Raw genomic sequence first — 229,571 nt, 5'->3', positions numbered from 1 at the left:
ACCCGTTCCAGCACCGGCACGCATTCCTCCTCGGTGGCCCCGGGGAACACGGTGGATTCGTAGATGACCAGGTCGCCGGGCTTGAGCACCTGGCCGATGGTCTGCGAGGCCCGGATCAGCGGGGTCAGGTCGGGCTGCTTGTGCTCGTTGATCGGCGTCGGCACGGTGACGATGAAGGTGTTGCAGGCGGCCAGGTCGGCGAGGTCGGCGCTGTAGCGCAGCTGGCTGGCCTCGCGCAGTTCGAGGTCGCTGACCTCCAGGGTGGCGTCATGGCCGCCGCGCAGGGCGTCGATGCGCGCCTGGTTGATGTCGAAGCCCACCACGGGGCGATGCTTGCTGAATTCGACGGCGAGCGGCAAGCCGACGTAGCCGAGGCCGATGATGGCGAGTTTGATGTCGTCCGGCGTGTGCATGGTGGTCGTCCTGATGGGGCCAGTGGTGGGTCGTGGCCATCCATGGGCGGAGAGCGGCGGGGCGCCTTCCGGGCGTCCGCGCAGGATCCGGGCCGTGTCGCGGTTCAGGCGAAGTGGCCCCGGGCGATCTGCCAGGGGGTGTCGATGACCAGGCGTTCGGCCTGGAAGGCGCCGACGATGCGTGCGGCCTGCTGCATGCCTTCGCTGAGTACCGGCGGGCGGTGGCGGACGTTGTGGGCGTCGCTGGCGAGGATGGTGACCAGCCCCAGCTCGAGCAGGGCGCAGGCGATCAGCCGGGCGGGCTCGCCGAAGTGGCCGGCGACGGCCCCGGCGGTGACCTGCAGCAGGCAGCCCTGCTCGATGAACGGCTTGAGCTTGCGCGGGCACTGCATCACGCCCTTGTTGCGCTCGGGGTGGGCGATCATCGGCATGACGTCGTGCTGCAGCAGCCATTCGGTGAGGCGTTCGGCGCCGAACGGCACCTCGCCGTGCGGCAGCTCCAGCAGCAGCACGCGCTTGCCGTGCCAGCGGCCGAGGAAGGGCAGGCTGTCCTGCTCGATGCCCTGCATCAGCTCGGTGCTGTAGCGGACCTCGGCGGCGGCGGCGACCTGCAGCGGGATGCCCGCTTCCTGGAGGCCGACGACCAGGCGCTGGCGCGCCGCGGCGATGCTGGCGAGGTCGTTGTCGTAGCGCCCGGGGTGGATGTGCGGGGTGCAGACCAGGTGGGTGATGCCTTCGGCGACCGCCAGGCGCGCCAGCTCCAGGGCGGTGTCGAGGTCGGGGGCACCGTCGTCGATGCCCGGCAGCAGGTGGTTGTGCAGGTCGATCATGGACGAACTCCCTGTTGTCCGCCGGTAGCGGGTCGCGGCGCAGGCCTTCAGGCCTTCTGCGCCTCGGTGGCCGGCTGGCTGCTGGTGTAGCCGTAGTAGTCGTAGTAGCCGCCGTAGTGGTAGCCCTGTTTCTGCGCCTTGCGCACGTCCACCTGGTTGAGCACCACGCCGGTGACCGGCGAGTTGCTCTGCAGCAGCTGGCCGACGCCTTTCTGCGCCAGCGGCACCGGCGTGGTCTCGGACTTGATCACGTAGATCTGCGCGTCGGCGTGGGTGGCGAGGATGGTGGCGTCGCTCACCGCCTGGATCGGCGGCGAGTCGATGATCACCCGGTCGTAGCGGCTCTTGAGATCCTCGATGACCGCAGCGAAGCGTTCCGAGGACAGCAGCTCCAGCGGGTTCGGCGGCACGGCGCCGGCGCACAGCATGTCGATGCCCTCGATGGTCTTGATGCAGTCCTCGGCCCGGGCGGTGCCGGCGATCAGGTTGGCCAGGCCGGGGGTGCCCACCGGGAACTTGAAGTTCTTCGCCAGGGTCGGCCGGCGCAGGTCGGCGTCGACCAGCAGCACCTTCTCCAGCTGGCCGAAGGCGTAGGCCAGGTTGGCCGCCACGGTGCTCTTGCCCTCGCCGGGCAGCGAGGAGGTGACCACCAGGATGCGGTGCGGCTCGGCCATGCCGGACAGCACCAGGCCGGTGCGTATGGTGCGGATCGACTCGCTGAAGCTGCGGTCCTCGTTGCTGCTGAACAGGTGGGCGATCTGGCTGCGCTGGCGGTTCTTGACCAGCGGCAGGATGCCCAGCACCGGCAGGTTGAGCTTGCTCTCGACCTCCTCGATGCTCTTGAAGGTGTTGTTGAGGATCTGCAGCAGCAGGGTCATGGCGACGCTGCACACCAGCGCGAGGATGCCGGAGAGGCCGACGATCAGGCCCTTCATCGGCCGGATCGGCGCGCTGGGCAGCACCGCCGGGTCGACCACGCGGGCGTTGGCCGCTTCCAGGTCGGCGGTGGCGGTGGTTTCCTTCAGGCGGGTCATGAAGGTGTCGTAGAGGGTGCGGTTGGCCTCCACCTCGCGCATCAGCTCGCGGACCTCGAACTCCTTGCGGGAGATCTTCTGGATCTGCGCCTTGTTGGATTCCACCGAGGCGCGCAACGACTCTTCGTTGGCCACCGCCAGCTGGTAGTTGCGCTCGATGCCGGCGACGATCTGCTCGACCTGGCCGCGCAGGCTGGCCGAGGCGGCGGCGAGATCGGAGCGCGCGGCCTCGAGTGCCGGGTGGCGGGAGCCATAGCGCTTGGACAGCTCATCGACCTTGGCGCGGGCCTTGGCCTCGTCGGACTTGAACTGCTGGATCAGCGGGTGGCCGAGGACGGCCGGGATGGTGGCGAGCTTCTCCCAGCCGCCCTTGCGCATGGATTCCACCTGGCGGTACTGGCTCTGCGCCTCGGCGCGCTGGCGGCGGGCATCGATCATGCGGTCGCTGGTGGCGGTCAGTTCGGCGGCGCTGACGCTGGCGACGCCGCCGACGTCCACCAGGTTCTCCTTCTCGCGGAAGGCCTGCAGGCGGGACTCGGCGTCCTTGAGCTTGCTGCGCAGCTCGACCATGCGGTTGTTCATCCAGGTGGTGGCCATCATGGACATGTCCATGGAGGCTTCCAGCTGGGCCTCGATGAAGCCGTTGGCCAGGGCGTTGGCGGCGCGGGTCGCCAGCTCCGGATCGGTCATGTCGACCATGACCTTGACCAGCTGGCTCTTGCCCATGGGCTCGATGGTCACCCGGGCCATGAGTTCGCGGGTCACCTCGTCGAAGATCTTCGCCTCGCTCGGGCCGCCGGCATTCTCCGGCAGGCTTTGCGTCCCGGTGGCGGGGTTGGCCTCGGCCACGCTGCTGAAGCCGGCCAGCAGGCCGCGCACGTCGATCAGCGGACCGTCCTGCTGGCGCGGATCGAACTCGGGGTGGCTGGTCAGCTCCAGGCGGCGCACCACCCGTTCGGCCAGGGCGCGCGACTTGAGCAGCTGGAACTGGGTTTCCAGGTACTCGTTGCCGGTACCCTCGGCCCCGTAGACCTGCTCGATGGAGACCACGTTGGCCTTCTTCTGCTCGATCAGCAGGGTGGCGGTGGCCCGGTAAGTCGGGGTGACGGCGAAGGTGCCCAGGGCGGCCACCATCATGACGATCAGGATCAGGGCGAGAATTCCCCACTTGCGCCGCCAGATGGTTTGCCACATCTGCAGCATGTCGGGAGCGTCGCTCGTCAGGCGGCTGGCGATCCAGGTGCGCGCCTGGTGTCGGGCGGTGGTGTCCATGGCAGAAGGCCCCCTGCTCAGTGGGTCAGAAGAAACCCTGGTCGATGGTGATGGTGTCGCCCGGCATCACCGGGGTGTCGAGGCTGGCGCGCTCGGGACGGCGCTGGGGATCCTGGTCGCGGATGATGGTGATGCGGCTGGTCGAGGCGCGCTCGGTCAGGCCGCCGGCCAGCGCCACGGCGCGGCGCAGGGTCAGGCCGGGCTGGAAGGTGTAGCCGCCGGGGGTCTTCACTTCGCCGCTGATGAAGAACTCGCGGTACCTGAGGATGCTGACCGACACCCGCGGGTCGACCAGGTAGCCGCCCTTGAGGCGCTCGGCGAGCATCCGCTCGATCTCGGCGGCGGTCTTGCCCCTGGCCTGGATGTCGCCGAGGAAGGGGTAGGAGAAGATGCCCGCGTCGTTGAGGCGGACCTCCGGGAAGCTGAGATCCGGCTCGCCGAACACGCTGATGGCGATGATGTCGCCCGAGGCCAGCTTGTAGGTGGAGTAGCCTTCCGCCCGCACGGCGCCGCCGTGGGGCAGGAGCAGGCCGAGGCTCAGGGCCAGGAGAAGGTGACGGAGGATCATGGCGCGTTCTCTGGTGACGTCGTGGAGGTCAGCGGGGGCCGTTGATGGCGCCCGCATCTGCCGCAACCGAATGCTCGAGCGACAGGCCTTCCTGTTCGCGGCGCTTCGTGCTGCCCGCGCCGCGCTGGGGCCGGCCGTCAGCTGCGGCTGGCAGGCGCCTGGTCGCGGCCATTGCCGGGGGTGCGCTCCTCGCCGGGGGTGGCAGGCTTCGCCGGCGAGGCCGGTTCGTCCGCGCTTCCCGGTTGCGCCGGCGTGGCTGGGGTGGCCGCCTGGTCGGGCCTGGCGTCCCGCTGTTCGGCGCTCGACTCGTCGACCGCCAGCAGCAGGGAGCTGGCCGCGAACCGTGGGGCGTCCGGCGCCGCGGGGAGTGCGACGGCCTGAGTGGCGGCCAGCGCCAGCGTCAGGGAAAGGGGGATCAGGATGCTGCGCATGTCGAATCTCCTCGCGGCCGGGGCGGGTCGCCTGTCGGCTGGCGGGTGCTGCCGGATAGCTGCTGTTTGACAGGCTGTTCCGGGCACGCTACCGCCCCAAGATTTACCGCAAATTCTTGAAAACGAGTCTTTGCAATGTCGATGGCAATTCGTGGAAAGCATCACTTGAAGCGTGCTTATGGACGTGAGTGTAGTGCGGCTTTGCAACTCGTAAAGGCAGTCTGGTTACTTGTTGAGCGTTCGCTCGGCGTCTACTTTATGAAGTGCTGGAAGTTGTTTTGTTGAAGGGTTTTCGAGTGACAGGGGTGGGGTATGGACGCATCGCTTGAGGGTGGGCAAGGTCCCTAGCGTTTCCCGGAAGTGGCTTTACAGAGCGGTTGCGGCGGGGCTTTACGCTTCACCTTGACGCTCGTCCGCGTGCAGGCGAAGTTCGCCGACGGGAGTCCTGCATTCAATTCTTGTTTGTAGCCTGCATGGCACTTTGGCCGTGCGGGCCGTTCGCGCCTGTTTGTCGTTCTTGTTGTTGTGCAGGATTGCTAATTGTGCTGGTAGAAAATTAATACCGGGATATTCGTATATTCCGGTTTGCGGTTTTATGGTTTTCGACTTGCAAGTTGGTTGATCTGGTATATATGCGTCGGACTATTTATATGTTCTGGTAGAAAATTACTTCGGATTATCTGTCGGCGCGGCGACAGGTACATATGGGAGAGCGTCCGCAGCGCGGGTATCGCACCGCAGGGAGGGGGCGTCCGCCCCTGCTGCCCGGAGCAGCGAGGGCTGGCGGGCGCCGCAGGCACGCACCTGCGGCGCTCGCTCAGCGCCGCGGATCAGATGGCGGGTGCCGATGCATCGCTGCCGGAGGCGCAGCGCGGGCTGCAGGCGCGAAGCACCGCCTCGCGCAGGGCGTGGATCTTCAGCGGCTTGGTCAGGTAGCTGATGACGTCGAGGTCGCTGACCTGGGCGAAGTCCTCGGGCAGGGCTCCGGCGCTGATGACGATCACCGGCAGTTCGCTGGTGCGCGCGTTGCGACGCAGGCTGCGCAGCAGGCTGTCGCCCTGCAGGCCGGGGAGGTCGATGTCGAGCAGCAGCAGTTCCGGAGGGTTCTCGGTGATCCAGTGCAGGGCTTCCAGGCCGTTCTCCATCACCTCCACCTCGCCCAGGTCGGCGAGGGCCTTCTGCACCAGCATCTGGCTGGCGCGGTTGTCCTCGACGTAGAGGATGCGCAGGCGCGGCGTGGGGGTGGCGCGCTGCTGGCCGGCGCTGCCGCGCTGCATCGCCGGATTGAACGGCAGCTCGATCCAGAAGGTGCTGCCGATGCCGGACTCGCTGCTGAAGCCGAGCCGGCCGTGCATCAGTTCGGCCAGCTCGCGGCTCAGCACCAGGCCGATGCCGGTGCCCTTGATGGTGCTGTTCTCGTGACCGAGGCGCTGGAACGGCTTGAACAGCAGCGCCTGCTTGTCCGCGTCGATGCCGAGGCCGGTGTCCTCGACGATCAGGCGCAGGCTGGTGGGGGTGGTCTTGTAGCTGAGCGAGATGAGGCCGTTGGGACGGTTGTACTTCACTGCATTGCTCAGCAGGTTGAGCAGGATCTGCCGCAGGCGCCGCGGCTCGGCACGCACCAGCAGGCAGCCTTCGGGCAGGTGGCTTTCCAGCTGCAGGTGCTGCTCGCGAGTCTGCGGGCGGATCAGCTCGATGCACTCGCTCATGATCTGCCGGGCATCGACGGTTTCCAGGCTGACGCTGGTCTTTTCCGCCTCGATGTGCGCCAGGTCGAGGATGTCGTCGACCAGCAGGCACAGGTGGCTGCTGGCGGCGAGGATTTCGCCGGCATACTGCTGCAGGCCGGTTTCCTCGGGACGCTCGAGCAGTTCGAGCTGGATCATCTGGGCGAAGCCCTGCACGGCGTTGAGCGGCGTGCGCAGCTCGTGGCTCATGCTCGACAGGAAGCGGGTCTTGGCCACGTTGGCGGCCTGGGCCTGCTGGCTGGCCTGGCTGAGGGCCTCCTGTGTGGCCTTGAGGGCATCGATGTCGACGTGGGTGCCGACCAGACGCTGCGCCCGGCCTTCGACATCGATGGCGATCGCCCGGCCGCGGCTGAGCAGCCAGTGGTAGATGCCGCAGGCGTCGGCGAAGCGGAATTCGATGGTGTAGTTGTCGCTGGGGTGCTGCTCGGGATGTTCGTGGCAGACCACCACCGCCTCGAGGTCGTCGGGGTGGACCAGGGCGTAGAAGGCCTCCAGCGCCATGTCCGGCTCGCCCAGCCCGAAGCGCTCCAGGAAGCGGCCCTCGATGTGGATGCGCCGCTGGTCCAGGTCGATCTCCCAGACGCTGTCGGTGGTCGAGTCGAGAACCAGGGCGAGCTGCTCCTGGGCCTGCCGGCGGGTGGCTTCGCTGCGGGCGAGCTGCTCGCCCATGACGGCGGCGGCGCTGGCCATCCGGTCGAGCTCGGCGATGCTCGACTGGGCGCGCTCGGGGCTCCAGTTGCCCTGGCCGATCTGCGCCATCATGCCGGTGACGCCGTCGATCGGCTGCTGCAGCTGGTCGACCAGCTGGCGCGAGCGCAGCCACATGACCGCGAAGAACAGCAGGTAGAACAGCACCAGCCCGGCGATCAGCAGGTAGCCGATCTGCTGGTAGCGTTCGGCGAGGGTGTTGGTCTTGCTGAACACCTCGGCCTCGTCGACCACGGTGATCAGCTTCCAGCCGGTTTCCGGGATGGTCGCCCAGGCCGCCAGCTTGGGTTTGCCGTCCAGCACGAGAGCCTCGATGCCGGTCTGGGCGCGGCTGATGGCGCGTGCCAGGGCAAGGGTGTCCGGGCGCTTGCCGAGGTTGAAGTCGGCCGGCTTGAAGATCTCCTTGCGGATGGCCTCGTCGTAGGAGTGGCTGGTCAGCTCGGCGAGGGCGAGGTCCCGCTCGCCCTGGGGTGGCAGGGCCATGATGTTGAGTTCGCCGCTGGCCAGCAGCGCATAGCCGTTCCAGGCCACCTGCAGGCCGGCGATCTCGCGCAGGATGGTGTCGACGGTGATGTCGAGGCCGGCGACGCCTTCGAGGAAGTCGCCCCGGTAGACCGGTGCGAGGGTCGACATCATCCAGCCCTGGCCGGCGGGATCGACGTAGATGTCGGTCCACACCACCTTGCGCTGCGGGTTGTGACGCGTGTCGGCGAGGTAGTAGAAGTTGTAGTTGGGGATCACCATGTCGTGGGGATACTGCGACGGGGTGTGGAACCACGGGTAGATCCGGTTGTAGCTGTCCCAGGTGTTGAAGTAGATGGAGGCGATCAGCGGATTGGCGCTGTGCAGGCTCTTCATCAGCGGGTCGAGCTGGGCCAGGCGCAGGACGCGTTCGAGGTCCTGGCGTTCGGGCGGGGTGCTGTTGGCGTAGAAGGAGGCGGCCCGGCCGTCGTCGGTGCGGGTATAGAGCACGCCATCCTCGGTGCGGGTGTGGCGCTGGCGCTCCGCTTCGTCGACCAGGTAGCCCGGCGCGCGCAGGACGCTGTCGATCTGGTGGCGGTAGACGTCGGTGAGCTTGGCGATGGCGGCCAGCCGCTCGCTGACCAGGTGCGCTTCCTGCTGGGCGGCGGTCTTCAGATCGCCCAGCGCGGTTTCGCGCAGGTGCTCGATCTGTGCCTCGCGAATCGAGCTGTTGGTCAGCAGGTAGGCGGCGATCAGCACGGTCTCCACCAGGACCAGCGGAATCAGTGCGCTCTGCACGAAAGCACGCCACATCCAGCCGCGGAGGGTGGTTTTCTTGTTGTCCTGCATTCCTTGGGCTCTCGGTCGCGCTGGGGGCTCTGCTCAGGCAAGGGATCGGCTGCCGAGGCGTTGTCGGTCGCCTGGGGGGCGAGAACGGCGAATCTTGCGGTGCGATGATAATTCAATGCGCTTGTTTTGTGATCCACTTTGCATATTGATGCAGGTCAGACCCGCTGCAGGTAATGGCGATCCGCCCGGCCGCCAGATCGTGGCGCAGAGTTTTTCGCTTGCCGGGTTGTAACTTGCGCGCGACTCGCTACAATGGCGCGGCTCGCCGACTGGCGGGTACGTTATGGTGGCTCCATCGGTCCCCCCGCAACGATCAGCCGTAAACCCGGTCAGGCCCGGAAGGGAGCAGCCGTAGCGGTGACATCGTGTGCCGGGGTGTGGCTGGTGGGGCCACCTCCATTTCTGCCCCTCTGCAGCTTTTCTCCCCGGCCTTTTCCGCAGGCCAGCCTACGCTCCGATTTGACGTGATCGCCCCTGGTGGCGGTTGACGCACCTTTCCCGTCTGTCCCTCTCGTCCTGCATTGCCATGCGCCACCGTTTGCTCATGGCGTCTGCGGACGGCCCCTGTCCGCCGGTTTGTGGCACGACCGTTTCGCCTGCGCTTGCTGGCTGCGCTGCCGGGTGCGCCAGGCCGAAGCGCGGCGCCTGACGGTTTCAGGCGCCACGTCGCGGGCCTGTGCGCCTGGCGCTATCCGCCAGGCGCACAGGTCACAGGAACACGGCTTCCTCCTCCTGCTGCTGCGGAGTCGAGCGCAGCGGGGCGGGCTCGGGCGCGGCGCCGGACAGCTTGAATGCCCCTACGGAAAGGCTCAGGCGGCGTGCCTGTTCGCGCAGGTGGGCGGCGGCGGCCGTGGACTCGCCGGCCAGCAGGGCGTTCTGCTGGGTCATGCGGTCCAGCTCGGCGACGGCGAGGTTGACCTGGGCGATGCCCTGACTCTGCTCGCGGGTGGCTGCACTGATCTCGCCGAGTACCCCGGCGACCTGGTCTACGCTGGCCACGACCCGCTCCATGCTTTCGCCGACGTTCTGCGCCAGCCCCGCGCCGTTGCGCGTCTTGTCGGCCGAGGCGTCGATCAGCTGGCGGATCTGCTGTGCGGCGGCGGCGCTGCGACTGGCCAGCTGGCGCACCTCGCTGGCGACTACGGCGAAGCCGCGGCCCTGCTCGCCGGCGCGGGCGGCTTCGACCGAGGCATTGAGCGCCAGCAGGTTGGTCTGCAGGGCGATGCCGTCGACGACGCTGACGATCTCGGCGATCTGCTGCGAGGCGGCATCGATGTCGCCCATGGTCTGGACCATCTGCGCGACGACTTCGCTGCCCTGCGAGGCGACCCGGGTCGCTCCCTGGGACAGCTGGCTGGCCTGCTGCGAGGATTCCGCTGTGAGGCCTACCGTGCCGGTGAGCTGCTCCATCGAGGCCGAGGCTTCCTGCAGGTTGGCGGCGGTGGATTCGGTGCGCGCGGAGAGGTCCTGGCTGCCCTGGGCGATCTCGTCGGAGGCCAGGCGGATCGATTCGCTGCTGTCGCGGATGTCGATGAGCACCTGCTCGACCTTGCCGACGAAGCGGTTGAATGCGCCGGCGATCTGGGCCACTTCGTCGCGCCCGCTGACGGGCAGGCGCCGGGTGAGGTCTCCGGTGCCGCTGGCGATGTTTTCCATGGCGTCGCGGGCGTGGATCAGGCCGACGAAGGCGCGCTTGAGCCACAGGCCGAGCAGGACGGCGGCGCTCAGGGTGACGATCAGCAGGGTTGCCAGCGAGGACTGGATGATGGCGCGCAGGCCGCTGGTCGCCTCGTGGCTGTCAAGGGCGACGCCCAGCTCCCATTCGCTGCCGGCGATCGGTGTCACGCGCAGCAGCCTGCTGCGACCGCCGAGTTCCATCTGCTGCCAGTGGTCGTCCCGGGTCGCGGCAGCGAGGAGTTGCGGGGTCAGGAGCGGATTCAGGATGGTGACCGGCTGCAGGGACAGCTTGGCGTCGGGGTGGGCGATCAGTGTTTCGCCCTTGCGGCTCAGGAACGCGAAGCTCTCCGGGGTCGGGCGGATCGCCGCGACGCTGGCGATGATGCTGGCCAGGGTGATGTCGCCGGCGAGGACGCCGCGCAACTGGCCATCCTGCGTCACCGGGGTCGCGATGGTGACCACCAGTGCGCCGGTGTTGATGTCGGTGTAGGGCATGGTCAGCACGGTCCTGCCGGCCTTGACGGCCTCCTGGTACCAGATGCGCTGGCGCGGATCGTAGTCGCTGCCGGGCTGCCAGCCGTCGCTGCTGATGAGGCTGCCGTCGGTCCTGGCCATGTAGGCCATGGCGAAACCGCCGGATTCGGCCAGTTGCAGCAGCGCTGGGAGCTGGTCCGCTTCGCGCATGCGGCTGCGGGCGGCCTCGACCATGGTGATGCTGGAACTCACCCAGTGCTCGATGTTGTCGACGTTGCTCTTGATGACGGCATCAAGGTTGCTTTTGATCGTATCCTCGTAGTGGGACTTGATAGTGAAATAGCTGACCACGGATACCAGGGTCATCGCTAGGGCGATGATGGCCAGGCTGGTGAGCTGGATGCGGGCTTTCAGGGAGAAAAACATGGGGAGGAACCTCGGTCAGGGGAAGCGGGCTCTTGTGGAGCTGTTCTCCTGGAGTCTGTGGGGCCGACAGGGATAGCTGCCGATCCTGTATTTATTAGCTTGTTATTGTTCTGATGATTATTAAGTTATTGATATTCGTGGGCGTCAGATCTCCTTGCCGCTAATTGTTTGATTTATTCCGGCAAATGCAGCGAAGCACCTGGCGTCCGGCTGCAGCTGGGCGGCCGGGCCGTTGGTGTGTCCGGTGGCGTGGGAATCGGGAGGTGGCGGAGGTTATCGCTCCGCCGCTGGCGCGGTCAATGGGCTGTCGGAGGCAGGCTTGACGGCTGGGGTTTGCGCCTGGCGTGCGTTCGCAGGGGGCGCACTGCATTCGTCTCCCGGCTGGCCGGGGAGTGCAATTGCCCGGCCGCTCGGCCCTCGTCAGTGCAATTTGCCCCGCGCTTCGCTAGCATGGTGACCCACGCTCAACACAGCAGTAGCGAACCGATTCGATGAGTTACCAGGTCCTTGCCCGCAAGTGGCGTCCGCGCTCGTTCCGTGAAATGGTCGGCCAGACCCATGTGCTCAAGGCCCTGATCAATGCGCTGGACAACCAGCGCCTGCACCACGCCTATCTGTTCACCGGCACCCGCGGGGTGGGCAAGACCACCATCGCGCGCATTCTCGCCAAGTGCCTGAACTGCGAGCAGGGCGTCAGCTCGACCCCGTGCGGGCAGTGCTCGGTGTGCCGGGAGATCGACGAGGGCCGTTTCGTCGACCTGATCGAGGTCGACGCCGCCAGCCGCACCAAGGTCGAGGATACCCGCGAGCTGCTCGACAACGTGCAGTACGCGCCGACCCGCGGGCGCTACAAGGTCTACCTGATCGACGAAGTGCACATGCTGTCCACGCACTCGTTCAACGCGCTGCTCAAGACCCTCGAGGAGCCGCCGCCGCACGTCAAGTTCCTGCTCGCCACCACCGACCCGCAGAAGCTGCCGGTCACCATCCTGTCGCGCTGCCTGCAGTTCTCCCTGAAGAACATGCCGCCGGAGCGGGTGGTCGAGCACCTGACCCACGTGCTCAGCGTCGAGCAGATTCCCTTCGAGGCGGATGCGCTGTGGCTGCTCGGTCGCGCCGCCGACGGCTCGATGCGCGATGCCATGAGCCTCACCGACCAGGCGATCGCCTTCGGCGAGGGCAAGGTGCTGGCCGCCGACGTGCGCGCCATGCTCGGCACCCTCGACCATGGTCAGGTCTACGGCGTGCTGCAGGCTCTGCTGGCCGGCGATGCCCGCGCGCTGCTCGAGGCGGTGCGCCAGCTGGCCGAGCAGGGCCCCGACTGGGCCGGCGTGCTGGCCGAGATGCTCAACGTGCTGCACCGGGTGGCCATCGCCCAGGTGCTGCCGGATGCGGTGGACAATGGTCAGGGCGACCGCGAGCGGGTGCTGGCGCTGGCCGCTGCGCTGCCTGCCGAGGACGTGCAGTTCTATTACCAGATGGGCCTGATCGGCCGCCGCGACCTGCCGCTGGCCCCCGATCCGCGCAGCGGCTTCGAGATGGTGCTGCTGCGCATGCTGGCGTTCCGCCCGGCCGATGCGGCGGCGGCGCCGACGACAACGCTAAAGACGCCGGGGATCGGTGAAGCCACCACCGATTCCGCGGCGGCTCCGGTGGCTGAGGCAGCTGCACCACGCATGGTGCCACTCGCCGAAGAGCCGGTCGCGCCGCGGGCGAGCGCTGCGGAGCAGGCCCGGGCCGTCAGGGCCGAGCCGGTGGACGTGCCCTGGGACCTGCCGCCTGCCGAGAGTGTCCCGCCGGTACGCCGGGCTGCGGTGCAGCCGCCGGTGCCCACCGAGCGCCCGGCGCAGCCGCCCGCACGTCCCGAACCGGCCGGCCGCCCGCCGGCTCCCGCGGAGCGCACCGAGGCTGCGCCGGCGGCACCCGCCGGCCCTGTCGCCGACGAGGAGCCTGCGGACGAGGGCGACGACTACGAGTCGATCGACATCGATGCCTATGCCTATCTGGAAAGCATGCAGCCGGTCGATGTGCACGAGCCGCTGGAGCCCGAGCCGGCCGAGGAGGTGTTGCCTGCGGCCCGGCCGGCCACCGGCCTGGCCGCCGAGTGGCTGGAACTGTTCCCGCGGCTGGGGCTGGCGGGCATGACCGCCAGCATCGCGGCCAACTGCAGCCTGGTGGCGAAGGACGGCGACCGCTGGCACCTGCACCTGGACCCGGGGCAGAGCGCGCTGTTCAACGCCGGTCAGCAGCGCCGCCTGACCGATGCGCTGAGCGGCTATCATGGTCGACCGTTGACCCTGCAGATCGATATCGTCCGGCCCGAGCAGGAAACCCCGGCTCAGGCCGCCGCCCGAGCGCGCGCCGAACGCCAGCGCGCGGCCGAGGCGTCGATCCATGCCGACCCGCTGGTTCGGCAGATGATGGACCAGTTCGCCGCGGTGATCCGCGACGGCACCATAGTACCCCTGGACAATTGAGGTGATCCCATGATGAAAGGTGGCATGGCCGCGCTGATGAAGCAGGCCCAGCAGATGCAGGAAAAGATGCAGAAGATGCAGGAGGAGCTGGCCAACGCCGAGGTGACCGGCCAGTCCGGTGCCGGCCTGGTGAGCGTGGTGATGACCGGTCGCCACGACGTCAAGCGCGTCTCCCTGGACGACAGCCTGATGCAGGAAGACAAGGAGATCCTCGAGGATCTGATCGCCGCGGCGGTGAACGACGCCGTGCGCAAGATCGAGCAGAACAACCAGGAGAAGATGGCGGGCATGACCTCCGGCATGCAGCTGCCGCCCGGCTTCAAGATGCCGTTCTGACGGATAGGTCCCGATGAGTTTCAGCCCCCTGATCCGCCAGTTGATCGACGCCCTGCGCATCCTGCCGGGCGTCGGTCAGAAGACCGCCCAGCGCATGGCGCTGCACCTGCTCGAGCGCGACCGCAGCGGCGGCCTGCGCCTGGCCCAGGCGCTGAGCCGGGCGATGGAGGGGGTCGGTCATTGCCGGCAGTGCCGCACGCTGAGCGAGGACGAGCTGTGCCCGCAGTGCAGCGATCCGCGCCGTGACGACGAGCTGCTCTGCGTGGTGGAGGGGCCGCTGGACGTGTTCGCCGTGGAGCAGACCGGCTATCGCGGGCGCTACTTCGTGCTCAAGGGCCACCTGTCACCACTGGACGGTCTGGGGCCGGAAGCCATCGGCATTCCCGAGCTGGAGGCGCGCGTCGCCGCCGGCGCGTTCAGGGAGGTGATCCTGGCGACCAACCCGACGGTCGAGGGCGAGGCCACGGCCCACTACATCGCGCAGCTGCTGGCGCCACGCGGCCTGGTGCTGTCGCGCATCGCCCATGGCGTGCCGCTGGGTGGCGAGCTGGAGCTGGTCGATGGCGGTACCCTGGCGCATGCCATGGCGGGGCGCCGGCCGATCGGCCTGTAAGCCACCGGAAATGCACAACGCCCGCTGCGGCTTGCCGGAGCGGGCGTTGTTCTTTGCGTGCTGCCGTGTGGCTCAGCCTTCCAGGCGGCCGCCGGCCAGACTGCACAGCTCGACCGAGTCGAGGATCTGCACTTCCTTGCCTTCGGCCAGCAGCAGGCCGTTCTGCTGGAAGCGGGTGAACACCCGCGACACGGTTTCCACGGCCAGACCCAGATAGTTGCCGATCTCGCTGCGCGACATGGCCAGGCGGAACTGGTTGGCCGAGTAGCCGCGGGCGCGGAAGCGTGCGGAGAGGTTGACCAGGAAGGTGGCGATGCGCTCGTCGGCGGTCTTCTTCGACAGCAGGAGCATCATCTGCTGGTCGTCGCGGATCTCGCGGCTCATCATGCGCATCAGCTGGCGGCGCAGCTGCGGCAGTTGTACCGACAGCTCGTCGAGCTTCTCGAAGGGGATCTCGCACAGCGAGGTGGTTTCCAGCGCCTGGGCCGACACCGGGTAGGCCATGCCATCCATCCCCGACATGCCGACCAGCTCGCTGGGCAGGTGGAAGCCGGTGATCTGCTCCTCGCCGCCGTCGGTGACGCTGAAGGTCTTCAGCGCGCCGGTGCGCACGGCGAACACCGAATTGAAGCTGTCACCCTGGCGGAACAGGAACTCGCCCTTCTTCAGCGGCCGGCCGCGCTTGACGATGTTGTCCAGCGCGTCCATGTCCTCGAGATTGAGGGACAGCGGCAGGCACAGCGGGGCGAGGCTGCATTCCTTGCAGTGCGCCTGCGGCAGGTTGCGTGCCTTGATGGTGTCTTGGCCGGCAGTCATGGCGAATCCTTACCTAATACAACAGAAAGTTGGGCAAGGTTACCCCAGCCAGCCGGAGGCTGCCAGTGTGCCGCCGCGACCATTTGGCTCAGATGACGCGGGAGAAGCGCTGGGTGTCGAGCATCGGCAGGTAGCGGTCGAACAGCATGCACACCGAGCGCACCAGCAGCCGGCCGGCCGCGGTGATGTCGATGCCCCGGGTGTCCAGCTGGATCAGGCCGTCCTCGGCGACACGCTGCAGGCTTGGCCAGACGTCGTTGAAGTAGCCGCGGAAGTCGATGTTGAACTGCTCCTCGATCTCGGCGAAGTCGAGCCGGAAGTGGCAGATCAGCTGCTGGATCACCGCGCGGCGGATGCGGTCGTCGCTGGTGCAGTGCAGGCCGCGGCGGGTGGCGAGCTGGTTGGAGTCGAGGGTGCTCTGGTAGTCGGCGATGTCGCTGCTGTTCTGGCAGTAGAGGTCGCCGATCTGGCTGATCGACGACACACCGAGGCCGATCAGGTCGCAGTGGCCGTGGGTGGTGTAGCCTTGGAAGTTGCGCTGCAGGCTGCCTTCCTCCTGGGCGATGGCCAGTTCGTCGTCGGGCAGGGCGAAGTGGTCCATGCCGATGTAGCGATAGCCGGCGGCCGTCAGTTGCTCGATGGTGCGCTGCAGCATCTCCAGCTTGGCGCCGGGGCTGGGCAGGTCCGCGGCGTTGATCCGCCGTTGCGGCATGAAGCGCTCGGGCAGGTGCGCGTAGTTGAACACCGACAGGCGATCGGGCTGCAGGGCGATGACTTCCTCGACGGTCCTGGCGAAGGACTCGGGGGTCTGCAGCGGCAGGCCGTAGATCAGGTCGATGTTGACCGAGCGGAACTGCAGGGTGTGGGCGGCCTCGACGATGGCGCGGGTTTCCTCGACGCTCTGCAGGCGGTTGACCGCGCGCTGCACGGCCGGGTCGAAGTCCTGCACGCCGAGACTGACGCGGTTGAAACCGATGTCGCGCAGCAGGCCCATGGTCGCCCAGTCGGCCTCGCGCGGGTCGATCTCTATGCTGTAGTCGCCGGTGTCGTCGTCCAGCAGGTGGAAGTGCTGGCGCAGGCCGGTCATCAGCTGGCGCAGCTCGTCGTGGCTGAGGTAGGTCGGCGTGCCGCCGCCGAAATGCAGCTGCTCGACCAGCTGGTCGGGCGAGAGGTGGCGACTGATCAGTTCCGCCTCGCGCAGCAGGCGCTGCAGGTAGGGTGCGCTGCGCCCGCGGTCCTTGGTGATGACCTTGTTGCAGGCGCAGTAGTAGCAGATGTGGGCGCAGAACGGCACGTGCACGTACAGCGACAGCGCGCGTCTGGCCTGGGCGCTGTCGCGCAGGGCGTGGAGCAGGTCGAAGGGACCGATGCCGTCGTGGAACTGCACGGCGGTCGGGTAAGAGGTATACCGCGGCCCGGCCAGATCGTAACGGCGGATCAGATCGGTATCCCAGCGGATGGCGTCGAGCATGCGGTTGTCTCGGATTATCAGACGTGCTTTGCAGTCTAGAGTCCGGGCTGCGGGGGGGTGTTGACTTGCATCAACCGCTTCAGTGTGCGCCTTGCAGGCTGGCGTGGCCGCCGCCGTGGCCCATCAGCCAGTCCTGGTGCGGGCCGGGCAGGGTCCACAGGCCGAACAGGATCACCAGCATTCCGCCGGCGATGCGCACGCCGCGGCGGCGCAGCAGGGCGGTCAGCCGCTCGGCGGCCAGTCCGGTGGCCAGCAGCACCGGCAGGGTGCCGAGGCCGAAGGCCAGCATCAGCAGGGCGCTGTCGAGGGCGTCGCCCTGGCTGGCGGCCCACAGCAGTGTGCTGTAGACCAGGCCGCAGGGCAGCCAGCCCCACAGGCCGCCGAGCAGCAGGGCGCGTCGTGCGTCGCGTACCGGCAGCAGGCGGCGGGCCAGCGGTTCTATGTGGCGCCAGAGCAGGCGGCCGGCGCCTTCGATGCGGGTCAGGCCGCCCCACCAGCCGGCCAGGTACAGGCCCATGGCGATCAGCAGCAGGCCGGCGAGCGCGCGCAGCACGGTCGCCGCCGGGCCGCTGGCCAGCGCCCAGCCGGCGGTGCCGAGCAGCAGCCCGGCGAGGCCGTAGGAGGCGATGCGCCCCAGGTTGTAGGCCAGCAGCAGCTGCAGGCGGCGCGGCCGCTGCTCGGCGGGGATGGCCATGGTCAGCGCGCCCATCAGACCGCCGCACATGCCGATGCAGTGCCCGCCGCCGAGCAGGCCGAGGACCAGGGCCGAGACCAGCAGGGGCAGCAGTTCAGCCACGCGGCGGCTCCCCGTCGCCGCGTTTGCCATCGCCGTGGCCGGAGCTGGCTTCGTCGATGCCGGCCTGGTGCTGGGGATCTTCGTCGTCGAACAGGATGCTGTGCGCCGGGCTGTCGAGGTCGTCGTACTGGCCGTTGTCGACGGCCCAGAAGAACATCCAGATGGCCAGGGCGACCAGCACCACGGCGACCGGGATCAGCAGGTAGAGGGCGGACATGGGAACCTCCGGGTCAGGGGTGGCTGCTGGCGTCGGCCAGGACCGCGGGGGCGTGGCCGGTGGCGGCGGCGACCGGCCGGCTGCCGGCTTTCACCCGGCTCAGGCGCAGGGCATTGAGCACCACCACCAGCGAGCTGGCCGACATGCCGATGGCCGCCCAGCCGGGGGTGATCCAGCCGAGGGCGGCGAACGGCAGGATCAGGCCATTGTACAGGCAGGCCCAGGCGAGGTTCTCGACGATGATGCGACGGGTGCGGCGCGCGACGTCCAGGGCCTGCACCAGGCTGGCCAGGCGGTTGGACAGCAGCACGGCATCGGCGCTGGTCTTGGCCAGGTCGGTGGCGCTGCCCATGGCCACGCTGATGTCGGAGCCGGCCAGTACCGGCACATCGTTGACGCCGTCGCCGAGCATCAGCACGCGGCGTCCCTGCTGGTGCAGCTCGCGCAGCACGGCGAGCTTGGCGTCCGGAGTGAGGCCGCCGCGGGCGTCGTCGATGCCCAGTTCGGCGGCGACGCTGGCGACCATCGGCGAGCTGTCGCCGGACAGCAGCAGCACCTGCCAGCCGCGGGCGCGGGCGGCGTCGACCAGCGCGCGGGCGTCGCCGCGCAGGCGGTCGTCGAGGCGCAGCCAGGCCAGCGGTCCCTGCTGGTCGCCGAGCAGCAGCCACTGGCCCGGTTCGGCCGGCATGGCCGGCGGCGTCTGGCCGGCCAGCTGGCTGACGAAGACCGGCTCGCCGATGCGCAGGCAACGGCCGTCGACCCGCCCGTCGAGGCCCTTGCCGGGCTCGCTGTGCACTTCCTCGGCAGCCAGCGGGGCGCGGCCGAAGGCGCGGGCGATGGGATGCTCGGAGCGGTTTTCCAGAGCGGCGGCCAGGCCCAGGCAGGCCTGGCTGTCGAGGGCGCCGAGCGGGCGCACCTCGCGCAGGGTCAGGCGGCCTTCGGTGAGGGTGCCGGTCTTGTCGACGATCAGGGTGTCGATCTGGTTGAGGCTTTCCAGCACGTGGCCGCGGGTCACCAGCAGGCCGAGCTGGTGCAGGCTGCCGGTGGCGGTGGTCAGCGCGGTGGGGGTGGCCAGCGACAGGGCGCAGGGGCAGGTGGCGACCAGCAGGGCGAGGACGATCCAGAACGCCCGCTCGCTGTCGATCTGCCACCAGACTGCGCCGACCACGGCGGCGGTGAGCAGCACGATGACCAGGAACCACTGCGCCACCTTGTCGGCCAGCTGCGCCAGGCGCGGCTTGTCGGCCTGGGCGCGCTCGAGCAGGCGGACGATGGCGGACAGGCGGGTGTCGTCGCCGAGCGCCTCGACCTGCAGGGTCAGCGGCCCCTCGACGTTGAGGGTGCCGCCGGTGACGCGCTGGCCGACGCCGCGCGGCTGCGGCAGGTATTCGCCGGTGAGCAGCGACTCGTCGATGCTCGACTGGCCGGCGAGGATGGTGGCGTCGGCCGGGATCACCGCGCCGGGCGGCACCAGCACGCGGTCACCGAGTTGCAGCTCGCTGAGCAGGATGCGCTGGCTCTGCTCCTGGTCGTCCAGGCGCAGGCAGGAGGCCGGCAGCAGGTTGACCAGTTGGGCGGTGACCTGGGCGGTGCGCTCGCGGGCGCGGCGCTCCAGGTAGCGGCCGGCGAGCAGGAACAGGGCGAACATGCCGACGGCGTCGAAGTACAGCTCGCCCTCGCCGCTGACGGTGGCCCACAGGCCGGCGACGTAGGCGCCGCCGATGGCCAGCGATACCGAGACGTCCATGGTCAGGTGGCGGGTGCGCAGGTCGCGCAGGGCGCCGCGGAAGAACTGCCCGCAGCAGTAGAAGACGATCGGTGTGGTGAGGAACAGGCTGGTCCAGCGCAGGATGCGGTCGAAGCTGTGGCTGAGGTCGAGGTTGAACTCCGGCCAGGTGGCCATCGAGGCCATCATCACCTGCATCCACAGCAGGCCGGCGACGCCGAGCTGGCGCATGGCTCGGCGATTCTCCCGCTGCATCTGCTCGGCGGCTGCGTCGGCCTGGTAGGGGTGCGCGGCATAGCCGATCCGGCGCAGCTCGGCGAGCAGCTGGCTGAGCGGCAGGCGGGCGTCATCCCAGCGTACCTGCAGGCGCTGGTTGGACAGGTTGAGGCTGGCCTCGCTGACGCCGGGCAGCTTCTTCAGGTGGTGCTCGATCAGCCAGCCGCAGGCGGCGCAGCTGATGCCCTCGATCAGCAGGCAGGTCTGCGCCTGTTCGCCGTTGTGCTGGACCAGGCCCTGCTGCACGTCGGCACGGTCATAGAGGGCCAGTTCGTCGCTCAGGGCCTTGGGCAGCGCCTCGGGGTTGGCGGCGGTTTCGCTGCGGTGGCGATAGTAGCTTTCCAGACCGCCGGCGACGATGGCCTCGGCCACCGCCTGGCAGCCCGGGCAGCACATGGCCCGCGATTCGCCGAGCACGTGGGTGTGGTAGGGGCTGCCGTCGGGAACCGGCAGCCCGCAGTGGAAGCAGGGCAGGGGCGTGGTCATGCCGCGGCGATCAGGGCGCGAGCTGGATCGGACGGCCGTCTTCCAAGACGAATTCGTCGAACAGGCGCCAGTCCTTACCGCCCTCGCTGCCGATCAGCTCGACGAAGCGGCGGCCGCTGACCGCGTCCTGCATCTGGCCGCGGTACAGCCCGGCCTCGCCGACCACCGGCTGGAGAATGACGCGGCGGTCGCGCTCCGGCTGGGTCGGCGAGATCAGGTTGAGCACCAGCTGCGCCGGCTGGCTGATGCCGCTCAGGCGCAGCTCGGCGCTGCCGGCCTGCTCGTCGAGGGTCAGGCCGGCCTGCATGCCCAGGCGCTTGGCCAGTTGCTCGCGCTCGAGCGACTGGTTGATGCCCTTGCCGACGTCGTAGTAGTTGTCGGCCACCAGGGTGTCGGCGGTACGTACGGATACCACCACCAGGGTCACCCCCAGCACCACGGCGATGGCCAGGATGGCGATGACGAACCAGGCCCAGAACTGCTTGTACCAGCGACTGGTGATCTCGGGCTGCTGCATGCTCTCTCTCTACTGTCAGCGGACGCGCGGGCCGATGAAGCGGCTTTCGGCGTCGAAGGTCTTGCCGGGAAGATCGGCGGCCTGGATTGTAAAGAGAATCTCGTTGGTGGTGGAAGGCAGCTTTTCCGGATCGATGGACAGCTCGATCGGTACCGACAGCACCTCGCCGGCGGCGGCGCGCACCTCACGGCTGCCTTCCAGGGCCAGGCCGTCGAGCCCCTCGACGCCGATGGTGTAGACGTGCTCGCGCTGGTCCTTGTTCATGATCCGCAGGGTGTAGACGTTCTCGATGCGGCCTTCCTCGTTCTCGCGATAGAGCACGCGGTCCTTGAGCACGTCCAGCTCGGCCAGCGGGCGCATCAGCAGGGCGGTACCGAAGGCGCCCATCATGATCAGCAGGGCGATGGCGTAGCCGATCAGGCGGGGGCGGACGATATGGGTCTTGTGGCCGTTGAGGTTGTGTTCGGTGGTGTAGCCGACCAGGCCGCGCGGATAACCCATCTTGTCCATGATGCTGTCGCAGGCGTCGACGCAGGCGGCGCAGCCGATGCAGGCGATCTGCAGGCCGTTGCGGATGTCGATGCCGGTCGGGCAGACGTGCACGCACATCTTGCAGTCGATGCAGTCGCCGAGGCCCTGGGCCTTGTAGTCGGCATCCTTCTTGCGCGGGCCGCGCCTCTCACCGCGGTTGGCATCGTAGGAGACGATCAGGGTGTCCTTGTCGAACATCACGCTCTGGAAGCGCGAGTAGGGGCACATGTGGATGCACACCTGCTCGCGCAGCCAGCCGGCGTTGCCGTAGGTGGCCAGGGTGAAGAAACCGACCCAGAACAGCGCCCAGCCCTCGAGGTTGAAGGTGGCGAGATCTACCACCAGCTGGCGGATCGGGGTGAAGTAGCCGACGAAGGTCAGCGCGGTGAGCAGGGCCACGCCCAGCCAGATGGCGTGCTTGGCGGTCTTGCGCAGGAACTTCTCGGCGCTCATCGGCTGCTTGTCGAGCTTCATGCGCTGGTTGCGGTCACCTTCGGTGACCTTCTCCGCCCACATGAACACCCAGGTCCACACGCTCTGCGGGCAGGTGTAGCCGCACCAGACGCGGCCGGCGAACACGGTGATGAAGAACAGGCCGAAGGCGCAGATGATCAGCAGCCAGGACAGCAGCATGAAGTCCTGCGGCCAGAAGGTGGCGCCGAAGATGTAGAACTTGCGCTCCGGCAGGTTCCACCAGACGGCCTGGCGATCGCCCCAGTTGAGCCAGGCGGTGCCGAAGAACATCAGGAACAGGAAGGCGCCACTGACCAGGCGGATGTTGCGGAACAGCCCGGTGAAGGACTTGGTGTAGATCATCTCGCGCTTGGCGTAGAGGTCCACGCTTTCGCCTTTCTTGACAGGGGCGGGGGTTACATCCTGTACGGGAATCTTGTCGCTCATCGGTCTCTACCACGGCTGGAGGAGGAGAGGTGCCTCGCGGTACATGGCCACGGGGGCTGTTCACCATGGGTGCAATGGTACGCCTAATGGCGACGGGCTGCATGCGACGGGTCGTCGCGCGATACCTGGTGGGGTATCGCGTTGGCGTGGTTTTTGTGATTCGCGCGCAATGAAAAACACCGCCCTCCGGAGGCCGGGGGGCGGCGTTGTCGGTTACGACCCTGGCGCTTACTTCTGCGACAGGCTGTACACGTAGGCAGCCAGCAGGTGCACCTTGTCGTTGCCGAGCAGCTCCTGCTGCGCCGGCATCTGGCCCTGGCGGCCGAGGCGGATGGTCTGCTGCAGCTGGGTCAGGCTCGAGCCGTACAGCCAGCCGGCGCTGGCGGTCAGGTCCGGGGCGCCCATGGCCGGAGTACCCTTGCCCTGCGGGCCGTGGCAGGCGACGCAGTTGGTGGCGAAGATCTTCTGGCCGGCGGCGACGTCGGCACCGTGGCCTTCCGGCAGTTTCAGGCCGGCCAGCTCGCTGCGCACGTAGGCGGCGACGTTCTTCACGCCATCCTCGCCGATGACCGCGGCCCAGGCCGGCATGATGCCGTGACGGCCGCCGAGGATCGAGGTCTTGATGGTGTCGGCCTCGCCGCCCCAGCGCCAGTGGGCGTCGGTCAGGTTGGGGAAGCCGTAGCTGCCCTTGGCGTCGGAGCCGTGGCACACCGAGCAGTTGGAGGCGAACAGACGCGCGCCCATCTTCAGGGCCTGCTCATCCTTGGCCACCTCGGCCACCGGCATGGCGGCGTACTTGGCGAACAGCGGGCCGTACTCGGCGTCGGCGCGGTCCATTTCCTTCTTCCACTGGTTGACGCCGGTCCAGCCGTTCTCATAGCCCGGCAGGACGCCCTTCCAGTTGCCCAGGCCCGGGTAGAGCACCAGGTAGCCGAGGGCGAAGATCACGGTGCCGACGAACAGCAGGAACCACCACTTGGGCAGCGGGTTGTCGTACTCCTCGATGCCGTCGAAGCTGTGGCCCACGGTCTGATCGGTGGTGTCCTGACGCTGGCCCTTGCGGGTCGCGAACAGCAGCCAGGTCAGCGCCACTATGGTGCCGAGGCTGAGTACGGTGACGTACCAATTCCAGAAACTGGTCATTCGTGCTTACTCCTAGAAGCTTCTTCTTCACGCTTTTCGGATTTGGGCTCATCGGCGAACGGCAGATTGGCCGCTTCGTCGAAGCTCTTCTTGCGCCTGCCGCTGAAGACCCAGAGCAGCAGGCCCACGAAGGCGATCAGTACGATGGCTGTGCCCAGTCCACGCAGAGTCCCGATATCCATGGTGCGTTACCGTTTGTTCTTGATGCTGGTGCCGAGGACCTGCAGGTACGCGACCAGCGCGTCCATTTCGGTCTTGCCCTTGACCGCGTCGCGGGCACCGGCGATGTCTTCCTCGGTGTACGGCACGCCCAGGGTACGCATGGCCTGCAGCTTGGCGGCGGTGTCCTTGCCGGTCAGCTTGTGCTCCACCAGCCAGGGGTAGGAGGGCATCTTCGACTCCGGCACCACGTTGCGCGGGTTGTACAGGTGGGCGCGGTGCCAGTCGTCGGAGTAGCGGCCGCCGACGCGGGCCAGGTCCGGACCGGTACGCTTGGAGCCCCACAGGAACGGGTGATCCCAGACGCTCTCGCCGGCGACCGAGTAGTGGCCGTAGCGCTCGGTTTCGGCGCGGAACGGACGGACCATCTGCGAGTGGCAGCCGACGCAGCCTTCCCTGATGTAGATGTCGCGGCCTTCCAGTTGCAGCGCGGTGTAGGGCTTCATGCCTTCCACCGGCTCGTTGACCACGTCCTGGAAGAACAGCGGCACGATCTGGGTCAGGCCGCCGATGCTGACGGCGATGACCATCAGCAGCGCCATCAGGCCGATGTTCTTCTCGACAATGTCATGATTCTTCATCAGTGGGCTCCTTGAACCACGAACTTCTCGGCGGCGGCCATTTCAGCGGCCTTGGCCACGCGCACGGTGCGCCAGGTGTTGTAGGCCATCAGCAGCATGCCGGTCAGGAAGAAGGCGCCGCCGATCATGCGCACCAGGAAGCCCGGGTGGCTGGCTTCCAGCGCCTCGACGAAGGAGTAGGTCAGGGTGCCGTCCTCGTTGACCGCGCGCCACATCAGGCCCTGGGTGATGCCGTTGACCCACATGGAGGCGATGTACAGCACGGTGCCGATGGTGGCCAGCCAGAAGTGGGCGTTGATCAGGCCGATGCTGTGCATTTCCTTGCGGCCGAACACCTTCGGCAGCAGGTGGTACAGCGAGCCGATGGACACCATGGCGACCCAGCCGAGGGCGCCGGCATGCACGTGGCCGATGGTCCAGTCGGTGTAGTGGGACAGGGCGTTGACGGTCTTGATGGCCATCATCGGGCCTTCGAAGGTGGACATGCCGTAGAAGGCGAGGGAGACCACCAGGAAGCGCAGGATCGGGTCATGGCGCAGTTTGTGCCAGGCCCCGGAGAGGGTCATCATGCCGTTGATCATGCCGCCCCAGGACGGCGCCAGCAGGATCACCGACATCACCATGCCGAGGGACTGGGCCCAGTCCGGCAGGGCGGTGTAGTGCAGGTGGTGCGGACCGGCCCAGATGTACAGGGTGATCAGCGCCCAGAAGTGCACGATGGACAGGCGGTAGGAGTACACCGGACGCTCGGCCTGCTTGGGCACGAAGTAGTACATCATGCCGAGGAAGCCGGTGGTCAGGAAGAAGCCCACCGCGTTGTGGCCGTACCACCACTGCACCATGGCGTCGGTGGCGCCGCTGTACAGCGAGTAGGACTTGAACAGGGTGACCGGGATCTCCATGTTGTTGACGATGTGCAGCATCGCCGTCACCAGGATGAAGGCGCCGAAGAACCAGTTGCCCACGTAGATGTGCTTGGTCTGGCGCTTGAGGATGGTCCCGAAGAACACCACCGCGTAGGAAACCCAGACGATCGCCAGCAGGATGTCGATCGGCCACTCCAGCTCGGCGTACTCCTTGGAGGAGGTGAAGCCCTGCGGCAGGGTGATCACGGCGAGCACGATCACGGCTTGCCAGCCCCAGAAGGTGAAGGCGGCGAGGGTGTCGCTGAACAGGCGTGCCTGGTTGGTGCGCTGCACTACATAGTAGGAGGTGGCGAACAGGGCGCAGCCGCCGAACGCGAAGATCACCGCGTTGGTGTGCAACGGACGCAGGCGACCGAAGCTGGTCCACGGCAGGTCGAAGTTCAGGCTCGGCCAGACGAGCTGGGCGGCGATCAGCACACCCAGACCCATCCCAATGACCCCCAGATTACCGTCATGACGGCGAACTGGCGGACCACCTTGTAGTTATAAGCAGTCGGACTGATTGCTGTACTCATTGCAGGGGTTCCACGGTTATGGACTTTCGGGACAAAAAACGGCGGCAAGTATGGAGAAAGGAGGTAGCCATTGCAACGCAACCTCTTGTCGTGCAAGGGATTGCGCGCCGGAGAAAAAGGCCGTCTCCCGCCATGTTGTCGTCGTCACTGTGGCGCAGAACGGAGTCTCGAAAGACGCCGCAAGGGTGCTGTCGCGTTGTTTTTGTAACGGCGTGCGACTGGGGGGAGAGCTTAGCCCTCGGCGCCGAGGCTGTGAAGGAAACTTCGGGATAGGTGCGACACTTGGTCGCGCGTGGCGAGGGGCTTCGAGAAGGGGGGGGGGAAGGGCGGCGAGGAGAAGGGCGCGCCGCATTGCGCGGCGCGCCCCCGGTCTTACTTGGCGGACTGTTGCGACAGGCTGTACACGTAGGCAGCCAGCAGATGCACCTTGTCGTTGCCCAGGTAGGGTTGCTGGGCCGGCATCTGGCCCTGGCGGCCGAGGCGGATGGTCTGCTGCAGCTGGGTCAGGCTCGAGCCGTACAGCCAGCCGGCGCTGGCGGTCAGGTCCGGGGCGCCCATGGCCGGAGTACCCTTGCCCTGCGGGCCGTGGCAGGCGACGCAGTTGGTGGCGAAGATCTTCTGGCCGGCGGCGACGTCGGCACCGTGGCCTTCCGGCAGTTTCAGGCCGGCCAGCTCGCTGCGCACGTAGGCGGCGACGTTCTTCACGCCATCCTCGCCGATGACCGCGGCCCAGGCCGGCATGATGCCGTGACGGCCGCCGAGGATCGAGGTCTTGATGGTGTCGGCCTCGCCGCCCCAGCGCCAGTGGGCGTCGGTCAGGTTGGGGAAGCCGTAGCTGCCCTTGGCGTCGGAGCCGTGGCACACCGAGCAGTTGGAGGCGAACAGGCGCGCGCCCATCTTCAGGGCCTGCTCATCCTTGGCCACCTCGGCCACCGGCATGGCGGCGTACTTGGCGAACAGCGGGCCGTACTCGGCGTCGGCGCGGTCCATCTCGCGCTGCCACTGGTTGACCTGGGTCCAGCCGTTCTCGTAACCCGGCAGGACGCCCTTCCAGTTGCCCAGGCCCGGGTAGAGGGCCAGGTAGACGGCGCCGAAGATCAGGGTGCCGATGAACAGCAGGAACCACCAGCGCGGCAGCGGGTTGTCGTACTCCTCGATGCCGTCGAACGAGTGACCCATGGTCTGGTCGGTGGTGTCGGGGCGCTGGCCCTTGCGGGTCGCGAAGATCAGCCACCACAGCACCACCAGGGTACCGATGGTGAGGATGCTGACGTAGATACTCCAAAAGCCTGTCATGGATGATTACTCCTGGCTGAGGCCGCGCATCAGCGCTTGTTCTTGAGGCTGGTGCCGAGGACCTGCAGGTACGCGACCAGCGCGTCCATTTCGGTCTTGCCCTTGACCGCGTCGCGGGCGCCGGCGATGTCGGCATCGGTACGGCACGCCCAGGGTGCGCATGGCCTGCATCTTGGCGGCGGTGTCCGAGCCGGTCAGCTTGTGCTCCACCAGCCAGGGGTAGGAGGGCATCTTCGATTCCGGCACCACGTTGCGCGGGTTGTACAGGTGGGCGCGATGCCAGTCGTCGGAGTAGCGGCCGCCGACGCGGGCCAGGTCCGGACCGGTACGCTTGGAGCCCCACAGGAACGGGTGATCCCAGACGCTCTCGCCGGCGACCGAGTAGTGGCCGTAGCGCTCGGTTTCGGCGCGGAACGGACGGACCATCTGCGAGTGGCAACTGACGCAGCCTTCCTTGATGTAGATGTCGCGGCCTTCCAGCTGCAGCGCGGTGTAGGGCTTCATGCCTTCCACCGGCTCGTTGACCACGTCCTGGAAGAACAGCGGCACGATCTGGGTCAGGCCGCCGATGCTGACGGCGAGCACCATCAGCAGCGCCATCAGGCCAATGTTCTTCTCGATGATTTCGTGCTTGTTCATCAGTGGGCTCCTTGAACCACGAACTGCTCGGCAGCGCTCATTTCAGCGGCCTTGGCGACGCGAACGGTGCGCCACACGTTGTAGGCCATCAGCACCATGCCGAAGAGGAAGAAGGCGCCGCCGATCATGCGCACCAGGAAGCCCGGGTGGCTGGCTTCCAGCGCCTCGACGAAGGAGTAGGTCAGGGTGCCGTCCTCGTTGACCGCGCGCCACATCAGGCCCTGGGTGATGCCGTTGACCCACATGGAGGCGATGTACAGCACGGTGCCGATGGTGGCCAGCCAGAAGTGGGTGTTGATCAGGGCGATGCTGTGCATTTCATTGCGGCCGAACACCTTCGGGATCAGGTGGTACAGCGAGCCGATGGACACCATGGCGACCCAGCCGAGGGCGCCGGCATGCACGTGGCCGATGGTCCAGTCGGTGTAGTGGGACAGGGCGTTGACGGTCTTGATGGCCATCATCGGGCCTTCGAAGGTGGACATGCCGTAGAAGGCGAGGGAGACCACCAGGAAGCGCAGGATCGGGTCATGGCGCAGTTTGTGCCAGGCCCCGGAGAGGGTCATCATGCCGTTGATCATGCCGCCCCAGCTCGGAGCGAGGAGGATCACCGACATCACCATGCCGAGGGACTGGGCCCAGTCCGGCAGGGCGGTGTAGTGCAGGTGGTGCGGACCGGCCCAGATGTACAGGGTGATCAGCGCCCAGAAGTGCACGATGGACAGGCGGTAGGAGTACACCGGACGCTCGGCCTGCTTGGGCACGAAGTAGTACATCATGCCGAGGAAGCCGGTGGTCAGGAAGAAGCCCACGGCGTTGTGGCCGTACCACCACTGCACCATGGCGTCGGTGGCGCCGCTGTACAGCGAGTAGGACTTCAGCAGGCCGACCGGCAGCTCCAGGTTGTTGACGATGTGCAGCATCGCCGTCACCAGGATGAAGGCGCCGAAGAACCAGTTGCCCACGTAGATGTGCTTGGTCTTGCGCTGCATGACGGTGCCGAAGAACACCACCGCGTAGGCGACCCACACCACGGCGATCAGGATGTCGATCGGCCACTCCAGCTCGGCGTACTCCTTGGAGGAGGTGTAGCCCAGCGGCAGGGTGATGGCGGCGAGCAGAATCACCAGCTGCCAGCCCCAGAACACGAAGCTGGCCAGCGGACCACCGAACAGGCGGGTCTGGCAGGTGCGCTGCACCGAATAGAACGAGGTGGCGAACAGGGCGCAACCGCCGAACGCGAAGATCACCGCGTTGGTGTGCAACGGTCGCAGGCGACCGAAGCTGGTCCACGGCAGGTCGAAGTTCAGACCCGGCCAGACCAGTTGCGCGGCGATGAAGACGCCAGCCGCCATGCCGACGATCCCCCAGATCACCGTCATGACGGCGAACTGGCGGACCACCTTGTAGTTATAAGCAGTCCTTGTGTTTTCTGTGCTCATTTTCGAGGTTCCACGACTAATGGGCTTGATCGGAAAAAGATCAGCATCAGCATGGATAAACTGCCTCGGATAGATGTTGATACAAATCAAGGCCCTAGGGGGCGTGAGGTCTTTTGCATGGAAAATTCCGAACTTTTGTGCTCCGGCCCGGTCACCGGCGCCCGTGGGCACCTGATCCTGGCCCATGGCGCGGGGGCGCCGATGGACAGTCCGTTCATGCACGAGATGGCCGCGCGCCTGGGCGAGCTGGGCGTGCGCGTGGTGCGCTTCGAGTTCCCCTACATGGCCAGCCGCCGCCAGGGCGGCGGCAAGCGCCCGCCCAATCCTCAGGCCCAACTGCTCGACTGCTGGCGCGCGGTCTGGCGTGCGGTGAACGCACGCGAACCGGGCGCCTGGGCGATCGGCGGCAAGTCGATGGGCGGGCGCATGGCCAGCCTGCTGGCCGACGAACTGGGGGCGGCCGGGCTGGTCTGCCTGGGCTACCCCTTCCATGCCGCCGGCAAGCCGGAGCGGCCGCGGGTCGAGCACCTGGCCGGCCTGCGGACGCCGACCCTGATCGTGCAGGGCGAACGCGACGCCCTGGGCAACCGCGAGCGGGTGGCCGGCTATGCGCTGGCGCCGGCCATCCGCCTGCTCTGGCTGGAGGCGGCCGATCACGACCTCAAGCCGCTCAAGGCCTCCGGCTTCAGCCACGCGCAGCATCTGCAGCGCGCCGCGGAGGCGGTCGCAGATTTTCTGGCCGCGCAGGGCGGAGCGGGCGGCAGCTCGTAGGCCCGCTGCCCCGGGCTTCAGTCCGCCAGCAGGTGCCGGAGCACGTGGTGGAGGATGCCGCCGGCCTTGAAGTAGTCGACCTCGAGGGCGGTGTCGACGCGGCACAGCACTTCGATGCGCTCCTCGGTGCCGTCGCTGCGGCGGATCTCCACGATCAGCTTCTGCCGCGGCCTGAGGCCGCCGGCCAGGCCGCGGATGGCCAACCGCTCGCTGCCGTTGAGGGCCAGGCTCTGGCGGTTCTGCCCGGGCAGGAACTGCAGCGGCAGCACGCCCATGCCGACCAGGTTGGTGCGGTGGATGCGCTCGAAGCTCTCGGCGATCACCGCGCGGATGCCCAGCAGGCGGGTGCCCTTGGCCGCCCAGTCGCGCGAGGAGCCGGTGCCGTACTCCTTGCCTGCGATCACCACCAGCGGCACGCCTTCGCCCTGGTAGCGCATGGCGGCGTCGTAGATCGACAGCCTGTCGCCGGAGGGTTGGTGCAGGGTGTTGCCGCCTTCCTCGCCGCCGAGCATCTCGTTCCTGATGCGGATGTTGGCGAAGGTGCCGCGCATCATCACCTCGTGGTTGCCGCGGCGTGCGCCGTAGGAGTTGAAGTCGGCCGGCGCCACGCCGAGCCCCTGCAGGTACAGGCCGGCCGGCGAGCTGGGCTTGATGCTGCCGGCCGGCGATATGTGGTCGGTGGTGATCGAGTCGCCGAACAGGGCGAGGATGCGCGCCTGCTCGATGTCGGCCAGCGCGGCCGGCGGCTGGTCGATGCCGGCGAAGAACGGCGGGTGCTTGATGTAGGTGGAGACCGGGTCCCAGGCATAGGTGGCGCCGCCGCTCACCGCGATCGCCTGCCAGGCGGCGTCGCCGCCGAACACGTCGGCATAGCGGTTGCGGAACATGCCGCCGTCCACCGCGGCGACCGCCGCCGCCACCGCGGCGTCGCTCGGCCAGATGTCCCTGAGGTACACCGGCTGGCCGTCGCTGCCGCTGCCCAGCGGCTCGCGGGTCAGGTCGATGCGCGTGGTGCCGGCCAGGGCGAAGGCCACCACCAGCGGCGGCGAGGCCAGCCAGTTGGCCTTGACCTGCGGATGCACGCGGCCCTCGAAGTTGCGGTTGCCGGACAGCACCGAGCTGACGATCAGGTCGTTGGCGTTGACGCAGTCGGCGATGGCCGGCGGCAGCGGCCCGGAGTTGCCGATGCAGGTGGTGCAGCCGTAGCCGACCAGGTTGAAGCCCAACTGATCCAGGTAAGGCGTCAGGCCGGCCTTGGCCAGGTAGTCGGTGACCACCTTGGAGCCCGGCGCCAGCGACGACTTGACCCAGGGGCGGCGACTCAGGCCGCGCTCCACCGCGTTCCTGGCCAGCAGCCCGGCGGCCATCAGCACGCTGGGGTTGGAGGTATTGGTGCAGGAAGTGATGGCGGCGATCACCACGTCGCCGTGGTGCAGGGCGTAGGGTTCGCCGGCGACCGCGAAGTCGCTGTCCAGCTCGCTCTTGCGCCCGCCGAGCTCGAGCAGCAGGTCGAACTGGGCGCGGATGTCCTCCAGGGCGACGCGGTCCTGCGGCCGCTTGGGCCCGGCCAGCGACGGCTGCACGCTGGCCAGGTCCAGCGCCAGGCTGTCGCTGAAGGTCGGTTCGTGACCGGCCTGGCGCCACAGGCCCTGGGCCTTGCAGTAGGCCTCGACCAGGGCGATGCGCGCCGGCTCGCGGCCGGACAGGCGCAGGTAGTCGAGGGTGATCGCATCGACGGGGAAGAAGCCGCAGGTGGCGCCGTACTCCGGGGCCATGTTGGCGATGGTGGCGCGGTCGGCCAGTGGCAGGTGGTCGAGGCCGGGGCCGTAGAACTCGACGAACTTGCCCACCACGCCGCGCTTTCTCAGCTGTTCGGTGACGGTCAGCACCAGGTCGGTGGCGGTCACCCCCTCGCGCAGCTTGCCGGACAGGCGCACGCCGACCACCTCGGGGATCAGCATCGACAGCGGCTGGCCGAGCATCACCGCCTCGGCCTCGATGCCGCCGACGCCCCAGCCGAGCACGCCCAGGCCGTTGATCATGGTGGTGTGCGAGTCGGTGCCGACCAGGGTGTCGGGGTAGGCCAGGGTTTCGCCGCCCTCGTCGCTGCTCCACACCACCTGGGCCAGGTACTCGAGGTTGACCTGGTGGCAGATGCCGGTGCCCGGCGGCACCACGCGGAAGTTGGCGAAGGCCTGCTGCCCCCAGCGCAGGAAGGCGTAGCGCTCGTGGTTGCGCTGCATCTCGATGGCCACGTTGTCGGCGAAGGCGCTGGGATCGGCGAAGCGGTCGACCATCACCGAGTGGTCGATCACCAGGTCCACCGGGGCCAGCGGGTTGATCTTCTGCGGATCGCCGCCGGCACCGGCCATGGCGTCGCGCATGGCGGCCAGGTCGACCACGCCCGGCACGCCGGTGAAGTCCTGCATCAGCACCCGCGCCGGGCGGAACTGGATCTCCCGCTCCGAGCTGCGCTTCTTCAGCCACTCCACCACCGCCCGGCAGTCGGCGGCGCTGACGCTGCGGCCGTCTTCGCTGCGCAGCAGGTTCTCCAGCAGCACCTTGAGCGAAATGGGCAACTGGCGGAGGTCGCCGAGCTGACGGGCCGCCTCGGGCAGGCTGTAATAGTGGTAGGTGCGGCCGTCGACCTCGAGCTGGCGGCGGCAGGCGAAACTGTCCGGATGCGGCATGGCGGTGTCCTCCAGGCGGGCCGGGCGGCGGGACTCGATCCTCAAGCCTAGTCGGTTCGCCACCCGCTTGCCGTCCGGTTGGCCGCGCCTGCGCTTTGCGCGACAATGCCCGCCTGCCCACAGGAGCCCCCATGTCCCAGCAACCCGACGCCATCCTCGACGCCACCGGCCTGAGCTGCCCCGAGCCGGTGATGCTGCTGCACAACAAGGTGCGTGACCTGCCGGCCGGCGGTCTGCTCAAGGTGATCGCCACCGATCCCTCGACCTGGCGCGACATCCCCAAGTTCTGCCTGTTCCTCGGCCACGAGCTGCTCGAGCAGCAGCAGGACGCCGGCACCTACCTGTACTGGATCCGCAAGAAGCTCGACTGAGGGGGCTATGCCCGCACCGCGCGCCGGCCGATGCGCTGCAGGCGCACGCCGAGCAGCACGGCAGCGCAGGTCAGCCCCACCACCAGTCCCTGCCACAGGCCCTGCGGGCCGCTGGGTACCCCCAGCCAGTCGCTGAGCCCCAGCCCGTAGCCGATCGGCAGGCCGATGCCCCAGTAGGCCAGCAGGGTGATCAGCATGGTCGCCCGGGTGTCCTGGTAGCCGCGCAGGGCGCCGGCGGCGGTGACCTGGATGGCGTCGGAGAACTGGAACAGTGCCGAATACACCAGCAGCGCGCCGGCCACTGCCAGCACCTCGGCATCCGGGGTGTACAGGCGGGCGATGTCCTCGCGCAGCAGCAGCATCAGGCTGGCCGAGACGCAGGCGTAGGCCAGCGCGGTGGCCATCGCCACCCCCGCCGAGAAGCGCGCCGCGCGCGGCGCACCGCGGCCCAGCGCCTGGCCGACCCGCACCGTGGCGGCCATCGCCAGCGAGTAGGGGATCATGAACACCATCGAGGAGAAGTTCAGGGCGATCTGGTGGCCGGCCACCACGCTGGCGCCCAGGCTGCCGATCAGCAGGGCGATCACCGAGAAGATGCTGGCCTCGGCGAAGATGGCGATGCCGATCGGCAGGCCGATGGCCAGCAGGTCGCGGATCGCCGGCCACTGCGGTCGCTCCAGGTGAGCGAACAGCTGGCTCGAGCGGTACACCGGTGCCCAGCGCACCCACCACAGCATGGCGCTGAGCATGAACCACATGACCAGCGCAGTGGCCCAGCCGCAGCCGACGCCGCCCATGGCCGGCAGGCCGAGCTTGCCGTGGATGAAGATGTAGTTGGCCGGAATGTTCAGCAGCAGGCCGAGGATGCCGATCACCATGCTCGGCCGGGTGCTGCCCAGGCCGTCGCTGAAGCCGCGCAGCACCTGGTACAGCGCCAGCGCCGGGAAGCCGACCGCCACCGCCTGCAGGTAGCCCATGGCGGTGGCGCGCAGGGAGTCCTCCACCCCCATCAGCGTCAGCACCGGTTCGGCGCCGAACAGCAGCAGGGTGGCGAGCAGGCCGATGCCCAGCGCCAGCCACAGGGCCTGGCGCACCAGCGGGCCGATCAGCGCATGGCTGCCGGCGCCGACCTTGCGCGCCACCTTGGCGGTGGTGGCCATCAGGATGCCGTTCATCAGCAGCAGCACCGGAATCCAGATCGAGTTGCCCAGCGCCACTGCCGCCAGGTCGCGCGGGCTGACCCGCCCGGCCATCAGGGTGTCGACGAAGCCCATGGCGGTGTTGGCCAGCTGCGCGATGATGATCGGCCCGGCGAGGGCGAGCAGGGCCTTGACTTCGGTGAGGGTGCGGCGGGCGGGGGAGAGCGCGGGTGGAGCGGGCAGGGCGGACATGACGGGCCTCGGAAAGCAGGCGGCCAGTCTAGGCCATGCACCGCAATGGGGCCAGCGCGCGGCTGCCGCCGGCCGGGCCATCTGCGCTAAAGTTGGACAAATTTCCTGACGGACACCCCCATGCGCCTGCTGGCCGACGAAAACATCCCCCTGCTCGACCCCTTCTTCGCGTCCTTCGGCGAGATCCGCCGCCTGCCGGGGCGCAGCATCGACCGTGCCGCCGTCATGGACGCCGACGCCCTGCTGGTGCGCTCGGTGACCCGTGTCGACCGCGCGCTGCTGGAGGGCAGCCCGGTCCGGTTCGTCGGCACCTGCACCATCGGCACCGACCATCTGGACCTGGCGTACTTCGCCGAGGCGGGCATCGCTTGGTCCAGCGCCCCGGGCTGCAACGCCCGCGGCGTGGTGGAGTACGTGCTCGGCGCGCTGCTGGCGCTGGCCGAGCGCCACGGCGCCGACCTGGCCGCGCGTACCTATGGCGTGATCGGCGCTGGCCAGGTCGGCGGCCGGCTGGTCGAGCTGCTGCGCGGCTTGGGCTGGCAGGTGCTGGTCTGCGATCCGCCGCGCCAGGCCGCCGAGGGCGGCGACTTCGTCGCGCTGGAGGAGATCATCCGCCGCTGCGACGTGATCAGCCTGCACACCCCGCTGACTCGCGAGGGCAGCGATGCCACCTGGCACCTGCTGGATGGTGCACGCCTCGACAGCCTCAAGCCCGGCTGCTGGCTGATCAACGCCAGCCGCGGCGCGGTGGTCGACAACGCCGCGCTCAAGGCGCACCTCACCGGCGGCGCCGATCTGGAGGTGGTGCTGGATGTCTGGGAAGGCGAGCCGCTGGTGGATGCCGAACTGGCGCCGCTGTGCCGGCTGGCCACCCCGCACATCGCCGGCTACAGCCTGGACGGCAAGCTGCGTGGCACCGAGCAGATCTACCAGGCGTTCTGCGCCTGGCGCGGCGAGCCGGCGAGCGTGCGCCTGGCCGAGCTGCTGCCGACGCCCTGGCTGGGCGAGCTGGTGCTGCACGAGTCGGCCGATCCGGCCTGGGCGCTGGCCACCCTGTGCCGGGCGGTGTACGACCCGCGCCGCGACGATGCCGATTTCCGCCGCAGCCTCGTCGGCGCTGCCGAGGCGCGCCGCGCCGGCTTCGATGCGCTGCGCAAGCACTACCCGATGCGCCGCGAACTGCCCGAGCTGCGGGTACGGCTGGAAGGGGAGGGGCAGGAGCTGCGCCGCCAGCTGGCGGCGCTGGGCGTGCAGCTGGTCTGAATCAGCCGAACAGGCGGCGGCGTGGCTGGCTGTCCTTCTCCAGCTGGCGGCAGGCCTGCAGGATCATCTGTTCGGTGATCGGAATCTCGCGGCCCTGGGCGTCGATGATCGCGCCCAGGTGCAGGTGGCGCAGCTTGCGTGCGGTCTGGATGGGGGTGGCTTGCGGTTGTTCGCGATGCATGGCGGTCTCTCCTGATCTGCCGATGCCCGGCAGTCTAGAGCGCCCAGGTTAACGCCGGGTTACAGCGGCCCGGAAACGCCAAGGCCCGGACGCAGAACGCCCGGGCCTTGTTGGTAGCGCCCTGACTCAGTTCCTGGCGATCAGGTTGCCGGCGTGCAGGCCGCATTCCTTGTGGGTGGCTTCCTCCCACCACCAGCGGCCCTCGCGCTCGTGCTGGTTGGGCAGCACCGGGCGGGTGCAGGGCTCGCAGCCGATGCTGATGTAGCCCTGCTCGTGCAGCGGGTTGTAGGGGATCTCCAGCATGCGGATGTAGCCCCACACTTCCTCGCTGCTCATGTTGGCCAGCGGGTTGAACTTGTACAGCGGCTTGTCGGGCGTGGAGAAGGCGCCGTCCAGCTCAAGCACCGCCACCTGGCTGCGGGTGCCGGGACTCTGGTCGCGGCGCTGGCCGGTGGCCCAGGCGCTGACGCCGGCCAGCTTGCGCTTGAGCGGCTCGATCTTGCGGATGCCGCAGCACTCGCCGTGGCCGTCCTTGTAGAAGCTGAACAGGCCCTTCTCGCGCACCAGCGGCTCGAGCAGGCGCGGATCGGGGGACAGCACCTCGATCTGGATGCCGTAGTGCTCGCGGACCTGCTCGATGAAGCGGTAGGTCTGCGCGTGCAGGCGGCCGGTATCCAGGCTGAACACCCTGACGTTGCTGTTCAGCTTCCAGGCCATGTCCACCAGCACCACGTCCTCGGCGCCACTGAAGGAGATCCACAGGTCGTCGCCGAAGTGCTCGAAGGCGAGCTTGAGCACCTCCTGCGGGGATTTGTCGGCATAGGCGGCCGCCAGGGCGGCAACATCGAGGGTCTGGCTCATCGGGATGTCCGGTAGATTCGTGGGTAAGGCGTGGCAGCGATGGTACCAGCAAGCTGTTTATGCGATGAAATAACCAAATGCCGCTATTCACCTAACCATGTGGAATATGTGGCGCCGGTTCGGGCGAATTTCTGTCGCGCGCCTCCCTGCGCCGCGTTGCGCCCCGCCGGGCAAGCGGCTAGAGTGCCGCCTCAATTTCTGTCTGTTCATCGAGGAGTCTGCTGTGGAAATCGCCTGCCTTGATCTCGAGGGCGTACTGGTCCCGGAAATCTGGATCGCCTTCGCCGAAAAAACCGGAATCGACGCGCTCAAGGCGACTACCCGCGACATTCCCGACTACGACGTGCTGATGAAGCAGCGCCTGCGCATCCTCGACGAGCACGGCCTCAAGCTGCGCGACATCCAGGAAGTGATCGCCACCCTCAAGCCGCTGGACGGCGCGGTGGAGTTCGTCGACTGGCTGCGCGAGCGCTTCCAGGTGATCATCCTCTCCGACACCTTCTACGAGTTCTCCCAGCCGCTGATGCGCCAGCTCGGCTTCCCGACCCTGCTGTGCCACAAGCTGGTCACCGACGAGACCGACCGCGTGGTGGACTACCAGCTGCGCCAGAAGGATCCCAAGCGCCAGTCGGTGATCGCCCTGAAGAGCCTGTACTACCGCGTGATCGCCGCCGGCGACTCCTACAACGACACCACCATGCTCAGCGAGGCCCACGCCGGCATCCTGTTCCATGCCCCGGACAACGTGATCCGCGAGTTCCCGCAGTTCCCGGCGGTGCACACCTACGAGGACCTCAAGCAGGAGTTCCTCAAGGCGTCCAGCCGCAAGCTCAGCCTGTAAGCGCTGCGTCGAACGTCAAAGCGAGGCCCGCCCAGTGCGGGCCTCGCTGTTTCCGGGGGAGGGAAGCGGCGCTCAGGCCCGCAGCGGCACCAGGCGCAGGTGCGCACCCAGCGCCAGCATGTGCTGCTGCTTGATGCTGACCCGCTGCCCCTTCATTTCCTCCCATACGGCCCGCCAGCCGCCCAGCTCGGCTTCCTCCAGCTGGCGTGCCTGGCGGAACTGGCGGTCGAAGTGGGCTCGGCTGCCGCAAGCCAGCAGTGCCTCGTCCAGCTCCGGCAGCAGCAGTGCATCGGCGCGCGGCAGGCTGGCGGCGATGGCCAGGCCGGCCGGGTCGTAGTCGGGGAAGACCACCACCGGCGTGGCCGCCGGCAGCCGTTCCAGCAACTGGCGGGCGCCGCGGGCCAGGCCGCGATGGCCGCGGTAGACGATCAGGCTGCCGGCCAGTTCGGGCGGTGCCGGGTAGTCCTCCCAGTCGTCGAAGCTGTCGAGGTTCTCGATCAGCACCAGCCGGGCGATGGCCGCGGTGTCCAGTTGCGGCAGCGCCACGCGCAGGCTCAGGCCGCGGGCGAGGGTCGGCAGCGGCGCGGGCAGGGTGCCCTTGACCAGCACGAAGTCGTCGTCGGGGCGGCGGCGGGCGATCTTCTCGTCGACGGCGCGCGAGGCGACCTCGCGGCGGCTGCCCTCCGGTACGCCCGCCAGCGGATCGAAGCCCCACTCGTCCCGCGCCAGGCGCTGCAGCAGCCGGCGCGTCTCGGCGTCGAAGTGCAGCCACTTGCCCGAGGGGCGGCCCAGCTCGAAGTGGGCGTGCAGCTGCTGCCAGGTGCGGTTGAGTTCCACCTTGTCCAGACGCTCGCGCAGCAGGCGGTGCACGGCGTTGTGGTGGCTGCGGCTCAGGCCAGCCACAGCGAGAGGTCCCGCACGATGAAGTTGCCGGAAAACACCGGGTGCGGCTCGCCGTCGGGGTCGAGCTGGAAGCAGGCGCGCTGCTCGTCGGGCAGCGCCTCGTAGCCGCCGATCACCTGGTACAGCCAGCTCTCGGGATCGCAGGACAGCTCGTGCTCGCGCCACCAGGTCAGCGCCGACACCGGCTGGCCGCTCTCGATCACCGCGCAGAGGTACTCCTGCACGGCGAGCTGGATGGGGCTCGGCTGTACCTCGAAGCTTTCCACCTCGCCCAGGGTCAGCTCGCCGGCCTCGGCCAGCGGCGCGGCCGGGCGTTCCTCGCGCTGGGCGCGGATCTGCGCGGCGAGGGCGAGCAGCTCGGCCTCCTGGCTGCCGTCGTGAAGGTTGGCCGTCGCCGGGGCGATCAGCGCCTCGGCGAGGTTGAGCAGCTGCGGCATCTCGGGGCGCGCAGTGTGGCTGCCCGGGCGGTAGTCGGGCTGCTGTTCGGCGTGCAGCAGCCAGCCGCGCAGCAGGCGGGTGCGGCCCTGGATCTTGCGGAAGCGGCCGAGCAGTTCGAGCAGGCGAGCCTGCACCACGCCCAGCTCCTGGCAGCAGCCGCTGACCTGGCGCTGCAGGCGGGTGACCAGCAGGCGGCGCAGCTCGCGCAGTTCGCCGGCGGTTTCCGCCAGTTCGCTGAAGTCGATCAGCTCCAGGCCGGCCAGCAGCTCGCTGACCTGGGCCTGGGCCAGCTCGTTCTCGCGGATCTTGGCGCCGAGGCTGCCGACGTAGCCGAACTCGTTGTTGATCCGCCCCCACAGCACCCGCACGCTGTGGCCGAGGCCCTCGCAGAAGCTGTAGACGTGCTCGCGCAGGTCGGCCAGGTAGGCGTCGGCGGCGGCGAAGTCGCCCTGGTGGCGCGCCTCCTTGTAGTGGGCGGCGAGGGTCTTGAAGGTGGCCAGGGTGCTGCCGGTGTTGGCGTCGATCTGCCGGTTGCGGTCGTCGCGCAGGGCCTCCTCGAGCAGGGCGCGCACCACCCGGCGCAGGTGCAGGTCGGCGCCCGGCTCCGGGCGGTAGAGCACGCCGTCCTTGACCAGCCGCTCCTGCACGCCGGGCTCGAGGGCGTCGTCGCCGACCGCACCGGCCAGGTAGGCGTCCATGATGGTCTCGGCGTGGCGGCCCAGCTGGCGCAGGAAGCGCACCCCGGCCTGGTGCAGGTTGCCGCTCACAGCAGGCTCCCCTGGCTGGCCAGCTCGGCGCGCTCCTCGAGCGCGAGGCCCTCGGCCTCGTCGATGAAGCGGATCACCTCGTACAGGTAGTCCAGCTTGCCGGTGCCGAGGTAGATCTGCTTCTCCGGGTTGGGGCGCAGCAGGTAGCCGAGTTCGCACAGGCGCTTGAACACCTGCTTGATCTGCGCGTCGACGCTGGCGCTGGTCGAGCCGAACAGCCGGTAGTGGCTGATGCGCGCCAGCTGCTCGCGGAACGCAGGGGTGTCCTCGACGATGCTCTGCAGCTCGTTGAGGCGGATCGGGCTGCCCTCGGTGAGCGGCGCGTCCTGGGCGCCGGCCTGCTGGACCAGCAGCAGCCACTCGACCAGCGGGGTGAGGGCGTTGCAGACGTCGCGGAACTGCTGGCCGACCACCCGCCGCTCGGTCTCGCCGAGCTGGCGATACGCACAGTAGAACACCTCGGCCTCGCTGCCGGCGCCGACTGCGGCCACGCTGCGGTTGAGGGTGGCCAGGTAGTCGTCGACCTGCTCGCGGTTGGCCGGGTTCTTCAAGAAGCGCCAGCCTTCCTCGTCGCTGGTGCGGCAGATGAAGGCGCCCTGCAGCAGGCGCTCGATGACCTTGCCCTTGTTCGACAGCATCAGACGGTCTCCTCGCTCAGGCGGGCTTTCAGGCGTTCGCCGACCACGTCCAGGCGCGGCTTGACCACCTGCAGCCGGCGGCTCTGCTTGTCGACGATGTAGCGGTTCTTGAACAGCGCCAGCACCTCGGAGTCCGGGTTGGGGAAGGCGCCGAGGATGCGGATGGCGTTGCTGGCGCAGGCGTCGAAGATCTTCTTCACGTTGCTGTGGTGCAGGGTGCCCAGCTCGTCGATCGGCCAGTGGATGGTCGCCGGGGCGCGGCCGCGCAGCAGGCGGGTGAAGGCGAGCAGGAACTTGCAGAGGATCAGGTAGGCCATGCCGTGGCTGGACGACTCGTTGAGCTGGCGGTCGGTGCGGATCACCAGGTCGCTGTTGCCCTCGCGCAGACGCAGCTCGATCTCCAGGAGGCCGGCGATGCCGCTGGTCAGCGCCGAGCGGCCGAGCACCTCGAGGGCGCGGCGCATGCTGCCGGTGTAGTCCTCGCCGGGCAGATCACTGAAGCCGCTGTCCTCCCATTCGCGGTAGGCGGCGACGAAGGCGCGCAGCTCCGGCCAGAACTCCAGTTCGGTGATCTTCGAGCGGATGGTCACCGCCGAGTTGGACACGCCGTCGAGGAACAGCTCCTCGCCGACCTCGCGGGTGATCCGCGCGCTCTGGCTGGCGATGCGCTGGTCGATGTCGGCCAGCACGGCGAAGTAGTCGAACAGGTCCTTGCCGAAGATCCGCCCCTGCTCGCGCAGCGCGGTGATGCTCTGCGGCACCAGCACGTTGAGCAACTGGGCCAGCGCCGGCACCAGGCGGCGGTAGTCGAGGGTCGGCACGCCGCGCTCGCTGACCAGGCTGCACTCCTCGCGGCTGCGCTCCCAGGTCTCGGTCAGGCTGGAGCCGGCCTTGCCGGCGATCAGGCTGTCGAAGCGCTCGACGTGCTGCCGGATGGCGGCGAGCAGGTTCTCGCGGCCGTGCAGCAGCTCCTGGGCCAGGCGCAGGCGCTCGTCCAGCTCGCCGGCCGGCGTCTGGCCGTCGCGCGGCAGCTTGAGTTCGCCGAGGCGCTTGATCAGCCCCTTGAGGCTGTCGAGCTGCTCGCCGAGCCGGCCCTGGGCCTGCAGGGCCTCGCGGCGCTGCTGCTCCAGTGCGTCGCGGCGGCTCTTGAAGGCCTGGGTGGCGGTGTCCAGGCGCAGTTTGAGGTCGGTCGCTTCGCGCCGGTGCTCGATCAGATCCTCCTGCAGCTGCGGCTTGCGCTTGAGCCAGGTGAGCGCGTACCACTCATCAAAGCGGTGCACCTCGGCACGCCGCGCCTCGGTGTCGCGGATGCGCTGCTCGCGCTCGCGGATGCCGCTCTTCAGCTGGATCAGTTGCGCCTCGTCGACGCCGCGCGACTTCAGCTCGTTGCGGTACCAGCTCTCGCAGGCGGCCAGCTCGGCTTTGCCCTGGGCGCGCTGCTCCTCCAGCTGGCCGCGCAGATGGGCCAGGCGCTGTTCCAGGTCGCCGATCACCTGCTGCCAGTGCGCGCTGGTGTCCAGGCGCGCCTCGCGGTGCTGGCTGTCCAGCTCCTCCAGCAGGCTGGCGTGCTCCAGCTTGAGCTGGGCGAGGGCGGCATCCAGGCCGGCGAGTTGCTGGCGCGCGCTCTGGCGGCGCTCGGCCAGCGCGGCGTCGAGGCGCTCCTTGAGCGCGGCGCGTTCCTCCCTGAGGCGCTGGCGGTTGTCCTTGGCGGTCTGCACGGCGGTGCGCGCCAGCACCAGGCGGGTGTTCAGCTCTTCCAGCGCGGCGCCGTGTTCGCCCAGTTGGCTCTCCACCTGCTCCTGCTGGTTGCGGGCGTCCTGCAGGTTGTCGCCGGCCAGCTGCACGCGATGGCGCAGCTCGGCCTCGCCGGCGGCGTGCTCCGGGGTGGCCAGCGCGGCGAGATCGAGCTGCACGCCGTACAGGCTGTCGGCCGGCGCCTCGCTGAGGGCCGGCTTGAGGTCGCTGCGCTGCAGCAGGCTCGGCTCGATCACCTTGCCGAGCTGCTGCTCCCAGCCCGGCTGCTCGCGGCGCAGGAACTCCAGCAGGCTGTGCTGGCCGGGGTAGAGCAGGCGCTCGGCGTCGTCCAGCTCGCGCTGGCGTTCGCCGACCCGGCGGCTGGCCTGGGCGAGCTGCCGGGCAGCCTCCTCGCGCTGGCGCAGCAGCAGGCGCTCCTGCTGCTGCAGGGCGTCGAGCTGCTGGGCGGCGGCGTCGCGCTGCTCCTCGGCCTCCTCCTGGCGGCGGTCGAGAATCTCTAGGCTCAGCGCTTCCTCCTCGCTGTAGGCGAAGCTGGCGATCAGCTGTTCCTGGCGGCTCTTCTCCAGTTCGAGGGCGTGGCGTCGCTCGCGGCTGGCGCTTTCCGCCTCCTGACGGCGGTTGGCGAAGGCGCGGTCGAGCTGGGCGAGGGCCTCGTGTTTGTGCTGGGTGCGCTCGGCCAGTTCGTCGCGCACCCGGCTTTCCTGCTCGTGCAGGCGGTCGACGGCTTCCTGCTGGCGCTCCTGGACGATCTGCTTGCGCTCCAGGTAGGCGTTCTGCACATCGGCGTGCTGTTCGGTGAGCAGGCGCAGGCGTTCCTTGTGGTTGTCCAGCTCCAGGCGCCAGCCGTCGAGCTTCTCCAGGTCGGCCTTGGCCTGGTCGATGTCGGCGTCGAGGTACTGCTGGTACTGCTCCTCGATGTGCTGCAGCTGGGTTTCCGCGCTGCCGATGCGTGCCTGTACCTGCGACAGCTCGAGGCTGAGGGCATCGCGCTGGTCCTTCCAGTCGTCCTCCAGCAGCTTGAGTTCGAAGCCGCTCTGCTCGAGTGCCAGGCGCAGCTGCTCCTGGCGGGCGAACAGCAGCGGCTGGTCGGTCTGGAAGGCCTGCAGTAGGCCGGCCAGGCGCGTCTCGCCGGCCTGCAGCTCGGCGAAGTCGTGCTCCAGGCGGGCGAACTGCGGGCGCAGCGCGGCGAAGCCCTGGATCAGTTGGCTGTCGCGGATCCAGTCCTCGACCCGCTGCGGGCTGAGCCCGGTGGTCGGCGGCGCCACGCCGTCCTCCTCGAGGATCGCGGCGACCATCGACTTGACCGTCTCCATCTTGCCCTCGCGCGAGTGCACGGCGCGCACCAGCTTCTCGATGTGGCGCAGGCTGTGCTCGCCGGCGCACAGCGAGAACTGCCGGGCCAGCTGGCGCAGCTCGCCGCGCTGGCTGTCGGCGGCCAGCAGGCTGCGGTCGTTCTGGATGATCGCCCGGTACTGGCGGGTGTTCAGCTGGTTGCTGACCGCCACGCCGCTCTGGCGGAAGTGGCGGCCCAGCTCGGCCATGCTGCGGCAGACCACGACATCGCCCTGGCGGCTCCTGATGTAGTCGTCCAGCTCGAAGGCCTTGTGCGCCAGGCGGTAGTCGACGCCGCGGCCGTCGCTGCTGGCGGCGAGGATGGTCTGGCAGGCCTCGCCGTCCATGCGCTGGTATTCGTAGACGATGAAGCTCTGCTCGGTCGGCAGGTACCAGCGCTCGAAGCTGTCGCGGGTGGCCGGCACCACGCGGCTCGGGTATTCGCCGTAGAACACCGGCACCAGGCGCTGCAGGGTGGTCTTGCCGGAGGCGTTGGTACCGCAGATGTTGGTGTGGTCGTCGACCAGCAGCTCGACCACGCCGGCGAGGTGGGTGTTGATCAGGATGATGCGGTTGAGGCTGGGCATGCAGCTCCCTTGCTGGGCGGCAAAAGCACTGATTTTAGGCATCCGCCGGCGCGGGGGGAATGCTGTTCGTCTCATCGCCGGGATTCGCGGCGGCGGATGCGCGGCCGGGTGGGCTTGGCTACCATCGGCCGTTGATTCTTACTGTTCTTCGGAGTGCCGCATGCTGATCAGACGAAGTTCCCGCGCGGACTGCAAATCCTCGGAAATCACCCCGGAAGCCGTCTACCGCGAGCGGCGACGCTTCATGGCCGCCAGCGGCGTGCTGCTCGCCGGCAGCCTGCTGCCGGACTGGCTGCTGGCCGGCACGGCGCGCTACGGGCAGGTGCCGGAAGCCGCGGCGCCGGAATGGTTCGCCCGCCAGCTGCAGGGCGTGCGCTGGCAGGACGCGCCGCAAGACGAGGCGCTGACGCCCTGGTCGGCGGCCACCGACTACAACAACTTCTACGAATTCGGCCCGGACAAGGGCGATCCGGCGGCCAATGCCGGACGGATGTCGACGGCCGACTGGACGGTGCAGGTCGACGGCGAGGTGGCCAGGCCGGGGCGCTATGGCCTGGAGGAGCTGTTCTCCGAACAGACGCTGGAGGAGCGCATCTACCGCCTGCGCTGCGTCGAGGCCTGGTCGATGGTGATCCCCTGGCTGGGCTTTCCGCTGGCCGCGCTGCTGAAGAAGGTGGAGCCGACCGCCAATGCGCGTTACGTGCGCTTCGAGTCGCTGGTCGACGAGCGGGTGATGCCCGGCGTGACGTCCAACTTCGCGCGGATCGACTGGCCTTACGTCGAGGGGCTGCGCCTGGACGAGGCGATGCATCCGCTGACCATCCTGGCGGTCGGCATGTACGGGCGCATCCTGCCCAACCAGAACGGCGCGCCGCTGCGCCTGGTGGTGCCCTGGAAGTATGGCTTTAAGAGCATCAAGTCGATCGTGCGGATCAGCCTGGTGGCCGAGCAGCCGGTCACCACCTGGCAGAGCATGGCGCCGCAGGAATACGGCTTCTATGCCAACGTCAACCCGCAGGTCGATCATCCGCGCTGGAGCCAGGCCCGCGAGCGGCGCCTGCCGAGCAGTCTGTTCAGCCCGAACATCCGCCCGACCCTGATGTTCAACGGCTATGCCGAGGAGGTCGCCGGCCTCTATGCCGGCATGGACCTGCACCGGGAGTACTGAGCATGTTGCTGGCCGTGCGTCTGGCGGTGTTTGCCGCCGCCCTGGCGGTGCCGGGGTTCTGGCTGTATCAGGCGCTGGGCGGGCTGCTCGGTCCCGATCCGGGCAAGGTGCTGCTGGAGCGACTGGGGCAGGGCGCCCTGTGCCTGCTGCTGCTGACCCTGGCGCTGTCGCCGCTGCGCCGCTTGAGCGGCTGGCCCGGCTGGCTGCGCCTGCGGCGCCAGCTCGGCCTGTGGTGCTTCGCCTATGCCTGCCTGCACCTGCTCGCCTGGCTGGCGTTCCTGCTCGGCTTCGATCCGGGCGCGCTGGGCACGGAGCTGGCCGAGCGGCCCTACATCCTGGTCGGCTTTGCCGCCTGGGCGCTGCTTCTGCCGCTGGCGCTGACCTCCAATCGCGCCAGCATGCGCCGCCTCGGCGCTGGCTGGCAGCGCCTGCACCGGCTGGTCTACCCGGCCCTCATGCTGGCCCTGCTGCATTTTCTCTGGGTGGTGCGCTCGGACCTCGGCGAGTGGCTGGTCTATGCGGCGGTGGCGGCGCTGCTGCTGGCGCTGCGCTGGCCCTGGCTGCTGGCGCGCCTGAGCGGCGTGTTCAGGCGGGCAGGGTAGCCTGCAGGGTTTCCAGCAGCACGCGGACCTTGGTCTTCGACTCCTCATATTCGGCCTGCCAGTCCGAGTCCAGCACGATGCCGCCGCCGCCCCAGCAGCTGGCGCGGCCGCCGCGGACCAGCAGGGTGCGGATGCAGATCGAGCTGTCCATCTCGCCGCGGCAGTCGACGTACAGCAGCGAGCCGCAGTAGATCGCGCGGCGGGTCGGCTCCAGCTCGTCGATGATCTGCATGGCGCGGATCTTCGGCGCGCCGGTGATCGAGCCGCCGGGGAAGCCGCCGGCCAGCAGGTCGAAGGCGTCGAGGCCCGCTGCCAGCTCGCCGGTCACGCTGCTCACCAGGTGGTGGACGTTGGGGTAGCTCTCCAGGGCGAACAGCTCGGGCACCTTCACCGAGCCGATCCGGCAGCTGCGCCCCAGGTCGTTGCGCAGCAGGTCGACGATCATCAGGTTCTCGGCGCGGTCCTTGGTGCTGGCCTGCAGCTGCGCCGCCAGCAGCCGGTCCTCCGCTTCGTCGTGTCCGCGCGGGCGGGTGCCCTTGATCGGCCGGGTTTCCACCTGTCCCTGGTGCACGCTGAGAAAGCGCTCCGGCGACAGGCTGACCACGGCGCCGTCGTCCAGCGCCAGGTAGCCGGCGAATGGGGTCGGGCAGGCGTCGCGCAGGCGGGTATAGGCGAGCCACGGGTCGCCCTGGCAGGGCGCCTGGAAGCGCTGGGTGAAGTTGACCTGGTAGCAGTCGCCGGCGCGGATGTAGTCCTGCACCTTGCCGATGGCGGCGCGGTACTGCGCGGCATCGATGGCCGCGGCGAACGGAGCCAGCAGGCGGAAGTCGCCGGCCGGGCCGGCCGCATCGGCCTCGAACAGGGCGATCAGCTCCGCGCGCCGTTCGGCGGCGAGGCTCGGGTGGAACACCAGCTGCGAGGTCCGCCGCACGTGGTCGCTGACCAGCGCCCAGGCGTACAGACCGAGGGCGGCGTCAGGCAGGGCGAGGTCGTCCTCGGCCTGTTCGGGCAGGCGCTCCAGGCGCCGGCCGAAGTCGTAGGCCAGATAGCCGAGCAGCCCGCCGGTGAACGGCAGGTCGACGCCCGCCGGCGCCTCGGCGCGGCCAAGCTGCGCCAGCGCCTCCCGGCAGCGGCCGAGGAAGGCACGGCCGTCCTCGCCGGTTTCGGGCGCGAGGGTCCGTTCGGGCCAGGCGCTGAACAGGTCGAAACGGCTGCGCTGGCTGGCCGGCCGGCCGCCGTCGAACAGGCAGGCGCCGGGTGCGGCGTGCACGCGGGCGAAACGCGGGCGCGGGTCGGCGTGATAGGGCAGGGGATGGATGACGCAGGTGGGCATGGTGTGGCTCGGAAGAACGCAGGCCGGCGCAATTCTACCCCAGGCCGGGCGTCGGCGGCTCAGCCGCCGGCCGCGGCCGGGGCATCCGCCAGCCGGCTGGACAGGAAGTCGATCAGCACCCGCACGCGGTGGGGCAGGTAGCGGTTGCTTGGCAGCACCGCGTAGATGCCCAGCGGCGGCGGGGCGTAGTCGTCCAGCAGGGTGACCAGCCTTCCCGCGGCGAGCGGCTCGGCGACGATGAAGTCCGGCTGCATGCTGATGCCCAGTCCCTCCACGGCGGCCGCGGCCAGGGCATCGCCGTTGTTGGCCTGCAGACGGAAGGGGAGGTAGAAGGACTCCGGGCGGCCTTCCACCTGGAAGGTCCATGGCCGGTTGTTGGCCTGCGGCGAGTACCCCAGGCAGGCATGGCCGGCGAGCTCGCCGGGGTGCTGCGGCCGGCCATGTTCGGCCAGGTACTGCGGGGCGGCAACGGTGAGCAGGCGGCTGCTGCCGAGCCGGCGCACGATCTCCCCCGGGGCGAGCTGGCCGGTGATGCGGATCGACAGGTCGATGCCTTCCTCGATCAGGTTCAGCTGGCGGTCGCTGAAGTCCATCGCCAGGCGGATCGCCGGGTAGCTGCGGGTGAACTCCAGCAGCAGCGGCGCCAGCCGGCGCAGGCCGAAGCTCAGCGGCAGGCTGATGCGCAGTTGGCCGCTGGGCGTCAGGCGCTCCTCCATCACGCCGGCTTCGGCTTCCTCCACCAGGGCGAGAATCGTCCGGCATTTCTCCAGGTAGGCGCTGCCCGCCGAGGTCAGCGACAGGCGCCGGGTGCTGCGCACCATCAGCTTGGCGCCCAGGTGCTCTTCCAGTGCGGCGATCTGGCGGGTGACCACCGAGCGCGCCACGCCGAGCTGGCTGGCCGCCGCGGTGAAGCTGCCCAGCTCGGCCACCCGCGCGAACAGGCTCATGGCCTCGAGTCGGTTCATTGTTGATTCCAATGGCAACATAGTGTTCTTGATTGTCCTCTATTTAGCATCAGTGTGCGCAGGTAGAGTGACTCCATCGCCAATGACGCAGCGCCAGGCCCCGAAGCTCGGCGCGGCGCGTATCGAACCGATACAGAGGAGATCGACATGCTGGACATCAGACCTGCCGCGGAGCGCGGCCTCGCCAACTTCGGCTGGTTGCACTCCCAGCACAGCTTTTCCTTCGGCAGCTACTACGACCCGGAGCACATGGGGTTTTCCGACCTGCTGGTGATCAACGACGACCGCGTGCGGCCGGGACGCGGTTTCGGCAGCCATCCCCATCGCGACATGGAGATCTTCTCCTATGTGCTGGACGGGGCGCTGGAGCACAAGGACTCGATGGGCAACGGCTCGGTGATCCGTCCCGGCGACGTGCAGGTGATGAGCGCCGGCACCGGCGTGCGGCACAGCGAGTTCAACGCCTCGCGGGAGGAGCCGGTGCACTTCCTGCAGATCTGGATCGTGCCCAGCCGGCGCGGCGTCGCCCCGCGCTATCAGCAGCGCCACTTCGCCGCCGCGGAGAAGCGCGGCCGGCTGCGCCTGATCATCTCGCCGGACGGTGCCCAGGGCTCGCTGTCGATCCACCAGGACGCGCGCGTCTACGCCGGGCTGTTCGACGGCGCCGAGGCGCAGCGCTTCGAGCTGCCGGCCGGCCGCCACGCCTACGTGCAGGTCGCCCGCGGCGCGCTGACCGTCAACGGCCGGCGCCTGGCGGCCGGCGATGGCGCCCGCCTGCGCGATGTCCGCGCGATCGATTTCGGCGCCGGCGAGAGCGCCGAGGTGCTGCTGTTCGACCTGCGTCCCCACGAATTGCCGATGTACTGAACCCCAGAGGAGAAATCACCATGAAAATCCTGCAGATCAACGCCAGCGCCCGCTCCGCCGGCGCCAATTCCACCCGCCTGGCCGATGCGATTGTCGCGCGCCTGCTGGCGCAGCGCCCGGCCGCCGTGGTCGAGTTGCGCGACCTGGCCAGCGAGCCGCATCCCGTCCTCGACGAGGCCGCGCTGGGCGCGCTGTTCACGCCCGCCGAGCAGCGTGACGCCGCGCAGGCCGCCCGCGTGGCCCTCGACGACGCGCTGATCGCCCAGGTGCAGGCCGCCGACGTCGTGGTGCTCGGCGTGCCGATGTACAACTTCGGCGTGCCGGTGCAGCTGAAGGCCTGGTTCGATGCCATCGCCCGCGCCGGGGTGACCTTCCGCTACACCGAGAACGGCCCGGAAGGCCTGCTCAAGGGCAAGCGCGTCTACGTCGCCCTGGCCCGCGGCGGCATCTACCGCGACACCCCGGCCGATTCCCAGGTGCCGTACCTGAAGACGATGCTGGGCTTCCTCGGCATGACCGAGGTCGAGTTCGTCTATGCCGAAGGCCTGTCCATGGGAGCGGTCGGTGTCGACAAGGCCTTCGCCGCGGCGCAGGAGCAGATCGAGGCGCTGATCGCCTGACCGCCACCGCAGAAGGAAAGGCGCCCGTGAGGCGCCTTTTGCCGTCGGCAGGCCTGCCGGAGCTCCGGCCGCTGTGGCGTGTGCGGTTTGCACAGGAGGGGTCGCAGGGCGGTGCCGGGGCTGGCGCCCGGCAACGGGGGAGGGCAGGCGGGTGGCCCGGAGGCTACCCGCCTGGCAGGTCAGAGTTCGACCGGCTTGACGTGGCCGAACACTTCCTGGGAGAAGCGCACGCGCTGTTCCGGGGTTTCCTTGATGCCCTTGGCCTTGAGCTCCTCCAGACGCGCTTCCACGGCGTGGGCGCGATGGGTCAGGCCGCAGTCGTTGGCGATCTGGATGTTCAGGCCGGGGCGGGCGTTGAGCTCGAGGATCAGCGGGCCCTTGTCGACGTCGAGCACCATGTCCACGCCGATGTAGCCCAGCCCACACAGCTCGTAGCAGCCGGCGGCCAGCTTCATGAAGCCGTCCCAGTTGGGCAGCTGCACGCCGTCCACCGCATTGGCGGTGTCCGGGTGCTTGGTGATCCGGTTGTTCAGCCAGGTGCCGCGCAGGGTGAGGCCGGTAGCCAGGTCGACGCCGACGCCGATGGCGCCCTGGTGCAGGTTGGCCTTGCCGTTGGACTGGCGGGTCGGCAGGCGCAGCATGGCCATCACCGGGTAGCCCATCAGCACGATGATGCGGATGTCCGGCACGCCCTCGTAGCTGATGCTCTTGAAGATCGGGTCCGGGGTCACCCGGTACTCGATCAGCGCGCGGTCGCGGCCGCCGCCCAGCGAGTACAGGCCGGAGAGGATGCTGGACAGCTGTTGCTCGATCTCGTCGCGGCTGACTATCTTGCCGGAGACGGTCTTGAAGCGCCCCTCGAAGCGGTCGGCGATCACCAGGATGCCGTCACCGCCGGCGCCCTGCGCCGGCTTGATCACGAAATCGTTGTGCTCGCCGATGATCTTGTCGAGGTTCTCGATCTCCTTCTCCGTGGAGATGATGCCGTACATCTCCGGCACGTGGATGCCGGCGGCGATGGCGCGCTCCTTGGTGAGGATCTTGTCGTCCACCACCGGGTACAGACTGCGCTTGTTGTACTTCAGCACGTAGTCCGCGTTGCGCCGGTTGATGCCCATGATGCCCTTGGCACTCAGGGCCTTCCAGGTTTTGATCAGGCCGAACATGGCATCAGTCCTTGAGGAAGGCTTTGAAGCGGAACAGTTCGGTCAGGCGGTAGCCGCGGTAGCGACCCATCGCCAGCATGAAGCCCACCAGGATCAGCAGCACCGCCGGGAAGGTGAACACGAAGTAGGTCAGCTCCGGGATGCTCATCAGCAGGTGCGCCAGGGTGGCGGCGATCAGGGTGCCGACGGCGACCTTGAAGGCATGGCTGCCGCCGCGCTCTTCCCAGGTGATCGACAGGCGTTCGATGGTCATGGTCAGGATCACCATCGGGAACAGCGCCACCGACAGGCCGCGCTCGAGGCCGAGCTTGTGGCTGAACAGGCTGATCACCGCGATCAGCACCACCACGAAGGTCAGCACCACCGACAGGCGCGGCAGCATCTGCAGCTTGAGGTGCTCGAGGTAGGAGCGCAGCGACAGGCCCAGCGCGGTGATGATGGTGAACAGCACGATGCCGAAGCCCAGCTGGGTCTCGCGGAAGGCCAGGGCGATCAGTACCGGGGTGAAGGTGCCGAGCGTCTGCAGGCCGCCGAGGTTGCGCAGGATCAGGATCACCAGCACGCCGATCGGGATCATGATCATGATCTGGTAGGTCTGCTGGGTCTGCAGCGGCAGGCCGTACAGCGAGTACTCGAGGAAGCCGGCGTCGGCCGACTCGTCGGACTGCTTGGCCAGGCGGATGGCGTTCAGCTCGCTGGTGTTGAGGGTGAAGCTGACCTGCGCCTGCTTGCCGCCGTCGATGCTGAGCAGCGGGGCATCGCCCAGCCACCAGATCAGGCGGTCGCGCGGCAGGCCCTGCTGGCCGTTGGCCGGGTTGAAGTACAGCCAGTTCTCGCCGTTGAAGCTGCGCAGCCACAGCTCCGGGGTCTGCGCCTGGTTCTCGATCAGGCGGATGGTGCGGACCTGCTCCAGCGGCACGTGGGCGATGGACAACAGCAGGTCGATCACGCGGGCGCGCTTCTCGATGGAGGTGTCGCCGGCCAGCAGCAGCTTGACGTTGTCGTCATTCAGGTTGTTGACGCGCTTGATGGTCTCGGTGACGAAGGTCTCGACGTCGGCCGAGTGCTGGCGGATGGGTGCCAGCAGGGCTTCGGCTGCAATCTGCTCGGGGCCGGCGATCGGCAGGCTTTCGCGGTAGATCGGCCCGGTTTCCTTGGGCTTTTCCGTGCTGTAGCGCTGGGTCAGCACCATGCGGTAGTACAGGGTCTGCGGGCCGCTGGCGCGGCGTGCCGACCAGGTCACCCGGCGGTTGCCGTCGACGTTGTTGACGCTGACGCCGTAGTTGTTGGAGATGAAGCTCTCGTTGAGGCTGACGAAGTCCTGGCCCAGCGGCGGCACGAACATCTGCACCTTCACCGGGTTGCGCGGGTTGGCCTGGAATTCCACCTTGGCGTCGATGTTCCAGACATTGTCGGTTTCCGCCTCGGTCACCGGGATGCCGAGAACGAAAATCTGGTAGGCGGTGATCGCCACGCCCAGGCTCACCAATATGGCGATGAGGACTTTCAGGTGCAGTGTGAGAGAGCGCATCGAGTTTACTCGTTCGAGTGTGCAACGTTGGAACAGGCGGGCTTGCCGGCTGCGTACTTGAGGCTGGGGTCTACCAGGGCGCCGAAGCGCTTGAGCGCCTCGGAGCCGATCAGTAGCGGGTATTGGAAGGCGCTGCGGTCGGTCAGGTTCACTTCGATGGTGCGTAGCGTGTTGCCCATGCAGACATCCAGTTCGATCACAGGCCTTGCCGTGTAGGTCTTGCCCTCGTCAGGATCGAAGTCGCCGGCACGGCGCTTGATCTTGCTGATGCGGGCCAGGGGTTTCTCGAGCGGCGCCGCGCTGTCCTCGTCGGTGCCGAGGTTGAAGCGTACCCAAGCCTCGCCGTTGCGCTTGAAGCGCTTGATGTTGCGCGCGCTGAGCGAGGCGGTCTTGGCGCCGGTGTCGAGTTTGGCAGCCAGAACGCTGCCGAGTTCCGGCAGCTGGGCATATTCGTTGAGACCGTAGACGGTCTTTTCGGCAGCCAGGCTAAGGCTGCAGGGCATCAGCAGGCTGAGTAGCAAGACGAGGGGCTTGAGTCTCATAGGTCCTGTGCGATGGCGCGTGATGGGGCCGAAGGGCGGGGCGGCAGCGGGCGGCGATGCTCGGCCGGCTGCCGCGCGGGCGGGCTGCATTCTAGCACGCGGGTCTGGGGTGGGCGACAGCCGGTACCGGCTGGCTGCCCACTCTGGCACGGCCTGTGACAGGGGCACGCAAGAATCGTGACGGGATGGGCGCCCATCACCCAATTGTCGACAATCGTCTAAGTGGGTTTGACATGAAATGGGGTTTGCCCTAGTTTTTGGTCATCCGAATCGTTGATATGTCGACAATCATGAGCGAAGCCCTTGCCGAAAGCCTGCTGGCGGACGAGGAGTCCGGAACTCTCTCCGACCACGTGTTCCGCTGCATCCAGTCGGCCATCGTGCGCGGCGAGATCGCCCCGGGCAGCAAGATTTCCGAGCCGGAGCTGGCGCGCGCCTACGGCATCAGTCGCGGACCGCTGCGCGAGGCGATCCGCCGCCTGGAAGGCCAGCGCCTGCTGGTGCGCGTGCCGCATGCCGGTGCGCGGGTGGTGTCGCTGAGCCCGGCCGAGCTGCTCGAGCTGTACGAGATCCGCGAGTCGCTGGAGGGTATGGCCTGCCGCCTGGCCGCCGAGCGCATGAGCGAGGCGGAGATCGACGAGCTGCGCCGGGTGCTCGACACCCACGAGCGCGACGAGGCGTTCCAGGCGGGCCGCGGCTACTACCAGCAGGAAGGCGATTTCGACTTCCACTACCGGATCATCCAGGGCAGCGGCAACCGCACCCTGGCCAATCTGCTGTGCAACGAGCTGTACCAGCTGGTGCGCATGTACCGCATCCAGTTCTCCACCATGCCGAACCGGCCGCGCCAGGCCTTCGCCGAGCACCATCGCATTCTCGACGCCATCGCCGAGCGTGACGGCGAGCTGGCCGAGCTGCTGATGCGCCGGCACATCGCGGCATCCAAGCGCAACGTCGAGCGTCACTTCCAGGACGCTTCCCCCAAGAACGCCAAGCAACGAGGTAAGTCATGACCAAGAAGACTCCCGGCCAGAAGTTCCGCGACGCCGTCGCCAGCGAGAACCCGCTGCAGATCGTCGGTGCCATCACCGCCTACGCCGGGCGCATGGCCGAGGCCACCGGCTTCAAGGCGCTGTACATCTCCGGGGGCGGTGTGGCCGCCAACTCGCTGGGCATTCCCGATCTCGGCATCAGCACCATGGAAGACGTGCTGACCGACGCCCGCCGCCTGACCGATGCCACCACCCTGCCGGTGCTGGTCGACATCGACACCGGCTGGGGCGGCGCCTTCAACATCGCCCGCACCATCCGCTCGTTCGAGAAGGTCGGCGTGGCCGCCGTGCACATCGAGGACCAGGTCGGCACCAAGCGCTGCGGCCATCGTCCGGGCAAGGAAGTGGTGAGCACCGAGGAGATGGTCGACCGCATCAAGGCCGCCGTCGACGCCCGTCAGGACGACAGCTTCGTGATCATGGCGCGTACCGACGCGCTGGCCGGCGAGGGCCTGCAGGCCGCCATCGACCGCGCCTGCGCCTACGTCGAGGCCGGCGCCGACATGATCTTCCCCGAGGCGATGACCGAGCTGCCGATGTACAAGCAGTTCCGCGCCGCGGTGAACGTGCCGATCCTCGCCAACATCACCGAGTTCGGCCACACCCCGCTGTTCACCTGCGACGAGCTGGCCTCGGTCGACGTGGACATGGTGCTGTACTGCTGCGGCGCCTACCGGGCGATGAACGCCGCGGCGCTGAAGGTCTACCAGGCGATCCGCGAGCAGGGCACCCAGAAGAACGTGGTCGAGATCATGCAGACCCGCGCCGATCTGTACAAATACCTCGGCTACCACGCCTACGAGGACAAGCTCGACGAGCTGTTCGCCCAGAAGAAGCAGGAAAAGATCCAACCGCGGGAATGCTAACTAAAGCAGCATGGAAGGATTCGAGTCTCCCGATTGAGACTCCTGTTGTTGGTTGCTGTATCCGTCTAAAAATTCGAAAAGAGGAACAACGCAATGGCTGAAGCAAAAGTACTGAGTGGCGCTGGTCTGCGTGGTCAGATCGCCGGACAGACTGCCCTGTCCACCGTCGGCAAGGAAGGTGCCGGCCTGACCTACCGCGGCTATGACGTGCGCGAGCTGGCCAAGGACTGCCTGTTCGAGGAAGTCGCCCACCTGCTGTTCTACGGCGAACTGCCCACCCAGGCCCAGCTGGACGCCTACCTGACTCAGCTGCAGACCCAGCGCGACCTGCCCCAGGCCCTCAAGGAAGTGCTCGAGCGCATTCCGGCTAGCGCCCACCCGATGGACGTCATGCGCACCGGCTGCTCGATGCTCGGCAACCTGGAGCCGGAAGAGAGCTTCGCGCAGCAGCTGGAGAAGGCCAACCGCCTGATGGCCGCCTTCCCGGCAATCATGTGCTACTGGTACCGCTTCAGCCACGAAGGCGTGCGCATCGAGTGCACCAGTGACGCGCCGGATCTGGGCAGCCACTTCCTGACCCTGCTGCACGGCAAGGCGCCGAGCGAGCTGCACCGCAAGGTGATGAACGTGTCGCTGATCCTCTACGCGGAGCACGAGTTCAACGCCTCGACCTTCACCGCCCGCGTGTGCGCCTCGACCCTGTCCGACCTGTTCTCCTGCATCACCGGCGCCATCGGCTCGTTGCGCGGCCCGCTGCACGGTGGTGCCAACGAGGCGGCGATGGAGATGATCGAGAAGTTCGCCACCCCGGAAGAGGCCACCGAAGGCACCCTGGCCATGCTGGCGCGCAAGGACAAGATCATGGGCTTCGGTCACGCCATCTACAGCGTCTCCGATCCGCGTAACGAGGTGATCAAGGGCTGGTCCAAGCTGCTCGCCGAGGAAGTCGGTGACACCGTGCTGTTCCCGGTTTCCGAAGCCATCGACAAGGTCATGTGGGAGCAGAAGAAACTGTTCCCCAACGCCGACTTCTACCATGCGTCTGCCTACAACTTCATGGGCATCCCGACCAAGCTGTTCACCCCGATCTTCGTCTGCTCGCGGGTCACCGGCTGGGCGTCCCACGTGTTCGAGCAGCGTTCCAACAACCGCATCATTCGTCCGAGCGCCGAGTACATCGGCGTCGAGCCGCGCGCCGTGCCGCCGCTGGCGCAGCGCTGATCTGGAACGGGGGAGTCCCTACGAGGGGCTCCCCTGCCGGTTCCACAAACGATCGTTAACCGATTGAGTCTCCGCCCAATGAATACTGAATATCGCAAGCAACTGGCCGGCACCAGCCTGGACTATTTCGACACCCGCGCGGCCGTCGAAGCCATCCAGCCCGGTGCCTACGACAAGCTGCCGTACACCTCGCGTGTGCTGGCCGAGCAACTGGTGCGCCGCTGCGAGCCGGCCATGCTGACCGACTCGCTGAAGCAGATCATCGAGCGCAAGCGTGACCTGGACTTCCCGTGGTACCCGGCCCGCGTGGTCTGCCACGACATCCTCGGTCAGACCGCGCTGGTCGACCTGGCCGGTCTGCGCGATGCGATTGCCGAACAGGGCGGCGACCCCTCCAAGGTCAATCCGGTGGTGCCGACCCAGCTGATCGTCGACCACTCGCTGGCCGTGGAAGCCCCGGGCTTCGATCCGGACGCCTTCGCCAAGAACCGCGCCATCGAAGACCGCCGCAACGAAGACCGTTTCCACTTCATCGAGTGGACCAAGACCGCATTCAAGAACGTCGACGTGATCCCGGCCGGCAACGGCATCATGCACCAGATCAACCTGGAGAAGATGTCGCCGGTGATCCAGGCCCGCGAAGGCGTGGCCTTCCCGGATACCTGCGTCGGTACCGACTCGCACACCCCGCACGTCGACGCCCTCGGCGTGATCGCCATCGGCGTCGGCGGCCTGGAAGCCGAGACCGTGATGCTCGGCCATCCGTCCATGATGCGCCTGCCCGACATCGTCGGCGTCAAGCTGACCGGCAAGCACCAGCCCGGCATCACCTGCACCGACATCGTCCTGGCGCTGACCGAGTTCCTGCGCAAGGAGCGCGTGGTGGGTGCCTACGTCGAGTTCTTCGGCGAGGGCGCCGACAGCCTGTCGATCGGCGACCGCGCCACCATCTCCAACATGTGCCCGGAGTACGGCGCCACCGCGGCGATGTTCTACATCGACCAGCAGACCATCGACTACCTCAAGCTGACCGGTCGCGAGCCGGAGCAGGTCGCCCTGGTCGAGCAGTACGCCAAGGAGACCGGCCTGTGGGCCTCCGCGCTGACCGGCGCCGAATACGAGCGCGTGCTCGAGTTCGACCTGTCCAGCGTGGTACGCAACATGGCTGGCCCGTCCAACCCGCACCGTCGCCTGCCGACCTCGGCCCTGCACGAGCGCGGCATCGCCGACGAGGCCAAGCTGGCCGCCGCCCGCGCCGAAGAGGCCGAGGGCCTGCTGCCGGACGGCGCGGTGATCATCGCCGCCATCACCAGCTGCACCAACACCTCCAACCCGCGCAACGTGGTCGCCGCCGGCCTGCTGGCCAAGAAGGCCAACGAGCTGGGTCTGGTGCGCAAGCCGTGGGTCAAGACTTCCTTCGCCCCGGGCTCCAAGGTCGCCAGGCTGTACCTGGAAGAGGCCGGCCTGCTGCCGGAGCTGGAGAAGCTCGGCTTCGGCATCGTCGGCTATGCCTGCACCACCTGCAACGGCATGTCCGGCGCCCTGGATCCGCAGATCCAGCAGGAAATCATCGACCGCGACCTGTACGCCACCGCCGTATTGAGCGGCAACCGCAACTTCGACGGCCGTATCCACCCGTACGCCAAGCAGGCCTTCCTGGCCTCGCCGCCGCTGGTGGTCGCCTACGCCCTCGCCGGTACCGTGCGCTTCGACATCGAGAAGGACGCGCTGGGCTTTGATGCGAACGGCAACCCGATCACCCTGAAGGACCTGTGGCCGTCCGACGAGGAGATCGACGCCATCGTCGCCGCCTCGGTGAAGCCGGAGCAGTTCAAGCAGGTCTACATCCCGATGTTCGACCTGGGCAGCATCGAGGAAGCCAAGAGCCCGCTGTACGACTGGCGCCCGATGTCCACCTACATCCGCCGTCCGCCGTACTGGGAAGGTGCGCTGGCCGGCGAGCGTACCCTCAAGGGCATGCGTCCGCTGGCGATCCTGCCGGACAACATCACCACCGACCACCTGTCGCCGTCCAACGCCATTCTGGCCAGCTCGGCGGCCGGCGAGTACCTGGCCAAGATGGGCCTGCCGGAGGAGGACTTCAACTCCTACGCCACCCACCGCGGCGACCACCTGACCGCCCAGCGCGCCACCTTCGCCAACCCGCAGCTGGTCAACGAGATGTGCGTGGTCGACGGCCAGGTGAAGAAGGGCTCGCTGGCCCGCGTCGAGCCGGAAGGCCAGGTCATGCGCATGTGGGAAGCCATCGAAACCTACATGAACCGCAAGCAGAACCTGATCATCGTCGCCGGTGCCGACTACGGTCAGGGTTCCTCGCGCGACTGGGCGGCCAAGGGCGTGCGCCTGGCCGGCGTGGAAGTGATCGTCGCCGAAGGCTTCGAGCGCATCCACCGTACCAACCTGGTCGGCATGGGCGTGTTGCCGGTCGAGTTCAAGCCGGGCACCACCCGCCTGACCCTCGGCCTCGACGGCACCGAGACCTACGACATCGAGGGCGAGCTGTCGCCGCGCTGCGACCTGACCCTGGTCATCCGCAAGCGCACTGGCGAAGAAACCCGCGTGCCGGTGACCTGCCGCCTCGACACCGCCGCCGAAGTCAGCGTGTACCAGGCCGGCGGCGTGCTGCAGCGTTTCGCCAAGGACTTCCTCGGCCAGGCCTGATCGCTCCTGCCGGTCCGGTCCGCGCACGGCGGCCGGGCCGGCAGTCCGCGCACTTCCATCCCCGCGCCGCCGTCCGGCGGCGCGGTCTCATGAGGACGAGATTCCCATGGCGCATGTACCCCAGATTCGCGTTCCTGCCACCTATATCCGTGGTGGCACCAGCAAGGGTGTGTTCTTCCGTCTGCAGGACCTGCCGCAGGCCTGTCAGGTGCCGGGCGAGGCCCGCGACAAGCTGCTGCTGCGGGTGATCGGCAGCCCCGATCCGTACGGCCAGCAGATCGACGGCATGGGTGGCGCGACCTCCAGCACCTCCAAGACCGTGATCGTCGCCAGGAGCGAGCAGCCGGAGCATGACGTCGACTACCTGTTCGGTCAGGTGGCGATCAACAAGGCGTTCGTCGACTGGTCCGGCAACTGCGGCAACCTGACCGCGGCGGTCGGCGCCTTCGCCATCGCCGGCGGTCTGGTCGATGCTGCGCGTATCCCGCAGAACGGCATCTGCACCGTGCGCATCTGGCAGAAGAACATCGGCAAGACCATCATTGCCCACGTGCCGATCACCGACGGCCAGGTGCAGGAAACCGGCGACTTCGAACTGGACGGCGTGACCTTCCCGGCCGCCGAGGTGGTCATCGAGTTCATGGATCCGGCCGACGGCGAAGGTTCGATGTTCCCCACCGGCAACGTGGTGGACGACCTGGAAGTGCCGGGCGTCGGCACCTTCAAGGCCACCATGATCAACTCCGGCATCCCGACCATCTTCGTCAACGCCGCCGACATCGGCTACACCGGCACCGAGCTGCAGAAGGACATCAACGCCGACGCCGAGGCGCTGGCCCGCTTCGAGACCATGCGTGCCTACGGCGCGCTGAAGATGGGCCTGATCGCCGACATCGCCGAAGCGGCTGCCCGCCAGCACACGCCGAAGATCGCCTTCGTCGCGCCGGCCACCGACTACGTCGCCTCCAGCGGCAAGACCGTGGCCGCCGGCGAGATCGACTGCTGCGTGCGCGCGCTGTCGATGGGCAAGCTGCACCACGCCATGATGGGCACCGCCTCGGTCGCCATCGCCACCGCCGCGGCGGTGCCGGGCACCCTGGTCAACCTGGCGGCCGGTGGCGGCCAGCGCGACGCGGTCACCTTCGGCCATCCGTCCGGCACCCTGCGCGTCGGCGCGGCGGCCGAGATCGTGGGCGGCGAGTGGACCGCCACCAAGGCGGTGATGAGCCGCAGCGCCCGCGTGCTGATGGAAGGCTTCGTCCGCGTGCCGGGCGACGTCTTCTAAGCGACGCGCCTGCGCTGCAAAAAAGGAAAAGGCCCGGGTTTCGGGCCTTTTCCTTCGGTGCCGTCGAACCTGCCGGAGTTACTTGAGGCGGCGTTCGACGCCCTTTTCCACCAGGATCTTGGCGGCGATTTCCTCCACCGAGAAGTGCGTGGAATTGATGAACGGGATGTTCTCGCGGCGGAACAGGCTCTCCACCTCGCGGACCTCGAACTCGCACTGGGCGTAGCTGGCGTAGCGGCTGTTGGGCTTGCGCTCGTTGCGGATCGCCGCCAGGCGGTCGGGATCGATGGTCAGGCCGAACAGCTTGCCCTTGTGCTCCTTGAGGGCGGCAGGCAGCTGCAGGCGCTCCATGTCGTCCTCGGTCAGCGGGTAGTTGGCGGCGCGGATGCCGTACTGCAGGGCCATGTACAGGCAGGTGGGGGTCTTGCCGCAGCGCGACACGCCGACCAGGATCAGGTCGGCCTTGCCGTAGTAGTGGGTGCGGGCGCCGTCGTCGTTGTCGAGGGCGAAGTGCACCGAGTCGATGCGCTCCATGTAGTTGGGGTTGTGCGCGATCGAGTGCGACTTGCCCACCGAGTAGGAGGAGTGCGAGGCCAGTTCCTGCTCCAGCGGCGAGAGGAAGGTCGAGAAGATGTCGACCATGAAGCCGTTGCAGTGCGACAGCACCTCGCGGATGTCGCGGTTGACGATGGTGTCGAAGATGATCGGCCGCACGCCGTCCGCCTCGGCAGCGGCGTTGATTTGTTGTACCATCGCACGGGCTTTTTCCACGGTATCGATGTACGGCCGGGTCAGTTTGTGGAAGTTGATGTTCTCGAACTGCGCCAGCAGACTCTGGCCGAGTGTTTCGGCGGTGATGCCGGTGCCGTCGGAGATGAAGAAAGCGGTGCGTTTCATGGGCGCCTGGCCTTGCGATGGGAGTTGTCCCGGCTGGATCCACGGACGCGCAGGAGCGCCCGGTGTGCCGTACGGCGGCATTGTCACTTATTTTCCGGGGCTCGGCCACAAGCAGGGCCCGACCAGAATGCGGTTTGCGCATACACCACATAGGGGAGAGGTCACCTTGGTAGAGTACGTAGTTTCCCTCGATAAGCTCGGCGTCCACGATGTAGAGCACGTAGGGGGCAAGAATGCCTCGCTGGGCGAGATGATCAGCAACCTCGCCGGCGCGGGCGTTTCCGTACCTGGCGGTTTCGCCACCACGGCCCAGGCCTACCGCGACTTCCTCGAGCAGAGCGGCCTCAACGAACGCATCCATGCCGCGCTCGACGCGCTGGACGTGGACGACGTCAACGCCCTGGCCAAGACCGGTGCGCAGATCCGCCAGTGGGTGATGGACGCCGAGTTCCCCGCCCAGCTGGATGCCGACATCCGCAAGGCCTTCGCCGAGATGGCCGCCGGCAACGACAACATGGCCGTGGCCGTGCGCTCCTCCGCCACCGCCGAGGACCTGCCGGACGCCTCCTTCGCCGGCCAGCAGGAAACCTTCCTCAACATCCGCGGCGTCGACAACGTGATCCGCGCCGCCAAGGAAGTGTTCGCCTCCCTGTTCAACGACCGCGCCATCGCCTACCGCGTGCACCAGGGCTTCGACCACAAGCTGGTCGCCCTGTCCGCCGGCGTGCAGCGCATGGTGCGCTCGGAGACCGGCACCGCCGGGGTGATGTTCACCCTCGACACCGAATCCGGCTTCCGCGACGTGGTGTTCATCACCGGCGCCTACGGCCTCGGCGAGACCGTGGTGCAGGGCGCGGTGAACCCCGACGAGTTCTACGTGCACAAGCCGACCCTCGAGGCCGGCCGTCCCGCCATCCTGCGCCGCAACCTGGGCAGCAAGGCGATCAAGATGGTCTACGGCGACGAAGCCAAGGCCGGCCGTTCGGTCAAGGTGGTCGACGTCGACCGCGCCGACCGCGCGCGCTTCGCCCTCACCGACGCCGAGGTCACCGAGCTGGCCAAGCAGGCGCTGATCATCGAGAAGCACTACGGCCGCCCGATGGACATCGAGTGGGCGAAGGACGGCGACGACGGCAAGCTGTACATCGTCCAGGCCCGTCCGGAAACCGTGAAGAGCCGCGCCAACAACGTGATGGAGCGCTACCTGCTCAAGGAGAAGGGCAAGGTGCTGGTCGAAGGCCGCGCCATCGGTCAGCGCATCGGTTCCGGCAAGGTGGTGGTGATCCACGACATCGCCGAGATGGACAAGGTGCAGCCGGGCGACGTGCTGGTTTCCGACATGACCGACCCGGACTGGGAGCCGATCATGAAGCGCGCCAGCGCCATCGTCACCAACCGCGGCGGACGCACCTGCCACGCGGCGATCATCGCCCGCGAGCTGGGCATCCCGGCGGTGGTCGGCTGCGGCAACGCCACCAGCGTGCTGAAGGACGGCCAGGAAGTGACCGTGTCCTGCGCCGAAGGCGACACCGGCCTGATCTACGAGGGCGCGCTGGGCTTCGACATCCGCCAGAACTCGGTGGACGCCATGCCCGAGCTGCCGTTCAAGATCATGATGAACGTCGGCAACCCGGACCGTGCCTTCGACTTCGCCCAGCTGCCCAACGCCGGTGTCGGCCTGGCGCGTCTGGAGTTCATCATCAACCGCATGATCGGTGTGCACCCCAAGGCGCTGCTGAACTTCGCCAGCCTGCCGGCGGAGATCAAGGACAGCGTCGAGAAGCGCATCGCCGGCTACGACGATCCGGTCGGCTTCTACGTCGAGAAGCTGGTCGAGGGCATCAGTACCCTGGCCGCGGCGTTCTGGCCGAAGAAGGTCATCGTGCGCATGTCCGACTTCAAGTCCAACGAGTACGCCAACCTGATCGGCGGCAAGCTCTACGAGCCGGAAGAAGAGAACCCGATGCTCGGCTTCCGCGGCGCCTCGCGCTACATCAGCGAGAGCTTCCGCGACTGCTTCGAGCTCGAGTGCCGGGCGATGAAGAAGGTCCGCAACGAGATGGGCCTGACCAACGTCGAGATCATGATCCCGTTCGTGCGCACCGTCGGCGAGGCCTCGCAGGTCATCGACCTGCTCGCCAGCCACGGCCTCAAGCGCGGCGACAACGGCTTGCGCGTGATCATGATGTGCGAGCTGCCGTCCAACGCGCTGCTGGCCGAGGAGTTCCTCGAGCACTTCGACGGCTTCTCCATCGGTTCCAACGACCTGACCCAGCTGACCCTGGGCCTGGACCGCGACTCCGGCATCATCGCCCACCTGTTCGATGAGCGGAATCCGGCGGTGAAGAAGCTGCTGTCCAGCGCTATCCAGGCCTGCCGCAAGGCCGACAAGTACATCGGCATCTGCGGCCAGGGCCCGTCCGACCACCCGGATCTGGCCAAGTGGCTGATGGAGCAGGGCATCGACAGCGTGTCGCTGAACCCGGACTCGGTGCTCGATACTTGGTTCTTCCTCGCCGAAGGCCAGGCCTGAGCAAGGTCCTGAAGCGGTAGGAAAAGGGCGGGGCAATCCCGCCCTTTTCGTGCGTACAGAAAAAGAATGGCATGCAGAGCAGCAGCAAACTCTTTCCCGTCGCCCTGGTCAGCGCCGAGCTGCGTGGCGACCTCACCGAAGACGTCTATCTCCTCAAGCCCGGCAACAGCCCCGACGGCTCTGTTGCGCTGGCGCTGACCCGTCTCGGTCACGCGGCCGCCGCGCGGCGCGGCGAGCCACTGGTGCTGCTGCATGGCGCCTTCGCCAACCGGCGCTGCTGGTACACGGCCCATGGCCATGGCCTGGGCGCCTGGCTGGCGCGGGCCGGCTTCGACGTCTGGCTGGCGGAAATGCGCGGCCACGGTCTGTCGCCGCGCAATCGCCTGTATCGGAGCAACCGCGTGGCGGATTACGCGCGCTTCGATCTGCCGGCCATCGCCGCTTTCGTCGACGAGCAGTGCGCGCAACCGGCGCACTGGCTGGGCCACTCGCTGGGCGGCCTGAGCATCGCCGCCGCCCTGGCCGGTGCGCACCTGGCGGCGATGCGGGTGGCCTCGCTGGTGTTGCTGGGTTGCCAGATCCGTCACCTGCACTGGTCGCTCAAGCTGCCGCCGCTGAGCTGGGGGGCGCGCCTGTGGCTGCGCCGCCGCGAACAGGTGGGCGGTGGCTGGCTTGGCCTCGGTCCCGAGGACGAGCCTGCCGGCATCGCCTGCGACGCCCTGCGCTGGTACGGTCCGTTCGGTCGCTTCGCCGACGGGCGCCAGGACTGGGCGGCAGCGCTGGCTGCAGTGGAGGTACCGGTGCTGGCGCTGGCCGGGGCGGGCGATCACACCGATCCGGCACAGGCCTGCCGGCAGTTGCTCGAGTGCTTCGGCTCCTCGCGGCGCGCCTACCTGCGCCTGGGGCGGGCCGAAGGTTTCGCCGAGGACTATGGTCATGCCGGGCTGCTGGCAGGGCGCCATGCCGCGCGCGAGATCTGGCCGCTGCTCGAGCACTGGCTGCGTCACCGGCAGCTGCCGCAGACGATGGGCGAGGAATCCCATACGTTTGCCTAGTTCCCTGCTGGCGCCGTTGTGGCTAGGATCGTCGGCAGGAATGGTGCTGTGTCCGGGCTGGCGAGGTTGTGCTGGCCAGGGCTTGTGCCATCAATGCTGTCTGTTCGCCGCTGCCGCGGTTGCCGCCGCTCCATGATGGCAGTCGCAGTGGCGTCGATCTCTAACGCAAGGAACCTGACATGCAATACGTGACCCCCGATCTGTGCGATGCCTACCCCTACGTCGACGTGGTCGAACCGATGTTCAGCAACTTCGGCGGCCGTGATTCCTTCGGTGGCCAGATCGTCACCATCAAGTGCTTCGAGGACAACTCGCTGGTCAAGGAGCAGGTCGAGCAGGATGGTCGCGGCAAGGTGCTGGTGGTCGACGGCGGCGGCTCGCTGCGTCGCGCCCTGCTCGGCGACATGCTGGCCGAGAAGGCGGCGAAGAACGGCTGGGAAGGCATCGTGGTGTACGGCTGCATCCGTGATGTCGACGTGATCGCACAGACCGATCTCGGCGTGCAGGCGCTGGCCGCCCACCCGATGAAGACCGAGAAGCGCGGCATCGGCGACCTCAACGTCGAGGTCACCTTCGGTGGCGTCACCTTCACCCCGGGCCACTACATCTACGCCGACAACAACGGCATCATCGTGTCCCACGAAGAGCTGAAGATGCCCGAATAAGCGGGCAGGGCTCCGCCAGCCCGGGCTGACCCGGCCTGGCGGCTGCAGCCGCTGGAGAGACGATGCAGTCCTTCGAGGGTGACGACGAGCGCGGGCTGGTCTACGGCTTCGTGCTGGACGGCGAGGGCGGTGCGCAGCGGATCCGTCGCAACGAGCTGACGGTGCTCGATCTGCGCCCCCAGGAAAGCCTCTGGCTGCACTGGGATCGCAGCGTGCCTGCGGCGCAGCGCTGGCTGCGCGCGTCCGGCGGCCTCGGCGAATTCGCCTGCGACCTGCTGCTGGAAGAGGCGACGCGCCCGCGCCTGGTGCTGCTGGGGGGGGAGCGCCTGCTGCTGTTCCTGCGCGGGGTCAATCTCAATCCCGGTGCTGCGCCGGAAGACATGGTGGCGCTGCGCATCTATGCCGATGCCCGCCAGGTGATCTCCCTGCGCATGCGGCCGGTCAAGGCGGCTGGCGCGTTGTGCGACGCCTTCGAGCGCAGCGACGGGCCGAAGACGGCCTCGGAGGCCATGCTGTTTCTCGCCCATGCGCTGACCGACGGGGTGGATGTGCTGGTCGCGGGCATCGCCGAGCAGCTCGACGAACTCGAGGAAACCCTCGAGCAGAACGAGAAGGGGGTGCCCGACCGTCATCTGCTGCTGGCCCTGCGGCGGCGGGCTGCCAGCCTGCGCCGTTACCTGGCGCCGCAGCGCGAGATCTATGCCCAGCTGGCGCGCAACCCGCTGTCCTGGTTCGCGGACAGCGATACCGCCTACTGGAACGAGCTGCACAACCGCTTGACCCGCCACCTCGAGGAACTCGAGCTGGTGCGCGAGCGGGTCAGCCTGCTGCAGGAGGCCGAGCATCGGCGGGTGACCGAGCGGATGAACCGCACCATGTATCTGCTCGGCATCATCACCGGCTTCTTCATGCCGATGACCTTCGTCACGGGCCTGCTCGGCATCAACGTCGGCGGGGTGCCCGGCGCCGAGCATCCCTACGGCTTCCTGCTGGTCTGCCTGCTGATGGCTGGCATCGCCCTGTTCCAGGGCTGGCTGTTTCGCCGCATGCGCTGGCTCTGATGTGACCCGGCTCACGCCTGTGACGTCTTGTGCTGAGACACCGTGGAGGTCGGTATGCACGATCCCTTCGAAGAATCACTGCGCGACCTGCTGCGTGGCGCTCCGGCCGAGTCGGCCGACAGCGCCCGGCTGGATCGCGTGCTCAAGGCCGCCAACCGCCAGGTCGGTGCGGGCGACCTGTTCAAGCTGCTGGGGCACTGGTTCGAGGCACTGATGATCGGCCTCGAGAGTGGCACGGTCCGCAAGGTGCCGGCGACCCGGCGACTGCATCCTGCCGCGCGTGCGGCGCATAAGGCTGAGTGACGCATGGAATTCGATATCTGGACCCAGAGTCTGCTGAGTGCGATGAGCACCCTGTGGAGCAAGCTGGCGGGCTTCATCCCCAATCTGCTCGGCGCGCTGGTGGTGGTGCTGCTCGGCTTCATCGTTGCCAAGCTGCTCGACACCCTGTTCTCCAAGCTGCTGGCCAAGCTCGGCCTCGACCGCCTGATGGCAGGCGCGGGGCTGACCAAGCTGCTGGCCCGCGGCGGCATCCAGGCCGCGGTGTCGACCCTGGTCGGCAAGGTGGTCTACTGGTTCGTGCTGCTGGTGTTCCTCGTCTCGGCCGCCGAGTCGCTGGGGTTGCAGCGGGTCTCGGCGACCCTCGACCTGTTCGCCCTCTACCTGCCCAAGGTGTTCGGCGCCGCCATGGTGCTGCTGGCTGGCGTGCTGCTGGCTCAGCTGGCCGGGCGTCTGGTGCGCGGCGCCGCCGACGGCGTGGGGCTCGAGTACGGCGGCAGCCTGGGGCGTCTGGCCCAGGGGCTGGTGATCATCATCAGCATCTCGGTGGCCATCGGTCAGCTCGAGGTGAAGACCGATCTGCTCAACCTGGTCATCGCCATCGTGCTGTCGGCGGTCGCCCTGGCCCTGGCCCTGGCCCTGGGCTTGGGCAGCCGCGAGGTGGTCGGACAGATCATCGCCGGGATCTACCTGCGCGAACTCTACGAGGTGGGGCAGCGGATCCGCGTCGGCGACGTCGAAGGGGTGATCGAGGAGATCGGCACGGTCAAGACCATCCTGCATACCGGCGATGGCGAGCTGGTCACGCTGTGCAACCGGCTGCTGCTGTCGCGGCGGGTCGTCAGTCGCTGAGGCGCGGCGGTGCCGGCCCTTTTCTGCTAAATTAGGCGACCATCCCGGCAGATCTGTCTCGTGCAGGCTGCCTTTTCCGAATCGCGGCCGGTCTGCCTCGCTTGAACAAGCCCCACTCCCTGTCTCCGCGCTACGACCCGCACCAGCTCACCGACGAGGAGCTGGTGCAGCGGGCGCATGGCGAGCTGTTCCACGTCACCCGTGCCTACGAGGAGCTGATGCGCCGCTACCAGCGCACTCTGTTCAATGTCTGTGCGCGCTACCTGGGCAACGAGCGGGATGCCGACGATGTCTGCCAGGAGGTCATGCTGAAGGTTCTCTACGGCCTGAAGAACTTCGAGGGCAAGTCGAAGTTCAAGACCTGGCTGTACAGCATCACCTACAACGAGTGCATCACCCAGTACCGCAAGGAGCGCCGCAAGCGCCGCCTGCTGGATGCGCTCAGCCTCGATCCTCAGGAGGAGGCCTCCGAGGAGCGTGCGCCGAAGGCCGAGGAGCGGGGTGGGCTGGACCGCTGGCTGGTGCATGTCAATCCGATCGACCGGGAAATCCTGGTGCTGCGCTTCGTCGCCGAGCTGGAGTTCCAGGAAATCGCCGACATCATGCACATGGGGCTGAGTGCCACCAAGATGCGCTACAAGCGGGCGCTGGATCGTCTGCGCGAGAAATTTGCCGATCCTGCCGCAGAGTGATTGTCGCGAGAAATTTCGACCGGATTGATGTCGTGCTAAACTTTTCGCTTGGCTGCCTGTCGAAATCATGCAGCTATAATTTTTCCTGCTGGGGATTTAACGGATGAAACTGAAAAACACCTTGAGCGTAGTCATCGGCTCCCTGATTGCCGCTTCTTCCATTGGCGCAATGGCCCAGGGCCAGGGCGCGGTAGAAGTGGACGCGTTCGCCAAGTACTACGAGCCCGATACTCAGACCGGCCTTGATGAGGGTGCGCTCTACGGTGCCGGTATCGGTTACTTCCTGACCGACGATGTCTCCCTGAACCTGTCGCATGGCGTCTACGATGGTGTGGGCGCGGTTAGCGGCAGCAAGAACATCGAAGGCGAGCTGACTTCTCTCGATGCGGCCTACCACTTCGGTACCCCGGGTGTGGGTCTGCGCCCCTACGTTTCCGCCGGTGCTGCCCACCAGAGCATCGGTCAGCCGGATCGCAGCGGTCGTGACACCAGCACCTTCGCCAACCTCGGCGCTGGTGTGAAGTACTACTTCACCGAGAACCTGTTCGCCAAGGCCGGTGTCGACGGCATGCACAACATCGATCAGGGCAATTCCGAGTGGATGGCCGGCGTCGGCGTCGGCATGAACTTCGGTGGCGGCTCCGCCCCGGCACCGGCTCCGGTCGCTGCCGCTCCGGTGGCTGAAGAGCCGGCCCCGGTCGCCGAACCGGTTCCGGAAGTGGTGCGTGTCGAGCTGGATGTGAAGTTCGACTTCGACAAGGCCAAGGTCAAGCCGGAAAGCTATGCCGACATCCAGAACCTGGCCGACTTCATGAACCAGTACCCGCAGACCTCCACCACCGTGGAAGGTCACACCGACTCCGTGGGTACCGACGCCTACAACCAGAAGCTGTCCGAGCGTCGCGCCGCTGCCGTGCGCGAGGTGCTGGTCAACCAGTATGGCGTGTCCTCCTCTCGCGTGAGCTCCGTGGGTTACGGCGAGTCCCGTCCGGTGGCCGACAACGCCACCGATGCCGGTCGCGCCATCAACCGTCGCGTGGAAGCGGAAGTGGAAGCGCAGGTCCAGCAGTAATCCCTGCGGACCGCGCATGAAAAAACCCGGCCTTGGCCGGGTTTTTTCTTTTCCGGGATGTGTGGCGCGAGGCATGCGTCCCGGCGCCACGCACGCGCGGCGCGGCTCAGTCGTGCAGTTGCTCCGCGGCGTAGAGGGTGTTCTCCAGCAGGCAGGCGCGGGTCATCGGTCCCACGCCGCCCGGCACAGGGGTGATCCAGCTGGCGCGGGCAGCGGCGGCCTCGAAGTCGACGTCGCCGACCAGACGGCCATCGACCAGGCGGTTGATGCCGACATCGATGACGATGGCTCCTTCCTTGATCCATTCGCCCTTGACCAGGCCCGGCTTGCCGACAGCGACCACCACGATGTCCGCCTGGCGCACGTGGCTGGCGAGGTCGCGAGTGAAGCGGTGGGTCACGGTAGTGGTGCAGCCGGCCAGCAGCAGCTCGAGAGCCATCGGGCGGCCGACGATGTTGGAGGCGCCGACGACCACTGCGTGCTGGCCGTGCAGGTCGACGCCGGTGCTCTTCAGCAGGGTCATGATGCCTTTCGGCGTGCACGGCTGCAGCACGGGCATGCGCTGGGCCAGGCGGCCGATGTTGAACGGATGGAAGCCGTCGACGTCCTTGTCCGGGTGGATGCGTTCGAGCAGCTGGGACGCATCGAGATGGCGCGGCAGCGGCAGCTGGACCAGGATGCCATCGACCGCCGGGTCTGCGTTCAGCGTGTCGATCAGCTGCAGCAGATCCTCCTGCGAGGTGCTGGCATCCAGATCATAGGCGCGGGAGATGAAGCCTACTTCCTCGCAGTCCTTGCGCTTGTGGGCGACGTACACCTGGGAGGCCGGGTCGCTGCCGACCAGGATGACGGCCAGTCCCGGGATGCGCAGGTCTTGCTGGCGGCGCTCGGCTACGCGCTGGGCGATCTGTTGGCGGAGGCGGGCGGCGATGGCTTTGCCGTCGATCAGTTGTGCGGTCATGACGCTGGGAGAACCGTGAGAGTCAGTGAAGAAGGTGGGGTATTCTCGCACGCGGCGGCGGTCGGGCAAAGGCAGCTGGTGTGCCAAACCCGTCGGGTGGAGCTATGTGTTTGAAAATTTTCAAAAAAACCGTTGACGACAGGTGGCGGTCTCTATAACATGTGCCTCGCTTAACAAGCACAGCCCCTCAGCAAAACGAAGCTGGTGGCTGGTCCGGTGGTCAGACACCTCGAGGAGAGTCGCAAGATTTCCCTCGGATCCGGCTAGAGGGTTGCCGCCACAAACGCGCCCGTAGCTCAGCTGGATAGAGCATCCGCCTTCTAAGCGGATGGTCGCAGGTTCGAGTCCTGCCGGGCGCGCCAGTCGGTGCTTGATGTAAGTGATGCAATATGGTGGGCGTAGCTCAGTTGGTAGAGCACAGGATTGTGGCTCCTGGTGTCGTGGGTTCGATTCCCATCGTCCACCCCATATTCCGAACCGCCAGGCCTAGCCTGGCGTTTTCGTTTCTGCTCCCGTCGCGCGGACGTGGTGAAATTGGTAGACACGCTGGATTTAGGTTCCAGTGCCGCAAGGTGTGCGAGTTCGAGTCTCGCCGTCCGCACCATCTCTCGTCAGGATGTCTGCTCTTTCGATGGTTCCGTTCCGTTCCGTGGCTGGCAGTCCTTCTGCCGCGCGGTCGGCATTCCTCCACCTGACGCTTTTGCCCTGTGCCTTTTCTGTCGGCCACCGGGTGACTTCTGCGAAATCACCTAATAGAATGCATGCCCTATTTATGGGGCCGGTAGGGCCGGCTTTGTCTGTGCAACGAGGATTATCCATGCAAGTTTCTGTTGAAGCCACCTCCGCTCTCGAGCGTCGCATGACCGTTGGTGTGCCTGCCGAGCGCATCGAGACCGAAGTCAACAAGCGTCTGCAGCAGACCGCCCGTCGCGCCAAGATTCCTGGCTTCCGTCCCGGCAAGGTGCCGATGAGCATCATCCGCCAGCGCTACGAGGACTCCGCCCGCCAGGAAGCGCTGGGCGACCTGATCCAGGCCACCTTCTATGAGGCCGTGGTGCAGGAGAAGCTGAATCCGGCAGGTGCGCCGTCCGTCGAGCCCAAGGTCTTCGAAAAAGGCCAGGCGCTGGAGTACGTCGCCACCTTCGAAGTGTTCCCCGAGTTCCAGGCCGCCGGCTTCGAATCCATCGCCGTCGAGCGTCTGCAGGCGGAAGTGGGTGATGCCGATGTCGACAACATGCTCGAGATCCTGCGCAAGCAGAACACCCGCTTCGAGGCGGTCGAGCGCGAAGCGCAGAATGGCGACCAGCTGAACATCGATTTCGTCGGCAAGGTCGACGGCGAAGTGTTCGCCGGCGGCAGCGCCAAGGGCACCCTGCTGGTGCTGGGCTCCGGTCGCATGATCCCGGGCTTCGAGGATGGCCTGGTCGGCGCCAAGGCCGGTGAAGAGCGCGTGCTGAACGTGATCTTCCCCGAGGACTACCAGAACCTCGACCTGGCCGGCAAGGCCGCCGAGTTCTCCGTGACCGTCAACGCGGTCGCCGAGCCGAAGCTGCCTGAGCTGAACGAGGAGTTCTTCGCCCTGTTCGGCGTCAAGGAAGGTGGCGTCGACGGCTTCCGTGCCGAAGTGCGCAAGAACATGGAGCGCGAACTGCGTCAGGCCATCAAGTCCAAGGTCAAGAACCAGGTGATGGAGGGGCTGCTGGCAGCCAATCCGGTCGAGGTGCCGAAGGCGCTGATCGGCAACGAAGTGAACCGTCTGCGTGTGCAGGCCGTCCAGCAGTTCGGTGGCAGCATCGATCCGCAGCAGCTGCCGGCAGAGCTCTTCGAGGAGCAGGCCAAGCGTCGTGTCGCTCTGGGGCTGATCGTCGCCGAGGTGGTCAAGCAGTTCGAGATCAAGCCGGACGAGGCTCGTGTCCGTGAGCTGATCGAGGAAATGGCGTCCGCCTATCAGGAGCCGGAGCAGGTGGTGGCCTGGTACTACAAGAACGCCCAGCAGCTGGACGAGGTCCGCTCGGTTGTTCTGGAAGAACAAGTCGTGGATACTGTCCTGCAAAAGGCCAATGTCACTGACAAGCAGGTCTCCTACGAGGAAGCGGTCAAGCCGGCGGAAGCTCCGAAGGCCGAATAAAGACCTCTGCAATTGTTAGAGTCCTACATAAGCCAGCCTCGCGCTGGCTTATGTGTCTATGGACATATCTGATAGGGAGTGACCGGGAATGTTCCGCAATTCATTTGATACGCAGCTCGACGTGCAGGCCGCTGGCGGCCTGGTGCCCATGGTGATCGAGCAGTCGGCCCGTGGCGAGCGCGCCTACGACATCTACTCGCGCCTCCTGAAGGAGCGAGTGATCTTCCTGGTCGGTCCGGTCGAGGACTACATGGCCAACCTGGTGGTGGCCCAACTGCTGTTCCTCGAGGCGGAGAACCCGGACAAGGACATCCACCTGTACATCAACTCGCCGGGCGGCTCGGTGACCGCCGGCATGTCGATCTACGACACCATGCAGTTCATCAAGCCGGACGTGTCGACCATCTGCATCGGTCAGGCCTGCAGCATGGGCGCACTGCTGCTGGCCGGCGGTGCCGCCGGCAAGCGCTACTGCCTGCCGCATTCGCGGATGATGATCCACCAGCCGCTGGGCGGCTTCCAGGGCCAGGCCTCGGACATCGAGATCCATGCCCGCGAGATTCTCACCATCCGCGAGCGTCTCAACCGCATCCTGGCGGCGCATACCGGCCAGCCGATCGACGTGATCGCCCGCGATACCGATCGCGACAACTTCATGAGCGGCGAGGAAGCGGTCAACTACCGCCTGATCGACCAGGTGCTGAGCAAGCGCCAGCTGCCCGTCTGATTCCCGCCACCTGTCTCCGGCCGGGGTGTTACCGGCCATGTCGCGGGCTTGAAAAAGCCCGCGATTGTCTTCATCTTGTGTTCATGCCTACCGGATTGGATTGATCGAATGACTGACACCCGCAACGGCGAGGACACCGGCAAACTGCTTTACTGTTCCTTCTGCGGCAAGAGCCAGCACGAAGTACGCAAGCTCATTGCCGGTCCCTCGGTCTTCATCTGCGACGAGTGCGTCGACCTGTGCAACGACATCATCCGCGAGGAGGTGCAGGAAGCCCAGGCCGAGAGCAACGCCAACAAGTTGCCGGCGCCCAAGGAAATCAGCACCATCCTCGACCAGTACGTGATCGGTCAGGAGCGCGCCAAGAAGGTGCTGGCGGTTGCGGTGTACAACCACTACAAGCGTCTCAGCCAGCGCGAGAAGAAGGACGACGTCGAGCTGGGCAAGAGCAACATCCTGCTGATCGGTCCCACCGGCTCGGGCAAGACCCTGCTCGCCGAGACCCTGGCCCGGCTGCTCAACGTGCCCTTCACCATCGCCGACGCCACCACCCTGACCGAGGCTGGCTACGTCGGCGAGGACGTGGAAAACATCATCCAGAAGCTGCTGCAGAAGTGCGACTACGATGTGGAGAAGGCCCAGATGGGCATCGTCTACATCGACGAGATCGACAAGATCTCGCGCAAGTCGGACAACCCGTCGATCACCCGCGACGTGTCGGGCGAGGGCGTGCAGCAGGCGCTGCTCAAGCTGATCGAGGGCACCGTGGCCTCGGTGCCGCCGCAGGGCGGCCGCAAGCACCCGCAGCAGGAGTTCCTGCAGGTCGACACCCGCAACATCCTGTTCATCTGCGGTGGCGCCTTCGCCGGCCTTGAGAAGGTCATCCAGAATCGCTCGACCAAGGGCGGCATCGGCTTCAATGCCGAGGTGCGCAGCAAGGAGGCCGGCAAGAAGGTCGGCGAGTCCCTGCGCGAGGTGGAGCCTGACGATCTGGTCAAGTTCGGCCTGATCCCCGAGTTCGTCGGTCGCCTGCCGGTGATCGCCACCCTCGAGGAGCTCGACGAGGCGGCGCTGATGCAGATCCTCACCGAGCCGAAGAATGCGCTGACCAAGCAGTACGCGCGGCTGTTCGAGATGGAAGGCGTCGAACTGGAGTTCCGCAGCGACGCCCTGCATGCGGTGGCGCGCAAGGCACTGGAGCGCAAGACCGGCGCCCGTGGCCTGCGTTCGATCCTCGAGGGTATCCTGCTCGACACCATGTACGAGATTCCCTCGGCCAAGGACGTCAGCAAGGTGGTCATCGACGAGAGCGTCATCGAGGGCAGCTCCAAGCCGTTGCTGATCTATCAGAGCAGCGAGCAACCCGCCAAGGCTGCGCCCGAGGCGTAAGCTACTCCAGAGGGGCCTGCGGGCCCCTTTGTTGTTTCTGTGCGCCGCCAAAGCTTGTTTTTTCCCGCCTGCCCCCCCATCTTGAAGCCATGTCCAACGCCCGTGAGTCTCTGCAGTCGGGCCTAGCAAGAGTTGAAAGCATGAACACGATCATCGAGTTGCCCCTTTTGCCGTTGCGCGATGTGGTGGTCTATCCGCACATGGTCATCCCGCTTTTCGTCGGTCGCGAAAAGTCCATCGAGGCGCTCGAGGCGGCCATGAGCGCCGACAAGCAGATCCTGCTGCTGGCGCAGAAGAATCCGGCGGACGACGATCCGGCCCCGGAAGCCCTGTATCGCATGGGCACCCTGGCCAGCGTGCTGCAACTGCTCAAGTTGCCCGACGGCACGGTCAAGGTGCTGGTCGAAGGTGGCCAGCGCGGAGCGGTCGAGCGCTTCATCGATGCCGGCAGCCATGCCCGCGCCGAGGTTAGCCTGGTCGAGGAGGGCAGCGTGCCGGCACGCGAGGCGGAAGTGTTCTGCCGCAGCCTGCTGAGCCAGTTCGAGCAGTACGTGCAGCTGGGCAAGAAGGTGCCGGCCGAAGTGCTCGGCTCGCTGACCGGCATCGACGATCCGGCGCGTCTGGTCGACACCATGGCCGCGCACATGGCGCTGCGCATCGAGCAGAAGCAGGAGATCCTCGAGCTCACCGACCTGACGGCCCGCATCGAGCACGTGCTCGGTCTGCTGGATGCCGAGATCGACCTGCTGCAGGTGGAGAAGCGCATCCGCGGCCGGGTCAAGAAGCAGATGGAGCGCAGCCAGCGCGAGTACTACCTCAACGAGCAGATGAAGGCGATCCAGAAGGAGCTCGGCGAGGGCGAGGAGGGCCACAGCGAGGTCGACGAGCTGAAGAAGCGCATCGACAACGCCGGCATGACCAAGGAAGCGCTGCAGAAGGCCAATGCCGAGCTGAACAAGCTCAAGCAGATGTCGCCGATGTCGGCCGAGGCCACCGTGGTGCGCTCCTACATCGAGTGGCTGACCAACGTGCCGTGGCAGGCCGAGAGCAAGGTGCGCCTCGATCTCAAGCGCGCCGAGGAGATCCTCGATGCCGACCACTACGGCCTGGAGGAGGTCAAGGAGCGCATCCTCGAGTTCCTCGCCGTGCAGAAGCGGGTGAAGAAACTGAAGGGGCCGGTGCTCTGCCTGGTCGGCCCGCCGGGGGTGGGCAAGACTTCGCTGGCCGAGTCGATCGCCCGCGCGACCAACCGCAAGTACGTGCGCATGGCCCTCGGCGGCGTGCGTGACGAGGCCGAGATCCGCGGCCACCGCCGCACCTACATCGGCTCGATGCCGGGCCGGCTGATCCAGAAGATGACCAAGGTCGGCGTGCGCAATCCGCTGTTCCTGCTCGACGAGATCGACAAGCTGGGCAGCGACATGCGCGGCGATCCGGCCTCGGCGCTGCTCGAGGTGCTCGATCCTGAGCAGAACCACAACTTCAACGACCATTACCTGGAGGTCGACTACGACCTTTCCAACGTGATGTTCCTGTGCACCGCCAACTCGATGAACATCCCGGCGCCGCTGCTCGACCGCATGGAGGTGATCCGCCTGCCGGGCTACACCGAGGCGGAGAAGATCAACATCGCCACCAAGTACCTGGTACCCAAGCAGGCCGCCGCCAACGGCCTGAAGAAGAGCGAGCTGAGCGTCGAGGAGGACGCCCTGCGCGACATCATCCGCTTCTATACCCGCGAGGCCGGGGTGCGCAACCTGGAGCGCGAGATCGCCAAGGTCTGCCGCAAGGTGGTCAAGGAGCATGCCCGCGAGAAGAGCGTCCGCGTCACCGTGACTCCCGATGACCTGGAGCACTACCTGGGTGTCAAGAAGTTCCGTTTCGGCAAGGCCGAGCTGCAGGATCAGGTCGGCCAGGTGACCGGTCTGGCCTGGACCCAGGTGGGCGGCGAACTGCTGACCATCGAGGCGGCCGTGGTCCCCGGCAAGGGTCAGTTGATCAAGACCGGCTCGCTGGGCGACGTGATGGGCGAGTCGATCACTGCCGCGCTGACCGTGGTGCGCAGCCGCGCCAAGAGCCTGGGTATCGCCCCGGACTTCCACGAGAAGCGCGACATCCACATCCACGTGCCGGAAGGCGCCACGCCCAAGGACGGTCCGAGTGCCGGCATCGGCATGTGTACAGCGCTGGTATCCGCCGTGACCGGCATCCCGGTGCGCGCCGACGTGGCCATGACCGGGGAGATCACCCTGCGCGGCCAGGTGCTGGCCATCGGCGGTCTCAAGGAGAAACTGCTGGCGGCTCATCGCGGTGGCATTACTACCGTGATCATTCCTGAAGAGAACGTGCGCGATCTGAAGGAGATTCCGGAGAACATCAAGGCTGACCTGCAGATCAAGCCGGTCAAATGGATTGACGAAGTCCTGCAGATTGCGCTGCAATACAAGCCTGAGCCCTTGTCTGACGCGGCTCCCGAGCGGGTAGGGGCGGATGACAAGCGTGAAGCTGAAGCCAAGGAGCGAATCAGCACCCACTAGTCATTGGGCTTCCTTGACACTCTTTTCGGGCGCTTGATATAAAGCGCCTCCTCGCATGTCGGCAAGCTTAACGGCACACCTGATAATTGCTGCAACCAGTCAAGATACGAACTACGAACTCAACAGGAATCAAGGGGACTTAGAGTGAACAAGTCGGAACTGATCGATGCCATTGCCGCATCTGCTGATATCCCGAAAGCTGTTGCCGGTCGCGCGCTGGATGCCGTGATCGACTCCATCACCGGTGCCCTGAAGGAAGGTGACTCCGTCGTGCTGGTAGGCTTCGGCACCTTCGCCGTCAAGGAGCGCGCCGCGCGTACCGGCCGCAACCCGCAGACCGGCAAGCCGATCGAGATCGAAGCGGCCAAGATCCCCGGCTTCAAGGCTGGCAAGGCCCTCAAGGATGCGGTGAACTGAGCGTCTTCCGGGTTTGAGTTTTTCCGGACCGCATTGGCTGGTCCGGCTGCGGAGCGGTAGTTCAGTCGGTTAGAATACCGGCCTGTCACGCCGGGGGTCGCGGGTTCGAGTCCCGTCCGCTCCGCCATCTATCGAGAAGGCGCATCCTCGGATGCGCCTTTCTTTTATTTCTCCGCCATAGACCCACGCCGGAGCCTGCCAGGGCGGGGGCCGGCCGCGTTTGGGGGGCTGCATGCTTCAGAATATCAGGGACAATTCGCAGGGCTGGATCGCCAAGACCATCATCGGCGTGATCATCGTGCTCATGGCGCTGACCGGCTTCGACGCGATCATGAACGCCACCAGCAACAAGCAGGATGCCGCCGAGGTCAACGGCGAGAGCGTCAGCCTCAACGAGCTGAATCGGGCGATGGACATGCAGCGCCGGCAGCTGGCCCAGCAGCTGGGCGAGCAGTTCGATGCCTCCCTGCTCGACGAGAAGCTCCTGCGCGAGGGCGCGCTGAAGGCGCTGATCGACCGCACCCTGCTGCTGCAGGGGGTCCGCGATGCCGGCTTCGGCTTCTCCCAGCAGGCGCTCGATCAGTTGATCCTGCTCACCCCCGAGTTCCAGGTGGACGGCAAGTTCAGTCCCGATCGCTTCGATCAGGTGATTCGCCAGATGGGCTACGACCGCCTGCAGTTCCGTCAGCTGCTGGAGGAGGAGATGCTCATCGGCCAGCTGCGCGCCGGCCTCGCCGGCAGCGGCTTCGTCACCGACCAGGAGGTGCGCGCCTTCGCCGCCCTCGAGCGGCAGACTCGCGACTTCGCCACGCTGGCGATCAAGGCGCACTCTGAGCAGGTCGAGGTATCCGCCGACGAGGTCAAGGCCTACTACGACGAGCATGCCAGCGAGTTCATGACTCCCGAGCAGGTGCAGGTCGAGTATGTCGAGCTGAAGAAGGACGCCTTCTTCGATCAGGTCGAGGTGGCCGATGCCGATGTCCAGGCTGCCTACGAGAAGGAAATCGCCAATCTCGGCGAGCAGCGCAAGGCCTCGCACATCCTGCTGGAAGCCGGCGGCCAGATGAGCGACGAGCAGGCCAAGGCCAAGCTCGAGGAGCTCAAGGCCCGCATCGACAAGGGCGAGGACTTCGCTGCCCTGGCCAAGGAGTTCTCTCAGGATCCGGGTTCGGCCGGCAACGGCGGCGATCTGGGCTTTGCCGGCAAGGGGGTCTACGACAAGGCCTTCGAGGATGCCCTGTTCTCCCTCCAGAAGGGCCAGGTATCGGCGCCGGTGAAGAGCGAGTTCGGCTGGCACCTGATCCGTCTTGACGACGTGCAGGCCGCCGAGGTGCCGAGCCTGGACAGCCTGCGTCCGCAACTGGTGCGCGAACTCAAGGCGCAGCAGGTCGAGCAGCGTTTCGTCGAGGCCAGCAAGCAGCTGGAGGACGCCGCGTTCGAGGCGGCCGACCTGGCCCAGCCGGCCCAGGAGCTGGGTCTCGAGGTCAAGCAGGCGGCGCCGTTCGGCCGCGAGGGTGGCGAGGGTATCGCTGCCAATCGCCAGGTGGTGCAGGCCGCCTTCAGCCCCGAGGTGCTTACCGAGGGCGCCAACAGCAGTGCTCTCGAGCTGGATCCGGATACCGTGGTGGTCCTGCGCGTCAAGGAGCACCGCAAGTCCGAGCAGCAGCCGCTGGAGCAACTGGCCGACAAGCTGGGTGAGAGGATCCGCAGCGAGCGGGCGGCCGCCGCGGCGCAGACTCGCGGCGAAGCGCTGCTGGCCGAGCTGCGCGCCGGCAAGACGCCGGTGGTGCAGGCCGAGTCCGGCGAGGCCTGGCAGGTGAGCGAGGCGGCCACCCGCAGCCAGGAGGGCGTCGATCCGCAGGTGCTGCAGGCGCTGTTCCGCCTGCCGCGCCCGCAGGCGGCCGACAAGCCGAGCTTCGCCGGTCTGTCGCTGGCCAACGGCGACTATCTGGTGCTGCGCCTCAATGGGGTGAGCGCCGCCGAGGCCGAGCTGTCTGCCGAGGAGCTGGCCATGTACCGCCGCTTCCTCGCCTCGCGCAGTGGCCAGCAGGACTTCCTGGCCTTCCAGCGCCAGCTGCAGACCGAGGCGAAAATCGAGCGTTTCTGATCGGTCACGCGTCTAGGTGATACCCGCAACGCCTCCGCAAGGGGGCGTTGTGCATTCCGGGATGGAGAAAGCGCACGTGCCAGGCGCTCGCTGCGCTCGGTGGCATGCTGCTGGGAGCTGGGAGCTGGGAGCTGGGAGCTGGGAGCTGGGAGCTGGGAGCTGGGAGCTGGGAGCTGGGAGCTGGGAGCTGGGAGCTGGGAGCTGGCTGGGAGCTGGCTGGGAGCTGGCCGGACGGCCGAACCGCGGGGAAACCGGCCCGCACGGCGGCGGGCCGGTACGGAGCGCTTACTCTTCCAGCGCACCCATGGCGGTGGTGTTGAAGCCACCGTCGACATACATGATCTCGCCGCTGATGCCCGAGGCCAGGTCGGAGCACAGGAAGGCAGCGGCGTTGCCGACCTCCTCGATGGTCACGTTGCGGCGCAGCGGGGTCTGGCGCTCGTTGGCAGCCAGCATCTTGCGGAAGCTGGCGATGCCGCTGGCGGCCAGGGTGCGGATGGGGCCTGCGGAGATGCAGTTGACGCGGGTGCCTTCCGGGCCGAGGCTGCCGGCCAGGTAGCGCACGCCGGCTTCCAGCGAGGCCTTGGCCATGCCCATCACGTTGTAGTTGGGCATGGTGCGCTCGGCGCCCAGGTAGGACAGGGTCAGCAGGCTGCCGTTGCGGCCCTTCATCAGCTCGCGGCCGGCCTTGGCCAGGGCGACGAAGCTGTAGGCGCTGATGTCGTGGGCGATCTTGAAGCCTTCGCGGGTGGTGACTTCGGTGAAGTCGCCGTTCAGTTGGTCGCCCGGGGCGAAGCCGACCGAGTGGACGATGCAGTCCAGGCCGTCCCACTTCTTGCCCAGCTCCTCGAATACGCGGGCGATGTCGTCGTCGTTGGCGACGTCGCAGGGGAAGCACATCTCGGCGCTGGAGCCCCAGCTGGCGGCGAATTCCTCGACGCGGCCCTTGAGCTTGTCGTTCTGGTAGGTGAAGGCCAGTTCAGCGCCTTCGCGGTGCATCGCGGCGGCGATGCCGGAGGCGATGGACAGCTTGCTGGCGACGCCGACGATCAGCACGCGCTTGCCGGTCATGAAACCCATTGTGTACTTCCTCTTGCTGGTTAATCGGCAGCGCCCGGCGCCATGAAGGCGGCTTCGAGCAGCTGCTGTGTGTAGGGGTGCTGCGGCGCATGGAAGATCGCGCCGGCTTCACCCTGTTCGACCACCTTGCCGTGCCGCACCACCATCAGCTGGTGGCTGAGGGCCCGGACCACCGCCAGGTCATGGCTGATGAACAGGTAGGTCAGATTGTACTTGTGCTGCAGGCTGCGCAGCAGCTCCACCACCTGGCGCTGCACCGTGCGGTCGAGCGCCGAGGTCGGCTCGTCGAGCAGGATCAGCTGCGGCTTGAGCACCAGCGCGCGGGCGATGGCGATGCGCTGGCGCTGTCCGCCGGAAAACTCGTGAGGGTAGCGGTGCCGGCTGGCCGGATCCAGGCCGACTTCGACGAGTGCGGCGATGATAGCCTGCTCGCGCTCGGCCGGCGTGCCGATGCCGTGGATCTCCAGACCCTCGCCGATGATCTGGCCCACCGACATGCGCGGGCTCAGGCTGCCGAACGGGTCCTGGAACACCACCTGCATCTGCCGACGCAGCGGACGCACGTCGTGCTGGCCGAGGCCGTCGATGGCCTGGCCGGCGAAGCGGATCGCGCCGCGGCTGCCGATCAGGCGCAGGATCGCCAGGCCGAGGGTCGACTTGCCCGAGCCGCTTTCACCGACGATGCCGAGAGTCTGCCCCTGCGGCAGGCTGAAGTTGACCCCGTCGACCGCCTTGACGTGGTCGACGGTACGCCGCAGCAGGCCCTTCCTGATCGGGAACCACACGCGCAGGTCGTTGACCTCGAGCAGCGGCTTGCCGGGCGGGTTGTCCGCCGGTCCGCCGCTGGGGTCGGTGCTGAGCAGCTCCCGAGTGTAGGGATGCTGCGGCGCGGCGAACAGCTGCGCGCACTCGGCCTGTTCGACGATGCGCCCGCGCTGCATGACACACACGCGCTGGGCGATGCGTCGTACCAGGTTGAGGTCGTGGGTGATCAGCAGCAGGGCCATGCCCAGGCGCGCCTGCAGCTCCTTGAGCAGCTCGAGGATCTTCAGCTGCACGGTGACGTCCAGCGCGGTGGTCGGCTCGTCGGCGATGAGGATTTCCGGCTCGTTGGCCAGCGCCATGGCGATCATCACCCGCTGGCGCTGGCCGCCGGACAGCTCGTGCGGGTAGGCCTTGAGGCGCTTGGCCGGTTCGGGGATGCCGACCAGTTCCAGCAGCTCCAGCACCCGCGCGCACGCCGCCTGGCCGGTCAACCCCTTGTGCAGGGCGAGCACCTCGGCGATCTGCTTCTCCACCGTATGCAGCGGATTGAGCGAGGTCATCGGCTCCTGGAACACCATGGCGATGCGGTTGCCGCGAATGCCGCGCAGGCGCCGCTCCGGCAGCGTGAGCAGGTCCTCGCCGCCGTAGCGGATGCTGCCGCCCGGGTGGCTGCTGCTGCGCGGCAGCAGGCGCAGGATGGAGTGGGCGGTCACCGACTTGCCGGAGCCGCTTTCGCCGACCAGCGCCAGGGTCTCGCCGCGGCGGATCTCGAAGCTGACGCCGTGCACCACGGTCTGCGGCGCGCCGCCGTGACTGAAGGCGACCTGCAGGTCGCGGATCTCGAGCAAAGGTTCGCTCATCGGCTCATTTCCTCGGGTCGAAGGCATCGCGCGCGGCCTCGCCGATGAACACCAGCAGGGTCAGCATCAGCGCCAGCACGGCGAAGGCGCTGATGCCCAGCCACGGCGCCTGCAGGTTGGACTTGCCCTGGGCGACCAACTCGCCCAGCGACGGCGCGCCGGGCGGCAGGCCGAAGCCGAGGAAGTCCAGCGCGGTCAGGGTGCCGATGGCGCCGGTGAGGATGAACGGCATGAAGGTCATGGTCGAGACCATGGCGTTGGGCAGGATGTGGCGGTACATGATGGCGCCGTTGCCCATGCCCAGGGCGCGGGCGGCGCGCACGTACTCGAGGTTGCGCCCGCGCAGGAACTCGGCGCGCACCACGTCGACCAGGCTCATCCAGGAGAACAGCAGCATGATGCCCAGCAGCCACCAGAAGTTCGGTTCGACGAAGCTGGCGAGGATGATCAGCAGGTAGAGCACCGGCAGGCCCGACCAGATCTCCAGGAAGCGCTGGCCGATCAGGTCGACCCAGCCGCCGTAGAAGCCCTGCAGCGCGCCGGCGGCGACGCCGATCACCGAACTGGCCAGGGTCAGGATCAGGGCGAACAGCACCGAGATGCGGAAGCCGTAGATCACCCGCGCCAGCACGTCGCGGCCCTGGTCGTCGGTGCCCAGCCAGTTGTCCGCCGAGGGCGGCGCCGGCGCCGGTACCTTGAGCTCGAAGTTGATGCTGTCGTAGCTGTAGGGGATCGGCGGCCAGAGCATCCAGCCGTCCTTCGACTCGATCAGCTCGCGCATGTACGGGCTCTTGTAGTCGGCCTCCAGCGGGAACTCGCCGCCGAAGGCGGTTTCCGGGTAGCGCTTGAGCACCGGCGCGTACCACTGGCCGTCGTAGCTGACCAGCAGCGGCTTGTCGTTGGCGATCAGCTCGGCGCCGAGGCTGAGGATGAACAGGCCGAGGAACAGCCACAGGCTGTACCAGCCGCGCCGGTGCGCCTTGAACAGCGCGAAGCGGCGCTGGTTGATGGGCGAGAGGGCCATGGCTCAGCCCTCCCGGCTTTCGAAGTCGATGCGCGGATCGACCAGGGTGTAGGTCAGGTCGCCGATCAGTTTCACGATCAGTCCCAGCAGGGTGAAGATGAACAGGGTGCCGAACACCACCGGATAGTCGCGGTTGATCGCCGACTCGAAGCTCAGCAGACCGAGGCCGTCGAGGGAGAAGATCACCTCGATCAGCAGGGAGCCGGTGAAGAAGATGCCGATGAACGCCGAGGGGAAACCGGCGATGATGATCAGCATGGCGTTGCGGAACACGTGGCCGTAGAGCACGCGGCGCTCGGAGAGGCCCTTGGCGCGCGCGGTGATCACGTACTGCTTGCCGATCTCGTCGAGGAAGCTGTTCTTGGTCAGCAGGGTCAGGGTGGCGAAGTTGCCGATCACCAGCGCGGTCACCGGCAGCGCCAGGTGCCAGAAGTAGTCGGCGATCTTGCCCCACAGGCTTAGCTCGTCGAAGTTGTTCGAGGTCAGCCCGCGCAGCGGGAACCAGTCGAAGTAGCTGCCGCCGGCGAACAGCACGATCAGGAGGATGGCGAACAGGAAGGCGGGGATGGCATAGCCGACGATGATCGCCGTGCTGGTCCACACGTCGAAGTGGCTGCCGTGGCGCATGGCCTTGGCGATCCCCAGCGGGATCGACACCAGGTACATGATCAGCGTGCTCCACAGCCCCAGCGAGATCGACACCGGCATCTTCTCGGCGATCAGCTCGATCACCGTGGCGTCGCGGAAGAAGCTCTGGCCGAAGTCGAAGTGCAGGTAGTTCTGGATCATGATCCAGAAACGCTCGCTGGCCGGCTTGTCGAAGCCGTACATGCGCTCGATTTCCGCGATCAGTTCGGGGTCCAGGCCTTGGGCGCCGCGGTAGGTATTGCCGGCCGCCGCCACCTCGGCGCCGCCGCCGGCGATGCGCCCGGTGGCGCCGCCGGCGGCGGCGTCGAAGCCTTCCAGCTTGGCGATCATCTGCTCCACCGGGCCGCCGGGGGCGGCCTGGATGATGATGAAGTTGATCAGCAGGATGCCGAACAGGGTCGGCACGATCAGCAGCAGGCGGCGCAGGATATAGGCCAGCATCCGGCGTTACTCCTTCTGGCCGCTGGCGGCGAGCGGTGCCTGGCCGTCGGGTCTGGCCCACCAGGTGTACAGGCCGATGTCGTACAGCGGCGCCACCGCAGGGTGCCCGAGGCGGTTCCAGCGCGCCACCCGCCAGGTCTTGATGTGCCAGTTGGGGATCACGTAGTGGCCCCACAGCAGCACGCGGTCCAGTGCCCGGGTGTGGTCGATCAGCGCCTGGCGGCTGTCGGCCTTGATCAGGCCCTCGACCAAGGCGTCGATGGCCGGATCCTTGAGGCCGATCAGGTTGCGGCTGCCGGGGTTGTCGGCGCTGCTGGAATGCCAGTATTCGCGCTGCTCGTTGCCCGGCGAACTGGACTGGCTGAAGCCGCCGACGATCAGGTCGAAGTCGCGCGAGCGCAGGCGGTTGATGTACTGGGAGACATCGGCGCGGCGGATCTGCAGCTCGATGCCGAGGCTGGCCAGGTTGCGCTTGAACGGCAGCAGCACGCGCTCGAACTCGACCTGGGCGAGGAGGAACTCGATGGTCACCGGCTTGCCCGTGGCGTCGAGCATGCGGTCGTTCTCCAGCCGCCAGCCGGCCTGTTGCAGCAGCTCGAAGGCGCGCCGGCGCTGTTCGCGGATCACCCCGCTGCCGTCGCTCTGCGGCGGCTGGTACTCGGCTTCGAACACCTGCGCCGGCAGGCGTTCGCGCCACGGCTCTAGCAGTTTCAGCTCGGCCGGCGAGGGCGTGCCGCGGGAGGCCAGCTCGGAGTTCTCGAAGTAGCTGCGCGTGCGGGTGTAGGCGCCGTAGAACAGCTGGCGGTTGGTCCACTCGAAGTCGAACAGCAGGCCGAGGGCCTCGCGCACGCGCACGTCCTGGAACAGCGGGCGGCGCAGGTTGAAGATGAAGCCCTGCATGCCGGCCGGGTTGTGGTTGGCGATCTCCTCCTTGATCAGCCGGCCGTCGTGGATCGCCGGCGAGTCGTAGGCGGTGGCCCAGTTCTTCGCGCTGGTCTCCACCCAGAAGTCGAACTGGCCGGCCTTGAGCGCCTCCAGCGCCACGGTGTTGTCGCGGTAGTAGTCGATCACCAGGCTGTCGAAGTTGTACTGGCCGCGGTTGACCGGCAGGTCCTTGCCCCACCAGTCCCTGACCCGCTCGTAGCGGATGCTGCGCCCGGCCTGCACCTCGGCGACCTTGTAGGGGCCGCTGCCCAGCGGCGGCTCGAGGCTGGTGCGATTGAATTCACGGCCCTCCCAGGCGTGCCTGGGCAGCACCGGCAACTGGCCGACGATCAGCGGCAGTTCGCGGTTGCCGCCGTGGCGGAAGTCGAAGCGTACCGTGCGTCCATCCTCGGCGACCGCCTTCGCCACGTCGGCGTAGTAGGCCTTGTACTGCGGCGAGCCATCCTTCATCAGGGTGTCGAAGGTGAACACCACGTCGGCGGCGGTCACCGGCGTGCCGTCGTGGAAGCGCGCCGCGCGGCGCAGGGTGAAGCGCACCCAGCGGTTGTCCGGCGCCTTCTCGATGCTCTCGGCGAGCAGGCCGTACTCGGTGAACGGCTCGTCCAGGCTGCGCTTGGTCAGGGTGTCGTAGACCAGGCCGATCTCGTCGGCGGCCACGCCCTTGTTGATGAACGGGTTGAGGCTGTCGAAGCCGCCGAAGCCGGCCTGGCGCAGGGTGCCGCCCTTGGGCGCCTCCGGATTGACGTAGGCGAAGTGGTGGAAGTCGGCCGGGTACTTGGGGGCTTCGTCGTAGAGGGTGGCGGCATGCCGGGCGGCGGCCCCCGCGTGGCCGGCGAGGCCGAGCAGCAGGAGGCCGGCAGCGAGCAGGCGGGTGCAGCGCGGGAGGGCGGTCATCTGCGGTTCTCCGGGGTCTTGAGCCACCAGGCGCGCAGCCCCAGGGTATAGGGGGGCGTGGTGACATGGTCGAAGCGGTTGCGCCAGGCCAGGCGATGATGGTCGCTGTACCAGTTGGGAATGCTGTAGTGCTGCGACAGCAGTACCCGGTCGATGGCGCGGGTGGCGGCCACCTGCTGGTTGCGCGTCTGCGCGGCGAGCAGCTTGTCGAGCAGGGCATCGATCACCGGATGATTGACTCCGGCATAGTTGCGGCCACCGCGCACGCCGACCTGACTGGAATGGAAATACTGCCACTGCTCCAGGCCGGGGCTCAGGGTCTGCGGCAGGGTCATCAGGATCATGTCGTAGTCGTAGCCGTCGATGCGCTGCTTGTACTGGGCGCGGTCGACGGTGCGCAGGCTGGCCTGCACGCCGATGCGCGCGAGGTTGTCGCGATACGGCTGGAGGATGCGCTCCAGCCCCGGGTTGACCAGCAGGATCTCGAAACGCAGCGGCTGGCCACGGCCATTGACCAGGCCGCCGGCGGAGAGTTTCCAGCCGGCCCGGGCGAGCAGGTCGAGGGCGTGGCGCAGGGTCTCGCGCGGGATGCCGTGGCCATCGGTCTGCGGCATCCGTGGCGGCGCGGTGAACAGCTCCGCCGGCAGCTGCTTGCGGTACGGGGACAGCAGCAGCCACTCCTCGCCCTGGGGCAGGCCGTCGGCGGCGAATTCGCTGTTGGGGTAGTAGCTGGTGGCGCGGCTGTAGGCGTTGTTGAACAGCGTGCGGTTGCTCCATTCGAAGTCGAACAGCAGGGCCATGGCCTCGCGCACCCGCACGTCGGCGAAATGGGCTCGGCGGCTGTTCATGAACAGCGCCTGGGTCTGGGTCGGGATACGGTGGGGAATCTCCGTCTTGACGATCTCGCCGCGTGCCATCGCCGGTATGTCGTAGCCGTTGGCCCAGTTCTTCGCCTGGTTCTCGATGTAGAAGTCGAACTCGCCGGCCTTGAATGCCTCGAAGGCGACGTGGTTGTCGCGGTAGAACTCCACCTCGACGCGGTCGAAGTTGTACTTGCCGCGGTTGACCGGCAGGTCCTTGCCCCACCAGTCCTTGACCCGCTCGAACACCAGGCGCCGCCCCGGCACCACCTGGGCGATGCGGTAGGGGCCGCTGCCCAGCGGCGGCTCGTAGGTGGTGGCCTTGAAGTCGCGGCCGCGCCAGTAGTGTTCGGGTAGCACCGGCAGTTCGCCCAGGCGCAGGATCAGCAGCGGATTGCCGCTGCGCTTGAATACGAAGCGGATGCGCTGCTTGCCGAGGATGTCGACGCGGCGCACTTCCTGCAGCGCGGTACGGTACTGCGGGTGGCCGTCGCGGACCAGCAGGCGGTAGGAAAAGGCCACGTCGGCGGCGGTGATCGGATGGCCGTCGTGGAAGCGCGCCTCGGGGCGCAGGTTGAACACCACCCAGCTGCGGTCCTTGCTGTATTCGACCGAGGCGGCGATCAGCCCGTAGCTGGAGGTCGGCTCGTCGCCCGAGGGGTCGTAGATGCCGGTGCCGACCATCAGCGGCGCGTTCAGCTCGTTGATGCCGTATTGCAGGAAGTTGGCCGTACCGACCGGGCTGCTGCCCTTGAGGGTATAGGGGTTGAGGGTGTCGAAGGTGCCGGCGGCCATCAGCCGTACGCTGCCACCCTTGGGCGCCTGCGGGTTGACCCAGTCGAAATGGCTGAAGTTGGCCGGGTACTTGAGGGAGCCGAACTGGGCATAGCCGTGCCGTTCGATGACGGCAGCGCCAGCGGGCAGGCAGGCGGCCAGACCGAGCAGCAGGGCGAGGAGACGACTCATCGGGCGAGGGTCCGGTCCGTGGCAATCTTGGAGGTTGGGAAAGCTACAGTAACAGCTTGTATCGGCTGGAAAAAGGGTGGCTCCGGGAGGCCTCGCCGCGGATTTTCAGCGTCGCGGCAGGTAGAGGGTGAGGGTCTGCCCCGGTTTCAGCGTGCGGCCCAGGGAGGGGTTCCACTCCTTGAGATGCCGGGTGTGCACCGAGAAGCGCTCGGCGATGGCGGCGAGGGAGTCGCCGCGGCGCACCTTGTAGTAGGTGACCGAGTGGCGCGTGTTGCCGCTGGAGGTCTGGCCGGCGGTGTCGGCCAGGTGCAGGGTGAGGACCTGGCCGGCCTTGAGGTTGCGGCCCTTGAGCCGGTTCCAGCGCTGCAGGTCGGTGGCGGTCACCTTGTGCTGCCGGGCGATGCTCCACAGGCTATCGCCGCGGCGCACCCGGTATCTGCGGGGCGTCGCGGTCTTGGTCGGCGCCTCGGCGACCGGCTGCGGGCTGCGCTCGAACAGGGGGGCCGTCGGCGGGCTGTCGGCGGTCTGCGGGATCAGCAGGGTCTGGCCGACGCGCACGCGATTGGCGGACAGGCGGTTGATGTCGCGCAGGGTGGTGACCGTGACGTGGTGGCGGTTGGCGATGTCGTGCAGGCTGTCGCCGCTGCGCACCTGGTAGCGCTGCCATTGCACCAGGCTCTCCGGCCGCAGGCGGGCGAGGCTCTCGCTGAGACCCTCGGCCTTGTCCACCGGCACCAGCAGGTGGCGCGGGCCGTCGAGGGTGATGCCGTGCTTGAATGCCGGATTGAGCTGGTACAGCTCGTCCTTGTCGACATCGGCCATCGCGGCCACCTTCGACAGGTCGAGCTGGTGGCGGATGGCGACCTTCTCGAAGTAGGGCTCGTTGGCGATCGGCGCGAGGCTGACGCCGTAGGCGGCCGGGCTCTGGATGATCTGCGACACGGCCAGCAGCTTGGGCACGTAGTCCTGGGTTTCCCTGGGCAGTGGCAGGTTCCAGTAGTCGGTCGGCAGGCCCTGGCGCTGGTTGCGCTCGATGGCGCGGCTGACCGTGCCCTCGCCGGCGTTGTAGGACGCCAGGGCGAGCAGCCAGTCGCCGTTGAACATGTCGTGCAGGCGTTTGAGGTAGCTGATCGCCGCATTGGTGGAGGCGAGGATGTCGCGGCGGCCGTCGTACCAGTTGGTCTGGCGCAGGTTGAAGTGGCGGCCGGTGGAGGGGATGAACTGCCAGAGGCCGGCGGCGTGGGCCGGCGAGTAGGCCTGCGGATTGTAGGAACTCTCGATCATCGGCAGCAGCGCCAGCTCCAGCGGCATGCCGTTCTCTTCGAGGCGCTCGACGATGTAGTGGATGTAGGGGCCGCTGCGTTCGGCGATCTGCTGGATCGAGCCTGGCCGGCTGGCGAGACCGAAGCGCTGGCGCTCGACGCGCGGGTTGGTGCCGATCTGGTCCTGCAGCTTGTAGCCGGCGCGGATGCGTTCCCAGATGTCCTCGTGACGGGGCTTCTCGGGCTGCTGCAGCGCCTTGCTCCATTCGATCGACTTGCCGACCTGGACGGCACGCTCGGTGTCGCTGCCGGCATCGCTGCCACCACGGCTCTGGCAGCCGGCGATGACCAGCAGCAGGGCGACCAGCAGGAGGCGGATGGCGCGGGGCTGCAGGTAGGCGGCGAGGCCCGGAGGCGTTGGTGGCGGCATCGGCTGGTGACTTTCCCGGGTAAAAAGTCGGGCGATTCTAGGAACCGCCCTTTGCGGTGGTCAAGTTTGCACCAGCGCCCGAATGTTACCGGAAGTTGTCCTTCCAGACGCGCAATGCCGCAAACGCCGTCTCCGCCGTCGTCGGCGCGCTGCCTGCGTGTTCCGCGCAGCTTTTGCGCACGGCCGGCTCGTTCGCCCGCAGGAAGGGGTTGGTGGCCAGCTCCAGGCTCAGGGTGGACGGCAGGGTCGGCAGGTCCCGCTCGCGCAGGGCGGCGGCCTCGCGCTGGCGCTGCTGCAGGGCCTGGTTGTCCGGTTCGACGGCCAGGGCGAAGCGCAGGTTGGCCAGGGTGTACTCGTGGGTGCAATAGACGCGGGTCGGGCCCGGCAGGCTGGCCAGACGTTGCAGCGAGGCGTGCATCTGCGCGGCGGTACCCTCGAACAGGCGGCCACAGCCGGCGGCGAACAGGGTGTCGCCGCAGAGCAGCACGGGCTGGCCGGCGCCCTCGGTGAACAGGGCGACATGGCCGGCGGTATGCCCCGGGACATGCAGCACCTGCCACTCCAGGCCGAGGACGTCGATCCTCTGGCTGTCCTCGAGGGCGACATCGCGGCAGGGAATGGCCTCGAGAGCCGGGCCGAGCACCCGCGCGCCGGTGCGTGCCTTGAGCTCGAGGACGCCGCCGGTGTGGTCCTGATGGTGGTGGGTGACGAGGATGTCGGTGAGCAGCCAGTCCGGATGGGCGGCCAGCCAGGCCAGCACCGGTGCGCTGTCGCCGGGGTCGACCGCGGCGCAGCGCTGCCGGGCCGGGTCCTGTAACAGCCAGATATAGTTGTCGCTGAAGGCGGGCAGGGCGGTGATCTGTATCATGGGCAGGCGAGCCGTTATGCTGAGTCGATCCGGCATCTTAGGTCGCCAGTCGTCTCTGGCGCCAGACGGGAGGATTCATGAACGAGCAGCTCCCTCGCCCGGGCCACACCGCCTGGCTGGCCCTGCAGCGCGATGCCCATGCCTGGTTCTCCGGTCCGCTGGGCGGCCTGCTGCTGTCCCGCCAGCAGCGGTTGCTGGCCGAGCAGCTCGATGCGCTGTTCGGCAGCTTCCTGCTGCACTACGGCTTCGCCGGCGCCGGTCTGCCGCCGCTGCAGCAGCTCAGCCACAGCGTCCGCCTCGGGGCGCCGTTGCCCGGCGTGGAGATCGCCTGCGAGGAGGATGCCTGGCCGGTGCTCGAGCATGCCGCCGACGTGGTGCTGCTGCAGCATGCCCTGGATTTCGCCGTGTCGCCGCACCAGCTGCTGCGCGAGGCGGCCCGCTGCGTGCGCCCCGGCGGCCACCTGCTGGTGGTCGGCATCCATCCCCGGAGCCTGTGGGGCCTGCGCCACTTTCTGGCCGGCGACGTGCTGGCGCAGGCTCGCTGCATCTCGCCGGCGCGCCTGGCCGACTGGCTGCGCCTGCTCGGCTTCGCGCTGGAGAAACGCCGCTTCGGATGCTATTGTCCGCCGCTTTCCTCGCAGCGCTGGCAGGCGCGCCTGCTCGGCATCGAGCCCTGGGCGCAGGACCTGCAACTGCCCGGTGGCGGCTTCTATCTGCTCACGGCGCGCAAGCTGGTCGCCGGCCTGCGGCCGCTGCCGCAGCCGCGCCGGGCCACGGTCAGCCCGCTGCGACCGGTTCCCGTGGCCAAGGTCGGCCGTCATCCAGGCAGCAAGCACAACCATGAGTGACAGTGTCGAGATCTATACCGATGGCGCCTGCAAGGGCAACCCCGGCCCCGGCGGCTGGGGGGCCCTGCTGGTCTACAAGGGCGCCGAGCGCGAGCTGTGGGGCGGCGAGGCGCAGACCACCAACAACCGCATGGAGCTGACCGCGGCCATCCGCGCCCTGGCCACGCTCAACCGGTCGTGCCGGGTGGAGCTGACCACCGACTCCGAGTACGTGATGAAGGGCATCAGGGAGTGGCTGCCCAACTGGAAGAAGCGCGGCTGGAAGACCGCAGCGCGTCAGCCAGTGAAGAACGCCGACCTCTGGCAGGCGCTGGACGAGCAGGTCGGCCGCCATGAGGTGCACTGGCACTGGGTGCGCGGCCACAACGGCCATCCCGGCAACGAGCGGGCCGACCAGTTGGCCAATCGCGGCGTCGCCGAGGTCAACGGCTCGCGCCAGGCCGTGTGACGGCGTCTTGTCCCTCGATTCACCTGCAGGCAGATATTTCCCATGCGCTACGTAGTCCTCGATACCGAAACCACCGGCCTCGAGCCCCGCGAAGGGCACCGCATCATCGAGATCGGCTGCGTCGAGCTGGTCGGCCGGCGCCTGACCGGGCGTCATTTCCACGTCTACATCAACCCCGAGCGCGAGGTCGACGAGGGCGCCATCGCGGTGCACGGCATCACCAACGAGTTCCTCGCCGACAAGCCGCGCTTTCGCGAGGTGGTCGACGAGTTCTTCGAGTTCATCAAGGGCGCCGAGCTGATCATCCACAACGCGGCGTTCGACATCGGCTTCATCAATCACGAGTTTGCCCGCCTGAGCGACCGCCCCGGGCTGGGCGAGGTGCTCGACCACTGCACGGTGCTCGACACCCTGCTGATGGCCCGCGAGCGGCATCCGGGGCAGCGCAACAATCTCGATGCCCTGTGCAAGCGCTATGGCGTCGACAACTCCGGGCGCGATCTGCACGGCGCGCTGCTCGATGCCGAGATCCTCGCCGACGTCTACCTGGCGATGACCGGCGGCCAGACCAGCCTGTCGCTGGCCGGGCAGAACAGCGAGGGCGAGGGTGGCAACGGACCGCAGGTGTCGGAGATCCGCCGCCTGCCGGCCGACCGGCCGCGCGTCCGGGTGATCCGCGCCAGCGCCGCGGAGCTCGAGCAGCACGCCGCCCGCCTGGCGGCGGTGGCCAAGTCCAGCGGCGGCCCGGCGCTCTGGCAGCAGCTCGAGCCGGCCGAAGGCGAGGCGCCGACCCTGCACTGACGAGGGTTTCGCCGCGGCGCCGGGGCGGCTAACCTCAAGGCATCGGCAGGCGGAGCCTGCGCGTCCGGGGAAGCTGGCGCATGTACAAGGACCTGAAGTTTCCGGTACTCATCGTCCATCGCGACATCAAGGCCGACAGCGTGGCCGGCGAGCGGGTGCGCGGCATCGCCGGCGAGCTGGAGCAGGACGGTTTCAGTGTCCTCGCCACCGCCAGTGCCCGCGAGGGACGCATAGTCGCCTCCTCGCAGCACGGCCTGGCCTGCATCCTGGTCGCCGCCGAGGGGGCGGGCGACAACCCGCGACTGCTGCAGGACGTGGTCGAGCTGGTCCGTGCCGCGCGCCTGCGCGCCCCGCAGTTGCCGATCTTCGCCCTCGGCGAGCAGGTCACCATCGAGAACGCGCCGCCCGAGGCGATGGCCGAGCTCAACCAGCTGCGCGGCATCCTCTACCTGTTCGAGGACACCGTGTCCTTCCACGCCCGCCAGGTGGCGCGGGCGGCGCGCAGCTACCTCGATGGCCTGCTGCCGCCGTTCTTCCGCGCCCTGGTGCAGCACACCGCCGAGTCCCACTATTCCTGGCACACCCCGGGGCACGGCGGTGGCGTGGCCTATCGCAAGAGCCCGGTGGGCCAGGCGTTCCACCAGTTCTTCGGCGAGAACACCCTGCGCTCCGACCTGTCGGTGTCGGTGCCCGAACTGGGGTCGCTGCTCGACCATACCGGCCCGCTGGCCGAGGCCGAACGCCGCGCGGCGCGCAACTTCGGCGCCGACCACACCTTCTTCGTGATCAACGGCACCTCGACGGCGAACAAGATCGTCTGGCAGGCGATGGTCGGCCGCGACGACCTGGTGCTGGTCGATCGCAACTGCCACAAGTCGGTGGTCCACGCGCTGATCATGACCGGCGCCATCCCCCTGTACCTCAATCCGGCGCGCAACGAGCTGGGGATCATCGGGCCGATCCCGCTGGCCGAGTTCAGCCGCGAGGCGATCGCCGCCAAGATCGCCGCCTGTCCGCTGGCCCGGGGCCGCGAGGCGAGGGTCCGCCTCGCCGTGGTGACCAACTCGACCTACGACGGCCTGTGCTACAACGCCGAGCTGATCAAGCGCACGCTGGCCGGCAGCGTCGAGGTGCTGCACTTCGACGAGGCGTGGTACGCCTACGCCGCGTTCCACGAGTTCTATGCCGGGCGCTACGCCATGGGTACCTCGCGCGGGGCTGGTGACGAGCCGCTGCTGTTCGGCACCCACTCCACGCACAAGCTGCTGGCCGCCTTCAGCCAGGCCTCGATGATCCATGTGCAGGACGGCGGCCAGCGCCGTCTGGATGTGGCGCGCTTCAACGAGGCGTTCATGATGCACACCTCGACTTCGCCGCAGTACGGCATCCTCGCCTCGCTGGACGTGGCCTCGGCGATGATGGAGGGGCCTGCCGGGCGCTCGCTGATCCAGGAGACCTTCGACGAGGCGCTGGCCTTCCGTCACGCCATGGCCAACCTGCGCGGCAGCCTGCCGTCCGGCGACTGGTGGTTCGACATCTGGCAGCCGGAGGGGGTGGATGCCGCGGCGCAGGTGCAGACCGGCGACTGGCTGCTGGCGCCGCAGGCGTCCTGGCACGGGTTCGGCGACCTGGCCGAGGACTACGTGCTGCTCGATCCGGTCAAGGTCACCCTGGTGATGCCCGGCCTGCGCGCCGACGGCAGCCTGCAGGGGCGGGGCATCCCGGCGGCGGTGGTCGGCAAGTTCCTCTGGGAGCGCGGTGTGGTGGTGGAGAAGACCGGTCTCTACTCGCTGCTGGTGCTGTTCTCGCTGAGCATCACCAAGGGCAAGTGGAGCACGCTGGTCACCGAGCTGCTCGAGTTCAAGCGCCTGTACGACGCCAATGCGCCGCTGGTCGAGGCGCTGCCCTCGATCGCCCGCGTCGATCCGCTGCGCTACCAGGGGCTCGGCCTGCGCGATCTGTGCGAGCAGTTGCATGCCTGCTATCGAGACAACCGCGTGCCGCGGGCGCTCAGCCGCATGTACACGCATCTGCCGGAGCTGGCCCTGAAGCCGGCCGCAGCCTGGGATCACCTGGTGCGCGGCGAGGTCGAGGCGGTGCCGCTGGAGGCGCTGGAGGGGCGCATCGCCGCGGTGATGCTGGTGCCCTATCCGCCGGGGATCCCGCTGATCATGCCGGGGGAGCGCTTCACCGCCGCCTGCCGGCCGATCATCGACTACCTGCAGTTCTCCCGCCGCTTCGAGCAGGCCTTTCCGGGCTTCGAGTCCGAGGTCCACGGGCTGCAGCACACGCAGGTCGACGGTCAGCGCCGCCATACCGTGGACTGCATCCGCGTCTGAGCGAGGGCAACCCGAGGCTGCCGTGATCTGGATCACTATGGTCGGATTCGCCTTTGTCGCCAGGCTTGTTATAGTGCCAGCATCTAAAAAGTGGGTGGCCAGGGGGTCGCCCCGACGTCGAGTTTCTGCCCGGAGGCGCGCCCATGTCGCGATGGCTTGAGGCGAAAGCACTCACCAGCAGTCAGGATGATCACCGCTTGCACGTTGCCAGATCACAGGAAGTGGCCAGGCAGCCCGATTCGTACCGCGTGGGAGGCGGAAGCAGCGCATGGTAACCGGAGCCACGTCCCTTGGTCTGGTGCGCAACGAACTGTTCGCCACCATCGAGCAGGCCGAGCAGAGCCTCGAGCAGTTCATCGCCGATCGACTCAATGTCAGCCTGCTGCAGCAGGCGGTCGAGTACCTGCAGCAGATCCGCGGCATCCTCAAGCTGATCGAGCTGGCCGGCGCCGAGCTGCTGGCCCAGGAAGCCCTGCTGCTGGCCACCGACATCCCGGTCGGTGCCGGCCAGGAGCGCGACGGTCAGTTGGCCGCGCTGGGCAAGGCGCTGTTCGTGCTGCGCCGCTACCTGGAGGGCATCGACAACCACCGCCAGGAAATTCCCGAGCTGCTGCTGCCGATCATCAACGAGGTGCGGCTGTCCACCGGCCAGCCGGCCTTGCCGGAATGCTACTTCTTCAGCGTCCGTCTCGATCAGCCGCGGCCGCCGCGGCGCAACATCGAGATCCAGCCGGGGGTGGCCAACCGCGACGGCGGCCGCCTGCGCCAGATGTATCAGCTGGGCCTGATGAACGTGCTGCGCGAGCAGAACCTGGCCGCCGCGCTCAAACTGATGTCGCGCGCCCTCGGGCGCCTCGACGACCTGCTCGGCGGGCGCGAGCGCTCGCGCCTGTGCTGGATCGGTGCCGCGGCACTGGAAGCCATGGCCGATGGGCGGATGCGCCCGACCCGCTCGCGCAAGCAGCTGCTGTCGCGCCTCGACCGCGACCTGCGCCAGTTGCTGGGCAACCAGCAGTTCGAGGCGCCGCGCAGCCTGCTCAAGGAGCTGCTGTACATGGTGGCGCTGGCCGGTACCCAGGGCGAGCGCGCCAGCGAGATGCGCCGGGTGTTCGGCCTGGCACCGTTGCCGTTCACCGACCACCTGCTGGAAGAGGAATCAAGGCGCCTGTCCGGGCCCGGTGAAGAGGTCATGCGCTCGCTGTCACTGGCGATCCGCGAGGAGCTGGCCGGGGTCAAGGACGCACTCGATCTGATCGAGCGCGGTGCCGCGCAGCAGGAAGCCAGGGTCGGTCTGCATGCGCAGGTCGGCAAGCTGGCCAAGACCCTCGGCATGGTCGGTCTGAGTTCGGCGGCCAATGCCCTGCAGGCGCAGGTGGAGATGGTCGGCAGCTGGTGCTCGCGCAGCGACACGCCGCCGGCGGCCGAACTGTTGCGCCTGGCCGATGCCCTGCTGTACATGGAAAGCATGGTAGCCACCCTCGAGCAGAGCGAGCAGCGCAAGCGTCAGGCCAGCACGGTGCAGATCGCCGGTGCGACGCAGGGCGACTCCTACGCTTCGCACCAGCTGGTCGAGGCGCGCATCGTGGTCATCGACGAGGCTCAGGCGGGCCTGGCGCTGGCCAAGCGCGCCATCACCGCCTACCTCGAATCCAGCGGCGACAAGCTCAACCTGGCCAACGTGCCGACCAGCCTGCAGGCGGTGCGCGGCGGCCTGTGGTTCCTCGGTCTGGAGCGGGCCGCCGAACTGGTCGGCGCCTGTGCCGACTACATCCAGCGGCACATGATCGAGAACGCCCAGATCCCCTCCGAGCAGATGCTGGAGACCCTGGCCGACGCCCTGACCAGTCTCGAGTTCTTCCTCGAAGGTGGCGCCAACCTGCGGCCGGAAGGCCAGCAGGACGTGCTCGACCTCGCCGCCGACAGCGTGCGCGCGCTGGGCATGCAGGTCGCTGCCTGATGTCCCGGCACTCCTGGCAGCCGGCGGTCATCGACCCCGCGCAGCCGGGAGGCTGGGCGCTGGCGCACTGCCGCCAGCAGTTTCTCTGCGACGCCAGGGGCGTCCTCTTCCCTCGCGATTGGCTGAAGGCGCAAGGCTTCGGCATCCTCGCCGAGCACGGTATCGGCCGCCTCGACGGCGAGGCGGTGTTCGTCCTCGAACTGGACGACCAGGCGCTTCAGTCGCCCGCCGGCGGTTTCTGGAAGGGGCTGCGCCAGTTCATGCTCGAGGGCGACTTCGCCACCTTCCGCATGCTCGGCTATGCCGCCCAGGTCGGTACCTGGGCCCGCCAGCACCGCTTCTGCGGCAGTTGCGGTGCGCCGCTGCAGGCGCTGGCCGGCGAACGGGCGATGGCCTGTCCGCACTGCCAGCTGCAGCAGTATCCACGCCTGTCACCGAGCATCATCGTGCTGGTCAGTCGCGGCGACGAGCTGCTGTTGGCCCGCTCGCCGCGTTTCGTCAGCGGCGTCTACAGCACCCTGGCGGGCTTCGTCGAGCCGGGCGAGTCGATCGAGGCCTGCGTGCACCGCGAGGTGCGCGAGGAGGTGGCGGTGGAAGTCGGCAACCTGCGCTACATCGCCAGCCAGAACTGGCCGTTTCCCCATTCGCTGATGCTCGGTTTCCATGCCGACTACGCCGGCGGCGAGATCGTGCCGCAGCCGGAGGAGATCGAGGATGCACGCTGGTTCCGCGTCGATGCCCTGCCGCCGCTGCCGGCCCGTGGCTCCATCGCCCGTTACCTGATCGACCTGCACCTGGCGCGCCGCTCAGGCGACGCCGAACCAGTGCTGCCAGGCTAGGCGCGCGGTCAGCGCCAGTACCACCGAGATGAACACCGGACGGATCAGTTTCGAGCCGCCGCGGATGGCCGTGCGCGCGCCGAGGAAGGCGCCCAGCATCAGCGCCAGGCCCATGCCGATGCCCAGAGCCCACGCGACCTGGCCGGCGGCGATGAATACCGCCAGGGCCATGGCGTTGCTGACGAAGTTCATGCTGCGCGCCACGCCGCTGGCGCGCAGCAGGTCAAGCGGGTAGAGCAGCAGACTGCTCACCGTCCAGAAGGCGCCGGTGCCGGGCCCGGCGATGCCATCGTAGAAGCCCAGGGTCAGGCCCTGCGGCCACTGTCGGCGCTGTGGCGGTGGGGCGCTGCTGGTGTCCGGTCGTGGCGTCGGATTGAACAGCAGATACAGGCCGCAGGCGAATACCACGACCGGCAGCATCCGATTCAGCCAGTCGGCCGGCAGCAGATGGGCACCCCAGGCGCCGAGCAGCGCGCCGGTGGCGGTGGCGAGCAGGCCCCGCCACCATTGGCGTGGGCTGAACAGCCGGCGGCGGTGGAAAGTCCAGGCGGCCGTGGCCGAGCCGAAGGTGGCGCACAGCTTGTTGGTACCCAGCACCAGGTGAGGGGGCAGGCCGGTGGTGAGCAGGGCCGGAATGGTCAGCAGACCGCCGCCGCCGGCGATGGCATCGATGAAGCCCGCGGTGAAGGCCACGCCGATCAGCAGTAGCAGGGATAGGGGTTCCAGGGCGAGTTCGAAGGCCATGCAAAGCTTGATCTGTTGACGATTGTGCGGAGCTCGCGCTGGCCGCTGGAAAGGTGGCGTACGCATAATGCCGCAATTGTCTGGCGAGAGGGAGTGACGAGCATGCAATACAACGGACTGGCCTGGGCTGTGGCTCTGGCGGCGCTGCTGGTACTGGTGCTGGGGGGGCGCATGCTGCTGCGGCGTGGCTGGTTCCTTGGCTGGCTGCGAGGCACCTGCGGATTGGGGCTGCTGGCGCTGGCTGGCGTGGCCGGGGTGGTGGCCTGGGACCTGCGCAGCTATGCGGCGCTGCCGCCGGCGGGCGAGCCGCTGGCGACGATCAGCATCGAGGCTCGGGGCAGCCAGCGCTACCTGGTGTCCCTGCAGGAGGGAGGTACCCGGCGGGATCTGCTCGTCAATGGCGAACTCTGGCAGCTGGACGCACGACTGTTCGACTGGAAGGGCCTGGCGACCCTTATCGGGCTGCGCTCGGGGTATCGCCTCGAACTGCTGGCGGCCCGTTATCGGCAGGCCGATCCGCAGGGGGGCGCCGAGTCCAGCCGCATCATGCTGGCGCGGAGTCCGTATGGCGTCGATCTGTGGCGCTGGCTGCGCGAGAGTGGCTGGGATCTGCCGCTGCTCGATGCGCGTGGCGCGCGGGTGACTTTCCTGCCGCTGGCCGATGGCGCGATCTACAGCATTCGCCTGGGCAGTACGGGGATGCTGGCCGAACCGCAGAACCAGGCAGGGCGCGAAGCGCTGACGCACCGATGAGCCGGTGCCTCTCGCGAAATGAAAAACCCCGGTCTTGCGACCGGGGTTTTCGAGGGCTCGACCCGAGGGTCGAATGAGCCGGTTCCTTAGAACTGGTTCATGGTGTTGTCTTTACCACCGGCCTTCAGGGCAGCTTCACCAGCGAAGTATTCCTTGTGGTTGTCACCGATGTCGGAGCCAGCCATGTTCTGGTGCTTGACGCAGGCGATACCCTGACGGATTTCCTGACGCTGCACGCCCTTCACGTAGGCCAGCATGCCTTCTTCGGCGAAGTAGCCCTTGGCCAGGTTGTCGGTGGACAGGGCCGCGGTGTGGTAGGTCGGCAGGGTGATCAGGTGGTGGAAGATGCCGGCCTGAGCGGAACCGTCGCGCTGGAAGGTGCGGATCATCTCGTCGGCAACCTGGGCCAGTTCGGTCTCGTCGTACTCGGCGCTCATCAGCTGGGCGCGGTCGTAGGCGGAGACGTCCTTGCCTGCGGCAACCATGGCGTCGAACGCCTGCTGACGGAAGTTCAGGGTCCAGTTGAACGACGGGCTGTTGTTGTACACCAGCTTGGCGTTCGGGATGACTTCGCGGATGCGGTCAACCATGCCCTTGATCTGGCCAACGTGCGGCTTCTCGGTCTCGATCCACAGCAGGTCGGCACCGTTCTGCAGCGAGGTGATGCAGTCCAGGACGCAGCGATCTTCGCCGGTGCCCTTGCGGAACTGGAACAGGTTGCTCGGCAGACGCTTCGGACGCAGCAGCTTGCCTTCGCGCTTGATCACGACGTCGCCGTTGCCCAGCTCGGCTTCGGAGATCTCTTCGCAATCCAGGAAGGAGTTGTACAGGTCGCCCAGGTCGCCCGGCTCTTTGGTCACGGCGATCTGCTTGGTCAGGCCGGCACCCAGGGAGTCGGTACGGGCAACGATCACGCCGTCGTCAACGCCCAGCTCGAGGAAGGCGTAGCGAACAGCAGCGATCTTGGCGAGGAAGTCGACGTGCGGAACGGTAACCTTGCCGTCCTGGTGGCCGCACTGCTTCTCGTCGGAAACCTGATTCTCGATCTGGATGCAGCAGGCACCCGCCTCGATCATCTTCTTGGCCAGCAGGTAGGTGGCTTCCGGGTTGCCGAAGCCGGCGTCGATGTCGGCGATGATCGGTACTACGTGGGTTTCGTAGTTGTCGATCTGGTTCTGGATCTCGGCAGCCTTGGCGTTGTCGCCGGCTTCGCGGGCAGCGTCCAGGGCGGTGAACAGCAGGTCCAGCTCACGGGAGTCGGCCTGGCGCAGGAAGGTGTACAGCTCTTCGATCAGCGAGGAAACGGCAGTCTTCTCGTGCATCGACTGGTCCGGCAGCGGGCCGAAGTCGGAGCGCAGGGCGGCAACCATCCAGCCGGACAGGTACAGGTAGCGCTTGTTGGTGGTCTTCAGGTGCTTCTTGATGGAGATCAGCTTCTGCTGACCGATGAAGCCGTGCCAGCAACCCAGCGACTGGGTGTAGACGGAAGCGTCGGCGTCGTACTCGGCCATGTCCTTGCGCATGATGGCGGCGGTGTACTTGGCGATATCCAGACCGGTCTTGAAGCGGTTCTGGGCGCGCATGCGAGCGACGGACTCAGGGTCGATGGCGCTCCAGCTGCTGCCGAACTTCTCTTTCAGGGCGGCTACGGCCTTGATGTCGTTTTGATAAGCGGACATGGTCAATCCTTCAAGTTTGTGTGTTTCGTTGAGCACCGACATTCCCATTCAACACCGGGGGTGTTGACGGTAGTGTTGCAAGAGCTCACCGCAGAGCGTCGAGGGAGAGACCGGTTCGGCAGGAGGCCGGAGGAGGGGATGTAGTGACGACCGGTGGGGTGACTACAACAGCCGGATGGGCCGTGTCCGTCATGCCGGTTGAAACCTTGCTTCCCCGTCCCTCAGGACAACTTCGTTCCAGTCGCAACCTTGTCGCACCGCCGGGTGGGGGGTACTGACACGAACCGATTCCAGGGGTGGTCTGGAGTGCGATCCGGGGGCCGTTTCGGGCCTCTGGTCAGCGGGAGCGAGGCCATCATGCTAGGAGAGAGACGGGGCGTCAATGGATTTTGTAGTTTTTTTTTGGAGCTACTACAAAAGTTCTAGATCACTCGAGAAGGTCGACCTTGAGCCGTAGCGCCCGGTTATCCCGGACGCTGCCGGCCTGCCGGGAGAGCAGGCCGGAGCGCTGCTCGCCGGCGCTTTCGCGGATGCCGCCCAGCTCGATCCACTCGCCCAGGCGGCCGTTGACGCGGGTGGCGGTGGTCTGGGTGTCGAGGGTGCCGTCAGGGCCGGCCAGGCGATCCTGGCGGCTGCGGATGTCGAGCTGGACCCGGTCGCCCTGCACGTGGGCGACCACCTCGAAACCGCGGTTGATGTCGCGATACTCGGTGTATTCGCGCGGGTAGCCATGGGCGTCGCGTCCGTAGCTGGTCAGCGGCACGCTCTCGCCGACCAGGATCTGCGCGGGATAGCCTGCGGTCGCCTGCACCTGCTGCACCGAGCCGCTGCCGCCGGCACTGCTGCGCCGGATGATGCGCACCTCGTCGCGGCCGTGGTGTTCGCCGCGGCCGCCGATGATCTCGACATTGCCGGCGCTGATGCTGCCGTCGACCCGGTAGCCATCCTGGCGGGCGCTGCTGTCCTGCTGGCTGTCGACGGTGATCAGCAGGCGCTGCGGCGGCGTGTCGAGCTGCTGCAGCAGCTCCTGCAGTTCGGCGATCTTGTCCGGCTCGGCATTGACCACCAGCTGGTTGCCGTAGGCGCTGACACGGCCTGCACCATCCAGCAGCGACTGCGCGATCGGCAGCAGTTCCTCGGCCGAGCGGTAGTGCAGCGGCAGGATTTCGGTGCGCGGGGTCGCCCCGGCGCTCAGGCTGCAGGCCAGGGCAAGCAGCGTCAGCCAGGAGCGGGGTGTCACAGCAGGAAGCTCCTCAGGTTCGGATCGCCGCCGGCGCTCTCCCAGGCCTGGTCGAACTGGCGCTGCAGCTGGCGCACCCGGCCGCGGGCCTGGTAGTGGACCTGTGCGGCGGGCAGCAGCGGTGCACTGCGCAGCAGCAGGCCGCAGTCGTCGACCAGCAGGTAGGCGGGGTCGTCGGCAGGCTGGTCGGGGCCGAGCCTGCGGATCTGGCAGTTGCTCGGCAACTGGCGGGCCAGGCGCAGCAGGGCATGGCCTTGGCGTACCGCCAGGGCGCTGTCGCGCAGCAGGATGCGCAGGCAGTTGCGCGGATGGGCGCGCAGCAGGCGGCTGCAGGCCTCGGCGATGGCGCGCTGGTCGTACAGCCAGGGCTCCAGGTCCGGCGTGTACAGGCACAGCGAGCGGCGGGCCTGCTGGATCAGCGCCAGGGCGTGGCTGCGCAGTTGCGCCGGGCTGTCGGTGCGTTCGACGGCCTCGTGCTGGCCGAGGGCGAAGGGGGCGGGCTCCAGCTGGCTGGCCGGCGCGCCGCCCTCGGCGGACGGGTTGTGGATGGCAAAACGCCCCGGAGAGCGGAAATCGAGGGCGGGCAGTGGAGTGCCGTGGTCGTTGTCGCGTTCCGGGGCGTTGCTCATCGGGTGGCCTCTCAGGCGCTGTCGCGCACCATGTCGACGTGGGGGATGCCGGCCTCGAGGAATTCCTCGCTGGCTACCCGGAAGCCTAGCCGCTCGTAGAAGCGCACGGCATGGGCCTGGGCGGTGAGCATCTGGCGGCGCAGGCCGCGGCGTTCGGCCTCGGCGATGGCCGCCTGCATCAGCATCTCGCCGATGTGCAGGCCGCGCCAGTCCTTGATCACCGAGACGCGGCCGATCTGGCCGTCCGGCAGCAGGCGCGCGGTGCCGACGGCGAAGTCGCCCTCGAAGGCGAGGAAATGCACGGCGTCGACGTCCTCGGCGTCCCACTCCAGCTCCGGCGGCACTTCCTGTTCGACCACGAACACCGCCTCGCGGATGCGGCGCAGGTCGGCGTTGTCGGCATGCCAGTCGGCGATCCGTACGGTGAGCTTATTCATCGGCGGCAAACTCCAGACTTCCCTGTTTGACCAGTTCGTAGATCAGCGTCAGCGCCTCGTCGCTCTCCAGCCAGGGCTCGAGATTCTCCAGGTGCAGGGCGTCGGCGCTGCATACCAGCTTGAGCAGTTCGCGCAGCGAGGCGTCGAGGCGGCGGCTGTTGCCGCTGGCGAACAGCACCAGATAGTCGTCGATCTCGCTCCAGGCCAGGCGCGCGCTGGGGTTGCGCACCAGCACGGCGCCGTCGCCGAGGGCGGCGAAGAACTCGTCCTCGGCGAGCTCCTCGCCTGCGACCAGCTCCGGGTAGCGCGGCTCGGTCATGAACTGGCCGAACCAGGTCAGCAGCAGCTTCTCGTCGCTCATGTGGCGGTCGATCAGCCCGCGCAGGCGTTCGAGGGCGTCGCGCTGGATCTGGTTGGGGTCGCCTGCAGGCTGGCAGCCGGCGTCGCTGTAGCGCTCCTCGTCGGGCAGGAACTGGCCGAGGAAGTCGGTGAAGTGGGTCAGCACCTCGCTGGCGCTGGGCGCGCGGAAGCCCACCGAGTAGGTCATGCACTCGTCCTCGGCGATGCCGTAGTGGGCCAGGCGCGGCGGCAGGTAGAGCATGTCGCCGGGCTCCAGTACCCATTCGTCACTCTGCTCGAAGCCGGCCAGGATGCGCAGGTCCGGATGCTCGAGCAGCGGACTGTCGCTGTCGCACAGCTGGCCGAGCTTCCAGCGGCGGTGGCCGTGGGCCTGGAGGAGGAACACGTCGTAGTTGTCGAAATGCGGGCCGACGCCGCCGCCGGGGGCGGCGTAGCTGATCATCAGGTCGTCGATGCGCCAGCTGGGCAGGAACAGGAACTGCTCCATCAGCTCGCGCATTTCCGGCACGAACTGGTCGACCGCCTGCACCAGCAGGGTCCAGTCACGCTCCGGAAGATTCTGGTAGGTCTCTTCGCTGAACGGGCCGCGACGCAGCTCCCAGGGGCTGGCGCCGTGCTCGAGGACGATGCGCGACTCGACTTCCTCCTCCAGCGACAGGCCGGCCAGTTCGTCGGGGCTGATCGGGCTCTGGTAGCCGGGGATGGCCTGGCGCACCAGCAGCGGCTTCTGCTGCCAGTAGTCGCGGAGGAATTCGCGGGGCGTCAGGCCGCCCAGCAGTTGCAGCGGGGTATCGGGTGCCATATCCAACTCTTCAAATATGAAAACGCCCGACCGCAAGACTGGAAGTGGCTGCCAGTCTGGACGGTCGGGCGAGAGGCCGTTCAGGCTGGGATCAGATGCGTTTGGCCTGGGCCACCGCGTTGCCGATGTAGCTGGCCGGGGTCATGGCGCGCAGCTCGGCCTTGGCCTGCTCGGGGATCGCCAGGGTGTCGATGAACTCGCGCAGCGCCTCGGGGCTGATGCCCTTGCCGCGGGTCAGTTCCTTGAGCTTCTCGTAGGCGTTCTCGACGGCGTAGCGGCGCATCACGGTCTGCACCGGCTCGGCCAGCACTTCCCAGCAGTTGTCCAGGTCTTCGGCCAGGCGGGCGGCGTTCAGTTCCAGCTTGCCGATGCCCTTGAGGCTGGCCTCGTAGGCGATCAGGCTGTGCGCCAGGCCGACGCCGAGGTTGCGCAGCACGGTGGAGTCGGTCAGGTCGCGCTGCCAGCGGGAGATCGGCAGCTTGCTGGCCAGGTGCTGCAGCAGGGCGTTGGCGATGCCGAGGTTGCCCTCGGAGTTCTCGAAGTCGATCGGGTTGACCTTGTGCGGCATGGTCGAGGAGCCGATCTCGCCGGCCACGGTCTTCTGCTTGAAGTAGCCGAGGGAGATGTAGCCCCAGATGTCGCGATCGAAGTCGATCAGGATGGTGTTGAAGCGGGCGATGGCGTCGAACAGCTCGGCGATGTAGTCGTGCGGCTCGATCTGGGTGGTGTAGGGGTTCCAGCTCAGGCCGAGGTCGTCCTCGATGAACTCGCGGGCGTTGGCTTCCCAGTCGACATCCGGGTAGGCGGACAGGTGGGCGTTGTAGTTGCCCACGGCGCCGTTGATCTTGCCGAGCAGCGGCACGGCGGCGACCTGGGCGATCTGGCGCTCCAGGCGGTAGACCACGTTGGCCAGCTCCTTGCCCATGGTGGTCGGCGAGGCCGGCTGGCCGTGGGTGCGCGACAGCATCGGCACGTCGGCGAACTGCACGGCCAGGGCGCGGATGGCGTCGGCCAGCTGGCGCATCAGCGGCAGCAGCACGCTGTCGCGGCCTTCGCGCAGCATCAGGGCGTGGGACAGGTTGTTGATGTCCTCGCTGGTGCAGGCGAAGTGGATGAACTCGCTCACAGCGGCCAGCTCCGGCAGCCTGGCGGCCTGCTCCTTGAGCAGGTATTCCACGGCCTTGACGTCGTGGTTGGTGGTGCGCTCGATTTCCTTGATGCGCTGGGCGTGCTCGAGCTGGAAGTTCTCCGCCAGCTCGTCGAGCAGGGCGTTGGCTTCGGCGGAGAACGGCGCGACCTCCGGGATGCCGGCGTGGGCGGCCAGGCGCTGCAGCCAGCGCACTTCCACCTGCACGCGGCAGCGGATCAGGCCGAATTCGCTGAAGATCGGACGCAGGGCGGCGGTTTTGCCGGCGTAGCGGCCATCAACGGGGGACACCGCAGTGAGCGAGGAGAGCTGCATGGGGACGTTCTCGACAGTCTGGCAACAGAAAGGGGCAGGATTATACACGGAAAGACGCCGCTCGGCCCGCGCTCAGCGCGAACGGCGCAGCAGCGGGATCAGGCTGGCGGCGAAGATCAGCCCGGCGCCGAGCAGCGAGGCGCCGGCGGGCACCTCGTCCCAGCGCAGCCAGGCGATGATCCCGGCGAAGACGATGGCCAGGTAGGCGACCGGGCCGATCAGGCCGGGCGGGGCGTAGCTGTAGGCCTGCGACATGGTCAGCTGGCCGAAGCTGGCCACCACGCCGGCGGCCAGCAGCAGGAGCAGCTGGTGGCGGTCGAGCGGTTGCCAGGCCCACAGCAGCGGCACGGCGGAAACCAGCGCGCTGAACAGGGCGAAGTAGAAGACGATGCGGAACGCCGGCTCGGTGTTGCTCATCTCGCGGATCGAGACGAAGGCGCAGGCGGCCATCACGCTGGCGAGGATGCCGATCAGCGCGATGCCGGAAACCACAGCGCCGCTGGGCTTGGCCACCAGCAGCACGCCGGCGAAGCCGATCGCGGTGGCCAGCAGCATGCGCCTGGTCAGCGGCTCCTTCAGCCACCACCAGGCGATCAGCGGGGTGAACACCGGCGCGGCGTAGCTGAACAGCATGGCGTCGGTCAGCGGCAGGTGGGCGAGGGCGTAGAAGTAGCAGTACATCGCCGCCAGGCCGCACAGGGTGCGCTTGAGGTGCGCCCACGGCCGTGCGGTGCGCAGCGGGCCCAGGCCGCGGGTCAGCGCCAGGGGCAGGAAGAACAGCACGCCGACGGCGTTGCGGAAGAACACCACCATCGCGTTGTTGACGCCCTCGACGGTGGCTTCGCGGATGAACACGCCCATCAGGGTGAAGAACAGCGCCGACAGCGCCAGCAGGGCGGCACCCCGGGCCGGTCGGTGCAGGCGGGCCGGGGTGGCGGAGGGCTGGCCCACGGTTCAGCCGCGCAGCAGCGGGTAGAGCTCGTTCAGCAGCTTGCGCCGGCTGAACAGCAGCTGCCAGCGGTGGCCGCCGAGCTGGCGCCAGAGCATGGCGCTGCGGATGCCGGCGAGCAGCAGGGCGCGGATCTTCTCGGCGTTGCGGCTGTTCTGCAGGTGCTGCATCTCGCCATGCACCTGGATGCGCTGGCGGAAGGTGCTCAGCGTGTCCTGGTACAGCGCGGCGCAGGCGGCCACCACGTTGTCATGGGCGATGCCGAACAGCTGCGCCTGGCTGTCGATCTGCTGCAGGCGGCTGCCGATCACCTGCAGCATGTCGCTGCGCTTGTCGAGCTGGCGCTGCAGGGCCAGCAGGGCCAGGGCATAGCGCAGGCAGTCGCGCGGCAGGTTCTGCGGGTTGCGCTCGAGGGCGCCGGCCAGGGCGCGCAGGCCCTCGCGCAGGTTGAAGTGGTCGCCACCGTACACCTCGAGGGTGTCCTTGGGGTTGCGCACCAGCAGGCTGCCGAGCATGCAGGTCAGCGGCCCCTCCTGGACCTGGCCGGTCTTGGCCAGGCGCTCGACCAGTGCGGCGGCGGTGAACACCCCGGCGAGGGCGATCAGGCGTTCCTGTTCGCGGGTCATGGGCGCTGGATCTCCGCATCCCAGGGCGTGGCGGTCTCGATCACGCCGCCGCCGAGGCAGACCTCGCCAGCGTAGAACACCACCGACTGGCCGGGAGTGACCGCCCGCTGCGGCTCGTCGAAGGTGGCGACATAGCCGCCTTGCGCGGTGCGCGCCAGGGTGCACGCCTGGTCCTGCTGGCGGTAGCGCACCTTGGCGGTGAGGCGCAGCGGCTGGCTCAGGTCGACCGGGTTGACCCAGTAGATCTGCGAGGCATTGAGGCTGCGTGACATCAGCCACGGGTGGTGGTGACCCTGGCCAACGATCAGCACGTTGCGCGCCAGGTCCTTGGCCAGCACGTACCAGGCGTCGTCGCCGGCATCCTTCATGCCGCCGATGCCCAGGCCCTGGCGCTGGCCGATGGTGTGGTACATCAGGCCGTGATGGCGACCGATCACCTTGCCGTCGACGGTCTGGATGTCGCCCGGCTGGGCCGGCAGGTACTGCTTGAGGAAGTCGCGGAAGCGCCGCTCGCCGATGAAGCAGATGCCGGTGGAGTCCTTCTTCTTGGCGGTGGCCAGGCCGTACTGCTCGGCGATGGCGCGTACCGCCGGCTTCTCCAGTTCGCCCACCGGGAACAGGGTCTTGCCGATCTGCTCGCCGCCGACGGCGTGCAGGAAGTAGCTCTGGTCCTTGTTGGGGTCGAGGCCCTTGAGCAGCTCGCTGCGTCCGTCGATGTCGCGGCGGCGCACGTAGTGGCCGGTGGCGATCAGGTCGGCGCCGAGCATCAGGGCGTAGTCGAGGAACGCCTTGAACTTGATTTCCCGGTTGCACAGGATGTCCGGGTTGGGCGTGCGGCCGGCCTTGTATTCGGCAAGGAAGTGCTCGAACACGTTGTCCCAGTACTCGGCGGCGAAGTTGGCGGTGTGCAGCTTGATGCCGAGCCGGTCGCACACGGCCTGGGCGTCGGCCAGGTCCTCCCTGGCGGTGCAGTACTCGGTGCCGTCGTCCTCCTCCCAGTTCTTCATGAACAGGCCTTCGACCTGATAGCCCTGCTGCTGCAGGAGCAGGGCCGAGACGGAGGAGTCCACGCCGCCGGACATGCCGACGATCACGCGGGTATGGGCTGGGTCACGCATAGTCATCCGGGAAACCGTTGCTGGAGTGCAAAGGGGCGATTCTAGCAGGTCTGTCGGCGCGCGCGGACCGACCGCGCGGAGCTACTTCCCGGCGGTGAGGAAGGCCGGCTCGCGGATCAGTTCCAGCGGGTAGCAGCCGCCGGTCAGATAGTCGTCGATGCAGCGCGGCACCAGGGCGCTGCGCCATTGCTCGCGGCGCTCTTCCAGCTCCTCGCGGGTCAGCCAGCGCGGGCCGATGATGCCGTGATCCAGTGGCAGCTCCGGGCGATGGCGCAGCGGGCGGGCGGCGAAGCACACGCGCTGGTAGGTCACGCCGTTGGCCGGGGCGGTGTACAGGTAGATGCCGGTGACGCCGGTCAGCTCGACCTCCCAGCCGGTTTCCTCGAGGGTCTCGCGCAGCGCGGCCTCGAGCAGGGTCTCGTCGGCTTCCAGGTGGCCGGCGGGCTGGTTGAGCACCAGGCGACCCTCGGCGCGCTCCTCGACCAGCAGGAAGCGGCCCTGGTCCTCGACCACGGTGGCCACGGTGACGTGGGGGATGAAGCGTTTCATGCGGGGCTCCGTTCCTCGATGGCGGCCGCACGGGCCGCGGAAACAGGAACCCCGGCGCGCGGCCGGAGTTCATGCGTTCTAGTGTGTTCTGTCCGTTTCCAGTGGATGCTAGATTCTATGCGGCTTTCAGCCTAGTATGCGTCCACTAAAGTCCACCGATAACCAGCCCGTTCCGGGTGCAAGGTGGGGGAACAAGTGGGGGAACAGGATTTGTTCCCCCGCCAGTGGAGACGAACATGCGCAAGCTTAACTCAAAGCAAGTCGAGAACCTGATAGAGCCGGGCACCTATGAAGACGGCGACGGCCTGCGCCTGGTCGTAAAGGCCACCGGGCGCAAATCGTGGGTGCTGCGCTATCAGCTCAACGGCAAGCGCCGGGAGATGGGCTTGGGGAGCTTCCCCGAGGTGAGCTTGAAGGCCGCCCGCCTGGCTGCCGGGGATCAACGCAAGCTGTTGGCTGCTGGCGCCGATCCGATGGCCGCTCGTGACGCCGAACGCGAGCGCCAGCGCGAAGCCCTGCGCCAGCAGGAAGCCAACCGCCGCCCGTTCGAGGTTCTGGCCCTGGAGTATCTGGAGGCGCACGGGGCCGGCTGGTCGGATCAATGGCGCAAGGGCTGGCGCTCCAAGTTGGAACGCTACGCCTTCCCGGTTATTGGCAAGCTGCCGGCCAGCGCCATTGAAACGGAACACGTCCTGCACGTGTTGCAACCGATCTGGGGAACCGTCACCCGCACGGCTGACGAGGTGCGCGGGCAAATCGAGCGCGTGCTAGATGCCGCCAAGGCCCAAAAACTGCGCGAGGGCGACAACCCGGCACGCTGGCGCGGGCATCTGGAAAACCTGCTGAGCAAGGCCGACAAGTCCAAGGCTCGCAAGCGCCAGCACTTGCCCGCTATGAGCTGGCGCGACGTGCCGGCGCTAATGGTGAGGCTGGCTGCCGATGGTACGCGGGACGCAGTGGCAATGCGCCTGCTGATCCTGACTGGCTCCCGGTCGCACATGATCCGCTTTGCCGAGTGGTCGGAGTTCGATTTGAAGGCGGGCGTCTGGTCGCTGCCTGCCGAGCGTATGAAGATGCGCCAAGCCTTCGACATTCCCCTGGCGCCCGAAGTGGTCGAGCTGCTGGAAGCCATCCCGCGCACCGATGGCAGTCCGTACCTTTTCCCCGGTCAAGGCCGGTCGGGCGTCATGCAGTCAAAGGCGTTTCTGCGCCTGCTGCTGCGCCTGGAACTGGAGGGGGTTACAACCCATGGCTTCCGGTCGAGCTTCCGCGACTGGGCGAACGAGCGCACCCACTACCCGCGTGAAGTCTGCGAGCTGGCGCTAGCCCATGATGAGCGCGACCAGACCGAGGGCGCCTATTCCCGGTCGGACTTTCTGGAGAAACGCCGCGCCCTGATGGCTGACTGGGCGAAGTACATCACCACCCCGCCAGCGGCAAACGTCATTCAAGGCGACTTCAAGCGCGCCTAACCGAGCACCGGCCAGCCTAGGGGCATTCCCGAAAAGCGGACTTCCCACCCGCCCGGCTGGCCGATCTATTCAGGAAGTGGGAGCGCCTGGGAGGGCGTAGCAGTGGCCAAGATTGACCGCGTAGAAGACCTACCGGGATGGTTCAAGCAGGAGCATTACAGCGGCTGCAAAAGCTTTAGGGCAGTGGATTGGCATGGAGAGTTAAGCCGCCGGAAAAGCCTATGGGAGTTCTACGAGACGTATCCGGATATGCAGTTTGGAACGTTCAGTGAGACTGTTCGGTGGCTCACGATAGGTATTCAAGAAGAACCAATTATTGCCCGCAGGACGGCGGATGTGGGGGTGGTCGCGCCCATCCAAAGTGTGACTGCGGGGGAACTTATGTTCCAGAGATGCTTTGACCGTGCGAATGGCTCGGACGCGGCTCTATTTTGGGACGCAATAGAATTCCGTCACACCAAGGAGATCAGCAAGGTTCTCGGGAAGCCACTTTTCTTGAGTTGCGACAGGCGGCACGAATGCCCGAAGCCTGTTATTCAGATCGACTTAGAGGCCACTGATTCAGTATTGAGGGACGCTTTCGATTCTTGGCTGAAGCGCACCCGAGATGAGCAAGGCGGCGCAGCCAAGCGGGAATGCCCGGCCTACAAGAATTGGGCGAGCTACGGGCTGTTGCCGTATCTGGACCTGCGGATTTGGACAATGGAAACCGGCAACCAGATACCGCTTCACGTCATGGCGCAGGCGGTCGGCTACTGCAAAGGCGGCGATAGTTTTCGGAAGACCGTACAGAAACTGGCGTACGAACTGATGAGCAGCCTAGCCGAACTGAAGGCGCTGGCCGCTATCGAGGCAGCATCGGAAAAACCCGTGGCCTGAATCTTTCCGGAAAAACTCGGGGGCTGAATCTCGGCATGGTCTGGCCCCATTTTGGTGTATTTAATCCCTAACCGAATCCACTAAGCGCCAGCGAGCGCAAAGGAGTTTCGGTTATGCCAACCGCCGTTGCCACCCAACCCCGCCGCATCATGCGCCTGCCGCAAGTACAGGCCGCCACCGGCTTTGGCCGCGCCTGGATTTACGAGCTGATGAAGCGCGGAGACTTCCCCCAAGCCCGCAAGATCGGCACCCGCGCCGTGGGCTGGCCCAGCGATGAAATCGAAGCGTGGGTGTCTGATCGCCTGGAGGGCCGCGCATGAAAAAGGCGACCCGTCCCGAAGAACAAAGCCGCCCGCGCAAGGCCGATTCTAGCACCGCCGCCCCGACCAAGATCGCCCGAATTCTGGCGCACCTGCTGGCCGGCGCCAGCATCAACCGCTTCGAGGCCGAAGACCTGGGCGACCACTGCTTGCCGTCCACCATTGCCGTGCTGGCCAACCGCCACGGGCTGATCTTCCAGCGCCAGCGGGAGCGCGTCCCGAACCGCTGGGGCAAGCCTTGCACCGTCAACCGCTACAGCCTGCCGGCCAGCGAGTGCGACAAGGCCCGCAAGGTGCTGGCCTACCTGAAGCGCCCCACCCGCCCCACCACTGAGGGCTGACCCCATGACGAACATGCACACCCGCCCCTGTGGCGGGCTGCCCCCCCTATTGCCTGATGAATGCCGCCGCATGGCTTCACCGTCACCCGCTGGCCGTCGAGCTGCTGGCGCTGGCCGCTGTGGTCGGCCTGTTCGCCCTGGAGGTGCTGCCGTGACTGATCCCGTGATTCTGTTCCGCGACGAGCTGGCCGTGACCTTCGGCCCGCTGGATTGGCTGCCGATCCCTGACGGCCAGATTCACCGCTTCCACGTCCCCGGCGACCGCGCAGGCTCGCGCAATGGTTGGTACGTCCTTCACCTGGACGGGATCGCCTGTGGTGCGTTTGGGAGCTGGAAGGCCAGCGGCTCAAGCATCTGGAGCAGCCGCCGTGCCGCCGATCACCTGGAGGCGCAGTTGATCGCCCAGCGCATCGAGCAGGCCAAGCGCCAGCGCGAAGCCGAGCAGCACCAGCGCCAGCAAGCCGCCGCCATTGAGGCCACCGGGCTGTGGGCGGTCGCTGATCCTGCCGGCCCCGATCACCCGTACCTGACCCGCAAGGGCTGCCAGCCGCACGGCCTGCGCCAGTTGGGTGACGTGCTGCTGGTCCCGCTGGTCCATGACGGGCGCCTGGTGAACCTGCAACGCATCGCCCGCGACGGCTCCAAGCGGTTCCTGTTCGGCGGCCGGGTGACGGGCTGCTACTCGCCCATTGGCCGTCTGGAGCCTGGCCAGCCGCTCTACATCTGCGAAGGCTGGGCGACCGGGGCGACGATCCACGAAGCCAAGGGCGCCGCCGTGGCCTGCGCGATGAATGCCGGAAACCTGTTTGCCGTGGGCGACCGCCTGCGCCGTGCCTACCCGGAAAGCCCGCTGATCGTGGCCGGCGATGACGACCGTATGACCGAGGGCAACCCCGGACGTACAGCAGCCGAGCGCGCCGCCGCCGACCTGGGCGCCGTGGGTGTGGTGTTCCCGCCGTGGTGCGGTGACGAGCCGCTGGAACTGTCCGACTTCAACGACCTGCGCCAGTGGCGGGAGGCCCACCAATGACCAACGTAGTTGAGCTGATCCCCGAGGCGGACGGCGCCAAGCTGGTGCGCCCCAGCCATCGGGTTTACGACCACGGCACCACCCTGGATGGCGAGAAGCTGCGCCCCGGTGTTTGGTTTCACGGCACCAAGCGCGACGGCGAGGACGGCGAGAAGCCGGTAAACGAGTGGCTATGCGGTCCGCTGTATGTGGACGCAGTGACCCGCAGCGACTCGCAAGAGGCGGATTACGGCCTGCTGCTGCGCTTTCGCAATCAGGATGGGCGCTGGCTGACCTGGGCAATGCCCAGCGAGCTACTAGCCGGCAGGCCCGAGGCCATCCTGTCCGTTCTGCTGAGTATGGGGCTCAAGATCGCCCACCGGCACCGCGCCCGCGTGGTGGCCTACATCGCAGACCAAGAGCCAAGGAAGCGCATCACCGCCGCCACGGCAACCGGCTGGCACGGCCCGGAACTGTTCATCACGCCCACCGGCAACATCGGCAAGGGTGAGGCCATCTATCAGGCCGAAAGCGCCGCTGACGGCGACTATGGCAAGGCCGGCACCCTGGAGGGCTGGCGCGAAGGCATCGGTGCCTTGCTGCCGGGCAATCCGCTGCTGCAACTGGGCATCGGCACGGCCCTGGCTGGCCCGCTGCTGCAACCGCTGGGTATCCATACGGGAGGTGGCTTCCATCTGCTGTGGGACAGCTCCAACGGCAAAACCACCGTGGTGCAATGCGCCGCGTCGGCCTGGGGGCATGGCGTCCACTTCACTCTGAAGTGGAACGCGACGGCCAACGGTATGGAGGGTATCGCAGCCCTTCGCAATGACTGCCTGCTGGCGCTGGATGAGCTGGGGCAGGCTGACCCGCGCTATGTGGGCGACGTGGTTTACAGCGTGGCGGACGGCATCGGCAAGCAACGTGCCGGACGGTCGAGCGCGGCCCGCAAGGTGCGCCGCTGGCGCGTCATGCTGCTATCGAGCGGGGAAGTCACCTTGGAAACCAAGATGGCCGAAGCTGGCAAGCGCACCCGTGCCGGGCAAGACGTGCGACTGGTGACGGTATCTGCTGGGCGCACCTTCGGCGCCTGGGACAACCTACACGGCCACCAGACCGGCGCCAGCCTGTCCGACTCGCTCAAGCGTGCCAGCGCCATCCATTACGGCCACGCCGGCCCGGCTTTCGTGCTGGCGCTGGTCGAGCGCGGCGAACTGGGCGACCTGCCGGCCATGCTGGAAGCCATCCGCGCCCACTTCCCCGCCGATCCGGGCCAGTCGGCCCGCGTGGCGGAACGCTTCGCCATTGTCGCGCTGGCCCTGGAGCTGGCCGTGGGTGTGGGGCTGCTGCCGATGGCGAACGGCGAAGGCATCGCCAGCATGGTTGAGCTGTTCAAAGGCTGGCAGGCCGGACGCGGCGAAGGCCCGAGCGAGGACGGCCAGATTCTCAAGGCGCTGGCCGACTTCATAGACCGCCACGGCGGAAGCCGCTTCCAATCCGTCGAAGCTGGCTCAGATGAAGTGCGCGACCGTGCCGGCTACTGGGAGAACACCCCCACCGGGCGTCTGTACCTGTTCACCCGCAGCGGCCTGGAGGAAGCCACCAAGGGCTTCGATCCGTCCCGCGTGGTGCGTGCCCTGGATAGCGTGGGGGCGATTGCCAAGCGTGACCGGGGACGGGCGCAGGCATCCAAGCGGCTGCCGGACGGGAGCAATCCGAAGCTGTATTGGATCAACCCGGCCCGCCTGGAGCCTGACGGCTGATTGCGTTTTGTTGTTTTCGACTGGGGACAGTGGGGACATAGGGGACAGCCCAGCAGCCATGCGGCTTTCAGGCGTCCCCACCCATGAAAAGCGACTGGGGACAGTGGGGACAAACTCCCGCCCGTCCCGGGTCGTGTCCCCAGTGTCCCCACCCGTGAAATGGCAGTGGGGACAGCTGGAGGCCGCGCCGTTACTGGCTTGTCCCCACTGTCCCCAGTGTCCCCACGCAGAAACAACAAAGGACACGCGCAACATGGGCACTTTGCTTGATCTGATCGCCGGCCTTGCCCCTGCGCCAGCAGTCACGACCACCGCCGCACCACTGATCGCAGCCACCAGCATACCCGCTGCCAACGCCCCCCAGCAGCCGGCCAGCGAGCCGCCACAAGCGCCAGCAGTACCGATACCAGCACCAACCCCAGCGCCAGCAGCGGAAAGCGCAGCAGAGCCCACCAGCGAGCCGCAGCGTAACGCCTGGACGATCACCCGAGGGGGCCGGCCGATCTGCCGCATGGTCGGCGCCCCTTGCACCCGTACCGAAGCCCTGGCCGACGCCCGCTGGCGCTGGCCTGATGCCGACATTCTGGAGAACTGACACATGGCCCACCTGAGCAACATCGGCACCTTGGCGCGCATTGGCTTGAAGCCGGGCGCCAGCCTGCGCGACCGCCTGACCATCGCCCGCCACGTCCTACGCCAGCTGTGCGCCGAGCGTGAAGCCATCCACGACGAGCGCCACGCCCTGCGCCGCAAGGCCAACCAACTGCGCCGGCATCTGCCATTTACCCGGCTGGCCGTCGAGCGGATGGAGCAGCAAGCACGCGACCACCGCGCCGACGAGCTGAAGCTGTTGCGGCCGGTGCTGCTGGCCTATGGGCAATCGCTGATCCACGACCGTGACGGCTACATGGCTGCCCTGGGCTTCGATGCCGTGTGCGACCTGCTGAACGTCAACCGGGTGGAGCGGGAGCAGGCCCGCGCAGATGGCGTAGACGACCTGGCCGGGCTGATCTTCGTTCACAACCTGGAGGACAGCGCCAGCCACCGGGGCGAGGACAGCAAGCGCGGCCCGTTGTTTGAGGCGTGCTATTCCGCGTTCTGCGAGTTCATCCGCACCGCCCCACCCGGCACGCTGCCCGATCCGTTCGCGCCGGGCGCCCCGTTCGGCCCGAAGCTGCCGCCCGCGCTACGCATAGTCGGCAAGTAGCCCGCCAACCGGGTGACGACGGGAGCATGAGGCGCGGGCGAATGAAATAAGGGCATGCCACGCGCTAGGGCCGCCCGTCTTACCGCAATCTTATCGTTACCCAACAGCTGGATATTTCGCGCGCGAGGGCTGCCCGTTACTGGTTAGTGGCGAGGTTAGCGCCGTGGTTAGTGCTGAGGGGAGGACATGCCGCGCGCGAGGCACGAAACGATGGGGGAACGCTTCACGCGCCGTCGAAGTGGGGGAACAAGTGGGGGGACAAATCGAGGGGGAGAGGTAAGGTCCGCAGGCTGCGCAGCCTGTAGAAACAAGAACCCCGGCGCGCGGCCGGGGTTCCTGTCAGGCTGCGGGCGACCGGAGTCGCCCGTCACGCTGCTGCGCTCAGACCAGCGCGGCGATGGCCGCGTTGAGGGTCGCGCTCGGACGCATTGCCTGGCTGGTCAGCTGCGGGTCGGCGTGGTAGTAGCCGCCGATGTTGACCGGCTTGCCCTGCACCTCGTTCAGCTCGGCAACGATCTTGTCCTCGTTGTCGCTCAGCACCTTGGCCAGGTTGGCAAACTGGGCCTGCAGCTCCAGGTCCTCGCTCTGCGCGGCCAGGGCCTGGGCCCAGTACAGCGCCAGGTAGAAGTGGCTGCCGCGGTTGTCGAGCTGGCCGACCTTGCGCGACGGCGACTTGTTGCTGTCGAGGAACTGGCCGTTGGCCTGGTCCAGGGTCTTGGCCAGCACGGCGGCCTTGGCGTTGCCGTAGGCGTTGCCCAGGTGCTCCAGCGAGGCGGCCAGGGCGAGGAACTCGCCCAGCGAGTCCCAGCGCAGGTGGTTCTCTTCCATGAACTGCTGGACGTGCTTGGGTGCCGAGCCGCCGGCGCCGGTCTCGAACAGGCCGCCACCGGCCATCAGCGGAACGATGGACAGCATCTTGGCGGAGGTGCCCAGTTCCATGATCGGGAACAGGTCGGTCAGGTAGTCGCGCAGCACGTTGCCGGTGACGGAGATGGTGTCCTTGCCGGCGCGGATGCGCTCCAGCGACAGCTTCATCGCCTCGACCGGGGCCATGATGTGGATTTCCAGGCCGCTGGTGTCGTGGTCCTTCAGGTACTTCTGCACCTTCTCGATGACCAGGGCGTCGTGGGCGCGCTTGGCGTCCAGCCAGAACACCGCCGGGGTGTTGCTCAGGCGGGCGCGGTTGACGGCCAGCTTGACCCAGTCCTGGATCGGGGCGTCCTTGACCTGGCACATGCGCCAGATGTCACCGGCCTCGACGGCCTGCTCCATCAGCACGTTGCCGGCCTCGTCGGTCACGCGCACCACGCCGGCGGCGGCGATTTCGAAGGTCTTGTCGTGGGAGCCGTACTCCTCGGCCTGCTGGGCCATCAGGCCGACGTTCGGCACGCTGCCCATGGTGACCGGATCGAAGGCGCCGTTCTTCTTGCAGTCCTCGATGACCACCTGGTACATGGTGGCGTAGCAGCGGTCCGGGATCAGCGCCTTGGTGTCGTGCAGCTGGCCGTCCGGGCCCCACATCTTGCCGGAGTCGCGGATCATCGCCGGCATGGAGGCGTCGACGATGATGTCGCTCGGCACGTGCAGGTTGGTGATGCCCTTGTCGGAGTTGACCATGGCCATGGCCGGGCGCTGGGCGTATTCGGCTTCGATGTCGGCCTTGATTTCCGCCTGCTTGGCTTCCGGCAGCGACTGGATGCGTGCATACAGGTCGCCGATGCCGTTGTTCGGGTTGAAGCCGGCTTCGGCCAGCACGTCGGCGTGCTTGGTCAGGGTGTTCTTGTAGAACTCGGCGACGATGTGGCCGAACATGATCGGGTCGGAGACCTTCATCATGGTGGCCTTCAGGTGGGCGGAGAACAGCACGCCCTGGGCCTTGGCGTCCTCGATCTGCTCGGCGATGAAGGCGCGCAGGGCCTTCTTGCTCATCACGGAGCTGTCGATGATCTCGCCGGCCAGCACCTTGGTGGAGGCCTTCAGCACGCTGACGCTGCCGTCGGCGGCGACGTGCTCGATCTTCACCGAGCCGGCCTTGTCGATCAGGGCGCCCTTCTCGCTGCCGTAGAAGTCGCCTTGGCCCATGAAGGCGACGTGCGACTTGGAGTCGGCGCTCCAGGCACCCATCTTGTGCGGGTGCTTGCGGGCGTAGTTCTTGACCGACAGCGGGGCGCGGCGATCGGAGTTGCCTTCGCGCAGGACCGGGTTCACGGCGCTGCCCTTGATCTTGTCGTAGCGGACCTTGACGTCCTTCTCGGTGTCGTTGGCCGGCTCGTCCGGGTATTCCGGCAGCTTGAAGCCCTGCTGCTGCAGTTCCTTGATGGCGGCCTTCAGCTGTGGGATGGAGGCGCTGATGTTCGGCAGCTTGATGATGTTGGCTTCGGGGGTCTTGGCCAGCTCGCCCAGTTCGGCGAGGTGGTCACCGATGCGCTGCTCGTCGCTCAGGTATTCGGGGAAGGTGGCGAGGATGCGACCTGCGAGGGAGATGTCCCGCGTTTCGACCGCGATGCCGGCGGATGCGGTGTAGGCCTGGATGATCGGAAGCAGGGAGTAGGTAGCCAGCGCCGGTGCTTCGTCGGTAAAGGTGTAGATGATCTTCGGAGTGGACATCTTTTTAATCTAACCCTCAGTTTTGCTGTGGTTGCATAAAGTCTTGATGCGCTCAAGAAGATGTTTCTTGAGGCAATTTTGAGCGCATCGGCTTTTGGCCTTGGGCGGCTGTTCTTGACTATTATTATGCGATGAGGATCGACGCAAGCTGGACTAAAGGCAAAGAGCCCGCTCCAGCCCGGCGCGGTTCCCTGTGCCATCGCAGTCGCGCGCGCAGCATAGCACGATATGCCTACCTCTTCATGGTCTTGATGCGCCCCGCCCCTGGGGCTCCGGGGGCGGGCTGTCCTGCAGCGGTGTCGCCGGAGATGCCGGAACGGGAAAGGTCGAACCCGGCGGATCGGCCTTTCCAGGGGCAGTCTCGGGATGTGTGGGCGACGTGTCAGTCGCTGCCGCGTGAGGGGCGAGGCGGGGTGCCGAGGGGTTGGATGTTGACGGCATGCAGCCCCTTGGGGCCCTGCAGTATCTCGAAGCTGACCGGCTGGCCGGCCTTGAGGGTCTTGTATCCATCACCCTGGATGGCGGTGTAGTGCGCAAACAGGTCCTCGTCCCGTCCGTCGGCCAGGATGAAGCCGTAGCCCTTGGCGTTGTTGAACCACTTGACCTTGCCGCTCAGCATGCTGACTTCCCTCTGCAAAGGACTCCATTGCTGGAGTATCATCCATTGAGGCCCGCGCTGCGGAACTCCGGTTCCTGATCGCGATGCCCATGTACCCGTCATGGGTATGCCTTTGTGTTTGTAACACCGATTTACCGATAGTCAAGGCAGGGCACCTTTCGGTTGCAAAGCGCTTCATGCTTGCCCCTGCGATCCCATCCATACCATCAGCGTTGTCCATCCGAGCATGCATGCAAGCCGCCAGATTCGACTAACATTCAATCATGACTCGCCCGGGCCGTCGGCGGACGATGAGGCGGAGATCGCGGTCCAGGAGGCCAAGCCGGCGCTCAAGCCGCCGGCAATGTACAAGGTGATCCTGCTCAACGACGATTACACGCCGATGGACTTCGTGGTCGAGGTGCTGGAGAGTTTCTTCGGCATGGATCGCGAGAAGGCGACCCGGATCATGCTGGCGGTGCACACCGAAGGCCGGGCGGTGTGCGGGATCTACACCCGAGACATCGCCGAAACCAAGGCGATGCAGGTCAACCAGTACGCGCGGGAGGCTCAGCACCCGCTGCTCTGCGAGATCGAGAAAGACGACTGATTGATTGTAGGCCCTTGGGCACGAGGTGAAGTGAGGTGAAGTATGTTGAACCGCGAACTTGAAGTCACCCTCAATCTCGCCTTCAAGGATGCTCGGGCCAAGCGTCATGAGTTCATGACAGTCGAGCACCTCTTGCTGGCCCTACTCGACAATGGTGCCGCGGCCACCGTCCTGCGTGCCTGCGGTGCCAACCTGGACCGGCTGCGCCACGATCTGCGCGAATTCATCGATTCGACCACGCCGCTGATCCCCGCCCACGAGGAGGAGCGCGAAACCCAGCCCACCCTCGGCTTCCAGCGCGTCCTGCAGCGGGCGGTGTTCCATGTGCAGAGCTCCGGCAAGCGCGAGGTGACCGGGGCCAACGTGCTGGTGGCGATCTTCAGCGAGCAGGAGAGTCAGGCGGTATTCCTGCTCAAGCAGCAGAATGTCGCCCGCATCGACGTGGTCAACTACATCGCCCACGGCATCTCCAAGGTGCCGGGCGAGAGCGAAAGCCACGAACAGGAGCAGGAGTCGCAGGAGGAGGAGGGCGGGGAAAGTCCGGTGTCCGGCAACCCGCTGGATGCCTACGCCAGCAACCTCAACGAGCTGGCGCGCCAGGGGCGCATCGATCCGCTGGTCGGGCGCGAGCTCGAGGTGGAGCGCGTGGCCCAGATCCTCGCCCGGCGGCGCAAGAATAATCCGTTGCTGGTCGGCGAGGCCGGCGTGGGCAAGACGGCGATCGCCGAGGGCCTGGCCAAGCGCATCGTCGACGGCCTGGTGCCCGACCTGCTGGCCAACAGCGTGGTCTACTCGCTGGACCTCGGTGCCCTGCTGGCCGGCACCAAGTACCGCGGCGACTTCGAGAAGCGCTTCAAGGCCCTGCTCAACGAGCTGCGGCGGCGCCCGCATGCCATCCTGTTCATCGACGAAATCCATACCATCATCGGAGCCGGCGCGGCCTCCGGCGGCGTGATGGACGCCTCCAACCTGCTCAAGCCGCTGCTGTCGTCGGGCGAGATGCGCTGCATCGGCTCCACCACCTTCCAGGAGTTCCGCGGCATCTTCGAGAAGGATCGCGCGCTGGCGCGGCGCTTCCAGAAGGTGGATGTGCTCGAGCCTTCGGTGGAGGATACCGTCGGCATCCTCAAGGGGTTGAAGAGCCGTTTCGAGCAGCACCACAAGATCAGCTATACCGACGAGGCGCTGCGTGCCGCCGCCGAGCTCGCGGCGCGCTATATCAACGACCGGCACATGCCGGACAAGGCCATCGACGTGATCGACGAGGCAGGGGCCTACCAGCGCCTGCAGCCGGAGGCGCGGCGTGCCGCCTGCATCGATGTGGCGCAGGTCGAGGACGTGGTGGCGAAGATCGCGCGGATTCCGCCCAAGCACGTCACCACCTCGGACAAGGAGCTGCTGCGCAACCTCGAGCGCGACCTCAAGCTGACGGTGTTCGGCCAGGACGCGGCGATCGAGGCGCTGTCCACTGCCATCAAGCTGTCGCGGGCGGGGCTCAAGGCGCCGGACAAGCCGGTCGGCTCCTTCCTTTTCGCCGGTCCGACCGGTGTGGGCAAGACCGAGGTGGCGCGTCAGCTGGCCAAGGCGATGGGGGTCGAGCTGGTGCGTTTCGACATGTCCGAGTACATGGAGCGGCACACCGTGTCGCGCCTGATCGGTGCGCCGCCCGGCTATGTCGGCTTCGATCAGGGTGGTCTGCTCACCGAGGCGATCACCAAGACGCCGCACTGCGTTCTGCTGCTCGACGAGATCGAGAAGGCGCATCCGGAGGTGTTCAACCTGCTGTTGCAGGTGATGGATCACGGCACCCTGACCGACAACAACGGGCGCAAGGCCGACTTCCGCAACGTGATCCTGATCATGACCACCAACGCTGGGGCGGAAACCGCGGCGCGGGCATCGATCGGCTTCACCCAGCAGGACCACTCCAGCGATGCGCTTGAGGTGATCAGGAAGAGCTTCACGCCGGAGTTCCGCAACCGCCTGGACGCCATCATCCAGTTTGGCCGGCTGGATCATTCGATCATCAAGAGCGTGGTCGACAAGTTCCTCACCGAGCTGCAGGCGCAGCTGGAGGACAAGCGCGTGCTGCTGGACGTCAGCGAGGCCGCGCGCGGTTGGCTGGCCGAACGTGGCTACGATGCGCAGATGGGCGCGCGACCGATGGCGCGTCTGATCCAGGAAAAGGTCAAGCGTCCGCTGGCGGAGCAGATCCTGTTCGGTGAGCTGGCCGATCACGGAGGCACCGTGCACATCGATGTGCGTGACGGCGAGCTGGTATTCGAGTACGAGAACCTGGCGTTACCGGCCTGACGGAGGCCAGCGCCTGCCCGAAAACGACAACGCCCGGCTATGCCGGGCGTTGTCGTTCGCGAGCCTGTGTCGATCAGCGGGCGCGGTAGGTGATGCGGCCCTTGCTCAGGTCGTAGGGCGTCAGTTCGACGCGCACCTTGTCGCCGGTCAGGATACGGATGTAGTTCTTGCGCATCTTGCCGGAGATGTGCGCGGTGACGACGTGCCCGTTTTCCAACTCCACGCGGAACATGGTGTTGGGCAGGGTGTCGATGACAGTGCCTTCCATTTCGAAGCTGTCTTCTTTCGACATGCAGTAAAGCCCTCAAGTACTTTAGGATGGCCCGGTTGACGTGGTCGGGCAAAAACGGCGGGCATTGTGCCCGAAAACCCCCTCTTGCGCCAAGGGGCACTCAGGTGAGCACCACCCAGCGCTGGTTTACGTACAGCTCCAGGGGGCGGTATTCGCTCTTGTAGCTCATCTTGCGGCAGTTGCGGATCCAGTAGCCCAGATAGACGGCCGGAAGTCCGCGCCTGCCGGCTTCGGCGATCTGCCAGAGGATCGCCAGGCGTCCCAGGCTGCGTCTTTCCTCGTCGGGATCGAAGAAGGTATAGACCGCCGACAGTCCGTTGGGTAGCACGTCGGTGACTGCGACCGCCAGAAGGCGCTCGCCCTGGCGGAACTCGAAGAACACGCAGAATGGCAGATCGCGCGCCAGGAAGCTGGTGAATTGCTCGCGGCTGGGTGGATACATGTCGCCGTCGGCGTGGCGCTGCTCGATGTAGCGAGCATACAGGACATAGTGCTCCTCGCTGAGCCGCGGGCGCACGGCGCGGACCTGCAGGTCGAGGTTGCGCCTGAGGATGCGCTTCTGCTGGCGGTTGGGGCGGAAGTCGGCGGTCGGGATGCGCGCCGGAATGCAGGCTTGGCAGTGCTGGCAGTGGGGGCGATACAGGTGTTCACCGCTGCGCCGGAATCCCATCTCGGACAGTTGGGCGTACATCTGGGCATCGACGGCCTGGCGCGGATCGAGAAACAGGGTGGTCGCTTTCTGGTCCGGCAGGTAGCTGCAGTCATGTGCCTGGGTGGCGTAGAACTTCAGCTCGGCAAATTCGGTCATGGCACGATCCTCGCTAGGGCGAGCGGTGCGAGAAGTCCATAGCAAGTGTATGTCAAGCCGAGCGCTCCGCCCAGGGTGTCGGTCCTGCCTGGTCCAGGTGGCGCTTCAGGCAGGTGGCGAACTCGTGGCGCGGAATGGGGCGGGCGCCGAAGCTGGCCAGGTGACGGGTGTACATCTGACAGTCGATCAGGGCGAAGCCGCAGTCTCGCAGGCGTTCGACCAGGGTGACGAAGCCGATCTTCGAGGCGTCGGTCGTCCGGCTGAACATGGACTCGCCGAAGAACAGTCGGCCGATGCTCAGGCCGTAGAGACCGCCGACCAGCCGATCGTCCTGCCAGACTTCCACCGAGTGGGCGAGGCCGCGACGATGCAGTTCAAGGTAGGCGGCATGCATGGCCGGGGTGATCCAGGTGCTGTCGGCATAGGTACGCGGTTCTGCGCAGGCGCGGATCACGGCGGGGAAGTCGCGGTCGAAGCTGACGGCAAAGCGCCCCTGTCGCAGGGTCTTGCGCAGGCTGCGCGAGACGTGCAGTTCTGCGGGGAGCAGCACCATGCGCGGATCGGGCGACCACCAGAGGATCGGTTGCCCGTCCTGGAACCAGGGGAAGCAGCCGTGCCGGTAGGCGCTGATCAGTCGCTCGGGACTGAGGTCGCCGCCAAGCGCGAGCAGGCCGTCGGGCTCGCGCAGGGCGTGCTCGAGTGGCGGAAAGTTTAGGCTCTGGCGTGACAGGGAGGCGAGAGGCATGGGGGAGGCGGGCCCGCAGGCCCGCTGCGCCTTACTGGTCGAGATAGCGTTCGGCGTCGAGGGCTGCCATGCAGCCGGCGCCGGCCGAGGTGATGGCCTGGCGGTAGACGTGGTCGGCAACGTCGCCGGCGGCGAACACACCCTCGATGCTGGTGGCGGTGGCGTTGCCTTCGCTGCCGCCCTTGACCTTGAGGTAACCGTCGCGCATCTCCAGCTGATCGGCGAACAGCTCGGTGTTGGGCTTGTGGCCGATGGCGATGAACACGCCGGTGAGCGGCAGTTCGCTGCTGGCGCCGCTGTTCACGTCGCTGATGCGTACCCCGGTCACGCCGCTGGCATCGCCGAGGACCTCGTCGAGGGTGTGGTTCCAATGCAGGCGAATGTTGCCGTTGGCGGCCTTCTCGAGCAGCTTGTCCTGCAGGATCTTCTCGGCGCGCAGCTTGTCGCGGCGGTGGATCAGGTGGACTTCGCGGGCGATGTTGGAGAGGTAGAGGGCCTCCTCGACCGCGGTGTTGCCGCCGCCGATCACGCAGACCACTTGGTTGCGATAGAAGAAGCCGTCGCAGGTGGCGCAGGCGGATACGCCGCGGCCCATGAAGGCTTCCTCGGAGGGCAGGCCGAGGTATTGCGCCGAGGCGCCGGTGGCGATGATCAGGGCGTCGCAGGTATAGGTTCCGCTGTCGCCCTTGAGGACGAAGGGGCGCTGCTGCAACTCGGCGGTGTGGATGTGGTCGTAGACGATGTCGGTAGCGAAGCGCTCGGCGTGCTCGCGCATGCGCTCCATCAGCGCCGGGCCGGTCAGCCCCTCGACATCACCGGGCCAGTTGTCGACTTCGGTGGTGGTGGTCAGCTGGCCGCCGGCCTGCAGGCCGGTGATCAGCGTCGGCTTGAGGTTGGCGCGGGCAGCGTACACCGCAGCGGTGTAGCCGGCCGGACCGGAGCCGAGGATGACCAGCCGCGAATGTTTCGATTCACTCATAAAACACCCTATAAGTCTTTGTCACGAAAGAGAATGCGTGCTCCAATTGAGCTTAAGTGCCGCTACTGTCCAGCATGCTACACCGGGTGGGCTGGGGCGGCAAAATCTGCTGTTCCCGGCGATGAGCCGGCAGGTCGGCCCTGGCGCCAGGGCGGCTTGGCTGCCTGCATGGCATCCGCCGGGTAAAGTCTTACAATAGGCAGTGTGCTGGCTGTCTACCGTTTCGAGCGCCGGGCGCGTGCAGGAATCCCTACGTTTTGAAGAGCTCCGCGAATACCGTCAAAGCCAACCCATGGCGTCAACAGTTGCACTACCGTCTCAAGGAGGGTGCGCTGATCGCGCTGGGCGCCCTGTGCATCTATTTCTGGATGGCACTGCTGACCTATTCCCCAATGGATCCCGGGGTCGATGTCTCCACTAGCGTTGGTCAGGTGCAGAACGCCGCTGGGCGGGTGGGCGCCTGGCTCGCCAGCTTCTTCCTGTTCGTCCTCGGCTACGCGGCCTACCTGCTGCCCCTGTTGATGGTGATCAAGGTCATCGACCTGTTCCGTAGCCGCCACCAACCCTTTCACTGGAACGGCTGGCTGTTCTCCTGGCGGATCATCGGTCTGTTCTTCCTGCTGCTGTCCACTTCTGCGCTGGCGACGATCCAGTTCCAGTCGCTGGGGGTGAATCCGCAGGCGCCGGCCGGGGGCATCCTGGGGCAGAGCCTGGGCGAGTGGGGTGAGGATGCACTCAACGTCCAGGGCAGTACCCTGCTGTTCATCGCCTTGTTTCTCTTTGGACTGACCGTGTTCACCGATCTTTCCTGGTTCCGGGTCATGGACCTGACCGGCAAGATCACCCTCGACCTGCTCGAGCTGATCCAGGGGGCGGCGGGACGCTGGTGGAGTGCCCGCCTGAGCCATCGTGAGCTGCGGCTGAAGCTGCGCGAAGCAGAGCAGGCGCCGCCTGCTCCGCCGACCTCCCGGCGTGCCCGGGTCGCGGTCGCCGCCCCGCTTGCCAGGGCAGCGGCCTCCGCCGCCGAGCCCGTGGCACCGCTGGAACGCCCGCTGGCAGCGAGCGAGCGCATCGAGCCGGTCGTCGGCCTCTCGGCGCTCGATCTCGATGATGAGCCCGAGCTGGAGCTTGCCCCTCTGACCCTGGACGACAATGAGGGGCGGGGTCTGCCCAAGCTCCCTGCCGTTCCGGCAGAGTCCGAGATGCTGGACGAGGCAGACTCGCTGCAACTGCCGGAGGATGTCTTCGACGTGCCCGCCCCGGTTGCGGTGCAGCAGCCGGTGTCGCCTCGCCTCGCCGAGGCCCCGAGTGCGGCTCCCCGTCGCCCGGTCGAGCCGCCCAGGCCGGTAGTCCATTATGTCGACGAGGCGGTAGCCGGTACCCTGCCCCCGCTGAGCCTGCTCGACCCTGCGCAGGCCAAGCCCAACAGTTTCTCGCCCGAGGCGTTGGAGTCGATGTCGCGCCTGCTGGAGATGAAGCTCAAGGAGTTCGGCGTCGAGGTCCAGGTCGTCGCCGCCTATCCGGGGCCTGTGATCACCCGCTTCGAGATCCAGCCGGCACCGGGCATCAAGGTCAGCCGCATCACCAACCTGGCCAAGGACCTGGCGCGTTCGCTGGCGGTGATCAGCGTGCGGGTGGTCGAGGTGATCCCTGGCAAGACCACCGTGGGCGTCGAGATTCCCAACGAGAACCGGCAGATCGTGCGCTTCTCCGAGGTGCTGTCCACGCCGGAGTACGAGGGTGCCAGCTCGCCGGTGACCATCGCGCTCGGCCATGACATCGGCGGCCGGCCGGTGACCGCGGACCTGGCGAAGATGCCGCACCTGCTGGTGGCCGGCACCACCGGCTCGGGCAAGTCGGTGGGGGTCAACGCCATGCTGCTGTCGATCCTCTACAAGTCGACACCCGAGCAGGTGCGCCTGATCATGATCGACCCGAAGATGCTCGAATTGTCGATCTACGAGGGCATCCCGCACTTGCTCTGCCCGGTAGTCACCGACATGAAGGAGGCGGCCAACGCCCTGCGCTGGAGCGTGGCGGAGATGGATCGGCGCTACCGGCTGATGGCCGCCATGGGCGTGCGCAACCTGGCCGGCTTCAACCGCAAGATCAAGGATGCCGAGGAGGCGGGCACGCCGCTGACCGATCCGCTGTTCCGCCGTGAAAGCCCCGACGACCAGCCGCCGCTGCTGCAGGCGCTGCCGACCATCGTGGTGGTGGTCGACGAGTTCGCCGACATGATGATGATCGTCGGCAAGAAGGTCGAGGAACTGATCGCACGCATCGCCCAGAAGGCGCGGGCGGCCGGTATCCACCTGATCCTCGCCACCCAGCGTCCGTCGGTGGATGTGATCACCGGCCTGATCAAGGCCAACATTCCGACGCGCATCGCCTTCCAGGTGTCGAGCAAGATCGACTCGCGCACCATCCTCGACCAGGGGGGGGCCGAGCAACTGCTTGGCCATGGTGACATGCTCTACCTGCCGCCCGGCACGGGCCTGCCGGTGCGCGTGCACGGGGCCTTCGTTTCCGACGACGAGGTGCACCGCACAGTGGACGCATGGAAGCAGCGCGGGGCGCCGGATTACATCGAGGACATCCTTGCGGGCGCCGAAGAGGGCGCCGGCGGCTCCTACGACTCGACCGGTGGCGAAGGCGGCGAGGGCAGCGAGGAGGATCCGCTGTACGACGAGGCGGTGCGCTTCGTCACCGAGAGTCGCCGCGCCTCGATTTCCGCCGTGCAGCGCAAGCTGAAGATCGGCTATAACCGCGCCGCTCGAATGATCGAGGCGATGGAGATGGCCGGTGTGGTTACCCCCATGAATACCAACGGCTCCCGCGACGTGATCGCGCCGGCGCCGATCCGAGACTGAGCGAGGCTCTATGCGTCTGATTCGAGTGTTGTTGCTGGCTGCCCTGACTCTGGGTGGGGCCACCGTTCATGCCCAGGACGACGCCAGGTCCGTACAGCGCCTGACCGAGCTGCTCGGCCAGGCGCAGACCCTGACCGGGCGCTTCTCCCAGCTGACTCTGGACGGCTCCGGTACCCAGTTGCAGGAGGCCAGTGGCGAGATGAGTCTCAAGCGTCCTGGCCTGCTGCGGTGGCATACCGATGCACCCATGGAGCAGTTGCTGGTGTCCAATGGGGAGAAAGTCTGGTTGTACGATCCGGACCTGCAGCAGGTGACCATCCAGGCTCTCGACCAGCGCATGACCCATACCCCGGCGCTGCTGCTGTCCGGTGATGTGTCGAAGATTCGCGAGAACTTCACCATCAGCCACAAGGAGGGTGGCAGCGTGGTCGACTTCATACTCAAGCCCAAGGCCAAGGACACCCTGTTCGATACCCTGCGCCTGTCGTTCCGCAATGGCGTGATCAACGACATGCAACTGATCGACAGCATCGGTCAGCGCACCAACATCCTGTTCCTCGGCGTGAAATTGAACCAGCCTCTGGCGGACAGCCAGTTCACCTTCAAGGTGCCCGAGGGCGCCGACGTGATCGAGGAGCAGTAGGGTTCCGTCATGGACCTGTTCGATCGTCCCCCTGTTGCCCAGCCGCTGGCCGCGCGCATGCGCCCGACCAGTCTGGACGAGTATGTCGGCCAGGAGCATGTGCTGGGGCGCGGCAAGCCGCTGCGCGAGGCGCTGGAGCAGGGCGCGCTGCACTCGATGATCTTCTGGGGGCCACCCGGGGTGGGCAAGACCACTCTGGCGCGCCTGCTGGCGCAGGTCGGCGATGCCCATTTCGAGACCATTTCCGCCGTGCTGGCCGGAGTCAGGGAAATCCGCCAGGCAGTGGAGGTGGCGAAGCAGCAGGCTGCGCAGTATGGGCGGCGCAGCATCCTGTTCGTCGATGAGGTGCACCGCTTCAACAAGGCGCAGCAGGATGCCTTCCTGCCCTTCGTGGAGGATGGCACGCTGATCTTCATCGGCGCGACCACCGAGAACCCATCGTTCGAGCTGAACAGCGCGCTGCTGTCGCGGGCTCGTGTCTATGTGCTGAAGAGTCTCGACGAGGCGGCTCTGCGCCAGATGCTCGCTCGGGCGCTGAGCGAGGAAAGAGGGCTCGGAGCTCGCCACCTGCGCGTCAGCGAGGAAGCCGTCGGCCTGCTGCTGGCGGCTGCCGACGGCGATGGCCGGCGCCTGCTCAACCTGCTGGAGAATGCTGCTGATCTGGTCGAGGATGGCGAGGAGATCGGTGTCGGGCTGCTGGAGAGCCTGCTCGGTGACAGCCGTCGCCGCTTCGACAAGGGTGGCGAAGCCTTCTACGACCAGATCAGTGCCCTGCACAAGTCGGTGCGCGGATCGAGCCCGGATGCCGCGCTCTACTGGTTTGCGCGCATGCTCGACGGTGGCTGCGATCCCCTGTATCTGGCGCGCCGGGTGGTGCGCATGGCCAGCGAGGACATCGGCAACGCCGATCCGCGAGCGCTGAGCCTGTGCCTGGCCGCCTGGGACGTGCAGGAGCGCCTGGGCAGCCCCGAGGGCGAGCTTGCCGTTGCCCAGGCCATCGTCTATCTCGCCTGCGCGCCGAAGAGCAATGCGGTGTACATGGGGCTCAAGGCGGCCAAGCGGGATGTCGCTGCGCATGGCTCGCTGGAGGTACCGCTGCACCTGCGCAACGCACCGACCAAGCTGATGAAGAACCTCGGCTACGGCGACGAGTACCGCTACGCCCATGACGAGCCGGAGGCGTACGCTGCTGGCGAAGACTATTTCCCCGAGGCGCTGGAGCCTGAGCCCTACTATCAGCCGGTGCCGCGCGGGCTCGAGCTGAAGATCCGCGAGAAGCTGGCGCATCTGGCCGAGCTGGATCGACGCAGCCCGCGACGGCGGAGGAAGCCATGATCCTCGCGGTGCTCGCTGGCGTCGTCACCGGCAGCCTGCTGACTCAAGTCGTCTCCAGGAGTGGCGGCCTCCAGCGTTGCCACACCCTTGCTGGGCCGCTCGGGCGTTTAGTGGTGCTGGGAGCCGCTGCCGACAAAAGTGCGGCAGGCTGCCCGCTGGTGCCCGTCAGCGGGTAAACTCTCGTTCCGATCATCCGCACCTGGCTGCGATAGGCAGCGCAGCAGGGGCGATAGCAGCAGACCGCTGCACGACTACCTTCATTATTTGACTGCTTCGACTGAAGAGAATTCTCCATGCTCGACTCCAAACTGGTTCGTGGCCAGCCGCAGGAAGTGGCCCAGCGTCTGGCGACCCGCGGCTTCCAACTGGACGTGGCGCGCCTTGAGGCGCTGGAAAGCCGCCGCAAGGAAACCCAGACCCGCACCGAACAGCTGCAGGCCGAGCGCAATGCCCGCTCCAAGAGCATCGGCCAGGCCAAGCAGCGCGGTGAGGACATCGCTCCGCTGATGGCCGACGTCGAGCGCATGGGGGCTGAGCTGGGCGCAGGCAAGCAGGAGTTGGACGCGATCCAGGCCGAGCTGGATGCACTGCTGCTGACCATTCCCAACCTGCCGCACGAATCGGTGCCGGTTGGCGCTGGCGAGGATGAGAACGTCGAGGTGAGTCGCTGGGGCGTCCCGCGTGAGTTCGATTTCGAGGTCAAGGACCACGTGGCTCTCGGTGAGCAGCACGGCTGGCTCGACTTCGAAACTGCAGCCAAGCTTTCCGGCGCCCGCTTCGCGTTGATGCGTGGTCCGATCGCCCGTTTGCACCGTGCTCTGGCCCAGTTCATGCTCAATCTGCACACTGGCGAGCATGGCTACGAGGAGGCTTACACGCCCTACTTGGTGCAGGCGCCGGCGCTGCAGGGGACCGGTCAGCTTCCGAAGTTCGAGGAAGACCTGTTCAAGATCAGTCGCCCGGGGGAGGCCGACTTCTACCTGATTCCCACCGCCGAAGTGTCGTTGACCAACATCGTCTCCGGCGAGATCCTCGATGCCAAGCAGTTGCCGCTGAAGCTGGTCGCCCATACCCCCTGTTTCCGCAGCGAGGCCGGGGCTTCCGGTCGCGACACGCGTGGCATGATTCGCCAGCACCAGTTCGACAAGGTCGAGCTGGTGCATGTGGTCGAGCCGGAGAAGTCCTTCGAGGCCCTGGAAGAGTTGACCAGCCATGCCGAGAAGGTCCTGCAACTGCTCGGGCTGCCTTATCGCAAGCTGGCGCTGTGCACCGGAGACATGGGCTTCGGTGCGACCAAGACCTACGATCTGGAGGTTTGGGTGCCGAGTCAGGGCAAGTATCGCGAAATCTCCTCCTGCTCCAATTGCGGCGACTTCCAGGCCCGCCGCATGCAGGCGCGCTGGCGCAATCCGGCTACCGGCAAGCCCGAGCTGGTACACACCCTCAATGGCTCCGGCCTGGCTGTCGGTCGCACCCTGGTGGCCGTGTTGGAGAACTACCAGCAGGCCGATGGCAGCATCCGGGTGCCGGAAGTGCTCAGGTCGTACATGGGCGGGCTCGAGATGATCGGCTGAACGCCGTCGTGCTGCCGGTGGCCTCTCGAGGCTCCCGGTAGCTCTTCCCTGTGGGGCGCAATACGGGCCGGTACTCTCGATTGTCGGCCTTTCCATTTGTTCTGCACCTGTCGTGAGGCTGCCCATGGACTTCCTTCCCTTGTTTCACAATCTGCGTGGTCGCCTGGTGCTGGTGGTCGGTGGCGGAGAGGTCGCTCTACGCAAGGCGCGCCTGCTGACTGAGGCCGGCGCCCGCTTGCGGGTGGTCGCGCCTCAGGTCGAGGAGCAGCTGTGCAGCCTGGTCGAAAAGGGGGCGGGTGAGTTGCTGCTGCGTGGATATGCAAGCGCCGATCTCTCGGGCTGTGTGCTGGTTGTCGCGGCCACCGATGACGACCAGCTCAATGCGCGAGTCTCGCGCGAGGCCGGGGAGCGGGGGGTGCCGGTCAATGTGGTGGACGCTCCGGCGCTGTGCAGCGTGATCTTCCCGGCCATCGTCGATCGATCGCCGCTGATGGTGGCGGTGTCCAGCGGTGGCGATGCGCCGGTGCTGACGCGACTGGTGCGCGCTCGGCTGGAAACCCTGATTCCGGCAGCCTATGGCCGTCTTGCAGGGCTGGCTCGCAAGTTTCGCGGAGCTGTGAAGCAGCGTTTTGCCGATGTGCGGCAACGTCGGGTGTTCTGGGAAGAGGTGTTCCAGGGAGTCATTGCCGAGCAGGTATTGGCCGGGCGTGATGCGGATGCCGAGCGCCTGCTGGTCGACAAGCTGGCCGGCAGTGGCGATCGCGAACTGGGAGAGGTCTATCTGGTGGGAGCCGGTCCGGGAGATCCTGACCTGCTGACCTTTCGGGCATTGCGGCTGATGCAGCAGGCTGATGTCGTGCTCTACGATCGCTTGGTCGCGCCTGCGATCATCGATATGTGTCGCCGCGATGCCGAACGGATCTATGTTGGCAAGAAGCGTAGCGAACATGCGCTTCCACAGGAGCAGATCAATCGTCGACTGGTCGATCTGGCTAAACAGGGCAAGCGCGTGCTGCGGCTCAAGGGAGGGGATCCGTTCATCTTCGGCAGGGGTGGTGAGGAGATCGAGGAACTGGCGGCTGAGGGGATTCCCTTCCAGGTCGTTCCGGGAGTCACCGCCGCTGCTGGTTGCGCTGCCTATGCCGGAATTCCCCTGACTCATCGCGACTGCGCCCAATCGGTGCGCTTTGTTACCGGGCACCTGAAAGACGGCAGTTGCAACCTGCCGTGGCGCGATCTGGTGGCTCCGGGGCAGACCTTGGTCTTCTATATGGGTCTGGTGGGGCTGCCGGTTATCTGCAGGGAGCTGATCAACCACGGTCGAGCTGCCGACACCCCGGCTGCGCTGGTGCAGCAGGGCACAACCCCTCAGCAGCGAGTGTTCACGGGCACCTTGGCCGATTTGCCTCAGCTGGTTGCCGAGCACGAGGTGCATGCACCGACCTTGGTGATCGTCGGCGAGGTAGTTCTCTTGCGTGAAAAACTGGCGTGGTTCGAAGGGGGAGCTCAGCGGTAACCCGGAAAGTTGCAAAACAAGCATTGACGTCGCCGCCGATGTCTCTATAATGCGCCCCACTTCCAGCGGCAATCTGATCGAAAAGCCTTGTAAATCAAGTGCTTGGATCGGGTGGTGGTGGAAGTGCAGGGTTGCTTTCCTGCGGTGTCGTCAGTCTCCGGGTTGAAGGCGCGTTGTTCGGAGATGTTGACAGCGGCTCTGGTTGCTGTATGATCCATCTCCCTCGCTTCGGTGGTCGAGTTCTTCGCTGAAGCGCAAGCGGTTGATTCGAAAAGAAAATTTTCGAAAAACGCTTGACAGATTGAAAGGCTGCTGTAGAATGCGCGGCCTCGGTTGAGACGAAGCGGAAACGCTGAGTGAATCGATCGAAACGCTCTTTAACAAGTTGAATCAAGCAATTCGTGTGGGTGCTTGTGAGGTAAGACTGACAGTCGCAAGATTATCAGCATCACAAGTAACACTCGTGAATTCGAGAGTTTTTTGCGATTGCTGAGCCAAGTTTAGGGTTTTCTCAAAACCCGAATTGATTTGAACTGAAGAGTTTGATCATGGCTCAGATTGAACGCTGGCGGCAGGCCTAACACATGCAAGTCGAGCGGATGACGGGTGCTTGCACTCTGATTCAGCGGCGGACGGGTGAGTAATGCCTAGGAATCTGCCCGATAGTGGGGGACAACGTTTCGAAAGGAACGCTAATACCGCATACGTCCTACGGGAGAAAGTGGGGGATCTTCGGACCTCACGCTATCGGATGAGCCTAGGTCGGATTAGCTAGTTGGTGAGGTAATGGCTCACCAAGGCGACGATCCGTAACTGGTCTGAGAGGATGATCAGTCACACTGGAACTGAGACACGGTCCAGACTCCTACGGGAGGCAGCAGTGGGGAATATTGGACAATGGGCGAAAGCCTGATCCAGCCATGCCGCGTGTGTGAAGAAGGTCTTCGGATTGTAAAGCACTTTAAGTTGGGAGGAAGGGCTGTCGGCTAATACCCTGCAGTTTTGACGTTACCAACAGAATAAGCACCGGCTAACTTCGTGCCAGCAGCCGCGGTAATACGAAGGGTGCAAGCGTTAATCGGAATTACTGGGCGTAAAGCGCGCGTAGGTGGTTCAGCAAGTTGGATGTGAAAGCCCCGGGCTCAACCTGGGAACTGCATCCAAAACTACTGAGCTAGAGTACGGTAGAGGGTGGTGGAATTTCCTGTGTAGCGGTGAAATGCGTAGATATAGGAAGGAACACCAGTGGCGAAGGCGACCACCTGGACTGATACTGACACTGAGGTGCGAAAGCGTGGGGAGCAAACAGGATTAGATACCCTGGTAGTCCACGCCGTAAACGATGTCAACTAGCTGTTGGGTTCCTTGAGAACTTAGTAGCGAAGCTAACGCGATAAGTTGACCGCCTGGGGAGTACGGCCGCAAGGTTAAAACTCAAATGAATTGACGGGGGCCCGCACAAGCGGTGGAGCATGTGGTTTAATTCGAAGCAACGCGAAGAACCTTACCTGGCCTTGACATGCTGAGAACTTTCCAGAGATGGATTGGTGCCTTCGGGAACTCAGACACAGGTGCTGCATGGCTGTCGTCAGCTCGTGTCGTGAGATGTTGGGTTAAGTCCCGTAACGAGCGCAACCCTTGTCCTTAGTTACCAGCACGTTATGGTGGGCACTCTAAGGAGACTGCCGGTGACAAACCGGAGGAAGGTGGGGATGACGTCAAGTCATCATGGCCCTTACGGCCAGGGCTACACACGTGCTACAATGGTCGGTACAGAGGGTTGCCAAGCCGCGAGGTGGAGCTAATCTCACAAAACCGATCGTAGTCCGGATCGCAGTCTGCAACTCGACTGCGTGAAGTCGGAATCGCTAGTAATCGTGAATCAGAATGTCACGGTGAATACGTTCCCGGGCCTTGTACACACCGCCCGTCACACCATGGGAGTGGGTTGCTCCAGAAGTAGCTAGTCTAACCTTCGGGGGGACGGTTACCACGGAGTGATTCATGACTGGGGTGAAGTCGTAACAAGGTAGCCGTAGGGGAACCTGCGGCTGGATCACCTCCTTAATCGAAGACTTCAGCTTCTTCATAAGCTCCCACACGAATTGCTTGATTCACTCGCGAAAGGCGATTGGGTCTGTAGCTCAGTTGGTTAGAGCGCACCCCTGATAAGGGTGAGGTCGGCAGTTCGAATCTGCCCAGACCCACCAATTGTCGTGGTGCGCAGGCCGATCGAAAGATGGGGCCATAGCTCAGCTGGGAGAGCGCCTGCTTTGCACGCAGGAGGTCAGGAGTTCGATCCTCCTTGGCTCCACCATTATCGCCGAAAGCTCAGAAATGAGTGTTTACCCCTGTCGTCCGGTGGACGATTTCGAGGATGAAACATTGATTTCTGGTCTTTGCGCCAGAATCGTTCTTTAAAAATTTGGGTAAGTGATAGAAGTATTGAACTGGAGAGTGTTTTCACTGCACTTTTCAGGTCAAGGTAAAATTTGCGAGTTCAAGCGCAAGTTTTCGGCGAATGTCGTAATTCACGATTATAACCAGATTGCTTGGGGTTATATGGTCAAGTGAATAAGCGCATACGGTGGATGCCTTGGCAGTCAGAGGCGATGAAAGACGTGGTAGCCTGCGATAAGCTTCGGGGAGTCGGCAAACAGACTTTGATCCGGAGATCTCTGAATGGGGAAACCCACCCGGGATAACCCGGGTATCTTGTACTGAATACATAGGTGCAAGAGGCGAACCAGGGGAACTGAAACATCTAAGTACCCTGAGGAACAGAAATCAACCGAGATTCCCTTAGTAGTGGCGAGCGAACGGGGATTAGCCCTTAAGCTTCTTGGATTTTAGCGGAACGCTCTGGAAAGTGCGGCCATAGTGGGTGATAGCCCCGTACGCGAAAGGATCCTTGAAGTGAAATCGAGTAGGACGGAGCACGAGAAACTTTGTCTGAATATGGGGGGACCATCCTCCAAGGCTAAATACTACTGACTGACCGATAGTGAACCAGTACCGTGAGGGAAAGGCGAAAAGAACCCCGGAGAGGGGAGTGAAATAGAACCTGAAACCGTATGCGTACAAGCAGTGGGAGCCTACTTTGTTAGGTGACTGCGTACCTTTTGTATAATGGGTCAGCGACTTATATTCAGTGGCGAGCTTAACCGATTAGGGGAGGCGTAGCGAAAGCGAGTCTTAATAGGGCGTTTAGTCGCTGGGTATAGACCCGAAACCGGGCGATCTATCCATGAGCAGGTTGAAGGTTAGGTAACACTGACTGGAGGACCGAACCCACTCCCGTTGAAAAGGTAGGGGATGACTTGTGGATAGGAGTGAAAGGCTAATCAAGCTCGGAGATAGCTGGTTCTCCTCGAAAGCTATTTAGGTAGCGCCTCACGTATCACTCCAGGGGGTAGAGCACTGTTTCGGCTAGGGGGTCATCCCGACTTACCAAACCGATGCAAACTCCGAATACCTGGAAGTGTCAGCGTGGGAGACACACGGCGGGTGCTAACGTCCGTCGTGAAAAGGGAAACAACCCAGACCGCCAGCTAAGGTCCCAAAGTTGTGGTTAAGTGGTAAACGATGTGGGAAGGCTTAGACAGCTAGGAGGTTGGCTTAGAAGCAGCCACCCTTTAAAGAAAGCGTAATAGCTCACTAGTCGAGTCGGCCTGCGCGGAAGATGTAACGGGGCTCAAACCACACACCGAAGCTGCGGGTGCATCGCAAGATGCGCGGTAGAGGAGCGTTCTGTAAGCCTGTGAAGGTGAGTTGAGAAGCTCGCTGGAGGTATCAGAAGTGCGAATGCTGACATGAGTAACGACAATGGGTGTGAAAAACACCCACGCCGAAAGACCAAGGGTTCCTGCGCAACGTTAATCGACGCAGGGTTAGTCGGTCCCTAAGGCGAGGCTGAAGAGCGTAGTCGATGGGAAACAGGTTAATATTCCTGTACTTCTGGTTACTGCGATGGAGGGACGGAGAAGGCTAGGCCAGCTTGGCGTTGGTTGTCCAAGTTTAAGGTGGTAGGCTGGGATCTTAGGTAAATCCGGGATCCTAAGGCCGAGAGCTGATGACGAGTTATCTTTCAGATGACGAAGTGGTTGATGCCATGCTTCCAGGAAAAGCTTCTAAGCTTCAGGTAACCAGGAACCGTACCCCAAACCGACACAGGTGGTTGGGTAGAGAATACCAAGGCGCTTGAGAGAACTCGGGTGAAGGAACTAGGCAAAATGGCACCGTAACTTCGGGAGAAGGTGCGCCGGTGAGGGTGAATGATTTACTCAGTAAGCCCATGCCGGTCGAAGATACCAGGCCGCTGCGACTGTTTATTAAAAACACAGCACTCTGCAAACACGAAAGTGGACGTATAGGGTGTGACGCCTGCCCGGTGCCGGAAGGTTAATTGATGGGGTTAGCGCAAGCGAAGCTCTTGATCGAAGCCCCGGTAAACGGCGGCCGTAACTATAACGGTCCTAAGGTAGCGAAATTCCTTGTCGGGTAAGTTCCGACCTGCACGAATGGCGTAACGATGGCGGCGCTGTCTCCACCCGAGACTCAGTGAAATTGAAATCGCTGTGAAGATGCAGTGTATCCGCGGCTAGACGGAAAGACCCCGTGAACCTTTACTATAGCTTTGCACTGGACTTTGAGCTTGCTTGTGTAGGATAGGTGGGAGGCTTTGAAGCGTGGACGCCAGTTCGCGTGGAGCCATCCTTGAAATACCACCCTGGCAATCTTGAGGTTCTAACTCTGGTCCGTCATCCGGATCGAGGACAGTGTATGGTGGGTAGTTTGACTGGGGCGGTCTCCTCCCAAAGAGTAACGGAGGAGTACGAAGGTGCGCTCAGACCGGTCGGAAATCGGTCGTAGAGTATAAAGGCAAAAGCGCGCTTGACTGCGAGACAGACACGTCGAGCAGGTACGAAAGTAGGTCTTAGTGATCCGGTGGTTCTGTATGGAAGGGCCATCGCTCAACGGATAAAAGGTACTCCGGGGATAACAGGCTGATACCGCCCAAGAGTTCATATCGACGGCGGTGTTTGGCACCTCGATGTCGGCTCATCACATCCTGGGGCTGAAGCCGGTCCCAAGGGTATGGCTGTTCGCCATTTAAAGTGGTACGCGAGCTGGGTTTAGAACGTCGTGAGACAGTTCGGTCCCTATCTGCCGTGGACGTTTGAGATTTGAGAGGGGCTGCTCCTAGTACGAGAGGACCGGAGTGGACGAACCTCTGGTGTTCCGGTTGTCACGCCAGTGGCATTGCCGGGTAGCTATGTTCGGAAGAGATAACCGCTGAAAGCATCTAAGCGGGAAACTCGCCTCAAGATGAGATCTCACTGGGGACTCGATCCCCCTGAAGGGCCGTCGAAGACTACGACGTTGATAGGCTGGGTGTGTAAGCGTTGTGAGGCGTTGAGCTAACCAGTACTAATTGCCCGTGAGGCTTGACCATATAACACCCAAACAATCTGCGATCCCAGGATCACAGTGGGTGCGACAGGCCGAAAGCTTGCAGAACCGCAAATTACCGAATCTGATACACTATCACTTGCCCAATTCGGGGTAGCGCCATGGCGATGCCCCAACCGAATTGCTTGACGACCATAGAGCGTTGGAACCACCTGATCCCATCCCGAACTCAGCAGTGAAACGACGCATCGCCGATGGTAGTGTGGGGCTTCCCCATGTGAGAGTAGGTCATCGTCAAGCACCTACACAGAAACCCCGACCAGCCACGCTGGTCGGGGTTTCGTCCTTTCGCTCCGGAAACTGCGCGTAAGTGCGCCATGACACGGCAAAATGACTTGTATCGGCCGTATGCTTGGCGCGTAGTCAAATACCTCAACCTGCATACAGGGAGTACGAACTTGGCCGGAAGCAGTCTGCTGGCATTGATCGATGACATTGCCACCATCCTCGACGATGTTTCGGTGATGACCAAGGTGGCGGCGAAGAAGACCGCCGGGGTGCTTGGCGATGACCTGGCCTTGAACGCCCAGCAGGTCACCGGCGTTGCGGCAGAGCGAGAGTTGCCGGTGGTATGGGCGGTCGCCAAGGGTTCACTGCTCAACAAGCTGATCCTGGTTCCCGCGGCCTTGCTGATCAGCGCGCTTGCGCCCTGGGCGATCACGCCTCTGCTGATGCTGGGCGGCGCCTTCCTGTGTTTCGAGGGCTTCGAGAAACTGGCTCACAAGTTCCTGCACAGCAAGGCGGAGGAGGAAGCCAATCATGCCCGTCAGCTTGACGCGCTCAATGACCCGGCCATCGACATGGTGGCGTTCGAGCGGGACAAGATCAAAGGAGCAGTCCGTACGGACTTCATCCTTTCGGCCGAGATCATTGCCATCACGCTCGGGGCTGTCGCTGCGGCCAGCTTTCTGAAGCAGGTGCTGGTGCTGTCGCTGATTGCCGTCGTCATGACGGTAGGGGTCTATGGCCTGGTAGCGGGGATCGTCAAGCTGGATGACCTCGGCCTGCATCTGCGACAGCGGGAGTCGCGTCTGGCACAGCGCTTCGGTGGCGCCATCCTCGGCGCTGCCCCCTACCTGATGAAAGGGCTGTCCGTGGTGGGGACGGCCGCGATGTTCATGGTTGGCGGCGCCATCCTGACTCACGGCATATCCCCGGTTCATCATGCCATCGAGCAACTCGCTCAGGCGAGCGGTAGCCTCGCCGCAGTCGGCGCTGTCGCCGAGGCCCTGCTTCCCACACTGCTCGATGCCACCTTCGGCGTGCTGGTTGGCGCCCTGGTGGTCGTGCTGGTGACGCTGTGCAGCAAGCTGCGGGGCAAGCCAGGTCTGGTAGGGTAGCGTCTGGGCGGACTTTCAGGTTCCGGCTTCGAGCAGCTGGGTATAGATCTGCAGATCCGCTGCGGAAAAGCAGCAGAACACCACCGACTCGATGGTCGGCAATGTCGCGACCCTGGCCCGCACGGTGGCCACGGCGATGGCTGCGGCGGCGGCGCTGGGATAGCTGAAGATGCCGGTGCTGATGCTCGGGAAGGCCAGGCTGCGGGCGCCGGCCGCTGCGGCGACTTCGAGGGAGCGTCGATAGCAGGAGGCCAGTACCTGTGCTTCGCCCTGCTGGCCACCCTGCCAGATCGGGCCGACGGTGTGCACGACGAAGCGGGCTGGCAGCCGATAGCCGGCAGTCAGCTTCGCCTCGCCGCTGGCACAGCTGCCGAGCTGGCGACACGCCTCGACCAGTTCGGGGCCTGCCGCGCGCAGAATGGCTCCGGAAACGCCACCGCCGCCGAGGAGCGATGGATTGGCGGCATTGACGATGGCATCTATCGCCAGGCTGGTGATATCGGCCTGAAGGGCCAGCAGTCGGGCAGGCATGCTGCAGCAACCTCGCACTTCACAAGGGTGGCCTGCTCCTGAGGGTAGCCGCCGTTTCTGCCAGCTGCATCGTCAGGGCGTCGACTGCTCGCTGCGCTGTTGCTGCAGGTGCCACATCTGCGCGTACTGGCCGTTCATGGCGAGCAACTGCGTGTGGGTGCCGCGCTCGATGATGCGGCCGCTGTCCATCACCAGGATCTGGTCGGCATTCATCACGGTGGAAAGGCGGTGGGCGATGACCAGGGTAGTGCGCCCGATCTGGATGTGCTCAAGTTCCGCCTGGATGGCCCGCTCGGACTGCGAGTCCAGCGCGGAGGTGGCTTCGTCGAAGATCAGGATGGCCGGATTCTTCAGGATTGCTCGGGCGATCGCCACCCGCTGCTTTTCGCCGCCGGAGAGTTTCAGGCCGCGTTCGCCGACCTGGGTTGCGTAGCCGTCCGGAAGGTTCTCCACGAACTCGTGGATGTGTGCGGCACGAGCGGCGGCCTCCACTTCCTCGCGACTGGCTTCCGGGCGGCCGTAGAGGATGTTGTAGTAGATGCTGTCGTTGAACAGCACGGTGTCCTGCGGAACGATGGCGATGGCTGCGCGCAGGGAGGCCTGGGTCAGTTGGCGCAGATCTTGGTCGTCAATGGTTATCCGACCGCCGTCGACGTCATAGAAGCGGTACAGCAGACGTGCCAGGGTCGACTTGCCGCAACCGGAGTGGCCGACCACCGCCACAGTGCCGCCGGCGGGGATCTCGAAGGCGATGTCCTGGAGGATCTGCCGGCGCGGGTCGTAGCCGAAGCGCACATCCTCGAAGCGCACCTGGGGCTGGCGGGTGACTAGCGCTCTGGCATCGGGCGCATCCTGCACGTCCTGGCGCTCATCGAGCAGGCCGAACAGGCGCTCCATGTTGGTCAGCGCCTGCTTGACCTCGCGATACATCATGCCGAGCAGGAACAGGGGGGCGGAGAGCTGCAGTAGATAGGCGTTGACCAGCACCAGGTCACCGACCGTCATGCTGCCGTCGACGACCCCGGCGGCAGCCAGCCACATCATCGCGGTGACTCCGGCCGACACCACCACCGCCTGGCCGAGGTTGAGCACGGCCAGGCTGACCGTCGCCTTGACCTTGGCATCCTCCAGATGCCGCAGGTTCTCGTCGTAGCGAATCGCCTCGTGCTCCTCGTTGTTGAAGTACTTGACGGTCTCGTAGTTGAGCAGGGAGTCCACCGCCCGCTCGTTGGCACGGGTGTCGGCCTCCACCGAGGCGCGGTAGTAACGGGTGCGCCATTCGGTGACGGCGAAGGTCCATGCCCCGTAGGTCAGCAGGGTGGCGAGGGTTACGGCCGCAAAGCGCCAGTCGTAGGCCCAGACCAGCACGGCAGTGACCAGCAACACTTCCAGCAGGATCGGGATGATCGAGTACAGCGTCCAGTCGAGCAGATCGGCTATGGCACTGCCGCCCCGTTCGACATCCCGCGCCACGCCGCCGGTGCGCCGCCCGAGGTGGAATTTCAGACTGAGCCCGTGCAGGTGGCGGAACACCCGGAGCGTGACCTGGCGCGAGGTGCGCGCCATGACCCGGGCGAACACCACCTGGCGCAGTTCGGTGAACAGGGTGACTCCGATGCGTGCCGCGCCGTAGGCCAGCAGGAGTCCGACCGGCAACAGCAGCAGACTGGGTTCGACATTGAGGTCGTCGACAATCTGCTTGAGAAGAATGGGAACCAGCAGGTTGAGCAGTTTGGCGGCCACCACCAGGCCCAGTGCCAACGAGATGCGCCCCAGGTAGGGACGCAGGTAGGGCAGCAGGTCGGCGATCACGGCGAACTCGCCGCGTACCCGCGGGGAGCGACTCAGCGGAGAGATGCTGGCGTGTTCTGGGGGATTGCTGGGTGTCATCGTCACCGGATCCTTGGGCGCGCGCCGCGCGAGGGTGGCGCAGTCGGCCGATTGATAGGGGCGACCATGCTGGGCCGCTCGTGGCTTCCGTGCAATGGGCGAACTGCCGGCGCACGGTGGACGGGGTTCTCGTCCCGGATGATGATCATGTGCGTATCTGCGAGGGTTCCGGGCGTGACGGAGCACGCGCTGGGGTCTCTTAACCTATTCTGCGGAGGAACCCTGTCGCTTGGCGATAGTCCTACTGCGGATCTAGAAGAAGGAGCGTTTCATGTACAAGCGAGCATTCTCTCGCCGGCTGGCTAGCGTGCTGGTGGCATCCCAGTTGCTGGTGGTGGCTCAGGTACCGCTGGCGCAGGCGGCAATGGTCGGTACCGGCGAGGTCCTGCAGGCTCAGCAACAGCAGGTCGATCGCCAGCAGCTGCTGGCCATGCTGGATGACAGGGGGGTGCGAGACAAGCTGGCCTCCCTCGGCGTCGAGCGGGAGCAGGTCGAGCAGCGCATCCAGAGCCTGACCAATGCCGAGCTGGCGCAGTTCAACCAGCAGCTCAGCGAGGCACCGGCCGGCGGCATCATCGGCATCATCGTGCTGTTTCTGGTGATCTTCATCATCACTGACCTGCTCTGCGCCACCGACCTCTTCACCTTCGTCAAATGCATCAATCGCTGAGATTGCTGGGGGCGGGACTGCTGCTGTTGCTCGCCGGCTGCGCGACGGCGCCGAGGCTGTCGCCGCAGGTCGAGCGGTTGCCGGAGCGAGTCGAACTGAGCGAGGTGCCGTTCTTCCCTCAGGCGCAGTACCAGTGCGGCCCGGCGGCTCTGGCCACCATGCTCAACCAGCGTGGAGTGACCACCACCCCAGGGCTGCTCAAGGACCGCGTGTTCCTGCCTGGTCGCCAGGGCAGCCTGCAGGTCGAGCTGGTGGCGGCGGCGCGCGACCACGACCTGCTGGTCTATCCCCTGGCGCCTCGCCTGGACGCCCTGCTGGCCGAGGTCGCGGCTGGCAATCCGGTCCTGGTATTGCAGAACCTGGCCTTCGACTGGTACCCGCGCTGGCATTTTGCCGTACTGGTCGGCTTCGATCGCAAGGCGCAGCAGCTGATTCTGCGTTCCGGCACCACGCGGCGCTGGGTGACTGACTTCGCCAGCTTCGACGCCACCTGGGCGCGTGGCGGGCGCTGGGCGGTGCTGACGCTACCACCCGACCGGCTGCCGGCGCAGGCCGAACTGACGCCCTGGCTGCAGGCTGCGGCCGATCTGGAGCAGACGGGGCATGCCCAGGCGGCGCAGCGTGCCTACCAGGTGGCGGCACGACAATGGCCCGATGAGGGAGTGAGCTGGTTTGCCCTGGGCAATTCCCGATACGCAGCAGGCGATCTCAAGGGGGCGCAGGCTGCCTTGCACAAGGCGACCACTGCAGCTCCCCGTTGGGCGCCGGCGTGGGGCAACCTTGCCCACGTGCTGGCCGAACAGGGTTGTGCGCAGCAGGCGCAGCGGGCGCGGCAGTGCGCCCGGCAACTGGCTCCGCAGGACAAGCGTTTTGCCGAGGCGTTGCCTGCGGCCAAGGGGGCGGGTGTCTGCCCGACTCTGGAGGGCTGTCCCCGCTAGGCGGTAGTCATGAACGACAACGGCCCTCCCGGGGCCGTTGTCGCTTTCCGGTCATACGCCGAACCGATCGCGCAGCTGGTAGTACCAGGCGCCCATGGCGGTGAAGGGCACGCGAAACAGCCGCCCACCGGGGAACGGGTAGTGGCGCAGGCCGGCAAAGGCGTCGAAGCGCGCGGCCTGGCCGTGCAGGGCCTCGGCGAGCACCTTGCCGGCCAGGTGGGTGTAGGTCACGCCGTGGCCGCTGCAGCCCTGCGAATAGTAGATGTTGTCTCCCAGGCGTCCTACCTGCGGCAGGCGCGACAGGGTCAGCAGGAAATTGCCGGTCCAGGCGAAGTCGATCCTGACGTCCTTCAATTGCGGGAAGGTCCTGAGCATCTTCGGGCGGATGATGGACTGGATGTCGGCCGGATCGCGGGCGCCGTAGACCACGCCGCCGCCGTAGATCAGCCGATGATCGGCGGAAAGGCGGTAGTAGTCGAGCAGGTAGTTGCAGTCCTCGACGCAGTAGTCCTGCGGCAGCAGGGCGCGTGCGCGCTCCTCGCCCAGCGGTTCGGTGGCGATCACCTGGCTGCCGCAGGGCATCGACTTGGCCGCCAGCTCCGGCAGCAGGTTGCCCAGATAGGCGTTGCCGGCGACCACCAGGAACTTCGCCCGCACGCGTCCCTCTGCCGTATGGGCGACCGGGCTGCTGCCGCGCTCGATGCGCAGCACCGGCGACTGTTCGTGGATGACGCCGCCCAGCGACTCCACGGCCGCGGCCTCGCCGAGGGCCAGATTGAGCGGATGGATATGGCCGCCGCTGCGGTCGAGCAGGCCGCCGACATAGCTGTCGGTGGCCACCGCCTGGCGGATCTCCTGGCGGCCCAGCAGCTCGAGCTGGGTATGGCCGTAGCGCTCCCACAGCTTCTTCTGGGTTTCCAGGTGGTGCATCTGCCTGGCGGTGAAGGCGGCGAACACGCCGCCGTCCTTGAGGTCGCACTGGATGCCATAGCGCTGGATGCGCTCGCGGATGATCCGTCCGCCCTCGAAGGCCATCTCGCCGAGCAAGCGTGCGGCAGGGGCATTGGTGCTGTGCTCGATGACATCGATGTCGCGGCTGTAGCTGTTGACGATCTGGCCGCCATTGCGTCCGGAGGCCCCGAAGCCGACCCTGGCTGCCTCCAGCACGATGACGCGAAAGCCATGCTCGAGCAGGGACAGCGCGGTGGACAGCCCCGTGTAGCCGGCACCGATGATGCACACGTCGGTCTCCTGTTCGCCCTGCAGCGCCGGACGTTCCGGAGCCGGGTGGGCGGAAAAGGCGTAATAGGACTGTGGGTAGGAGGTGTGCGTCATCTTGAGCCTCTGTCGAATATCCTTTACGAGCGTTTCGATCCTACGCCGGATTGGCCGTGGCGACCACCGGGGGGCAGCACGGCCTGAAATTGCCCGGAGAACCAAAAGATGGAGTTTTTTCAGTGGCTTAGCGAAAAAAGTGTTGACGGGGTTGGGGATGCTCCGTAGTATTCGCGCCACTGCAGGCGCATAGCTCAGTTGGTTAGAGCACCACCTTGACATGGTGGGGGTCGTTGGTTCGAGTCCAATTGCGCCTACCAAATTGCAGGCACATAGCTCAGTTGGTTAGAGCACCACCTTGACATGGTGGGGGTCGTTGGTTCGAGTCCAATTGTGCCTACCAAATTACAGAAAAGCCGGTCATTTTGACCGGCTTTTCTGTTTTCTGCGTCTTGGAATTGCTGCGTGAGGTGTGTGGGTGGAAACGGCGGTATGGCATCTGGCGGATTACGCGCTGAAGGGTGTCCAGCTGGGCGATGGAGTGCCGCTGTTGCTGGTGCATGGCTCGTTGTGCGACCACCGCTTCTGGTCGGCGCAGCTTCCGGTGCTGGCGGAGCGCTGGCGGGTGCTGGCGCCGAGCCTGCGGCGCTGCTTTCCGGAGCGCTGGGATGGCCGGGGCGGCGGTTTCTCCACCGTGCAGCATGTGGCCGACCTGGTCGAGCTGATCGAGCGCCACGGCGAGCCCATGCATGTGCTCGGCCATTCCCGTGGCGGCAACATTGCCCTGCGCCTTGCCGCGCAGCGTCCGGATCTGGTGCGCTCGCTCGCCCTTGCCGATCCGGGTGGTGACTATGCGTCCGGGCTGTTCGCGGCGGCCGGGGTGCCGGCGCCGGTTGCCGGAGGCGAGCGCAATCAGTTCCGCCTCGAAGCTCTGCGCCTGATTCGCGAGGGGCAGGCCGAGGCTGGCCTGCAGCTGTTCGTCGACACCGTCAGCGGTGCGGGTATCTGGCAGCGCTCCTCGGCGCGTTTCCGGCACATGGCGCTGGACAATGCCTTCACCCTGGTGGGGCAGGTCGAGGATGGGCCGGAGCCGATATCGGCGAAGCTGCTGGCCGGGGTTCGTTGTCCTGTCCTGCTGCTGGGCGGTGAGCGCAGCCCGCAGCCGTTCCCGGCAATATTGCGAATGCTCGAGCATCAGTTGATGGGGGCGCGCTGTGTGCTCTTGCCGGGGGTGTCGCATGGCATGAATGTGCAGCGTCCGGCGCTGTTCAATCGCCTGGTGGGCGAGTTCCTCGAGTCGCTCTGACCGGCTGGATGGCGCTTTGCTTGCGCCTGAGCGGCTTTTCTGAAACGATGTCGGGCTAATTTTTCCAGTGATCTCCGCCTGTGTGCGGGAAGGCCGTTTTTCCGGTCCTGCCATCGTGAGGCAGTTTTCCCGTCGGGCGCCGCTTACTGGCTCATCCCACCCCATGTGGCCTTTGGTAGGGGTCACCACTGAGAGAGGAGGCGCCATGCCCATCATTACTCTTCCCGACGGTAGTCAGCGCTCGTTCGAGCAGCCGGTCAGCGTGGCCGAGGTGGCCCAGTCCATCGGTGCCGGCCTGGCCAAGGCCGCCCTGGCCGGCAAGGTCGACGGCCAGATGGTCGACACCTCGCATGTCATCGAGGCTGACGTCGCGCTGTCGATCATCACCGCCCGGGATGCCGAGGGCGTCGACGTGCTGCGTCACTCCTGTGCTCACCTGATGGCCATGGCTGTGCAGGAGCTGTTTCCCGGCACCCAGGTCACCATCGGTCCGGTGATCAACGACGGTTTTTACTACGACTTCGATTGCGAGCGTCCCTTCACCAGCGAGGATCTCGAGAAGATCGAGGCGAAGATGTACGAGCTGGCCAAGGCCGACTTCCCGGTCAGTCGCTCGCTGATGTCGCGCGACGAGGCGGTGGCCTTCTTCGACAGGCTCGGCGAGAAGTACAAGGTCGAGATCATCGAGTCGATTCCTGGCAACGAGCAGCTGTCGTTCTACAGCCAGGGCGATTTCATCGACCTGTGCCGCGGCCCGCACGTGCCGTCCACCGGCAAGCTGCAGGCGTTCAAGCTGATGAAGGTGGCCGGCGCCTACTGGCGTGGCGACTCGAAGAACAAGATGCTGCAGCGCATCTACGGTACCTGCTGGGGCAGCAAGCAGGACCTCAAGGACTACCTGCATCGCCTGGAGGAGGCCGAGAAGCGCGATCACCGCAAGATCGGCAAGCGCCTGGACCTGTTCCACACTCAGGAAGAGGCCCCCGGCATGGTGTTCTGGCATCCCAACGGCTGGACCCTGTACCAGGTGCTCGAGCAGTACATGCGCCGCGTGCAGCGCCAGAACGGCTATCTGGAGATCAAGACGCCGCAGGTGGTCGACCGCGTGCTGTGGGAGAAGTCCGGTCACTGGGCCAACTATGGCGACCTGATGTTCACCACCGAGTCGGAAAGCCGCGACTACGCGGTCAAGCCGATGAACTGCCCGTGCCACGTGCAGGTGTTCAACCAGGGCCTGAAGAGCTACCGCGAGCTGCCGATCCGTCTGGCCGAGTTCGGTGCCTGCCACCGCAATGAGCCGTCCGGCTCGTTGCACGGCATCATGCGTGTGCGCGGCTTCGTACAGGACGATGCGCACATCTTCTGCACCGAGGGCCAGATGCAGGACGAGGCGGCGGCCTTCATCAAGCTCACCCTCGACGTCTACTCCGACTTCGGCTTCAAGGACATCCAGCTCAAGCTGTCGACCCGTCCGGAGAAGCGCGTCGGCTCCGACGAGCTGTGGGATCGCGCCGAGGCCGCCCTGCAGTCGGCACTGGACAACGCCGGTCTGCCGTGGGAGCTGCAGCCGGGCGAGGGCGCCTTCTATGGTCCGAAGATCGAGTTCTCCCTCAAGGACTGCCTCGGCCGTGTCTGGCAGTGCGGTACCCTGCAGCTCGACTTCAACCTGCCGATCCGCCTCGGTGCCGAGTACGTCAGCGAGGACAACAGCCGCAAGCACCCGGTGATGCTGCATCGCGCGGTGCTCGGCTCTTTCGAGCGCTTCATCGGCATCCTCATCGAGCACTACGAGGGCGCGTTCCCGGCCTGGCTGGCGCCGACCCAGGCGGTGGTGCTGAACATCACCGACAAGCAGGGTGAATTTGCCGCTCAGGTGGCAAAAGAGCTCGAGGCCAATGGCTATCGTGCCAAGGCCGACTTGAGAAATGAGAAGATCGGCTTTAAAATCCGTGAGCATACTTTGCTCAAGGTTCCCTACCTGCTGGTGATCGGGGATCGCGAAGTCGAATCGAAGACCGTCGCCGTGCGTACGCGCGACGGACAGGATCTGGGCTCCATGACCGTAGGCGAGTTCCAGAATCTGCTGGCCGAAGCCGTATCGCGGCGCGGTCGGTAACCCATTGGAGTAATCACTATTAAGCAGCGCGACATGAGACAAGACAGGCGAGCACAGTCCCGGCCCCCGATCAACGAAAACATCACCGCCCGCGAAGTTCGCCTGATCGGTGTGGATGGTCAACAGGTCGGCGTGGTTTCTCTCAACGAAGCCCTGCAGGCTGCCGAAGACGCCAAGCTCGACCTGGTTGAGATCGTTGCTGACGCGGTTCCGCCTGTATGCCGGATCATGGATTACGGCAAGCACCTGTTCGAGAAGAAGAAGCAGGCTGCCGAGGCGAAGAAGAACCAGAAGCAGGCACAAGTCAAGGAAGTGAAATTCCGTCCCGGTACGGAAGAAGGGGATTACCAGGTAAAACTACGCAACCTGGTACGTTTCCTTAGCGAGGGGGACAAGGCCAAGGTATCCCTGCGATTCCGCGGTCGTGAGATGGCCCACCAGGAGCTGGGCATGGAGCTGTTGAAGCGGGTCGAAAACGACCTCGCCGAATACGGCGCCGTTGAGCAGCATCCGAAGATGGAAGGACGCCAACTTATCATGGTCATCGCCCCCAAAAAGAGAAAGTAACCTCCAGGGCACTGGCAGGCCTTGCGGTTATGCGTAATCACTGAATGCGGAGTACTAAACATGCCAAAGATGAAAACCAAGAGCGGTGCCAAGAAGCGCTTCAAGCCGACTGCAAACGGCTTCAAGCACAAGCACGCTTTCAAGAGCCACATCCTGACCAAGATGACTACCAAGCGTAAGCGTCAGCTGCGCGGCACCTCGCTGATGCATGCATCGGACGTTGCCAAAGTCGAGCGCATGCTGCGCGTTCGTTAATCCGGTCAAGATAATCAAGAGGTTACAACATGGCTCGTGTTAAGCGTGGCGTCATCGCCCGTCGTCGTCACAAGAAGATTCTGAAACTCGCCAAAGGCTACTACGGTGCGCGTTCGCGCGTATTCCGCGTTGCCAAGCAGGCGGTGATCAAGGCCGGCCAGTACGCCTACCGTGACCGCCGTCAGAAGAAGCGTCAGTTCCGCGCTCTGTGGATCGCCCGTATCAACGCCGGCGCACGCGTCAACGGCCTGTCCTACAGCCGTCTGATCGCTGGCCTTAAGAAGGCTTCCATCGAGATCGACCGCAAGGTTCTGGCCGATCTGGCAGTGAACGAAAAAGCGGCGTTTGCTGCGATTGTCGAGAAAGCCAAAGCCGTTCTGGCCTAAGCCCCACGACAATCATCGGGTCCTCGGGCCCGGGCAACGTCACCGATAGGGGAAGGGCCTTTGTGCCCTTCCCCTATTTTGTATCTGGAGTCCGTACATGGAAAACCTGGATGCGCTGGTCTCCCAAGCCCTGGAGGCCGTGCGACACACCGAAGATGTGAATGCCCTGGAGCAGCTCCGGGTTCATTACCTCGGCAAGAAGGGCGAGCTGACCCAGCTCATGCAGACCCTGGGCAAGCTCTCGGCCGAGGAGCGCCCCAAGGCTGGCGCCCTGATCAACGCCGCCAAGACCAGCGTTCAGGATGCCCTCAATGCGCGCAAGGCCGACCTCGAGTCCGCCGCGCTGGCAGCCAGGCTGGCCGCCGAGCGCATCGACGTGACCCTGCCGGGCCGTGGCCAGGCCAGTGGCGGCCTGCACCCGGTGACCCGCACCTTCGAGCGCATCGAGCAGTTCTTCACCCGCATCGGCTACAACGTTGCCGAGGGCCCGGAAGTCGAGGACGACTACCACAACTTCGAGGCGCTCAACATCCCCGGCCACCACCCGGCGCGGGCGATGCACGACACCTTCTACTTCAACGCCAACATGCTGCTGCGCACCCATACCTCGCCGGTACAGGTTCGCACCATGGAGTCGACCCAGCCGCCGATCCGCATCGTCTGCCCCGGCCGCGTCTATCGCTGCGACTCCGATATCACCCACTCGCCGATGTTCCACCAGGTCGAAGGCCTGCTGGTCGACGAGAACGTCAGCTTCGCCGACCTCAAGGGCACCATCGAGGAGTTCCTCCGCGTGTTCTTCGAGAAGCCGCTGGGCGTGCGTTTCCGTCCGTCGTTCTTCCCCTTCACCGAGCCGTCGGCCGAGGTCGACATGGAGTGCGTGATGTGCTCCGGCAAGGGCTGCCGCGTGTGCAAGCAGACCGGCTGGCTGGAGGTGATGGGCTGCGGCATGGTGCACCCGAATGTGCTGCGCATGTCCGGCATCGATCCGGAGAAGTACCAGGGCTTCGCCTTCGGCATGGGCGTCGAGCGGATGGCCATGCTGCGCTACGGCGTCAACGACCTGCGCCTGTTCTTCGACAACGACCTGCGCTTCCTCGCGCAATTCCGCTAGGTCGACCGGTCAACCCGCTTTCAGGAGAACAGGATGAAATTCAGCGAACAATGGCTGCGCACCTGGGTCAACCCGCAGGTGTCGCGCGATGAACTGGTGGCCCGCCTGTCGATGGCCGGCCTCGAGGTGGACAGCGTCACCCCGGCCGCCGGAGTCTTCAGCGGCGTGGTGGTCGGCGAGATCCTCGCCACCGAACAGCACCCGGACGCCGACAAGCTGCGCGTCTGCCAGGTGAGCAACGGCAGCGAGACCTTCCAGGTGGTCTGCGGTGCCCCCAACGCCCGTCCGGGGATCAGGATCCCCTTCGCCATGCTCGGCGCCGAACTGCCGGGCGACTTCAAAATCAAGAAGGCCAAGCTGCGCGGCGTCGAATCGTTCGGCATGCTCTGCTCGGCCTCCGAACTGCAGATCAGCGACGACGACTCCGGCCTGTTCGAGCTGGCTGGCGATGCGCCGGTCGGTCAGGACATCCGCAGCTACCTCAACCTCGACGACGCCAGCATCGAGGTCGACCTGACCCCGAACCGCGGCGACTGCCTGTCGCTGGCCGGTCTGGCCCGCGAGGTCGGTGCCCTGTACGACGTTCCGGTCAGCCGTCCGGCCATCGCCGTGGTGCCGGCTGCGCACGACGAGGTGCGCAGCGTCGAGCTGCTGGCGCCCAGCGCCTGCCCGCGCTACCTCGGCCGGGTGATCCGCAACGTCGACCTGTCGCGGCCGACCCCGCTGTGGATGGTCGAGCGCCTGCGCCGCTCCGACGTGCGCGCCATCGACCCGGCGGTCGACGTCACCAACTACGTGATGCTCGAACTGGGCCAGCCGATGCATGCCTTCGATCTCGCCGAGATCAAGGGCGGCGTGCGCGTGCGCCTGGCCGAGGCCGGCGAGAAGCTGGTGCTGCTGGACGGCCAGGAAGTTGAGCTGCGTCCCGACACCCTGGTGATCGCCGACCACGAGCGCGCCCTGGCCATCGCCGGCGTGATGGGCGGCGAGCACAGTGGCGTGGCCGCCGGCACCCGCGACCTGTTCCTCGAGAGCGCCTTCTTCGACACCATCACCATCGCCGGCAAGGCCCGCTCCTACGGTCTGCACACCGACGCCTCGCACCGCTACGAGCGTGGCGTCGACTCGCAGCTGGCCCGCGAGGCCATGGAGCGCGCCACCGCGCTGCTGCTGGAGATCGTCGGCGGCGAGCCGGGCCCGATCGTCGAGGTGGTCAGCGCAGAGCACCTGCCGCAGGTCGCCCCGGTCACCCTGCGTGCCGAGCGCATCGAGCAGATGCTCGGCCTTTCGCTTCCGGCCGTCGAGGTCGAGCGCCTGCTGACCGCGCTGGGCCTCAAGGTTGCCGCCAACGGGGCAGGGCAGTGGCAGGTGGAGATTCCCAGCCACCGCTTCGACCTGTCCATCGAGGTGGACCTGATCGAGGAGCTGGCCCGCCTGTACGGCTATAACCGGCTGCCGGTGCGCTACCCCGAGGCGCGCCTGGCGCCGCAGCCGCAGAGCGAGGCGCGCGCCGAACTCGGCCAGCTGCGCCGCCTGCTGGTCGCCCGCGGCTACCAGGAGGCGGTCACCTTCAGCTTCATCGATCCCAAGTGGTTCGAGCTGTTCCACCCGGGCGTCGCACCGCTGACCCTGGCCAACCCGATCTCCGCCGACCTGGCCGCCATGCGCGCCTCGCTGTGGCCGGGGCTGGTCAAGGCGCTGCAGCACAACCTCAACCGCCAGCAGAGCCGCGTGCGCCTGTTCGAGTCGGGCCTGCGCTTCGTCGGCCAGCTCGACGGCCTCAAGCAGGAGGCCATGCTCGCCGGGGTGATCTGCGGCAGCCGTCTGCCGGAAGGCTGGGCCAACGGCAAGGAGGGTGTGGACTTCTACGACCTCAAGGCCGACGTCGAGGCGCTGCTCGGCTACGCCGGCGCCGGCTCCGCCTTTTCCTTCACGATCGGCGAGCATCCGGCCCTGCATCCGGGACAGACCGCACGTATCGAGCGCGACGGCCAGCTGGTCGGCTTCCTCGGTGCCCTGCATCCGGAACTGGCCAAGGCGCTGGACCTGGATCAGCCGGTGTACCTGTTCGAGCTGGTGCTGGCCGAGGTGGCCGCCGGTCGCCTGCCGCAGTTCCGCGAGCTGTCGCGCTTCCCCGAAGTGCGTCGCGACCTGGCGCTGCTGGTCGGGCGCGAGGTGCCGGCACAGAGCCTGCTGGACGACATCCGCGCCCAGGCCGGCGAGTGCCTCACCGACCTGCGGCTGTTCGACGTCTACCAGGGCAAAGGTATTGATCCACATAGCAAAAGTGTGGCAGTCGGCTTGACCTGGCAGCATCCATCGCGCACTCTTAACGACGAAGAAGTCAATGAAAACCTGCAAAGTATCATTGCTTCCCTGGGAGAAAGGTTCCAAGCCACGTTAAGGAAGTAAGCGTATGAAGGCCCTGACGAAAGCCGAGATCGCCGAACGCCTCCATGAGGAGTTGGGCCTGAACAAGCGGGAAGCCAAGGAGCTGGTCGAGCTGTTTTTCGAGGAAATTCGTCAGGCGCTGGAGCACAACGAGCAGGTCAAGTTGTCCGGCTTCGGCAACTTCGACCTGCGCGACAAGCGCCAGCGGCCGGGCCGCAACCCCAAGACGGGCGAGGAGATTCCCATCACCGCCCGTCGCGTGGTCACCTTCCGTCCTGGGCAGAAACTCAAGGCGAGGGTCGAGGCCCATGCTGGAGACAAGCCATAACCACGAACTGCCGCCGATTCCCGGCAAGCGCTACTTCACCATCGGCGAAGTAAGCGAGCTGTGTGCGGTCAAACCGCACGTGCTGCGCTACTGGGAGCAGGAATTTCCTCAGCTCAGTCCCGTCAAGCGTGCCGGCAACCGCCGCTACTACCAGCGCCAGGATGTCCTGACCATCCGTCAGATCCGCGCACTGCTCTACGAGCAGGGCTTCACTATCGGTGGCGCCCGCCAGCGTCTCTCCGGCGCCGAAGCGCGCGACGACAGCAGTCAGTACCACCAGTTGATCCGGCAGATGATCGTCGAACTGGAGGGGGTTCTGCAGATCCTCCGCAAGCCGTTATGAGCCCGTCTCTGCCAGAGAGCTCGCGCTGCTCAGTGCGTTGAGTCTCGCTCGACCTCGAACCCCACCACGCTGCGGCTCTCGCGGCTGAACTCCACGCCGATCAGATGGATCGGTTCTCCCCGAGAGCGATACTTCTCTGCGTAGCCGCGATCACGAATCTGTTGTAGCGCCTTGCCCTCGGGCACCAGCTCCACCACCTTGAACTCAAACAGATAGACTTGGCTATTGAACAGTACGGCCATGTCGATGCGTCCGCGGTTGGTCACATCCTCGAGGCGGATATCCAATCCCAGTGCTGCGAAGTGACTGTAGAACACGCTGGCCCAGTAACCCTCGTACTGTGCAATCGGGTTGTTGCGGTACCAGTCATTGGGAATGCTGGCAAAGAAAGAGCCGAACAGCTGCTGCAGTCCGGCGAAATCGTTGCTCAGCAGACGGTCGTAGAGCTGCGGCAGATGAATACCGCATCGTGCCGGATCGTCGCTCCAAGCCTGTAGGAGGGCGCTGTTCAGGCAACTGCGAACCTCGAGATTTGGATAGCGCAGGGTCATGTGCAACTGTCCCGGCAAGCGCCGCACACTGTCGATGGTCAGGTAGCCGGCCTGGAACATCAGCGCTTCGACGGGGATGTGGTCGACATCGAAGCTGGACAGCAGGGTTTCCAGCGCCATGACCCGTTCCAGATCCGGCGTGAAGGTCCGCCGTGTCGTCAGCAAGTCGACAAGGAAGGTCGGCGTCCCCGTTTCGAACCAGAACGGGCGGAACTCGCGTTCACGGAACAAGAGCAGCAGATCGAAGGGGTTGTAAACAGAGGTGCCGGTCCAGTTGTAGCCGTTGTACCACTGGCGGACGTCATCCCGATCCAGGCCGACCAGCTCCGGGGCGAATACCGTATCCACGTCCTCGTCGGTATACCCACAGATGGCGGAATAGCCGGGTGACAGGGTGATATCGCGCAGGTTGTTCAGTCCAGAGAACAGACTGACCTTGCTGAACTTGGACACCCCGGTGAGCATGGCGAAGCGGATGTGCGCGTCACTGTCCTTGATCACTGAATACAGATCACGCAGTCCATCACGAATCTCGCGGGCGATCTCGGGGCGGGTCAGGTTGTCGAGAATCGGCTTGTCGTACTCATCGACCAGGATCACCGCCCGCTGGCCATGCAGGCGTTCGGCTTCGCGGATCAGCTCGGCAAAGCGGCCACGGTTATCGCGCTGTGTACAACTGACCTGCAGTCGGCGCTCGTTGATGCCCAGCAGCTCGTCGATCTTGGTACCCAGATCCGCTGCATCACGGATCACTCCGCCGCCGAAGCTGAGACGGATCACCGGAAAGCGCCGGCTCCAATCCCACCGCCCATGGACCGCCAGCCCACGAAACAGCGCCTCGTTGCCCTCGAACAGCTCGGCCAGGGTGTCGAGGAACAGGCTCTTGCCGAAGCGCCTCGGGCGGGAAAGGAAGTAGTAGTTACCCTCCTCAATCAGCTGCAGGGCGATGCCGGTCTTGTCGACGTAGTAGCAGTCATCCTCTCGGATGCGGGCGAAGGTCTGGACACCTATGGGCAACTTCTTGCGTGACATGACAGGCAACCTGTAGGTAGATGCGGCGATTGTAGCCCATGAGAGCGGGCGGGCTCAGCTAGGGCGAGAGGGGATTTGGCGGGGCTGCTGCTGTAACAGGCTGCATCAAGACGCGCTGCCTTTGGCGGGTACAGAGCGCTGCCCAACTGGTAGGTCTGTTTGTTCTGTCGAGCTTCTGGGGGGGGGCAGAAACGCTTGCTGATAGCGGGTGAGTTGCGTCTTTAACGAGGGAGAGGCGCCTCCTCTCCATACCCTTCGGGGTAGAGAATTGAATTTTGAGGAATACAGCGATCGGATCCCAATTTCGTCGAGACGCATGAGGCGAAGATCATGATCCACTCTGGATCTTCCCTGTTTAATAACTCTGAGGGTAGAATGAAGGAAATATTGGTTTTAAGGTGGAAGAAAGGCGAACATGTTAAAGGGAGAAGCGTTTTTTGGTGGTGATGACTCTCAGGAGGAAAAAATAATAATAAAGCTTCGAGATCATCTGCAATCTCTTGGCTTTACCAAGTCCGAAGGTGGAGCTTTGCAAATCCCTGGGAATACCAAGGATGCGATCCGGACCCTCCACTATGCTCAAAGAGAGGAGCGTCTCTCAGCAAATCAAAAGTTCCTCTCGCGCGCGAGCGGGAAGCTAATTAGGTTTTTCGCGTCAGGCAAAGATGTTGATCCCTGCAATATATCACCAGTGCTTGAGCGTGTCTCATCTGAAACATGGCAAGGGGATCTATTTAGGATTGCCGCACTATCCTGGTCTGTCCCCGTCTCAAACGGATTCGGAAGGCGTATTCGCTATCTCGTCTGGGATGAGAACAATGGGAAACTGATGGGGCTTATTGCGATTGGGGATCCCGTATTCAATCTCGCTGTGCGAGACAAATTTATTGGTTGGGATATCGCTGATAGAGGGGCGCGTCTCGTTAATTTGATGGATGCCTACGTTCTGGGAGCGGTCCCTCCATACAACAAGCTTTTAGGTGGGAAGCTGATAGCATGCCTGCTTCGCAGTCGAGAAATTTATGATGATTTCTCGAGAGCCTATGGAGGAACAGCTGGAGTGATATCTCGGGAGGAGAAGAAAGCGCGCCTTCTCGCGATTACGACAACATCCTCAATGGGGCGCTCTTCAGTTTACAATCGCCTAAGGCTTAATGGAATTCAGTACTTCAAATCCATCGGTTACACGGGGGGGTGGGGGCACTTTCACATACCTGACGTGCTGTTCGCAGAGCTGCGCGAATACCTGCGAGACATTGATCACTCATATGCGGATCAACATGGGTTTGGCCAGGGACCAAACTGGCGATTGCGAACGACACGAGCAGCGCTGTCCGCACTGGGCTTTAAGGAGGATCTGATGCGGCACGGTATCCAGCGTGAGGTTTTTATCTGTCAACTTGCAAATAATGCTACCGAGATTCTGCAGACGGGAAAAGGTCAGCCTGACATTGCGTCGCTTCTGTCTGCAAAGGATATTGCCGCACAAGCAGTGGAAAGATGGGTGATACCTCGCTCAAGGAGCAGGCCTGAGTACATCGACTGGACTTCAAGTGAGTTCATTGATATGTTTGGAAGTCAAGCGCAGGGCATGCGCAACCAGATCGATAAAGCAGAGATAGCCGGGGCGACTGGCGGACTGTAAGGATGCAGGGAGAGACGCTTGGAATACGCCGTCAACAATTTTACAGGCAGGTTAGAGTTGGCGAGTACGACCTCAGGGCGAGGCCAATACTCGTGCCCGGTCTGCCATGCGAAGGTCGGCCTCCGTTCTGGTTCGAAAAGGGCGGCGTATTTTGCCCATTGGCGTGGTGAAGCGACGCCTGAGTGCGAGAATTTCGCTCCAGGACATTACGGGCAGTACCTTCAAGACCAGGCTGCTGCTGCACAAAAGAAGAAGATGGAACTCCGCCTGCTAATCCCGGCGAGGGAAGACTGTGCTCGGTGGTCGCTTGAGTTGGCGCTCCCCCCGTGTCGCGCATGTCGAGCTACAGTCTTGCTGGATGTAGGCGGAAGGATCCAACCACTTAACATGCTTGGCATGCCGAGTCGTCGCTGCGTGACTGCCGAATTTTCGACAAAACCCTACCGCATAGTCTCGTTCGATGGGAGGCCTGACCCCTCGTTCGAATCCGGCGTAGAGAGGGAATGTCCGGGTCTACCCTTGTCTGGCGCTGCCACCTTTACCGCATCAGGACGTGGGGTGCTCAAGAGTTTTCCTCGAGCACAGGAGCTAAGGAGTTCTGAAACCTTTGCTCTGCTGTGGAATGAGATTGCTGAGCGCGAATTCCACGCTGAGTTGTCGGTAGACAAGTTGCCGGGACGGCAGGGCTGGAGCCTGGCCCTTGTCACGATCCCAGATCACCCATCCCCGGAGTGCGCCGATTGGCTCCAGTCTTTTACCGGACTCTCCCTAGCTCCACCCAGACCCTCGGCTATCCTCGCATGGCCGTTCTTGGTAAGAAACTCTAGCGTCAATAGCGTCGAATGTGTCAACTCGGGTATAGCCCTATTATCCACAGGAGCTATGCCGACCGGAGAACAGGATCAAGGACCGACCATACAGGTTCAAAGCGCATCTGGAAAGATTCTTGCCAAGGGTGTCGAGCGCTCGCCAGCACTCTTTGCCCTAAAGCCCGGTGGCGTGCAACATTTTAAGGTGGAGGCGGAAGTCCCGGGCATTATCGAGGAGTTTTTCTCGCTCTCCCTCCATCCGAGACTCCCCTCAAGGTATCCCGAAGTGGAGTTGGTGTTCACGACTGCGGAAGGGGGGCGTCAAATCGTTCCTCTGCACAGGCAACGATGCGCGGAAGTTGCTGCCAAGGCAAGGAAACAGGGAATGCGGCTTGAATACTTGTCCATGCCCCCAGGTGTAAGAGGCATGCTTCGCGTAGATGGGCCGGGCGGGTACAGTGTGACTTCGCTCTTCTCCGAGGGGAGAAGCTCACCACACAGTCGGTATATGTGTCTCCCGTCACCTGACATGCTAGCCACACTGGTATCTGTCCTGGCCGATCCGACTTGCTCCGTAGAAATTGACTTCCGCGGTCTGGGGCGCCTGTACCTCACCGGCGTGAGAACATGCGTTAACCTTGGAGGAGACCGGCGAGACCTTCCCCCGGCGCTAAGGTCAAGGTTACTAAGTTTCATGCTTCAACTGCGGCTAGCCGAACCGGCAGCCATGCATGGGGGCGACACTGCGCTGGTCGAGGCCCTGGCTAAGCTCAGGCCAGAACCGTCGCTCTTACCACATTACCGTTCGCTGGTGAAGGAAGTTCTCGCCTGCGGCTTCAAACTTAACCGCTTAGAAGAAGGCGTCTCGCCATGAGCTACCAATATGACCAGGAAGCCAAGGAGCGGATCTCCGCATTGGGGCAAGCGGCGCTCACCGAATTCTTTGAGGAGATCCCTCCGAGCTTGCGTCGACCTGCCTATAGGTCTCTGCCACGAATCCAAGGCTTCAGGCCGGACTCGCCGGCCGAGTTCAAGGAGAAGCAGAAGCGCTTGATCGGTCACCTGATCCATCCGCCGGCAGGCTCTAGGGAGACTTCCGATTGGAGGGTTTTCAGCCAGCTTTGGGAGGTCTGGGCGAGGGGGCGGCTTGGCAAAGAATTCCCGCCAGGTAACAATTTTGAGTTTTCCTCCGAGGCCGGTACCGCCTTCTTGAAGGAGCTCGCCGAGCGCTTTCCAGATGCCGCCAGGGAGGAAATTGAGCGTTTATTCATTTTCAGCGGCTTTCCAGACCATCCCGATGCAGCAGAGGCGCTCGAGCGTTTCCGTCCTGCCTCGACTATTGCACATGACCGGATGATCGAGGGGCTTCCGGTGCGCATGGAGGATATCGAAGGCCGCCTTGGCGTTGCCGAAACCGCTTCTGCGGATGCAGTCAAGCGGATTGAGCAGCTCGAGATCGCCTCTGCTGGCCTCGATACAGAAGCGAAAAATGCGGCTAGGAGTATTGACCAGAACTCCAGCGCGATTTCCGAGTTGCGAGTTGCTCTGGATGCGGAATCAACGCGCGCTCGCGCAATCGAGAAGGTCGTCAATGCGCTAGACAATGAAAGCAAGAGGATCGCTGAAGCTGTCCTCGCTGCCGATAGCCGGGCCGACGATCTTGAGCAAAGCCTTCAGGCTCTTGTGACACGCAAAGAAGAGTGGGACGGGGCTATAACGGAGATAGTTGCGCTCAAGGAGGACGTCGCCGGACTTTTGGTGCGCGAAACCGACTGGGCCAGAGCCTCCGAGGCCATTAGTGTGCTGGCAGAGCGAGTGACCGCTCTTGAGAATATCCTGGCAGGGGGCAACGCAGGATTGGGAGCTGGGCAGCGGGGTAGGCTGCTTGAGAACAAGCAGGAGGGTCCGTTCGTTGACATTACTTCCGTCGAGGGCGCCTGCGCCCTGATTGCATCGAATCTTCAGGCGGTCGGCGTCATGAAGGGCGCAGCCGTTGACGCAGCCCGCCTGGTAGTCGGCGCCTTTATCGCCGGCCAGATTGTGCAGTTTTCAGGCTCGCTCGCAGACTTTGTCGCTGATGCCGTGGCGGCGGCCGTTGGCGGCCAGACCTACAGTGAATGGCGGGTGCCTGTCGGGCTTGTTTCCCACGAGGTCGCATCCGACTGTATTGAAACTGCTGCGGAGTCATCGGATTGCCTGCTGCTGAAGGGGGCGAATCTTTCGGCCTTTGAGGTCTATGGCTCCGCGATTCGGGATGTCGTCGTACGCCGTCAATTTTCCGCAAATAGCTTCGGACGCCTTGCGCTGGTCGCATCTTGGGCGCAGGGGGCAGCGGTATTCCCCGATGGTGGCACGCTTGCCGAACTAGGCCCGGTGTTCGATACAGATACGTTCCGGATGCGAGGAGTGTCGGCAAAATTACCCCAGATGAAGTTCGGTCGCCTAGCGAAGGATGCCTGGTCGGAGATCGTGGATCGTGACGATGCTGCTTCCACACCAGCAGAGAATAGATTGAGCGAGCTTCTGAAGGAGGCCGGCTTTAAGGGGGGGGGTCTATGGAGACGTGTGACCAGCCAGGCATACGCGATCCTTCGATCTATACCCGGCGGGAATCCAGAAGGAGACCTTTACTCGCTGTTGATCTTGTGGGCCATTCCTTGGGCCAAGGCAACAGGTGGCCCAGCTAAAGAGATAGCTCAAATCGCTGAGCGTGAGTTGGCCGAATGGCGCACAGAAACAACGCTTTGAGTGTAGGGGGCTCGATGGAATTGCTGGCAGTCCCGCGTGAGAGGGCGCGAAAAATTGTTGCGGCGGGAATGCGCTGCAAGCTGGAAGGGGAAGGACTCCGGATCTCAGCCGTATCGGAGTGCCTGCGGGCGGCGTCACATCTGTCCTCCGCCCCGGTGAGCGAGCACGGGATATGGGAGCCTGCCGCCTCTCTCCGCCTCGCCAGCATGGTACGGCGTAGGCTGACTCCGCTGTGGCCGGAGCTTGCTGGTGACGGAGAGGATACGTGCCCAGGGGCGCTTGACGTACTAAAGAGCCTGGCCGAACTGGGCGACATGGCCGGGCTGGAGGGAGGCAAGTGGCTCGTATCACCGCCACATGCTGTGTGGGCCGGCGATGGGCTAGCTGTACTTTTGGGAGGTGGCCCAATGGAGGTGCTCCCCCGTGCAGTGGCCGCATCGGCCTGGGTTTCAGGGCGAGGACGCTTGGTCGAGCCTGCCGTTTGCGAGGGCTGGGCTGATCTATGGGATGCGAAGGACTGGATCGGTGCCCCAGCCGAGGGGCTTGAGGCTTGGTCTGTGCGGCTGCTGGCCGAGGCTGCTGCCCGGCTTAAAGATGCCCCAAATGATATGAGCGAAGCCTTCACTTACCTGCGCAGCCGCTGGGTCAGACTTGCGGAGCTTCCGGCGGACGAGGGCGGGCTGTTTCTTTTTAGAGAACGCATTGGGCAGGGGAACTCATACTTCGTCGGCGAGCTTGCTAGGAAACGCATCCGGAGGTTGAGCGCTATAGGGGCATCGGATGCAAGGCGCCTACGCTTCTATTTGGACGCACAGGCTAATCGCCCCGTTAGGGTGAGGGCTATCACTGCTTCACAAGGACTGGTGACACTTCGGTTAGCACGTGCCTTGCCCGATAGGGAGGCACGGGTACTCCTCCTTGGCTGGCGGGTCCCCTCCCCAAAGGATGAGCACCCTGGCGTAACGCACCATGTGTTCCCCGTGGAGACTCTGCCGATTGTGCGCAGAGTATTCGAGGGGCTGAAGATCGTGTTGGACGAGCGCTTTGACGTAAGGAGTGGTGATTGATGAGCGGAGTATCGAAGGTGGTCGAAGCGACAGGCGTCCACGAGGCAGCGAGGAGCCTAGCGGAAAGCCTCAGGCAATATATCGAGGCCCAGTATCACATCCGTGACGAAGGGCTGGTCAGAGAGCGTCATGCGCTTCTCAGGGCTGTTTCCACAATCGCTCAGGCGCCCTATGTGGAGGCCACGCCGGTCTACAAGCAAGGCGACTCCTACGGCAGCTTATCAATCCCCAAGGCAGCAATCGATGCCCTGACCCAACTCGCTGAGATGGAGGTTGGCCTTTATCCTCGCCCCTACGAACACCAGTCGCAGGCGCTTGAATCTTTCCTCGGTGATGAGGCGGCCGACTTGGTCGTGGCAACGGGCACCGGCTCGGGAAAGACCGAAAGCTTCCTGATGCCTGTCATCGGTAAATTGGCAATCGAGGGAGTGGAAAGGCCTGAGTCTGCGGCGCTTCCAGGCTGCAGGGCGATGCTGTTGTATCCGATGAACGCTTTGGTCAACGACCAGCTTGCACGTATCCGGCGTTTGCTCGGCAACCCCGAGGCCGCAAAGGTCCTTTCGAAGGGGCGGCCAAAGCCCGTTCGTTTCGGTAGCTACACAGGACGCACACCCTATCCAGGACGCCGCTCTTCTCAGCGGGACACGCTCTTCATAAAGCCGCTTTTCGATGGGTTCTACCGTAAGGTGGCCGAGAAGCAAGCTGTCCGGATGGAACTGGAACGGATCGGTCGCTGGCCGAGCAAGGACCTCGATGCCTTCTATGGGCACGAGGCGGCCCAGACCAAGACTTACTCCAAAGGGAAGAACGCGGGCAAGCATTACATCGAGAACAACTGGAATAGCCGGCTGATAACACAGCCTGGCGACCGCGAACTTATGACGCGGCACGAAATGCAGCATAAGTGTCCCGAACTGCTCATTACCAACTACTCCATGCTCGAGTACATGCTCATGCGCCCCATTGAGCGCAGAATCTTCGAGCAGACTAGGGACTGGCTCAAGGCTGACCCTCGAAACGAGTTCATCTTGGTCCTCGACGAGGCGCACATGTATCGAGGGGCCGGCGGTGCGGAGGTTGCGCTCCTCATTCGGCGTCTCTGCGCACGCCTGGAGATACCCCGCGAGCGCATGCGCTGCATCCTTACTAGCGCGAGCCTTGGCTCCGGCCCAACTGCGATTGAGGACGGTGAACGCTTCGCTCGGGATCTGACTGGGCTTTCGGAGAATTCCTCCCGGCGCATCAGAGTGATCCAGGGTACGGCGGAGCACCGCCCATCCTCACGCCCCTCCACGCGTGAAGAGGCCGAAGCGCTGGCGACCTTTGACCTAGCCCCCTTCCAGAATGCTGCCAACGATCTGGACGGTGCGCGGGCCGCCGCGGCGGCCCTGGCCATGGAACTGGGATGGAAGATGCCGCCCGTAGGCGACCATGAATTGTTTCGGGACTGGATCTTCGAGAGCATGACGGGCTTTGGCCCCCTTGAGGATCTGATAACGGCAGTGTCCGGCAAGGCGATCAGTCTCGATGCCCTCAGTGAGGCGCTTTTCCAGGACTGCCCTTCGAATATTGCAGCTCGAGCGACCGATGCGCTGCTCGCCTTGGGTAGCCATGCCCGACGGCGCTCCGATGGGCGCATCCTGATCCCGACCCGTCTGCACCTCTTTCACAGGGGCCTGCCTGGCCTCTACGCCTGCGTAGCCCCCGAATGCTCGGAAAGGCTCGGTGGTCACGCCGCCTCCACTATTCTGGGTCGCCTGCACACAAAGCCCCTGGACAGGTGTGGCTGCGAGTCGAAGGGGAGAGTCTACGAACTACTCACCCACCGTGATTGTGGCGCCGCGTTCATCCGCGGATATGTAAGCTCCGACAAGAGCTTCGTCTGGCACCAGCCGAGCGGCCCCTTGTCAGATGGCGAGACTGTCGATCTCATCCCTATCGAGATCTTGGTCGAGGAGAGTGTCCACCCACTCAGCCGTCATCAGGATATGTGGCTGCACATTTCGACCGGGATTCTGTCTTCGAGCTGCCCAGCGGGAGTTTCGGGCTACCGGAAGGTGCGTGTGCCCGATAAGCCCACGATCGGTCCGGAGATTTCCTTCGACGAATGCCCTGTCTGCATGCGCAAGACCCGAAGCGCCAAGAATGAGCCCTCCAAGGTGATGGATCACGTGACGAAGGGGGAGGCTCCGTTCACTGCATTGGTCCGCACACAGATGACTCGCCAGCCAGCCAGCCGTGCCATTGATGCCAGGCATCCCAATGGTGGTCGGAAGGTGCTCATCTTCTCTGACGGTCGACAAAAAGCAGCCCGGTTGGCGCGCGACATCCCCCGGGATATCGAACTCGATGTGATTCGACAAACGGTCGCGCTTGCGTGCGCTCGATTGGAGGGGCTTTCGCATGAGCCGAGGCCGACTCAAAACCTCTACCTCGCATTCTTGTCCGTTCTTTCCGACCATGACCTCCCCATTTTCGACGGGCAAGATGCGAAAAAGGTTGCTGCTGCCCGCATCGAGTTCGAGCGTGACTGTGACGGTGACTTGAGCCAGGCCTTTGAGGATGAGTTCACTCCATCGGAGGCGCCACCTGCGCGATACCGGATTGCGCTACTCAAGCTCCTGTGCAGCAATTACTACTCGCTCTCGGGGACGACTGTAGGCTTCGTTGAGCCCGCACGGGCGAAGCTCAAAAAACTGAAGAGCGACATCAAGGATGCGGGGGTATCGCTTGGGGACGAGGACATCAGGGCGCTTGCGGTCGCCTGGATCGACGACTTGCTTCGAGAGTTCGCGTTCGACCCATCACTTGATCCGGCACTTCGCTGCAAAGCGGCCGGTTACTACAAGCCGGACTGGGGGAGTAAGGGACGCTTCGACAGGGCTTTAGGTGAGGCTCTTGCTCTTCGCTCCGGCTGGGGGAAGCATACCATCGAGGCTATCGAGGCCGTTTTCCGTGGTCAGTTGGCTTCCGAGGAGAATGGCGCCTGGTTCCTTTCTCCGAACTCTCTGCGTCTGAGGATCGACCTCTCCCATATTTGGCATCAGTGCTCGGACTGCACCGCCCTCATGCCACTCGCTTTCGCTGGGACGACTTGTCTTGCCTGCGGGAGTGAGAGCGCCAAACCCGTCGATGCCACGGCGAGCTACATCGCCGCCCGCAAAGGCTTTTGGCGGCAGCCAGTGCAAGAGGCCCTTGCTCCCGGCGCCCGACTCTCGAATCTCAGTGTCGAAGAGCACACAGCTCAACTATCGAATCGGGATCGCAGAAGCGTCCACTCCACCACAGAGCTTCATGAGCTGAGATTCCAGGATGTCCTTATCGAGGACTCCGACAGACCGATCGACGTACTCAGTTGCACCACTACCATGGAGGTTGGTGTCGACATCGGCTCCCTGGTTGCAGTCGCGTTAAGAAACGTGCCGCCTCAGCGCGAGAACTATCAGCAGCGCGCCGGCCGTGCGGGGCGCCGCGGAGCCTCAGTCTCGACCGTAGTGACTTACTCCCAGACCGGGCCGCATGACAGCTACTACTTCCTGAACCCCAAGCACATCGTGGCCGGGTCGCCACGTACGCCGGAGGTGAAGGTTGATAACGCCAAGATCGCCCGACGGCATGTGCATGCCTACCTGATTCAGACATTTTTCCATGAGCTAATGGAGCAAGGTGCCAGCGGCCCTGGCGAGAAGACGTCGATGCTGGAAAAGGCGCTCGGCCTCACTCGAGAGTTCTTCCACGGCGCCCAAGACACGGGTATCAACCTCGAAGGCTTCAAGGACTGGGTGTCGCGCCGCGTCCTCGCCGCAGAAGGCGACTTGAGAGCCTCAGTCACTGCCTGGCTTCCCCCGTCCCTTGACACCGGAAGCACCTCCTTGGAGGAGTGGCTTGCGGAGACAGGAAAAGAGTTCTTGGCGAAACTGTCCGAACTAGCCGCGGATGTCCCGCCACCTGTCGTCTCGGATAACGGCGAAGATGACGATGAAGCAGAGGATGACGACAAGGCAGGACCGAAATTCGAACAGGAAGAGCTCCTGGAGTTTCTGTTCTTCCATGGCCTCCTGCCGAGCTATGCATTCCCGACAAGTCTCTGCAGTTTCCTAGTAGAGAAGCGCGAGAAGACCCCCAAGGGCGTCTGGGAGAATCGCATTGTCCAGCGGCCTCAACAGTCGATCTCGCAGGCGCTGAGCGAGTATGCCCCCGGGCGACTGATCGTTATTGACAAGAAGACCTATAGGTCAGGGGGGGTATTCGCCGACCGGTCGGCTGATGAGGTTAGCCGGGCCAAGCCACTTTTTTCCGCTGCAAAGAAACTCGTCCATTGCAAGGCGTGCTCCTTCATGCGTGATCCTCATAAAACCTTCGGTGGGGATACCTCATGCCCTGTATGCGGCGGGGCACTGGAGGAAGAGACGATGATTCAGCCGGAGGTCTTTGGTCCAGAGGGTGCCAGAGAACTCCCCGAGGACGACCGTGAGCAGGAGATTACCTTCGCAACGATGGCTCAACTCCCGCAACCTGTCGATCCGGAGGCATTCACCTTCAGTGCCTGCGGGCCGAACGCCAGCTTTACCCATGCGACGGACCAAAGATTGGTGACCGTCAACTGGGGCAAAGAGGGAGGCCAGGCTGGCGGATTCTCCGTGTGCATTGAGTGCGGGAACGCCTCAGTCTATGAACCGTTCTCGCCAGCCAAGGGACCGCATCAGCGCCCGTACCAAAGCTCAAAGCCGCAATGTTCCGGTGAGTTCAGGCGCGTGCTTCTCGGCCATCATTTCCGCTCTGACCTTCTGTTGCTGAGGCTGAAAGTCGCAGCGCCAATCGTGACTGATACTACCGACATTGTTTCCCTGCGGATGCTTGAAGACGCACTTCATTCGATCGCCGAGGCGATCAGGCTTGCGGCAAGTCGTCACCGGCAGTTGGACCTTGATCCGGCCGAATTCGGTTCTGGTTTCCGCATTATGCCGGCTCTCCAGGACGAAGCTCGGATGCTGGATATCTTCCTATATGACACCCTTTCAGGGGGGGCAGGCTATGCCGAGGTTGTTGCCAGGAACCTGCCCGAGATCCTGGAGGCTACGCTCCGGGTCTTGGAAGATTGCTCATGCGACACGTCATGCACTGAATGCCTCAATCACTTCCACAATCAACACATTCAGGGGCGGCTGGACAGGAAGCTCGGGGCGGCTCTCCTGCGCTACGCAATACATGGCGATGAGCCGAGTTGCTCCTCCCCTGACGAGCAGGCAGCCGCACTGTCCCAACTGTGCGCCAGTCTTGAATTGGACGGTTTCCACTGTTCGAAGGGGGGGGCGCCCGAAATGCCCATCTTGGTCGAACGAGATGGCTATGACGTAGCTGTGGGTTGCTACCCGGGACTCATCGGCAGGCCGGAGTTCATCCATCCCGTCAAGGGGGCGAGCAATGTTCGCAACACTGTGGCATTGAACGAATACTTGCTCAGGGCCAACCTGCCTGACGCCCATCAGAGGGTTCGAAATATGTTCCGTTAGCCTACGGCAGGGGTGTGCACGGAACGTCCCAGTGACATCTAGACGTGTTGACGTTTCGCATCGGTAGCCATGGTGGCGCGCAGGCCATGGCTGCCGTGTTTGCATGATTTGGTTTCGGCTTGTTGCAACGGAGTGCTACCGCTCGGGGCTCTGAGAGGAGTGCAAAGCCGATCTCAATTGGCAACCAATTGGCAACCAGAGTGGTCAACATTCGATCAGCAGCAAAAACAGACAGGCATAAAAAAACCCAAGCACCTATGGGTGCTTGGGTTTTTTGGAGTTTTTGGTCGGGACGGAGTGATTCGAACACTCGACCCCTTGCACCCCATGCAAGTGCGCTACCAGGCTGCGCTACGCCCCGAAGTGTTTCCGTCTGCCGGAAAACGAGGGTGACTATACACTAAGCTTCTGAAATGTGGAAGTTTTTTTCAGCCTCTCCCTGTTTGCATCGAGGTGTGGCGTCAGGTGCTGGCGCCCGCAGCGGACGGCCGGCTGTGCCGTGTCACCGCAACGCAGACTCCGCCCAGCAGCAGGACGATGGCGAAGGCCTCCAGCAGGCTGGGCAGGCGCTGCAGGTAGACGAAGCCGTAGACCAGGGCGAACAGGGTCTCGAAGACCACCATCTGTCCCGACAGGGTCAGCGGCAGGCGGCGGGTGCTGGCGTTCCAGAAGGTGTAGCCGAGCCAGGAGGCGACCACGGCGAGGGTCAGGTTGACCAGCCAGAAGGCTTGCCAGCGCTCGGTGGGCAGTTCGACCCGGGCGGTGGCGAGGCCGAGCAGGTCGGCTGCCAGCCACAGGCCGCCGGCCAAGAGGCCGGTGACCACGCCGGTGAGCAGCGACCACTCGTTGCTGTTGAAGTGCGTCTGGCGCTTCAGGCAGCGTGCGTTGTCGGCGGCGAACCAGCTCCAGCAGGCCAGCGCCAGCAGCGCGCAGAGCATGCCCAGTACGCGCTCGCCCAGCGGCTGTTCCGGAGCGCCGCCGAGCAGCAGCGCCTCCAGGTTGATGCAGGCGATGCCGGCCAGCACCGCCAGCAGCGGCCAGAGCAGCCGGCGCAGGGACGGGGCGTCGGCCTCGTTGCGGCCGAGCAGGGTGATGGTCAGCGGCAGCACGCCGATCACCAGCGAGGCGGGTGCGATGCCGACCCGCTGCACGGCGGCGGCCAGCAGGATGAAGTAGACGACGTTGCCGGTCAGCGACAGGCGCACCAGCGCCAGCAGGTCGGCCAGGGTCAGCCGGCGCCACAGGCTGCGTGCCAGCGGCAGGCCGATCAGCAGGGCGATGAGGCCGTACATGAGGAAGCGCCCGCAACTGAGCAGCAGGGGCGAGAAGTCGGGGAGCAGGGCCGGCGAGAGGAACACCAGCCCCCAGGCGGCGCCGGCCAGGCCGCCGTAAATGACACCATGCTTCATGAGTCGTCTCCTGGGGCTGCATGGCCAGTATCCGCAACGCATGGAAGTCCATGCGGCGGGAGTCGCTGGCTCGTCGTGTGCCGCGCTGTGTGCGGGTAGCGCATGGTGCGGATCAAGGATTGTCCTAGCGAGTAGCGGATAGACGCAGGAGCCCGCTCTGCGGGCTCCTGCGGGGCGGGATCACCAGCCGGCCGGCAGCAGGTCCAGGGCGCTGCAGACCGCGTAGGCGGCGCTGGCCAGGTAGATCGCCACGATGGTCGCCTGCACCGCCGGATGGGCGATCCAGCCGCACTGCCAGGCCGGCTGCAGGTCGCCGTGGCGACGCGCGGCACGCAGCATCAGGATCGGCATGATCGACAGGATCACGCCGCTGAAGGCGCCGGCGAAGTACAGCGCGTTGACGAAGCCGACCATGCCGCTGTAGGCCAGCACGAAGGGCGGCACGCACACCAGGCCGAGCACCACCAGGCGGGTCTTGGGCTGGGTTTCCGCGCCCAGGGAGTGGAACTTGTCGAAGATGTTGGTCAGGAAGCTGCCGCCCAGGCCCCAGTAGGAGGTCAGCATGGCGCACAGGGCGAAGGTGTTGGCGGTGTAGAACGCCCACTGGCCGAGCGCCTGGCCCCAGGCCAGGGTGGCCACCTCGGTCTGGTTCTCCAGCCCGGTCAGGGAAATCACCGACATCGGCACGATGGCCAGCAGCACGAAGGTCAGCGCCATGCCGGTGATCACCGCCCTGGGCAGGCGCGCCGGTGCGTGGCTGAAGCCGCGGGCCATCTCCGGCACGATGTACTGGGCGGAGAAGCAGAACACGGCGATGTTGAACACCGGCACCATGTACACCCAGTCGCCCTCGAACAGACGGGCGACGTCGGTGTTGTCGTGGATCAGGGTGGCGACGACCAGCATGACGATCATGCTGACCATGCCGATGCTGATGAACTTCTCGCCCTTGCCGATGGCGCCGAGGCCGAGGTAGAGCACCAGCGCCGCGGGCGCGAAGAACAGCAGGCTGCCCAGCGCCGGGTCGATGCCGAGGAAGGCGCTGAGGATCTTGCCGCTGCCGCTCATGTAGGCGATCAGCGCGCCGATGCTGTTGACCGCCACCGAGACGAAGATCGCCCAGGCGCCGAACGAGCCCACGTAGCGCTGGGCCAGGCCGCTGAGCTGGCTGTGGGTGCGGGTGCGCAGCGCGGTTTCCGACACGTACAGCATGGAAATGGTGGTGAACACGCCGGCAACCGCCAGCCAGATCAGCAGCGGCATGAAGCCGGCCTTGCGGCTGGCGTAGGCCATGGACAGCACGCCGGCGCCGATGTTGGTGCCGACGATCATCGCCACGGCCTCGAGGAAGCTCAGGCGCGTGACCTCCAGCCCCGACGAATCGACGGACTCCACTGCGACCTGATCCTGATGGGACTGGATCCGGGTATTACTCATAGAAAGCGCCTCGCATCAACGTTCAACAGAAACAGGAGGACCGGGACCTTGAACTGCCATGGCCTTCAGGTCTGCGAATGCGCGAGGACACTGCGGGGCAACGGTGGGTAAGGCGCCTCCTGGCAATCGTCCTGACACCGTGGCGGCACCGGACTGGCTGCAGGAGTGCAGGGGGCCGGACCGCCGGTTTCAAACGGGCGGTGAAAATATCACACGGGCTGTTGTTTTTAATTGATGTTTTTCTACGACTTTAGGTGGGGGCATCCTGCTGCTGGCATGATCGATGCCGGGCGGTTTTCGCCGGGCATGGGTGAACGCTGGACACAAAAAAGGGAGGCCGGACGAATCCGGCCTCCCTTCGCGCCAGGGCTGGCGGCTATCACTTCAGGCCGGGAATCTTCCAGCCGTTGACGTCGTACTCGCTCATGCACTTCTGCGACAGTTCGCGCATCTTCTTCATCTCGCCGGTGGCGCGGGCGCTGCCCAGGCACTGGATGCGGATGGCGTCGGCGGTGCCGGCGTAGTTCAGCTCGTACAGGTGGTGGCGACCGCCGAACTCGGTGCCGATGGCGTCCCACATCAGCTTCATGATCTTGATCCGGTCGGTGTGCTTGATGTCGCCGGAGCCGCGGCAGTAGCGGGCCAGGGCGGCGTCGAGCTCCGGATTCTGCAGGTCGACGTTGCTCCCCGGCAGGTAGATCAGGCCGCTGGCCGCGGTGGTCTTGATGATGTGGAAGATCTTGTCGTAGGCCATCGGCGCGAAGGTGCGGTAGTTGAACGCCGACTCGGTCGGCGGCAGGTAGGCACCGTTCTGCCACTTCTCGGCGGCCAGGCACATGTGGTCGGTGATCGACCAGAACAGGTTGCGCCAGGCCACCACTTCACCCAGATCGGCGCTCACGCTGCGGAAGTCGATGGCACCGGTGCACTCCAGCACCTGCTCGAGCAGGCCGGCGAGGAAGTCCAGCTTGACCGCGAAGCGGGTGCAGGCCTGCAGCGGGTAGAGGCGACCGAAGCCGGCGGCGAAGCCCCACTGCACCAGCTTCTGCTTGTCCTTGTAGATCAGCACGTCTTCCCAGGGGATGAACACGTTCTCCAGGATCAGGATCGCGTCGTTCTCGTCGAAGCGCGAGGACAGCGGGTAGTCGAACGGCGAGGCGGTCTCGGTGGCGTTCTTCTCGTAGGACACGCGGGAGATCAGCTTGACCCCCTTGGCGTTCATCGGGGTGATGAACAGCAGGGCGAAGTCGGGATCGTCGCCGATCTCCTGGGCTGCGGTCTGGCCGATGAAGTTGTAGTGGGTCAGTGCGGAGTTGGTTGCCACTACCTTGGCGCCGTTGACGTAGATGCCCTCGTCGGTTTCCCTGGTGACGTGGACGTAGATGTCCTTGACCGAGTCGCTCGGCTTGTTGCGGTCGATCGGCGGGTTGACGATGGCATGGTTCAGGTACAGGCAGTTTTCCTGGATGCGCTTGTACCAGGTCCGCGCGTTGCCTTCGAAGCGGCCGTAGAAATCCGGGTTGGCGCCCAGGGTGTCACCGAAGGCAGCCTTGTAGTCGGCGGTGCGGCCCATCCAGCCGTAGCTCATGCGCGCCCATTCGGCGATGGCGTCGCGCTGCTCGAGCATCTCCTCGCGGGAGCGGGCGTAGCGGAAGAACTTGTGGGTGTAGCCGCCGTTGCCGGTGTCGGTCGCCCAGCACAGCTTGTCCTTGGTTTCCGGGGCGTGCAGGGCATCGTAGAGAGAGGCCACGGTCTGTGCCGAGTTGCGGAACGCCGGGTGGGTGGTGACGTCCTCGACACGCTCGCCGGCGTAGTAGACCTCGCGACCGTCGCGCAGGCTGGCGAGGAACTCCTCGCCATTGAACGGACGACCGGCTTGCTTGATGTGGCTCTCGGGTTTCATGGGCACGCTCTCTCTCGATTCTTGTAGTGGGTTACTACTACGAAGAGATCAGGTTAATGGAGCCTGCCGGAGGGGGTTGTCACCTGAAAATGGTGACAGCTAGTGGCCTGTGCGGTTGGTTGGTTGACTCAAGTTCGGATGACCATGGTTCCGAGACAAGGCGCCGCGACGAGTCATAGCAGGGCCATGGGCGCCGAAATTGACCAACTGAACCAGCCAAACAGGCCACTATTGACAGAGGGCGAACAGCTGGGCGCGGCTGGAGATGCCGAGCTTCTCGTAGGCGCGTTTGCGGTAGGTGGCCACGCTGTTGAGCGACACTCCCAGTTCGTCGGCGATCAGCTCGCTCTTCTTGCCCTGCAGCACCGCCTGGCAGACCTGCTGCTCGCGGTGCGAGAGGAAGGCCAGCGGGCCCTGGGCGAGCATCTTCTGGTTGATCAGGTAGTGCTTGACCAGCAGGCTGCTGAGCATCCGCGCGGCGCTGGCTTCGTCCTCGGGATGGCGGAATGCCTCGCCGAAGCTGCCCGCGCGGCGGTACAGGTTGAGGTAGTAGTTGCCCGCTTCGTGGCCGCGGATGATCGACAGCTTGTCCTTGAAGCCCGGCTCGTCGAAGAAGCGCCGCCGGTAGTTGGGGCCCATGTCGTTGCCCAGGTGTTCCAGGTGCAGCACGTGCAGCTCGCCCGGCGGGCATTCCTTGAGCAGGGCGAAGTTGGGGTCCTGCATGTAGCGGCGCTCGCTGATGTAGGAGTGGGCGAGGGCGCGGGCCGACTCGTCCTGGGCGAAGTCCTTGTACAGCAGGGTGGAGACGCGCTTGTCCGCGGCGCAGAAGAACAGCATGCACTGGTCGGCGCCCAGCACGGCGTGGACCCAGTCGAGGAAACGCTCGAGGAAGTCGTCCTCGCCGAGACCGTCGAGCAGGGCCAGCAGGGCGGGGGAGGGCAGCCAGCCGGGTGCGGGCTGGCCGGTGGGGGATGCGGTCATGGCTTCACTCTTCGTCGCTGGCAGCGTTGTCCGATGACAAGTGTAATCCTCCGGCCTCGGCGACAGCCTGCGTCTCGGGGACAGTGGCCGGGCTGTCGTCATGCCTGGAAAATGTGGGGGCGTAAGCTTGTCAGCATCTTCGCCCATCGTCATCAGGCGCCGCGCTCCCGCCCGCGCAGGCGCGGCACCACGATCTCCCACTGCACGCACCGGAGGCCGTCGCGGAACTGTTCCTCGCCGTCCTCGGCGTAGCGGGTGAGAATGCCGGCCACCTCGCAGTGCTCGATCTCCAGGCCGTGGCGGAAGGCGAGCGAGGTGCGGCCGATGCAGCGGCCCCGGCCGTCGAGCAGCAGATGACGCTCGCCGTCCGCGCGCAGCTGCAGCGGGTCGCCGGGCTGCAACTCGGCGATGGCTTGGTGGATGGGCGCCTGCGCGGGGTGGCGGCCGGCGAAGCCGAGGTCGATCTCCTGCAGGCCGAGCGTGCGGTAGCGGGTCGCCAGCTGCGGGTCGTGGCGGCCGGCGAAGTCCCGTTCCTGCACCTCGCCGGCGAGGGCGCGGGACAACGGGTTGCCGGGCTGGAAGGCGGCCAGGGTCAGGGTTTCCCGCGCCCGGGTCATGCCCACGTAGTACAGCCGACGCTCCTCCTCCAGTTGCTCCGGGCGCTGCTGCCAGCCGCCGTCGAGCAGCGCCACGTGGCGGAACTCCAGGCCCTTGGCCGAATGCACGGTGCCCAGATACAGGCCGGGGCGCGCCTGCTGGCGCAGTTCGCGGGCGTAGTCGTACAGCCAGTCGATCAGCGCCGCGCGCGACAGCCGGCAGTCGCCCAGTTCGCCCTGCAGCTGCTCCAGGGCGGTGGCGAAGAACGTCCGCCACTCGGCCCCGGCCGCCCACTCGGTGAGGCTTGCGCGCAGCCCGGCGACGTCCGGCAGCGCATCGCCCGCGCGTAGCCGCTCGATGGCGTGGACGAAGCCGCGCTGGCGGGTCAGCGGCAGGCTGTCCTGGTCGTCGGCGAGGTGGTAGGCGACGCCCCGCTGCTCGCACCAGGCCTGCAGTGGCTGCAAGTAGCGGCGGGTGCGGGCGAGCACGGCGCAGCCCTGCCAGTCGCTGCACTGCTCCAGATCGAGCAGGCGCTGCAGCTCGCCGAGCAGCGCCTGGGCCTGCAGGTTGCCGTGCTCGCGGTCGCTCGCCGGCAGCTGCAGGAGCAGCACGCGGCCCTGGCGCTGCGCATCCAGCGCCTGCCAGCGGCCGCCGTGCGGCTCGGCCTGGCGCTGCCGGTCGATGCGGATCGGCTGCGCGGCCTTGAGCCGCCCCGGATTGCCTTCGATCAGCCGGTTGGCGGCGGCGATGATCGCCTGGCTGGAGCGGTAGTTCTCCACCAGGTAGCTGATCTCGGCGGCGTACTGTTCGCGGTAGCGCTCGATGTAGCGGTTGCTGCCACCGCGCCACTGGTAGATGTTCTGGTCGTCGTCGCCGACGGCGAGGATGCACAGGTCGGCGTCGCCATCCTCGCTGCGCCGCCTGGCCTGGGCCAGGGCGCTGACCAGGCGGTACTGGCGCTCGTCGATGTCCTGGTATTCGTCGACCAGGATGTAGCGGTAGCCGCGCAGCAGGCGCTCGCGCAGGTCGTCCTCCTCGCCCTCCACCAACTGGCGGCCCTCGAGCAGTTCGGCGGCGCGCTCCAGCAGGGCTTCCAGTTCGCGCTCGTCGACCTTGTCGCGGCGGGTGAAGCTGGTGCCGGTCAGGCGCATGGCCATGGCGTGGTAGGTCAGCACGGTGAGGCCGAAGGCCTCCTGGCCGACCAGTTCGAGCATGCGCCGGCGGATCTCGTTGGCGGCGTGGCGGTTGAAGGTCAGCGCGATGATGGCGCTGGCCGGCACCCGGCGCACGCGCAGCAGGTAGGCGATGCGATGGACGATCACCCGCGTCTTGCCCGAGCCGGGGCCGGCGAGGATCAGCCGGTTGCGCTCGCCGTCGGTGACGATGTCGCGCTGGGTGGCGTCGAGCGGCCCGGTGATCGCCCGCCAGGAGGCCTCGCTGGTGGCCAGCGCCAGCACCTTGTCCCTGCCGGCGAAGTAGCGGCGCAGGAACGCCTGCTTGCTGTCGCTGAAGTAGTGCAGCACCAGATTGAGCGCCGCGGCCATCTCGCGCAGGGCGATCTCCGCGTACTCGCGCATCACGTGCACCTGGATGCGCCGCTCGCGGTAGTGCTCGTCGAGGCGCTGGAAGTCCTCCTTGAGGTAGTTCTGCCTGTCGCGCTCGGGGTCGATGGCGATGGTCATCGCCCGGCGCATCACGGTCATCCCGTGGTTGAGGGTAAGCACCTCCTGCTGGTGCAGGTACAGCAGCACGTGCTCGAGGGCGGCCTGGCGCTGCTCCGGCCGGATGCGCGGGCCGAGCTCCAGGTCGGCCTCGAGCAGCCCGCGCAGTTCGCCGAAGGTGGTGGTCACCAGCAGGTCCTTGCCGCGCGCACCGGCCGGCAGCTTGCCGAGCAGGAAGGGCAGCAGCACAGCGGCGATGGCGCGGCGCTTCTCGCCCAGTTCGGCCACCTGGCGCCAGCCGTAGCCATTGCGCAGGCGCAGCTTGAGGTAGTCGCGGTTGAGCTGGCGCAGCTCCAGGCAGCTGCCCTGCTGGCGGTCGCCGTCGCGGTCCTGGGCCAGGCTGTGCAGCAGGCGCAGGATGTGCAGCGGCAACAGCCCGGGCAGGGTGGCGGTCTCGCGCAGCTGGGCGGTCAGCGCGGGCAGGTGCAGGTCCTGCCAGTCGCCCTCGCCGGCGTCCGGCGCCAGTTCGGCCAGGGTTTCCAGCAGGGCCTGTTCCAGCTGCAGCGACTGGCGCAGGCGCTCGGCCGAGGCGTCGGCCATGGCGTGGCGCAGGTAGAGGGTCAGCTGGGTGTCGTTCTCCAGCAGGCCCAGCTCCTCCAGCTGGCGCAGGCTGCCGGCGACTTCCTCGGCGGTCTGCCCGGTGAGCGTCATCAGCCGGTCGGTGTTGACGCGCTCGTCGGCCTCCGCGGCGTAGAGGTACTGCAGGATGGCGCGGAACTCCTCCAGACGGCGGGCCGGCAGGCGGGCCTGCTTCAGGCGCGCCTCGGCTTCGTCTTCCGGCAGGCTCAGGCGCGCCGGGAACACCCGCGTGTGGTTCTCCTCGCGGCGCAGGAAGCGGCCGCGCTCCAGCCAGGCGATGGCGGTGACCACCTTGGTCTCCGCGTCGCGGTCGTCGGCGTCGAAGCTGGTCTGCACGCCCTGGAGGATCTCGCCGGCGCTGATCACCAGTTGGCCGCCCTTGCGCCGCTTGCTCTCGTCGCGCAGCTTCCTGAGGATCTGCTGGATGTCGCGCTGGCTGAGCTGCGAGCGCTCGCTGAGGCCGAACTGGGTCTCGATGTCCTGCGGGTCGTAGAGCAGCACGCAGCGCGCCTGCTGCTGGTCGCGCCCGGCGCGGCCGGCCTCCTGCAGGTAGTTCTCCAGCGAGCCGGGGATGTCGGCGTGCACCACCAGGCGCACGTCTTGCTTGTCCACGCCCATGCCGAAGGCGTTGGTGGCGACGATCACCCGCAGCCGGCCGTCCTTGAACGCGTCCTGGATGTCCTTCTTCTCGTGGGGCTGCAGCCCGGCGTGGAAGTGGCGGCAGGCCCAGTCCTGGCGCTGCAGGAATTCGGCCAGCCCCTCGGCGTTCTTGCGGCTGGAGACGAACACCACGGCGCCGCCGTCGCGACCGGCCAGCTCGTCCTCGAGCAGCTGGTGGGTGCGCGGCCACTTCTCGCCGGGACCGACCGGCTGCACCTCGAAGCTCAGGTTGCTGCGCTCGGGCGTGCCGATGAACTCGCGGAACTCGATGCCCAGCGCGTCGCGGAAGTGGCTGCGGATGTCCTCCAGCACGTCGAGCTTGGCGGTGGCGGTGAAGCAGCCGACCGGCGCCAGCGGCGCGTCGCCGCTGAATTCGCGGATGAAGCGCGCGACGTACAGGTAGTCGGGGCGGAAGTCGTTGCCCCACTTCGACAGGCAGTGCGCCTCGTCGAAGATCCACGCGCCGATCTGGCGCTGGGCGAGGGCGCTGCGCAGCGCCTTGTTGCGGAACTGCTCGGGCGACACCAGCAGCAGGCCGACGTCGCCGAGCTGGAGCTTCTCCAGCACGTCGGCGCGCTCGGGCAGGGTCAGCAGGCCGTTGAGCGCGGCGGCGCACTGCACGTTGCGCGCCAGCAGGCCGTCGACCTGGTCCTTCATCAGCGACTGCAGCGGCGAGACGATCACCGTCAAGCTGCCGTTGCGGTGGTAGCGGTTGAGCGCCGGCAGCTGGTAGCACAGCGACTTGCCGCCGCCGGTGGCGAGCACCGCGAGCACCGAGCGGCCCTGCATGCCGGCCAGCACGATGTCCTCCTGCGCGCTGGCGCCGCCCGCCTCGCGGCGGAAGTCGTCGAAGCCGAAGTAGCGCCTGAGCTCGTGGCGCGGGTCATGGGCGCTGCGGCAGTACTGGCAGGCGGGATCGCTGCACGGCTGGTCGCGCAGCTCGCCGATCAGCTGGGCCACCGCCGGGAACTGGTGGCGCACCCAGGGTGCCAGCACCGAGTTGCCGCCGGCCACCCGTAGCCAGGCGAGGGTGTAGGCCAGCGGCCAGTGCCGCTCTGCCTGGTGCAGGTCATGGGCAATCAGGCTGGCCAGACGGGTGCGGCAGACCTTGAGATCGCGGGACAGGGTGGGATTGCTTTCCCGCAGCAGCGTCGGCAGCAGTTCGCCGAGGCGCTCGACCGGCAGCGGCCGCTGGCCGCTCATGTGCATGAAGAAATTGCCGAGACCGGCGCCGACCTGCGGCGCGACCAGCGCCTGGTAGCAGAGCAGCTCCTCGTTGCGGCTCGCGTGCAGCTGGCGGAACGCCTGCTGCTGGTCGAGGAACAGCGCCAGGGTCGCCCGGCAGTCGGCCAGCGGCGAGTTGAGGCTGGCGCGGATCAGCTTGTAGTCCTTGATCAGCCGGTGGTACGGATTCTGCGGGAAGGCCAGCGGCGACAGGCGCAGGGTGTCGATGGCCGGCAGGCGCAGCAGGGCGAGGCCGGGAGCGGCCGCCTCGAGCAGCGGCAGGTCATGGCCCAGCAGGTTGTGGCCGAGCAGGAAGCTGGCGCCTTCGGCCAGTTGGTCCAGCTGCCTGAGCGCGGCGTCGAGGCGCTGGGGTGACGGGGTGTCGAACTCCAGCTCCGCGCCGGTGTCCGGACGCAGGGCGCCGAGCTTGATGATCCGCGCCGGCTGGTCGGCAGTTGCCGGCACCACCTCCAGATCGAATACCAGACACTTCGGTTGCGCAGGCACCGCCATGAATCGCCTCGTCCCTGTGAAAAATCCAAGCAGGGCGCGACTTTAGCGCATGCGCAGGGGAGCGGGAAATGTGACGGAGTCAACGTCTCTGCGCTGAACTCCCGGCCGCCCGCTCGTCATCCCCCCTTGCCGCCGGCCAGGTTGCCGAAGATGTCGGGGAAAAGACGAGCCCGCGCGCGGGTAGCGGCGGGCTCCAAGGCGTCCTCGTGGGACGGGGCGCCATCCATGGCATGGAACACCCGGTTGGCGGCTGGCCCTCAGGCGACCAGCCGGCGCGACTCGGCAGCGGCCAGGCGCCACATGGCCTGGGGATCGTCGGCGAAGGGCAGGTGCGCGGCAGCGTCCAGCTCCTCGGCGGAATGGCCCTTCAGGCTGAGGTACAGGCCGAACAGGCTCAGCAGGGTGAGGCAGGACAGGATCAGCATGGCGGTTCTCCTCAGTGCGCGACGGCGGCAGGGATGCGCGGCGCCACCCGCTCGCCGCTGCGCACGGTGCACCAGGCGTTCCAGGCCATCAGCAGCATGCCGCTGGCGAAGATGCCGCCGCCGATCAGGCGCACCACGTAGCCGGCATGGCTGGCTTCCAGCGCCTCGACGAAGGAGTAGGTGAGGGTGCCGTCGGCGTTGACCGCGCGCCACATCAGGCCTTGGGAGATGCCGTTGACCCACATGGCGGCGATGTACAGCACGGTGCCGATGGTCGCCATCCAGAAGTGCGCGTTGATCAGCGCGATGCTGTGCATCCGCTCGCGGCCGTACAGGCGCGGGATCATGTGGTAGAGCGTGCCGATGCTGATCATCGCCACCCAGCCCAGCGCGCCGGCGTGCACGTGGCCGACGGTCCAGTCGGTGTAGTGGGACAGGGCGTTGACGGTCTTGATCGCCATCATCGGGCCCTCGAAGGTGGACATGCCGTAGAAGGCCAGCGACACCACCAGGAAGCGCAGGATCGGATCGGTGCGCAGCTTATGCCAGGCGCCGGAGAGGGTCATCATGCCGTTGATCATGCCGCCCCAGGACGGCGCCAGCAGGATCACCGACATCACCATGCCGAGGGTCTGCGCCCAGTCGGGCAGCGCGGTGTAGTGCAGGTGGTGCGGACCGGCCCAGATGTACAGGGAGATGATCGCCCAGAAGTGCACGATGGACAGGCGGTAGGAGTAGATCGGCCGCTCGGCCTGCTTGGGCACGAAGTAGTACATCATGCCGAGGAAGCCCACCGAGAGGATGAAGCCCACCACGCTGTGGCCGTACCACCACTGGATCATCGCGTCGGTGGCGCCCGAGTACAGCGGGTAGGACTTGAGCAGGCCCACCGGGATGACCGCGTGGTTCACGATGTGGACCATCGCCGTGACGATGATGAACGCGCCGTAGAACCAGTTGCCGACGTAGATGTGACGCACTGTGCGCCGCGCGATGGTGCCGAAGAACAGCCAGGCGTAGGCGATCCAGACGATGGTCACCCACAGGGCGATGGGCCACTCCATCTCGGCGTATTCCTTGGAGGTGGTGAAGCCCAGCGGATAGCTGAACAGGATGGCCACCACCGCGGCCTGCCAGCCCCAGAACACGAAGCTGGCCACGCGATCGGAGATCAGCCGCACCCGGCTGGTGCGCTGCACCACGTAGAAGGACGTGGCGAACAGGGCGCCGCCGCCGAAGGCGAAGATCACCAGGTTGGTGTGGATCGGCCGTATGCGGCCGAAGCTGGTCCAGGGCAGGCCGAGGTTCAGTTCGGGCCAGACCAGCTGGGCGGCGATGACGACGCCCATGGCCATGCCGAACACCCCCCAGAACAGGGTCGTCAGCGCGAACTGGCGGACCACCCTGTAGTTGTAGGTGGCTTCGGAGTCGGGAACGAATTCAGTTGTCATGGCTGTTCCGGATGCACGCAGGTTTTTGGGTTTTTGCCCTGTAATCGGGCCTTGGCAAGGCCGCGATAGTCTGGCGCGCACGGAATGATTCAACAAACTAATAATTATGAGCTATAAATGCATTATTTTTGATGGCTGGCCGGGTGCCATGCACCACCGCAAGGCCCCCGGCCACACTTGGCAGCCTCCACCGGAACGCGCAAAAAATGGACATCGAACTTGCCCGCACCTTCCTCGAAATCGTCCGCTGCGGCAGCTTCATCGCTGCCGCCGAGCGGCTGCACGTCACCCAGACGGCGATCACCGCACGGGTGCAGAACCTGGAGGGGCAGCTCGACTGCAAGCTCTTCGTGCGCAACCGCTCCGGCGCCACGCTCACCGCCAACGGTACGGCGTTCGTCGCCTACGCGAACCAGCTGATCCAGACCTGGGAGGCCGCCCAGCGCGATCTGCCCCTGCCCGAGGGGTACCGCAAGCTGCTCCATGTGGGAGGCGAGGTCAGCCTGAGCAGCCCGCTGCTGCTGCAGTGGGTGCGGCGCCTGCGCGAGCGCTTCCCGCAGCACGCCATACGCGCCGAGACCGGCGCTCCCGCGCAACTGCTGGAGCAGCTTGAGGATGGCCGCCTGGATGCGGCGCTGGTCCACAGCCCCGTCTATTGGGCCGGCCTGCAGGTCGAACCGCTGCTGGAGGAGCGACTCGTCCTGGTGCGCTCGGTGAAGAACCCCGAACCCTACCTGTACATCGACTGGGGCGAAGATTTCCGCCGCGGGCACGACGCTGCCCTGCCCGAACATGCGCGGGCCGGGCTCAGTTTCAACCTCGGTCCGCTGGCCCTGCAGTACCTGCTGGAGCAGGGCGGCACCGGCTATTTCCGCACCCGGGTGGTGCAGGCCTACCTGGAACGCGGCCTGCTGGAGCGGGTGCCCCGGGCTCCCGAGTTCAGCTACCCCGTGTATCTGGTCTACGTCCGCGAGCGCGACACCGCGGAGCTGCAGCAGGCCTTCGCACTGTTGCGCGAGGTGTCCCGGCAGGAACGGGACTGGTCGCAGCGCTGGGATCCACTGATCTAGGGCCTTGCCCGCCCAGCGGCGAACGGAGTGCGGCTGGGCGGCATGGGGCTCTGCGCAGCCGGTCGTCAAAGCAATCGTTAACCTGAGCGTAACGATCGACCGCCGGGCTTGATTGAACGCCCCCGCTCCGAACCCTACCGTGACTCCACGACAGCGGAACCCGTGGAGTAGCCATGACAACAACAATTTCCCCCCCGCCGCAGTGGTCGCGTCGGCGCAGCGAGAAGCAGCGCCGCCTCGCCCAGGTGCGCCAGCTGGCCGACGGCGTGGTCTTGCCGACCGAGCGGATCGTCGCCGCCCTGGAAGCGCTGCTCGCCCCCGGCGACCGCGTGGTGCTGGAAGGCAACAACCAGAAGCAGGCCGACTTCCTGTCCCGTTCGCTGGCCAAGGTCGATCCGGGTCGTCTGCACGATCTGCACATGATCATGCCGAGCGTCAGCCGCAGCGAGCACCTCGACCTGTTCGAGCGCGGCATCGCCCGCAAGCTGGACTTCTCCTTCGCCGGCCCGCAGAGCCTGCGCATCGGCCAGCTGATGGAGGACGGCCTGCTGGAAGTCGGCGCCATCCATACCTACATCGAGCTGTACTCGCGCCTGCTGGTCGACCTGATTCCCAACGTCGCCCTGGTGGCCGGCTTCGTCGCCGACCGCGCAGGCAACATCTACACCGGGCCGAGCACCGAGGACACCCCGGCGCTGGTCGAGGCGGCGGCGTTCAGCGACGGCATCGTCATCGTCCAGGTCAACGAGATTGTCGACGACGTGCGCGACCTGCCGCGCGTGGACATTCCGGCCAGCTGGGTCGACTTCGTGGTGCAGGCCGACCGGCCGTTCTACATCGAGCCGCTGTTCACCCGCGATCCGCGCCACATCAAGCCGGTGCACGTGCTGATGGCGATGATGGCAATCCGCGGCATCTACGAGAAGCACAAGGTGCAGTCGCTCAATCACGGCATCGGCTTCAACACCGCGGCCATCGAGCTGATCCTGCCGACCTACGGCGAGCGCCTCGGCCTCAAGGGCAAGATCTGCCGCAACTGGACGCTCAACCCGCACCCGACGCTGATCCCGGCCATCGAGACCGGCTGGGTGGAGAGCGTGCACTGCTTCGGCACCGAGCTGGGCATGGAGAACTACGTGGCGGCGCGCCCGGACGTGTTCTTCACCGGCCGCGACGGCTCGCTGCGCTCCAACCGCATGATGTGCCAGCTGGCCGGCCAGTACGCGGTCGACCTGTTTATCGGCGCAACGTTGCAAGTGGATGGCGACGGCCATTCCTCCACCGTCACCCGCGGCCGTCTGGCCGGCTTCGGCGGCGCGCCGAACATGGGCCACGACCCGCGCGGCCGCCGCCACGCCACCCCGGCATGGCTGGACATGACCGAGCCGGTCACCCTGCTCGAGCGCGGCAGGAAGCTGGTGGTGCAGATGGTCGAGACCTACCAGGAGGGCGGCAAACCGACGTTCGTCGATCAGCTCGACGCGGTGGAGGTGGCGCGCAAGGTCGGCATGCCGCTGGCGCCGGTGATGATCTACGGCGACGACGTCACCCACCTGCTCACCGAGGAGGGCATCGCCTACCTGTACAAGGCGCGCTCGCTGGAGGAGCGCCAGGCGATGATCGCCGCGGTGGCCGGGGTCACCAGCATCGGCCTGCGCCACGACCCGAAAGACACCGAGCGCATGCGCCGCGAGGGGCTGATCGCCCTGCCGGAGGATCTCGGCATCCGCCGCACCGACGCCAGCCGCGAGCTGCTCGCCGCCAAGAGCATCGCCGAGCTGGTCGACTGGTCCGGCGGCCTCTACAACCCGCCCGCCAAGTTCAGGAGCTGGTGATGAACGCCCGGATTGCGGCACGCCCGCAACTCAGTCTGGCCGAGGCGCTCGCCGATCTTGCCGTCGAGGCACTGATCGACGAGGCCGAACTGTCGCCCAAGCCGGCGCTGGTCGACCGCCGCGGCAGTGGCGCCCATAGCGACCTGAATCTCGAGCTGATGCACGCCTCGGCCTGGTCGCTGTGGGCCACCTTCCACGACATGGCCGCCGCCGGCGAGAAAGCCGGGCAGGTCGATGTGGCCCTGCGCGAGACCCTCGGCCGCCTCGGTCGCGACGGCGAGGCGCAGATGCTGGAGGTCACCGGCGGGGTCAACACCCATCGCGGGGCGATCTGGGCGCTGGGCCTGCTGGTCACTGCCGCCGCCCAGGAAGCGCAGCCGAGCGCGGCAGGCGTGACCTTGCGCGCCGCACGCCTGGCCCGGCTGGAGGATCGCCACATCCCGCAGCGCGCGCCGAGCAACGGCGAGCGGGTGCGTCAGCGCTACGGCGTCGGCGGCGCCCGCGCCGAGGCGCAGGCCGGCTTCCCCGGCGCACTGCACCACGGCCTGCCGCAGCTCAAGCGCAGCCGCGCCGCCGGCGCCGGCGAGAGCCACGCGCGGCTGGATGCGCTGCTGGCGATCATGGCCCAGCTCGACGACACCTGCGTGTTGCACCGCGCCGGCCCGGAAGGGCTGGCCTGCATGCAGGACGGCGCCCGCGCGGTGCTGGAATCTGGCGGCAGCGCCAGCCTGGCCGGCCGCCGCCGGCTCAGGGAATTGGACGTCTGTCTCTTGAGGTTGAATGCCTCGCCCGGCGGTGCAGCCGATCTGCTCGCCGCGACTTTATTCCTCGACCGCCTGGAGCTGCAGCTCCGGGCGCAGATTGGGAGCCTGTGAACATGGAAACCCTGTCCTTTGCCTTCCCCGCCGGCCTGCCGGCGCGCCAGCGCGCCCAGGTGGGCTGCGTCGGCTCCGGTGATCTGGAAGTGCTGCTCGAGCCCGGCCAGGCCGGCACCCTGAGCATCCAGGTGGTCACCTCGGTGAACGGCAGCGCCGAGCGCTGGCGCCACCTGTTCGAGCGCATGTTCGCCGGCGCCAACCCGCCGGCCCTGAACGTCGATATCCACGATTTCGGTGCCACCCCCGGTGTGGTGCGGCTGCGTCTGGAACAGGCGCTGGAGGAGGTGAGCGATGTCTGACCTGAATGCACTGCTGCACAGCCGCAGCTTCGTCGAACTGGGCGCCCGCCAGCGCGCCGCCGCGCTGCTCGATCAGGGCAGCATGCGCGAACTGCTCGACCCCTTCGCCCGCGTCAAGTCGCCGTGGCTGGAGGCCCAGGGCATAGTCGCCCAGGCCGACGACGGCGTGGTGGTGGCCAAGGGCACCCTCGGTGGTCGTCCGGCGGTGATCGCCGCCATCGAGGGCAACTTCCAGGGCGGCAGTCTGGGCGAGGTCGGCGGCGCCAAGCTGGCCGGCGCGCTGGAGCTGGCCGCCGAGGACAACCGCAACGGCATCCCCACCTGCGCCGTGCTGCTGCTGGAGACCGGCGGCGTGCGCCTGCAGGAGGCCAATCTGGGCCTCGCCGCCATCGCCGAGGTGCAGGCCGCCATCGTCGAGCTGCGCCAGTACCAGCCGGTGATCGGCGTGGTCGCCGGTCCCGTGGGCTGCTTCGGCGGCATGTCGATCGCCGCCGCGCTGTGCAGCCACCTGCTGGTCACCCGCGAGGCGCGCCTGGGCCTCAACGGCCCGCAGGTGATCGAGCAGGAAGCCGGCCTCGACGAGTACGACTCGCGCGACCGCCCGTTCATCTGGAGCCTCACCGGCGGCGAGCAGCGCTTCGCCTGCGGCCTGGTCGACGCCTACCTCGCCGACGAGGTGAGCACCATCCGCGCGCGCCTGCTGGCCACTCTCGACCAGCCGGGCGACGCCCTGCCGCGCAGCCGCCAGTACGCCCGCTTCCTCGATCTGCTGGAGGGCTTCGATGCCACTCCGCAGGCCGACGCCGCCTCCGTGCGCGCCCTCTACCAAGGAGACCAGGCATGAGCACCGTCCTTTCGCAACGCGGCCTGAACTGGCTGCGCGCCCTGACCGGCAACGCCGCCGAGCAGCCGGGCTACCCGGCCTCGGTGCGCGTGGTCGACGCCGCCCTCGGCGGCCAGCCGGCCCGCTACATCGCCGTGGTGCCGGATGCGCAGAGCCGCTTCCCACGCGCCCGCAGCGGCGAGGTCGGCCTGCTCGAAGGCTGGAGTCTCGGCCGCGCGCTGGACGAGGTGATCGCGGCCGACTTTGAGGCGCCGATCAAGCGCGCGGTGGTCGCCGTGGTCGACGTACCCAGCCAGGCCTACGGCCGCCGCGAGGAGGCCCTCGGCATCCATCAGGCGCTGGCCGGCGCGGTGGACGGCTACGCCCGCGCCCGCCTGGCCGGCCATCCGGTGATCGCCCTGCTGGTCGGCAAGGCCATGTCCGGCGCCTTCCTCGCCCACGGCTACCAGGCCAACCGCATCGTCGCCCTGCGCGATCCGGGGGTGATGGTCCACGCCATGGGCAAGGAGTCCGCCGCCCGCGTCACCCTGCGCACGGTCGACGAGCTGGAAGCCTTCGCCGCCAAGGTGCCGCCGATGGCCTACGACCTTGACAGCTACGCCTCGCTCGGCCTGCTCTGGGAAACCCTCTCGGTGGAGGCCATCGAGACGCCGCAGGGCGAGGACCTGGCGCGGGTGCAGGCCTGCCTGGAACAGGCGCAGGCCGATATCCGCGCTGGCGGCACCGACCTGCGCGGCCGCCTCGGCGCCGCCAACCGCGCTGCCTCGCAGCGTGTGCGCGAGCTGCTGCGCGCGCAGTGGTAAGCGGGAGGACTCGCCCATGCCTGCCATCGACTTCCAGCCGCACGCCCACGACCTGCTCTGGGGCATGCACCCCGCGCAGCTCGACGCCGGCGCGCCGGACTGGGCGCGCGAGGTGCTCGCCGCCGGCCTTCCGGTGGTGGTGCGTCGCGGCCCGGCACCGCAGGGCCAGGTCGCGGTGGGCGTGCGCGGCCGTGGCCGCGAGCAGCGCCATGCGACCTGGATGCCGCTGGCGGCGATCCGCCGCCGCGTGGCGCCGGAGCAGTTGACCGGCGGCGGGGCAGGGCAGGACGCCTGGCCGGCCCTGCGTGCCCTGGCCTGGCTGGCGCCGCAGCTGGATGCCCTGGGTCTCGCCTGGGGCGTCACCGGCAGCGCCGGCTACCAACTGGCCAGCGGCGCGCAGGTGCTGCACGGCAACAGCGACCTCGACCTGCTGCTGCGCGCGCCGCAGCCGCTGGAGCGCGGCGCTGCCGCAGAATTGCTGGGCCTGCTCGACCGCGCCCTGTGCCGGGTCGACCTGCAGCTGGAGACCCCGCTTGGCGCCATCGCCCTGCGCGAGTGGGCGGGGCCGGCGCCGCAGGTGCTGCTCAAGGCCGAGCAGGGTCCGCGCCTGGTGGCCGATCCCTGGCAGGAGGTGGCGGCATGAGCAGTCTGTTCGCCTTCCCCGGCCAGGGCGCCCAGCAGCCGGGCATGCTCCACCAGTTGCCGGACGCGCCCGAGGTCGCCGCCTGTCTGCGCGAGGCCAGTGCGGTGCTGGACGAGGACGTGCTGGCGCTGGATAGTGAGAAAGCCTTGCATTCCACCCGCGCCGTGCAGCTGTGCCTGCTGCTCGCCGGGGTGTCCTGCGCGCGGCTGCTGATGGCGCGAGGCGCGCGGCCGGACTACGTGGCCGGGCTGTCGATCGGCGCCTGGGCGGCGGCGGTGACCGCCGGGGCGCTGCAGTTCGCCGACGCGGTGCGCCTGGTCGCCCTCCGCGGCGAGCTGATGGAGCGCGCCTGGCCGCAGGGCTACGGCATGACTGCGATCATGGGCCTGGAGCGTTCGACCGTCGAAGCGCTGCTGGCCGAGGTCAACGACGCGGACGGCCCGGTGTACCTGGCCAACGTCAACGCCGCCAACCAGCTGGTGATCGCCGGCAGCGAGGCGGCCATGGCGGCGGTCGGCGCGCGGGCCCGTACCCTCGGCGCCGGCGCGGTCAAGCGCCTGGCGGTCAGCGTGCCCTCGCACTGCGCGCTGCTCGACGCGCCCGCCGCACAACTGGCCGTAGCCTTCGCCCAGGTAGAAGTGCGCCGGCCGGTGCTGCGTTATCTCAGCAGCAGCTCGGCGCGGCTGGTCATGGAGCCGAGCGCCCTGCGCGACGACCTGGCCTTCAACATGTGCCGCCTGGTCGACTGGCAGGGCACCCTGCGCAACGCCTGGGAACGCGGCGTGCGCCTGCACATCGAACTGCCTCCGGGCACGGTCCTCAGCGGACTGGCGCGGCGGGTCATGAGACAGGGAACCGTGGCTGCCTTCCAGGGCGCCCGTCTCGACACCCTGGTCGCGCTGCTGCGCGAGGAGGGCTGCGTCGACCGCTGACAGCTCCCTCGCGAAGTACAAGAACAACAACTTCGATCCACTAAAGGACAACAACAATGATCATCTACGGTGTAGCCCTGCTGTCCATCTGCACGCTGGCCGGCCTGTTCGTCGGCGACCTGCTCGGCGTGCTCATGGGTGTGCCCTCCAACGTCGGCGGTGTCGGCATCGCCATGATCCTGCTGATCTTCGGCGGCGGCTGGCTCAGCAAACGCGGCCTGCTCGCCGGCAAGACCGAACAGGGCATCGAGTTCTGGAGCGCCATCTACATTCCCATCGTGGTCGCCATGGCTGCCCAGCAGAACGTGCTCGGCGCGCTGTCCGGCGGTCCGGCGGCGATCCTCGCCGGCCTGGCGGCGGTCACCATCAGCTTCGCCCTGGTGCCGGTGCTCGACCGCCTCGGCCGCAAGGACGAGGCAGCCGCGGAGCCTGAAGCCAAGCCCGCAACCCCTGTCGCTACTGCCAAACCTGCCGCCTCCAGCGCCCAACGGTGATTGCCATGATCCTCGAATCCCTGACCAAGGTACTCAACGGCTACGGCATGATCAGCGGCTTCGCCGTGATCGGCGCGACCATGTGGCTGTCCTACTGGATGTCCGCCAGGCTGACCAAGGGCCGCCTGCACGGCTCGGCCATCGCCATCCTCATCGGCCTGGTGCTGTCCTACTTCGGTGGCCTGTACACCGGCGGGCAGAAGGGTCTGGTCGACATCCCGCTGCTGTCCGGCATCGGCATCCTAGGCGGCGCCATGCTGCGCGATTTCGCCATCATCGCCACCGGCTTCGGCGTCAATCCCGCAGAGCTCAAGCGCGCCGGGGCCAGCGGGGTGCTGGCGCTGTTCGTCGGCATCTTCGCCTCCTTCGTCGCCGGCGCCGGCGTGGCCCTGGCCTTCGGCTACACCGACGCGGTCAGCCTGACCACCATCGGCACCGGCGCGGTGACCTACATCGTCGGCCCGGTGACCGGCGCGGCCATCGGCGCCAGCTCCGAGGTGATGGCGCTGTCGATCGCCGCCGGCCTGATCAAGGCCATCGTGGTGATGGTCGCCACCCCCTTCGTGGCGCCCTTCATCGGCCTCAACAACCCGCGCGCCGCGGTGATCTTCGGCGGCCTGATGGGCACCTCCAGCGGCGTGGCCGGCGGCCTGGCGGCCACCGATCCGAAGCTGGTGCCCTACGGCTGCCTGACCGCGGCCTTCTACACCGCCCTCGGCTGCCTGCTCGGCCCGTCGCTGATCTACTTCCTGATGCGTGGCCTGTTCGGCTGATCGGGAATGCCTTCGTCAGCGGCCCGCCTTGTGCGGGCCGTTGGCGTTTTGGGTTTGCACGATGTGCTCGGTGAGGGCGGAAATAGGCCCGTTTCCCTCGATTACCGCGCAATGCAGCATCGCCTGATGTAAAGTGATGCACATTTATGCTTCGTGGTGAACCGACATGAAGTCCGCACGTACCACCATCTCCTTGCCTCCCGAACAGCTCGAGCAATTGCAGGCTCTGGCCGACCGTCACGGCCTGTCGCTGGCTTGGGTCATCCGCCAGGCCATCGGCGAATTCCTCGCCCGGGTCGAGCACCCCGCCAACTTTGACCCCCTTGCATCCAGGAAGGAGGGGTGATGTACACCCCCTATCAACGCGCCTATCTGGCCCACTGGCTGTCGCTGTCCAGAGGCGACGAGCAGGCGCTGACGCAGACCATGGCCAGCGCCAGGGTGGACATGAACCCGCATCAGGTCGATGCGGCGCTGTTTGCCCTGCGCTCCCCCTTGTCGCGCGGCGCCTTGCTGGCCGACGAGGTCGGTCTGGGCAAGACCATCGAAGCCAGCCTGGTGCTGGCGCAGAAGTGGGCGGAGCAGCGTCGCCGCCTGCTGCTGATCGTTCCGGCCACCCTGCGCAAGCAGTGGAGCCAGGAGCTGGCCGACAAGTTCGAGCTGCCCTCGATCATTCTCGACAGCAAGAAATTCAATGCCGCCCGCAAGCAGGGCGTCGACAATCCGTTCGACGAGCAGTCGGCCATCGTCATCTGCTCCTACGAGTTCGCCGCCCGCAAGCAGCGGGAGCTGGGACTGATCCAGTGGAATCTGGTGGTCTTCGACGAGGCGCACAAGCTGCGCAATAGCTACAAGGCTGAGGGCGCCAAGATTGCCAAGGCGCTGGAGGCCGCCCTGGCGGGCAGCTCCAAGCTGCTGCTGTCGGCCACCCCGCTGCAGAACAACCTGCTGGAGCTGTACGGCCTGGTGTCGATCATCGACCCGCATTTCTTCGGCGATCTGGAGTCCTTCAAGGCGCGCTATTGCCGGCCGAAGATGCCGGCTGCCGAACTGATGCAACTACGCAGCCGGCTCCAGAGCGTTTGCAGGCGTACCCTGCGCCGACAGGTGCAGGAGGAGGGCGGCATCAACTTCACCCGTCGCTATTCGCTGACCGAGGCCTACGATCCGTACCCGGATGAGAAGGAACTCTATGCGCGGATTTCCTCCTACCTGCAGGACGAAAGCACGCTGGCTATCCAGCCGAAGGCGCGGCAACTGGTCACCCTGGTCATCCGCAAGATCCTCGCCTCCTCGTCTCACGCCATCCAGGGCACCCTGCAGCGGATGATCGATCGCCTGGAAAAGCGCCAATCGTTGGCCGAGGCCTTGCAGGACTACGAGGAGCTCGACGACCTGAGCGATGCCACGGCGGTAGACGACGAGGACTTCGTCGACCCCGTCGCCCTGCAGGCGGAAATCGACCGGCTCAAGGATTTCCTGCAACTGGCCAGCGGGATCGCGCGCAATGCCAAGGGCGAAGCCCTGCAGCGCGCTCTGGAGCGGGCCTTCGACTCTGCCGAGCGTCTGGGCGGGCCACGCAAGGCGGTGATCTTCACCGAGTCCGTGCGTACCCAGGCCTGGCTGTTCGAGCAGCTCTCCTCCGCCGGCTATGCGGGGCAGATCGTGCTGCTCAACGGCAGTAATGACGATGCCGACTCGCAGCAGACCTACCGAGCATGGCTGGAAAAACATAAGGGCAGCTCGCGCATCTCCAACGCGAAAAGCGCCGACATGAAGGCCGCCTTGGTCGAACGTTTCCGCGAGCAGGCCAGCATCATGATCTGCACCGAGGCCGGTGCCGAAGGTATCAACCTGCAGTTCTGTTCGCTGCTGATCAACTACGACCTGCCATGGAATCCGCAGCGGGTCGAGCAGCGCATCGGCCGCGTGCACCGCTATGGCCAGTTGCACGACGTGGTGGTGGTGAACTTCATCAACAACGGTAACGTGGCCGACCGGCGGGTTTTCGAGCTGCTCAACCGCAAGTTCCAGCTGTTCGAAGGCGTGTTCGGCGCCTCCGACGAAATTCTCGGCGCCATCGAATCTGGCGTGGATATCGAGCAGCGCATCCACAGGATCTACCAGCTGTGCCGCACTACGGCAGAAATCGAGGCCGAATTCGACCGCCTGCAGGCCGAGCTGGAGGAGCAGATCGACAGCCGCAACCGCGAAGCGCAGCGTGCCCTGCTGGAGAACTTCGACGTCGACGTGGTACAGCGCCTGAGCATGCGCCGCGAGCGTGCCTGCCGTGAGCTGGACGACTACCAGCAACGCCTGCTGTTGCTGGCGCGCATGAGCCTGCCGCAGGCGCACTTCGAGGCCGAGCGCTTCCAGCTCGACGGCCAGTGGTACGCCCCCCACTGGCAGAGCGCCGAGCAGACGGATGCGCGCTTCTTCCAGCCGGCCACCGGGCTGGGCGCGCAGTTGATCGCCGAGGCCCAGGCTGCGCTGACCGGCGCCGGACCGGCCGAGCTGGCCTTCGTCTACGAGCCGACCGGCAATGGTCAACTGTCCGATCTGCAGCGGTTCATCGGTCAGTCCGGCGAACTGCAGGTGGAAAAACTCTGCCTGACGAGCGGTGAAGAACGGCGCGAATACCTGCTGCTGGCCGGCCGCAGCGACAGCGGCGTGGAGCTCGACGAGCGTACCTGCAACCGTCTGCTGCAGCTGAAGGCCCGCGAATTGTCGCCTGCCGCCACGCTGCGCCATGGCGCAGCCCTGCAGTTGCAACTCGACGCCTTGCGTCTCGCCCATCTGGCCGAGGCCGAGGCCCGCAATGCCCGCTTTTTCGAAGAAGAAACCGGAAAGTTCGAGCGCTGGGCCGAAGACAAGCGCATCGGCCAGGATCTGCGAATCAGACAGCTCGATCAGGAGATCAAGGAAGCCCGCAAGGCCGTCCGTCAGCTGGAAACCCTGCAGGAGAAGATGGCCGCCAAGAAGGCGCTGCAGAAACTCGAGCGCGAGCGCGACCGGCTGATGCTCGACTACCACGAGGAAAAGAAGAAGATCGAGACCGAGGAAGACCGGCTGCTCGAGGAGATCGAAAGGAAACTGCAGATCGGCGAGCGGCAGGAAGCGCTGTTCGCTCTGCGCTGGCGCCTGGAGGGCGAGAGATGATCAACACCACGGAACTGGTACGCGAGCTGATCTACCAGATACGCCTGGGCGAGGATTCGGCCTACGAATTCAAGGCGGTGACCATCGAGGGCAGCAAGGTCGCCAAGCCGCATCGCGACAGCGTCGCCGACGAGCTGGCCGCCTTCGCCAACGGCAGCGGCGGGGTGCTGCTGCTCGGCGTCAACGACAAGACGCGCGAAGTGGAAGGCATCGAGCGCGAGCAGCTGGATATCGTCGACTTGTGGCTAAGCAATATGGCCAGCCAGGCCATCGACCCGCCGCTGCCCATCGAGACGCGCCTGGTGGAGGTGCCCGACCGTCAGGGCAACGCCCGGCCACTGGTCTGGGTGCGGGTGGCCAAGAGCCTGTTCGTCCATCGCAGCCCGCATGGCTACTTCCACCGTGTCGGCTCCAGCAAGCGGGAAATGTCGCCCGAGCTGCTCGCCCGGCTGTTCCAGCAGCGCAGCATGGCGCGGCTGATCCGCTTCGACGAGCAGCCGGTGCCCCGGACCGGCGTCGAGGATATCGACCCCGCGCTCAAGGCGCGTTTCCTGCGCAGTGACCTGCCGGAGCTCCTGCAACTGAAGAAGCTCTACCTGCTGGTCGAGGACGAGGAGCTGCGCCTGCGCCTGTCGGTCAGCGGCGTGCTGCTGTTGACTCGTCGTCCGGCCGACTTCCTGTCCTCGGCCTACGTGCAGTGCGTGGCCTATTCCGGCAGCGAGCGCAATGCCGAATACCAGCTCGACGCTCAGGACTGCGACGGCCCGGTCGACGAGCAGATCCGCCAGGCGTTTAACTTCGTCAAGCGCAATATGCGCGTGGAGGCGGTCAAGCGCCCCGGCCGCATCGACATTCCCCAGTACGATCCGGGTGCGGTCTACGAGGCGCTGGTCAATGCCGTGGCGCACCGCGACTACGCCATGTACGGCGCCCGCATCCGTGTGCACCTGTTCGCCGACCGGATGGAAATCTCCACACCTGGCGGGCTGCCCAACAGCCTGACGGTGGCGAGCATGGACGCCAACAGCATCAGCCGCAACGAAACCCTGGTGAACCTGCTGAGCCGCTACTACCCGGCCGACCCGGTCACCCGCCGGCAGAACCTGATCGAACGGCGCGGCGAAGGCGTGCCGACCATCCTCGCCGCCAGCGAGCGGCTGTCCCTGCGGCGCCCGCTCTTTGAGCAGATCGACCATACCGAACTGAAACTGACGATCTACGCCGCCAGCCGCGAAAGCAACGGTCTGCTGGCGCAGTTCGACGACGAATAAGGCCGTACCCCGCAATGAGCGAAAAAACCAAACTGGAGCTGACCTGGATCGGCAAGGACAAGCGTCCGCGCCTGGAACCGCGCATCCTGATCGAGGACAAGGCGCTGTCCTACAGCGCCGAGACCGCCCTGCCGCGGCAGGGCGACCTGCTGACCGACCAACCGCCGCCGAGCTACAACGACAACCTGCTGATCCAGGGCGACAACCTGCTGGCGCTCAAGGCGCTGGAGTCCAAATACGCCGGCCAGGTGAAGTGCGTGTTCATCGATCCGCCGTACAACACCGGCAGCGCCTTCAGCCATTACGACGACGGGCTGGAGCATTCGCTGTGGCTGACCATGATGCGCGACCGGCTGGAGCTCATCCGTACCTTGCTGGCGGACGATGGCTCGTTGTGGATCACCATCGATGACAATGAAGCGCACTATTTGAAAGTGTTGTGCGATGAGGTGTTTGGGCGCCGGAATTTTGTGGCCAATATTGTTTGGCAGAAGCGCACTTCAAGAGAAAATCGGGCTGCAGTCGGATCAGCTCATGATCACATGCTCGTATACGCAAAGTGCGGCGCAGTGGATTGGAAATCTACCAGGCAGCTTTTGCCGGCAAACAGCGCAGGATACGCAAATCCAGACAATGATCCTCGCGGTGAGTGGCGTTCTATTCCATTCAGTGCACAAGGTTATCGTCCGAACCAGATGTATAAAATAAAAACTGCGAGTGGTGACTTTGTCGAGCCTCCCAAGGGGCGTTGTTGGGGCGCCACTGAACCAGTCTACTTGGAGTACTTGAAGGATAATCGGGTTTATTTTCCCAGTAGCGGCACAGGGAAACCCAGAATCAAGCAGTTCCGAGGAGAGGAAAAAGGTCTTGTGCCAATGACTTGGTGGGATTCTGAGTTTGCTGGTGACAATGAAGCCGCAAAGAAAGAAATCCTGGCTCTCTTTCCTGACGATGAGCCGTTTGGCACTCCAAAGCCGGAGCAGCTTTTGGAACGAGTGATACATATTGCCACTCGTCCCGGCGACCTCGTCCTCGACTCCTTCGCCGGCTCCGGCACCACCGGCGCGGTGGCGCACAAGATGGGGCGGCGCTGGATCATGGTCGAGCTGGGCGAGCACTGCCATACCCATATCGTGCCGCGCCTGAAGAAGGTCATCGACGGCGAGGACCAGGGTGGCATCAGCAAGGCGGTGAACTGGCAGGGCGGCGGCGGTTTCCGCTACATGCGTCTGGCGCCGTCGCTGCTGAAGAAGGACCAGTGGGGCAACTGGGTGATCAATCCGGCCTACAACGCCGAGATGCTCGCAGAGGCCATGTGCAAGCACATGGGCTTCACCTACGCGCCCAGCCAGACCCATTTCTGGATGCACGGGCAGGGTAGCGAGACGAGCTTCATCTACGTCACTACCGGCAGCCTGAGCCACGACCAGTTGCGCCTGATCAGCGAGGAGGTCGGCAGCCAGCGCAGCCTGCTGATCTGCTGCAAGGCGTTCATGGCCGACACCGATGCCTTCCCGAACCTGACCTTGAAGAAGATTCCCAGGGCCATTCTCGGCAAGTGCGAGTGGGACCACGACGATTACAGCTTCAGCATCGATCTGACCGGCGAAGCAGCGGACGAAGACGACTTCGACGACGAATAACGGAAAGGAAATCTGTCATGGCTGAGCCGATCAAGGGCCAGAGAGTAGCCAACCAAATCAGTGCCAACCTTTCGCTGCGCAAACCCCAGCGCGAATCCCTGCAGGTGCTGGTCGATCTGCTCGACCAGTTGCCGCTGGGCAAGGAGCCGGACCTGCAGCACTGGCTGCAGGTGATTCAGGCCCACTACCCGAGCATGCAGGCCTTCGAGCGGGCTTTCCCCTCGCTGTGCTTCGCCCTCGCCACCGGGGTGGGCAAGACGCGGCTGATGGGCGCGATGATCGCCTGGCTGTTCATTACCGGGCGCAGCCGGCATTTCCTGGTGCTGGCGCCCAACCTGACCATCTACGAGAAGCTGAAGAAGGACTTCACCCTCGGCCAGCCCAAGTACGTGTTCGCCGGCATCCCGGAAATGGCCAATACGCCGCCGGTGGTGATCACCGGCGAGGACTACGAGGATGGCCGCGGCGTTCGTCTCGACTACGCCGTGCCGGCCACCCTCTCCGGCGACCTGTTCGGCGCTGACTCCACGTTGCACATCAACATCTTCAACATCGCCAAGATCAACGCCCGCGACAACAAGAAGGGCGCCGTCAAGTCGGCTACCGCCAAGGTGCGCCGCCTGCAGGAGTATCTGGGCGAGTCCTACTTCGAGTATCTGGCCAACCTGCCCGACTTGGTGGTGCTGATGGACGAGGCCCATCGCTACTACGCCGATGCCGGTGCCAAGGCGATCAATGACCTCAAGCCGGTGCTGGGGCTGGAGCTGACCGCCACGCCGAAGACCGTCGGCGCCAGGCCGCGCCCGTTCGGCAATGTGGTCTACCACTACCCGCTGTCCTGCGCGCTCAAGGACGGCTACGTGAAGATCCCGGCGGTGGCCACGCGCAAGGACTTCCGCTCCGACCAATACACGACCGAGGCGCTGGAAACCATCAAGCTGGAAGACGGCATCCACCACCACGAATACGTCAAGGTGGAGCTGGAGAACTACGCCCGCAGCCAGGGCGTGCGCGCCGTCAAGCCGTTCATGCTGGTGGTGGCGCAGGACACGGCCCACGCCGCCGAGATTCGCGCGCGTATCGAGTCGGACGAGTTCTTCGGCGGTCGCTACCGGGGCCGGGTGATCGAGGTGCACTCCAACCAGTCCGGCGAGGAGTCGGACGAGTCCATGCAGCGCCTGCTGGCGGTGGAGCACGACGAAACCACCGAGGTGGTCGTCCACGTCAACAAGCTCAAGGAAGGCTGGGACGTCACCAACCTCTACACCATCGTGCCGCTGCGCGCCTCGGCGTCGGAAATTCTCACCGAGCAGACCATCGGCCGCGGCCTGCGCCTGCCCTACGGCAAGCGTACCGGCGTGGATGCGGTGGATCGCCTGTGCATCGTTGCTCACGACCGCTTCCAGGAAATCGTCGACCGCGCCAACCAGGACGACTCGCTGATCCACGAGAAAATCTACATCGGCAGCGGCGCCGATGCCGACGTGCCGGATCGCCAGCCGCAGCAGCTCGAGGCCCCTCCCGTTTCGGTGGTGCAGACCTCCAGCGAGGACGCCACTCCAGCGGCCGAAAACGCCGCTCGCTATCAGGTGGCGGTGCGCTCGGAGCAGGAGGCGAAGATCGCTGCGGCGGCCATCCAGGCCGTACAGGAGGAGGCGCGCAAGCTGACCTCCAGCCGCCAACTGGCCGACGAGTCGCTGCAGCAGAAGCTGATCCGCCGCGTGCAGCGCACCCTGCAGGAGCAGCGTCCCGTTCAGCAGGAACTGGGCGGCCTGGAAAGCGAGCCGCTGCCCAGCACGGCCGAGATCGAGAGCCTGGTGCGCAGCGTGACGGAAAAGGCCGTCGAACTGACCATCGACATCCCGCATATCACCGTGCTGCCCAGCCGCGAGGTGAACTACGGTTTCCACGATTTCGATCTGCAGAACCTGAGCAAGATCCGCTTCGAGCCGGTCAGCCAGGAAATGCTCCTGCGCCATCTGGAAAGCGAGCGCAGCGCAAGCATCCAGTGGGGGCCGCAGCAGGCCCGCGAGGCACGTCCGGAGGATTACCTGGTTCGCCAGTTGTTCGCCCGCGACGAGGTGGATTACGACCAGTATGCCGACCTGCTGTACAAGCTGGCGGGGCAGTTGGTCGAGCATCTGCGCAGCTACCTGCACGACGAGGCGGAGGTGGAGAATGTCCTGCTCTACTGGCAGAAACAGCTGGGCGACTTCATCTGGGCGCAGATGCAGGAGCAGCGCTGGACCACGCCCTGCGACTATCGCGGCAAGGTGATTGCAGGCTTCGAGGTGTTGCGCCCGGCTACCTTCATCCTGCCGGCGGGTGAGAAGCCTCGACATTTCCGTGCCCCCATCACCGACCGCCGCGCGATCCGCCAGATGGTGTTCGAAGGTTTCCAGAGGTGCTGTTTCCCTTACCAGAAGTTCGACTCGGTCGAGGGTGAGTGGCGCCTGGCACAGCTGCTCGAGGACGACGACAAGGTGCTCAAGTGGATGAAGCCGGCCCCCGGCCAGTTCCGTATCGAATACCAGGAAGGGCGCAACTACGAGCCGGACTTCGTGGTGGAAACCGATAGGGTGCATCTGATCGTCGAGCCCAAGCGCGCCGACCAGATCGACCATGACGAGGTGCAGGCCAAGGCCCGTGCCGCAGTGCGCTGGTGCGGGTTTGCCAACGAGCATGCGCTGAGCAACGGCGGCAAGCCCTGGACTTACCTGCTCGTCCCGGACGATCAGATCGTACTTGGGATGAGCGTCGCACGCTTGGCGGCGGAGTTTGAGCACTGTCCTGAAGGCTGACGCTCTGCTGACGTCATGGAGGCGTACGTGCACGACTTTGCGATCACTGTCTTTGGCATGTCGCGATGCGCGCGGTGGCCTGATCGGATCGCTTCACCCAGGTCCAGCCAACGGCCCGCCTTGTGCGGGCCGTTGGCGTTTGGGGCATGACGCCGCCGTTCGGGGTACGGATCAGGCGCGGAAGTTGTTCCAGTCATCACAGCGGCCACGGCAAGAACCAGGACAGGCACATCCCGTGCGGCTGCGCCCGGTGGCCTGCTCCATGCGCCGCGCCACCTCCGGGTCGTCCGCAAAGGGCAGCATGGTCGCCTCGTCCAGACCGCGCTGGCTCTTGCCCGAGAGACAGAACTGCACGGCGGCGATGAACAGGGTCGCGCAGGTCAGCAACCAGAACTCGTTGGTCATGGTGTTGCTCCTCAAATGAAAAGGCCCGGTGCAAGCGCCGGGCGAAAGGTCATGCGCACTGCGCATGAGCCTGAGAGACGACAGGGTCGGCAAGGCGCACGGTGCGCCAGGTGTTCCAGGCCATCAGCAGCATGCCGCTGAGGAAGAACAGGCCGCCGATCAGTCGCACCAGGAAGCCGGCGTGGCTGGCCTCCAGCGCCTCGACGAACGAATAGGTCAGGGTGCCGTCCTCGTTGGTGGCCCGCCACATCAGGCCCTGCATGATGCCGTTGACCCACATCGAGGCGATGTACAGCACGGTACCGATGGTCGCCAGCCAGAAATGCAGGTTGATCAGGGCGACGCTGTGCATCTGCGCGCGGCCGAACACCTTGGGGATCAGGTGGTACAGCGAGCCGAAGGTGATCATCGCCACCCAGCCGAGCGCCCCGGCGTGCACATGGCCGATGGTCCAGTCGGTGTAGTGGGACAGGGCGTTGACGGTCTTGATCGCCATCATCGGCCCCTCGAAGGTGGACATGCCGTAGAAGGCCAGCGACACCACCAGGAAGCGCAGGATCGGGTCGGTGCGCAACTTATGCCAGGAGCCGGATAGGGTCATCATGCCGTTGATCATGCCGCCCCAGCTCGGCGCGAGCAGGATGATCGACATCACCATGCCGAGGGTCTGCGCCCAGTCGGGCAGCGCGGTGTAGTGCAGGTGGTGCGGGCCGGCCCAGATGTACAGGGTGATCAGCGCCCAGAAGTGCACGATCGACAGCCGGTAGGAATACACCGGGCGGCCGGCCTGCTTGGGCACGAAGTAGTACATCATGCCGAGGAAGCCCGTGGTCAGGAAGAAGCCCACCGCGTTGTGGCCGTACCACCACTGCACCATGGCGTCGGTGGCGCCGGAGTAGAGCGAGTAGGACTTGAACCAGCCGACCGGGATGGCCAGGTGGTTGACGATGTGCAGCATCGCCGTGGCGAGGATGAAGGCGCCGAAGAACCAGTTGCCGACGTAGATGTGCCTGGTCCGGCGGCGCATCACCGTGCCGAAGAACACCACGGCGTAGGCGACCCAGACGATGGCCATCACCACCGCGCCGGTGAACTCGATTTCGGCGTATTCCTTGGTGGTGGTGTAGCCCAGCGGCAGGCTGACCAGCATGATGGCGATCACCGCCTGCCAGCCCCAGAAGGTGAAGCCGATCAGCGGGCCACCGAACAGGCGGGCCTGGCAGGTGCGCTGTACCGTGTAGTAGGAGGCGGCGAACAGCCCGCAACCGCCGAAGGCGAAGATCACCAGGCTGGTGTGCAGCGGGCGCAGGCGGCCGAAGCTGGTCCATCCGAGGTCGAAGTTGAGGGCGGGCCAGACCAGCTGCGAGGCGATCAACACCCCCATGGCCATGCCGACGACGCCCCAGACCACGGTCATCACGGCAAACTGGCGGACGACTTTGTAGTCGTAGGCCTGTTCGGAAATCGTTGTGCTCATGTCGAAACCTTTCTGCTGACGGTGTCCAGGCGGCCGCAGCGCAAGGCGCGGCACGTTGCACACTGTAGAAGGCAGGTTCGCGGCAAAACAGACTCAGATCGACGCGATTCGACCGGATCAGAACGAGGCGATGATGCGCCCGAGCACTTCCATGGCGCGCTCGCTCTGCGCGTCCCACGGATGGCCGTAGTTGAGCCGCGCGCAATTGCCGAAGCGCCGGGTGGCCGAGAAGATCGGCCCTGGCGCCAGGCTGATGCCCTGCGCCAGGGCCAGCTGGAACAGCTGCAGCGAGTCGACCTGCTCGGGGAATTCGAACCACAGGAAATAGCCGCCGCCCGGCCGGGTCACCCGCGTGCTGGCCGGGAAGTGCCGCGCCGCCGAGGCCAGCATCGACGCCTGCTGGCTCTCCAGCGCGTGGCGCAGCCGGCGCAGGTGGCGGTCGTAGCCGCCGTGCTGCAGGTAGTCGGCGATGGCCGCCTGCGCCGGCACCGACGGCGAGATGGTGGTCATCAGCTTGAGCCGGCGGATCTGCTCGGCCCAGCGCCCGCCGGCCACCCAGCCGACCCGGTAGCCCGGCGCCAGGCACTTGGAGAACGAGCCGCAGTGCATCACCAGGCCCTCGCGGTCGAAGCTCTTCACCGGCTTGGGCGGCTGGCTGCCGAAGTACAGCTCGGCGTAGACGTCGTCCTCGATCAGCGGCACCTGATGGCGCTGCAGTAGCTCGTACAGCGCACGCTTGCGGTCCTCGGCCATGCTCGCGCCGAGCGGGTTCTGCAGGCTGCTCATGAACCAGCAGGCCTTGATCGGCAACTGCTGGAGACTGGCCTCCAGGCTGGCCAGGTCGATGCCCTCGCGCGGGTGCACGGGGATCTCCACCGCCTTGAGTTCCAGGCGCTCGAGTACCTGCAGGGTGGCGTAGAACGCCGGCGCCTCGATGGCCACCAGGTCGCCGGGGCGGGTCACGCACTGCAGGCACAGGTTGAGCGCCTCCATGGCGCCGGTGCTGATCACCAGCTCCTCCAGTGGCAGCATCACCCCGCTGACCATGTAGCGCAGGGCGATCTGCCGGCGCAGGTCGGCGTTGCCCTCGGTCATGTCGGCGATCACCCCGCGCGGCGACAGCTCGCGCACCGCGTGGCTCATTGAGCGTGCCAGGCGGGCGAGGGGGAACAGGTCGGGGCTGGGGAAGGCCGAGCCGAACGGCACGGTGTTCGGGTCCTTCAGCGAGCCGAGCACCGAGAACACCAGTTCGCTGACGTCGACCACGCTGGTCTGCGCCTCGCGGGCGCTGATGCCGGGCTCCGGCAGCGGGCGCTGGGCCAGCTCGCGGACGAAGTAGCCCGAGCGTGCCCGGGCCACGATCAGCCCGCGACTCTCCAGCAGGTAGTAGGCCTGGAACACCGTCGACGGGCTGACCCCGTAGGTGCTGCTGGCATGGCGCACCGAGGGCACCCGTTGCCCGGGGGCGAGGATGCCGGAGCGAATCAGTTCGGCGATCTCGTCGGCGAATTTCTCGTAGCGTTTCATCTTTTCCGGGCTCAGCGGCCTGCGGATGGACGTCAGGTAGTCTAACGGCTTGCCACTGCTCATGGCTCGGCTCCGGGGGTTGGGCTGGCACCTGGCTTGTAGGGGCGAATTCATTCGCCTTGCTGCGGTCGTTGGCGAATGAATTCGCCCCTACAGGGAGCATCAGCGATGGCGCGGCGACACGAAGGTGCTCTTGGTGGTGACGCGTACCTCGGGATCGTCCAGATCCGCCACCGCGAAGCGCAGCGGCGTGGCGCTGTCGGCCGCGTGCTCGGCGGTCAGCGCCACGCTCACCGCCACGTCAAGGATCTCGCCGGGCGCCAGCTGCAGCTCTTCGGCGCCCTGCAGGACGAAGGGCCCGGGCTCGACCAGCGTCACGGCATAGCGGTGCGCCTGCTGGGTCTTGTTGATCACCTTGAGGCGGTAGATGTTCTCGATCTGCCCGGCGCTGTTCTCGCGGTACAGGCCGCGGTCCTTGGTCACGTCCAGCGAGACCAGCGGCCGTGCGCTCAGGGCCCAGCCGAAGGCGCCGAACATCAGCAGCAGCGCCGCGGCATAGCCGACCAGACGCGGGCGCAGCCAGCGGGTCTTGCCGCCGGCCAGTTCGCGTTCGGAGCCGTAGCGCACCAGCCCGCGGGCGTAGCCCATCTTGTCCATGATGCTGTCGCAGGCGTCGACGCAGGCGCCGCAGCCGATGCATTCCAGCTGCAGGCCATCGCGGATGTCGATGCCGGTCGGGCAGACCTGCACGCACAGGGTGCAGTCGATGCAGTCGCCGAGGCCGAGGGCCCTGGGATCGGCTTCCTTCTTGCGCGCGCCACGGCTTTCGCCGCGCGCGGCATCGTAGGAGACCACCAGGGTGTCGGCGTCGAACATCACGCTCTGGAAGCGCGAGTAGGGGCACATGTCGCGGCACACCTTCTCGCGCAGCCAGCCGGCGTTGAGGTAGGTGGCGGCGGCGAAGCAGAACACCCAGAAGGCGGCGGTGGCATCGAGCTGCAGGGTGAACAGGTCGTGGACCAGCGCGCGGATCGGCGTGAAGTAGCCGACGAAGGCCAGCGCGGTGACCAGGCTGACCGCCAGCCACAGGCCGTGCTTGGCGCCGCGGCGCAGCAGTTTCTCGGCCGACCAGGGCGCGGCGTCCAGCTTGACGCGCTGCTGGCGGTCGCCTTCGGTGACCTTCTCCGCCCACATGAAGATCCAGGTCCACACGCTCTGCGGGCAGGCGTAGCCGCACCACACCCGCCCGGCGGCCACGGTGATGGCGAACAGGCCGAAGGCGCAGATGATCAGCAGCGCCGAGAGCAGGATGAAATCCTGCGGCCAGAAGGTAGCGCCGAAGATGTAGAACTTGCGCCCGGCCAGATCCCAGAGCACCGCCTGGCGCCCGTTCCAGTTCAGCCAGGCGGTGCCGAAGAACAGCAGGAACAGCGCGCCGGCGCCGGCCAGGCGCAGGTTGCGGTACAGGCCGGTGAAGCTGCGGGTGTGGATCGGACCGCCGGCCTGGGCGGGTGTCAGGCGCGTGGGGCGCGGCTCGACCGTCTCGACGATCCGGGCGGGAATGCGTTCGCTCATGGGATGGCTCCAAAGGGCCTGCAAAAGATGGGGCCATGATCGGAGATCGACTGCCGGGGAAACAGGCTCAGATCCATCGATAAAAAGCGGATCAGATGAGATTGGACAGCTTGCGACAGCTGCCGCGCAGGTGGGCTGATACGGTTTTTTCAGCGGGATCTGACGCTGTTTTTGCGCGTTCCCGCTGGGCATAGTCGCCGCCCTGAGTGCCCGCCGCCGCGACGGTGCGGGCCGGCCGGACGAGGTAGCCCATGTACCAATACGACGAATACGACCGCGCCCTGGTGCTCGAGCGCGTCGCGCAGTTCCGCGACCAGATCGCGCGGCGCCTGAGCGGCGAGCTGAGCGAGGAGGAGTTCCTGCCGCTGCGCCTGCAGAACGGCCTGTACCTGCAGAAGCACGCCTACATGCTGCGCGTGGCCATCCCCTACGGCACGCTGTCGGCGGATCAGCTGCGCACCTTGGCGTACATCGCCCGCCACCATGATCGCGGCTACGGCCACTTCACCACCCGGCAGAACATCCAGTTCAACTGGATCGAGCTGGAGCAGGTCGGCGACATCCTCGAACGCCTGGCCGAGGTGGAGATGCACGCCATCCAGACCTCCGGCAACTGCGTGCGCAACATCACCACCGAGGCCTTCGCCGGGGTCGCCGCCGACGAGCTGCTCGACCCGCGGCCGCTGGCCGAGATCCTCCGCCAGTGGTCGACGGTCAACCCGGAATTCCTCTACCTGCCGCGCAAGTTCAAGATCGCCATCTGCTCGGCCGAGCAGGACCGCGCGGCGATCATGATGCACGACATCGGCCTGTACCTTTACCGCGACCAAGCCGGCGAGCTGCTGCTGCGGGTGATGGTCGGCGGCGGCCTCGGGCGCACGCCGATCCTCGCCCAGCAGGTGCGCGAGGCGCTGCCCTGGCGCCACCTGCTGTCCTACGTCGAGGCCATCCTGCGGGTGTTCAACCGCCACGGGCGCCGCGACAACAAGTACAAGGCGCGGATCAAGATCCTGGTCAAGGCGCTCGGCGTCGAGGCCTTCGCCCGCGAGGTGGAGGAGGAGTGGCAGCACATCAAGGAGGGCCCGGCCGAGCTGACCGAGGCCGAGTACCGCCGCGTCGCCGCCCATTTCGCGCCGCCGGCCTATGCCGTATTGGACGATGCCGACCTCGGCTACGGCAGCGCACTGGCCAGCGATGCCGCGTTCGCCCGCTGGGCCGAACACAACCTGCAGGCGCACAAGGTGGCGGGCTACGCCGCGGTGGTGCTGTCCACCAAGCCCGGGCCGGCCATGCCGCCGGGCGACGTCAGCGCCGAGCAGATGGAGGGCGTCGCCGAGCTGGCCGAGCATTACGGCTTCGGCGAGATCCGCATCGCCCACGAGCAGAACCTGGTGCTGCCCGACGTGCGCAAGGCCGACCTGCATGCCGTCTGGCAGCGCGCCAGCGAGCTGGGCCTGGCCACGCCCAACATCGGCCTGCTCACCGACATCATCGCCTGCCCGGGCGGCGACTACTGCTCGCTGGCCAACGCCAAGTCGATCCCCATCGCCCAGGCCATCCAGGCGCGTTTCGCCGACCTCGACCACCTGCACGATCTGGGCGAGCTGAGCCTGAACATCTCCGGCTGCATGAACGCCTGCGCCCACCACCACATCGGCAACATCGGCATCCTCGGCGTCGACAAGAACGGCAGCGAGTGGTACCAGGTCACCATCGGCGGCGCCCAGGGCAAGGCCAGCGCACTGGGCAAGGTGATCGGCCCGGCGTTCGGCGCCGAGCAGATTCCCGAGGTCATCGAGCGGCTGGTCGACACCTTCGTCGCCTACCGCGAGGGCGACGAGCCCTTCGTCGACACCGTGCAGCGCATCGGCCTGGAGCCGTTCAAGGAGCGGGTCTACCGCCAGCAGGAGGCTTCGGCATGAACAACCTGATCAAGCTGGTGGAAGGCGGCTCATGCCTGGTCGACGACGACCCGTGGAGCTGGGTGCGCGAGCCGCTGGAACCGCTGCCGGACGGCCCGCTGCTGTTGCCGCTGGCGCTGTGGAGGGAGCGGCAGAGCGCGGACGTGCTGGCCGGCCGCGCCGATACCCGCGACGGCCTCTGGCTGGCACCCGACGACGAGCCGGAGGAGCTGGCGCCCTGGCTGGCCGGCCTGCCGCTGATCGCCCTGGAGTTCCCCAGCTTCCGCGATGGCCGCGCCTACAGCCAGGCCTACCTGCTGCGCACCCGCCTGGGCTGGCAGGGCGAACTGCGTGCGGTGGGCGACGTGCTGCGCGACCAGCTCAGCCACATGCGCCAGTGCGGCTTCGACGCCTTCGCGGTGCGCGAGGACAAGTCGGCCGCCGACGCGCTCAAGGGCCTGAGCGGCATCAGCGTGCTGTACGGCCGCTCGGTGCTCGAACCGCGTCCGCTGTTCCGCCGGCGCAGTGGCGCAGACGCGGAGGAGTAGGGCATGAGCGTGCATGGCCTGCTGCTGCGCTGGGGGCGGGGCGGCGAGCAGGGGCTGGATTTCTCCGGGATGGCCGCCAACATCCGGGACAACCCGCTCAGCTACGGGTTGGCCTTTGCCGGTGCCATCTCTGGGCGGCCTATTGCACGGTGACCGCGCGGATTGCCGGCGGCAAGAATGGCATCACCCTGTTCTTCATGCTGACGGCGCTGGTGCTGTGGGGCAAATACCTGCTCACCGGCGGGGTGCCATGGACTTCAGCTCCCAGTCGACGATCTACCTGGCGCCCGCCGCGACAGGACCGGGTTCAGATGCCGAACCTGAGGGTGGTGATGGCGAGGGCTCCGACCAGCAGCCAGCCGAGTCCGGAGGTGACGGCGAGGGCCATGCCGCCCAGCCAGATGCCCAGGGCGATCTCCCAGGCCAGGCGCCGCTCGCGGCGCGGCGCCGGGGCACGGCGTGGATAGTCGTCGTAGTCGTCTTCGTCTCGGAGTGCGCGCATGCTTGCTTCACCGCAGGGTGGTTCGATTTCGGGCGCGGACGGTAGTCAATTTCCGCTTCGCCTGCAATCGGTGCCTGGCGTATTCAGCCCGCGTGCCGCTTGGCATACATCCGGCACTCGGCCAGCAGCGCCAGCAGGTTGGGGTCGCGCTCGCGGCTCTTGAGGAACACCACGCCGATCTGCTGCTGCATGCGGTAACGCGCCTGCAGCGGAATCAGCCGCACGCGGTTCTCGTACACCGCGGCGATGCGCCCGGGCAGCAGGGCGTAGCCGACCCCGGAGCTGACCATGCTGAGCAGGGTGAAGATGTCGTTGACCTGCATCGCCACCTTGGGCGCGAAGCCGGCCTGCTGGAACACGCGCTGGGCGTCCTGGTGGGTGGCGAAGCCCTGGGTCAGGGTGATGAAGGTGGCCTCGCTGAGGTCGGCCAGGTCCACCTCGGCCTGTCTGGCGAACGGCGAGTCGGTGGGCACGGCGAGGAATATGTCGTCGCTGAACAGCGGCAGCGACTCGCAGTCCGGGTCGGCCACGCTGTCGTTGAGCGACACCAGGATGGCGTCCAGTTCGAGGTTCTTCAGCCTGTACAGCAGGTCGACGTTGGAGCCGAGGATCAGGTCGATGTTCAGCTCGCTGCGCCGCAGCTTGAGGCCCATGATCAGCTGCGGCACCGTCTTCACCGTCAGCGAGTAGAGCGCGCCGAGCTTGAAGCGCTCGGCGGAGAAGCCGGCCGCCTCGCGGGTCAGGCGCACGGTGTCGAGCATGTCGGCGACCAGCTTCTGCGCGCGGTCCTCCAGCACGTGGGCGCTCTCCAGCGGGGTGAGCTTGCGCCCCTCGCGCTTGAACAGCGGGCAGCGCAGGGCGCTCTCCAGCGAGTGGATGGCGCGGTGCACGCTGACCGTGCTGGTGTCGAGCTCGGCAGCGGCGCGCGACAGGTTGCCGCTGCGCATGAAGGCCAGGAAGATTTCCAGCTTCTTGAAGGTCAGTTCTTCGTCGATCTGCATGGTCGGTTTCGGCGGCGGCGGTCCTGTCGATTGTGCCGCAATCCGGGCGAACCTGCCCGCCCATCGCCTTTCCTGCAATTTCTCCTCAACTGTGCGGTCCAACTGCCTGACTTTGCTGGAAAAAACCTTTACCTGCACGGCAGCCGCGGATACTGTTCGCCCGTACAGGTGCCTGGCGCCTTTTCCCCCATGAACACTGCTGCCGACGCCAGCGCGTCGGCACTGGGCCGTCGTAGCGCGGCCCGCCGCTGGAGACCCCCGGATGTCCGAACACGCCCTTGCCCCGGAGCAGAGCCGCAGCGCGGAGAACGACCCGCCCGGGACGACGGACATCGCCGGTTCCGAACGTCACCCGTGGCCCGGCTATCGCGAAGCCCCCGAACGGCTGGCGGCCTTCTGCCTGCCCGGCCAGGGCGTGTTGGACAAGCTGCTGGCGCTGGCCGGCGAACTGCTCAGGCGCAACGGCCACGACGCCAGCCTGCACGGCTATGCCAGTGCCGATACCGCGCGCCTCGGCCTGCAGACGGCGGCGCTGTGGAACGTGCTGCTCGGCCTGCGCCTCGATGGCCTGCCGCTGCCCGCGCCGCTCGGCGAGGCGCAGCGCCTGCGCAGCCCGGCGCAGATCGTCCAGGGCCGCAGCGCCAGCGTCCTCGACACGGCATTGCTGTGCGCCGCGCTGCTCGAACGCCTCGGCCTGCATCCGCTGATCGTGCTGGAGGACCAGCATGCCTACGCCGGCCTGTGGCTGAACGGCGAGGGCGGCTTCCCGCGCATCTGCACCAGCGACGTGCTGGCCCTGCGCAAGCGCGTGCAACTGAAGGAAGTGCTGCTGTTCGATACGGGCCTGCTCGGCCAGGGCGTGCCGTTCAAGGAGGCGATCCGCGCCGCCCAGCAGCGCCTGAATGACGACGAGCGCTTCGTGCTGGTGCTCGATCTCGCCCAGGCGCGCACCGCGCAGATCCGCCCGCTGGATGCGCCCGCCATGCCGGCCGCCGACCCGCGCGTGCTGGAAGCGCCGGAGCTGGCCGTGCCGGCTGCGGCGGACGACGAGCTGCCCGCCGGTCCGGGCGGGCGCCTGGCGCAGTGGCAGCGCCGCCTGCTCGACCTGTCCCTGCGCAATCCGCTGCTCAACCTGCGCGACAGCAAGGTCGCCATCCCGCTGCTGGCGCCCGATCCGGCCGCGCTGGAGGACCTGCTGGCCGACGGCAGGAGCTTCGCCGTCGATGCGCTGCCCAAGCGTCCCGCCAGCGCTGAAAGCCCCGCCACGCCCGAGGAGGCCGCCGGCCAGGCGCAGGCGGCGCTCGCCGCGCTGGCCAAGGGCCGCCTGTTCGCACCGCTGGAGGCCGACAAGCTCGATGCCACCCTGGTCGAGCTGTACCGCAAGGCGCGCACCGACCTGGAGGAGGGCGGCGCCAACACCCTGTTCCTCGCCATCGGCATGCTGCGCTGGCGGCGTCCCGGCGAGCCGGAGCGCAGCTACCGCGCGCCGCTGATCCTGGTGCCGGTGAGCCTGACCCGCAAGTCGATCAACGCCGGCATCCGCCTCTGCCTCGGCGACGACGAGCCGCGCTTCAACACCACCCTCCTGGAGATGCTGCGCCAGGACTTCGCCCTCGACATCCAGGGCTTCGATGCCCTGCTGCCGACCGACGAGCGCGGCCTGGACATCGCCGGCATCCTCACCCGCCTGCGCCGCGAGGTGCTCGAGCTGGACGGCTTCGAGGTGGTCGACGAGGTGCTGCTGAGCACCTTCTCCTTCGCCAAGTACCTGATGTGGAAGGACCTGGTCGACCGCGTCGAGCAGCTCAAGGACAACCCGGTGGTGCGCCATCTGCTCGACACCCCGCGCGAGCCGTTCGCGCAGAGCGGCGAGTTCGTCGAGCCGCGCGAGCTGGACCGCCGGCTGAGCCCCGAGCAGCTGTTCACTCCGCTGTCCGCCGATTCCTCGCAGCTCGCCGCGGTGGTGGCCGCCGCCGAGGGGCGCAACTTCGTGATGATCGGCCCGCCGGGCACCGGCAAGTCGCAGACCATCGCCAACATGATCGCCCACAACCTGGCGCTGGGGCGCAGCGTGCTGTTCGTCGCCGAGAAGGCCGCGGCGCTGGAGGTGGTCTACCGCCGCCTGCGCGAGCACGGCCTCGGCGAGTTCTGCCTGGAGCTGCACTCCAACAAGGCGCGCAAGCAGGACGTGATCCGCCAGCTCGGCGCGGCCTGGCAGGCCGGGGCCGAGCTGGGGCCGGGCGAGTGGGAGCGCGAGACCCAGCGCCTGCGCCTGTTGCGCGACGAGCTCAACCAGCTGGTCAAGGCCCTGCACGAGACCCGCCGCAACGGCCTGAGCGTCCGCCAGGCGCTGGCCAGCGCGGTGGCCGGCGCGCAGGTGCCGGAGGTGCGCCTGCGCTGGGCCAGCGCCGACCAGCACGATGCCGCGGCGCGCGAGCAGCTGCTGGCGGTGGCCGAGCGTATCGACCTCAACGCCGCCGAGCTGGGCGATCTCGCCGGCCATCCGCTGGCCTTCGTGCAGATGGAGGAGTGGAGCCTGGCCTGGCAGCAGGCGCTGCTGCAGCAGGCCGAGACCCTGGCGGCACGGGCGCGCACCCTGCAGGGTGCGCTCATCGAGCTGAGCCAGCGCCTCGGCCTGATCCGCCCGCTCAACGGCCGCGGCCAGCTCGCCGCGCTGGAGCAACTGCTCGACCTGCTGCCGCAGACCATCGGCAAGGAGCTGGGCTTCGCCTTCCAGGCCGACGTGCTGGAGCGCCTCGATGCGCTCAACCGGGCGGTCGGCCTGCTCGAGCGCTTCGCCAGGGCCGAGGGCGAGCTGTCGGTGCCCTGGCCGCGCGAGCGCCTGCTGGCACTCGACCTCGCTGCCATGGAGCGGCGCTGGCGCGAGGCCAGCGAGTGCTGGTGGCCGCTGAAGATCCTCAAGCTGCGCCAGTTCCACGCCTGGCTGCACGAACAGGCCGGCGTCGGCGAGGCCGCGCGGATCGACGCCGATCTGCCGGCGCTGTGCGAGTTGCAGGTGGTCAACGGCGAGCTGCAGCCGCTGCTCGCCCGCCTCGACGGCCTGCCCGGCTGGCGCGGGCTGGACTCCGATGCGCAGCAGCTGCGTGCGCTGGCCGATACCGCCTGGCGCCTGCGCCAGCTGCTCGCCGCGCTGGCCACCGATCCCGAGCAGCTCGCCGCGCTGCGCAGCGGCCTGCGTCTGCTGGTGGTCGACGCCAACGAACTGCTCGCCGCCGATGCCCCGGTCGGCCGCCTGTGCGGCCGCTACCTGCAGCTGCAGGGCGATTTCGCCGAGGCGCTGGAGGAGTTCGCCGGCCTGGCCGGGCGCAGCGTCGACGAGCTGTACAGTCCCGGCCTCGCCGGCCTGGAAAGCCTGCTGGAACTGACCGCCCGCCTGCAGGCCGGCCACGGCCGCCTGCACGCCTGGTGCGCCTGGCTGCGCGTGCGCGGCGAGGCGCTGGCGCTCGGCCTGCTGCCGCTGGTCGAGGCCCTCGAGCAGGGCCGCGTGCCGGCCGGCCAGGCGCAGCGCGCTCTGGAGGTCAACTACGCGCGCTGGTGGCTGGTGCAGAAGATCGACGCCACCCCGGCGCTGCGCAACTTCGTCTCGGTCGAGCACGAGCGCAAGATCGCCAGCTTCCGCGCCCTCGACGACCGCGTGCGGGAGATCACCGCGCAGTGCATCCGCATGCGCATCCGCCAGGGTCTGGTCGACCGCGAGGACGCGCAGAAGTCCAGCGAGTTCGGCATCGTCCGCCGCGAGCTGGAGAAGAAGACCCGCCACAAGCCGCTGCGCCAGCTACTCGCCGAAGCGCCCAGCGCCATCGGCGCGCTGACCCCGTGCCTGCTGATGTCGCCGCTGTCGATCGCCCAGTACCTGCCGGCCGGCCAGGCCTTCGACCTGGTGATCTTCGACGAGGCCTCGCAGATCACCGTGTGGGACGCCATCGGCGCCATCGCCCGCGGTCGGCAGACCGTGGTGGTCGGCGATCCGAAACAGCTGCCGCCGACCAGCTTCTTCAGCGCGGCGCAGGCCGGCGAGGAGGAGGGCAGCGACGACGAGGATCTGGAGAGCATCCTCGACGAACTGCTCGGCGCCAACCTGCCGACCGTGGGCCTGTCCTGGCACTACCGCTCGCGCCACGAGAGCCTGATCGCCTTCTCCAACCACCGCTACTACAAGGGCGGGCTGATCACCTTCCCGTCGCCGGCCACCGAGGACCGCGCGGTCAACCTGCAGTACGTCGCCGGCAGCTACGACCGCGGCGGCAGCCAGACCAACCGCGCCGAGGCCGACGCGGTGGTGGCGGAGATCGAGCAACGGCTGGAGAATGTCGAGCCGGGCGCGCTGACCCTCGGCGTGGTCACCTTCAACCAGAAGCAGCAGACCCTGATCCTCGACCTGCTGGACGCCGCGCGGCGGGCCAACCCGGCGCTGGACCGCCACTTCGACGAGGCGCTGATCGAGCCGGTGTTCGTCAAGAACCTCGAGTCGGTGCAGGGCGACGAGCGCGACCTGATCCTGTTCAGCACCACCTTCGGCCCGGACAGCCTCGGCCTGGTCAGCATGAACTTCGGCCCGCTGAACAAGAGCGGCGGCGAGCGCCGCCTCAACGTGGCGATCACCCGCGCGCGCAGCGAACTCAAGGTGTTCACCAGTCTGCGCCCGGAGCAGATCGACCTGTCGCGCACGGCCGCCGAGGGGGTGAAGGACCTCAAGCACTTCCTCGAATTCGCCGAGCGCGGCGCGCGGGCGTTGGACGAGGCGGTGCACGGCTCGGTGGGCGGCTTCGACTCGCCGTTCGAGGAGGCGGTGGCGCGCGCCCTGGCCGAGAAGGGCTGGGTGCTGCACCCGCAGGTCGGCGTGTCGCGCTTCCGGATCGATCTGGGCGTGGTCGATCCCGACGCGCCGGGGCGCTACCTGGCCGGCATCGAGTGCGACGGTGCCACCTACCACCGCTCGGCCACCGCCCGCGACCGCGACAAGATCCGCGAGAGCGTGCTGCGTGGCCTCGGCTGGGAGATCCTGCGCCTGTGGTCCACCGACTACTGGCTCGACCCGGTCGGCACCCTCGACAAGCTCGACCAGCAGCTGCTCAGGCTGCTGGAGCGGCAGCGGGCCAAGGCCGGCGCATAGCGGCACATCCGCTGTAGGGGCGAATTCATTCGCCAAAACGCCTCGCATAGGCGAATGAATTCGCCCCTACTACAGAGAGCAGCTTGCTCGCTGGGGGGCGGAGCGCCCGTGCGGGGTGCCCACGCGGGAGCGTGGGCACCATCGTCAAGGTGTCAGCCGACGATGCTCAACGCACTGGCCCCGTTGCCCTGGCGCTGCACGCGGATCTGCACCGGGATGCGCTCGTGCATCTCCTGAACGTGGGAGATCACCGCCACCTTGCGGCCCTGGGCCTGCAGGTTGTCCAGCGCGTCCATGGCCAGCTGCAGCGACTCGGGGTCGAGGCTGCCGAAGCCTTCGTCGATGAACAGCGACTCGATGCGCAGCTTGCTCGACGCCATCGACGCCAGGCCCAACGCCAGGGCCAGCGACACCAGGAAGGTCTCGCCGCCGGACAGCGAATGCACCGAGCGCAGCTCGTCGCCCATTTCGGTATCCAGCACCAAGAGGCCCAGCGCACTGCCGCCGCGCTGCAGGCGGTAACGCCGGGCCAGCTGGCGCAGTTGCAGGTTGGCGTGCTGCACCAGCAGGTCGAGGTTGTAGGCCTGGGCGATCTTGCGGAAGGTGGCGCCGTCGGCCGAGCCGATCAGCGCGCTGATCCGCCCCCAGCGCAGGTGTTCGGCCTGTGCGGCGGCGATGCGTGTCAGCAGCTCGCGGCTCTGCTGGCAGCGGCGGTCGTCCTCGACCAGCGAGGCACGCAGGTCGGTGGCCTGCTGTTCGGCCTGCTCGCAGCGCTGACGCTGTTCGCCCAGCGCCTGCTCCAGCATAGCCGGCTCGGGCGCTTCGCTCACCTTGGCCAGGTGCGTGGCCAGCTGCTGGCTGCGCTCGTCCAGGCGTACCCGGCCCTGGGTCACGGCGTCCTCGGCGGCCTTGAGCTGCTCGCGCAGCTGGGCGAGATCGCCGGCCGGGCGGGCGAGCAGGGCGGCGAGGGTGGCGTCGTCCAGCTGCGGGTGGCCGGCACGCCAGACGCCCAGTTCCCGCTGCAGTTCGGCCTGCTCGGCCTGCAACGCCTGCAGGCGCTGGCGCAGGTTGTCGCCCTCGCTGTTCAAGCGGATCTGCTGCTGGCGGGCCTGCTGCAGCGCCTCGCTGCCAGCGTTGGCGGCAGCGCGAGCCCGGCTTTCCGCCTGCTCCAGCTGGCGTTGCCAGGCGGCGGCGCTGGGCTGCTCGCCGAGGCACTGGCGCAGGCTGGCTTCGGCCGCGTGACGCAGTTGCTCCAGCTCGCCCAGGCGGGCGCTGCAGGCCTGTAGGGCCTGCTGGCGATGGGACTGGTCGTTGCGTTCCTTGTCCAGAACGGTCTGCCGCTCGCGGTATTCCGCCTCCAGCTCGCGCTGCTCGTCCAGCTGCTGCAGGCGCTCGGCCACCTGGCGGTCCAGCGCCATGAAGCTGCGCGCCGGTTCGCTCTGCCAGCGTTGCAGCCAGTCGCCGGGCAGCAGGGTGGCGAAGGCCTGCAGCTCGGCGTCCAGGCGCTGCTGGTCTTCGCCCAGCCGCTGGTTCTGGTGGTCCAGATTGCGGCTGGCGGTCTGGCTGGCCTGCTCGGCAGCCAGATGCTGGCGCTGTAGCTGCTCGCTGCGCTGCTGAAGCTTGAGCAGTTCATCCTGGCGCTGCTCGGTTTGGCGGATGGACTGGTGCAGGTCGGCCAGTTGCGCGGCCAGCCAGTCGCCGCGCCGTTCCTCTGGTTGAGCGAGCAGTTCAGCGTGAGTGGCGAGGTCGCCGTCCAGCGTGCCCAGTTCGCCGGCGAGCCGTTGCTGCTCCTGGGCTGCTTCGCCCTGCTGGCGTTCCAGCTCGCGATACTCGGTGCGCAGTTCGGTCTGACGCTCCCTGAGCCGCTCGACCTGTTGGCGGGCGCGCTGTTCTTCGGCTTCGTCCTGGCTGGCGAGGGCAGCGAGCAGAGCATCGCCGTGGTGATACGGATGCTCGGCGCTGCCGCATACCGGGCAGGGTTCGCCGTCGCGCAGCTGGGCGCGCAACTCCTCGACGCTGGCGCTGCGCGCCAGGCGCTGCCGTTCCAGCAGCTTGACGGTTAGCTTGAGCGCCTCTTCTGCGCTCTGCAGTTCGGCGGTGGTCGTCTTGCCGCTGGTCACGCACTGTTCGCGGCGGGCCTGCAGTTCGGCGGCGCGCGCCTGGGTCTTGGCCAGCCCGCTGGCCAGCTCCGCACGCCGCTGCCAGAGCCGTTGCGCTTCTTCCAGGGCGCTCAGGCGCGGGCGCCACTCGCCGAGCTGGCATTGCAGCGCGGCCAGTTGTTCCGCCGCCGGGTTGCCGCCGAGTTGCCGCTGCAGGGCGTCGAGCTGCTGGCGTGCGTCTGTCAGCTGCTCCTGCGCGAGGCGAGCTGCCTGTTGCAGCCCCGGTAGTTCCTCGCGGCCCTTGGCCAACTGGTTGGCCAGTTGCACGGCCTGCTGCAGGCGCGGGCGGTGGCCGTCCCAGGCGTTGCCCAGCGCGTGCAGGGCGCTGCTGCGCTGCAGGCGCTCGGCCAGTGCGGCCTGCTGGCCGCTCAGGCGGGTCTGGCGCTCCTGCAGCCCGGCCAGCGCGGTTTCCCCGGCGCGCCAGGCGTCGCGCGCCTGCTGCTCGGCCTGCTGCGCCCGGGTCAGCTCCTGCTGCAGTTCGGCCAGGCGCTGTTGCTCGGCATAGGCCTGGCGCAGCGGCGCCTCGGCCTGCTGGCGGGCTTGCTCGGCGGCCTCCTGCGCGGCGGCGCTCTGTCGGGCGGCCGCTTCCAGTTCGCCCAGGCGCTGTTGCAGCGCCTGCTGCTGCTCGCCATGGCGCTGCAGGTCGATTTCCAGTCCGGCCAGCAGCGGCCCCTGCTTGGCCTGACGGGCGAAGCGGTGGCGCTCGGGGGCGAGCTGTTCGAGCAGGGCGAGGGTCTGGCGTTCGCCGGCCAGGCTTGCCTGATCGGCGAGGGCGGCGTCCAGCTGCTCCTGCGCCGCCTGCTGCTCGCCCTGCAGGCGGTCACGCTCGACCAGCCACTGGCGCTGCTGCTCCAGGCTCTGCAGGGTGGCCTGCTCGGCCTTGAATTGGGCGACGGCCTCGGCGTGCTGCTGTTCCAGCGTCCGGCGCTCCTCATCGGCCAGCGGGCGGATGCCGCCGGCCTGGCGCTCCAATTCCTCCAGCGCTTCGCGGGCGCGCTTGGCCGCGGCGTAGGCCGCCTTGCCGATGCGGCTGTACACGCCGGTGTCGGTGAGCTTCTCCAGCAGTTCGCCGCGCTGGTTGTCGTCGGCCTTGAGGAAGGCGCTGAACTCGCTCTGCGCCAGCAGCACGGCGCGGGTGAACTGCTGCAGGTTGAGGCCCAGGCGCTGCTCCATCTGCTCGGCGAACTCGCGCTTGCTGGTGGCCAGCAGCTGGTCGCCGTCCAGGTCGCGCAGGCTCTGCTGGCTGTTCTGCAGTTTGCCGGTCGCCTTGTCGCGGGCGCGGCGCACTTCCCAGCGCGCCCGGTAGCGCTTGCCGTCGACGCCGACGAAGTCCACTTCGGCATAACCGCCGCTGGCGCCGCGGCGCAGCAGGTTGCGGCCGTCGTCGCTGCCGAGGGCCTCGTTGTCGCTGCCGTCCGGCACCTTGAGGGCGGCTCTGGCGTGCTGCAGGCGCGGCGTCTCGCCGAACAGCGCCAGGCACAGCGCGTCGAGCAGGGTGCTCTTGCCGGCACCGGTCGGTCCGGTGATGGCGAACAGGCCGGCGCTGGCCAGCGGTTCGGCGGTGAAGTCGACTTCCTGCTCGCCGGCCAGCGAGGCGAGGTTCTTCAGGCGGATGGCGAGGATCTTCATGCTGGCTCTCCCTGCAGTTGCACTTCCTGCAGCAGGGTCAGGAAGTCCTCCAGCACCTGGGCATCGGCTTCGTTGCCGTATTCTGCCTGCCAGCTGCGGCGGAACAGCTCCTGCGGGTCGAGCTGGTCGAGGCCGACCAGTGGGGCGGCTTCCTCGCCGCGCCCGCGGTATTCGCTGGCGATGCGCACCAGCCGGCAGCCCTTGCCGTCCAGCGCCGCCTCGATCTGCTGGCGCAGGTCGGGCTGCGGCTGCTCCAGCTGCACGCGCACCTCCAGCCAGGGCTGGCGCTCGCGCTCAAGCGCGCTGGCGGGCAGGGCGGCGAGCAGCTCCAGCACCTCGACAAGGGGAGCCGGGCCGACGCGCAGCATGTCCACCGCGCGCGGCACGCGGATCGCCTCGACGCTGCTCAGACTCGCGCCGTCCAGCTCAATCAGCAGCACCTGGTGCGGATAGTTGACCTCGGCGAACGACAGCGGCAGCGGCGCGCCGCTGTAGCGGATGCGTGGTTGACCTGCGACCTGCTGCGGCTTGTGCAGGTGGCCGAGGGCGACGTAGGCGACGGCCTCGGGGAACAGGCTGGCCGGCAGCGCCTCGGCATTGCCGATCACGATGTTGCGCTCGGAGTCCTCCGACACCGCCGCCCCGGCCATGTGTGCGTGGCTGACCGCCACCAGCGCCTGCTGCGGCGTGCGGCGCGCCTCGGCGGCGGCGATCAGCTCGCGGTGCACCCGCTCGATGCCGGCCAGGTAGTCGTCGCCCACCGCGCCGCCGGTGACCTCGGCCGGGCGCAGGAACGGCATGGCCAGGCACCAGGCGCCGATCTCGCCGTCCTCGCGGAGCAGCGGCAGCAGCAGGCGCGCGCTGTCCAGGGCGTCCTCGTCCAGCCACTCGATGCGGCCGAGGGCGTGGGCGTTGAGGCGGCGCATCAGCGGCGCCGGCAGCTCGATGCGCCCGCCGGAGTCGTGGTTGCCGGCGATCATCACGATGTCCAGGCGCGGCAGGCGGCGGTGCGCCTCGACCACGAAGTCGTACAGGCGCTCCTGGGCCCTGAGCGGCGGGTTGACCGTGTCGAAGATGTCGCCGGCGATCAGCAGGGCGTCGGCCCGCTGCGCCACCAGCGTATCGAGCAGCCAGGCGAGGAAGGCGGCGTGCTCGAAGTCGCGGTCCTGGCCGTGCAGGGTCTGCCCCAGGTGCCAGTCGGAGGTGTGGATCAGGCGCATGATTCGCTCCCTCAAGGCATGCGCAGCAGCCAGGCGGCCGCGGCGATCGCCAGCATGTGCAGCGGATAGAAGAAGTAGGCCCAGCGGCCGACCGGCGGGACGCGCAGGCTCGCCGGCAGCACCGCGCGCAGCAGCCACAGGCCGAGCGGCAGGGCGGCGAGGCAACTGAGGGTGATCAGCCAGTCGCGCGGCTCTCCGGCCTGCAGCGCGGCCGACAGCCGCGGGGTCAGGTTGGCCAGCAGCACCGTCAGGGTCGCCAGCGCCGGCCACGGGCCGCCGCGCTGCAGGGCGAGCAGGCACAGGGTCGGCAAGAGCACGCCGAGCATCCCGTAGGTCAGGCTGGCGTGCAGCCAGGCGGCGCCGGCGGTGAGCAGGCCGGCGAGCAGCAGCGGGCCGCGCTGCAGGGCGTTGCAGCCCCAGGCGATGCCCCAGCCGATGGCCAGGCTGACGAGGATGTTGAACTTGTGGGCGTTACCCAGCATCAGGTCGTGGGCCGGCTCGCTGAGCACGGCGAACAGCAGCAGGGCGCCGAGATGCCGGCGCTCGCTGGAGCCGAAGGCACCGGGCGGGCGGCGCGCCAGGTTGGCGGCCAGCGCCAGGCAGAACAGCGGGAAGGCCAGCCGGCCGGGGACGAAGCTCCAGCCGAGCAGCGCGTGGCCGGGAATCAGGAAGCGCAGGTGGTCGACGGCCATGCTGGCCAGCGCCAGCCACTTGATCAGGTCGAGGCCGCGTTCGCGCGCCTGCGGCAGCGACCGCGAACTCGGCGCATGGGCATCGGCAGCGACCGCCACGGCGCAGCCTGCGGATCAGTCGCCGCGGTATTCGCAGCCGCTGGTGCAGGTCTCGTGCACGCGCACCCGCGACAGCTCCGGCAGCAGCGGCTTGAGCTGCTGCCAGATCCACTTCGAGAGGTTCTCGCTGGTGGGGTTCTCGAGGCCGGGGATGTCGTTCAGGTAGTAGTGGTCGAGGCGGTCGTAGATCGGCTTGAAGATCGCCTTGATCTCGGAGAAATCACGGATCCAGCCGGTGTAGGGATCGACTTCGCCCTCGATGTAGATCGCCACGCGGAACGAATGGCCGTGCAGGCGTCCGCACTTGTGACCCTCGGGAACGTGGGGCAGGAGATGGGCGGCTTCGAAGGTGAATTCCTTGAACAGTTCCACGGCGACACTCACGGCTGGAAAAAAATCCGCGACAGTCTACCAGCTTTGCCGGCGGCATTCCCCGCACTGCCGCCCGTCGGCAAACGGGTGTTTTTCCCCGGTCGGGTACTGATGGCCACTTGGCAGCGTCCGCGCTGGACTATGTTTGTGACAGAGCACACAGGGAACCGTGCGGGAAGACAGCCGGGGGCAAGTGGAGGGGCTGTCCTCTCGCCATAATAAAAAACAAGGGGATGGTGATGGTGTCGGGTCCGCAACCATTCAATCTGCTCAGATGGTTCTCGCTGGTCAGCTTCGGTCTGATCGCCGCGGTCGCCGTGTCGCTGGCGATCAGCGCAACGCGCTACGCCGTCGTCGAGAGCATCGAGCGCGACGCTCTGCTTACCGCCCAGTTCATCCGCGCCCTCACCGAGGGTGAGATCCGCCATGCCAACTTCGGGCCGGGCGTGACCATGGGCGAGTTCCTCGATTCCCGCGAGGATGGCTCGGCGGACGGTATCGACCGCCTGCATCTGGAGCGGGTGCGCCGCGAGTTCTTCGACCATGTCTCCAGCCTGCCCGATGCCCTGCAGACCAACATCTTCGCTCCCGATCGCACCATCGTCTGGTCGACCAATCCGGAGCTGGTCGGCCGTCGCCTGCTCGACCGCGAGGAGCTCGAGCAGGCATTCGAGGTCAAGACCCATGTCGCCCACGCCCATTGGCGGGTGGAAGGCGGCCGCACCGAGCAGCAGTTCATCCGCAGTCCCCAGGGCCTCTATTTCGAGAACTACATCCCGCTGACGGACAATGCCGGCAACGTGGTGTCGGTGGTGGAGATCTACAAGGAGCCGGCCGACCTGATCGCGCGCATGGAGCGAGCCTACCTGCTGCTGTGGCTGGCGGCGGGGCTGGGCGGCGGGCTGATCTATCTCGGCCTGTTCTGGATCGTGCGGCGCGCCTCGCGGCTGCTGGCCGCGCAGCAGCACCAACTGATCGAGAACGAGACCCTGGTGGCCCTCGGCGAGATGTCCTCGGCGGTGGCCCACGGCCTGCGCAATCCGCTGGCGGCCATCCGTACCAGTGCCGAACTGGCGCTGGACCTGGACTGCTCGCCGGCGCGCAAGAACATCCACGACATCGTCCTGCAGGTCGACCGCCTGTCGAAATGGGTGCGCGAGCTGCTGCTGTGCTCCAGTCAGCTCAACGACGAGCACGAGGCGGTGGACCTGGTCGGCGCGGTCAACGAGGTGCTGAACACCTTCGAGCCGCAGATCGCCAAGGCCGGCATCCAGCTGGAGTGGTCGCCGGCGGCGGCGCCCAAGGTGCTCAGCCATCCGGTGCTGCTCAACCAGGCGCTCAACAGCGTGCTGGCCAACGCCCTCGAGGCGATGCCCAAGGGCGGACGCCTGCGCCTGGAGCTGACCCGCGACCAGCGCCGCAAGCGGCTGATCCTGAGCGTCAGCGACACCGGTATCGGAATGAGCGAGCAGCAGCAGGTGCTGGCGTTCAAGCCGTTCTATTCGACCAAGCGCGGCGGACTGGGGGTCGGCCTGTCGCTGGTCAAGCGGATCATGGAACGATTCGGCGGCGCGGTCAGCCTGACCAGCCGCGAGCAGGTAGGCACCCATGTGTGCCTGAGCTTCAGGGTGGCCGAGGGAGGCTGACGTCGTGGAGCACAGCGTACTGATCGTCGAGGACGACGAAACCCTGGCGGACAACATCCGCACCTACCTCGAGCGCAAGGGCTACGAGGCGCAGGTCTGCTCCAGTGCCGAACAGGCGCTGGATTGCCTGGCCTGCCAGCATCCCGACGTGCTGCTCACCGATCACTGCCTGCCGGGGATGACCGGCATCGAGCTGATCCGCCAGGTGCGCAGCCTGGACGCCCAGGTGAAGACGGTGATGATGACCGCCCACGGCAACATCGAGTGCGCCGTCGAGGCCATGAAGGCCGGCGCCTACGATTTCCTCACCAAGCCGGTGGTGCTGGCCGAGCTCAAGCTGCTGATCGAGCGGGCCATCGAGACCCGCCAGCTCGAGCATCGTCTGTCCTTCTACCAGCATCGCGATGCCCGCGGCGCCGGGCTGGACGCGCTGATCGGCGAGTCGGCGCCGATGCGGGCGCTCAAGGCGATGGTGCACCAGGTGCTGGATGCGGAAAGCCACATGACCGACAGCGACCTGCCGGTGGTGCTGATCAACGGCGAGACCGGCACCGGCAAGGAGCTGATCGCCCGCGCCCTGCACTACGACGGCGTGCGTCGCGACGGACCGTTCGTCGAAGTCAACTGCGCCTCGATCCCCTCGCACCTGCTGGAGGCCGAGCTGTTCGGTCATGAGAAGGGCGCCTACACCGACGCCAAGGAACGTCGCGCCGGCCTGGTCGAGGCCGCCGACGGAGGCACCCTGTTCCTCGACGAGGTGGGCGAGATCGACCTGGCGCTGCAGGCCAAGCTGCTCAAGCTGCTGGAGGACCGCACCATCCGCCGCCTGGGCTCGGTCAAGGAGCGCAAGGTCGACCTGCGGATCATCAGCGCCACCAACTGCGACCTGGAGCAGATGGTCAAGGACGGGCGTTTCCGCCGCGACCTGTTCTACCGCCTGCGCATCATCGCCATCCAGGTGCCGCCGCTGCGCGAGCGCGGTGGCGACGTCCTCACCCTGGCCCGCCATTTCCTCGCCCTGCACGGCCGCCGCTACGGCAAGTCCGACCTGCAGTTCACCGTCGAGGCCGAGGCCCTGCTGAGAAGCTACGACTGGCCGGGCAACGTGCGCGAGCTGCGCAACATGCTCGAGCAGACCGTGCTGCTCGCCCGCGGCACACGGATCACCCCCGACCAGCTGAGCCTGGCGGGGTATCACGGCGGCAGTCCCGTCCATGTCGAGGACTGCCCGCCGCCGCTCGCCGCCCCGGTCGATGACGACCCGCCCAGCCTGCCGGAGGTGGAGCGCCAGCTGGTGCTGCGCACGCTGGAGCGCACCGACTGGAACGTCACCAAGTCGGCTCGCCTGCTGGGCCTGAGCCGCGACATGCTGCGCTATCGCATCGAGAAGCTGGGGCTGGAGCGGCCGGATCGGCACCACTAGGAACGGCGCCTGCCTCAGTGGTGGACGTGCTCCTTGCCGTCGGCATGCACGTGGACCTTCTTCTCCGGGGCTGCCGGTGCGTTGGCGACTTCCTGGTCGTGGCCATGGTCGTGGCCATCACCGTGGTGGGGTGCTGCCGGTGGTTGCGGGCTTGGCGTTGCCCCGGAGTGGTCGTGCTGGCGGCTGTGGTCGTGCATGTCGCCTTCCCCGCCGCCGTGCGAGTGGCCGTCGCTGGCCGCCACCAGGGCGCGGTACTGCGCCGCGTCCAGGCTCGGCAGCTGCTGCAGGAAGGCAACCATGCCCCAGATGTGTTCGTCGCCCATGCTCTTGCCCCAGGCCGGCATGCCGGTGGCCTTGATACCGTGCTTGACGATCCAGAAGGCCACCGACGGATTGCCGTTGGTGCCGATCTGCGCCAGGTTCGGCGGCGCCGGGTAGAGGTTCTGGCTGAGTTCGGTAGGCGCCATGCCCGGTGCCAGATGGCAGCCGATGCACATGGAGTGGTAGTTGCCGGCGCCGCGGCGGATCAGTTCGGGGGCGCTGAGATCGGGCACCGGGATGTCGGCGGCGCGCACGGCGATCGAGCGCTCGCGGGTGGCGCTCAGCAGGGCGTGCACGCTGTCGAGGTGCGGATCGTCGGCGCCGACGTTGATCAGCCCGGACCAGATGATGCCGGCGCCGGCCGCGGTGGCCGCAAGGCCGGCCAGCGTCAGGGTGGTTATTGTTCTTTTCATTTATCTGCCTCAGAACCAGAAGCGCACACCGGCGACCAGGCGAGCCTCGCTGACATCCTCGTCGTCTTCGCGCAGCAGGTCGGCGGTGTTGCCGTAGGCGCGATGCCAGTTGACGCCGATGTAGGGGGCGAACTCGCGGCGGATCTCGTAGCGCAGGCGCAGGCCCAGTTCGAGGTCGCTGAAGCCCGAGCCGACGCCACGCTCGTCGTCGTTGCGGCCGTACAGGTTGGCCTCGGCGGCGGGCTGCAGGATCAGCCGGTTGGTCAGCAGGATGTCGTACTCGGCGCTGAGGCGCAGGGCGCTCTGCCCGGCCTCGCCGAGGAAGGCGGTGGCCTCGGTCTCCAGGCCGTACAGCGGCATGCCCTGCACGCCGAAGGCGGCCCAGGTCTGCGGCGAGCCCGGCTTGAAGTCCTGGCGCACGCCGGCCACGGTTTCCCACCAGGGGCCGATGGCGTGGCTCCACAGCAGCTGCAGCTCGGCTTCCTCGGTGTGGCCATTGAGCCGCTCGCCTTCGGAGCGGAAGGCGAGGCGGTCGATGTCGCCGCCGACCCAGCCATTGAGGTCCCAGCTCAGGGCGCTGCCCTCGTCGGCGTCCTGCCATTCCAGCTGGTCGGCGACGAACAGGTAGTTGATCCCGCCCTGGTGCATGGCGTGGGGCGGCAGATCGGGGAAGGCGGCGGCGCGGTCGGCGTCGGTGACCGGCGGCACCGGGCTGCCCGGGTAGCCGGCGGGGTGGTGGCCGGCGTGCTCCGCGCCGCTCGGCGCTGCCTGCGGCTGGCCCTGCATCTGCTGCATGTGCTGCTGGTGCATCTGCATCATCTGTTCGTGGCTCATGCCGCCGTGGCCCGCCTGGCCGCCCTGCATCTGCTGCATCTGCTGCATCTGCTGCATGTGCTGCTGATGCATCTGCATCATCTGCTCGTGGCTCATGCCGCCGTGGCCCGCTTGGCCACCCTGCATCTGCTGCATGTGCTGCTGATGCATCTGCATCATCTGCTCATGGCCCATGCCGCCATGGCCCATCTGCCCGTGATCCATCATCGGCATGCCTGCAGCCGCCGGCGCCGCTGCAGGTGCGGCTGTCTGCGGGTGATGGGCGCTGTGCTCGTCGCTCTCGGCCGATGCCGCCTCGGCAGCGGTTTCGCCATGGCCGGCATGGCTGGAGTGATCCTCCGGCTCGGCCGCCTGCGCGGCGGCGATCAGGCCGAGGCTCAGGGCCAGGGCGAGGGGAAGCTTACTGGCCATTTTTCCCGTCCTTGGTTTGGGGCGCGGCCTTGGCCGGCGGCATGCTGCCGTGGTTCATCTGCCCCTGGCCCATGTTGCCGTGGTCCATCTGGCCGTTGTTCATGTGCTGCTCGTGCATCTGCTGCATCATCTGCTCGTGGCTCATGCCGCCATGGCCCATCTGGCTGTGATCCATCATGCCGCCTTGCGGCATCTGCTGGCTCTTGCCCATGTTGCCCTGGGCCTGCCTGGCGGCGGCCGGTGCGTTCTGCGGGTGGTGCCCTTCGTGCTCGTTCTGCGCCACGGCCTGCGACAGGGGCAGGGCGGCCAGCAGACCGAAGGCCAGGGCGGAGGCGAGCAGGGTGTTGCGCTTGGTGAAGGTGGTCATCGGGTGTCTCCTCATTCCTCGACGCGGACTTCGCGGAACATGCCGAGGTCCATGTGCATCAGCATGTGGCAGTGGTAGGCCCAGCGGCCGAGGGCGTCGGCGGTGACGCGGTAGCTGCGGATCGCACCGGGCGGCATGTCGATGGTGTGCTTGCGCACCCTGAAGTTGCCCTGCTCGTCCTCCAGGTCGCTCCACAGGCCGTGCAGGTGGATGGGGTGGTGCATCATGGTGTCGTTGACCAGCACGATGCGCATGCGCTCGCCGTACTTGAGGCGGATCGGCTCGGCGTGGGCGAAGGGCACGCCGTCGATCGACCAGGAAAAGCGCTCCATGTGGCCGGTCAGGTGCAGCTCGATCGTGCGGCTCGGGGCGCGGCCGTCCGGGTCGGCGAAGCGGCTGCGCAGGTCGGCGTAGGTCAGCACGCGGCGGCCGTTGTCGCGCAGGCCGATGCCCGGATCGTCCAGCTTGGCGGTGGGCGCCATGGTCTGCATGTCGATCAGCGGATTGTTCGCCTCGCTGGCCGGGTGACCCTGCATGGCTATGGCCGCGCCGGCCGGCGCACCGTGATTCATGCCGGCCATGCTGCCGTGGTCCATGCCCGCCATCTGCCCGTGATCCATCCCGGCCATGGCCGCGTGCGCCATGCCGCCCTGCGTCGCTGCGCCGTGGCTCATGTCGCCGTGGTTCATTGCGGCATGGTCCATGCCGGTCGTGGCTGAACCATGGCTGCCATGCGCGCCATGATCGCCATGGCCCATGTCGGCCATGCTCAGTTCGGGGCGCGGATCGGGCGCCGGCACCGGTGCGGAGAGGCCCTCGCGCAGCGCCAGGGTGCCGCGGGCGTAGCCGCTGCGGTCCATGGACTGGGCGAACAGGGTGTAGGCGTCCTGACTGCCATCCGGGGTGACGATCACGTCGTAGGTTTCCGCCACGCCCAGGCGGATCTCGTCGACCTCGACCGGCTCGACGTTCTGGCCGTCGGCGGCGACCACGGTGAGCTTGAGGCCGGGGATGCGGAAGTCGAAGTAGGTCATCGCCGCGGCGTTGATCAGGCGCAGGCGGATGCGCTCGCCCGGCTGGAACAGTCCGGTCCAGTTGCCGTCCGGTGCCTGGCCGTTGAGCAGGTAGGTGTAGGTGGCGCCGCTGACGTCGGCCAGATCCGTCGGGCTCATGTTCATCTTCGCCCAGGCCCAGCGCTCGCTGAAGGTATCGCTCCAGCCCTGTTCGCCGACGTCGCGGATGAAGTCGCCGACGGTGCGGCGGTGCTGGTTGTAGTAGTCGGCCTGCTTCTTCAGCTTGGCCAGCACCCGCGCCGGGTTCTCGTCGGTCCAGTCGGAGAGCATCACCACGTAGTCGCGCTCGTACTGGAACGGCTCCGGCTCCAGCGGGTCGATCACCAGCGGGCCGTAGAGGCCGCGCTGTTCCTGGAAGCCGGAATGGCTGTGGTACCAGTAGGTGCCGCTCTGCTTCACCTTGAACTTGTATTCGTACATGCCGTCCGGGGCGATGCCGGCGAAGCTGAAGCCCGGCACGCCGTCCATGTTGGCCGGCAGCAGGATGCCGTGCCAGTGGATCGAGGTGTCCTCCTTGAGGCGGTTGCGCACCCGCAGGGTCACCACGTCGCCCTCGCGCCAGCGCAGCAGCGGCGCCGGCAGGCTGCCGTTGACCGCCACGGCGGTGCGCGCCTTGCCGGTGAAGTCGACCGGCAGCTCGTCGATGGTCAGGTCGAACTGGGTGCCGGCCAGCACGCCCGGCTGGCCGGGCCGGTCCAGCGCCCACACCGGCTGGCGCCACAGGCCGAGGCCGGCGAGCACGCCGCCGGCAGCCAGGCCCTTGAGGAAGGTTCGTCGTGAAGTCAGAGATGGCATGCTGTTCCTGTCCCGTCTTTTCGGGGGCGCGCAGCGGCGCTCCCGGGCTGATCCGCCTGCGGCGGAATTCCCTCGATATGGTCACACCATAGCCGGCGCAAGCTGTCGGGAAGCTGAGACGAAGATTACGCTTTTGTCAGGTTGCCGATCAGGAGCGGGCGCCCCGGCCTTGCCGGCCGCAGCCATGTGCCATACTGGCTGCAGATGGCGGCTTGAACAGCGCCGCTGTCCGGACATCCTTTCGAGCGCCTCGGCGCCAGGGACTTCGCAGCTTGACCCCATCCCGTCAGATCCGGGATCTTCGGGGCTCAGGCGGTCGATTTCAAAGGACGGAAGCTCATGCCGAACATTCCCGAACACCTGCGCCAGGCCAGCATCGCTTTGCTGGAGAGTAGCGCCGGCAGCTTGAGCCTGCTGCAGGATGCCCTCGAGGCGGCCGGCCTGAAGAACACGCGGGTATTGGCCGATCCCGCGAACGGTCTGGCCTGGCTGCTGGAAAACACCTGGGATCTGCTGCTGCTCGATCTCGACATGTCCCGCCCGGGTGGTTTCGAGATCCTGCGGCTGCTGCGCAAGTACCTGCCGGAAAACCAGCCGATACTCGCGGTTTCCTGCCGCAACGACGTGGAGAGCCGCCACCGCGCCCTCGACCTGGGCGTCAGCGACTATCTGTGCAAGCCGGTCGACCACCGGGAGATGCTCCTGCGTCTGCGCAACCACCTCAACCTCTGGTTCACCCGTCTCGAGCTGGACCAGGAGCGGCGCTGGCTCGAGCAGCGCGTCGAGGAGCACGGCCGCGAGCTCGAGAAGGCCACGGAAACCATCGTCCGCTGTCTGGTGCGCGTCACCGAATACCGCGACAACCAGAATGGCCACCACATGATGCGCATCGGCGAGAGCGTCGCCCTGCTGGCGCGTGCCTGCGGCTGCCGGGAGGAGTGGGTCGGCCAGCTGCGGGTGGCCGCGACCATGCACGATGTCGGCATGGTTGGCATTCCCGACTACATCCTGCTCAAGCCCGGCCCGCTCGACGAGGCGGAGACGCAGGTGATGCGCCGGCATGCGCAGCTGGGCCACCAGTTCCTCAGCGACTCCGCGGCCAATCCGCTGCTGCAGCTCGCCGCGGAGGTCGCGCTGCACCATCACGAGCGCTGGGATGGCAGCGGTTACCCTGCGGGGCTCAAGGGCGAGGCCATCCCCCTGTCCGCGCGCATCGTCGCGCTCTGCGACGTGTACGACGTGCTGCGCACCCCGCGGCCGTTCAGGCCGGCGTGGACCGTGAAGGAGGCGCAGCTCTACATCCGCGAGCAGTCGGGGCGGCAGTTCGACCCCGAGCTGGTCCGCCTGATGGACCGGCACATGTTCGAGCAGTTCGAGAGCCTGCGCCTGGTCTGGAGCGATTGACTGCCGGGCGTCACGGCACCCTGGGCAGCGCGCGCTTGTGGGCGGTGGCCGCCCAGGTGCGCCGGATGATATCCGCGGCGCGTTCGGATACCGGCTGGCCGTGCAGGAAGGCGTCGATCTCGGCGTAGCTGACGCCGTGGGCTTCCTCGTCGGGACGGCCGGGGCGCAGCTCCTCGAGGTCGGCGGTGGGCACCTTGTGCACCAGCTCGGCCGGCGCACCGAGGCGGGCGGCGAGGGCGCGCACCTGGTGCTTGACCAGCCCGGTCAGCGGCGCCAGGTCGCAGGCGCCGTCGCCGAACTTGGTGAAGAAGCCCATCACCGCCTCGGCGGCGTGGTCGGTACCGATCACCAGGCCGTTGCGCGCGTTGGCGATGGCGTACTGGGCGACCATGCGCACCCGCGCCTTGACGTTGCCGACCACGAAGTCGCGGCGCCCGGGGGTAAGCGGGTCCAGCTCGGCGACCTGCTCGACCAGCCCGCGCACGGCGTCGCCGATGTTCACCGTCTGCTCCTCGTCGGCGGCCACGAAGCGCATGGCCGCCTGGGCGTCGGCCTCGTCGTGCTGGCTGTCGTGGGGCAGGCGCACGGCGATGAAGCGGTAACCGGCATCGCCGCTCTCGGCACGCAGTTCCTCGACGGCGAGCTGCGCCAGGCGGCCGGCGGTCGACGAGTCGACCCCGCCGCTGATGCCGAGCACCAGCACCTTGAGGCCGGTGTCGCGCAGGCAGCGCTTGATGAAGGCCTTGCGCCGCTCGATTTCCGCCAGTTCGGCGGCGGCATCGGCGAAGGGCGGCACCACGGCGAGTTCTTCGGCGATCCGTTGTTGCAGTTCGTTCATCTCAGGCTCCTTGGCTGGCGCTGGGGACGCGGAATACGTGTTTCAGGTAGGCGACGAAGTTGGGGTCGCGGCACTGGGTCTTTCCCGGCGCGTCGGAGATCTTCGCCACCGGCTGGCCGTTGCAGGCGGTCATCTTGATCACCATGTTGGTCGGCGTCACCCCCGGAATGTCGCAGGTCAGGCTGGTGCCGATGCCGAAGCTGACGTTGATCCGCCCGCGCAGCTGGCGGTACAGGGCCAGCGCGCGCGGGAAGTCGAGGCCGTCGGAGAACACCAGGGTCTTGCCGCGCGGGTCGATGCCGAGTTTCTCGTAATGGGCGATGGCCTTCTGCGCCCAGGCCAGCGGGTCGCCGGAGTCGTGGCGCAGGCCGTCGAAGAGCTTGGCGAAGTACAGGTCGAAGTCGGCGAGGAAGGCGTCCATGGTGATGCAGTCGGTCAGGGCGATACCGAGCAGGCCGCGGTACTCGCGCACCCAGCAGTCCAGTGCGGCGCGCTGGCTGTCGATCAGCCGCGGGCCGAGCTGCTGGTGGGCCATCAGCCATTCGTGGGCCATGGTGCCGATGGGCTTGAGGCCGTACTCGCGCGCCAGGTGCACGTTGCTGCTGCCGACGAACTGGCCGGGGAAGTCGTGGCGCAGGATGTTCACCACTTCCTCCTGGGTGCGGTAGGAGAAGCGCCGGCGGGTGCCGAAGTCGGCCAGCTGGAAGCCGCCCAGCTCCTCGGCCGAGGCTTCGCGGCGCAGCCAGTCGAGCTTGGCGTACAGCCGTTCGGCGACCTGTTCGAGCACCACTTCGCGATAGCGGTAGCGGTTGCGCACCTCGCTGACGATGGCCAGCAGCGGCACCTCAAAGAGGATCACGTGCAGCCAGGGGCCGCGCACGCGGATCGCCAGCTGGCCGTCCTCGACTGCGGTATGCACATAGCGCAGGTTGAAGCGGAACAGGCCGAGGAAGCGGATGAAGTCGGCCTTGAGGAAGGGGATGCGTTCGAGGAAGGCCAACTGGTCGGCGCTCATGGACAGTTCCTCGAGGCGCGCGATCTGGTGGCGGATCTCGGCCAGATACGGGCTGAGGTCCTCGTCGCTGCGGCAGCGGAATTCCCATTCCACCTCGGCGTTGGGGTAGTTGTGCAGCACCGCCTGCATCATGGTCAGCTTGTAGAAGTCGGTGTCGAGCAGGCTCTGCACGATGCGCTCGGCGAATACGCTCTCGGCCATCTCAGCGCTCCCGGGCGGCGGCGAAGGCGGCGTCCAGGGCCTGCGCGGTGGGGTAGAGGGCAACGCCGGCGGTTTCCAGCTCGGCGAGGGCGATGCGCGCGCTGTCCTCGGCCAGCGCGCGGCAGGCCGGCAGGTAGACACCGACGGCGAAACCGGCGCGGCGCAGCTGCAGGGCGGTGGTGCGCACGCAGTAGTCCAGCGCCAGGCCGCCGACCAGCACCAGATCGACCGCCTGCTGGCGGAGGAACTCGATGGCGCCGGTGCTGCGCCGCTCGGCCAGGTCGTGGTAGCAGGCGCCGTAGGGGTGCAAGTCAGGCTCGATGCCCTTCCAGACGAAGAAGTCGTAGTCCACCGGCGCCGGCAGCGCGTCGAGCAGCTCGAAGCCGGGTGTGCCGGTCACGCAGTGGCTGACCCAGGTCAGGTCGGCGTTGGCCAGCGCCAGCGGCTGCAGCATGTCGGCGTGACGCTCGACCCGCCAGGCCGCCGCCGGGCTGTGGGCGTCCTTGCTGCCCAGGCGCAGGTGCGCCTTGCTCGCCAGGTGGTTGAGCGCCGGGGCGATCTGGTCGCCGCCGGGTACCGGCAGCTCATCGGGGCAGAGCGGGGTGAAGCCCTTCTGGGCATCGACATCGAAGCTGGCTATGCGCATGGCCGGGGTCTCGGCTTGGGGTGTGGCTATATATTTCACCTAATAAAATAAGTAGTCAAGCGTTGCTCGAGATCGGCGGCTTGCAGGCTTTCCCCGCGCGTTGCACCTGTCCAGCCTGTAGGGGTGAATTTACTCGCCAGCGCGGCCTCGTCAGGCGAATGAATTCGCCTCTACAGAGAGCCTGCACCTGCTAGCCTCGATCACGCTTTTATTTCTTATTGCGTAAAAAGTGGCAGAATACAAGCAGATGGCATCGACGGTTCGGGAGGCTGGATGAACTCGGCGGAAATTCTGGCCAGCGTGGACATAGTGGCGCTGCGCCTGGGCGGGGAGGGGCTGGAGGTGCTGCTCAGGCGGCGCCCCGACAGCGACGAGATTCCCTACCCGGGCAAATGGGCGCTGCCGGGCGTGCTGATCAACGGCCTCGAGAGCGACCGCACCCTCGAGGACGCGGTGGAGCGCGCGTTGACCTTCAGGGCGCACATCGAGCCGGCGCATCTGGAGCAGGTCGGCACCGAGGGCAACGACGTGCGCGACCCGCGCGGCTGGTCGATCACCATCTTCTACCTGGCGCTGCTGGCGCCGCAGACCACGCTCCAGGAGGCCGACCTGCGCTTCGTGCCGCTCGGGCAGATCCTCGACGGCAGCTTCCCTTTGCCGTTCGACCACGCCCAGCTGGTACACCGGGTGGCCGAGCGGCTGGCCAGCAAGTCGGTGTACACCGCGCTGCCGCTGTACCTGCTCGGCCCACGCTTCACCGTCGGCGAGGCGCTGACCGCCTTCGAGGCCTGCCTCGGCCAGGCGGTGCAGCACACCACCCTGCGCGGGCGGCTGGAGAAGATGAAGAGCCAGGGCTGGATCCGCGACACCGGCGAGAAGAACCAGCCGCCCATGGGCCGGCCGCAGGTCATCTACGAGCACTGCCCGC

At 66.5% G+C, this 229,571-nt stretch carries 177 protein-coding genes, 9 tRNA genes, 3 rRNA genes, 1 other RNA gene and 4 pseudogenes (2 of these 194 running past the window's edge); 102 read left to right on the top strand and 92 right to left on the bottom strand.

All coding sequences use genetic code 11. The features are described 5' to 3' along the window. From tviB to SK095_RS08255, 6 genes are all read right to left on the bottom strand, one after another. On the bottom strand, positions 1–413 hold the start of the coding sequence (gene tviB, locus SK095_RS08280) for a Vi polysaccharide biosynthesis UDP-N-acetylglucosamine C-6 dehydrogenase TviB (protein ID WP_320548531.1). The gene continues 865 nt to the left of window position 1, outside the view; the window shows 413 of its 1,278 coding nt (coding positions 1–413); its start codon is at positions 411–413; its stop codon lies off the left edge, out of view. A gap of 104 nt (positions 414–517) precedes the next feature. Beyond that, on the bottom strand, positions 518–1,243 hold the full coding sequence (locus tag SK095_RS08275; RefSeq protein WP_320548530.1) for a tyrosine-protein phosphatase: 726 nt from the start codon (positions 1,241–1,243) through the stop codon (positions 518–520). A 47-nt stretch (positions 1,244–1,290) separates the two neighbouring features. Continuing rightward, a complete protein-coding gene (locus SK095_RS08270) occupies positions 1,291–3,549 on the bottom strand; it encodes a polysaccharide biosynthesis tyrosine autokinase (RefSeq protein ID WP_320548529.1) in 2,259 nt (752 codons plus the stop codon). Between the two features lie 25 nt (positions 3,550–3,574). Further along, a complete protein-coding gene (locus SK095_RS08265) occupies positions 3,575–4,117 on the bottom strand; it encodes a polysaccharide biosynthesis/export family protein (protein ID WP_136488046.1) in 543 nt (180 codons plus the stop codon). 137 nt (positions 4,118–4,254) lie between these two features. Continuing rightward, on the bottom strand, positions 4,255–4,548 hold the full coding sequence (locus SK095_RS08260; RefSeq protein WP_320548528.1) for a hypothetical protein: 294 nt from the start codon (positions 4,546–4,548) through the stop codon (positions 4,255–4,257). Between the two features lie 830 nt (positions 4,549–5,378). Beyond that, positions 5,379–8,315 carry an ATP-binding protein gene (locus SK095_RS08255; protein WP_320548527.1) on the bottom strand — a complete coding sequence of 979 codons (2,937 nt, stop codon included), beginning with the start codon at positions 8,313–8,315 and terminating at the stop codon, positions 5,379–5,381. Positions 8,316–8,608: 293 nt separating this feature from the next. Here SK095_RS08255 and ffs point away from each other — a divergent pair. Then, positions 8,609–8,705, top strand: an RNA gene (gene ffs, locus SK095_RS08250) — signal recognition particle sRNA small type. 318 nt (positions 8,706–9,023) lie between these two features. Here ffs and SK095_RS21735 read toward each other — a convergent pair. Both SK095_RS21735 and SK095_RS21730 read right to left on the bottom strand, forming a co-directional pair. Next, the gene (locus tag SK095_RS21735; RefSeq protein ID WP_414153886.1) at positions 9,024–9,854 is read right to left on the bottom strand and encodes a methyl-accepting chemotaxis protein; all 831 of its coding nucleotides are present in this window, start codon (positions 9,852–9,854) and stop codon (positions 9,024–9,026) included. Between the two features lie 15 nt (positions 9,855–9,869). Continuing rightward, positions 9,870–10,832: pseudogene (locus SK095_RS21730) on the bottom strand (cache domain-containing protein); the annotation flags it as partial. A gap of 551 nt (positions 10,833–11,383) precedes the next feature. Here SK095_RS21730 and dnaX point away from each other — a divergent pair. From dnaX to recR, 3 genes are read left to right on the top strand one after another with little or no spacing between them, the layout of a single operon-like run. Then, entirely contained in the window at positions 11,384–13,369 is a 1,986-nt protein-coding gene (gene dnaX / locus SK095_RS08240; RefSeq protein ID WP_320548525.1) for a DNA polymerase III subunit gamma/tau, read from the top strand. Positions 13,370–13,378: 9 nt separating this feature from the next. Further along, positions 13,379–13,705, top strand: a complete 327-nt coding sequence (locus tag SK095_RS08235) for a YbaB/EbfC family nucleoid-associated protein (RefSeq protein ID WP_136491381.1) — start codon at positions 13,379–13,381, stop codon at positions 13,703–13,705. Positions 13,706–13,718: 13 nt separating this feature from the next. After that, positions 13,719–14,318, top strand: a complete 600-nt coding sequence (gene recR / locus SK095_RS08230) for a recombination mediator RecR (RefSeq protein WP_136491382.1) — start codon at positions 13,719–13,721, stop codon at positions 14,316–14,318. 72 nt (positions 14,319–14,390) lie between these two features. Here recR and fnr read toward each other — a convergent pair whose 3' ends face one another. The 14 genes and pseudogenes from fnr to ccoN (SK095_RS08160) form a co-directional block, all read right to left on the bottom strand. Continuing rightward, positions 14,391–15,134, bottom strand: a complete 744-nt coding sequence (gene fnr / locus SK095_RS08225) for a fumarate/nitrate reduction transcriptional regulator Fnr (protein WP_136491383.1) — start codon at positions 15,132–15,134, stop codon at positions 14,391–14,393. A gap of 88 nt (positions 15,135–15,222) precedes the next feature. Continuing rightward, the gene (gene hemN / locus SK095_RS08220) at positions 15,223–16,605 is read right to left on the bottom strand and encodes an oxygen-independent coproporphyrinogen III oxidase (protein WP_320548524.1); all 1,383 of its coding nucleotides are present in this window, start codon (positions 16,603–16,605) and stop codon (positions 15,223–15,225) included. A gap of 79 nt (positions 16,606–16,684) precedes the next feature. Continuing rightward, positions 16,685–17,401, bottom strand: a complete 717-nt coding sequence (locus SK095_RS08215) for a sulfite exporter TauE/SafE family protein (RefSeq protein WP_136491385.1) — start codon at positions 17,399–17,401, stop codon at positions 16,685–16,687. Continuing rightward, complete coding sequence (gene ccoS / locus SK095_RS08210; RefSeq protein ID WP_136491386.1) at positions 17,394–17,618, bottom strand: cbb3-type cytochrome oxidase assembly protein CcoS; 225 nt, start codon at positions 17,616–17,618, stop codon at positions 17,394–17,396. The genes SK095_RS08215 and ccoS overlap by 8 nt, the downstream gene beginning before the upstream one ends. A gap of 13 nt (positions 17,619–17,631) precedes the next feature. Then, complete coding sequence (locus tag SK095_RS08205; RefSeq protein ID WP_320548523.1) at positions 17,632–20,106, bottom strand: heavy metal translocating P-type ATPase; 2,475 nt, start codon at positions 20,104–20,106, stop codon at positions 17,632–17,634. A 10-nt stretch (positions 20,107–20,116) separates the two neighbouring features. Continuing rightward, positions 20,117–20,623 carry a FixH family protein gene (locus SK095_RS08200; protein WP_320548522.1) on the bottom strand — a complete coding sequence of 169 codons (507 nt, stop codon included), beginning with the start codon at positions 20,621–20,623 and terminating at the stop codon, positions 20,117–20,119. Positions 20,624–20,638: 15 nt separating this feature from the next. Further along, on the bottom strand, positions 20,639–22,054 hold the full coding sequence (gene ccoG / locus SK095_RS08195) for a cytochrome c oxidase accessory protein CcoG (protein ID WP_136491389.1): 1,416 nt from the start codon (positions 22,052–22,054) through the stop codon (positions 20,639–20,641). A 228-nt stretch (positions 22,055–22,282) separates the two neighbouring features. Beyond that, positions 22,283–23,197, bottom strand: a complete 915-nt coding sequence (ccoP, locus tag SK095_RS08190) for a cytochrome-c oxidase, cbb3-type subunit III (protein WP_136491390.1) — start codon at positions 23,195–23,197, stop codon at positions 22,283–22,285. Then, positions 23,194–23,379: a cbb3-type cytochrome oxidase subunit 3 gene (locus tag SK095_RS08185; RefSeq protein ID WP_136491391.1), complete on the bottom strand. Its 186-nt coding sequence runs from the start codon at positions 23,377–23,379 to the stop codon at positions 23,194–23,196. Before SK095_RS08185 ends, ccoP (SK095_RS08190) begins: the two co-directional genes overlap by 4 nt. Positions 23,380–23,385: 6 nt before the next feature. Next, positions 23,386–23,997 (bottom strand): cytochrome-c oxidase, cbb3-type subunit II, encoded by a 612-nt coding sequence (gene ccoO, locus SK095_RS08180; protein WP_201486034.1) that lies wholly within the window; start codon positions 23,995–23,997, stop codon positions 23,386–23,388. Beyond that, positions 23,997–25,438, bottom strand: a pseudogene (gene ccoN, locus SK095_RS08175) (cytochrome-c oxidase, cbb3-type subunit I). The gene ccoO (SK095_RS08180) and the pseudogene ccoN (SK095_RS08175) overlap by 1 nt, the downstream one beginning before the upstream one ends. Before the next feature lie 372 nt (positions 25,439–25,810). Continuing rightward, the gene (ccoP, locus tag SK095_RS08170; RefSeq protein ID WP_320548521.1) at positions 25,811–26,734 is read right to left on the bottom strand and encodes a cytochrome-c oxidase, cbb3-type subunit III; all 924 of its coding nucleotides are present in this window, start codon (positions 26,732–26,734) and stop codon (positions 25,811–25,813) included. Positions 26,735–26,763: 29 nt separating this feature from the next. Then, positions 26,764–27,373: pseudogene (gene ccoO, locus SK095_RS08165) on the bottom strand (cytochrome-c oxidase, cbb3-type subunit II). After that, the gene (gene ccoN, locus SK095_RS08160; RefSeq protein WP_320548520.1) at positions 27,373–28,815 is read right to left on the bottom strand and encodes a cytochrome-c oxidase, cbb3-type subunit I; all 1,443 of its coding nucleotides are present in this window, start codon (positions 28,813–28,815) and stop codon (positions 27,373–27,375) included. Before ccoN (SK095_RS08160) ends, ccoO (SK095_RS08165) begins: the two are co-directional and overlap by 1 nt. A 117-nt stretch (positions 28,816–28,932) precedes the next feature. Between ccoN (SK095_RS08160) and SK095_RS08155 the strand changes: the two genes are divergently transcribed. After that, entirely contained in the window at positions 28,933–29,586 is a 654-nt protein-coding gene (locus tag SK095_RS08155; protein ID WP_320548519.1) for an alpha/beta family hydrolase, read from the top strand. A gap of 17 nt (positions 29,587–29,603) precedes the next feature. On the opposite strand, the gene acnA is transcribed toward SK095_RS08155, so the two are convergent. Continuing rightward, positions 29,604–32,276 (bottom strand): aconitate hydratase AcnA, encoded by a 2,673-nt coding sequence (acnA, locus tag SK095_RS08150; protein ID WP_320548879.1) that lies wholly within the window; start codon positions 32,274–32,276, stop codon positions 29,604–29,606. A gap of 131 nt (positions 32,277–32,407) precedes the next feature. Here acnA and tusA point away from each other — a divergent pair, with 131 nt between their 5' ends. Beyond that, positions 32,408–32,647, top strand: coding sequence for a sulfurtransferase TusA (gene tusA, locus SK095_RS08145; RefSeq protein ID WP_136490118.1), 240 nt, complete (start codon positions 32,408–32,410; stop codon positions 32,645–32,647). A gap of 5 nt (positions 32,648–32,652) precedes the next feature. Here tusA and SK095_RS08140 read toward each other — a convergent pair whose 3' ends face one another. Beyond that, positions 32,653–34,038 (bottom strand): MATE family efflux transporter, encoded by a 1,386-nt coding sequence (locus SK095_RS08140; RefSeq protein ID WP_320548518.1) that lies wholly within the window; start codon positions 34,036–34,038, stop codon positions 32,653–32,655. A 120-nt stretch (positions 34,039–34,158) separates the two neighbouring features. Here SK095_RS08140 and pdxB point away from each other — a divergent pair, with 120 nt between their 5' ends. Further along, complete coding sequence (gene pdxB / locus SK095_RS08135; RefSeq protein ID WP_320548517.1) at positions 34,159–35,301, top strand: 4-phosphoerythronate dehydrogenase PdxB; 1,143 nt, start codon at positions 34,159–34,161, stop codon at positions 35,299–35,301. 1 nt (position 35,302) lies between these two features. On the opposite strand, the gene SK095_RS08130 is transcribed toward pdxB, so the two are convergent. Together SK095_RS08130 and SK095_RS08125 are read right to left on the bottom strand one after the other, a co-directional pair. Next, on the bottom strand, positions 35,303–35,482 hold the full coding sequence (locus SK095_RS08130) for a PA1571 family protein (protein ID WP_136490115.1): 180 nt from the start codon (positions 35,480–35,482) through the stop codon (positions 35,303–35,305). A gap of 126 nt (positions 35,483–35,608) precedes the next feature. After that, the gene (locus SK095_RS08125) at positions 35,609–36,343 is read right to left on the bottom strand and encodes a phosphoadenylyl-sulfate reductase (RefSeq protein WP_136490114.1); all 735 of its coding nucleotides are present in this window, start codon (positions 36,341–36,343) and stop codon (positions 35,609–35,611) included. A gap of 223 nt (positions 36,344–36,566) precedes the next feature. On the opposite strand from SK095_RS08125, the gene thrH reads away from it, so the two are divergent. Further along, positions 36,567–37,184 (top strand): bifunctional phosphoserine phosphatase/homoserine phosphotransferase ThrH, encoded by a 618-nt coding sequence (gene thrH / locus SK095_RS08120; RefSeq protein WP_136490113.1) that lies wholly within the window; start codon positions 36,567–36,569, stop codon positions 37,182–37,184. Positions 37,185–37,256: 72 nt separating this feature from the next. On the opposite strand, the gene SK095_RS08115 is transcribed toward thrH, so the two are convergent. Genes SK095_RS08115 through SK095_RS08100 form a run of 4 tightly spaced genes read right to left on the bottom strand, consistent with a single transcriptional unit; the run spans position 37,257 to position 43,604 of the window. Continuing rightward, positions 37,257–38,087 carry a hypothetical protein gene (locus SK095_RS08115; protein ID WP_320548516.1) on the bottom strand — a complete coding sequence of 277 codons (831 nt, stop codon included), beginning with the start codon at positions 38,085–38,087 and terminating at the stop codon, positions 37,257–37,259. Beyond that, entirely contained in the window at positions 38,075–39,292 is a 1,218-nt protein-coding gene (locus SK095_RS08110; protein WP_136490100.1) for a phosphoenolpyruvate carboxylase, read from the bottom strand. The genes SK095_RS08115 and SK095_RS08110 overlap by 13 nt, the downstream gene beginning before the upstream one ends. Further along, on the bottom strand, positions 39,289–39,930 hold the full coding sequence (locus tag SK095_RS08105; RefSeq protein WP_320548515.1) for a hypothetical protein: 642 nt from the start codon (positions 39,928–39,930) through the stop codon (positions 39,289–39,291). The genes SK095_RS08110 and SK095_RS08105 overlap by 4 nt, the downstream gene beginning before the upstream one ends. Next, the gene (locus tag SK095_RS08100) at positions 39,930–43,604 is read right to left on the bottom strand and encodes an ATP-binding protein (RefSeq protein WP_320548514.1); all 3,675 of its coding nucleotides are present in this window, start codon (positions 43,602–43,604) and stop codon (positions 39,930–39,932) included. The genes SK095_RS08105 and SK095_RS08100 overlap by 1 nt, the downstream gene beginning before the upstream one ends. 160 nt (positions 43,605–43,764) lie before the next feature. Here SK095_RS08100 and msrP point away from each other — a divergent pair, with 160 nt between their 5' ends. After that, positions 43,765–44,772 (top strand): protein-methionine-sulfoxide reductase catalytic subunit MsrP, encoded by a 1,008-nt coding sequence (gene msrP, locus SK095_RS08095; protein ID WP_320548513.1) that lies wholly within the window; start codon positions 43,765–43,767, stop codon positions 44,770–44,772. Positions 44,773–44,774: 2 nt separating this feature from the next. Next, the gene (gene msrQ / locus SK095_RS08090; RefSeq protein ID WP_320548512.1) at positions 44,775–45,374 is read left to right on the top strand and encodes a protein-methionine-sulfoxide reductase heme-binding subunit MsrQ; all 600 of its coding nucleotides are present in this window, start codon (positions 44,775–44,777) and stop codon (positions 45,372–45,374) included. Here the strand turns inward: msrQ and pabB are convergent. Both pabB and SK095_RS08080 read right to left on the bottom strand, forming a co-directional pair. Continuing rightward, positions 45,358–46,707, bottom strand: coding sequence for an aminodeoxychorismate synthase component I (gene pabB, locus SK095_RS08085; RefSeq protein ID WP_320548511.1), 1,350 nt, complete (start codon positions 46,705–46,707; stop codon positions 45,358–45,360). The genes msrQ and pabB overlap by 17 nt on opposite strands. Positions 46,708–46,766: 59 nt before the next feature. Then, the gene (locus tag SK095_RS08080) at positions 46,767–47,672 is read right to left on the bottom strand and encodes a LysR family transcriptional regulator (RefSeq protein ID WP_136490094.1); all 906 of its coding nucleotides are present in this window, start codon (positions 47,670–47,672) and stop codon (positions 46,767–46,769) included. Between the two features lie 147 nt (positions 47,673–47,819). Between SK095_RS08080 and SK095_RS08075 the strand changes: the two genes are divergently transcribed. Continuing rightward, positions 47,820–48,539, top strand: coding sequence for a pirin family protein (locus SK095_RS08075; RefSeq protein ID WP_320548510.1), 720 nt, complete (start codon positions 47,820–47,822; stop codon positions 48,537–48,539). 20 nt (positions 48,540–48,559) lie between these two features. Beyond that, on the top strand, positions 48,560–49,159 hold the full coding sequence (locus SK095_RS08070) for an FMN-dependent NADH-azoreductase (RefSeq protein ID WP_320548509.1): 600 nt from the start codon (positions 48,560–48,562) through the stop codon (positions 49,157–49,159). Positions 49,160–49,338: 179 nt separating this feature from the next. On the opposite strand, the gene SK095_RS08065 is transcribed toward SK095_RS08070, so the two are convergent. From SK095_RS08065 to SK095_RS08055, 3 genes are read right to left on the bottom strand one after another with little or no spacing between them, the layout of a single operon-like run. After that, on the bottom strand, positions 49,339–50,325 hold the full coding sequence (locus SK095_RS08065; protein ID WP_136490091.1) for an alpha-L-glutamate ligase-like protein: 987 nt from the start codon (positions 50,323–50,325) through the stop codon (positions 49,339–49,341). 4 nt (positions 50,326–50,329) lie between these two features. Continuing rightward, positions 50,330–51,856: an inactive transglutaminase family protein gene (locus SK095_RS08060; protein ID WP_201486370.1), complete on the bottom strand. Its 1,527-nt coding sequence runs from the start codon at positions 51,854–51,856 to the stop codon at positions 50,330–50,332. A 5-nt stretch (positions 51,857–51,861) separates the two neighbouring features. Then, positions 51,862–52,398, bottom strand: coding sequence for an ATP-dependent zinc protease (locus SK095_RS08055; RefSeq protein WP_136490089.1), 537 nt, complete (start codon positions 52,396–52,398; stop codon positions 51,862–51,864). 290 nt (positions 52,399–52,688) lie between these two features. Here SK095_RS08055 and SK095_RS08050 point away from each other — a divergent pair, with 290 nt between their 5' ends. The 5 genes from SK095_RS08050 (at position 52,689) to prpF (ending at position 59,504) form a co-directional block, all read left to right on the top strand. Next, positions 52,689–53,411 (top strand): GntR family transcriptional regulator, encoded by a 723-nt coding sequence (locus tag SK095_RS08050; RefSeq protein ID WP_136490088.1) that lies wholly within the window; start codon positions 52,689–52,691, stop codon positions 53,409–53,411. Then, the gene (gene prpB / locus SK095_RS08045; RefSeq protein WP_136490087.1) at positions 53,408–54,316 is read left to right on the top strand and encodes a methylisocitrate lyase; all 909 of its coding nucleotides are present in this window, start codon (positions 53,408–53,410) and stop codon (positions 54,314–54,316) included. The genes SK095_RS08050 and prpB overlap by 4 nt, the downstream gene beginning before the upstream one ends. Positions 54,317–54,409: 93 nt before the next feature. After that, a complete protein-coding gene (prpC, locus tag SK095_RS08040) occupies positions 54,410–55,537 on the top strand; it encodes a 2-methylcitrate synthase (protein ID WP_320548508.1) in 1,128 nt (375 codons plus the stop codon). Between the two features lie 78 nt (positions 55,538–55,615). Beyond that, positions 55,616–58,219 (top strand): Fe/S-dependent 2-methylisocitrate dehydratase AcnD, encoded by a 2,604-nt coding sequence (acnD, locus tag SK095_RS08035; RefSeq protein ID WP_136488954.1) that lies wholly within the window; start codon positions 55,616–55,618, stop codon positions 58,217–58,219. 106 nt (positions 58,220–58,325) lie between these two features. Continuing rightward, complete coding sequence (gene prpF / locus SK095_RS08030) at positions 58,326–59,504, top strand: 2-methylaconitate cis-trans isomerase PrpF (RefSeq protein WP_201486373.1); 1,179 nt, start codon at positions 58,326–58,328, stop codon at positions 59,502–59,504. A gap of 78 nt (positions 59,505–59,582) precedes the next feature. Here prpF and SK095_RS08025 read toward each other — a convergent pair whose 3' ends face one another. Further along, positions 59,583–60,401 (bottom strand): pyruvate, water dikinase regulatory protein, encoded by an 819-nt coding sequence (locus SK095_RS08025; RefSeq protein WP_136488952.1) that lies wholly within the window; start codon positions 60,399–60,401, stop codon positions 59,583–59,585. A gap of 166 nt (positions 60,402–60,567) precedes the next feature. Here SK095_RS08025 and ppsA point away from each other — a divergent pair, with 166 nt between their 5' ends. From ppsA to SK095_RS07985, 8 genes are all read left to right on the top strand, one after another. Then, positions 60,568–62,934 carry a phosphoenolpyruvate synthase gene (ppsA, locus tag SK095_RS08020; RefSeq protein WP_320548507.1) on the top strand — a complete coding sequence of 789 codons (2,367 nt, stop codon included), beginning with the start codon at positions 60,568–60,570 and terminating at the stop codon, positions 62,932–62,934. Positions 62,935–63,005: 71 nt separating this feature from the next. Then, positions 63,006–63,989: an alpha/beta fold hydrolase gene (locus tag SK095_RS08015; protein WP_136488950.1), complete on the top strand. Its 984-nt coding sequence runs from the start codon at positions 63,006–63,008 to the stop codon at positions 63,987–63,989. A gap of 179 nt (positions 63,990–64,168) precedes the next feature. After that, complete coding sequence (gene rraA / locus SK095_RS08010; RefSeq protein ID WP_136488949.1) at positions 64,169–64,654, top strand: ribonuclease E activity regulator RraA; 486 nt, start codon at positions 64,169–64,171, stop codon at positions 64,652–64,654. Between the two features lie 62 nt (positions 64,655–64,716). Next, positions 64,717–65,715, top strand: coding sequence for a zinc transporter ZntB (locus SK095_RS08005; RefSeq protein ID WP_136488948.1), 999 nt, complete (start codon positions 64,717–64,719; stop codon positions 65,713–65,715). Positions 65,716–65,769: 54 nt separating this feature from the next. Beyond that, on the top strand, positions 65,770–66,018 hold the full coding sequence (locus tag SK095_RS08000) for a CrfX protein (protein ID WP_136488947.1): 249 nt from the start codon (positions 65,770–65,772) through the stop codon (positions 66,016–66,018). A gap of 3 nt (positions 66,019–66,021) precedes the next feature. Next, positions 66,022–66,846: a mechanosensitive ion channel family protein gene (locus SK095_RS07995; RefSeq protein ID WP_136488946.1), complete on the top strand. Its 825-nt coding sequence runs from the start codon at positions 66,022–66,024 to the stop codon at positions 66,844–66,846. Positions 66,847–66,947: 101 nt separating this feature from the next. Next, the gene (gene sigX, locus SK095_RS07990; protein WP_136488945.1) at positions 66,948–67,538 is read left to right on the top strand and encodes an RNA polymerase sigma factor SigX; all 591 of its coding nucleotides are present in this window, start codon (positions 66,948–66,950) and stop codon (positions 67,536–67,538) included. A 103-nt stretch (positions 67,539–67,641) separates the two neighbouring features. Beyond that, a complete protein-coding gene (locus SK095_RS07985; protein ID WP_136488944.1) occupies positions 67,642–68,610 on the top strand; it encodes an OmpA family protein in 969 nt (322 codons plus the stop codon). 106 nt (positions 68,611–68,716) lie between these two features. Here the strand turns inward: SK095_RS07985 and folD are convergent, their stop codons facing one another. Then, complete coding sequence (folD, locus tag SK095_RS07980) at positions 68,717–69,571, bottom strand: bifunctional methylenetetrahydrofolate dehydrogenase/methenyltetrahydrofolate cyclohydrolase FolD (RefSeq protein WP_136488943.1); 855 nt, start codon at positions 69,569–69,571, stop codon at positions 68,717–68,719. Between the two features lie 285 nt (positions 69,572–69,856). On the opposite strand from folD, the gene SK095_RS07975 reads away from it, so the two are divergent. From SK095_RS07975 to SK095_RS07930, 10 genes are all read left to right on the top strand, one after another. After that, positions 69,857–69,933 (top strand) — tRNA-Arg (locus SK095_RS07975). Between the two features lie 30 nt (positions 69,934–69,963). Continuing rightward, positions 69,964–70,039: transfer RNA gene (locus tag SK095_RS07970), tRNA-His, on the top strand. Between the two features lie 51 nt (positions 70,040–70,090). Further along, positions 70,091–70,175, top strand: a tRNA-Leu gene (locus SK095_RS07965). 213 nt (positions 70,176–70,388) lie between these two features. Further along, positions 70,389–71,699 carry a trigger factor gene (gene tig / locus SK095_RS07960; protein WP_320548506.1) on the top strand — a complete coding sequence of 437 codons (1,311 nt, stop codon included), beginning with the start codon at positions 70,389–70,391 and terminating at the stop codon, positions 71,697–71,699. An 88-nt stretch (positions 71,700–71,787) separates the two neighbouring features. Then, positions 71,788–72,426 (top strand): ATP-dependent Clp endopeptidase proteolytic subunit ClpP, encoded by a 639-nt coding sequence (gene clpP / locus SK095_RS07955; RefSeq protein ID WP_136488941.1) that lies wholly within the window; start codon positions 71,788–71,790, stop codon positions 72,424–72,426. A gap of 108 nt (positions 72,427–72,534) precedes the next feature. Beyond that, on the top strand, positions 72,535–73,815 hold the full coding sequence (gene clpX / locus SK095_RS07950) for an ATP-dependent Clp protease ATP-binding subunit ClpX (protein WP_136488940.1): 1,281 nt from the start codon (positions 72,535–72,537) through the stop codon (positions 73,813–73,815). Positions 73,816–73,955: 140 nt separating this feature from the next. Further along, positions 73,956–76,352: an endopeptidase La gene (gene lon, locus SK095_RS07945; RefSeq protein WP_136488939.1), complete on the top strand. Its 2,397-nt coding sequence runs from the start codon at positions 73,956–73,958 to the stop codon at positions 76,350–76,352. Positions 76,353–76,496: 144 nt separating this feature from the next. Beyond that, complete coding sequence (hupB, locus tag SK095_RS07940; RefSeq protein WP_090215941.1) at positions 76,497–76,769, top strand: nucleoid-associated protein HU-beta; 273 nt, start codon at positions 76,497–76,499, stop codon at positions 76,767–76,769. A gap of 50 nt (positions 76,770–76,819) precedes the next feature. After that, positions 76,820–76,896: transfer RNA gene (locus SK095_RS07935), tRNA-Asp, on the top strand. Positions 76,897–77,001: 105 nt separating this feature from the next. After that, the gene (locus SK095_RS07930; protein WP_320548505.1) at positions 77,002–78,876 is read left to right on the top strand and encodes a SurA N-terminal domain-containing protein; all 1,875 of its coding nucleotides are present in this window, start codon (positions 77,002–77,004) and stop codon (positions 78,874–78,876) included. A 285-nt stretch (positions 78,877–79,161) separates the two neighbouring features. On the opposite strand, the gene fabI is transcribed toward SK095_RS07930, so the two are convergent. The 8 genes from fabI to gloB form a co-directional block, all read right to left on the bottom strand. After that, entirely contained in the window at positions 79,162–79,956 is a 795-nt protein-coding gene (gene fabI, locus SK095_RS07925) for an enoyl-ACP reductase FabI (protein WP_320548504.1), read from the bottom strand. Between the two features lie 20 nt (positions 79,957–79,976). Then, a complete protein-coding gene (locus SK095_RS07920) occupies positions 79,977–81,581 on the bottom strand; it encodes an ABC transporter ATP-binding protein (RefSeq protein WP_320548503.1) in 1,605 nt (534 codons plus the stop codon). A gap of 4 nt (positions 81,582–81,585) precedes the next feature. Further along, the gene (locus tag SK095_RS07915) at positions 81,586–82,605 is read right to left on the bottom strand and encodes an ABC transporter permease (RefSeq protein ID WP_201486379.1); all 1,020 of its coding nucleotides are present in this window, start codon (positions 82,603–82,605) and stop codon (positions 81,586–81,588) included. Positions 82,606–82,608: 3 nt separating this feature from the next. Beyond that, positions 82,609–83,694: a microcin C ABC transporter permease YejB gene (locus SK095_RS07910; protein ID WP_136488934.1), complete on the bottom strand. Its 1,086-nt coding sequence runs from the start codon at positions 83,692–83,694 to the stop codon at positions 82,609–82,611. A 6-nt stretch (positions 83,695–83,700) separates the two neighbouring features. Continuing rightward, on the bottom strand, positions 83,701–85,533 hold the full coding sequence (locus tag SK095_RS07905; RefSeq protein ID WP_320548502.1) for an extracellular solute-binding protein: 1,833 nt from the start codon (positions 85,531–85,533) through the stop codon (positions 83,701–83,703). Next, positions 85,530–87,359, bottom strand: coding sequence for an extracellular solute-binding protein (locus SK095_RS07900; RefSeq protein ID WP_320548501.1), 1,830 nt, complete (start codon positions 87,357–87,359; stop codon positions 85,530–85,532). The genes SK095_RS07905 and SK095_RS07900 overlap by 4 nt, the downstream gene beginning before the upstream one ends. 105 nt (positions 87,360–87,464) lie before the next feature. After that, complete coding sequence (locus SK095_RS07895) at positions 87,465–89,051, bottom strand: LysM peptidoglycan-binding domain-containing protein (protein WP_320548500.1); 1,587 nt, start codon at positions 89,049–89,051, stop codon at positions 87,465–87,467. 85 nt (positions 89,052–89,136) lie between these two features. After that, positions 89,137–89,919, bottom strand: coding sequence for a hydroxyacylglutathione hydrolase (gloB, locus tag SK095_RS07890; protein WP_320548499.1), 783 nt, complete (start codon positions 89,917–89,919; stop codon positions 89,137–89,139). A 77-nt stretch (positions 89,920–89,996) separates the two neighbouring features. Here gloB and SK095_RS07885 point away from each other — a divergent pair, with 77 nt between their 5' ends. From SK095_RS07885 to nudC, 6 genes are all read left to right on the top strand, one after another. Further along, the gene (locus tag SK095_RS07885; RefSeq protein WP_136488929.1) at positions 89,997–90,767 is read left to right on the top strand and encodes a class I SAM-dependent methyltransferase; all 771 of its coding nucleotides are present in this window, start codon (positions 89,997–89,999) and stop codon (positions 90,765–90,767) included. Further along, a complete protein-coding gene (rnhA, locus tag SK095_RS07880; protein ID WP_201486383.1) occupies positions 90,760–91,215 on the top strand; it encodes a ribonuclease HI in 456 nt (151 codons plus the stop codon). The genes SK095_RS07885 and rnhA overlap by 8 nt, the downstream gene beginning before the upstream one ends. Positions 91,216–91,257: 42 nt before the next feature. Then, on the top strand, positions 91,258–92,016 hold the full coding sequence (dnaQ, locus tag SK095_RS07875; RefSeq protein WP_320548498.1) for a DNA polymerase III subunit epsilon: 759 nt from the start codon (positions 91,258–91,260) through the stop codon (positions 92,014–92,016). Positions 92,017–92,096: 80 nt separating this feature from the next. Then, positions 92,097–94,355 (top strand): Orn/Lys/Arg decarboxylase N-terminal domain-containing protein, encoded by a 2,259-nt coding sequence (locus SK095_RS07870; RefSeq protein ID WP_320548497.1) that lies wholly within the window; start codon positions 92,097–92,099, stop codon positions 94,353–94,355. Positions 94,356–94,623: 268 nt separating this feature from the next. Then, on the top strand, positions 94,624–96,312 hold the full coding sequence (locus SK095_RS07865; RefSeq protein WP_136488925.1) for a ferrous iron transporter B: 1,689 nt from the start codon (positions 94,624–94,626) through the stop codon (positions 96,310–96,312). Continuing rightward, positions 96,312–97,151, top strand: coding sequence for an NAD(+) diphosphatase (gene nudC / locus SK095_RS07860; protein WP_136488924.1), 840 nt, complete (start codon positions 96,312–96,314; stop codon positions 97,149–97,151). Before SK095_RS07865 ends, nudC begins: the two co-directional genes overlap by 1 nt. Here the strand turns inward: nudC and SK095_RS07855 are convergent. Continuing rightward, the gene (locus tag SK095_RS07855) at positions 97,119–97,895 is read right to left on the bottom strand and encodes a TSUP family transporter (RefSeq protein WP_320548496.1); all 777 of its coding nucleotides are present in this window, start codon (positions 97,893–97,895) and stop codon (positions 97,119–97,121) included. The genes nudC and SK095_RS07855 overlap by 33 nt on opposite strands. 102 nt (positions 97,896–97,997) lie before the next feature. Here SK095_RS07855 and SK095_RS07850 point away from each other — a divergent pair, with 102 nt between their 5' ends. Further along, on the top strand, positions 97,998–98,648 hold the full coding sequence (locus SK095_RS07850; RefSeq protein ID WP_320548495.1) for a hypothetical protein: 651 nt from the start codon (positions 97,998–98,000) through the stop codon (positions 98,646–98,648). 86 nt (positions 98,649–98,734) lie between these two features. Here SK095_RS07850 and SK095_RS07845 read toward each other — a convergent pair whose 3' ends face one another. From SK095_RS07845 to SK095_RS07800, 10 genes are all read right to left on the bottom strand, one after another. Continuing rightward, positions 98,735–100,327, bottom strand: a complete 1,593-nt coding sequence (locus tag SK095_RS07845; protein ID WP_201486387.1) for an isocitrate lyase — start codon at positions 100,325–100,327, stop codon at positions 98,735–98,737. A gap of 427 nt (positions 100,328–100,754) precedes the next feature. After that, positions 100,755–101,567: a secretin N-terminal domain-containing protein gene (locus tag SK095_RS07840; protein ID WP_320548494.1), complete on the bottom strand. Its 813-nt coding sequence runs from the start codon at positions 101,565–101,567 to the stop codon at positions 100,755–100,757. Continuing rightward, positions 101,564–102,196 (bottom strand): histone acetyltransferase HPA2, encoded by a 633-nt coding sequence (locus tag SK095_RS07835; protein ID WP_320548493.1) that lies wholly within the window; start codon positions 102,194–102,196, stop codon positions 101,564–101,566. Before SK095_RS07835 ends, SK095_RS07840 begins: the two co-directional genes overlap by 4 nt. A gap of 11 nt (positions 102,197–102,207) precedes the next feature. Continuing rightward, entirely contained in the window at positions 102,208–102,633 is a 426-nt protein-coding gene (locus SK095_RS07830) for a GNAT family N-acetyltransferase (RefSeq protein WP_136488918.1), read from the bottom strand. Beyond that, the gene (locus SK095_RS07825) at positions 102,626–103,795 is read right to left on the bottom strand and encodes a cupin domain-containing protein (protein WP_320548492.1); all 1,170 of its coding nucleotides are present in this window, start codon (positions 103,793–103,795) and stop codon (positions 102,626–102,628) included. Before SK095_RS07825 ends, SK095_RS07830 begins: the two co-directional genes overlap by 8 nt. A 91-nt stretch (positions 103,796–103,886) precedes the next feature. Continuing rightward, positions 103,887–105,257: an adenylosuccinate lyase gene (gene purB / locus SK095_RS07820; protein WP_201486390.1), complete on the bottom strand. Its 1,371-nt coding sequence runs from the start codon at positions 105,255–105,257 to the stop codon at positions 103,887–103,889. 72 nt (positions 105,258–105,329) lie between these two features. Beyond that, the gene (locus SK095_RS07815; protein WP_236574700.1) at positions 105,330–106,208 is read right to left on the bottom strand and encodes a DMT family transporter; all 879 of its coding nucleotides are present in this window, start codon (positions 106,206–106,208) and stop codon (positions 105,330–105,332) included. A gap of 3 nt (positions 106,209–106,211) precedes the next feature. Then, entirely contained in the window at positions 106,212–106,832 is a 621-nt protein-coding gene (gene hflD, locus SK095_RS07810; RefSeq protein WP_136488915.1) for a high frequency lysogenization protein HflD, read from the bottom strand. Then, positions 106,829–107,950: a tRNA 2-thiouridine(34) synthase MnmA gene (gene mnmA, locus SK095_RS07805; protein ID WP_201486399.1), complete on the bottom strand. Its 1,122-nt coding sequence runs from the start codon at positions 107,948–107,950 to the stop codon at positions 106,829–106,831. The genes hflD and mnmA overlap by 4 nt, the downstream gene beginning before the upstream one ends. An 81-nt stretch (positions 107,951–108,031) precedes the next feature. Continuing rightward, positions 108,032–108,499 (bottom strand): NUDIX hydrolase, encoded by a 468-nt coding sequence (locus SK095_RS07800; protein ID WP_320548491.1) that lies wholly within the window; start codon positions 108,497–108,499, stop codon positions 108,032–108,034. A 236-nt stretch (positions 108,500–108,735) separates the two neighbouring features. On the opposite strand from SK095_RS07800, the gene SK095_RS07795 reads away from it, so the two are divergent. From SK095_RS07795 to SK095_RS07765, 7 genes are all read left to right on the top strand, one after another. Beyond that, complete coding sequence (locus SK095_RS07795; RefSeq protein ID WP_320548490.1) at positions 108,736–109,971, top strand: tyrosine-type recombinase/integrase; 1,236 nt, start codon at positions 108,736–108,738, stop codon at positions 109,969–109,971. 102 nt (positions 109,972–110,073) lie between these two features. After that, positions 110,074–110,850, top strand: coding sequence for a DUF6387 family protein (locus SK095_RS07790; protein ID WP_320548489.1), 777 nt, complete (start codon positions 110,074–110,076; stop codon positions 110,848–110,850). Between the two features lie 113 nt (positions 110,851–110,963). Then, on the top strand, positions 110,964–111,170 hold the full coding sequence (locus SK095_RS07785) for an AlpA family transcriptional regulator (RefSeq protein WP_320548488.1): 207 nt from the start codon (positions 110,964–110,966) through the stop codon (positions 111,168–111,170). After that, positions 111,167–111,511: a hypothetical protein gene (locus SK095_RS07780; protein WP_320548487.1), complete on the top strand. Its 345-nt coding sequence runs from the start codon at positions 111,167–111,169 to the stop codon at positions 111,509–111,511. Before SK095_RS07785 ends, SK095_RS07780 begins: the two co-directional genes overlap by 4 nt. Before the next feature lie 151 nt (positions 111,512–111,662). Next, complete coding sequence (locus tag SK095_RS07775; protein ID WP_320548486.1) at positions 111,663–112,541, top strand: toprim domain-containing protein; 879 nt, start codon at positions 111,663–111,665, stop codon at positions 112,539–112,541. Then, positions 112,538–114,283, top strand: a complete 1,746-nt coding sequence (locus SK095_RS07770) for a DUF927 domain-containing protein (protein WP_320548485.1) — start codon at positions 112,538–112,540, stop codon at positions 114,281–114,283. Before SK095_RS07775 ends, SK095_RS07770 begins: the two co-directional genes overlap by 4 nt. A gap of 598 nt (positions 114,284–114,881) precedes the next feature. Continuing rightward, entirely contained in the window at positions 114,882–115,490 is a 609-nt protein-coding gene (locus SK095_RS07765; RefSeq protein ID WP_320548484.1) for a hypothetical protein, read from the top strand. A gap of 381 nt (positions 115,491–115,871) precedes the next feature. On the opposite strand, the gene SK095_RS07760 is transcribed toward SK095_RS07765, so the two are convergent. After that, positions 115,872–118,097 carry an NADP-dependent isocitrate dehydrogenase gene (locus SK095_RS07760; protein ID WP_320548483.1) on the bottom strand — a complete coding sequence of 742 codons (2,226 nt, stop codon included), beginning with the start codon at positions 118,095–118,097 and terminating at the stop codon, positions 115,872–115,874. 240 nt (positions 118,098–118,337) lie between these two features. Then, a pseudogene (cspD, locus tag SK095_RS07755) lies at positions 118,338–118,716 on the bottom strand (cold shock domain-containing protein CspD). Positions 118,717–118,942: 226 nt separating this feature from the next. Between cspD and clpS the strand changes: the two are divergent. Further along, on the top strand, positions 118,943–119,305 hold the full coding sequence (gene clpS / locus SK095_RS07750; RefSeq protein ID WP_320548482.1) for an ATP-dependent Clp protease adapter ClpS: 363 nt from the start codon (positions 118,943–118,945) through the stop codon (positions 119,303–119,305). A gap of 42 nt (positions 119,306–119,347) precedes the next feature. After that, positions 119,348–121,618: an ATP-dependent Clp protease ATP-binding subunit ClpA gene (clpA, locus tag SK095_RS07745; RefSeq protein ID WP_136488910.1), complete on the top strand. Its 2,271-nt coding sequence runs from the start codon at positions 119,348–119,350 to the stop codon at positions 121,616–121,618. Positions 121,619–121,691: 73 nt separating this feature from the next. Here clpA and infA read toward each other — a convergent pair whose 3' ends face one another. The 4 genes from infA to trxB form a co-directional block, all read right to left on the bottom strand. Further along, positions 121,692–121,910 carry a translation initiation factor IF-1 gene (gene infA / locus SK095_RS07740; protein WP_016492441.1) on the bottom strand — a complete coding sequence of 73 codons (219 nt, stop codon included), beginning with the start codon at positions 121,908–121,910 and terminating at the stop codon, positions 121,692–121,694. Between the two features lie 100 nt (positions 121,911–122,010). Next, the gene (locus SK095_RS07735; RefSeq protein ID WP_320548481.1) at positions 122,011–122,763 is read right to left on the bottom strand and encodes an arginyltransferase; all 753 of its coding nucleotides are present in this window, start codon (positions 122,761–122,763) and stop codon (positions 122,011–122,013) included. 7 nt (positions 122,764–122,770) lie between these two features. Beyond that, a complete protein-coding gene (gene aat, locus SK095_RS07730; RefSeq protein WP_320548480.1) occupies positions 122,771–123,463 on the bottom strand; it encodes a leucyl/phenylalanyl-tRNA--protein transferase in 693 nt (230 codons plus the stop codon). Positions 123,464–123,494: 31 nt separating this feature from the next. Then, the gene (gene trxB / locus SK095_RS07725) at positions 123,495–124,442 is read right to left on the bottom strand and encodes a thioredoxin-disulfide reductase (RefSeq protein WP_136488907.1); all 948 of its coding nucleotides are present in this window, start codon (positions 124,440–124,442) and stop codon (positions 123,495–123,497) included. Between the two features lie 257 nt (positions 124,443–124,699). Here trxB and SK095_RS07720 point away from each other — a divergent pair, with 257 nt between their 5' ends. From SK095_RS07720 to SK095_RS07665, 12 genes are all read left to right on the top strand, one after another. After that, on the top strand, positions 124,700–127,315 hold the full coding sequence (locus SK095_RS07720) for a DNA translocase FtsK (RefSeq protein WP_320548479.1): 2,616 nt from the start codon (positions 124,700–124,702) through the stop codon (positions 127,313–127,315). 10 nt (positions 127,316–127,325) lie between these two features. After that, entirely contained in the window at positions 127,326–127,958 is a 633-nt protein-coding gene (lolA, locus tag SK095_RS07715; RefSeq protein WP_136488905.1) for an outer membrane lipoprotein chaperone LolA, read from the top strand. A gap of 9 nt (positions 127,959–127,967) precedes the next feature. Continuing rightward, positions 127,968–129,293: a replication-associated recombination protein A gene (locus tag SK095_RS07710; RefSeq protein ID WP_136488904.1), complete on the top strand. Its 1,326-nt coding sequence runs from the start codon at positions 127,968–127,970 to the stop codon at positions 129,291–129,293. After that, positions 129,290–129,469: a hypothetical protein gene (locus SK095_RS07705; protein WP_320548478.1), complete on the top strand. Its 180-nt coding sequence runs from the start codon at positions 129,290–129,292 to the stop codon at positions 129,467–129,469. Before SK095_RS07710 ends, SK095_RS07705 begins: the two co-directional genes overlap by 4 nt. A 117-nt stretch (positions 129,470–129,586) precedes the next feature. After that, entirely contained in the window at positions 129,587–130,867 is a 1,281-nt protein-coding gene (serS, locus tag SK095_RS07700; RefSeq protein WP_136488903.1) for a serine--tRNA ligase, read from the top strand. 124 nt (positions 130,868–130,991) lie between these two features. After that, entirely contained in the window at positions 130,992–132,383 is a 1,392-nt protein-coding gene (gene cysG / locus SK095_RS07695; RefSeq protein ID WP_320548477.1) for a siroheme synthase CysG, read from the top strand. 530 nt (positions 132,384–132,913) lie between these two features. Beyond that, positions 132,914–134,450, top strand: a 16S ribosomal RNA gene (locus SK095_RS07690). 66 nt (positions 134,451–134,516) lie between these two features. Next, positions 134,517–134,593, top strand: a tRNA-Ile gene (locus tag SK095_RS07685). A gap of 31 nt (positions 134,594–134,624) precedes the next feature. Next, positions 134,625–134,700 (top strand) — tRNA-Ala (locus SK095_RS07680). Positions 134,701–134,947: 247 nt separating this feature from the next. Then, positions 134,948–137,838 (top strand): 23S ribosomal RNA (locus SK095_RS07675). Between the two features lie 141 nt (positions 137,839–137,979). Then, positions 137,980–138,095 (top strand): 5S ribosomal RNA (rrf, locus tag SK095_RS07670). Together the 16S, 23S and 5S rRNA genes with 2 tRNA genes alongside form the textbook arrangement of a ribosomal RNA operon. A 158-nt stretch (positions 138,096–138,253) precedes the next feature. Then, the gene (locus SK095_RS07665; protein ID WP_136489021.1) at positions 138,254–139,195 is read left to right on the top strand and encodes a DUF808 domain-containing protein; all 942 of its coding nucleotides are present in this window, start codon (positions 138,254–138,256) and stop codon (positions 139,193–139,195) included. Between the two features lie 15 nt (positions 139,196–139,210). Here the strand turns inward: SK095_RS07665 and SK095_RS07660 are convergent, their stop codons facing one another. Beyond that, positions 139,211–139,726 (bottom strand): O-acetyl-ADP-ribose deacetylase, encoded by a 516-nt coding sequence (locus tag SK095_RS07660; protein WP_136489022.1) that lies wholly within the window; start codon positions 139,724–139,726, stop codon positions 139,211–139,213. 72 nt (positions 139,727–139,798) lie between these two features. After that, on the bottom strand, positions 139,799–141,616 hold the full coding sequence (locus tag SK095_RS07655) for an ABC transporter ATP-binding protein/permease (RefSeq protein ID WP_320548476.1): 1,818 nt from the start codon (positions 141,614–141,616) through the stop codon (positions 139,799–139,801). A 271-nt stretch (positions 141,617–141,887) separates the two neighbouring features. Here SK095_RS07655 and SK095_RS07650 point away from each other — a divergent pair, with 271 nt between their 5' ends. Together SK095_RS07650 and SK095_RS07645 are read left to right on the top strand one after the other, a co-directional pair. Further along, complete coding sequence (locus SK095_RS07650; RefSeq protein WP_136489024.1) at positions 141,888–142,286, top strand: PA2779 family protein; 399 nt, start codon at positions 141,888–141,890, stop codon at positions 142,284–142,286. Continuing rightward, positions 142,271–143,224 (top strand): PA2778 family cysteine peptidase, encoded by a 954-nt coding sequence (locus SK095_RS07645; RefSeq protein WP_136489025.1) that lies wholly within the window; start codon positions 142,271–142,273, stop codon positions 143,222–143,224. The genes SK095_RS07650 and SK095_RS07645 overlap by 16 nt, the downstream gene beginning before the upstream one ends. 51 nt (positions 143,225–143,275) lie before the next feature. Here SK095_RS07645 and SK095_RS07640 read toward each other — a convergent pair whose 3' ends face one another. Then, positions 143,276–144,559 (bottom strand): NAD(P)/FAD-dependent oxidoreductase, encoded by a 1,284-nt coding sequence (locus tag SK095_RS07640; RefSeq protein ID WP_168772481.1) that lies wholly within the window; start codon positions 144,557–144,559, stop codon positions 143,276–143,278. 183 nt (positions 144,560–144,742) lie between these two features. Here SK095_RS07640 and SK095_RS07635 point away from each other — a divergent pair. The 11 genes from SK095_RS07635 to SK095_RS07585 all read left to right on the top strand — a co-directional run bounded on the left by SK095_RS07635 (position 144,743) and on the right by SK095_RS07585 (position 153,305). Beyond that, positions 144,743–144,819, top strand: a tRNA-Val gene (locus tag SK095_RS07635). A gap of 6 nt (positions 144,820–144,825) precedes the next feature. Further along, a tRNA-Val gene (locus SK095_RS07630) sits at positions 144,826–144,902 on the top strand. 75 nt (positions 144,903–144,977) lie between these two features. Beyond that, entirely contained in the window at positions 144,978–145,805 is an 828-nt protein-coding gene (locus tag SK095_RS07625; protein ID WP_320548475.1) for an alpha/beta hydrolase, read from the top strand. A 205-nt stretch (positions 145,806–146,010) separates the two neighbouring features. After that, entirely contained in the window at positions 146,011–147,921 is a 1,911-nt protein-coding gene (gene thrS / locus SK095_RS07620; protein WP_136489027.1) for a threonine--tRNA ligase, read from the top strand. A gap of 33 nt (positions 147,922–147,954) precedes the next feature. Continuing rightward, positions 147,955–148,488, top strand: a complete 534-nt coding sequence (gene infC, locus SK095_RS07615) for a translation initiation factor IF-3 (protein ID WP_136489028.1) — start codon at positions 147,955–147,957, stop codon at positions 148,486–148,488. 60 nt (positions 148,489–148,548) lie between these two features. Next, complete coding sequence (gene rpmI, locus SK095_RS07610; protein ID WP_090215844.1) at positions 148,549–148,743, top strand: 50S ribosomal protein L35; 195 nt, start codon at positions 148,549–148,551, stop codon at positions 148,741–148,743. Between the two features lie 29 nt (positions 148,744–148,772). Beyond that, the gene (rplT, locus tag SK095_RS07605; RefSeq protein ID WP_090313179.1) at positions 148,773–149,129 is read left to right on the top strand and encodes a 50S ribosomal protein L20; all 357 of its coding nucleotides are present in this window, start codon (positions 148,773–148,775) and stop codon (positions 149,127–149,129) included. Between the two features lie 97 nt (positions 149,130–149,226). Continuing rightward, a complete protein-coding gene (gene pheS / locus SK095_RS07600) occupies positions 149,227–150,243 on the top strand; it encodes a phenylalanine--tRNA ligase subunit alpha (protein WP_136489029.1) in 1,017 nt (338 codons plus the stop codon). A 33-nt stretch (positions 150,244–150,276) separates the two neighbouring features. Next, on the top strand, positions 150,277–152,655 hold the full coding sequence (pheT, locus tag SK095_RS07595) for a phenylalanine--tRNA ligase subunit beta (protein ID WP_201487628.1): 2,379 nt from the start codon (positions 150,277–150,279) through the stop codon (positions 152,653–152,655). A 4-nt stretch (positions 152,656–152,659) separates the two neighbouring features. Further along, entirely contained in the window at positions 152,660–152,962 is a 303-nt protein-coding gene (gene ihfA / locus SK095_RS07590; protein ID WP_136489031.1) for an integration host factor subunit alpha, read from the top strand. Further along, complete coding sequence (locus tag SK095_RS07585; RefSeq protein ID WP_136489032.1) at positions 152,943–153,305, top strand: MerR family transcriptional regulator; 363 nt, start codon at positions 152,943–152,945, stop codon at positions 153,303–153,305. Before ihfA ends, SK095_RS07585 begins: the two co-directional genes overlap by 20 nt. Positions 153,306–153,334: 29 nt before the next feature. Here SK095_RS07585 and SK095_RS07580 read toward each other — a convergent pair whose 3' ends face one another. Beyond that, positions 153,335–154,888, bottom strand: a complete 1,554-nt coding sequence (locus SK095_RS07580; RefSeq protein WP_320548474.1) for an ATP-binding protein — start codon at positions 154,886–154,888, stop codon at positions 153,335–153,337. Positions 154,889–155,303: 415 nt separating this feature from the next. Here SK095_RS07580 and SK095_RS07575 point away from each other — a divergent pair, with 415 nt between their 5' ends. The 3 genes from SK095_RS07575 (at position 155,304) to SK095_RS07565 (ending at position 166,670) form a co-directional block, all read left to right on the top strand. Next, a complete protein-coding gene (locus SK095_RS07575; protein WP_320548473.1) occupies positions 155,304–156,533 on the top strand; it encodes a Druantia anti-phage system protein DruA in 1,230 nt (409 codons plus the stop codon). A gap of 1,679 nt (positions 156,534–158,212) precedes the next feature. Beyond that, positions 158,213–160,090, top strand: coding sequence for a hypothetical protein (locus tag SK095_RS07570; RefSeq protein WP_320548472.1), 1,878 nt, complete (start codon positions 158,213–158,215; stop codon positions 160,088–160,090). Positions 160,091–161,156: 1,066 nt separating this feature from the next. Then, positions 161,157–166,670, top strand: a complete 5,514-nt coding sequence (locus tag SK095_RS07565; protein WP_320548471.1) for a DEAD/DEAH box helicase — start codon at positions 161,157–161,159, stop codon at positions 166,668–166,670. A gap of 284 nt (positions 166,671–166,954) precedes the next feature. Here SK095_RS07565 and SK095_RS07560 read toward each other — a convergent pair. The 8 genes from SK095_RS07560 to ccoN (SK095_RS07525) all read right to left on the bottom strand — a co-directional run bounded on the left by SK095_RS07560 (position 166,955) and on the right by ccoN (SK095_RS07525) (position 179,570). Beyond that, a tRNA-Pro gene (locus tag SK095_RS07560) sits at positions 166,955–167,031 on the bottom strand. A gap of 100 nt (positions 167,032–167,131) precedes the next feature. Beyond that, entirely contained in the window at positions 167,132–168,079 is a 948-nt protein-coding gene (locus SK095_RS07555) for a DMT family transporter (protein ID WP_320548470.1), read from the bottom strand. 180 nt (positions 168,080–168,259) lie between these two features. Beyond that, entirely contained in the window at positions 168,260–169,516 is a 1,257-nt protein-coding gene (locus SK095_RS07550; protein ID WP_320548469.1) for an amino acid permease, read from the bottom strand. Between the two features lie 379 nt (positions 169,517–169,895). Next, the gene (locus SK095_RS07545) at positions 169,896–171,419 is read right to left on the bottom strand and encodes a 4-hydroxyphenylacetate 3-hydroxylase N-terminal domain-containing protein (protein WP_320548468.1); all 1,524 of its coding nucleotides are present in this window, start codon (positions 171,417–171,419) and stop codon (positions 169,896–169,898) included. A 228-nt stretch (positions 171,420–171,647) separates the two neighbouring features. Continuing rightward, on the bottom strand, positions 171,648–172,400 hold the full coding sequence (locus SK095_RS07540; RefSeq protein WP_320548467.1) for a helix-turn-helix transcriptional regulator: 753 nt from the start codon (positions 172,398–172,400) through the stop codon (positions 171,648–171,650). A gap of 152 nt (positions 172,401–172,552) precedes the next feature. Then, positions 172,553–177,694, bottom strand: a complete 5,142-nt coding sequence (locus tag SK095_RS07535; RefSeq protein ID WP_320548466.1) for a RecQ family ATP-dependent DNA helicase — start codon at positions 177,692–177,694, stop codon at positions 172,553–172,555. Between the two features lie 257 nt (positions 177,695–177,951). Then, positions 177,952–178,119 carry a hypothetical protein gene (locus SK095_RS07530; RefSeq protein ID WP_320548465.1) on the bottom strand — a complete coding sequence of 56 codons (168 nt, stop codon included), beginning with the start codon at positions 178,117–178,119 and terminating at the stop codon, positions 177,952–177,954. An 11-nt stretch (positions 178,120–178,130) separates the two neighbouring features. Next, positions 178,131–179,570: a cytochrome-c oxidase, cbb3-type subunit I gene (ccoN, locus tag SK095_RS07525; protein WP_136489039.1), complete on the bottom strand. Its 1,440-nt coding sequence runs from the start codon at positions 179,568–179,570 to the stop codon at positions 178,131–178,133. A gap of 206 nt (positions 179,571–179,776) precedes the next feature. Here ccoN (SK095_RS07525) and SK095_RS07520 point away from each other — a divergent pair, with 206 nt between their 5' ends. From SK095_RS07520 to SK095_RS07450, 15 genes are all read left to right on the top strand, one after another. After that, positions 179,777–180,640 carry a LysR family transcriptional regulator gene (locus SK095_RS07520; RefSeq protein ID WP_136489040.1) on the top strand — a complete coding sequence of 288 codons (864 nt, stop codon included), beginning with the start codon at positions 179,777–179,779 and terminating at the stop codon, positions 180,638–180,640. Between the two features lie 173 nt (positions 180,641–180,813). Further along, positions 180,814–182,475, top strand: coding sequence for a malonate decarboxylase subunit alpha (gene mdcA, locus SK095_RS07515; protein WP_320548464.1), 1,662 nt, complete (start codon positions 180,814–180,816; stop codon positions 182,473–182,475). Continuing rightward, on the top strand, positions 182,475–183,350 hold the full coding sequence (locus SK095_RS07510) for a triphosphoribosyl-dephospho-CoA synthase (protein WP_320548463.1): 876 nt from the start codon (positions 182,475–182,477) through the stop codon (positions 183,348–183,350). The genes mdcA and SK095_RS07510 overlap by 1 nt, the downstream gene beginning before the upstream one ends. A gap of 2 nt (positions 183,351–183,352) precedes the next feature. Beyond that, the gene (locus SK095_RS07505) at positions 183,353–183,652 is read left to right on the top strand and encodes a malonate decarboxylase subunit delta (protein WP_320548462.1); all 300 of its coding nucleotides are present in this window, start codon (positions 183,353–183,355) and stop codon (positions 183,650–183,652) included. Then, the gene (locus tag SK095_RS07500; protein ID WP_320548461.1) at positions 183,645–184,496 is read left to right on the top strand and encodes a biotin-independent malonate decarboxylase subunit beta; all 852 of its coding nucleotides are present in this window, start codon (positions 183,645–183,647) and stop codon (positions 184,494–184,496) included. The genes SK095_RS07505 and SK095_RS07500 overlap by 8 nt, the downstream gene beginning before the upstream one ends. Beyond that, positions 184,493–185,299 carry a biotin-independent malonate decarboxylase subunit gamma gene (gene mdcE / locus SK095_RS07495; RefSeq protein WP_320548460.1) on the top strand — a complete coding sequence of 269 codons (807 nt, stop codon included), beginning with the start codon at positions 184,493–184,495 and terminating at the stop codon, positions 185,297–185,299. Before SK095_RS07500 ends, mdcE begins: the two co-directional genes overlap by 4 nt. A 16-nt stretch (positions 185,300–185,315) precedes the next feature. Continuing rightward, positions 185,316–185,942: a malonate decarboxylase holo-ACP synthase gene (locus tag SK095_RS07490; RefSeq protein ID WP_320548459.1), complete on the top strand. Its 627-nt coding sequence runs from the start codon at positions 185,316–185,318 to the stop codon at positions 185,940–185,942. Continuing rightward, positions 185,939–186,874: a malonate decarboxylase subunit epsilon gene (mdcH, locus tag SK095_RS07485; RefSeq protein ID WP_320548458.1), complete on the top strand. Its 936-nt coding sequence runs from the start codon at positions 185,939–185,941 to the stop codon at positions 186,872–186,874. Before SK095_RS07490 ends, mdcH begins: the two co-directional genes overlap by 4 nt. A 56-nt stretch (positions 186,875–186,930) precedes the next feature. Next, entirely contained in the window at positions 186,931–187,368 is a 438-nt protein-coding gene (gene madL / locus SK095_RS07480) for a malonate transporter subunit MadL (RefSeq protein ID WP_320548457.1), read from the top strand. An 8-nt stretch (positions 187,369–187,376) separates the two neighbouring features. Beyond that, on the top strand, positions 187,377–188,141 hold the full coding sequence (gene madM, locus SK095_RS07475) for a malonate transporter subunit MadM (RefSeq protein WP_320548878.1): 765 nt from the start codon (positions 187,377–187,379) through the stop codon (positions 188,139–188,141). Positions 188,142–188,307: 166 nt separating this feature from the next. Continuing rightward, complete coding sequence (locus tag SK095_RS07470; RefSeq protein WP_320548456.1) at positions 188,308–188,487, top strand: CopG family transcriptional regulator; 180 nt, start codon at positions 188,308–188,310, stop codon at positions 188,485–188,487. Continuing rightward, a complete protein-coding gene (locus SK095_RS07465) occupies positions 188,487–191,300 on the top strand; it encodes an SNF2-related protein (RefSeq protein WP_320548455.1) in 2,814 nt (937 codons plus the stop codon). The genes SK095_RS07470 and SK095_RS07465 overlap by 1 nt, the downstream gene beginning before the upstream one ends. Then, positions 191,297–192,571: an ATP-binding protein gene (locus SK095_RS07460; protein ID WP_320548454.1), complete on the top strand. Its 1,275-nt coding sequence runs from the start codon at positions 191,297–191,299 to the stop codon at positions 192,569–192,571. The genes SK095_RS07465 and SK095_RS07460 overlap by 4 nt, the downstream gene beginning before the upstream one ends. Before the next feature lie 14 nt (positions 192,572–192,585). Next, the gene (locus SK095_RS07455) at positions 192,586–194,214 is read left to right on the top strand and encodes a site-specific DNA-methyltransferase (RefSeq protein ID WP_320548453.1); all 1,629 of its coding nucleotides are present in this window, start codon (positions 192,586–192,588) and stop codon (positions 194,212–194,214) included. 17 nt (positions 194,215–194,231) lie between these two features. Next, the gene (locus SK095_RS07450; RefSeq protein ID WP_320548452.1) at positions 194,232–197,015 is read left to right on the top strand and encodes a DEAD/DEAH box helicase; all 2,784 of its coding nucleotides are present in this window, start codon (positions 194,232–194,234) and stop codon (positions 197,013–197,015) included. A gap of 171 nt (positions 197,016–197,186) precedes the next feature. Here SK095_RS07450 and SK095_RS07445 read toward each other — a convergent pair whose 3' ends face one another. The 5 genes from SK095_RS07445 to SK095_RS07425 form a co-directional block, all read right to left on the bottom strand. Beyond that, positions 197,187–197,420: a cbb3-type cytochrome c oxidase subunit 3 gene (locus tag SK095_RS07445; protein ID WP_320548451.1), complete on the bottom strand. Its 234-nt coding sequence runs from the start codon at positions 197,418–197,420 to the stop codon at positions 197,187–197,189. A 49-nt stretch (positions 197,421–197,469) separates the two neighbouring features. Next, positions 197,470–198,897: a cytochrome-c oxidase, cbb3-type subunit I gene (gene ccoN, locus SK095_RS07440; protein WP_320548450.1), complete on the bottom strand. Its 1,428-nt coding sequence runs from the start codon at positions 198,895–198,897 to the stop codon at positions 197,470–197,472. A 117-nt stretch (positions 198,898–199,014) separates the two neighbouring features. Beyond that, entirely contained in the window at positions 199,015–200,424 is a 1,410-nt protein-coding gene (gene mapR, locus SK095_RS07435) for a GntR family transcriptional regulator MpaR (RefSeq protein WP_320548877.1), read from the bottom strand. 162 nt (positions 200,425–200,586) lie between these two features. Continuing rightward, positions 200,587–201,999 carry a cytochrome c oxidase accessory protein CcoG gene (ccoG, locus tag SK095_RS07430; RefSeq protein ID WP_320548449.1) on the bottom strand — a complete coding sequence of 471 codons (1,413 nt, stop codon included), beginning with the start codon at positions 201,997–201,999 and terminating at the stop codon, positions 200,587–200,589. Between the two features lie 91 nt (positions 202,000–202,090). Continuing rightward, positions 202,091–202,252 (bottom strand): hypothetical protein, encoded by a 162-nt coding sequence (locus tag SK095_RS07425; protein ID WP_320548448.1) that lies wholly within the window; start codon positions 202,250–202,252, stop codon positions 202,091–202,093. Between SK095_RS07425 and SK095_RS07420 the strand changes: the two genes are divergently transcribed. The 3 genes from SK095_RS07420 to SK095_RS07410 are packed head-to-tail and all read left to right on the top strand — an operon-like array spanning position 202,251 to position 204,601. After that, positions 202,251–203,921, top strand: a complete 1,671-nt coding sequence (locus SK095_RS07420) for a nitrite/sulfite reductase (protein WP_320548447.1) — start codon at positions 202,251–202,253, stop codon at positions 203,919–203,921. The genes SK095_RS07425 and SK095_RS07420 overlap by 2 nt on opposite strands. Further along, positions 203,918–204,448 (top strand): DUF934 domain-containing protein, encoded by a 531-nt coding sequence (locus SK095_RS07415; RefSeq protein ID WP_320548446.1) that lies wholly within the window; start codon positions 203,918–203,920, stop codon positions 204,446–204,448. Before SK095_RS07420 ends, SK095_RS07415 begins: the two co-directional genes overlap by 4 nt. 3 nt (positions 204,449–204,451) lie before the next feature. After that, positions 204,452–204,601, top strand: coding sequence for a hypothetical protein (locus SK095_RS07410; protein ID WP_236574811.1), 150 nt, complete (start codon positions 204,452–204,454; stop codon positions 204,599–204,601). A gap of 154 nt (positions 204,602–204,755) precedes the next feature. On the opposite strand, the gene SK095_RS07405 is transcribed toward SK095_RS07410, so the two are convergent. Next, the gene (locus SK095_RS07405) at positions 204,756–204,950 is read right to left on the bottom strand and encodes a hypothetical protein (protein WP_168772479.1); all 195 of its coding nucleotides are present in this window, start codon (positions 204,948–204,950) and stop codon (positions 204,756–204,758) included. A gap of 83 nt (positions 204,951–205,033) precedes the next feature. Further along, entirely contained in the window at positions 205,034–205,951 is a 918-nt protein-coding gene (locus SK095_RS07400; protein WP_320548445.1) for a LysR substrate-binding domain-containing protein, read from the bottom strand. Between the two features lie 262 nt (positions 205,952–206,213). Here SK095_RS07400 and SK095_RS07395 point away from each other — a divergent pair, with 262 nt between their 5' ends. Next, complete coding sequence (locus SK095_RS07395) at positions 206,214–211,085, top strand: DUF4011 domain-containing protein (protein WP_320548444.1); 4,872 nt, start codon at positions 206,214–206,216, stop codon at positions 211,083–211,085. 152 nt (positions 211,086–211,237) lie between these two features. Here the strand turns inward: SK095_RS07395 and SK095_RS07390 are convergent, their stop codons facing one another. From SK095_RS07390 to queD, 4 genes are read right to left on the bottom strand one after another with little or no spacing between them, the layout of a single operon-like run. After that, positions 211,238–214,873, bottom strand: a complete 3,636-nt coding sequence (locus SK095_RS07390) for an AAA family ATPase (RefSeq protein ID WP_320548443.1) — start codon at positions 214,871–214,873, stop codon at positions 211,238–211,240. Next, positions 214,870–216,093 (bottom strand): exonuclease SbcCD subunit D, encoded by a 1,224-nt coding sequence (locus SK095_RS07385; protein ID WP_320548442.1) that lies wholly within the window; start codon positions 216,091–216,093, stop codon positions 214,870–214,872. Before SK095_RS07385 ends, SK095_RS07390 begins: the two co-directional genes overlap by 4 nt. Positions 216,094–216,104: 11 nt before the next feature. Next, the gene (locus tag SK095_RS07380) at positions 216,105–216,884 is read right to left on the bottom strand and encodes a TraX family protein (RefSeq protein WP_320548441.1); all 780 of its coding nucleotides are present in this window, start codon (positions 216,882–216,884) and stop codon (positions 216,105–216,107) included. Positions 216,885–216,899: 15 nt separating this feature from the next. After that, positions 216,900–217,256 (bottom strand): 6-carboxytetrahydropterin synthase QueD, encoded by a 357-nt coding sequence (gene queD, locus SK095_RS07375; RefSeq protein ID WP_136489051.1) that lies wholly within the window; start codon positions 217,254–217,256, stop codon positions 216,900–216,902. Between the two features lie 239 nt (positions 217,257–217,495). On the opposite strand from queD, the gene SK095_RS07370 reads away from it, so the two are divergent. Both SK095_RS07370 and SK095_RS07365 read left to right on the top strand, forming a co-directional pair. Beyond that, positions 217,496–218,902, top strand: a complete 1,407-nt coding sequence (locus SK095_RS07370) for a sensor histidine kinase (RefSeq protein WP_305956030.1) — start codon at positions 217,496–217,498, stop codon at positions 218,900–218,902. A gap of 4 nt (positions 218,903–218,906) precedes the next feature. Then, the gene (locus SK095_RS07365) at positions 218,907–220,325 is read left to right on the top strand and encodes a sigma-54 dependent transcriptional regulator (RefSeq protein ID WP_320548440.1); all 1,419 of its coding nucleotides are present in this window, start codon (positions 218,907–218,909) and stop codon (positions 220,323–220,325) included. 14 nt (positions 220,326–220,339) lie between these two features. Here SK095_RS07365 and SK095_RS07360 read toward each other — a convergent pair whose 3' ends face one another. From SK095_RS07360 to SK095_RS07345, 4 genes are all read right to left on the bottom strand, one after another. Continuing rightward, a complete protein-coding gene (locus SK095_RS07360) occupies positions 220,340–221,059 on the bottom strand; it encodes a cytochrome c (RefSeq protein WP_320548439.1) in 720 nt (239 codons plus the stop codon). Positions 221,060–221,068: 9 nt separating this feature from the next. After that, on the bottom strand, positions 221,069–221,923 hold the full coding sequence (locus SK095_RS07355) for a copper resistance protein B (protein ID WP_414153885.1): 855 nt from the start codon (positions 221,921–221,923) through the stop codon (positions 221,069–221,071). A gap of 370 nt (positions 221,924–222,293) precedes the next feature. Continuing rightward, on the bottom strand, positions 222,294–222,671 hold the full coding sequence (locus SK095_RS07350; protein WP_236574812.1) for a hypothetical protein: 378 nt from the start codon (positions 222,669–222,671) through the stop codon (positions 222,294–222,296). Between the two features lie 11 nt (positions 222,672–222,682). Further along, complete coding sequence (locus SK095_RS07345) at positions 222,683–224,539, bottom strand: copper resistance system multicopper oxidase (protein ID WP_201487656.1); 1,857 nt, start codon at positions 224,537–224,539, stop codon at positions 222,683–222,685. A 339-nt stretch (positions 224,540–224,878) separates the two neighbouring features. On the opposite strand from SK095_RS07345, the gene SK095_RS07340 reads away from it, so the two are divergent. Beyond that, complete coding sequence (locus SK095_RS07340; RefSeq protein WP_201487657.1) at positions 224,879–225,943, top strand: HD domain-containing phosphohydrolase; 1,065 nt, start codon at positions 224,879–224,881, stop codon at positions 225,941–225,943. Positions 225,944–225,953: 10 nt separating this feature from the next. On the opposite strand, the gene nadE is transcribed toward SK095_RS07340, so the two are convergent. Genes nadE through SK095_RS07325 form a run of 3 tightly spaced genes read right to left on the bottom strand, consistent with a single transcriptional unit; the run spans position 225,954 to position 228,643 of the window. After that, positions 225,954–226,781 carry an ammonia-dependent NAD(+) synthetase gene (gene nadE / locus SK095_RS07335; protein ID WP_320548438.1) on the bottom strand — a complete coding sequence of 276 codons (828 nt, stop codon included), beginning with the start codon at positions 226,779–226,781 and terminating at the stop codon, positions 225,954–225,956. Position 226,782: 1 nt separating this feature from the next. After that, entirely contained in the window at positions 226,783–227,997 is a 1,215-nt protein-coding gene (gene pncB / locus SK095_RS07330; protein WP_320548437.1) for a nicotinate phosphoribosyltransferase, read from the bottom strand. A gap of 1 nt (position 227,998) precedes the next feature. Then, positions 227,999–228,643, bottom strand: coding sequence for a nicotinamidase (locus SK095_RS07325; RefSeq protein ID WP_320548436.1), 645 nt, complete (start codon positions 228,641–228,643; stop codon positions 227,999–228,001). A gap of 273 nt (positions 228,644–228,916) precedes the next feature. Here SK095_RS07325 and SK095_RS07320 point away from each other — a divergent pair, with 273 nt between their 5' ends. Then, positions 228,917–229,571: the 5' portion of an NUDIX hydrolase gene (locus SK095_RS07320; protein ID WP_320548435.1), read on the top strand. It continues 44 nt past the right edge of the window; the window shows 655 of its 699 coding nt (coding positions 1–655); it begins with the start codon at positions 228,917–228,919; the stop codon falls past the right edge of the window.

Origin of the sequence: Pseudomonas sp. AN-1, from assembly GCF_034057115.1 — a bacterium.
Taxonomy (GTDB): Bacteria; Pseudomonadota; Gammaproteobacteria; order Pseudomonadales; family Pseudomonadaceae; genus Geopseudomonas.
The sequence above is the reverse complement of the archived record's forward strand: the minus strand, read 5'-3'. Positions and strand labels throughout refer to the sequence as shown.

Excerpts from the sequence above, each read along its gene's own strand:
- SK095_RS08275 (WP_320548530.1), bottom strand. The coding sequence starts at position 1,243 with ATGATCGACCTGCACAACCACCTGCTGCCGGGCATCGACGACGGTGCC.
- SK095_RS08270 (WP_320548529.1), bottom strand. The coding sequence starts at position 3,549 with ATGGACACCACCGCCCGACACCAGGCGCGCACCTGGATCGCCAGCCGC.
- SK095_RS08265 (WP_136488046.1), bottom strand. The coding sequence starts at position 4,117 with ATGATCCTCCGTCACCTTCTCCTGGCCCTGAGCCTCGGCCTGCTCCTG.
- SK095_RS08260 (WP_320548528.1), bottom strand. The coding sequence starts at position 4,548 with ATGCGCAGCATCCTGATCCCCCTTTCCCTGACGCTGGCGCTGGCCGCC.
- SK095_RS08255 (WP_320548527.1), bottom strand. The coding sequence starts at position 8,315 with ATGCAGGACAACAAGAAAACCACCCTCCGCGGCTGGATGTGGCGTGCT.
- dnaX (WP_320548525.1), top strand. The coding sequence starts at position 11,384 with ATGAGTTACCAGGTCCTTGCCCGCAAGTGGCGTCCGCGCTCGTTCCGT.
- SK095_RS08235 (WP_136491381.1), top strand. The coding sequence starts at position 13,379 with ATGATGAAAGGTGGCATGGCCGCGCTGATGAAGCAGGCCCAGCAGATG.
- recR (WP_136491382.1), top strand. The coding sequence starts at position 13,719 with ATGAGTTTCAGCCCCCTGATCCGCCAGTTGATCGACGCCCTGCGCATC.
- fnr (WP_136491383.1), bottom strand. The coding sequence starts at position 15,134 with ATGACTGCCGGCCAAGACACCATCAAGGCACGCAACCTGCCGCAGGCG.
- hemN (WP_320548524.1), bottom strand. The coding sequence starts at position 16,605 with ATGCTCGACGCCATCCGCTGGGATACCGATCTGATCCGCCGTTACGAT.
- ccoS (WP_136491386.1), bottom strand. The coding sequence starts at position 17,618 with ATGTCCGCCCTCTACCTGCTGATCCCGGTCGCCGTGGTGCTGGTCGCC.
- SK095_RS08205 (WP_320548523.1), bottom strand. The coding sequence starts at position 20,106 with ATGACCACGCCCCTGCCCTGCTTCCACTGCGGGCTGCCGGTTCCCGAC.
- SK095_RS08200 (WP_320548522.1), bottom strand. The coding sequence starts at position 20,623 with ATGCAGCAGCCCGAGATCACCAGTCGCTGGTACAAGCAGTTCTGGGCC.
- ccoG (WP_136491389.1), bottom strand. The coding sequence starts at position 22,054 with ATGAGCGACAAGATTCCCGTACAGGATGTAACCCCCGCCCCTGTCAAG.
- ccoP (WP_136491390.1), bottom strand. The coding sequence starts at position 23,197 with ATGACCAGTTTCTGGAATTGGTACGTCACCGTACTCAGCCTCGGCACC.
- SK095_RS08185 (WP_136491391.1), bottom strand. The coding sequence starts at position 23,379 with ATGGATATCGGGACTCTGCGTGGACTGGGCACAGCCATCGTACTGATC.
- ccoO (WP_201486034.1), bottom strand. The coding sequence starts at position 23,997 with ATGAAGAATCATGACATTGTCGAGAAGAACATCGGCCTGATGGCGCTG.
- ccoP (WP_320548521.1), bottom strand. The coding sequence starts at position 26,734 with ATGACAGGCTTTTGGAGTATCTACGTCAGCATCCTCACCATCGGTACC.
- ccoN (WP_320548520.1), bottom strand. The coding sequence starts at position 28,815 with ATGAGCACAGAAAACACAAGGACTGCTTATAACTACAAGGTGGTCCGC.
- SK095_RS08155 (WP_320548519.1), top strand. The coding sequence starts at position 28,933 with ATGGAAAATTCCGAACTTTTGTGCTCCGGCCCGGTCACCGGCGCCCGT.
- acnA (WP_320548879.1), bottom strand. The coding sequence starts at position 32,276 with ATGCCGCATCCGGACAGTTTCGCCTGCCGCCGCCAGCTCGAGGTCGAC.
- tusA (WP_136490118.1), top strand. The coding sequence starts at position 32,408 with ATGTCCCAGCAACCCGACGCCATCCTCGACGCCACCGGCCTGAGCTGC.
- SK095_RS08140 (WP_320548518.1), bottom strand. The coding sequence starts at position 34,038 with ATGTCCGCCCTGCCCGCTCCACCCGCGCTCTCCCCCGCCCGCCGCACC.
- pdxB (WP_320548517.1), top strand. The coding sequence starts at position 34,159 with ATGCGCCTGCTGGCCGACGAAAACATCCCCCTGCTCGACCCCTTCTTC.
- SK095_RS08130 (WP_136490115.1), bottom strand. The coding sequence starts at position 35,482 with ATGCATCGCGAACAACCGCAAGCCACCCCCATCCAGACCGCACGCAAG.
- SK095_RS08125 (WP_136490114.1), bottom strand. The coding sequence starts at position 36,343 with ATGAGCCAGACCCTCGATGTTGCCGCCCTGGCGGCCGCCTATGCCGAC.
- SK095_RS08105 (WP_320548515.1), bottom strand. The coding sequence starts at position 39,930 with ATGCTGTCGAACAAGGGCAAGGTCATCGAGCGCCTGCTGCAGGGCGCC.
- SK095_RS08100 (WP_320548514.1), bottom strand. The coding sequence starts at position 43,604 with ATGCCCAGCCTCAACCGCATCATCCTGATCAACACCCACCTCGCCGGC.
- msrP (WP_320548513.1), top strand. The coding sequence starts at position 43,765 with ATGCTGATCAGACGAAGTTCCCGCGCGGACTGCAAATCCTCGGAAATC.
- msrQ (WP_320548512.1), top strand. The coding sequence starts at position 44,775 with ATGTTGCTGGCCGTGCGTCTGGCGGTGTTTGCCGCCGCCCTGGCGGTG.
- pabB (WP_320548511.1), bottom strand. The coding sequence starts at position 46,707 with ATGCCCACCTGCGTCATCCATCCCCTGCCCTATCACGCCGACCCGCGC.
- SK095_RS08080 (WP_136490094.1), bottom strand. The coding sequence starts at position 47,672 with ATGAACCGACTCGAGGCCATGAGCCTGTTCGCGCGGGTGGCCGAGCTG.
- SK095_RS08075 (WP_320548510.1), top strand. The coding sequence starts at position 47,820 with ATGCTGGACATCAGACCTGCCGCGGAGCGCGGCCTCGCCAACTTCGGC.
- SK095_RS08070 (WP_320548509.1), top strand. The coding sequence starts at position 48,560 with ATGAAAATCCTGCAGATCAACGCCAGCGCCCGCTCCGCCGGCGCCAAT.
- SK095_RS08065 (WP_136490091.1), bottom strand. The coding sequence starts at position 50,325 with ATGTTCGGCCTGATCAAAACCTGGAAGGCCCTGAGTGCCAAGGGCATC.
- SK095_RS08060 (WP_201486370.1), bottom strand. The coding sequence starts at position 51,856 with ATGCGCTCTCTCACACTGCACCTGAAAGTCCTCATCGCCATATTGGTG.
- SK095_RS08055 (WP_136490089.1), bottom strand. The coding sequence starts at position 52,398 with ATGAGACTCAAGCCCCTCGTCTTGCTACTCAGCCTGCTGATGCCCTGC.
- SK095_RS08050 (WP_136490088.1), top strand. The coding sequence starts at position 52,689 with ATGAGCGAAGCCCTTGCCGAAAGCCTGCTGGCGGACGAGGAGTCCGGA.
- prpB (WP_136490087.1), top strand. The coding sequence starts at position 53,408 with ATGACCAAGAAGACTCCCGGCCAGAAGTTCCGCGACGCCGTCGCCAGC.
- prpC (WP_320548508.1), top strand. The coding sequence starts at position 54,410 with ATGGCTGAAGCAAAAGTACTGAGTGGCGCTGGTCTGCGTGGTCAGATC.
- acnD (WP_136488954.1), top strand. The coding sequence starts at position 55,616 with ATGAATACTGAATATCGCAAGCAACTGGCCGGCACCAGCCTGGACTAT.
- prpF (WP_201486373.1), top strand. The coding sequence starts at position 58,326 with ATGGCGCATGTACCCCAGATTCGCGTTCCTGCCACCTATATCCGTGGT.
- SK095_RS08025 (WP_136488952.1), bottom strand. The coding sequence starts at position 60,401 with ATGAAACGCACCGCTTTCTTCATCTCCGACGGCACCGGCATCACCGCC.
- SK095_RS08015 (WP_136488950.1), top strand. The coding sequence starts at position 63,006 with ATGCAGAGCAGCAGCAAACTCTTTCCCGTCGCCCTGGTCAGCGCCGAG.
- rraA (WP_136488949.1), top strand. The coding sequence starts at position 64,169 with ATGCAATACGTGACCCCCGATCTGTGCGATGCCTACCCCTACGTCGAC.
- SK095_RS08005 (WP_136488948.1), top strand. The coding sequence starts at position 64,717 with ATGCAGTCCTTCGAGGGTGACGACGAGCGCGGGCTGGTCTACGGCTTC.
- SK095_RS08000 (WP_136488947.1), top strand. The coding sequence starts at position 65,770 with ATGCACGATCCCTTCGAAGAATCACTGCGCGACCTGCTGCGTGGCGCT.
- SK095_RS07995 (WP_136488946.1), top strand. The coding sequence starts at position 66,022 with ATGGAATTCGATATCTGGACCCAGAGTCTGCTGAGTGCGATGAGCACC.
- SK095_RS07985 (WP_136488944.1), top strand. The coding sequence starts at position 67,642 with ATGAAACTGAAAAACACCTTGAGCGTAGTCATCGGCTCCCTGATTGCC.
- folD (WP_136488943.1), bottom strand. The coding sequence starts at position 69,571 with ATGACCGCACAACTGATCGACGGCAAAGCCATCGCCGCCCGCCTCCGC.
- tig (WP_320548506.1), top strand. The coding sequence starts at position 70,389 with ATGCAAGTTTCTGTTGAAGCCACCTCCGCTCTCGAGCGTCGCATGACC.
- clpP (WP_136488941.1), top strand. The coding sequence starts at position 71,788 with ATGTTCCGCAATTCATTTGATACGCAGCTCGACGTGCAGGCCGCTGGC.
- clpX (WP_136488940.1), top strand. The coding sequence starts at position 72,535 with ATGACTGACACCCGCAACGGCGAGGACACCGGCAAACTGCTTTACTGT.
- lon (WP_136488939.1), top strand. The coding sequence starts at position 73,956 with ATGAACACGATCATCGAGTTGCCCCTTTTGCCGTTGCGCGATGTGGTG.
- SK095_RS07930 (WP_320548505.1), top strand. The coding sequence starts at position 77,002 with ATGCTTCAGAATATCAGGGACAATTCGCAGGGCTGGATCGCCAAGACC.
- fabI (WP_320548504.1), bottom strand. The coding sequence starts at position 79,956 with ATGGGTTTCATGACCGGCAAGCGCGTGCTGATCGTCGGCGTCGCCAGC.
- SK095_RS07920 (WP_320548503.1), bottom strand. The coding sequence starts at position 81,581 with ATGAGCGAACCTTTGCTCGAGATCCGCGACCTGCAGGTCGCCTTCAGT.
- SK095_RS07915 (WP_201486379.1), bottom strand. The coding sequence starts at position 82,605 with ATGGCCCTCTCGCCCATCAACCAGCGCCGCTTCGCGCTGTTCAAGGCG.
- SK095_RS07910 (WP_136488934.1), bottom strand. The coding sequence starts at position 83,694 with ATGCTGGCCTATATCCTGCGCCGCCTGCTGCTGATCGTGCCGACCCTG.
- SK095_RS07905 (WP_320548502.1), bottom strand. The coding sequence starts at position 85,533 with ATGACCGCCCTCCCGCGCTGCACCCGCCTGCTCGCTGCCGGCCTCCTG.
- SK095_RS07900 (WP_320548501.1), bottom strand. The coding sequence starts at position 87,359 with ATGAGTCGTCTCCTCGCCCTGCTGCTCGGTCTGGCCGCCTGCCTGCCC.
- SK095_RS07895 (WP_320548500.1), bottom strand. The coding sequence starts at position 89,051 with ATGCCGCCACCAACGCCTCCGGGCCTCGCCGCCTACCTGCAGCCCCGC.
- gloB (WP_320548499.1), bottom strand. The coding sequence starts at position 89,919 with ATGATACAGATCACCGCCCTGCCCGCCTTCAGCGACAACTATATCTGG.
- SK095_RS07885 (WP_136488929.1), top strand. The coding sequence starts at position 89,997 with ATGAACGAGCAGCTCCCTCGCCCGGGCCACACCGCCTGGCTGGCCCTG.
- rnhA (WP_201486383.1), top strand. The coding sequence starts at position 90,760 with ATGAGTGACAGTGTCGAGATCTATACCGATGGCGCCTGCAAGGGCAAC.
- dnaQ (WP_320548498.1), top strand. The coding sequence starts at position 91,258 with ATGCGCTACGTAGTCCTCGATACCGAAACCACCGGCCTCGAGCCCCGC.
- SK095_RS07870 (WP_320548497.1), top strand. The coding sequence starts at position 92,097 with ATGTACAAGGACCTGAAGTTTCCGGTACTCATCGTCCATCGCGACATC.
- SK095_RS07865 (WP_136488925.1), top strand. The coding sequence starts at position 94,624 with ATGGTAACCGGAGCCACGTCCCTTGGTCTGGTGCGCAACGAACTGTTC.
- nudC (WP_136488924.1), top strand. The coding sequence starts at position 96,312 with ATGTCCCGGCACTCCTGGCAGCCGGCGGTCATCGACCCCGCGCAGCCG.
- SK095_RS07855 (WP_320548496.1), bottom strand. The coding sequence starts at position 97,895 with ATGGCCTTCGAACTCGCCCTGGAACCCCTATCCCTGCTACTGCTGATC.
- SK095_RS07850 (WP_320548495.1), top strand. The coding sequence starts at position 97,998 with ATGCAATACAACGGACTGGCCTGGGCTGTGGCTCTGGCGGCGCTGCTG.
- SK095_RS07845 (WP_201486387.1), bottom strand. The coding sequence starts at position 100,327 with ATGTCCGCTTATCAAAACGACATCAAGGCCGTAGCCGCCCTGAAAGAG.
- SK095_RS07835 (WP_320548493.1), bottom strand. The coding sequence starts at position 102,196 with ATGAGCAACGCCCCGGAACGCGACAACGACCACGGCACTCCACTGCCC.
- SK095_RS07830 (WP_136488918.1), bottom strand. The coding sequence starts at position 102,633 with ATGAATAAGCTCACCGTACGGATCGCCGACTGGCATGCCGACAACGCC.
- SK095_RS07825 (WP_320548492.1), bottom strand. The coding sequence starts at position 103,795 with ATGGCACCCGATACCCCGCTGCAACTGCTGGGCGGCCTGACGCCCCGC.
- purB (WP_201486390.1), bottom strand. The coding sequence starts at position 105,257 with ATGCAGCTCTCCTCGCTCACTGCGGTGTCCCCCGTTGATGGCCGCTAC.
- hflD (WP_136488915.1), bottom strand. The coding sequence starts at position 106,832 with ATGACCCGCGAACAGGAACGCCTGATCGCCCTCGCCGGGGTGTTCACC.
- mnmA (WP_201486399.1), bottom strand. The coding sequence starts at position 107,950 with ATGCGTGACCCAGCCCATACCCGCGTGATCGTCGGCATGTCCGGCGGC.
- SK095_RS07800 (WP_320548491.1), bottom strand. The coding sequence starts at position 108,499 with ATGAAACGCTTCATCCCCCACGTCACCGTGGCCACCGTGGTCGAGGAC.
- SK095_RS07795 (WP_320548490.1), top strand. The coding sequence starts at position 108,736 with ATGCGCAAGCTTAACTCAAAGCAAGTCGAGAACCTGATAGAGCCGGGC.
- SK095_RS07785 (WP_320548488.1), top strand. The coding sequence starts at position 110,964 with ATGCCAACCGCCGTTGCCACCCAACCCCGCCGCATCATGCGCCTGCCG.
- SK095_RS07780 (WP_320548487.1), top strand. The coding sequence starts at position 111,167 with ATGAAAAAGGCGACCCGTCCCGAAGAACAAAGCCGCCCGCGCAAGGCC.
- SK095_RS07770 (WP_320548485.1), top strand. The coding sequence starts at position 112,538 with ATGACCAACGTAGTTGAGCTGATCCCCGAGGCGGACGGCGCCAAGCTG.
- SK095_RS07765 (WP_320548484.1), top strand. The coding sequence starts at position 114,882 with ATGGCCCACCTGAGCAACATCGGCACCTTGGCGCGCATTGGCTTGAAG.
- SK095_RS07760 (WP_320548483.1), bottom strand. The coding sequence starts at position 118,097 with ATGTCCACTCCGAAGATCATCTACACCTTTACCGACGAAGCACCGGCG.
- clpS (WP_320548482.1), top strand. The coding sequence starts at position 118,943 with ATGCATGCAAGCCGCCAGATTCGACTAACATTCAATCATGACTCGCCC.
- clpA (WP_136488910.1), top strand. The coding sequence starts at position 119,348 with ATGTTGAACCGCGAACTTGAAGTCACCCTCAATCTCGCCTTCAAGGAT.
- infA (WP_016492441.1), bottom strand. The coding sequence starts at position 121,910 with ATGTCGAAAGAAGACAGCTTCGAAATGGAAGGCACTGTCATCGACACC.
- aat (WP_320548480.1), bottom strand. The coding sequence starts at position 123,463 with ATGCCTCTCGCCTCCCTGTCACGCCAGAGCCTAAACTTTCCGCCACTC.
- trxB (WP_136488907.1), bottom strand. The coding sequence starts at position 124,442 with ATGAGTGAATCGAAACATTCGCGGCTGGTCATCCTCGGCTCCGGTCCG.
- lolA (WP_136488905.1), top strand. The coding sequence starts at position 127,326 with ATGCGTCTGATTCGAGTGTTGTTGCTGGCTGCCCTGACTCTGGGTGGG.
- SK095_RS07710 (WP_136488904.1), top strand. The coding sequence starts at position 127,968 with ATGGACCTGTTCGATCGTCCCCCTGTTGCCCAGCCGCTGGCCGCGCGC.
- SK095_RS07705 (WP_320548478.1), top strand. The coding sequence starts at position 129,290 with ATGATCCTCGCGGTGCTCGCTGGCGTCGTCACCGGCAGCCTGCTGACT.
- serS (WP_136488903.1), top strand. The coding sequence starts at position 129,587 with ATGCTCGACTCCAAACTGGTTCGTGGCCAGCCGCAGGAAGTGGCCCAG.
- cysG (WP_320548477.1), top strand. The coding sequence starts at position 130,992 with ATGGACTTCCTTCCCTTGTTTCACAATCTGCGTGGTCGCCTGGTGCTG.
- SK095_RS07660 (WP_136489022.1), bottom strand. The coding sequence starts at position 139,726 with ATGCCTGCCCGACTGCTGGCCCTTCAGGCCGATATCACCAGCCTGGCG.
- SK095_RS07655 (WP_320548476.1), bottom strand. The coding sequence starts at position 141,616 with ATGACACCCAGCAATCCCCCAGAACACGCCAGCATCTCTCCGCTGAGT.
- SK095_RS07650 (WP_136489024.1), top strand. The coding sequence starts at position 141,888 with ATGTACAAGCGAGCATTCTCTCGCCGGCTGGCTAGCGTGCTGGTGGCA.
- SK095_RS07645 (WP_136489025.1), top strand. The coding sequence starts at position 142,271 with ATGCATCAATCGCTGAGATTGCTGGGGGCGGGACTGCTGCTGTTGCTC.
- SK095_RS07640 (WP_168772481.1), bottom strand. The coding sequence starts at position 144,559 with ATGACGCACACCTCCTACCCACAGTCCTATTACGCCTTTTCCGCCCAC.
- thrS (WP_136489027.1), top strand. The coding sequence starts at position 146,011 with ATGCCCATCATTACTCTTCCCGACGGTAGTCAGCGCTCGTTCGAGCAG.
- infC (WP_136489028.1), top strand. The coding sequence starts at position 147,955 with ATGAGACAAGACAGGCGAGCACAGTCCCGGCCCCCGATCAACGAAAAC.
- rpmI (WP_090215844.1), top strand. The coding sequence starts at position 148,549 with ATGCCAAAGATGAAAACCAAGAGCGGTGCCAAGAAGCGCTTCAAGCCG.
- rplT (WP_090313179.1), top strand. The coding sequence starts at position 148,773 with ATGGCTCGTGTTAAGCGTGGCGTCATCGCCCGTCGTCGTCACAAGAAG.
- pheS (WP_136489029.1), top strand. The coding sequence starts at position 149,227 with ATGGAAAACCTGGATGCGCTGGTCTCCCAAGCCCTGGAGGCCGTGCGA.
- pheT (WP_201487628.1), top strand. The coding sequence starts at position 150,277 with ATGAAATTCAGCGAACAATGGCTGCGCACCTGGGTCAACCCGCAGGTG.
- ihfA (WP_136489031.1), top strand. The coding sequence starts at position 152,660 with ATGAAGGCCCTGACGAAAGCCGAGATCGCCGAACGCCTCCATGAGGAG.
- SK095_RS07585 (WP_136489032.1), top strand. The coding sequence starts at position 152,943 with ATGCTGGAGACAAGCCATAACCACGAACTGCCGCCGATTCCCGGCAAG.
- SK095_RS07580 (WP_320548474.1), bottom strand. The coding sequence starts at position 154,888 with ATGTCACGCAAGAAGTTGCCCATAGGTGTCCAGACCTTCGCCCGCATC.
- SK095_RS07575 (WP_320548473.1), top strand. The coding sequence starts at position 155,304 with ATGTTAAAGGGAGAAGCGTTTTTTGGTGGTGATGACTCTCAGGAGGAA.
- SK095_RS07570 (WP_320548472.1), top strand. The coding sequence starts at position 158,213 with ATGAGCTACCAATATGACCAGGAAGCCAAGGAGCGGATCTCCGCATTG.
- SK095_RS07565 (WP_320548471.1), top strand. The coding sequence starts at position 161,157 with ATGAGCGGAGTATCGAAGGTGGTCGAAGCGACAGGCGTCCACGAGGCA.
- SK095_RS07555 (WP_320548470.1), bottom strand. The coding sequence starts at position 168,079 with ATGAAGCATGGTGTCATTTACGGCGGCCTGGCCGGCGCCGCCTGGGGG.
- SK095_RS07550 (WP_320548469.1), bottom strand. The coding sequence starts at position 169,516 with ATGAGTAATACCCGGATCCAGTCCCATCAGGATCAGGTCGCAGTGGAG.
- SK095_RS07545 (WP_320548468.1), bottom strand. The coding sequence starts at position 171,419 with ATGAAACCCGAGAGCCACATCAAGCAAGCCGGTCGTCCGTTCAATGGC.
- SK095_RS07540 (WP_320548467.1), bottom strand. The coding sequence starts at position 172,400 with ATGACCGCATCCCCCACCGGCCAGCCCGCACCCGGCTGGCTGCCCTCC.
- SK095_RS07535 (WP_320548466.1), bottom strand. The coding sequence starts at position 177,694 with ATGGCGGTGCCTGCGCAACCGAAGTGTCTGGTATTCGATCTGGAGGTG.
- SK095_RS07530 (WP_320548465.1), bottom strand. The coding sequence starts at position 178,119 with ATGCTGATCCTGTCCTGCCTCACCCTGCTGAGCCTGTTCGGCCTGTAC.
- ccoN (WP_136489039.1), bottom strand. The coding sequence starts at position 179,570 with ATGACAACTGAATTCGTTCCCGACTCCGAAGCCACCTACAACTACAGG.
- SK095_RS07520 (WP_136489040.1), top strand. The coding sequence starts at position 179,777 with ATGGACATCGAACTTGCCCGCACCTTCCTCGAAATCGTCCGCTGCGGC.
- mdcA (WP_320548464.1), top strand. The coding sequence starts at position 180,814 with ATGACAACAACAATTTCCCCCCCGCCGCAGTGGTCGCGTCGGCGCAGC.
- SK095_RS07510 (WP_320548463.1), top strand. The coding sequence starts at position 182,475 with ATGAACGCCCGGATTGCGGCACGCCCGCAACTCAGTCTGGCCGAGGCG.
- SK095_RS07505 (WP_320548462.1), top strand. The coding sequence starts at position 183,353 with ATGGAAACCCTGTCCTTTGCCTTCCCCGCCGGCCTGCCGGCGCGCCAG.
- SK095_RS07500 (WP_320548461.1), top strand. The coding sequence starts at position 183,645 with ATGTCTGACCTGAATGCACTGCTGCACAGCCGCAGCTTCGTCGAACTG.
- mdcE (WP_320548460.1), top strand. The coding sequence starts at position 184,493 with ATGAGCACCGTCCTTTCGCAACGCGGCCTGAACTGGCTGCGCGCCCTG.
- SK095_RS07490 (WP_320548459.1), top strand. The coding sequence starts at position 185,316 with ATGCCTGCCATCGACTTCCAGCCGCACGCCCACGACCTGCTCTGGGGC.
- mdcH (WP_320548458.1), top strand. The coding sequence starts at position 185,939 with ATGAGCAGTCTGTTCGCCTTCCCCGGCCAGGGCGCCCAGCAGCCGGGC.
- madL (WP_320548457.1), top strand. The coding sequence starts at position 186,931 with ATGATCATCTACGGTGTAGCCCTGCTGTCCATCTGCACGCTGGCCGGC.
- SK095_RS07470 (WP_320548456.1), top strand. The coding sequence starts at position 188,308 with ATGAAGTCCGCACGTACCACCATCTCCTTGCCTCCCGAACAGCTCGAG.
- SK095_RS07465 (WP_320548455.1), top strand. The coding sequence starts at position 188,487 with ATGTACACCCCCTATCAACGCGCCTATCTGGCCCACTGGCTGTCGCTG.
- SK095_RS07460 (WP_320548454.1), top strand. The coding sequence starts at position 191,297 with ATGATCAACACCACGGAACTGGTACGCGAGCTGATCTACCAGATACGC.
- SK095_RS07455 (WP_320548453.1), top strand. The coding sequence starts at position 192,586 with ATGAGCGAAAAAACCAAACTGGAGCTGACCTGGATCGGCAAGGACAAG.
- SK095_RS07450 (WP_320548452.1), top strand. The coding sequence starts at position 194,232 with ATGGCTGAGCCGATCAAGGGCCAGAGAGTAGCCAACCAAATCAGTGCC.
- SK095_RS07445 (WP_320548451.1), bottom strand. The coding sequence starts at position 197,420 with ATGACCAACGAGTTCTGGTTGCTGACCTGCGCGACCCTGTTCATCGCC.
- ccoN (WP_320548450.1), bottom strand. The coding sequence starts at position 198,897 with ATGAGCACAACGATTTCCGAACAGGCCTACGACTACAAAGTCGTCCGC.
- mapR (WP_320548877.1), bottom strand. The coding sequence starts at position 200,424 with ATGAAACGCTACGAGAAATTCGCCGACGAGATCGCCGAACTGATTCGC.
- ccoG (WP_320548449.1), bottom strand. The coding sequence starts at position 201,999 with ATGAGCGAACGCATTCCCGCCCGGATCGTCGAGACGGTCGAGCCGCGC.
- SK095_RS07420 (WP_320548447.1), top strand. The coding sequence starts at position 202,251 with ATGTACCAATACGACGAATACGACCGCGCCCTGGTGCTCGAGCGCGTC.
- SK095_RS07425 (WP_320548448.1), bottom strand. The coding sequence starts at position 202,252 with ATGGGCTACCTCGTCCGGCCGGCCCGCACCGTCGCGGCGGCGGGCACT.
- SK095_RS07415 (WP_320548446.1), top strand. The coding sequence starts at position 203,918 with ATGAACAACCTGATCAAGCTGGTGGAAGGCGGCTCATGCCTGGTCGAC.
- SK095_RS07410 (WP_236574811.1), top strand. The coding sequence starts at position 204,452 with ATGAGCGTGCATGGCCTGCTGCTGCGCTGGGGGCGGGGCGGCGAGCAG.
- SK095_RS07405 (WP_168772479.1), bottom strand. The coding sequence starts at position 204,950 with ATGCGCGCACTCCGAGACGAAGACGACTACGACGACTATCCACGCCGT.
- SK095_RS07400 (WP_320548445.1), bottom strand. The coding sequence starts at position 205,951 with ATGCAGATCGACGAAGAACTGACCTTCAAGAAGCTGGAAATCTTCCTG.
- SK095_RS07395 (WP_320548444.1), top strand. The coding sequence starts at position 206,214 with ATGTCCGAACACGCCCTTGCCCCGGAGCAGAGCCGCAGCGCGGAGAAC.
- SK095_RS07390 (WP_320548443.1), bottom strand. The coding sequence starts at position 214,873 with ATGAAGATCCTCGCCATCCGCCTGAAGAACCTCGCCTCGCTGGCCGGC.
- SK095_RS07385 (WP_320548442.1), bottom strand. The coding sequence starts at position 216,093 with ATGCGCCTGATCCACACCTCCGACTGGCACCTGGGGCAGACCCTGCAC.
- SK095_RS07370 (WP_305956030.1), top strand. The coding sequence starts at position 217,496 with ATGGTGTCGGGTCCGCAACCATTCAATCTGCTCAGATGGTTCTCGCTG.
- SK095_RS07360 (WP_320548439.1), bottom strand. The coding sequence starts at position 221,059 with ATGAAAAGAACAATAACCACCCTGACGCTGGCCGGCCTTGCGGCCACC.
- SK095_RS07355 (WP_414153885.1), bottom strand. The coding sequence starts at position 221,923 with ATGCAGGGCGGCCAGGCGGGCCACGGCGGCATGAGCCACGAACAGATG.
- SK095_RS07350 (WP_236574812.1), bottom strand. The coding sequence starts at position 222,671 with ATGACCACCTTCACCAAGCGCAACACCCTGCTCGCCTCCGCCCTGGCC.
- SK095_RS07345 (WP_201487656.1), bottom strand. The coding sequence starts at position 224,539 with ATGCCATCTCTGACTTCACGACGAACCTTCCTCAAGGGCCTGGCTGCC.
- SK095_RS07340 (WP_201487657.1), top strand. The coding sequence starts at position 224,879 with ATGCCGAACATTCCCGAACACCTGCGCCAGGCCAGCATCGCTTTGCTG.
- nadE (WP_320548438.1), bottom strand. The coding sequence starts at position 226,781 with ATGAACGAACTGCAACAACGGATCGCCGAAGAACTCGCCGTGGTGCCG.
- pncB (WP_320548437.1), bottom strand. The coding sequence starts at position 227,997 with ATGGCCGAGAGCGTATTCGCCGAGCGCATCGTGCAGAGCCTGCTCGAC.
- SK095_RS07325 (WP_320548436.1), bottom strand. The coding sequence starts at position 228,643 with ATGCGCATAGCCAGCTTCGATGTCGATGCCCAGAAGGGCTTCACCCCG.